Source organism: Rouxiella badensis (genome assembly GCF_026967515.2).
GTDB lineage: Bacteria > Pseudomonadota > Gammaproteobacteria > Enterobacterales > Enterobacteriaceae > Rouxiella > Rouxiella badensis.
Map to the genome: position 1 here is coordinate 745,944 of NZ_CP114062.1, position 230,686 is coordinate 976,629.

The window sequence follows — 230,686 nt, forward strand, 5'->3', positions numbered from 1 at the left end:
TGTCCGATGAGGTCTGGCTGTATTCTCCAGTACTTGAAGCGGACATTACAAGCCTGGCTGTGTTAGTCAACTGGAGCGGATCAAGGGCGTGAAGCGGACGTAGATGCTTTGTGCAACTGCTGACAGGGAGCCAGATTCTTTTATGATAAAAAGGATTAAAAGCACCTCGTAACCCCCGTGTTTAGCTGTTTTCCCCGGAGTTTTCTAACAACACTCATTACTGCTTGCTGCAATAAACCTTTAATGCTAGGTTATGTATGAACGTTTGTTCATGTTTAATTAATGCGCTTTTTGAGGGGTAATAATGAACCTGGCTGAAAAAAACCGTAAGTTAATCAATGACTATTTCTATGCATGGTCACAAGGTGATGTGGCAACAGGTGAGAGCTTCTGGGCTGATGATTTTGTAGCCTATCAGGCTGGCCACAGTAAATTTGCCGGTCAGTTTCACGGAGGCAAAGATTTGCATGAACGCTGGGTAAAACCACTGTTAGAAATGTGCGATGGTAGATGGGTAGTGCTCGAAGCACCTCAAATTATCCTTTCCGGTGACGACGGCGTTGTCGTTATCGCGACTGAATCAATGGAAAGAGATGGAAAAGAAAAAATAGTCACCAAAAAGCTTGTGGTTTATACCATTGAAAATGAAAAAATTAAGACATGCAGAATGTATGATGGAGACCAGGGCGCAATTGACGATTTTTGGAATTAATATAAATTTCAGGATGCATGGATGCATCCTGAAATTTGGCGATGGCTAAGCCTGTTCCTCAAATTTTTCATTAAACTTTATAAGCCTGTTAATTCTATTCACCAACTCTCCGATCTGACATTTGTAATTTATTAAAAAAATTAACTTTCACTATGTTATGCCTTGCTACTTGTTGTTTTTGAAGCATATATATGTATTTTATGCTCACCATCATTTTTTCTTCTTAATAATCCTCCAGCCATAACTTTTAACTATACTCAAAAAAAACATTGATAACGAACGTTCGTTCATATACGTTGTAATCATCTGTCGAAGAACTGAATTTAAGGGTTTTATTAAGAAATATAATAAAACTTCTTGGAGAAGGTTACACAAAGTATGCAAATGTATTTTTTTAAGAGATGAGTTGAGGATTGGTTTTCTTACAAAAGACCGGAGAATACTACGTTCCCGTTGAGTCTTTCATGATTAATAAAAGGCGTCACTGCGCCTTAATTGGAGTGTTGTTGCATGAGCTATCGTATTGCAGTAGATACAGGGGGCACCTTTACCGATGTGGTGGTTGCCGATTCCAAACATAATTTAATCGTAAACAAGGCATTGACCGATCACTCCCGGGTATTTAACGGGATTAAGGAAGCCTTGGGTGTCACGGCCAGGACGTTGGGGATCACCCTCGATCATCTTATCTCCAATACCTCCATCTTTATTTATGCGACGACTCGTGCAACGAACGCCATTCTGGAAGATAAAACCGCACGCACTGCATTCCTGACCACAGAAGGATTCCAGGACACATTATTGCTGAGGGAAGGTGGACGTCCAAACGCTTATGATTTCTCTCAGGCTTATCCTGCGCCTTACACCCCGCGTCGCCTGAGTTTCGGCGTTGAAGAGCGTGTAGATGCCGAGGGTAACATCGTCAAGAAACTTGATGAGCAGTCTGCCCGTGAAGTTCTGCGCCAAATCAAGGCCGCGAAAGTTGAAGCTATCGGAGTCTCACTGCTTTGGTCTATCGCCAATCCCGAGCATGAAATCATGCTTGGCAAGCTTATCGAGGATGAACTTCCAAGCATACCTTACACCCTGTCTCACCAAATTAACCCGGTTATTCGCGAATATCGTCGCGCATCTGCCGCTGTGATTGATGCCTCCCTGAAGCCGTTGATGCAGCAGCATTTGCGCAATCTGGCCGTGGATCTCAAAGAAGCCAACTTTAAAGGTGAGCTGTTTACTGCGACTTCCTTTGGTGGCGTGATGAGTGTTGAAGGTCTGGTTGAAAGACCTATTTACTCAACTCGCAGCGGCCCTTCCATGGCACCCATTTCCGGCAAGGTCTATGGTCACGCCGAGCTGAATGCCAAAGACGTCATCATCTGTGACACTGGCGGTACCAGCTTTGACGTAAGCATGGTTCGTGATGGTAACGTCGTTTTCACCAATGAAACCTGGCTGGGCGGTCGCTATATCGGCCATCTGACCGGACTTTCTTCTGTGGATGCTCGCAGTATTGGCGCTGGTGGCGGGTCGATTGCCTGGGTAGATGAAGGTGGACTGCTGCGCGTTGGCCCAGAAAGCGCGGGCAGTGAACCAGGTCCCGCCGCATATGGAAACGGTGGGAAACATCCAACAGTTACCGATGCCGCCACAGTATTAGGTTATCTCAACCCGCATAACTTCCTTGGCGGACGCCTGGTGCTGGATGTGCAGGCTTCTCGTGCAGTTATCGCGACCATTGCCGATCCATTGGGTATCTCGGTGGAAGAAGCCGCGGTGGGAATCATGCGTATCGCCAGCGAGCATATGGTTCAGGCGGTGCAAGAAATTACCGTTAATGAAGGGGTCGACCCACGTGACTGCCTGATGGTTGCCGGTGGCGGCGCTGCGGGGTTAAACATCGCGATGGTGGTTAAAGAAACCGGTGCCAGGCAGGTGCTCATACCTCGCACAGCCGGTGGGCTGAGCGCCTGTGGTGCACAGTTCTCGGACATTATTTCAGAGTTCGTTGCCACTTCGCTGTTTAGTACTCGAGAGCCAAACTTCGAAAAGATTAACCAAGTCCTTGCAGGATTCGATGCACAAATTGACATTGTGGCAGCAGGGCTAGCCCAGCGTGATATTACTCAAATTGAGCGCAGCTACTTTGCAGAAGTGCGTTATGAAGGCCAGGCATGGGAACTGGAAGTCCCTCTTCGTCAGGGACGCTTCACCACTCAGGCTGATATTGACCAATTCGTGGAAGATTTCCATGCAGTTCACCATCGTGTGTTTGCCGTGATTGACCGTGGTTCCTTTGTTGAAGCCGTTTCCTGGAAAGCACGCATGACGGCTATCGTCGCCAAACCAGAGTTGGTGGTGATGAATACCGGCAATAAAGACAAGCCTCACGACACTCGTCTGGCTCACTTCCATGACACCGGTGCAGTGAATGTACCTTGCTACGATGGTCCGGAATTGCCTGTAGGCACTGTAATTCAAGGCCCTGCCATCATTGAAGAACCGACGACCACCGTCGTTGTTTATCCGGGAATGGCGGCGACCGTCACGTCCTACAAAAACTATCTCATCGATTTGGAAGCATGATTATGACGACTTCAACCTCGGCTACTTCAACTATTGATCCGGCTACACTTGCTGTTATCGCCAACCGCGTTAACGCCATTTTGCGTGAGATGACCAATACCCTATTACGCAGCGGGCGTTCAGCTATTTTGACCACGGCACGCGATTTCTCTTGTTCGATTGTTACGGCAGATAACCGACTCTTGGCTACCGCAGAAGGTCTGCCGGTACATATTTTTGGCTCGCATTTGCAAACCGCGACCATGTCTAATTTGCATAAAGACATCGAGCAGGGCGATGCCTTTTTGCACAACGACCCTTATAACGGCAATACGCATGCGGCAGACCATACCATTTTGGTGCCGGTGTTTATTCAGGGTAAGCATCTGTTTACAGCCGTTGCCAAGGCGCACCAGGCTGATATTGGGAATAGCTTCCCGACAACCTATATGCCGATGGCAAAAGACGTCTACGAAGAAGGGGCGCTGATCTTTACGGCAACCCGCATTCAACGTAACTATGAAGATGTTCAAGACATTATTCGCCTTTGCCGGATGCGCATTCGCGTACCTGACCAGTGGTACGGTGACTACCTTGCTTGCCTGGGATCTGCCCGTATCGGCGAACGTCGCCTAACCGAGCTGGCTGAAAAATATGGCCTAGAAACTATTCAGACCTTTGTCGAAGAATGGTTTGCTTACTCTGAGCGTCGCATCGAACATGCGATTAAGAAGATGAAATCCGGCACTTATGAAGCCCTTACGCATCATGATCCGCTGCCTGGCATTATCGATGAAAGCATTCCGGTTAAAGTGGTTGCGAAAGTCGATGCTGATGAAGGGCGCATCGTTATTGATCTTCAGGACAATATCGATTGTCTGCGTGCGGGGATCAATATGTCACGGGCCACGTCTACCAACTGCGCGGTGACCGGTATTTTCAACATACTGGATGCAGACATGCCGCACAACCACGGCACGCTGCAACGCATTGACGTCAAGATCCGTGAAAACTGCATCGTGGGTTATCCGGTTCATCCGACCTCTTGTTCCATGGCGACCAGCAATCTGGCTGACCGCGTAATTAATGCCACTCAGACGGCATTATCCTCTGCCGGCAGTTTCGGACTGGCCGAAGGCGGAGCTTCATTGGGCGTGGGTACTTCGGTGATCGCCGGTAAAGATAGCCGCCGAAATAATGTGCCTTACGTGAACCAACTGGTCGTGACTGCTATGGGCGGCGCTGCGTCTTCCGTTGCTGATGGTTGGCTGACGATGGGCGTTCCGGTAACGGGGGGGCTTTTGTTACGTGACTCTATTGAAGTCGATGAGCAGAAATATCCTGTTCATTTTGAAAAGCTTGAACTGGTTATTGATTCAGGCGGTGCTGGCAAGTTTCGAGGCGGTGCCAGTACTCTGGTCGAATACAGTCCACGCTTTGGCGATATGACAGTGGCCGTTTTTGCAGATTCACGTGTTAACCCGGCTAAAGGTACGCAAGGTGGTTTGTCTGGTCGTGGTCATTTCATGTGCCTTAAAGATAAGGCCTCAGACAAAGAAGAAAACATTCCTTCATTTGGACAAATGGTGATGACCTCAAGCCAGAGCATTGTGGGCATCGATGCGGGCGGTGGTGGTTATGGTTCACCGCTTCAGCGTGATACGCAGAGAGTTTTGAACGACGTACTTGAAGGCTATGTCTCTCTTGAGAAAGCCAAATCTGTTTACGGTGTCGCTTTCACCGGCAAGATTATCGATGAATCTTTGGCTGTCGATATTGATGCAACACGTCAGTTGCGCGCCTAAAGGCTAGGGCAGAGGCCCCGTAATGAGCCTCTGTGTTTTACCTTTTAAAACCAAACTTTCTTTAAAGACACTCTTATACTCAGGAATTTAAAATGCGCTCATTGCAGAAAATTACCGACGTTACGTTCTCTCAGCCTTACGGTCCTGCACAGATTTACCATGCTCCTCCTTATAAATACCGCAATGCTTTCAGCATAAATATGCTGTATACCATTGAAAAAAATGGCATTGTTGATTTTCTTCCTCCGGGTGTGGAATTGGCAGATAAGGATCCCGTGATTTCAGCCGTAGTTAGCGCTTATCCCGAGACGCCGTTTGGTGTTTATAACGAAATGTGGTTTTACGTCAGAGTAAAATTTGAAGGTAAAATCTATATGTATAATCCGGTCATCTATGTTGACAGTGACAGCTCAATGGCCTGTGGCCGTGAAATGTGGGGTTTCCCGAAAAAAATTGCTGAAATGCAAATGCTTCATGAAAGTGGGAAGTGGATTTTCCACGGCAGAAAAAATGGCAAACCCCTCATTGACGTGATTTTTTCCCCGGAAACTCAACCTGGATTTCCTTCAATGATCGGTGAGATTTCTTATCCAAGCCTGACCTGCCGCATAATTCCAAACCGATTAGGAAGAGGTGAGCCTGATATTGCACAGCTCATTACTGTGTCTAATCCTAAAACAATCCTCAAGGATGGATTTGGGAATGACCAACGCTGGTTGGGGGCAGTAAATATCACGCTGGGCGAACTGGACCCCACTAATCCTGTGTACCTTTTCCAACCAAAAGAAGTGCTGCAATGCTGGATGTCTTATTATGATGCTGATTTGCCAGAGGGCGAACTTCTTTATGATTATAAAACTCAATCTAGCGACATTTTATAACAGTAAACTAGCATTCAGAATAAAGGTGACAGCTTATGAGTAGCAATACGAAATATCTGCGTGGTCCGTTCGACTGGGCGAGAAATTTGGAATATTCGCAGGCGGTAAAAACACAAGGGCTGGTCTTTGTTTCTGGTCAGTATGGCGCTGGAAGTGAAGGTGAAGTAGTTTCCGATGATTTTCGTGAGCAAACTATTGCGACCTTTGAAAATCTAAAAAAAGTCTTGCAAGCATCAGGCAGTGATTTCTCAAAAGTCGTTCAAATGAAATGTTACATCCTGGACGGCGCAGACTATCCTATCTTTAAGGAAGTCAGACGCAGTTTTATGCCAGAGGGTGTGTCCCCGGCTTCAGTTGTGATGTGCGTTCCCGCTTTCGCTTTTAAAGGTATGAAGATTGAAGTGGAGGCAGTTGCAGAAGTTTGACCCGGAGATTGTTAAGATTTTTTGGGCCTCAGAGTGTGAATAAACGTTCTTTCACTGATCTGGGGTCAAAAAGCTTTTCCCGACTGTTATCGACCTGTATCATTTGGTGAACAGATACCAATATTATTAAATATTGGAGAAAATAGTTCATATTTACTGTGGGGGCATGTTTATTTCGCCACGCAAAGAGGGTGACATGATAACAGAACAAAGACAAAATGACCTGAATAATCATAGTGATAATGCTGATCATGCATCAGACCAAAAACCCTTTCAAACTCCCTATCTGGCTCGAATTAAGCTTAATGGTGTAGAAAGCGGTAGTCCTGAGGCGGCGACGCACGGCACAAGTGGCAAAGTACTCCTGTCAGCAATAAATTTATTTGCCACCCGGGGTTACAACGCTTGTTCAATGCGTGAAATCGCGAAAGCAGTAAATATTGGCGCACCCGCAATTTATAACCATTACGATGCCAAGACAGACATTCTTATTGCGGCATTAGATTATGTGCTGAGTACGTTCTACGCTGCAATCCTAAAGCACCCCATACCTCGAGCTCCTGAAAATGCCCTTTTCTGTGTATTGCGCCGCCACGTACTCTTTGCGGTGATGAACCGTACATTTGCTCGTGCCGCGGCGTCGCTCCTTAACCCTGAACTCATGATGAGAGAGCTGCCTGACGAGGCCAGGGTGAAATACACACAGGCGATGAAAGAGTACCGCCTTATTTTGAAAGAGTTGATTGAACAGACTATCCCTCATGACGCCAAAATTGATACTGCGTTGCAAGTCTTCCTGGTTCATCAGATTGTTGATCGGGCGGGTGAATGGTATGAGCCCGATAGTCCTCTTGATCCTGCTGACGTAGCCGATCAAACTCTTGAACTTGTCGCCAGAATGCTAAAACTTCCTTCAAAATAATCATTATCTACTTCACATTTCTACTTCTGGTGGCTACAAGGTCCAGGTAAAGCCTTTGCCATCAGTTAAAACCGACTACGCATTGCTCTAAGAGTCTATCCCATTAGGGATATTTTACTTGCCATTTTGTCCCTGGGCAGTGCTCAGAATCCTCAGGTACTACGTGTACGCTCCGGTTCCTCCGCGCTGTCCGTGTCCAAACTGGCTGCGACAATTACGCCTACTGGGATAGGCTCTAAGGTGCACCCCGCCAGCCATATAATTTTCCTATGGGTATAATATTTTCATTACACAATTGTAATATATCCTTGTAAATCAATTAATTAATTATCTATTGTCACAAGTGGTTTAGTAAACTAATGCTTGTGAACGAACGTTCGCTCCTATAGTATCAATGTAAGGGTTAGATTTAGTGCCAGTTTGAGCACACGGTATATTTGCTGAAGAAAGCGAATGATTAATATTGACGAGAGAGCTATATGAAAAATCGAAATCGGTAATGTAGCAACACCTTTAAATAAATCCTGTGATCGTTAATCACTACACCACACAGTAATATTTTTCACTATCATTGCTGCGCAATTAATAATGCGTTCGGAGCCAGATCATGTCTGAAGAAGTATCAAGCTCTCTTGAAAGTACGGCTGCATTAAATTCTACCGTGGATCAGGGACATAAACAGCTCACAGGTAGAATAAGTCTTTTAGAATTGCTGTCTACCGTTCTTGCATACTCTGCTCCGATAGCGGTAGTTTCAGGCTTTATCCCCTTCGTTATTGTATTTAATGGAATTGGTGCGCCATTAATTTTCGTGGCCACAATGATATTAATGCTGGTCTTCGCGGTAGGATTTACCAAGATGACCCAGTATATTGTCAATCCAGGGGCATTTTATGCTTATATTACCGCTGGTTTGGGTAAAGTGCCGGGGTTAGGTGCAGCATTTTTAGCTATCTATGGTTATCTTTTATTAACTTTTTGCACCATGCCTTTTTTAGGTATTAATTTCAGAGACCTTGTGCATAATACATTTTATGGGCCTGAAATTCCGTGGTACTTCTATGCCTTACTTTGCTGGGCAGCGTGCAGTGTCTTGTCATTTCTCAAGATAGAATTATCCACTAAAGTGTTGACCACGGCGATGATCCTTGAAGTCCTTATTGTCGTGATATTTAATATTTCTGTTATTTCTCATGGTGGAGCGCAAGGGTTTAATACTGAACCCTTTACCTGGAAAGCCTTTACCTCTGGATCGGTAGGATTAGCGTTACTGTTTGCAGTCACCGTATTCATTGGGTTTGAAGCAACGGCCGTCTTTCGTGATGAAGTGAAAGACCCGGTCAAAACCGTGCCCCGTGCAGCCTATCTGGCGGTGCTATTCATTGGGCTGTTCTATGCCCTGGCGGCTTGGATACTGATTACAGCATTTGGTGATAACGCCGCCGTTGAATATGCCAATAAAAGCCCGGCAGATATGTTCTCGGTGGCCATGCTGCGGTACGTGGGCCAGATGGGCGTCGACGTGACACGCGTTCTGCTTGTAACATCACTTTTTGCATCCATGTTGTCAGGTTGGAATATTGTTGCACGCTATTTATATACTTTAAGTAAAGACGGTGTTTTGCCTAAATCGATTTCAGCGGTTCACCAAAAACATAACTCCCCGTATATTGCGAGCATATTTGTCAGTGCGTTAACGTTAATTTTGGTGTTGGCATTTATTTTAATAAAAAGCGATCCTGTTGTTATTTATGGACAGGTTGCAGGGGTGGGCGGTTTCGCAATTATGCTGTTGATGTTTATTACCAGCGTTTCAGTATTCTTCTTTTTTATCCGCTCATCTATCAAAAGCGTAAGCAAGTTTAAATCTGTAGTAGCCCCTGTGGTTTCATCTATAGGGCTGTTGATTATTCTCTACCTTGCCATAAGCCATTTTGATTTGCTGATTGGAGGAGGGAAGATGCAGGCGATTATTCTTGAGTGCATCACCTTTGGGGTGTTTATCCTTGGGAGCGCTGTTGCACTGTACAATAAAAATAGAAGGCCTGATGTTTATCGTCGCATTGGTGGTAATAGAATTTAAGCTATCAATTTAAATTGTTTTTGATTAGTCACTTATCGAGGTATTTATGAAAAGCTTTAATCGTCTGGAAGGCAAGGTTGCTATTGTCACCGGCGCGGCTACGGGTATTGGCCGCGCAATCGCTATCGCGTTTGCTAATGAAGGTGCAAAAGTTGTCGCAACAACCAATCGAAATATCGAGGGGTTGAAAGAAACACAATCCATGGCGTCGGCCGGAAGTATTCATATTATTCAGGCGGATTCTGCAGTAGCCAGAGACGTTGACGGCATCATTAAATACGCAGAAAGTGAATTTGGAAAGCTGGATATTATTTGTAATAACGCAGGGATTGTCACCGATGCATTATTGGCAGACATCTCAGAAGAGGATTGGGATCGGACGATTGATATTAATCTCAAAGGTGCTTTTCTGGGATCAAAATATGCGATTCCAGCCATGCAACGTAACGGCAGTGGCGTAATTATAAATATCGGCTCTGTTAACAGTTTTGTTGGCGAAGACTTGCATGCTGCTTATTGCGCGTCTAAAGGCGGAGTCCTGATGCTGACCAGGTGCGCGGCTCTTGAATATGCTAAAGACAACATTCGCGCCAATGTCATCTGCCCGGGCTGGATTGATACTCCAATGAATACTGAATATATCGAAAACCTGGGTGGTCTTGATGCGGTTGAGAAAATGCTCAAAAGTGTTCAGCCATTAGGCACAGGTAAGCCTGAACAAATTGCCTCCGTGGCTGTTTTCCTGGCTTGCGAAGAGTCCAGCCTCATTACCGGCACCTCCATCCTCGTTGATGGCGGATTAACCGCGCAATAACCGTGACCCTGCCGCGCCGGTGTCTGAATCGCATCGGCGTCCTGCAATGGCTGTTACGGGCATGTTATTTCCTGTTGGGAACAACACCCTGGAGTTTTAGGAGCAATGATGAGTAATAATGAAGGTCTTCAAGGCTGCCCTGTTATGCATAACAACATTGTGGCTCGCAGCGGCGGCTGCCCTGTCATGCACTTAGATTATGCAAAGATTCGCCCGGTAGGTTCTTATCGAGAAATGTGGAAAGATATTCGCGACGATGGAACGCCTGTGCGCGTTAGTACATTTGGCCAGGGGTTTTGGGTAGTCACGACTCCAGAATTAGTGCGCGAAGTCTATTTAAAAGCCGATATTTTTACGACTGAATCGGTTATGGCTGTTGAACCCGAAACCAAGCATGAGCATGTTCTGCTGCCACTTAACGTCAATCCCCCGCATCACCGTAAATATCGAGAGCTGCTGGCCCCGTGGTTTTCACAAGAACGTATTGCGCTCTTTGAACCCATTTTGCGTGATTCTTCACGCAGCCTGATTCAAAATTTTTTCCCTAAAGGCGAAGTTGAGGCTGCCTGGGATTTCTGCGCGTTATTACCCATTAATAGCTTACTGCGCATAGCAAATATGCCAATGGAACTGGCACCTAAACTGATGGATGCCATCAACGATTTCACGCGCGGTTTTGGCGGTCTCGAGGCAAGTGAGACAGGGGGCACTGAGCTGATGGATGCCGCCGTCCAGTCAATTCATGACATTACCAACATCATGATTAATGACCGTAGAAAAAAACCATTAGATCCAGAGAACGATCTGTATACCCATTTAACAACGGTGAAAATAGAAGACCGATTACTGACTGATGACGAAATTCGCCAGATAGGCCTCATTTACGTGGTTGCCGGAATGGAGACGATTCGAGCACAAATGGGATGGGTGCTTTATCACCTGGCAAAAGTCCCCGGTGACCGTAAAAAAATTCATGATGACCCTACGCTAATACCTACGTTTATAGAAGAAGTGATCCGCTATTACACCGTGATTTGGGGCGTAGGTCGCAAGGTGGGAAAAGATATCGACTGGCACGGTGTTGAATTAAAAAAAGGCGATATGGTTTATGCCCTCAACGACGCTGTTAATCGTGATTCTAAAAGATTTACCGATCCAGACGAATTTCTGGTTGATCGTAAAGTTGGCCCACATTTCTCCTTTGGTTTTGGTGCCCATAGTTGCATTGGCATGCACCTTGCGCGTGCTCAGTTGCAAATTGCTATGGAGGAATTTCATGCCCTTATTCCTGACTATTCAATCGCCGAAGGGGCGGAATTAGTGGAAAGGGGTTCTGAGGTGACTATTCAGTCTTTGCCTTTAACCTGGGCAGTATGAAAGTCAGATGTTGAATGAATATAAGTTACAGATTATTAAAAGTAAGGTGGAAAGATCATGAGTAATAATGAAAAGAAAATTTTGTTGAAAGTAAAATCACGTGTTAAGGAAACTAATGACGTTGTTTCTCTCGAATTTGTCAGTGCTGATGGTGAAGCATTACCTTCATGGCAAGCGGGGGCCCATATCGACCTTATTTTTGATGATCAATGCGTACGACAGTATTCCCTGTGTGGTCCCTTAGATGATAATAGCGTGTGGAGAATAGGCGTATTGCTCGCGCCTAACAGCCGGGGGGGCAGCCAGCGAGTTCATGAGCTCAGAGAAGGGGACACTGTTTTATCCCAAGGCCCGCGCAACCATTTTGAATTAGTCAGTGCGCAACAATATTTATTTATTGCTGGCGGGATTGGTATTACTCCCATACTGGCCATGGTTGATCAGGCGGAGAAGTCTGGGGCCGACTGGAAACTCGTTTACGGTGGCAGAGACCGCGCGTCAATGGCATATCTGGGCGAAATTGAAAAATATACTGACAAGGTATTTCTGGAACCGCAAGCTGAAGTCGGGCATATCAATCTGGCGGGATGGATTGGCGGTGTGGATGACAGTACTTATGTTTATTGCTGTGGCCCGGAACCATTACTGCATGCTGTAGAAGAGCATTGCAAAGCCCGACATATTAATAAGCTCGTTATTGAGCGCTTTGCGGCAAGAGCGCAGGCCGAACCGGTTATGAATGAAACTTTCGAAGTCATTCTTCAACAGTCTGGGTTAACGCTGCAAGTCAAGCCAGGCCAGACCATTTTACACGTTGTGGAAGCTGCTGGCGTTTATGTCACGGCATCCTGCTGTGAAGGCGTGTGTGGGAGCTGCGAAACCATGGTAATTAGGGGAATTCCTGAGCACCGTGACTCAGTGCTGACTGATGATGAAAAAAGTGCAAATGATCGAATGCTGATTTGTGTTTCCAGAGCGATGTCGTCTGAGTTAGTGCTTGATTTATAGTATGTAAGATATACATCTGGTTTCGGAAGCACTTCCTTGCAGTGGACATTTTTCATCTTTAACGCTCAGCTCTAAATTGGCTGATCTACCTGGTTTTACATGAAAGTGCCGCCGTTGGCTAACGGCCAAAATCCGCTAAAGTGGGTCCCGTCCAGTGGCTGATTTTACGTTAAAAAAATCAGGCAATAATGCTTTATCTTGTGTCGTGACGGCGTTTTTTATAGATAGATTGTTCAATCCCATATTCTGATACTGTCATTATAAGTGCGATGGTAGGTGTAAAATCAGATGGCTAAATCGCGGTACCCGGTAGCGGAAAGGCTGCCATTTATAAAATACGTTAGCGCGAGACATGGCAAGTCTGATGTCGCACCAGATGGCAGTGAAAGCGTACTAATTACTTGCAAAATATAATATTAAAAGAGTTTACGTCAGGACACGCAACTATTTATCGTTGCAATTTTTTGTGAGTGAATTTATGCGTAGGAATATTGAATAGCTAAAATTTTGAGGCTGATATGCAAACCCGTCTTAATGGTAAAGGTATTGTTGTAATTGGTGGCAGCAGTGGTATGGGGAAAGCGCAGGTAAGACGTTTTATTATCGAGGGGGCTAAAGTTCTTATTGCTGATCGCAATGTCGTTGCAGGAGAAGCATTGGTACAAGAACTGGGTGATTCAGTGCAATTTATCCAGCACGATGTCCGTGATGAGAATAACTGGAAGAATGTTATCCGCTTTGCAGAAGACTTCTTTGACGGTCCAATTGATGGTCTGGTGAATAATGCGGGCATTCTTGTAGAAGCCTCTCTGGAGGACACCAGTCTGGAAACGTACCAGGAACTGATTGATATTATGCAAGTGGGTGCCTTTTTAGGGATGAAAGCAGCCGCTACATCAATGAGAGCGAAAAAGGGTGGGTCGATTATCACAGTCTCTTCAACTGCCGGTATTGTTGGCTACCCATGTTGTTTTGCTTACACTGCCGCGAAGTTTGCCGTACGGGGAATGACCAAAGCCGCAGCGCTGGATCTTGCAGATGCAAATATACGGGTGAATAGTGTACACCCCGGTGATACTGAAACACCGATGATTGAAGGTCTGGGATATCGTGCCGACGCTGTTCCGCTAAAACGTTTTGCCGAAGTGGATGAGATAGCTTCATTGGTACTGTTCTTATTATCAGATGAGTCTACATACATCACCGGCGCAGAAATGGTTATTGATGGTGGTTTTACCGCCCAATAGAGGCTTTCTCTGTAGTGATGTGATGGACGCCCCTTCCTAAGGTAGTCAGTGCCATACTTTTACTGACTGCATTAATCCGGGAGTAACATCACATGAACACGATCAGAGTTGTTGGTGTCGATATCGCCAAATCTGTATTTCAGGTATGCGTCTGGAATGTTGATGGATCCGTCGCATTGAATAAAAAAATCTCACGTTCCAAATTGCTGGATACCATCCGACAGTTCGAACCCGGTACACTTATTGCGATGGAGGCCTGCGCTACTTCTCATTTCTGGGGGCGAACCTTCGCCGCTATGTGAACCGTACCGGTTTTGTGGGAGAGTGTTAAGTCTGGGAACTCAGGCTGCCAGATCCTTTTTCCCGATGGAAGCGTAATATGCTTTTTCTGCTTCAGCAGGTGGGATGTGGCCGAGCCGCTCAAGCAGCCGACGATTGTTGTACCAGTCCACCCATGCCAGTGTGGCCAGCTCCACTTCCTGTCGGTTTTTCCAGCTCTGCCGGTGTATCACCTCCGCTTTATACTGCCCGTTAATACTTTCGGCCATGGCATTATCATAAGAGTCACCTGTGTTGCCCGTTGAAGCCAGAAGATCCGCTTCCTGCAGTCGCTGCGTGTACGCCAGCGATACGTACTGCGAGCCTTTATCCGAGTGATGGATAGTGCCGGACGGTCGCCGGGCCCACAGAGCCTGCTCCAGCGCATCCAGTACCAACGTGGTTTCCATGGACGATGACACCCGCCAGCCCACGATAACGCCTGCGAACACGTCGATGATGAACGCCACGTAGGCGAACCCCTGCCAGGTGCTCACGTACGTAAAATCTGCCACCCAAAGCTGATTGGGCCGTTCTGCCACGAACTGGCGGTTTACCCTGTCGCTTGCCGCAACGTCTTTCCGGCTGACCGTAGTCCGCACTTTTCTACCCCGAAGAACTCCGACCAGACCCATAGCCTTCATCAGTCGCGCGATGGTGCATCTGGCCACGCTGAAGCCCTCACGCTGTAAGTGCCTCCAGACTTTACGGATGCCATAGACGCTGTAGTTTTCGTCATACACTCGCTGTATTTCCGGTTTCAACTGGTCGTCACGATGGTCACGCTGACTACGTTTCTCCGGATGCTGGCGGTATTCACGGTGCCGGTAGTACGTCGACGGGGCGATATTCAGCTCATGACATACCGGTCCGACCCCGTGACTACCGCTGAGAGTACCCAGCAGCGGCATTATTTTTTCCACAGACGGTCGTACTCCGCCTTCGAAAATAAGCCGAGGCCTGGCGCAGAATATCGTTGCTGCGCCGCAGCTCACGAACCTCCTGCTCCAGCTCTTTGAGTCGCTGAGGCTCATCGCCTGTGAGCCCGCCATCACCTGCACCATTATTGCGTTCATGTCGACGCAGCCAGGCTCTGAGTGTGTCGGGGCTACAGCCAATTTTTGGCGCGATGGAGTTGATGGCGGCATGTTCAGAGTGATATTCACTGCGCTGTTCCAGCAGCATTCGGACAGCCCGCTCACGCAGCTCTGGTGGGTGACGGTTTGCTCGTTTGGATGTCATTTCGGGTCTCCTTTCACTGAGAGTTTAGTCTCCCGAAAACCCGGTACGGTTCACACCGCCATAAGTAATGCGTTCAGGACAATCTCTTTAGTCATGCGGGGTTGCATTGACCAGCCGATAACTTTACGGGAGAACAGGTCAACCACCACGGCCAGATAAAGCCAGCCTTCGTGGGTTCGGATGTAGGTTATGTCCGTCACCCAACGCTCATCCGGTGAGCCCGGATTAAACTGCCGCTGGAGCCTGTTGGGTACCACGATACTGGCTTCGCCTTTACGTGCCCTTGGGCTACGGGACCCAACCTGAGCTTTTATTCCGGCACGCTTCATCAGCCGCCAGACCCGGTTCACTCCACACTGCTGCCCGGTATCACGCAGATCGAGATGGATCTTACGATAACCATACACGCACCCAGACTCAAGCCAGAACTGTTTGATCTGCCCGGTCAGCATCTGGTCTGCCTGGTGACGCTGTGAATGTGGCTGCTGAAGCCAGAAATAAAATCCACTCGGATGGACGTCCAGAACCCGACAGAGCAAACGAACAGGCCAGTAACGGCTGTTGTCGCGGATAAAGGCGTACCTCAGTCGGACAGCTTTGCGAAGTACGCCGCGGCTTTTTTTAATATGTCCCGTTCGTCGGTAACCCGCTTCAACTCTTTCTGAAGACGGCGGATCTCGGCCTGAGCATCTGTCTGTTCATTATTACTGGAAGAATCAGGACCGTACTTTTTTACCCAGGCATAGAGACTGTGTGTGGTGATATCAAGCCGGGTGGCGACGCTTGCGATGGAATGACCACGATCAACGACCTGTTTAACCGCTTCAATTTTGAACTCTTCGGGATAACGTTTACCGCTCATGGGCACCTCTCTTTTAAGTCATCTTAAATGACTCTCAGGTGTCTGTTAAACCCGTGGCGATTCAGCTCACGTTTGCTTATCGTAGTGCAGGATTGCTCTGGGCTGCGCGGGCTACATGCATTTTTGCAATGGCTTCGATGTTCATCGAAGCCGAGGAGGACAGTGACCTTCCGGTTTCGATCGTACCCATGGTCATGACCCTCGCTTGGATTGCTGTCGAACTTCGGCATCTTCCAGACGCTCTCGAAGCCGTTCGGTTAGTTCGAGGTTGTACGGCGACACTTCCGCTCGACGACTCATCAAAAGAGCGTGTCGCGAAGCGACTTACGGAGTTCGATCTTATTCTGGCGAGCCAAATTTTAAATTTCACAGCGGAAGAACTTCAACACGTTGTGCGATTGCCTGACGTTCTTCGTGGACTCGGTCTGCAACAGAGTCGAAACTCGCTGATTTACGCCCTCGGCCATGAAGCCGAACTTCGTCGGGAGGGATCAATACCGCAAGAAGAGACGCCAGAGAGTGTGGCCGAGCTATTTACTTTGCTTGCTAGCCAACCGGCATCTAGCAACCTGCATGGTCCTGTCATCTTTAACGAGGCAGACTCGCAGTGTCTTGTCTCAAGAGTGCTAGGCATTCGTGTGGCTGTCTTTCACCCGTGCTCCGATGCCTTAGTTCTTGCCGCAGAAGCAGTAATAGGTTCCGTCGAAGCATTTTTTGCAACCGCAATCGAAAGCGGCGCCGCAGCGCATACAGAGAACTTCACTATCTCACTTCAAGATAGTTCTGAAGTGCTGGCACCGGACTTTACGATCAATACTGATGAAATGACGGCGATAGTTCGCTGGCCGACTGGACTGTTACCCGCTACATTTGCCCGACAGGCCGAAGTCCAGAAGATGTTGATCGGATTGGCTGCTGAGATTTTTGCTGCCACTTGCTACGTGGAGGATATGCGGAAAACGCTCGAACATCTCTTCGGCAATGAGGCGGTGCTTGACCGCATCAGCATGGTCGTAGTTGTCGGCAATAGTCGGCAACGCGTATACAAGGAAGGACTATCGAAGCTCAGCGATTGGACGCAGATGGCGATATCGGAGTTCACTCTTGAGCTGTCGCGTCCCGTAATCACCCACCGTTTATTAGACACGTTTGAGGATCAAGAAAGTCGCTCGACGGTAGGAAAACGAAGTGCCCCGTTCCCAACAAGCGACCATCGCGATCTTGGTGTTCGCTCTGTTATAGATGTTCATCTTTGGAGTCAAGCCGGTTGGTCCGGAACTGCTTTTACTCATTGGGGGCCCTCGTATCCTCCAGGGGTTGCGCTCATGTTTAAGCACGAGGATGCCGCCAGGAAGATCTTTGCACGTTGGCGTGAACGTCTAGGAACGGTCGATAAGCAGGACGAAATTTACATGGCGATTCTGCGTGGAGTCTCTGTTGACCATCCGGCGCATTACCGTGTTCTTATCACTTCCAGGCTTTCTAATGATGAGGGCGAAACGTCAGGCAAGACCTTCATGATGGCATCACGTATGCAAACCATGCATGCAGAAACCGATGTCAACCTGAGCCGCTTTCTTGATATTTATAGGCAGTCACGCGCGTATTTGCTTCTTCCCGCGATATTTAATGGAGGGGCTGAGCCGAAGTTTATTCCAGAGCTTGCAATCCTAAAGCGGGAGCTTAGTGTAAAGAACGCTATCGACGTGACCGAGCATGACGTTGAGGTGATGGCACTTGGGGCGGAAGAGTATCGCCGTCGGTTCGGAACGTCTGGGCCCAGCAACAGAAGTTAGGTACTGTTATCTGATACTGCAATGAGCCCATTGACGGGGCGTGTCCTGCGTAGTGTGACGTCTGGCCCTGTTGATCTGCTGCCGGAGCGCGAGGATTGTTTGCGTTCCTCGATCCACGCTTCTACTTCGGCTAAGAGGACTATCTGCCGCAGCTCTTGGCGGTGGATAGTGCGACGAAATGACAGAACGCCATGTTTCGTAAATTGCGGAAGGTCGCTATAGGCGTTCGAACCGGGCAGGGGAAGAGATACAGGCTGTGGGTGAGTTTCGACGGCAATGTCGTGACCGATTTTCTCAAACGGGTTATTCTGCATATCGAACTCCGTGATCGTTTGGCGATTCAAGATTCGTCACCAAGATCTGGTGGCTTTCATTGGCTTTCATTGACTATCGCGGAAACTCACTGGAGCGTAGCGAGGCGTACTGAAGACAAATAGTCGAAGAAAAGGGAGCGAGGACTGCGACGATAATGGTTTCTCCGGTTCATTTCGAGGACTACAGTGGTAACCAGTTCGAGCGCCTCGTTTTTGCGTACCACGTGCGCGCTGACTGGCATGACCTGATCTGGCACGGCCAATCAGGAGGTGATCGAGGGCGGGATATCTCTGGTATCGAACCATTTGATGAGCAGCCGGCATGCAAGACCATCATCCAATGCGCGAACCGGGACACGTTGACGCTTGCAAAAGCCAAGGACGACATGAGCAAGGTGGTCAAAGCCACGGGCGGGGTCCCGCTGCGGACCAGGATGTCAGCTCGGTGCGGTTCTCCCGTCGCTGAGTCGCGCAACGCGACTTCGCGGAAGGACATATCGAAGTGTTCTTTCCAACCGAGGTGCCAAGCTCACTCCAGGGATCACAGTCGTCCGCCTTATGCCGCCAGTGGGGCGCATTCTCGACAGGCATAACGGCGTTTAGCACGTCGCCACAGTCGCGTCAGGTTGCTCGCTCTCCATTCGCGACAGGTACGCGCTTCTGGTCGTCGATCCAGGCATACAGCATCTTGGCCGTTCCCTTTTAGGAGTCGGCAGCCGGCCAACGCAACTTTCCGCGGCCGACGCGTAGAGCATCCACGAGCCGGGTTTTGCCCGGCAACCGTCCAGAGAATAGGCTGGGCTTGGGATCAACCGCTGGCTTCTTGAAGACGGCGATCCGCTGGTAGTCGGGGGTTACCAGCCAAGTCCGCGCGTCCCCTTCGTCGGTGACGATTCGATAGAGTCCAGCGGGCGGGGAGGACTCGGTATCGAGTAGGCGCTTGTAGCGTTCGACGGACCATTTCTGGATGCCTCCGCTGAGAGCTTCGGTTCGGAAGCGGGCCCATAACGCGGAGGTGTCGGGTGTTGGCCAGTCGCCTGCGTCGGTTTTGGCCGTAATCTCGTCGGATTCAAGCCAGGCCCGCATTTCTGCGGGCGTGACGAAGACTGGCTCAGCATCTTCGATGGCCGCCATTGCCGCGCGCCGTGACGGCAGGCCTGCGCGGATCAGCATCGCCATCATGAACTGGGGCACACCGGTTTCGACCGCAGCCGCAGCACCGCCCGCCACCGTATCCGGCGACCAGCCGAAGGAAATGCGCCGAGTGCGGACGGCTTCTAACGCCCAGACTAGCCGATAGGTGAAGGCATCTTCGACCGCCCGCATGTTCTGCGGTCCGATCTTGGAGACTTCTTCCCCGGACACCCAACTACGTAGGATAGCTTTCCAGTTCGGCGGCAGCGCGTTCGCCTTGTCAGGGATAAAGGGCCGCATGAACAGCAGGCGTTCGCCGAGTCCGCCGAGAGCATCGGCGAGTTCGTTGATGTCGCCGCTCAACGCTGCACTGTCTGCCTTGTCGATGAGTTCGGCCAGCTCGTCCGCCATAGCGTCGATGAGGAGGCCAGCTTCGAGCCCAACTCCCATAGCGAAATGCCCGCGTCGCGTTGGGGTGGTGGTGGCTTTCCAGATGAGACCAGCGCGTGCTTCGAATACCTTCCGGTGCAGGGGAGCGACATCCTCGTCCTCCCGAGTAATTTGGCGAGCCCAGAGTGACCCCCTGAGCGCCTCGTCTAGAAGCTTAGGTAGATCGGCGCGATCAGCGTCTAGGGCTTCGATCAGACCGAATACGGTGGCGTCGAGGCGTTCGACGAGCTGAGACAGGGGCTCCTCGTCGATGGTTTCCTCCTCGTCGTCCGTCTCGTCTTCATCGTCGGTGGTAGCGTCGTATTCCACTGCGGCGGCCAGTCGTTCTGCCACCCCTGCTTCTTCGTCAGGTGACCTCCAAGCCTCGCGGGCGTTGGCGAGATATTCCCAGGCGTCATCTCGATCCAAGACGCCCTCGCGCGATAGACGCTCAAGGATTTCGGCAACGATCTGGATAAGGCCGCTTTTAAGCGTCCTGGCCTTGGCAGAGGCGACCATTTCCCTCCATTCTTTCTTTCTCCATTTGATTTTGTCGAACATGACATGGACGATCAGCCCCTCGACATCGACGAATGCACGTCCGGCGCGGCCGGCCACGTTCGCGAACTCCTCGCCTTTGATCTTCTCTGAGGCACGATATAGCGAGGGCACAAGCAGCACGGCAGCGTTGAGATTGAGGCCCTGCGAGAGCGTCGGCGAAGCGACAATAATCTTTAGCGCTCCTTCGGATAGGAGCAGTTCCAGTTCGCGTAGGAACGGGCTCGGCAGTCGGCCGTGATGAATGGCAACGCCCACCTTCAGGCTGGCCACGGCTGGGTGATCCTCGCCCAACCATTCCTTGCCGACTTCTAGGGCGCGGGCAATCGGAGCCTCGTCTTCCAGCAACGAGTCCACATAGCCGCGCTTGCAGAGGTCCACGACTTGTTTACCGTAGCTCTCGACCCAGTTTGCTTGGGTAGAGAAGATCAAGGTGCGCTTGCCTTGGCTCGCGAACTCCCATGCCGCGAACAGAGCGAGGTGCGAGTTCTTGCGTGGATAGGGCTTCTTCTCCTTCCCTAGCGCTGGTTTTTCCGCGACGAATTTGTCAAGGAAGGGGCCATCGTCGTCTAGATCGAGTCGTAGCAACGCGTCCTTACCTCGCCAGGTAAGCGCGCCGAATCTCTGGCGCGTTGGGCGCCAGTCGGAACGCACAGGCTCTCCGGGTTCGTCGGAACGAATCCATGCGGTAAGGTCGTCGAGTTCGTCGCCGCTTGGCAGGATCGCGGAAAGGCAAACTATTCGGCGCTCTGCCGCATCCGTACGCCTAAGTAGGCGCTGCACGAGCGTCTCATAGCGGATTTCGCGCTCACTAGGGCCGATCATGTGGCCTTCGTCGAGGACGATTAGGCCGACATCGTCAATCAGCGTCTGGTCGCTTCTCAGCGCGAAGTCGAGTTTTTCGGGCGTCGCAATGATGATCTCCCGTGTGCGGAGGGCGTCTTCATCACCGGCCGAAAGGCCGCTGGCGCCGTAGAGAGAAGAGACACCAAACCCCAGTGGCGCGAAGGTCTTCCTGAAGGATCGTTCGGTCTGGGCCGAAAGAGCGCGCAGCGGTGTGACGATCAGCACCCGGCGTTCGGAGGAAAGGGTCATTAACGCGGCAATCTCTGCCACCCGTGTTTTGCCCGCGCTGGTCGGCAGGGCGACGACCAGATCGTCCGTGACGTCTGTGGAGCGCTGGGCGGCTTCGCGCTGTGATGGCCATAGCTCCACCTCCGAGGTCTTGCGGGCGTAAAGTGAAGATATAAACAACCGCCGCAGGTCGGGATATTTTTCCTCCGCACCCTCGGGTGGCTCAGTCGGCAAATTCTGATGTAGCGAGTGTTGCCACAGGTCGTCGATCAGGTGACGGCAGAGGTTCGAGATCCACCACAGCGGGACGTTCTCAGCGTTGTTGGCAAGCTCGACAGCGGTGGTAAGCAGCCCTCGTGCGGTTTCGATCGGCTCGACCTCGCCGGTTTCAAGCGCGAAATCGAAAAATGCTAGGGCACGGCAGATCGTCGTATTGAGAATTGTCGACAGCACTTCGTCGACGTCAGTGTCTTCGCCCTGCAGCGCCGTCGCGATCTGCTCATCGCTGTGAGCCCCGTCATCCAGCCAGTCGCGAACGAAGCCGCGAAGTTGGTTGAGATCGCGCAGTATCAAGTGTTGGATCGCTATTTCGCCGGGTGAGACGTTAAGGTCTTCCTCTGTCTCGTTGAAGATTGAAAAGGCAACGGCCGAGAAGCCAGCTAGATGGTAGGCTGCAGCTGCAATGGTGCGGCGGAATCCTCGTTCAGGCGACTCTGGATTACCATTGCGCACCAGAGCTTCGAAGGCGTTGGCTGCGTGTTCAAAGGCCTTGCTAGTGAGTTCCGAAACACCAGCTTGAGCCCGCAGTGCCATTGCGCCTCGAAGCAGGGCAAAACCGTGCTCGGCAAGATCTGTTTCGATGGTTGCGCCAAGTGGCGGAGCATTTCGCGGCAATACACCATCCTTGCGCATCAACGACCAAGCTGCACCGCGATAGAGGAGACGCCCGAGAATACCGTCAACTGTAGCAGCCGTCAGGAAGGTGTTTAATTCTTCAGTCGTCTCCAAGATCTTCCGCCTCTAGGTACATTGCTGCAATGAAATCCTGATGGTCTTTGACGTGAATGTTCACGACGTAGTGGTCCCTGTTGACTCCAGCGGCTTCAAGGTTCTCTTTCAGGGAAGCGTGAGGGCCGTTACCCGACACGGTGAAGAGCATATGGTCGATTCGATCGGCTCGCATGGACTTAAGACCCACTTCGTCGCGAAGATCGCGACCCAGTGCGTTATCGCCAGCGTCGTTGCTCTCCAGCAGGCGATTGGCGACGAACAGCAGCGAGTCAGGCGTGCAGCGGCCATTGTCGCGGTCGAGGACCTTGCGGGCGGCGGTGACCGTGGTTTTGCCAAGCTTCTGGTTACTTTTAGCTTCACCTTTTAGCAGGCAGAGCTTATCGCCTTGGTAGCCCGCGCCGATGAAGTCATCGCCGCGCATGGCCATGTTACGGCCGTCCTTGTAACGGAGCCGGCGCACGGGTACCCGCAGACCGATTTCTTCCTCCACTAGTTCAGTCGCAAGGATTTCGCCGAGGTCGCCAGAGCGGCCCTTGGGGGTATTAGGCATTGCCTCGCTGAGGATCTTGGCAGCAACCTTGTATCCTAGTCGCCCTACGTCATCGGCGATGCGTTCAAGTCGGTCGTAGTGCGAGCGAATGGTCTCAGCAAGGTCCTCCCGGATATCATCGCGGCCGCCGTCCTTCTCGACATACGTCCAGTAATACTTGCGTTCGTCATTTTCTTTAATAGACTCACACCACTTCTCATATAGCCCCACGGCGCTTCTCCCGATCAATCAGTTCTGATAACGTCAAGATTTTCCCGATTCGAAATCGGCTTATTGAAAGAACCCATCGTCAGCGCTTTACCACGTATCTTGCAAAATGGCGTCAATCTCTTCCCGCTCAGTTTCAGTCGCGCCAATCAATGGGAAGCCGCTCAGATTTCTTTCAATCACCAACAGGCAAAGATTTCAGATAATGTACCCTATAGGAGGGGAGACGCAATGTCAGAGATTAATCCACACGATGCCGCGCAGACTTTGCCCCAGGATCGGGAAACGCTGTACCACTTGGTCTGGAGCGAGCCCGCGGAACGTATAACTGTGTTGTATGACATCAGTACTGAGTTACTGGCAAAACGATGCAGCGAAATGCGGATACCCAGGCCGCTTGCCGGTTACTGGAAGGCACTTGCGAATGGGACTGCGCCTGCAATTCCAGCTCTGCCCGCTCTGAGAAAGGGTAAGGTGGAAAAGGGACGCGAGAATGGCAATTCATCAATGCAATTTCCTGCCATTACGGTATCAAAATCAGCATCTTCAGTCGCCCCAAAGCAAGCTTCTGTTACGAGTAATGGCTATGGATTGATAAATGATCTCAAAACGTATCTGCCAGTCTCTTCGGTTACAGAAGATGGCTATTATAAACCTCTGAAAAAGAAATTACTGGATCTCAACGTTTCTGATACGGGATTTGAGCACGCAATTGAGTTCCTGAGCCGGTTCATTGAAGCTCTGGGGAAAAAGGGTTATCGGGTAACGCTGGATGCTCCGGGAGAAAGGCTACATCGTACGGATATTGATATTATGGAAGATCTAAAAGCGGGAGGATATCGCTTGGAGAATTTATGGCGGCCTTATACGCCAAGTATTATTTGTGTCGGTAATATGTACTTTGCGTTTAATCTTGCTGAAATGACGGAGTATGTTCCGGCGAAAAAAGTCAAAAACCGCTATATTCGTGACGAACAGATGGGACGGTGGATTCGGGGGAAAAATAGTGAGTTTTTGATACACGTATCAAAACATACTCTACCTACCGGACGATTTCTGTTGCAGCTTTACTCGCCTTATTCTTCCGCAGAATGGTTGGTACCGTTCCGGCAGACGAAACAGTGCGGGTTAATTAGCCAGATCCCTAAGATGATTTCGGCGATGCAGAAGGCTGTTCCGCTAATTTCAAAGCAGCTAGAAGAGGCCAGAATCAAAGCTGAGGAGCGGTGTGTCCAGCGTGAGCGGGAATTAGCCATATATCTTGAAAAGGAGCGGATAGGTCGGGAACAGGAAGCATACCGTGCCAGCCGTGCCGAGCTCAAATCTATTATGGTTCAGTGGGCTGAAGATAAACGACTGGAACAGTTTTTTCACGAAGCAGAATCAGATACGGCAACGCTTGATGTTGAGCAAAAGGTGCAGGTTATGAAACGGCTACAACTGGCTCGCCAGTTCCTGTCAGAGGATACGGCGATTGAAAGGTTGCTGAAGTGGAAAACGCCGCAAGAGCGCTTAATAAAATAATAATATTATTATTCCGTAGGTTATAGGTTATAGGTTATAGGTTATAGGTTTCAGGGGTGAGGGGTGTCATTCAGCGCAAAATATTACTGGCTGACGGTTAGGTTCAAGCAATGAGTAATTTAATACTACCACCCTTAATCAGCCGCTCGCTATACCTCTCTTTCATTGGGATTTGTAGTACGGCAGTAGTCCGGTCCCCTGCATGCGAATATCGGATATCCAGAGCGAGTATACCGGTTGTAGCCGTTGCGTAATGATTAAAAACAGGATTATGAAGTCCGCTACTCTTTAAAACCGACTGACAGTTCAGGTCTGAACTAATGCCGTTAAATCAAAATCCCAAACCCCAAACCCCAAACCTATGTCACCGCCGCGAACCAAGGGGCGCTACGCCTGGTTATGCCGGTCAGATTTTATCTCCCATGTGATTTCCGTTCCCGTATCAGCTTCCGGTTAATCGTTTCCCAACACAGCCCGTCCTGCAAGGGTAAATGGCACACATTCTGCGCCCTTGCATGCCGGAACGATGCCGGGAAAGCGAACCGTCAGGCGATGCGAAGACGAAAATCACACCACTGACGGAGAAAAAACCATGACTATTTCCCTGCATACCCAGACTAGCGCCCCTAACCCCGCACCGGCGACCAGCGTATCCCCGCTGGAGCAGTCAGGCTCCTCAAAAACGAAATTTTCCAGAACCAAAACAGATATTTATCAGACAGTCACTGACAGCATCATTTCTGCCCTTGAAACAGGCGTTAAGCCGTGGTCCTGCCCGTGGCAGCGCGTACCAGGCATGTCAGGATTACCTTCAAACTACGCGACTGGTGCTGCTTACAGTGGAATGAATATCATGTTGCTATGGTGCAGTGCCTCAAAACAGGGATTCAGTGATTCGCGCTGGATGACCTACAAGCAGGCAAAAGCGGAAGGCGGGCAGGTGCGCAAGGGAGAACACGGCACTACCGCCATTTTCTATACCACGCTGGAAAAGGAAAATGACGACGGAGAAACTGACTATATCCCGATGCTGAATACGTTCACCGTGTTTAATGTTGAGCAAATTGATGGTTTGCCTCTGAGTGACGAGGCCGTTTGTCCGGCAGAGACCTTTGAGCCGTTACCGCGTGCGGAAGCGCTTTTCCGTAACAGTGGTGCAACCATCATTGAGAAGGGACAAAACGCCTTTTTTGCACCGTCAACCGATGAAATCCGTTTACCGGAACGTTGTCTTTTTACCGATGCTGCCAATTTCTACGCCACCGGTCTGCATGAGCTGATTCACTGGAGCGGGGCAAAAAGTCGGCTGAACCGTGAAATGAAAGGGAAGTTTGGCAGTGAAGGGTATGCGTTTGAGGAGTTGATCGCCGAACTGGGAAGCGCGTTCCTGATGGCGGATCTGGGGATCGTTGGAGAGGTGCAGCATGAAAGCTATATCGCTTCCTGGCTGAAAGCACTGAAGAACGACAAACGCTATATTTTCAAGGCCGCCAGCGCGGCATCCAAAGCGCATCGTTATTTGGTGGATAAAGCCTGAGGGCAGGGGGAAAGAAGCCACAAAAGAATGTAGCTTTAATCTTGTAGGTAAGTGGGCAGAGTAAAGCTTGTTTCAGGGGGGTATAATTCCCCCTGAGAATTTTCCTGGTACTTGATGCCAGGAAAATTCTCAGGCTGCAGGGCGGGCGGCAAAGAGCCCGCTCAGCCCTTTATAAATATTGCCTCAGACTTGATCTGGCAGTGTTCTCTGTTAAAACAAAATTCAACCTTACAGTCGGCAACGACCTAAGGGAGAGGTTTCAAAAGCTTACTCTTATCGAAATGTATGAAACAATGGGGAGCAGGTCACGTCATCCATGTGACCAGCGCTTTTGCGCTCATTTCGGTTAGTACGTCCGAAAGTCGGTCAGTTTCTCTGTCCATTCTGGACTCCTGTCTATTCTGATGATGGGGGAGTATTTCGGTAGGGCATTACTTCTGGTCGTTGCACTGCTGGTGGGCTGGTTGGGGCAGTTGGTGATACAGAACAACTATATGAAGTTGCCTAAATCCAGCCGTTGCAACTCGTCGAGCGTGTAGATGCGGAAGACATTTCGGTGGCGGGTTTCCAGCGGGATGTGCTGGTGGTTAACGATGACGTGCCGGATGCTGTCAAACAACCGTTCAAGACCGCGCTTTTTCTGCGGATCCGGCACGATATAGAAAACGTAAATCCAGTCTTTACGGGTCCGGGCCAGTAAATGGCTGGCGATGATCGACTGATAACGGGCTTTAGTTTTTAGGCTGCGCTCGGTCTCTATGGCGATCACGGTGCCGCCGGGAAAGGTGATCAGCCCATCCGGCCGGTGACTGACCTGGTAACGACTGAGGAAGGTTGTGCGATCGCCGTTGATCCACCCGGATGCGCCTTTTTGCTCAAGGATGATCCGGGCGACCTGATTATCGAGGTGATGCTCCAGCGTCCAGCCGGTAACTTTTGACGGCTCAAACCGCGCCGGGAAAAGTGCATCGTCGGGTGTTAACACAACGGCTATCCCGTCACTGGTAATGCCCCACAATGAAATTTTCATCGTGCGTGATACCAGGACGTGCTTTTGTATTAACCCCATGCCCTCGACTTTTGAAAGCAGGGAATACAGCGATTTATGATCCCTGAAGCCGAAGAGAAGCATCAGTGTTTTAAAGTCACTGTACGTCTCTTCTTTCAGGAAATTCAGCAGTTTTTGTATTTTTTCGCGGTGTCGCGTCTGGCGTTCGCGGTATGCGGTGATCAGCATCATTCCCCCCTTTAAAAATCCAGCAATGACGGGTTATCCTCTTTATCGGCAATCGGTGTTGTTGTATCTTTTTCGTCCGTATCAAAAAAAAGATCAGGCCGAGTTTTGGTGATATCCGGCGTTGATGACGGTCGGGGGGAGGTTTCCTCCTCGTTAAAATCCAGGGTGATGTTTACCGTTGCGGCGGTGGCGGCAATCGCGGGCGGCACTGCACTGATCTCCAGTTCGCGTTTTTTCACCCTGATGGGCGAAATCAGCGAAGCAGCCGGGAGTGCTTTTGTCGTAAAGATGAAGCTGACAAAATCGGGTAGGTTCAAGATCATATTGCTGTCGGTAAAGAAACGCTCGGCCTGCCTGATGGTGCGTTCATCGTCGATAGTCTCTGTCAGCACGGCATCGGTTTTCGCTTTGCGGACCTCATCATCGACTAATATGGTGCCTGACATCCTGGCTACCCATTCCGCGGTGTCCGGGTCCATGACACGGTAAACCAGTTTGAATTTGGCGTTCTCAACCACCGCACCGACAACGGCGTCACCTTTCAAATCTGCCGGACAATCTTTTAAATCGGCAATCGACTGATGGTCCATAATAATATGCACGCCTTTATCGCGTGCCGCGCCTAAACCTTCCAGCGCGGGCCTGGATAAATGGTATTTCAGTTCCGAAAGATAAATAGCAATGGGGCGGGGCACGTCTTTCACTCGCTCACGCCTTTCTGCCAGCTGGTACAGGCGAACCAGCAGCATGCGCTGCGCGGTAATGATTTTGCTGTTGCGCATTGAACCAATCACATAACAGCAACCACCTTCCTCAAATATCGTATTAAGCGAAAATCCGGTGGGGGCATTAATGGCATTGAGTAAGGCCAGCTCTTCAATTTTCCCGAAAAAGGCTTTTATCTTATCTGCAATGCCCTGAACGTAGTCTCCGTTATACACATCCCGAATGGTTGAGGCAGTATTACGGGTGACAAACTGCGCGGCTATCCGGGCCGCTTTCCGGTCATCAATGCGATAAAAGTCCGACTCCTGACCTTTCTCTGCCAGACTGAAACCAGCAACAAAAAGCTCTTCCAGTTCATCGGCGGTGATCTCTTCAATCAGGTTTAACTGGTATGCCTGTTTCCTCAGGTCAATTAAGGCAAAGGGCTTCCCTGCATCTTCACAGGCTTTTCGGTAAAGGTGTGGTGCCCATTCATCATCCTTGGGGTCCATAACAAATACGCCTTCACCGGCCAGAATACTTTGGTAAAGTAATATCCCGGTGGCAACGCCTTTACCGGCGCCGGTGGTGCCGATGATATCCGCGTGTTGTTTTTGCCAGTCTTTTAACGGCAGGTACATCGGCTGAATATCGCGGTCCATGCCAATAAATAACCCTTTGTTCAGGTCGATATAATCCAGCGGGTCATAATGCAATGTTTCCGGCAGCAGGGATTTCACAGTACGGACATCGGTGCGTAATTCCCGTTCAAGCGTGGTTTTCCTGACGAGGCGTTTCTTTATTTTATCTAATTCAGGGGTTAATACCCTGCGCAGCAGAATATGGAAAATAAAACCTGTTACGGTAAAGGTAATCAGCACCGGCCATGCCAGAACGGGAATGCTGGCGATAACACGGCCCCGATAAAGCCACTGGAAAATCCAGATAAGTACCGGCCCCATCGTACCGCAAAGAAAACAGACTATGGAGAAAGCAATAATCAGCTTTTGCCACAACGGGGCTTTTTGCCGTTCATCGCTTTTCATCGACGCGAAAAACGGCATCGTCAGCCCCGATAACAGCGCCAGCATCAGCTGATGCTGTTGCATAAAAGCAATGAAGCTCAGCGCGCCATTCACTATCGGCGACAGTGAAACGGCCAGCTTATTCAAAATCACGATGCCTCCTTCGTCAGCGGTTCTCCCCATGACATCGCCCCATCAATTCGCCCCACGGTGTCGGGCGAAAAGGCGGGGCGAACGTCCGGGGTAAAGAAGGTGGCCGCTATGCGGCCATGTGCAGGAAAGCATGCTTTACTGCTCGAAACGGCCTGCGCCAGTTCATGCGGGCTGGACGCCCTTATGATATGTCGCATGGGGGTAATGTCGCAGCTGGACGCCACGCCAAAACCCCCAACGTCAACGGCGGCACACCGTCGCCCGCTACGCGCGACCACCCCCTTTAAGACGGTCGCTTTCGCCTTTTTCTTCCCTTTGCTCGTTCCTCGCAGCGGGAATAAAAGGGAAGCTGACCTTTAAAGAGGGTGGTCGCGCCACGCTACCGGCTTTTGGCCGGAGACTTAGCCGCGACGGTGTGCGGGGCGATGCCCCCCAAATAAACCGCTGTCGTGGGCGACAGCTTTTCGCTCGCTGGGGCGGCGAAATTTATTCGGCTCCCCCCGGCCGGCAAAATCCGCGTGGGCGCGGCTGTTTGCCGGTGAGGCGCGGTGCCTGAACTATTTTCGCTCCTTAACCCGCGAAAATAATTCTGTCCGCTGCCTCATTTTTACGGCCCGCATTTCTTCACGCCTTAATTCGCGAAAAATGTGCTGGGCCGTAAAAACCGGAAAACCACCACGCCTTAAGCCTGATTCGGCTGAAATATTTTGCCGCTATAGGGGACCTGCGAATAAAATTAATACAGGGATTAATAGTGGCTCTCGCGGATTTCCCTGATGATGTCAGAATAACACTGACGACTTTCTTTAATGCTGGTTTCATCCAGCGTAAACCCTCGCCGGTTGGCTTCCTCTGTCAGCGTTATTCTGTCAGTGGGGTTCAGCGTTTGCAGTAATTGCAATAACAGGCATATAATCCGGTAGTGATAAATTTCATAATAAAGGCCGCATCCACGCATCGCCTCATTTTCAATGTGCTCAATAACACAGGCTGCGCGCATGGAATCCCCGCGCTGATGTGTCCAGGGATGCTGAATAAAACCCGGTTTCGTCATAAAGATAACCTCCGTTAATTAACCACGCATGCGGCCAAATTTACTGATAATCTGGCTGATAATGGTCGGGTCTGCCGAATTACATTCGAGTAAGAACGATTTTCTGGCATCGGCAGTATGCTCCGGCAGAAAACCGTGCTTGTTATTTTTCACGATATTAAAGAATGCACGTTCGGCCGAATGGCATTCATTGCCGCCGCCGTTCCCGGTGGCTTTACCGTACATGCATAACACCACTTCACAGGCGTCAGCGGCCATGACGGAAGTTGAATATGACGCCATAATGCAGAGCAATAATGCGGAGGATATTGCTTTTTTCATTTCGGTCACCTTCATATTTAAACGAGGGTAGCGTATTTGGATATGTTATTTATTGGAGTCCTTTTCTGAATACACCTCTCATGTCTTTGAGATGAAGGGGTTTAAAATAAACATCACTCATGCGGCGTATGTCACCGTGAATATCAATGCTGACGATCACATCAATGCTCTTAAGCACCTTGCGTAACAGCACGTCGAAAGGCATGTTCCGGCAGTCGGGATTTTCATAGCAGCGGTCAATGAGCCCTTCAATACATTCTTCCGGGCTGCCCGCATGCAGGGAGGTCATTAATCCCTCATGCCCGGAACCGACGATTTTCAGTGCATCCCAGGCTTCCCGACCGCGAATTTCAGCCAGTAATATCCGGTCAGGGTTCATACGATAATTGGCGCGTATCAGTCTGCCGGGCGTGACAATGGCATTATCCCCGGCATCCGCCGGATAAAAGAGATGGACATAGTTGGTGTGGTGATAGAACCGGATTTCTGGGTTGTCCTCGATGGTGGTCAGCCTGAGGTGCCGGGGAATAGAGTGCAGCAGCGTTTTCATATAGGTGGTTTTACCGGAGCCCGTTTCACCGACGATAAAAATCGTCTTGCCGTATTCCACCGCTTTTTCCATAAAGCGGGAAATATCCCCACCTTGATAATAGCGGGTCAGTTCAACATCTTTGCCTTCCGTTCGCTCCAGACCGCTGACCCGGTTATAAAATCCCGCATCAATCCATGACTGATGCGTTTTCTGCCCGAATGAGGGCTTGCGCAACGTAATGGATACGGTATTGCGCTCACAGGCCGGGGGAATAATGGCCTGAATGCGCTCGCCTGATTCAAGCGTGGCGGAAAGGATCGGCGAGGTGTCGTCGATATTATCTTCCTGCCAGGACGCCAGCGCTCTGGCAAAGGCGTAACACTGGCGCAGCGTAATCGGGGCTTCATGTCTTCGCCATTTCCCCCGGATTTTGGTATGCAGTTCACCCGGCCGGTTAACGGCAATTTCCGTCAGGCCGTCCTGCGCAATAAAATCACCAAACAGCTGGTTTTTCATAAAATCCAGCGACAGATTTTCAGCGTTCATACCACCTCTTTTTCAGTCGCAGCTGCCAGACGGATGAGAAATCAATATCGGTGCCGGTCATGATGCCGATGACATCACCCTGATTCAGGTACAGGGTGGGCGGGATATTGATGCTGTTGTCCAGCGTCGTTTTCGCCATTTCCGCCGTGGCGGCGCGGGTGTTTTCGGTGTAGTCGGTATTGCGGTCTTTCCCCGGGGCAGCATCCGACGCCGCCGCAGCCACGTCCTGCACGGTACTGAGCATCAGGGCATTACCGAAGCGCTCCCAGAAATGGTTGTCGATCCAACCTGAGATCCCCGCCTCGCCGAGCGGGCCGCTGGCCTGCGTATCAGTTAGCGGGATTTGCAGGCTGCCGGGCTCAGGCGTACGCAGCTCCGTCCACAGCACAAACATCCGGCTGCGTCCGTGCTGCAGTGCCCCGGTGCGGTAGATGCCACGGGCGACCGTTCCCGCCGGGATCAGCGTCACATGGTTGCTGGCGCTGTAAACATCTTCACTGACCAGGCAGGAAATATGCCCCCCAACATCGGACACGAAGCGCCACATCATCGAACACGGGATATAGCGGTCCACCGGGATATAGAGATCAGGATCGAGACCCAGTCGTCTGACGCCGGTGACATGGGCGACGCCCGGATTGTCGTTGTTGCCCGTTTCCGGCGCGGCAGTCTCCGGGCAGCGAAGGCTGCCATCCTTCCCCCTGGTCAGTACTGACGGGCAGGATGTGTACGTCGTGGATGATGACCCACTGTCGGATGTTTCTGCGTGGCTGCGCGTTTCACCCGGGGACGTGCGTGCATTATCGCCCGGCATTGTTCGGGCGTTGTTCACCCCGTCAGCCAGCGCGGCTGCCTTGTTCAGGGCGGTTGGTGCCGGTGGCGGGGTGGGTGCGGAAGTGACGGCATGGCTGGCAGGGTCTGTTCCGTCCTGTATGTGCGGCCCGAACAGGCCAAACGGGTTACTGTCCATGCCCAGATTTTGACGCTCATGCAGCGTTTTCCCGGTGGAGGGCGGCGGCGCGGTGTCGGCTTCTTTCTCATTACCCCCTTTCAATGCCCTGAAAAGACGATCGCCACCGGATGCCAGGGCGATCACCAGCGCCAGACTCAGCAGGCTGACGATTAGCGTGCGGCGACCGGATGCCTTACGAAAACGGGTCACTTCCGGCTGGCCGGGTGGTGTTTTCTGCTCCGATTCCTGATACGCCATTGTCGCACGGGCGCGTTCGCGGGCTTCCGCTTCCCGCTCTGCGGTGGTTTTTTCCGGTTCGTCCGGGACAGATTTATCGGTCATTTCGCCTCCAGCGTAACGGACGCTGAAACAGTGTCGCTGCGGGTTATCGGGATGCGCCCGAATCCGTCGTTTTCGATCCCTACCACCGAAGTGCCGTAACGCAACACCAGTTGTGGCGCTGCCGGCGCCACCATCACGGTGTAATTACCCTGCTTAACTGTCCGGGGCGTGACCGCCTGCTCCCGTCCGTTAACCACCCGAAAAACGGAAGGCAGGGTTCTGATGGGCGAAAATCCGAGCCAGGTGAAGTGGCCATCGTCCCAGGCAAAATCCGGTGCGATGGACGTCGAACCAGCGGCTACCCGTTTGGTGTAGCGCCAGTTGCGTGGGGTGCTGGGCTGTCCCAATGCAGCCGCTATCTGCTGCTTTTCCCATCTTTCACGCTGCTGCATCTGACGCGCGGCGCTGGCGGCGGCGGATTGCTGGCGAACCTCGACTGGATAGTGGTAGCGGATAACGAACGCCTGCGCGGATGAATCGTGGTCCAGCACGTTCAACTCCAGGCTGTAATCACGCTTTGATGTCACCACGAAGAGGTTGGTCTTCCAGTCCTTCGCCGTGGGCAAAAATACCTGGCTGACGTTGTTGCCGCTGGCGTCCGTCACCGGCTGGGTGATGGGGTTCGGGCTGACGCCCACCCGGTTATCACTTTTCGTTACCGTCCAGCCTTTGGGAAAACCGGCTTGCGCATCAATCACAGCTTCATCGTCGTCAAACAGCAGCGTGGTGACGTAGCCAGGGCGGGTATTGACGACAGTGGCGTTCTGGCTGTTATACGATACGTTCTGCATCCGGCTGTCATAGCCGCTGCCGCGCGGGATGGCGGCGCTCCATGTCGCGTATGACGCCAGTAAGCCCGTCAGGAGCAGGATGTTTTTCAGCATCATTCACTCCTCAGTTCTTTATCGCGCTGGTAGCTGGTGACGATAAAGCCCAGTGGGTTCACTTCACGCTGGCTGTCCGTCAGTTGCTGATGCGGGACATAGCGGTAAGTGAGGCGGACATTCCAGAAGTCCGTTTTCACTGAATTATCAGAAATACGGCGGAGAGTGCGCTTAATACGCAGTGTTGCCAGGTTATCCGGTCCGGTGGCAGGCGCATGCACATTAGAAATAATGTCGATATAGACAACATATTCGGCTTTATTAAAAACAACGTCCGGAGCCTGGTCGCCGTTAAACCCGTCCAGATAATCCCGGTTCACGCTGTCGCTGTTAAATAACTGTACGTCGTCATAATCACGCTGGAGGGAGAAATAATTATACCCTTCACGGAGTCGGACATAGTGTGCCGCCAGTGAATGAGCCAGCACTTTTTCAGACGCAATATCCCGCTCTTTAAGGCGTGTCATATACTCATAACGACCGGTTTGTTTATCCACCGACCACAATTCAATGTCAGTGGTTTTCAGCGGCAGCAGAATAATCATGGCCGTAATTGCCAGTGCAGCCAGAATCAGCCCGGCAGCGGCCACCCGCCAGGCGGTTTTGCGGGAACGCTCTTCCTTTTCCAGCAGGATGGATTCAAAAGAGCGCGAGACATTAATGATGTGCTGAATATCAGACATGGTGAGTCAGCTCCTGGATTATGGCGGGGGAATTAACCGGCTGGGGATCGCCGGACACAGGCGGGAGGTCGCCGTGATGCTGCGTGCAGCCGGAAAGCGCGCACAGCATCAGAAGCAAGATGCTGAATTTCATGGAAGCCTCTTATCGGATTAATGCAGGAAAGCCGCACCGCTGGCAGAGGCCACGGCGTGACGGGGGAATGAGATTAGCGGTCGGGAGGATTAACGGTGACGCTGCTGATTCTGGCGTTTCATGCTTTCGATGGCGGTGGCACGTTTCTGCCAGGCGCTCACGGTTTTGCCCACACCTGTGGCAATGAATCTGCCGGTGGTCGCTGCTGCCGCCATGCCACCTTTGGCGGTCAGTCGGCCCCCTGTCTTTATGCCGGGTCCGGCGACGTCGGCAGATTTGCTTGCCAGCCCGCGCAGTCCGCTCATCGCAGCCCCCTGTAACACGGCCTGTACGGCGGCACCGCTCAGCGCAGTGGCTATTTTCGCTGAAAAATACACCACGACGCCTGCCGCAATCCCGGCCAGCAAACATTGCGCCGCCAGGGTCACCATATTGCTTTCAGCAGACATTGCTGTGGCGGCATCCAGTATTTTATTCAGGTAGTTGATGGCGATCCGGACAGACAGGGCAGAGAACATGATCGTTAAGATTGCGGTAAATAGTGTTTTCAGCCAGTTATCAAACATGGGTTTAAGAAAACCGTACAGCAGGCAGAAAATAAACAGTGGGGCGGTGGTGGTCATTAACAGAATGGTGATTTCGGCTAGCAGGTTGACAAAGGTTGCCGCCAGTAACAGAACGATTGCACCGGCCCAGACCAGCACCTCGGCAAAACCGCCATTCACTTTAACGTAGGTTGAAGTGTCCAAATTGAACAGCGTTTGCCCCAGCGCTTGTGCCTTTTCCCACACCGTATCGAGCAGCGCCCAGACATTATCATCGCCACTGATACCGTCCTTAAGCCCTTCAATGGCCGCAATGACGGCATTCAGCCAGCCATCGCGGTTTAAAACAAAGGTGGTGATCAGCAACATGCGCCCCACATCCCAGACAACGTCTTCGACCGGTGTCTGGAGTTTGCCGCCAAGCGTCTGATACCCGCGATACGTAATAAACAGGGTGAAGGAACTGACGATAATCACACTGATAAGGGTGCCGTAGGTAGAAGACTGACCTTCTAACACGGCATTGAGCCCATCCATGATGTTTTTGTCCATACCAACAAAAATACCACCGGACATGGTGCCTCTCATTAGTCAGGAACAGACAGGGGATAAAAACAGGGAGGGATCCCTGTTTTTGTTGGTGGGAATATTACTGAGTGACAGATTTTCTTTTTTGGGCTTCCTGCTGAAACAGCGTCTCGAATTTTTCCCTGATGCCGGGTTTGCCGGCCTGGGCAAACATAAGTGCTGCCCGGTGCGCAAACTCTCAGTTGTCGCTTGCCTCGCCATCCCTGAGGCATTGCGTATAGACCTTATAGGTTTCATCGGGATGTTCTTTATACCAGGCTTCTGATTTCGTCTCTTTACAACCTGATAAAACGAGAATGCCTGACATGACGCACAAGGTTAATACGGGGTTTAACATGTTAACCTCCCTATAGAGAGTTCAGATCGGCAACGGGCGCAGTTAATTGCTGTTGCTCAAAGGCCTTCTGTTTTTGCTGTTCCAGCAGCGTTGCCCGCTGTTCAGTCTGTTTGACTGACATCTCCCACTGGCTGGTCAGCGCATTTAATTGTACGCTTTTGGCCGCGATGGCGTTAGCCAGGTCCTGTGACTCTTTCGAATCCTGCGCATTAGCAATACGGTCTGATAAATCTGATATATCGCCGAGCGTGCCCGTGATCTTGTTTTCAACCTCGGACGTATTTTCTATTGCTACAGCCTGATTCAGGATCATCTGTTTGCAACTGTCCAGATAGCGTTGTGAAGTGCTGGACGGGTTACAGGTATCGAAGGTTTTATATTTGTTATACAAGCTATTAAGTTCAGAAGAATATGACCCGCTTTGGTTGCTCAGCAGGTCATCCAGTGAAATACCGTTTTGACGAAGATTATCAATATCGGTTTTCAGACTTTTGGCCTCGCGGAGAAATGCCTGAACGTCCCGCACGCCCGTCGCGGTGGCTAATTGCTGCTTGTAGGCATCAAGTTCACTTCTGTAATGGGTAACGGTTTCCTGCCACTGCTGGAGTTTCTGGATCCACTGATTCATGGATTCGGTATTCTGTACGGCGTCGAATACCGGTATTCCGGCGCTCATCGCCCGGGTGGAAATTAACAGTGATAACGCCAGTATGATATCTCTGAACCGCATGTTCATTACCTCCGTCATGAATATTACAGAGCTTGTTCAAGGAAGGCGGCTTTCCAGTCATCAGGCTGCATTCCTTCCTGATACAGGGTGTCGAACAGTTTCAGGTTGTCTTCGCTGCCGCTCAGCATTTTGGTAAGTTTCCCGAGGCCCGATAAATCCATTTTCGCCATCGCCACAAAAGGCCGGGTTTCACCCGCGCGTAACGGCGTTTTCAGAACCACCATGTAGCGCTCACCCGGATCGAGGTTTCTGACGATGTCGTACACGCTTTCCGGCACTTTCATCTTTTCCACGTAATCCGCCCGGCTGGCCTTCGGGTTGGCGAGAAAAATCTGCGTGCTGCACTGCTCAATAATCGCCGGAGCAATAGGGTGCTTGACAACTTCGTCAGGCGACTGGGTGGCGGGGACGAAGATACCGTTCAGCTTGCGGATCACCTTCAGCATATTGAGCGAGAATCGGGAAAATTCGATATCGGCCAGCCATTTCCAGAACTCGTCCATGAACATCACCAGCCGGCGACCATCCAGCAGGCTGGTGACGCGGTAAAGCAGATAAAACGTGATGGGGCCGCGAATATCGTCATCATCGAGAAACTCCGTACCGTCGATACCAAAATTTTCGACATCGCTGATGTTGAAGGTGTCCTCCTCATTGTCAAATACCCAGCCGAACTCGCCGCCCTGCGCCCACTGTTTAAGGCGAATGCGTAGCCCGTTGAGGCGGGCGTCGGGGGTTGGCGGTTCCGGCAGGACTTCCAGCAGCCGGGTGATACCGAACTTGCGGTATTCGGGCGGGTAGTCGAGCATGATGGTATCCACGGCGGCACTGATGCGCTCCTCATCGCGCGGATCGAGCGGCTTGCCGTTGCGGCCGCACAGCATGCGCACCAGTCGTTTGATAAAGCTGATATTCCGCCGGGTTGGAGCAAGCGAAAACGGGTTAAACCCGGTAGGCGTGCCGGTACGGATACGGAAGTAGCGTCCGCCCATCTGGCGTATCGCCATCTCCGCCGCCCGGTCCTTGTCGAAATAGACCGTTGTGAACCGCTGGATTGTGGCTGAGGCGGAGAACGTCGCCGGATTGCGGTAATTCTGCATCAGTTGCTGCATCATGGTCATCAGCATCGTTTTCCCGGAGCCGGTTTTACCGATAATCGCCGTATTACCCGGCGTTTTTTCGTTGAAGTCATTCCGTCCGCTCTGGCTGTCGTGCAGGTTAAGGTAATACCCGCCACCGCCAGGGGATTTCAGTATCCCGATGGCGTCGCCCCAGGGATTGCCGCTCCGCTTGTGGGAATGAAAGTTGTGCAGGCTCGCCAGGTCGGCAAAGTTCTGGCTGCTGACGGCCACCAGACGGGGGCGTAGCGTATATACCCCCGGCAGTTGCGCCAGGTACGCGGCGGGCAGCGACAGCGTGGACAGCGTTGTCATGATGCCGAGGTCGGCGAAAGGCTGCGCCAGCGCGTTGGTGTCCTTCACCACCTGCTCGGCGCTGTCTGAGGATACCAGCAGGGAGAAGTGGTATTTCCCGCAGGACACATGCCCGGACTGGAGCAGGTCACGCAGGACAATCAGCTCTTCGCGCTGTGAAATGGCGTCGTCGTCCGCCGAATTCAGGCGCTTTTCCGCCAGACGAATATGCTTCTGCGCCTCATCGCGGGCCATGCAGGTGAAGGACTGCGTCAGCACGTACTCGCTTTCGGCATACATCAGCGCGTCCAGCAGGCCGGTCGCGGTTTCAGGCGAATAATCTTTGATTTCCAGACTGCGGAAAAAACGGGAGCCGCCGACCGTCTGGCACTCGGCGGTGTCGGTGGTAAAAAAGACATCCGGCGTGCTTAGCGTTTCATAAAACGGCGCACGCGTGACCGCCACCTTTTGCCACTTGCCGGTGAGCAGGCGGTGATAAAAGGACAGCTGGGCGGAATAAACCCGCCCGTTGCCTTCATACATCCCCAGTGGCGTCGCCGTATAGCGGGACAAGGCAGACGCCAGCGCCTCCCGGTGTTCCAGCATCACGTTCAGGGCATCATCCAGCGCCGCTTTGCGTTTACCGGACGGCTGCGCCTTCATGGCCTTTTTCTCAAGCGGAGAGAAGGGCGCATAGCAGACGGTGAAAAACAGCCGGTGCCGCCAGAACGGCTTTTCGTTGATTGGCTGGTAATAAAGCCGGGTCACTTCATCAGAAAAGGGAATACCTGAATTCGTGTCAAAGGCATCGTGGTACTTTTCCCGGATACGGTGAATATAGAAAGTGATAGGCAGGCCTTCATATGCACGAATCACGTTATTGAGATGCGTCGCCATTAACGTCAGGTGATGTTCGTCCTCGCATTCAAAAACGGTGCCCTCCAGCTCCCAGCTGGCAACCAAATCCCCCTGGCGGTTTCTGATGACGTGCGGGTGAATATGGGAGGAATACGGAATGTATTTATCCAGCGTAACGCGCTCGTTTAACTTCATTTTTTCAATAAACTCCGAGACGTCGACGGCGTCATAGCGGTTTGCCAGCAAGGCATTGGCACCAAAATGTTTATTGGTGCCAAACCGGCCACGGGTTTTAAAGGCCAGCCAGAGCAACCCGAAATAGTGAATATCGGTTCTGGCCTTTGCCTTCATCTCCAGCCAGGCGGGAATAAGCAGTAATACCAGGTAATAGCTGACATAAACCGCCAGCAGGACGATGGCCCCGCTGACCATCACGAACGGCACGAGGGGAATGCCTGCTATGGCGGCAGGCCGCGTCAGCGCTTTGTTCAGCGTAGCCATCGTTACCTCCCTTATGACGCCCAGTAGGCACCGAAACCTGACGCACCGACGATAAGGATGGCGCCAATGATGACGTTGCGCATGTCATGCAGGCTCTTGCCGTCAAACAAGACTTTGTATCCCACCCACATGGTGGCCAGCGTGATGGTGACGGCGGCCAGCCCGAGCAGGCCTGTGGAAGTGTTGCTCAGCGTCTCATTGGCTTTATTAAATCCGCTGTCTGCTGCCAGCACCGGGCTTGTCATTAACAAGGAAGAGAGGACGGGCCAGTCAGTCTGTTTTCGTTTCATCATTGTTTCTCCTGGGGGGCAGGGATGGGTAACGCGCCGCGTATCACAGCATTGGGGTAGCGCAGGGATGTCAGAACTGGCGTGGCGTTATCGGTAAGCTCGCCACGCAAGACGGCGGCGGGGTAATGGATTTCCGGCACGAGCTTTTCGGCGGGAGGTCGCCGCCGGTCTTGCCGCGTTGACGGTACGGCGTAGCCGATGCGCTGGATGTAGCTGGTGTGGTTAAACGCAGATTCCGGCTGTTGGCCGGTCGTGAAATTTCCCGAGTAGTAGCAACTGAGCGCACGCTTGAGGGAACCGCCGCGGCGGTAGCAGTCGGTGAGGATGTGCTCAAAGACGGACAGGTTGGTACAGGGGTCAAGAAGGTCACGGGCGCTCACGCCGTAATGACGGAAATTGGTGCTGGTGATTTGCATCAGCCCGACCGAATAGCGTCGCCCCTGTGCCGTCAGTTGTCTAGTGATGCTGACGGCCTCATCTTTGCTTGCGGGGAAATGTGAAGTCACGCCTTTGCCATCGGGCAGAATTTCAGCGATGGCATACGGATTCAAACCGGATTCGACCCGCGCCACATCAAGCGCCGTGGATGGGTGAACGCTGGGGGCGCACTGCATGGCCGCCGCCAGAAATACGGTGGTGGAAAGCATGGTGGCCTCTTAACAGTCAGCCCGGCGGGTGTATACCAAGCCCCTGCCGGAGAAAGGTCAAAAGCGGATTAAGCAGAGACGGTATCCTGCGAAATGCCGCTATCTTCTCTGGGTTCAAGCAGCACCAGCTTGCCGGAGACAGCAATACCGGGTGTCAGCATGATATTCAGGCCAGACTTACCGTTATGAGCGAACGCCACGCCAACCCTGGTCCAATACGTGTTTATTTCGCCCTGTGCATCGGGTTGACTTTCTTGGGTGACAAATACGTGATAAATGGGTTTTCGCATGAGTCCTCCTCTACTAAAAACAACGATGAGTTAAATCAATGTCACATCCCAATTCTGCATTCCGGTTTTAACGGGTCAGCGAGAACATTCAGCGGCACCCTGAATTGTGGTTTCGTGACAGCCCGAACCTTATTTTTAAAGAGCAATGCCTGATTCAGGCGAATTAACGTCAATACGGGTGACTATTATGTAATGACGCTTTCAGGATCAGATATCCGGTGCGGTATATAAACGATAAATTCAAAGTTAAAATGAGAGAGATAAATTAGCGGTGGAAGGGGGACTCTGTGAGATAAAAGGAAGTGAAATAGTTAATAAGGACGACTGTGTATTTATAGTTAATGATAGAGACATGCAGGGGAAGTATTCCTGCATGTCTCTGTGACCATTATTAACGTCTTCGACGTTCAAGTTTTTCCTGACATTCCGTGCAGGTGGTTATGCCCGGCAGTGCCAGCCGTCGCTTTTCAGGAATGGGCTTACCGCATACACGACAATGGAATAATGATGGCGTAGGCCCTGGCTTAAAACGACTCTGTTCAATCATCTCCTCCAGTCGTTGCTCATTAAATTCCTGATCGCGGTCGATCTCATCCGGCATGTGCGGCCCTCCGGTCTGACGCCTCCCGCTCGCAAAGTGCGATACGCTTCCAGACGATGGTCAGTGACAATCCTTCGACTTTCGCCAGCAGGGTTTGCGTTACCTGCATCATGGCGTCCAGCGCATCGGTTGATTCCAGACTGGCCACCCGGCATTGTTGCCATTGCAGCCAGATGGCCGCATCCGTATCTTCGTCCGGCTCTGGCGTCCGGCCATAAGGCACACGGACGCCCAGTAACCGGCGGCGAAGGCAAACTTCGTTGGAGGTGAGGCCAAAATACTTGTTGAGAAGTGCAATTGAACCACCCAGCCGGATGGCGTCGTTGATACGCTGTTGCTGCAGAACCTCCTCATGGGATTTTGCCAGAAGCAGGCGTAACGCGTCATGATGAACCGTCACAGCCAAAAACTGCGCAGACTCACGACTGATGATAAACAGCTCGTCTAGCGACAACTGGTTGAGGGCATTCATTTCGTCGAAAGTGAATCCTAGCGATTCACAGTAACGAATGTTGCCATCCTTTAATGCATGCAGGGCATCGGTTAATACGGCGTAATTAAGTGACGGGATAATCATGGTGTTTTCTCCCTTCAGCCTATTGAGCGGCGGACTAATTTGATATTGATCCATTCGTCAATTTCCGATTCGAGCCAGGCGATACTGGCCGGACCAATCTTGATTGAGCGGGGGAAGGTGCCGTCTTTCATATACAGATAGATTTGAGAGCGCTTCAGGCCAGTTTTTTCTTCAACCTGTTTCAGACGTAATAACTGATGAGATGTCACGGTATTCTCCTGTGGCAGATATAGCGCTAGCCGGGAGAACACACGACAACACAATATAGTGGTGTGGAGATAGCTGATGAGCCCGTATTACGGAAAATACAATCCTTAATACGGGTTTTCATAGAGAAGGGCATCATCTCACTTTTGTGTTGGTAGGGAAAGGGGCGAGCCGCGCTCAAGCGCAGTCTTCAGTGTGTCGCCACTGAATCGATCGGTAATGCCTTCCTCAGATGCCCATTGTTCAAAAATGGACAATAGTTTATACGGTTGCATGATTAACGGACTGATAGTTTCATTATTTTTGCAGGCAAGCCAGAAGAGGCGTGATAGAGGGGTGGATATCCGAGTTGGAGACGGTTGAAGTATTTCTTTTTCGATCGGTTTGTTGATCAACTTATCAAGTTCACTTTTTCTGAGGACAAAGCAGGCATCGCTCGGTAATTCATGCATAGGAAAATAATATTTATGCGAATCTTTCTTTGTAGCGTTTAGTATTATATCTTCGTAATCATCTGATGAAATATCTTTAGGTAGCCTTTTTACGTGTCGTTCGATTCTTTCATGCCATGTCATCTTTTCGAAAAGTTGAAACGTTTCCCCCAATAAACAAACGGTAATGCCATAATTATACGACTTTGCTCCTGTTACAGGTGATGGTATCTTTAATGAATGTGCAAGTAAACGCTGTATAAGGACATATTCATAGCCGAGCAATGTTGTGTCAATGACTCTTTGTAGAGGGTGGATATATCTCCCTTCAGTACTGAAAGTTAAATTGTTTTCGCTGACAAAGGAACTTTCGGCAAGCATGAATGATTTCATCGTTGACGAACCTTTTATTGGTCTTAGCTTTAATTTATGATTTCGTGATTTAATTTTCCTCAATGTTATTGGGGATTGAAAATATATTGAAAACCGAATTTTCCCTTGCAGAGCAAATCGATAAAAATCACTTTTTCTTATTTTACATCCATTCAATCCATTGAGAAGTCTTACCGCCTCCCTGATAGTTATCCAGTCTGGAATTCCATCTCTAATGTTTAGGCAAGTTGGATTGTCTGACATAATACATCTCCTTTCACACAATGATATTGCTGATGAATTTCGCTGTGTTTTTGAAAGATGTTTAAAATTCTGATTGATATGAAATAGATCAGAATGATATGGGCCGATTTTATAAAATAAAAAATAACCTGTGTTTGGTTGTGACATTTTTCAAAGAGGTAAAATAAAATGGCTCAGTGATTTGGTGTTCACTGAGCCATTTTAAATGCTATGTGTACTATCATGAGTAATCGGAGGTGGTGCGTCTTTTATTCGAATTTATTTGTAATAACATCCACAAAATACCAACGATTACAACTCCGCCTCCAACCCAAGTAGGGCTTGTAAGACCAGTAACATCCAGTGCTACACCCCCCAATAGCGACCCTAATGCAATTCCTCCGTTAAAACCGGCAATATTCAGTCCTGCTGCCACAGCTGGAGCTTCAGGCGCATGTATGTGAGATAGCCCTATCACTCTTGCTTGCATTGAGGGGACCGCTGCGTATGTCAATGCTCCAAGTAACCCAATAAACAGTGCCATTAACATTAAGGATGAGACAGAGAACCACATAGCAAAGAGGACGATCGCCAGACCAATAAGAATTGTCATCACGGCACGGTCTGCACCTTGCTTGTCAGTCAGGCGACCACCCCAGACATTCCCGATAGCGGCCATCACGCCGTAGACCAACATAAGCAAACTACTCGTACGCTCGTCTACATGCGTTACCTGAAGTAGAATCGGGGAAATATACGTATACAGGGCAAAAGATCCTGCATAGGCCAAAACTGTAATTCCTGCTCCCGCAAGCAGTAGTGGGTTGAACATGGCTTTTAAACCGTCCATGGCATTTGCTTGCAAGGAGGGATCATTTTGATCCGTGGGCATCAGCATTGCCAATCCAATGAAACCGATCGCTCCACTTGCCGTTACTGCCATGAATATAGACTGCCAACTCAACAGACTACCGATGTAGGTACCAAGTGGTACGCCTAATGCCAACGCAATTGTAAGACCGCCAAAAACGACCGAAACAGCGGCGCCAGCACGATGTCGCCCAGCCAGTTGGGTTGCCACACTTGAAGCAACAGCAAGAAACACTCCGTGCCCTAAACCGGAAGCAAATCGTGCAATCAACATAGGCGTTAGGGACTCAGACGCACTGACGATACCATTGCCAACTGTAAACAGGCCCATAGCAACAAGTAATAATCTTTTACGAGGCCATCGTGTTGCCAACGCAGTTAATCCCGGAGCACCAATTACGGCACCGAGAGCGTAGGCTGTCACCGCTGTACCTACATGACTGACACTGACGTTTAGATCAACTGATATCCTGGAAACTAAGCCGATCGTGACAAATTCAGTGAATCCCAAAGCAAAAGCGCAGAGTGCAAAGACATATATAACAAAAGGCATGCGTTCTTTCATAACTCAGGCTCTTCTATTTTCAATAGAAGCCAACAAAGGCAGCATTGCCTCAGCGACTCCTTTTGCGGAAGCGGGATTTTGTCCGGTTACTAATCTCTCGCTGACAATCACCTGTGGCTGAAAATTTGCGGCTGCAAGATGCTCAGCACCTCTTTGCTTCAGCGTGTCTTCAAGTAAGAATGGAACAATGTCGTACAACCCTACAGCACGTTCTTCATCGTTGGTAAAAGCTGACACCTTTTTTCCCGCAACCAGATATTCATTATCGGAAAGCCGAATATTCACCAATCCGGCGGGGCCATGACAAACCGCAGCGACAACGCCACCCTTTTCATAAATTCGTGATGAAACACCCGCCAACTCTATATTGTCAGGGAGATCCCACATCGTCGCATGCCCTCCTGCATAGAAGACGGCGTCATAGACGTCAGGATTAATCTGCGAGGGTTTTAATGTGGTTTTAGTCGCCTCGCGTAAGGAATCATTATTCCAAAAGGAGGCGTTAACCGGATCGCTGAGGTCTAAACCGTCAACATGTGTCTTGCCCCCCTTGGGACTAACAAAATCAATTTCATATCCTTCTTTTGTGAGTACATCGTAGGGGTGAGACACCTCAGAAAGATAGAAACCACTGGGTGCGGCATCTTTACTCTCGGCTTGACCTTTACGGTCATGGCTGGTCAATACAAACAGGATACGTTTAGGCATTTTAACTTCCTCTATATGGGGGGACTTAAAGCAAAATTCTTCTGACTGCATGCGACATAACAGACTTGTCATATTGAGTCTTATTGTGGAACAATCTATTTATCCTTTAAATAGACCTAAACGGACAAACACTTACCCCAAAATGAACAAAATAAACTTGAAAAATGACGACCTCGAAGTGTTTTTACACGTCGTCGACAGAAACAATTTCTCTGCCGCAGCACGAGACCTACAGATACTCCCCAAGATGGTGAGCAAGCAGATAGCCAGGCTGGAAACTGCACTTGGCACTACACTTTTTGAAAGAAACACCCGTAATCTACGTATTACAGACGAGGGTAGAGCTATAGCTGAGAGGGCTCGCGTAGCGTTAGCCGTTCTGGATGAGATGAAGGAACTTTCCCGAGGGGATAGTGAGGAGTTAAGCGGAAATATTCGTTTGACTGCGCCCGCACCGTTTGGCCGAAAATATGTTGCTCCTGCGATCGCTGCATTCTGCCAGGTACATCCGAGGGTGGGCTTTGATTTAAGGTTATCTGACCAAATCCAGGATCTTTACAGTGGTGATTTCGATCTGGCTATTCGTATGGGGGATCTGGCTGATTCTCGCCTTCTGGCCAGAAAAATAGCAAATAATAGACGTATTCTCATCGCATCGTCCGAATATCTCAAGAATCATCCACCTATTGAGCGACCAGAAGATCTTTTAAATCACAACTGCTTAGTATTCGCTTACCCGGGTTTTTTACACAATTCATGGACGTTACGTAAAGCCGGTCATGAAAGAAGCATCAGCGTTACTGGCAACCTTATCAGTGACAACGGAGATGTATTGCATGCCTGGAGTTTGGCGGGGCTTGGCATATCTCTTCGAGAAACTTGGGATATTCATGATGAATTGAGGGCTGGGAAACTTTGCCGAGTTCTGCCTGATTGGGAAGCAAACACATCTCAGATCAGTGTTGTCCGGGCGCGGCGAGATCCTATACCCCGTAGGCTAAGTGTATTTATCGATTTCATGACTGAAAAATGGAAACGGGCACCATGGGATGATGATTAATGTTCCGAAAGGTAGTCCGAACCGGTCTAACAGAAGCTAACCGCTTCGCTGACCAACGGAATTTGTGATAACTCGATTTGAGTTGGGGTTGTCAACGTTAATAGATAAAAATACAATGATTGTTTAGCCAATTTAAAGGTTTAACGACTATCACTTCCCAGAGTATGTAGTAGAAGATAACAAGCCAATCCGAATCTCATGGCATGCTTGAAACCTTAATGCTAACCAGATATAACGCACATCAAAAAAATGTATATCAATGGGTTATATTGATATGTTCTATCCTTACCCTATAAAATCCTGTAATTGTTAAAATAAGTTAATATGTGTAGAAGCATTAACGAAACATGTTTATAACATAAAACTGTGCAGGCTTTCGATTTTATGTCGTAATCGGAGAGCTTCAGGCTCTTAAGGATGCGCAGTATGAGCTATCTGGTCCAGTTACGAAGTTTTGTTGAAGTATACAAAGCTGGTTCGATTTCAAAAGCGGCAATGCGGTTGGGCATAAGCCAGCCTGCAATGTCTGCCCACATTCATTCACTTGAGGCTTTTACCGGGTGCGTTCTCTTTACTCGTCGTTCACATGGTGTGGTGGCTACAGTGGATGGGGAGGAATTGGCTAGATTGGTGGCTTCAGATTTAGAAACGATTGAACTGAAGTTGTCGATGCTTAGATCACGTCCAAGAAAGTCCTCGGGGACAGTATCTTTCATCGGGCCAGCAGAATTAATGTGGTCAAAATTACCGTACTTGGTGAAAATATTATTCAATGAAGGTATTAAATTTAAAATTTTGACAGGAAATAGGAAGCGCATATACAGCTGTCTTCTGGACGGAAGTTGTCAACTAGGTTTCACAACTTCTATACCGGATAAACAGAAATTTGGATATGCTGAAATTGGAATGGAAAAGTTAATAGTTGTGGTAGCGTCACTCATAGCAGACAATTTCAAAGAAAACGAGGACGTAATTGATACGCTGTCGAAGCTTCCTCTAATAGCTTACGATGAACAGTTACCTTTGATAAGGGAGGTTTTCCAGGATTCATCGCGATTTTTTGCACTGCTTCGTCCGTCTATTACTGTACCGGATTTGCGGATTTTAGAAAGAATGATCCGAGAAAATATTGGTTGGACTGTGATGCCTGAGTATTTATGCGCCCAAAGCATAGCAGGAGGTCAGATCGTTGAAGTCAATGTCCATGAGAGACTCCCCATAAATTCAATCTATTTGGTATGGATTGATAGCTCATTACGTAACCCACTCGTTTCACGAATCAGAGACAGAATTCTCGAACTATCAAAAAATAGCGGATTTATGGTTTGAGACACATAATACAGGCAGCCTTATCGGCTGCCATGTCATTATTTTATCCGTGGCGATCGCTTGGCAAAGTCATCTGCAATGTCATTCAATTTTAGGAATTTCACCCCTGGATGACCAAGCATATGAGTCAAGAGGCGTTCGAGCATCATTAATACGTGCGGGCGTCCAGATACGTCCGGGTGAATCGTGAAAGTAAAGATCGCATATTCATGCTCACGGTAGACCCAATCGAATTGCTCCCTCCACAACTGCTCGATGTCCCTGGGATTCATGAAACCTTGGCTGTTGGGTTTTGTTTTCATGAACATGAAAGGAGGAATATCGTCGATTGTCCAACTGGCGGGTAATTCAATAAGGTCCGTCTCTTCTCCGCGTACCAGCGGTTTCATCCATTCGGTCGGTGTCTTGGAATAATCTATCTTGGTCCAGGAATCACCTTTCCTGACATAATAAGGCTGATGATCATGATGCATTAGTGAATGGTCATATTTGATGCCATTTTCTAATAGAAGATCTGTGGTTACAGGAGAAAATTCCCACCATGGAGCGACATATCCAGTAGGTCTCTTCCCTGTTAATTTTGTGACCATATCAATGCCTTTTAGAAGGACTTCTCTTTCTTGGTCAGGCGACATAGATATTGGGTTTTCATGACTGTAATTATGAACCCCTACCTCATGTCCAGCACTGACAACTGCTTCCATTTGCCGAGGAAAGGTTTCAATGGAATGACCAGGCATAAACCAGGTGGTGGGGATATTAAACTGGTCAAATAGATTCAGAAGACGTGGAGTTCCTACTTCGCCAGCGAACATACCGCGAGATATATCGCTTGGAGAATCTTCTCCCCCATAAGAAGATAGCCAGCCTGCAACGGCATCTACACCCACTCCAAAACCACATAGTATTTCTTTCGCCATGAGTTATTACTCCTCATACAGAAAAAATTTAAATAATATTGCGTTAAGAGGGTTTCTTGACTAATTTCAAGAGAGCCTCGGTATCTAATTCATTAATTCCTTTTTGAAGGGCCATTAATTTATGCTCAGGGATGTTGTATCCCCAATTAGCCCAAAATGATTGAATGCCATGATCTACTGCATCAATAACATTTTGGATATTGTCATCAATAAATAGAATGTCCTCGTTTTTATCGAAGGCTATTGATTTTAGCAAGGTAAGAGTTTTGTTTTTGTCGGTCATCCTCCCATATATTTTATTCGCGGGTATGTTTAAACCATATTTACTTAGAATGAATGATATAGACTCTTCATCCTTTCCTGATACAATATAGATATCATTAGATGTTTCAAATAAATTTGGAACATCTAATAGCGGACGGTGTAGTTCAGCCCAAAAACTAGGGTAGATACTTCTTGCCAGCTTCCTATACTGGATGAACTTATCCCTGAATACTTTCTTTTCTTCAGTTGGAATTGATTCATATATAGCAGTGAATCTGTCATTATCTATATCTTCATTACCAAATTCAGTGAATGAGGCAATAAAGTGACCGTCATGGCGTACAAAATTCCTTAATTTCCTGAACCGTTTAGTCATCAGGCGTGGGATGTTTTGAAGTACATTTTGGTTAAAATCACTGAGAGGTCTGTCATGTAATACATTCCATGTAATTAGCATGCATTCGTCTACTCCATCAACCACGACCCCGTCGAAATCCATAGCTATTAACATCGAATTATACCACCAGTGGTTCTTTAAGAGTTTCGCCGCGCTTCCATCTATCTATTGCATCGAATGTCTGACGCATAAATTTTCCACATTCGGCATAATAGGAGCAAGTTATGATATTCTCGTCGACAACTACATCTGCTTCAATTACATTAGCGCCGGAATTAACCATATCGTCTTTCAGACCAACATAAGCGCAGGCAAGTTTGTCTCTTAGAATACCGGCAGAAATCATAATCCAGGGACCATGGCACAGCCCAGCCACAACTTTCCCCTGTGTTACCATCTGCTTTAGAAAATCTTTAACTCTTTGATCTTGGCGAACTCTATCAGGCGCTTCATGACCGCCAGTGAGAATAACAGCATCAAAATCAGTGGCGTTGAGTTGATCGAAATTAATATTGTCTTTGGATCTTTTATCCATAGGAACAGTGATGCCATATTTCCCTGTCACTGCACTTCCATCCTTTGTTGCAATAGATATATCGTATCCTTCCTCTTTAGAACGATAGTAAGTATAAACTACATCGTGATCCTGAAAACCCGGACCAGTGATTATCACTACTCGTGTCGGATTAGACATGTTATTTTCCTTCTTATTGCGTTACGGGACATTAATTAAAAATACATTCTGACCACAATACATTTCTGAGATGGCATCTTTAGCTCGTAGGATATGAATCTTTCCCATCAGATGGCTCTTTACATCTAATGAAATAAAAATAAAATCATCCTCGTCATTCAACATGTTTCTATCGAGATTTTTTACGGAAAAGTATGCTAATTTGTGTATATCATGTTCTCTGATCATTGTGCCAGCAGCTATCTGTTGCAAAGGAGGTAAAAGATCATGTTCCTGTGATTTCTTTTCATATGCCATATTTTTCCGGCCATAATTATCTTTAAGTCTGAGTAAGTCGAATTTGTTTCTTGGATTTTCAACTTCAATTAATTCGATGCCTGATTTTCCCGAAATAGTCTGATGGAATACACCTTTTGCAATATATATACTGTCGCCAGATTTTAATGCCTGATGTGTACCATCAAGAAATCTGGTCTCGCCATCACCATGAAGGCATATAAGTACGGTGTCTTTCAATATATGACAATGCATTGAAGTGGATTGATTTTTTGATATATGAAGGCGCCATACGTCAAAAATAGAATCACAATAAACTCTATACTCATATCCCCATGGTTTTTCTATGAATCCATTGAGATGTAAGTCTTTCTCAAATGACTCACCATTATTTGAAGTTGAAAGTAAGATTTTGTTTATTTCAAGCAAGTCATATACATTTGGAGTCCGGGTGTGGATTTCCATATGGTCGCTCCCCCGCTAATCGAATTGCTGAATGTTGATTTTACTTCGCTCAATCGTTCTATGATTTCAGTCTATATCGATTGTTTAGTACGAGAGAAATAACTTTTATGATGATTACCTATATTGTTTCTTTTGATCAGTACTTTTTGCTCAATAATTAATGAAAACTTTGCTTCTATACTTGGGTACTGTTGAAGATGCTAGATTCTATGCCGTCAGGAGGTCATAGCTCCCAAGCGATTAAGATGCTTAGCAAGATGCCGAACTCGGACGTCAGCACGATACAGCCCATGACATATGTACCTGATGTTTACCAGAGGCCGCTTTATGCGAACCGGTAAGGACAGGTTGCAGGCCACTTCAATAAACCAACCTGTCTCCATCGGTAGCATGCGTGCCTGACCCGGAGATGTTGTGGTGGCCGATGCCAGCGGAGTGGTGATTGAAGTGGCCAACAAAAATTGGCCACGGCTTTAGAGTTTTTCCAGAACAATTGTTCTGATTCATTCTGCGTCATACCACCATTATATCGATGAGGTCTGAGCTGGTTTTGCTAAAGTTTGCATACCCATATACCTGCACACAATCTCCCTATTCTCTTATCCTAAGCGATAGAATGATGTTGCGAATAAAAAGGGGATCTTTCAAGTTCGGCATGAAGATGCTCATAAACGGTTTAACAATTTCTCCGAGTTGAAGCCAGAAAAATGCCGTACCAGTACAGACTGATACGGCTATTTCTGTGGTTTATTTTGTCATAAGGTTTATCCCATTGTGTAACTGATTTCCTTCCCACAAATATAAGGTGGGGCATACGCTTTCCGGCACATATCCAGATAATCCGACCACCATTGCATCATCGCTTTACGGGCATCGAGATATTCTGCTTTGTGGATGTAAGCCGCTCGAACGCTGTTACGCTCCTGGTGACTCATCTGCCGTTCAACCGCATCCTGTGCCCATAGGCCAGACTCCATCAGGGCACTACAGGCCATTGCCCGAAACCCGTGACCGCAGATTTCATCTTTTGTGTCATAGCCCATCAGGCGTAGCGCCTTGTTGACCGTGTTTTCACACATCGGTTTATAAGGATTGTGATCGCCGGGGAATACCAACACCTGATGCCCGGATATTTCCCGTATCTGTTTCAGAATAGCAATGGACTGACTGGAGAGTGGAACGATATGTGGAGTGCGCATTTTTGCACCACGCCCGGAGTAGCGGACACCGGGGATGGCCTCGCGAGTGGCAGGAATGGTCCAGATTCTATTTTTGAAATCGATCTCAGACCAACGGGCGAAACGAAGTTCGCTGGAACGGATGAACAGGTGCAGGGTGAGTGATACTGCCAGGCGGGTTAATTCTCGTCCTTGCTTGTAGTCCTTAATACTGGTTAACAGCTCTGGTAGTTGTTCCAGGGGAAGGGCAGGGTAGTGGCGTTTAACTGGAGGGGCGATTATACCGTCCAGATTGGCAGCCGGATTATGCTCTATCAACTCCTGATGCACGGCATGACGCATGATGTTGCACATATGCTGCCGAGTGCGTGCCGCCACTTCCAGCAGACCTTTTTGCTCAATTCCTTTCAGCAGGTCGATGAAATGTCGGGTTTTCAGTTCTGTGACTGGCAGGTGTCCAATTATCGGGAAGATATGATTGTTCATGCTGGCAAGCAGACGGGCGGCATGGTTCTCTGACCATGATTTGTTGCTTTTATGCCAGCTCAGCGCGATAGCCTTGAAGGTCTCTCCCGGTGATACCGTGGCTTTTTCAGCGGATCGCTGTTGTGCTGGGTTTATATTCTGCGCCAGCAATTTACGGATACCGTCACGCTGTTGACGAGCATCAGCCAGAGAGACATCAGGATAGGCACCCAAGCCGAGACGGGATTCTTTTCTATTGATACGATATTTGAGATACCAGAGACGTGAACCGCCTGGATTAACTAAAAGGTACAGGCCGTGAGAATCGGAAACTTTGAAGGGTTTAGCGGATGGTTTTAAGCTGCGGATTTTTGTGTCGTTAAGAGACATTTGGGGGTCACTCCGTCATCGAACCAACTTGACCCCAAATCTGACCACCAAATTCTCCCGATGCGGAGGGAAAACTAAAAATGCATCGGGAATATTTTTCGCGCTAACTTATTGAATCTAAATCACATAAGGATTCGCAAAGAGGCATGAAAACAAGAATTTGGCTCCTCTGACTGGACTCGAACCAGTGACATACGGATTAACAGTCCGCCGTTCTACCGACTGAACTACAGAGGAATCGTTTGAACGGGGCGAATACTAACGGGGGTAGCCCGGCTTGTCAAAGGCCTTTCTTCATAATTCGGTTTGAGTGCTGAAGAAATCGGCAAATCATCCACTTCCGCCCTGATTATTGAGAAAATCGGACAAACTTCTTACAGCCGGGCTCAGTAAGAGGCTTATCCCTGAATGCGTTTAGCCCAGGACGAAATCTCGTCGCCACTGCCAATATCGGCCTGCACCAATCCGTTAACCATAAAGGTTGGCGAAACGTGAATGCCGTTTTGACGTGAGTATTTACTGTGCCATTTAATCACATTCTGCAACTCCGGACGCGCAAAGGCTTCACGGGCGTTGATGCCGCTGTAGCTCTCGAGGCGATTCAGAATGTCGTTCGGCGTGGCGTCCATGTTCGGTCCCGCGCAGTGATCGGTAAACTCAAACTCTTCACGATGGTCGGCCACGGCCTTTAACACCGCTTTAGCCGCTTCCTTACCTTCCGGCAGGGTGGATGCCGCCAGAATGTAGCGAACGATCACCCCGGAATACAGGTGCCACGGCTGGGACTGCAAATGAATTTTCAGCGTAACCTTGTCCTCGCCGACCTCCGCCAGCAGGGCATCGAACTTGTTGAAGGCACGTACCGAAAACGGGCAGGTGGGTTCCAGAAACACCTCGAAGACGTTCTTGCCGTGTCCCCAGACCAGCGGATCGGCTTGCAGTGGCTTGTCGTTACTCATAGTCATATCCTCAATTCATCCGGTAAATTTTGAAATATTAACCTCGCCATCTTGGCAAATCCTGACCCAGAGCTCCAGCAAAGGCGCGCCGTTTAGCGGCAATTTTCCGTTACCAAAGGTGACTTATAAAGATGACTTGTTATTTTGCTGCTTCACTTGGTCGAGCGCGCGCTGTGCCAGCTCGGTGAAGTAGGCCACGGCAGGGTCGATAATCGCCTCGTTAGGGTCAAACGACGGATGATGCAGTCCGAAACTGCTGGCGCTGCCAATGCTGACAAATGCGCCGGGCACGTGGTGCAAATAGAAGGCAAAATCCTCGCCGCCCATCTGCGGCGTAGCGACTTCGGTCTGGTAGCCGGTCTCTCTGGCGACGGACAGCGCAAAGTCGGCCCACTGCGGCGTATTCACCAGCGCAGGCGGGCCCGGCTGCCAGTTCAGGGTAGCGGTCGCGCCAAATCCACCGGCGATGCCGTTGATAAGCGTGCGGATACGTTCAGGGATCTCCCTGCGGATAGCCTCGTTATGAGTGCGCACGGTGCCCTCAAGCTCGACGCTCTGCGGCAACACGTTCCAGGTGTTGCCCGCGGTGAAACGGGTTACGCTGACCACCACCGACTCCTGAGAACTGTAAATGCGGCTCGCCAGCGTTTGCAAGGTGGTGACAATCTGGCTGCCGATAACGACAGAGTCGATGCCCTCGTGCGGTCGCGCGGCGTGTGCGCCTTTGCCCTGAATATTAATTTCAAAACGGTCAACGTTAGCGTAAAACGCGCCACCGCGAGTCTTGAGCGTGCCGAGCGGCAGGTCGGGGGCATTATGCATGCCGAAAATAGCCTGTACGCCTTCGAGTGCGCCCGCATCGATCAATTGCTGAGCGCCGTTGAAGGTCTCTTCCGCCGGTTGGAACAGAATGCGCACCCGGCCCTTGAGGTTTTTTTCCAGCGCTTTGAGCTGATAGGCGACGCCGAGCATCACGGAGGTGTGCACGTCGTGCCCGCAGGCGTGCATCACGCCCGGATTTTTAGAGGCAAAGGGTTGTGCCGTCGCCTCTTCAATTGGCAGTGCATCGATATCGGCACGCAGCGCAATCAGCGGTTCGCCCTGACCTATTTCAACCACCACACCGGTCTTCAGCGCAAAAGGCAGCACGCGGATATCGGCCTGTTTTAGCCAGGCGGTGATGCGCTCGGTGGTGGCAAATTCATGGTTGGAAAGTTCGGGATGCTGGTGCAGCTCACGCCGCCAGGAAATCAGCTGTTCGGATAAGGTGTCCGTCATAAAATCCTCAGGGTTTGAAAGAGATAAAAAGACTGAGCGGCGTTTAGGATCGTGAGTGGGCGTCACCGCCTCAGCGGACGCTACTATCATCCGAAGATGTCGGCGGCAGGTGAACCAACGATTTACGATAAGCTTTGCCGGAAAATAGATAATCCTATTGCCATATTTTTCATTCCCTTGCGCGGAATTGTTCTTTTACTCCCCTTGGGCGAGCGGTCACTATCAGCGATAAAGGAATGGAGATCCTCGCTTCGTTCTATTCTCGATTCTGGAGGAACCGTATGAGCGACAATTTTGCTGCGCAGTTGATTAAATGGCGCAGAACCCTGCATAGCTGGCCAGAGCTGTCGAATAAGGAACTGGAAACCACCGCCCGCATTCGTGAATGGCTACAGGCGGCGGATATTCGCATTCTGGATTACCCGATCCACACCGGCGTGGTCGCAGAGATAGGGCAGGGAGAGCAGCTGATTGCGCTGCGTGCCGACATCGATGCGTTGCCCATTCATGAGCAGACGCAGCTGGCCTATGCCTCAAAGAACGACGGTGTCATGCACGCCTGCGGACACGATATTCACACTTCGGTGATTCTCGGCGCGGCCCTACAGCTGAAGGCCCGTGAAGCGACATTGCCGGGCAGAGTCAGGCTGTTCTTCCAGCCGGGCGAAGAAAACTGCACCGGCGCTAAGCAGTTCATTAAGGCCGGTGCGCTGGACGGTATACAGGCAATTTTTGGCATGCATAACGAACCGGGTCTGCCGGTGGGGACCTTCGCGACGCGAGGCGGTGCCTTCTATGCCAACGCCGACCGTTTCATCATTAATATTCACGGTAAAGGGGCACACGCGGCGCACCCGGAGCAGGGCAACGACACTATTGTACTTGCCAGCCAGGTGATTCAGGCGTTGCAGGCGCTGGCCAGTCGCAGCTTTAACACGCTGGACAGCCTGGTGCTGAGCATCACGCGTATTGACGCCGGTAAAACGTGGAACGTCTTGCCAGAGAAGGTGATGTTTGGCGGCACGTTGCGTACTCACGACGTAAAGGTGCGTGAGCAGGTGCAGCAGCGGGTGATTCATCTGGTGAAAAGCCTGGTGGAAGCCAGCGGCGGAACGGCCGAGGTCAGCTGGACCGCAGGTCCACCGGTGCTGATTAACGACGAAAACTGGGCCAGAGTCAGCGCCGAGGTGGCTAAAGAAAGCGGCTATCGCGTGCGCACTGCCGATTTGCATCTGGGCGGTGAGGACTTTGCCATCTATCTGCAAAAGGTGCCGGGGGCGTTCGTGAGTATTGGCAGCGCCAGCGAATTTGGCCTGCATCACGACAGCTTTAATCCAGACGAGGCGCTGATTGCTCCGGCAGCGCACTATTTCTCGCAGCTGGCCGAGCATGCGCTAACGTTGCTGCGTGAAAACGCCGTGCAGGAAAGCACCGTTTAAGGGCTTTCCCGGCATAGAGCAGGCTATGACCAACCGGGCTACGTCATCACGTGTAGCCCGGCTGACTTGCACCTGCATTGTGAAGGGTTGCTTGCTAAGCGTGCAGCCCTTCTTTTACCTTCCCCGGTTATTGTCCTTCATCAGCCGTTTCTCAGCCTTATTCCTCTGATTAATTCATGATTTTTATCTGATTTTTATCTGATTTTTTGGTTAATTCTTGGTCGCTTTGGATATTGGCACAGCTGTTGCTTTGTTAGTGAACTAACAAGCGATGCGGTGCTGATAACAAAGCAACAGGGGCCTATGACCGAGAATCTGGATGTAATTGCACAAATCGAAGGCTCCTTCGCCACCCAAACGCCCACCGGAAAGCGCATCGCGGGCTATCTGCTCGCTAATCTGGCGCAAATTCCCTTTGAGACCGCCGACAGTATCGCACGCAGCGCCGCGACCAGCGGGATCTCGGTCGGGCGCTATCTGCGCAGTCTCGGCTATCGCAATCTTGATGATTTCAAGCAGACGCTGCGCCAGCAAAGTAGCGGCGCGATGTATCAACCGTGGGTGGTAACCGACCGTCTGGGCGCTTACCGCCAGCGCAGCAAGCAGCCACGGCAGGAGAAGTTTCAGCAGGCGCTGACGCTAGAACTTGAGGCGATTCAACACGTGTATCAGCTGGCGCAGAGCGAAGGTTTTGCACAAATCAGCCGCGGGCTGGCGGAGGCGGACGCGGTGTTTATCCTCGGCATTCAGTCAGTGCGCGGTATCGCCAACACCTTCTACAGCAATCTTGAATATCTGCGACCACAGGTCTATTTCGCCGACGGCCAGTCCGGCACCTACGTCGAGTCGCTCAACTCGGAATTTTCTTCGCCTTATTTGATTGTGAGCGACACGCGCGCCTATTCGGTGATCGCTCAGAAATATTGTAAAGCCGCCTGCGATCGCGGGCTGCGCGTCGGGCTGATCACCGACATCTATTGCCCTTGGGCCCATGACTACCCGGTTGACCTGTTGCAGATAAAGACCGACACCGGCCAATTTTGGGACTCGATGGCACCGTTAAGCTGCCTGTTTAACCTGCTGTGCTCGGCGGTGCTTGAGCTACGCGGCGGTGACGAGGTCGAGCAGCGTCTCGCCACCAACCGAATTTTGCAAAAAGAGTTTGGACAGTTCGAGTCCTGATGGCTCTGTGCACGCACCGAGCCGCTCAGGAAAACATTTCGGAACAGGGGATTGTAAAAATTATTATGAAACAACCAGACGTAACCTTGATTGACGTGACCAAACTTTTGCCGCAGGCGGTCATCGACATGAAGTATGCCAGCGACGATAACCTCACCGGTCAGGTGGTGTACTGCGAAAACCGCTGCTTACTGCATCCCGACGCCGCCACCGCCCTGGTGCGTTGTTTTGAGGTCGCGCAGCTTGCCGGTTTAAATCTGAAGATCTTCGACGCCTACCGCCCGAAGCAGGCACAGCATATCTTCTGGGCGGTGCTGCCCAACCCTGATTATGTCGCTGATATCAAAATCGGATCCCACCACAGCCGGGGCGTCGCCGTCGATCTTACGCTGACAGACGAGCGCGGGCAGGAGCTGGATATGGGCGCGGGTTTCGATGAAATGACCGAGCGCTCGCATCCATTCTACCCGCATCTCGCGCCAGAAATTCAGCGCAACCGCCTGCTGCTGAATGCGGTAATGGCGGCGGGAGGCTTTATCGGCATGCCGACCGAGTGGTGGCACTTCGAGCTGCCGAACTCGATTTCCTATCCCTTGTTGACCGACGTTTTTGACTGTTTTCCTTCAAAACACCTTGCCTGAACCTTGGCGCATTAACCTTTGCTACGTTTAAACACCAGGAGTTTGCAGATGTCGATTTCTACAGAAAATACCATCGTAAAATCTTTATTTAATAAGGCGTTATTACATAAAACGGCGTTGGCTGGTGCGGTCATCATGGCGCTGTCTGGTGTGACGACACAGTCGCAGGCCGCCGTGCCCAAGGACATGCTGGTGATTGGCAAGGCGGCGGATCCACAAACGCTGGATCCGGCGGTGACTATCGATAACAACGACTGGACGGTGACCTATCCGGCCTATCAGCGTCTGGTGGGCTATAAAACCGAAGACGGCAAGGGCTCGACGCAGGTCGAGGGCGACCTTGCCGCCAGCTGGACGTCGTCGGCAGACCAGCTGGTCTGGATCTTTACACTCAAGCCAGGTGCCAGGTTTGACGACGGTTCGGCGGTCAATGCCGACGCAGTAAAGGAGTCGTTTGACCGACTGATGAAGATTGGGCAGGGCCCGTCGGAGGCGTTCCCGAAAGACATGCAGGTATCGGTGGTTGACCCGATGACCGTGCGCTTCACCTTGAAAACGCCGTTTGCGCCGTTCCTCTACACTTTGGCCAACGATGGTGCGGGCATCGTCAACCCGGCAATTGCCAAGGCCAACCCAACCGACGACGGCAAAGCCTGGCTGTCGAGCCACACCGCCGGGTCGGGTCCGTACAAGCTCGAGCGTTGGCAGAAAGGCCAGCAGCTGGTGCTGGTCCCCAATACCTATTACAGCGGCCCGAAACCGGCCTTTAAGCGCGTGACGGTAAAAATCATCGGCGAAAGCTCGAGCCGACGTTTGCAGCTGTCGCGGGGCGATCTTGATATTGCGGACTCACTGCCTATCGACCAGCTCGCGGCGCTGAAGCAGGAGAACAAGGTTGCGGTGGAAGAATATCCCTCCCTACGCGTGACTTACCTCTACCTCAATAATGCCAAATCGCCGATGAATCAGGTCGATTTGCGCCGTGCCATCTCTTACGCGGTGGACTATCAGGGCATGGTGAAGGGCATTCTCGGCGGTAACGCCAAACAGATGCGCGGACCTATCCCCGACGGCATGTGGGGCTATGACCCGAAAGCGATGCAGTACAGCACCGACTTGAGTCAGGCCAAGGCCGACCTTGCTAAGGTCAAGACCCAGCCGGGTACGCTCGACTTCCTCTACTCCGACAGCGACCCAAACTGGGAACCGATCGCGCTTTCCGTGCAGGCGAGTCTGGCCTCGGCGGGCATTAAGGTGAAGCTCGAGAAGCTGGCTAATGCCACTATGCGTGACCGCATCGGACAAGGGGATTATGACATCTCGATCGGCAACTGGAGCCCAGACTTCGCCGACCCTTACATGTTCATGAACTACTGGTTCGAGTCGGACAAGAAAGGTCTGCCGGGCAACCGTTCGTTCTACTCCAACCCACAGGTCGATGATTTGCTGAAGAAAGCGGTATCGGTAACCGACCAGAAGCAGCGCACTGACTATTACCAGCAGGCGCAGAAAATCGTCATCGGCGAGGCGGCCTACGTTTATCTGTTCCAGAAGAACTATCAGGTGGCAATGAACAAAGACCTCAAAGGCTTTGTGTTCAACCCGATGCTCGAACAGGTGTTTAACGTCGCGCAGATGAGCAAGCAATAAGTTTTCCTTGCCGACTTAGGGTCGACGTTTCAAAGGCACCGAAGCGAGGAGTTTCGGTGCCGCGTTCAGGGGGATGTTATGACTTTTTGGACCATTATTCGCCAGCGCTGCTGGGGGCTGGTTTTGGTGATGATGGGCGTTTGCGTCATCACTTTTATCATCTCGCACATGATCCCCGGTGACCCCGCGCGGCTATTGGCGGGCGATCGCGCCAGCAACGAAATGGTGCTGCATATGCGCCAACAGCTGGGGCTCGATCAGCCGCTGTACGTGCAGTTTTACCGCTACGTCATTGATTTGCTTCATGGCAATCTTGGCGTCTCGATTCGTACCGGTCGACCGGTGCTTGATGACCTGCGGGTCTTTTTTCCCGCCACGCTTGAGCTGGCGTTCAGTGCGCTGCTGCTGGCCATTATTCTCGGTATTCCGCTCGGCGTACTCTCGGCGGTGTATCGCAACAAATTTCCCGACCACATCGTACGTATGCTGTCGGTGATAGGTATCTCGACGCCGGCATTCTGGATGGGCTTGGGGGTTATTATCCTGTTTTACGGCCATCTGAATCTGTTGCCGGGTGGCGGCAGGCTTGATGACTGGATGGATCCGCCGACCCACATCACCGGTTTTTACGTCATTGACTCTATTCTGACCGGCAATCGTGATGCGCTGTGGAACAGCCTGCAACACCTGCTGATGCCCGCGCTGACGCTGGCGTTTGTCCACATGGGTATCGTTGCGCGGCAGATTCGGTCGGCGATGCTCGAACAAATGAGCGAGGACTATATCCGCACCGCGCGTGCCAACGGGCTGTCGCACTGGCGGGTGATTATTTGTCACGCTTTGCCGAATGCGCTGATTCCGTCCGTGACTGTGCTGGGGCTGGCGATGGGCGATCTGCTCTACGGCGCGGTGCTGACTGAGACGGTATTTGCCTGGCCGGGTATGGGGGCCTACGTCGTCAGTTCGATTCAGGCGCTGGATTTCCCCGCGGTGATGGGTTTTGCGGTGGTGGTGTCCTTCGCCTATGTGCTGGTGAATTTATGGGTGGATTTACTCTACGTGTGGATTGATCCGCGTATCGGCAGAGTGGGGTAAGGCGATGTCATTACTTGAACCGGGCGTCGACAGCCGTCGCGCCGATATCGTGCCACCCGATGTAAAGCCGCGCTTTGCCTCGTGGCGCAAAACTGCGCACCTGCTTAGGCGCAGCCCGCTGACCCTGCTGGGGCTGGCAATCATGCTGATTGTGGTGTTCCTGATGGTGTTCTCACCTTGGCTGGTGCCGCATGACCCTAACGCTATCGATTTAACCGCGAGACTACAGGCCCCGTCAGCCGCGCACTGGTTCGGCACCGACGAAGTGGGGCGTGACCTGTTTAGCCGGGTGTTGACAGGCAGCCAGCAGTCGGTCGCGGCGGGTCTGGCGGTGGTTATTCTCGCAGGAAGTGTGGGCTCGCTGCTCGGCTGTTTTTCCGGCGTGATGGGCGGTCTGGTGGACGCGCTGATTATGCGCTGCATGGACATCATGCTGTCGGTTCCGTCGCTGGTACTGACCATGGCGTTGGCGGCGGCGCTGGGGCCGAGCCTGTTCAACGCCATGCTGGCGATCGCTATCGTGCGTATCCCGTTTTATGTGCGGCTGGCGCGTGGGCAAACGCTGATGCTGCGCCATCAGGCTTATATGCAGGCCACGCGCACCTTTGGTGCGTCGCGCTGGCATCTGATTACCTGGCACGTGCTGCGTAACGTACTGCCGCCGCTGGTGGTGCAGGCTTCTCTCGACATCGGTACCTCGATTCTGATGGCGGCAACGCTGGGCTTTATCGGGCTTGGCGCTCAGCAGCCCACGGCGGAGTGGGGCGCGATGGTCTCCAACGGCCGCAACTATATTCTCGACCAGTGGTGGTATTCCGCGTTTCCGGGCATGGCTATCCTGATTACGGCCACCGGTTTTAACCTGTTCGGCGACGGTCTGCGTGACCTGCTCGATCCGAAAAGCAGAGGGCGCTAACGATGGCAGAAGAAACGCAGAAGCCCGTATTGGAAATCAACGACCTGCGCCTGGTGTTTCCGGTTTACGGCGGAGAAATCAGCGCGCTGAACAATGTCTCGCTCCAGGTGAACGCCGGGGAAATTGTCGGGGTAGTGGGCGAATCAGGTTCGGGTAAGTCGGTCACGGCGATGATGTCGATGCGCCTCCTGCCGCAGGACAGCTTCGCCATTAAGGCCGGGGAGCTGCGCCTGCTGGGCACCGACGTCATCAACGCCAGTGATAAACAGATGCGTCAGCTGCGCGGCGCACGGGTGGCGATGATTTTTCAGGAACCGATGAACGCGCTGAATCCGACGCGCAAGATTGGCCGTCAGATGTGTGAAGTCATTCGTTTGCATCAGCATCTTACTCGCCAGCAGGCTTACCAGAAAGCCATCGGGCTATTGCAGGAGATGCAGATTGGTGACGCCGACCAGGTGATGGGGCGCTATCCGTTTGAGCTCTCGGGCGGCATGCGCCAGCGGGTGTTGATAGCGATGGCTTTTTCCTGCGAGCCGGAACTGATTATTGCCGATGAACCGACCACCGCCCTCGACGTGACCGTACAGCGTCAGGTGTTACGCCTGCTGCGTCGCAAAGCGAAATCCAGCGGCACGGCGGTGTTGTTTATTACTCATGACATGGCGGTGGTGTCGCAGCTCTGCGACCGCGTTTACGTGATGTACGCCGGGCACGTGATTGAAAGCGGTAAAACCGCGGAGGTGATCGGCCAGCCGGCGCACCCTTATTCAATAGGGCTATTGCAGGCCGCCCCCGAGAACGGCGAGCCGCGCAGTTTGCTGAAAGCCATCCCCGGCACGGTGCCGAATCTTGCCAAACTGCCTGCGGGCTGTGCGTTTCGCGGACGCTGTGCTCAGGGTGATGAACAGTGCGCGCAATCCCCCAAACTGATGCCGCTCGAGGGCCACGCGCAACAGCTTGTGTCTTGCTGGCATCCGCAGCGGATACCGACCCTTACCATGCAGGAGCAGGCCTGATGAATCTCGATGCATTGATTGAATTACAGGATATTCGCGTCCGTTTTCCGGCGAAATATAACTGGCTGGGTAAGCCGAAAGGCTACGTCAATGCGCTGAACGGCCTCGATCTCAACATCATGCGCGGCGAAACGCTGGGCATTGTCGGGGAGTCAGGCTGTGGCAAGAGTACCTTGGCACAGCTGTTGATGGGGCTGCAAAAACCGAGCAGCGGACAGCTGTTGCGGGCGCGCTCCGACGGTTCCTGGTTTGGTTCCGGCATGCAGATGGTGTTTCAGGATCCTCAGTCCTCGCTGGATCCGCGCCTGCCTGTCTGGCGCATCATCACCGAGCCGGTTTATGTGCAAAAACACAATTCGGTCAGCGAACGTCGACAGCTGGCCGAGGGGCTGGCAGAGCAGGTCGGTATTCGCAAGGAGTATCTCGACAGGCTGCCGCACGAATTTTCCGGCGGTCAGCGCCAGCGGATCTCCATTGCCCGCGCACTCTCGTCTGAGCCGGACATTATCGTGCTCGACGAGCCTACTTCGGCGCTGGATATTTCCGTTCAGGCGCAGATTCTCAACCTGTTGGTCGAGCTACAGCGCCAGCGTAATCTGACCTACGTGTTGATTTCGCACAACGTGTCGGTGGTTCGACACATGAGTTCGCGGGTTGCGGTGATGTATCTCGGACAGATTGTCGAACTGGGGCCTGCGGAAAAGGTGCTGACGCATCCGCAGCATCCGTACACCCGGCTGTTGCTGGACTCGGTCCCGCAGGCCGGTCGTTCTCTTGAAGAGGGACAGGAAGATAAAAAAGGGGAACTGCCGAGCAATCGCAATCTGCCGCAGGGCTGCTTTTTCCGCGAGCGTTGCCCCTTTGCGGGCGACGGCTGTCACATGCCGCAGGATCTCAGGGTTAATCTTTCCGGGGCTGCGGTGCGCTGTCATCGGGTAAGTTGAAGACTTCCCCCGCCGCGTTGGCTGGGGGAAAGTCAGGATAGCCGCATTGCCATCAGTGCGACTTGTACAACCTGTCGACGGTCTTTTCCCAGTCGAACGGAACGAGATCGCGATAGCTCAGGGAGTGGGCGGTCAGAGCGTCAATAAAGCCCTGCTGGGTTTCAACCGTCGCCTTACTCTGATGCGGGACCACGCCGACGTCTTCCAGCGTTTTCACCACTTCGCGCATCTCTTCTGCACGGCGTTTGCCGTGCTCGGCGACGCGGCTAATCAGGTAATGCGGCAGTTTGTCGTCCCAGCCCAGCGACGGGAAGCTGGCGTGCAGGGAGGCGAGCACCTCTTTCTCGACGCCGTATTGCCGTGCTGCACTCAGGCATTCGGTGGTCAGCGCCTCAAGCCCTTTGATCATGACGCTGCGGCACATCTTGATAGCCGAGGCTTCGCCGACTTCTGTGCTGTGAACCTGGCTGTTGAAACCTCGCGCATTCAGCCAAAGACGAGTCGCCTGTGCCTGTTTACCGCCCAGCAGCAGCGGCGTTTTTAGCCTTGCCGGAGGGAAGGGGGCCATCACCGCCACGTCAACGTACTCGCCGCCGTGCCGTGAGATAAACTCAGCCGCCTGACGCTTGGTGTTGGGCGACACCGAGTTCAAGTCCAGGAAGGTCTGCCCCCGGCCAATCAGGGTGGCCGCGTGTTCGGCAACGCTCAGTGCCTGCGCGGCGGTCACCGCAGAGAATATCAGCTGGCTTTCTTCCACCGCCTGGCTAAGTGAGGTTGCCAGACGGATTGACAGGTCCTGCGCCTTCTGCTGCATCGCCGGTTTATCGTGCAGCAGATCAAAAGCTACGATCGCCAGCTCGGGATAGTTTGCCTTCAGGTCGGTCGCCAGAATAGTACCGACCTCGCCAAGACCAATCAGCGCAACCCGCCTGACGTTGAGTTCCAAATCAGGCGTTGCCATGAGAGCCTCCTGCGTTTTTGCCGTCCCACAGGCTGCCTGGTATGGCAACGCGGCCTTCGAACAGCAGACGCGCAGTCCGCAACAATCCGCACCCAGTCAGTCTTTCAGCACCCGATGCGGCAGGATTAATGTGCAATTCGACGCTGAATTCGCCGGTTGGGTGCTCTACGCTGATGCGCGGACGTGTTCCCTCTGGCGTATTCGCCAGACCCTCGGTGACCGAACCCGGCAACAGACAGGCGCTGGCCACGCTGACCGCACCCAGCACCCCAATCGAGGCGTGGCAACGGTGCGGAATAAAGGTGCGGCTGGAAAGTGAACCGCCGTCGCGCGCCTCGGCAACCAGTGTCATCTTCGGTACCGTACGCTGCGCCACGTCGCCGAGATTCATTTTCGGACCGGCCTGGAGACGAATAGACTCGAGCTTAGCCTTTAGTTCGGTGTCGTCGTCGAGCTGCTGACGGGTCTCGTAACCGGTACGACCCAGATCGGCGGCGCGCAACAATACCACCGGCATGCCGTTGTCGATGCAGGTCACTTCGATACCGTCAAACTTGTCGATAACCTGACCGGTTGGCAGCAGTGACCCGCAGCTCGAACCGGCGATGTCGGCGAACTCAATCATAATTTCGGCGGCGGTACCCGGCACGCCGTCAATGCGTAAGCTGCCTTCGTACTCAACCTGCCCCTGCGGGGTAGGGATGTGGGCGATGGCAATTTGCCCGGTATTTTCCATGAAGATGCGCACCGGCGTGACGCCGTCCCGCGCCTCGACCAGACGTTGTTCGATGGCGAACGGACCCACGGCGGCGAGAATATTGCCGCAGTTCTGCCCGTAATCGACCACCGCCTTGTCGACGTTAACCTGCGCGAACAGGTAGTCAACGTCGGCGTCTTCACGCGCCGAAGGGCGAATGATGGCGACCTTGCTGGTCAACGGATCTGCGCCGCCGACGCCGTCAATCTGGCGCGGATCGGGGGAACCCATGACCGCCAGCAACACCTTGTCGCGAAGCTCGGCGTCTGCCGGAAGAGAGTCGGCCAGGAAGAAGGCCCCTTTTGAGGTGCCTCCGCGCATCAGGACACAGGGAATGCGAGTTTGCAACATCGTGCCTCCTCAACGCTTCAGCGATTTTTCCAGCGCTTCGGCGTCATCATAATAGGTCAGGCCTTTTTGCTCGAGGGTTGGGCGCATCTTGTAGATGTCCAGACCCAGCTCGCCGTCGGCCATGCGCGCACGCTTGCTCTCTTCCAGCGCTTCGCGTTGACGGCTGGCTTCAGCAACCTGGGCGACTTCTTCACGGCGAACCACGACGACGCCGTCGTCGTCGGCCACAATGGCGTCGCCCGGATAAATAATCTGACCGGCGCACAGCACGGGAATATTCACCGAACCCAGAGTCTCTTTCACGGTGCCCTGTGCATAGACGGCGCGTGACCAGACGGCAAAGCCCATCTCGCGCAGCGTGCGGGTATCGCGCACGCCAACGTCAGCCACGAGACCCACCACGCCGCGCGCCTTCAAAGAGGTCGCCAGCAGGTCACCGAAATAGCCGTCGGTGCATGGTGAGGTCGGTGCTACCACCAAGATATCGCCGGGCTTGCACTGCTCGACCGCGACGTGGAACATCCAGTTATCACCGGGCGCGACCAGCACCGTCACTGCGCTGCCCGAGATGGCGAGGTCACGTTGAATAGGACGAATTTCGCCGTCCAGCAGGCCTTTACGGCCCTGTGCTTCATGCACGGTGGCAACGCCAAACGCCGCCAGCGCCTCGACGTCCTGTTGCTTGGCACGTGGGATATTACGCACCACTACGCCTTTTTTACCGAGGATTAAACCGTCGTTGCTGCTCATGCAAGCTCTCCTGTCACGCGTGGGAAGATGCTCTGATAGCCTTCACCGTAAACGATGTTTTTGCTGGTGGTGATGCCAACGTTACGCTTGGCCTGCACACCGCGCTGCTGAGCGACGCGAGTGTAGTATTCCCACAGGTGTTCCTGACCGGCCATACACTGAATGGCGGCATACTTTTTGTCCCACACGTCGGTGATGTCGAGCAGGACGTCCGGTTTCCATTCACACTGCTCAGGCTGGTGCGGTTCGAAGCAATAAACCGGCGGAGCAGCAACGATAGGTTCGCCCGGCTTGTAGCCTTCTGCCTGCGCGATAATGCGGGCTTCCTGCGCCAGGTTGGTCGCCATTGGGTGATCGTAGTTGTACGGGTCTTTCAGGGAATGGGTCAGCACGAAGTGTGGCTGAATGCGACGGTAAACGTCGGCCAGACGGAACAGGTCGTCTTTGGTGGCGCGCAGTGGGTAGTCGCCCATGTCAAAGAACTCGACGCTGGCCCCCAGAATTTCTGCGGCGGCCATGGCTTCTTCGCGACGTGCGGCTTTAACCTTCTCTTCGGTCATCTCGCCTTTGCGCCACAGCTTGGCGGATTCGCCGCGCTCACCGAAGGACAGGCAAACGATATGGACCTTGTAACCCAGCTGAGTATGTTGCGCGATAGCACCGCCCGCACGCCATACAAAGTCAGCCGAGTGAGCACTGACAACCAGGGCGCTTTTTGCTGCGCTATCGGCAGCACCTTTGTTTGTATTTGTCATTTGCCTAATCCTTATCATTTTATATTTTGAGGGTACCAAACGCATCGCGTGGTCTGATTTCTATGCTGGCAGTGGACAGGGGACACAGGTAATTCATTTAATTGCAGCAGGTATGCGTTTTATTTATATTGCTGGTTCAGTTCACGAAAAAAAGACAGACGGGAGAAGGGGATGAGGCAAGAACGAGAGTTATGTAACCTGATGCAGATCCGGGCATTTTGTCAGGTCGTGGATCAGGGCAGCGTCTCGCGCGCGGCCGACGAACTGTTCCGCACCCAGTCGGCCATCACGCGGGCAATACGCGACCTCGAGGAGCATTTAGCCGTTCCCCTGTTTGAGCGCCACGCCAACGGTATGCTGCTAACCGATTACGGAAAATGCATTCTTCCGCGTGCCCGTCGTGCGATAGCCGACCTGCACGACACCGCCGAGCTGCTGACGCGCTTGCAGGGTAAAAATGCGCCGGGCAGAGCGCCTACAGAACCGCTGTATTTGTTCAACGTACGGCGGCTGCAAATCTTTGTTGCGCTCTGCAAGACGCGGCATATGCAGACCGTCGCCACGCTGCTGGGCCTGAGTCAGCCCGCCGTCTCGGCCGCGCTGAAGGTGCTGGAAAACGGTGCGGACACCTCGTTGCTCGAACGCACGCCCCAGGGCATGATCCCAAGTCTCGCTGGCCAGGAAATTGTGCCTAATATCCGACGTGCGCTGAACGAGCTGCGGCATATTCCCGCCGATATCGCGTCCCGTCAGGGGGTGCTGGTCGGTACCGTGCAGATAGGTGCGCTACCGCTGAGCCGAGCACGTCTGCTGCCGCAGGCCATCCTGTCGGTGACCGCCCGCTATGCCGGTATCAAGATCATTACCAACGAAAGTGCCTTTGCGGTGCTGGCCTCCGAGCTGCGTTCCGGCGAGGTGGATTTTATCGTCGGCGCGCTGCGCACCAGCGATTATGCGGCGGATATGGTGACCGAGACGCTGTTTACCGAAGAGATGGTTATTCTGGCGCGGCGCGGTCATCCGCTCAGCGAAACCTCGGTCGGACCTGAAGAGCTTCGCAACGCACGCTGGGTGCTGCCGCGATCCGAAACCCCCGCCAGAAAACTGCTGGAGAGCAGCTTTCAATCGATGAACATCCCGGCGCCGGATCCGGTAGTAGAGAGCGGCGACCTGGCTATCGTCCGTGGGCTGTTGCTCGATTCCGACATGCTGGCGGCGGTATCAGCCAGACAGTTGGAGCACGAACTGGACAACGGCGAACTGGTTACGCTCAACGTGGAGCTTGCCGACACCCGTCGCGCAATCGGCATTACCTATCGCGCCGGAAGCCTGCTGTCCCCGGCCGCCAACGCGATTATTGAAGCGATCCGCTCGCAGGCGAGCTAGCGAGACCTTTGCCGTTTTCGACCGCATTCAGACCATAACGATTTTTTCAGTAACGGCAGCAGGGTCTCCGTCGCCATCGCTAAAGCAAATAACCGCCTCATTCGGGAAAATCATCCTCAGGCAAGCTTGTGCAGCACGTCGCCCACGGCGTCGAACAGGCGGTCGAGATCCTGTTGTCCTGCGGTGAACATTGGCCCGAACTGTAGCGAATCTCCGCCAAAACGCACATAGAAACCGGCTTTCCACAGCGCCATGCCGGCATCAAACGGCCTGATGGCCGCATCATTATCGCGTGGAGCCAGCTGGATAGCCCCGACCAGGCCGCAGTTACGGATATCCACCACGTTCGGGCAGGACTTCAGGGCGTGAATTTTCCGCTCAAAGTGGGGGGCCAACTCGGCGGAACGTGCGATAAGCTGCTCATTCTCGAGAATATCCAGCGTTGCCAGCGCGGCGGCGCATGCCACCGGATGCGCCGAATAGGTATAGCCGTGCGGGAATTCAACCAGATGCTCGGGCAGGTTTTGCGACATAAAAGTCTGATAAATTTCACTCGACGCGACCACGCCACCCAGCGGCACGGCTCCGTTGGTGATTTGTTTGGCGAAGTTGAGAATGTCCGGCGTGACGCCAAAGTATTCTGCGCCCGACCAGCGGCCCATGCGGCCAAAGCCGGTGATGACCTCATCAAAAATCAGCAGGATATTGTGCTGGTCACAAATCTCGCGCAGGCGCTGCAGGTAGCCCTTTGGCGGCACAATTGCGCCCGCAGAGCCTGAAACCGGTTCGACAATCAGCGCTGCGATGTTAGAAGCGTCGTGCAGCTCAATCAGCTTGAGCATCTCGTTGGCCAGCTCAACCCCGCCGGTTTCGGCCATGCCCTGCGTAAACGCCATTCCACTTTGCAGCGTGTGCGGCAGGTGATCGACGTCCATAAACTGACCGAACATCTTGCGGTTACCGCCGATGCCGCCGAGGCTGGTGCCGGCGATATTTACTCCGTGATAACCGCGCGCGCGACCAATCAGTTTGGTTTTTGAGGCTTGACCTTTGATACGCCAATAGGCCCGCGCCAGTTTCACCGCCGTGTCGGCCGACTCAGAGCCGGATCCGGTGAAAAACACGTGGTTGAGCGGGTCGGGAAGGTGATTAACGATGCGTTCTGCCAGCTGGAAAGACAGCGGATGCGCGAACTGGAATCCCGGCGAGTAGTCGAGCGTGCCGAGCTGTTTGCTCACTGCCTGCTGAATTTCGCCACGCACATGACCGGCCCCGCAGGTCCACAGCGCCGACAGGCTGTCGTATATCTTGCGCCCGTCGTTATCGAACAGCCATTGCCCTTCGGCACCGACAATAAAGCGCGGATCGCGGTGGAAATTGCGGTTGGCGCTGAACGGCATCCAATGCGCATTCAGATTGAGTTTATCTACGTCAAAGGCGTTGGTCATGGCGTCTGTCCCGGTCTTGTTAAATGAGGTGATGACAGAGAGTTTGCAATGATTCGCCGGGTGAGTTAAATCTAAAACAACTCACGCTCAGATGTTGGATTACTCACCTAAATGCCAAAATCCAAAATTGGTCAGATTGCCGATGTCGATATCAAATTACTGAAGATATTCAAAACGGTAGCGGAATGCGGCAGCTTTACCGCCGCCGAAACGCTGCTGGGCATCACCCGTTCGTCGATAAGCCTGCACATGGGGGACCTCGAGAAACGTTTGGGGATCCGGCTTTGCCAACGCGGCAGGGCCGGTTTCGCGCTGACCGAAGAGGGGCGGGTGGTGCTGCGAGACAGCGAAACGCTGCTGGCGGCGGTTGAAAACTTTCGTCAGCAGGTCAATCAGATCCACGACCATCTGCGCGGCGAGTTTAACATCGGCATCATCAATAACCTGATAACCCAACCGCAGATGAAGGTCACCAATGCGCTGTCGCACCTGCGCGGCAAGGGGAAGGACGTAGTCATCAATATCAGCATGACGACGCAGGAAGAGATTGAGAGAAAGGTGCTGGATGGTCGGCTGCACGTCGGCGTGGTTCCGATGACGTCACCGCTTTCAGGTCTCGACTATCGGGCTATCTACAGTGAGAAATCCTCTCTCTATTGCGGTCGGCAGCATCCGTTGTTTGCGCATAGCGGCGAACTGCCCGAGGCGGCAATAGCCGGTTTGGACGCGGTGGTGCCCAATGGACGTATTACTCCGGAGACGCTCGCGCTTTATGGTCGAATGCAGGCGGCGGCGCGGGCCAGCGATCGTGAGGGCATTGCCTTTCTGATCCTCACCGGAAAGTTCGTCGGTTTTTTACCCGATCATTACGCCAATATCTGGGTCGAACGCGGCGAGATGCTGACGATAAATCCGCATCGGCTGTCGTTGAATACCGATATTGTGGTGACCACTCGAAAAGGGAGTAACAAGAATCTGCTGCTGGAGAGTTTTATGGCGGAGTTGTTTCACCCAACGAGTGAGCAATAAGGCCAGACGCCGCAATGATGTGGCGTCTGGCGGAGCGTTTTAGAAAATCTCGTTCATGTTCAACTGGCTCATCAGCAGCGCGTTATCACTGTAGTCGACCGGAATAGCCACCACCGCCGGACCTTGGACGTCCATCGCGGCGCGCAGGGTGCGCTCCAGCGAATCGGCGGAGGTTACCGCAAAACCCTTGGCCCCAAAGGCGTCGGCGTAGGCCTTGAAGTCAATCGGCCCAAATTCGATACCAGAAGTGCGATGATATTTTTTCTCTTCCTGAATCGCCACCATGTTATAGGCCTGATCGACCCAGATGATATGCAGCAGATTCACGCCCAGTCGTACCGCGGTTTCCAACTCCATGCTTGACTGCATGAAACCGCCGTCACCGGATACCGACACCACCTTGCGGCCAGGCTCGACCAGCGCCGCACCAATCGCCCAAGGCAGTGCGACACCCATCGTTTGCTGGCCGTTGGAGATAAGTACCTGACGCGCACGGAAGCTGTAAAGATAGCGTGCAATCCAGATATGAAAGCTGCCCATGTCCACGCACAGGGTCACGTCGCTGTTGACGATGTCCTGCATCGCGCGCACCAGCCGCAGCGGGTGAATGGCAAACTGATTCAGGCTGCGGCCTTTCTGATCCAGCAACTGCCGCTGTAAACGGCGTTCCTCAAGGATATCGATGGCTGCCGGGCTCAGCGCAATCTGCTGTTTTACCTGCTCCGTTAGCAGGTCCACGGTGGCGGCGATGTCGCCGACCAGCTCGATTTCAGGTTGATACAGGCTGTCGGTCTCGGCGGGCGTCACGTCGATGTGTACCAGTTTGGCCGTGCCGTTGCTCCACTGGGCAGGTTCGTACTCGACCGGGCTGTAGCCAATAGTGATCACCAGATCGGCGTTGCGCAGCAGGCGGTCACCGGCCTGATTGTTAAATAGTCCAACGCGGCCCGCGAAACGGTGGAATGAAGCCTGGTCAATAACCCCTGCCGCCTGATAAGTGCTGGTGACTGGCAGGTCGCCTTTATGCAGCAGACGGCGAATTGCCTCGGCGTTAGGGGGCTGACTGGCCATCAGACCTAATAGCAAGACTGGATTCTTGGCTTTCTCCAGTAATTTAGAGACTTCAAGAATGGCGCTGTGCGGCGCGCTGCCAAGGGTTGGCGAATAGGAGGCCAGCAGCTTGCCCCGCGTCGGCTTATTGATAAGGTCCATCGGCAGGCTGATAAATGCGGCCCCAGGACGGCCGAATTCGGCGGCGCGAAAACCGTTGGAAACTACCTCTGCCAGCGCGGAGGAGGAGATAGCCTCGGCCGAATATTTGGTGACCGGTTTGAACATCGACACGGTGTCCATCGTCTGATGCACCTGTTTCAGGTGGTCGGCGCGTTTCACCGCACCGCCCAACGCCACCATCGGGTCACCTTCAGAGTTGGCGGTGGCCACGCCGGTGATTAGATTAGAGCAACCCGGACCGGAGGTGACTAACGCCACGCCCGCCTTGCCGGTGAGGCGTCCGACCGCAGCGGCCATAAACGCGGCGTTGGCTTCGTGGCGGACCACGACGGTGTCGATTTTCGAGTCGACCAGCGAATCAAAGACGCGGTCTATTTTGGCCCCGGGAATGCCGAAGACGTGCTTGACGCCCTGTGCTTCGAGCTGAGCGACGACCAGGTCCGCGCCGCATTTCCATTCATCGTTTTTATCGATACTGCTGTTTGATTCTTTCATTTTTATCGCTCCTGTTAACTCTCAACGGCCCGAATGGCTTCCTGCAGGTTCTCTGGCGAGAGGTTGGCATTGAGGAAATCGGTATCCCATGGGAAGTCGATCATCAGCTTTTCAACGGTGCCAAACTTCAGCGTGCCGCGCTCGACCTGATAGTCCAGCACGTGACCGCCGCTGCTGCGCGCCTCGTTGATAAAGTGTTCGTGATAGCCCGCAACGTTGATGCCCTGCATGTATTCCGGGGTTAGAAAACCGATCAGCACGCCGCGATTGTTCTCGATGTGAAAGGTGGGCTGTTGTTTCACCGCCTCAAGCATCGGTTTATAGGGACGATGCTGTTCCGGTACGGTGCGGGTATCGACACGGCTAAATTCGCCGTCAATGCGCAGGGCGCAGAAGCTGTTCTGACTGGCGATGACCTTATCGATGACCTGATGAATCTCTTCACGGGTATGCGGACAGTCTATTTTGTATTCATTAGTGGGGTTAAAGAATGTCATCGTTGCAAACGGCGTTTTTTGGTCGGACGTGGCGCGTCTCGCAGTGCCGTCTCCGCGCAGTTGGAAGATGTTGCCGTCGAAGGCGATCAGCTCGCCGTCGAGTTTGTTGAAAGTGCCAAGGCCGAAGTCACCGTGCTCGCGCAGCTGCGCCATGGTGGTATCGCCTTCATAGACGCCGCTGAGTAGGGCGCTCATCAAAGAAGCCTGATAGAGGACATTGGAACGTGAAACAGAAAGGTTGCTCATACGGGGGCTCCGGAAAATCCATTAACAAGATTAACTAAAGGTTGACTCCATTCCGCCCTGAGTTCCAATATGAAGAGGTGTTCACTTTGAGACGTTTTTAATATGGAACTTCGTCATCTGCGTTACTTTGTTGCCGTAGCAGAGACAACTAATTTTACCCGGGCAGCGGAACGCCTCGGCATCTCGCAGCCCCCTTTGAGTCAGCAAATTCAACGGCTTGAGCATGAAGTGGGTACGTCATTACTGAGGCGTTTAACGCGCGGCGTTGAGCTAACCGAGGCCGGTCAAGTGCTGTATGAGGACGCGCGGATTATCCTTAAACTCTCCGATGCCGCCCTGGAGCGCACCCGCAGCGTGGCGCGAGGTATGAACGGCTTCTTACGCATCGGCTTTGCCAGCTCGTCGGCGTTTAATCCGCAGGTCTTCTCGCTGTTGCATCACTATCGCGACAAATATCCCGGCGTGAAGCTGGAGCCTCAGGAAAAGGACATGTCAGCACTCATGACTGCGCTGAGTGAGGGCACCATCGATTTGGCGTTTATTCGTTTGCCGTGCGAGCGCAGCAAGGAATTTAACCTGCGGGTGATTGATAACGAGGAGATGATGGTTGCGCTGCCCAAGATGCATCCGTTGAGCCGGGGGGCGAGCGTTTCACTGGGTGAGCTACGTAATGAAACCCTGATAACTTTTCCCCGCGATCTGTCGCCAGGACTGTACGATGCGGTGATTGCGGCCTGTGAAGACGCAGGCTTCACGCCGAATCTGGGCCAGCAGTGCCCGCAGATTGCTTCGTCGCTGAGCATGGTGGCGACCGGTTTTGGCTATGCGCTGGTACCGGCCTCGTTAAGTAAAATCGATGCCGATAACGTCCGCTGCCTGCCTGTCTCGAACCAACGGATCACCACGCAGGTCGCGCTGGCATGGCGGCGGACCTCGCAGTGCAAATCGGCTCAGCATTTGCTGAATTTGATTACCTCAGCGCGGGGAGTTGAGGGCATGACGAGCTCGGTAAGCGATCATTTTTGAGTCAGGATTGCCATTCTGTCAGCACCTGGGCGGTGGGTTTTACCAGAATTGGATTGCCTGGTTGGTCAAAGTTTTCCCAAACTTCATTATGCTGATTGATCAGCGCCTCGGCGGAAACCCATTTTCTTTCCGACGTGGTGTGCGCATCTGCTACGGCGGTGATGCGATACCCTGCGGCGCAGCCCGATTTGATGGTGCTGTCCAGGCAGTAGTCTGACGCGCAACCGCAAATAGTAAACGCCTGCTCCGAAAGTTCTTTCAGCAGGCTGGCCAAAGAGGTGTGTGAAAACGCGTCACAGGCGGTTTTTTTGACGTAAAAGACCTCTTTGGGGGTCAAAACATCAGGCAGTAGCGCATAGTTTTGGCTCCCCTCCATCATGCCGTCACACTCGTGCTGGATGAAAATCACTCTGTCTGCGGCAGCAATCAAGGCGTTTATCTTCTGAATTTTCTCTTGAGCCTGAAAGCGCGGGGTCGCAAAAACGCCGTTTTGCATATCGACAACGATGAGGGTGTTCATTGGACTCCTAACTGAAGTTTACGCCGGGATAGGTATTCCGGCGCGTTGTTTTCTGTCGGCAAATCTATCGCATACGGCCCAGTCGGTTTCTTTTGTAGTCGCAGTAGCCTTTGAACATGTAACGTAATTTCAGCCACTTTTGTTTCTCAAAGAAGATAACGCCGAGCAGTAACATGATATTGAACTTGGCATAATCGCGAGTGAAATCAGGGAAACGTTCGCGCAGCAGGAAGCGGTTACGGATGATGTAATACTTTCTGACGGCACCGTGGTGCATCACCAGGAGTCGGCGGGGGAACAGGAAAGCGTGCGACTTCGCGTCACCGATTTTGTGCTGCATCCGTGCGTTATCGAAGGTATAAATCTTGTAGTTAAACTGGGTCAGCTTGTAGCACAGGTCGTGGTCCACTTCGTCGATGAATAATTTGTCATCGAAGCCGCCAATCTGTTGATAGGCGGTGAGATTGAGGAGGTTGCCTGAGGTGATGACCCGCGTCGCGTAGCCGATGGGATGAAATTCATTAGTCCACGGCGTGAAGAGCGCAATACTCGGGTCTTCAATCTTTTTGCTTTCGAATGAGGCAATAAACTTGCTCATCTCGACGGGATCAAAACTGGAGTCTTGATCCATGGTCAATATCCAGTCATAACCTTGTTCGATAGCGCGTTTACAGCCCTTATTTAACGCGGTGGCGATGCCCAGGTTATCAAGATTCGGGATGTACTGAATATGCCCGTCATTCTGATTAAGCGAGCTGAGCAGGGCTGAATTATCATTCGCCGAATTGTCGATCACGTAGAGGTTTTTCAGGAAGCCGACATAGCTGCGAATATTGTCGACTTCTTTTTCTGTAGGATTGTACCAAACCACGACCCCGGCCAATGGGGTTGAATTAACTATATTCTGTTCATCAGACATTTAAGAACGTCTCCATATGGACTTGGTTTTGGATACAATCAAAATCGCAACCAGCGCCTCGGTGACCAGCACCGAAATAGCCGCACCGTCTGCGCTTGCCAACCATATTAATGGGAAAATAATCACAGTATTGAGTATCGCACCCAACCAGAGTATCTGGCTAAACTCTTTTCTCATCCCAATAATTAACATCCCCTGTACCCCTAATACCGTGCTCACGCTGATAAAGAAAATAAGCGGGGCGAGCAGCACCAGGATAGAAATCGATTCGTGATAGGTCTTACCGTAAAAGAGATCAATGATTTGATGGGAGAAAATCATCAGCAACAGCGTCATCAGCAGCGCGACCGCGTTTTGTCCGACCAGCAATAGCCGAATCATTCTCAGGCCTTTGGCCTTATCAATCGACATCAGCGAGCTTATTCTAGGGTAGAACACGCTGGTCACCGGGCTCATCAAACCCTGTATCGCCTGGCGGATCCTGTCTGCTGCCACATAGTAGCCTACGGTAACTGGCCCTGCGGCAAATCCCAGAAATACCGGGATACTGTTGACGTAAAGGCTGCCCGCAATATTCGACAGGAAGATATAGCGCCCGTCCTGAATAAGTTCTTTGAGCTGCCCAAGGGTCGGACGGGTCCATTCAATCCACTTCTCGCGATAAATCATGTAGAAGCTAAACAGAGAGCCCAGAATGAATCCTGCACCGGTAATCAGGGCCACAATCCAGGTATCAGCCGGAGAACTCACGAAAATAAAGATCAGCGGGATGGTGACAATTTTGGCCAATATATTCGAGATTGCCATCCAGCCCATCTTTTCCTTGCCCTGAAACAGCCAGGAGGGAACGTAGGCCGCGCCGACAACCGAGGTGTAAGAAACAATAATGACCGTGCTGTAATCTTTGAGGCCGGGCACAAGAAGCAGGATCGCCACCATCAGCAGCGCGCCAAGGATGACTAAAATGGTTTTACAAAACAGCACTCCCCAAAACACCTGACTGACCAGCGTTTTATCGTCTTTATGAATGGCTATTTTATTGGTGGCGGAGAGATCAAAACCGTATTGGACGAGAAGGGTGAAATATTGGACGAAGGCTAACGAGAATCCGAGTACACCGTATTCACTAGGTCCTAGCACTCTTACCAGATAGGGGAGTGTGATAAGGGGTAAAATATATCCGGCTCCCTGTATCATAAAGAGCGATAATATATTTTTGACCATGGTTTTGTTCACTGAAAAGGCACTCCCAAAATAGTTATCATGCGTTCCTGACACTTACCTTCAATTAACGTGGGCAATAGCCGATCCCCGTCACAAAATTGACCTTGGCAGTGTAGCCCTATTACCTCAGTTTTTTCAAGGTTCAACTTTTTTAATCAGATACCTAGGATAGGTGATGCCTTCTGGAAGGACGAGAAAATGCCCTCGGCGATTGAACAGCAAACGTGCGCAGTGGAGGGAGGAAAAACGACGCCAGTGCACTGAAAAGCACGTGCGTCGATGATGGAAAAACCCCTGTGACACCCTGTGCCCAATCAGCCGCATATTGCGGCTATATTCAGGCTGTGGGAGGGATTGTGTTGTCATTGCCGCACCTTGATTATTATTTAATGAGCGGAGTTTTTATGATGGCGGCATAAATGACAACGAACGAAAAAATCTATGTTTATTCTAACTACTTTCAGCGGTCTGGCACTGACCTCGCGGTCTCTAAAAGCCTCAGCGACAGGGCAATCACCTGCGATAAGTCGTTTCGACTCACGCCGTCGCGCGCCTGAACAGACAGGCCGTGCAGGACGGTAGCAAAATAGTTTCCCAGCAGGTCTGCCGAGGCGTCGGCGGAGAGTTGCCCTTCCTGTGCCGCCCGACGGAATCTGTCGATAATGCCCTGCGTTCTTTGATTGCGCTGCTGTGAAAGCCACTCGGCGAGAGACTGATTCTCATCGCTAAGTCCGCTGGTGGAAGAGACCACCATACAGCCAAGGTGAAGCGGCTGGGCGGTGTACAGCAGTACGGCGTCCTCCAGCAAGCGGGAGATAGCGTGGGTAATGTCCGGCTCCCTGAGTGCGCGTTCAGCGAATCCGCCTTCGTTTTCCTCATAATGCGCAACGGCTTCCCGAAACAGCTGCTCCTTTGAGCCGAAGGCCTTATAAATGCGTGCCGATGCGATGCCCAGTGTCGCAACCAGACTTGACATCGACGTGCCCTCATAGCCGCAGCGCCAGAATAAGTCTCGGGCGTCGTTCAGCGCGGTATCGCGGTCAAATTCTCTCGGTCTTCCGGCCATCATGCTCTCTCATTGATGCAAATTTTATGGATTATTATCCGCCAGACGCCAAAAAATAACATTCAAAATCAGGAGTGTCTGGCTTTCTACACTAAGCCATTTGTGCTCAGTTCGCGTAAAAGGCTTGGCAAAGGGTGTCGATCGCCCCTATTGTTTGTCAATCGACAAACAATAGGGTAACACGATGAGAACCATAAAAGGACCCAGCCTGCATCTGGCACAATTTAGTGATGACCTCGCGCCTTTCAACAGCCTGCCGACTCTTGCAAAATGGGCGGCCGAGAATGGCTTTAAAGCGCTGCAAATTCCGGCGTGGGATACACGCCTCTTTGACGTCAACGTCGCTGCCGAAAGCCAGAGCTATTGTGACGATATCCGTGGCATGCTGGCGGAAGAGGGACTGGTCATTAGCGAATTGACGACGCATATTTTTGGCCAGCTGATGGCCGTTCATCCTGCCTATGAATCGCTGTGTGACAACCTGGCGCCCGCGTCGCTGCGCGGGAATCCGGCTGCGAGAACCGAATGGGCGAAAGGGCAGCTTTTGGCCGCCGCCAAAGCTTCGTCACGCCTCGGATTGACCGAGATGGGCACCTTCTCAGGCTCGCTGGCGTGGCCGTATATCTTTCCTTTCCCGCAGCGCCCGGAAGGGTTGGTTGAAGCGGCATTTGACGAATTGACTCGCCGCTGGTTACCGGTGCTCGACGCCTGTGACCAGCAGGGCGTTAATCTGTGTTATGAAATTCATCCCGGTGAAGACCTGCATGACGGCGTGTCATTTGAAATGTTCCTTGAGCGGACCGGTAACCACCCGCGTTGCAACATCCTTTTTGACCCCAGTCATTTTGTGCTTCAACAGCTTAACTATCTGGATTACCTGGATATCTACAAAGACGTTATCCGCATGTTTCACGTTAAGGATGCTGAATTCACGCCAAGCGGCCGTCAAGGGATGTACGGCGGCTACCAGTCATGGATCAATCGCGCGGGTCGCTTCCGTTCAACGGGCGACGGTCAGGTTGATTTCAAAGGTATTTTCAGCAAATTAGCGCAAAACGACTATGCCGGGTGGGCGACGCTTGAGTGGGAATGCTGTTTGAAAAATCAATACGATGGTGCACGCGAAGGCGCTGAATTTATTCGCCAACATATCCTTCATGTAACGGAAAAAGTGTTCGATGACTTTGCCGCCGCACCGGTGAGCGTTAAGCAGCTGCAACAGCTGTTGGGCATAAACGGACAGAAGGCGTAAAGCATGGAAACTCAAGACTATTTTTGTGCACAACAGGCAGCCAAACAGCATCACTATTTGACGGTGGGTCATCGCCGTCTGCACTACGTGACGCAAGGGCGAGGCCCTGCGGTGCTGTTGATTCCCGGCTGGCCGCAGACCTGGTATACGTGGCGCGACGTAATGAAACACCTCGCGCAGGCGGGATTCACCGCCGTCGCCGTCGACTCTCCCGGCACCGGTGAGTCGAGTCCGCCGTGTGGCGGGTACGATACCGGCAATATTGCCGCGCTGCTCAATCAGCTGATGCAGCATCTCGGTCACGCGCGTTACTCACTCATCGGTCACGATATCGGCATGTGGGTAGGGTACGCAATGGGGGCTGACTTTCCTGATGCGGTGCAACGAATGGTGCTGACTGAGGCGGTTATCCCCGGATTAGCGCCCGCACCTGAAATCTTCGTCAGTGGTGAAGAGAATTTGTTCCTTTGGCATTTCATGTTCAACCAGCTAGCCGATTTACCCGAGGCGCTGACTCAGGGGCGCGAGGCGCAGTATCTGGGCTATATCTTTGATAAATGGTCGTGGCAACGTAACAGGGTGGCGGCGGAGGAGTACGTTAAGGCCTACAGCGCGCCGGGCAGGCTACACGCCGGATTTAACTATTATCGTGCCATTCCGAAAACGATTCGCCAGAATCAGAAACGCGCATTGACGCCGTTAGCCATGCCGGTTCTGGCCATCGGAGCCTCCCATGCGACGCGCAATGCGCCGTTTGAGACGATGCAGAAGGTCGCACCAATGCTTGAAAGCGCGATGGTAAGCGACTGCGGGCATTTTATTACCGAGGAGTGTCCCGAGGATTTTTGTGCGCTGATAACGCCATTTTTATTGCGGGAAAGCCTTTAAACACCCTAAAAAAGCCTGCCTGCCGCAACGGCAGACAGGCTCACAGGTGAGCATTAATCAGTTAAAGACCATGCCACCGTCGATAAGCAGCGACTGGCCGGTCATGTAGTCGGAGTCAGGACCGGCGAGATAGGACACGCAGCCAGCCACGTCTTCCGGTTCGGAAAGGCGTTTGAGGGTGATGTTTTTCGCAAACTCCTGCGTTCCGTAGCCAACAGGTTTTCCTGCCGCTTTAGACACCTGACGGTCGATCTCTTCCCACATCGGCGTTTTCACAATGCCGGGGCAGTAGCCGTTGACGGTAATGCCGAGCGGAGCCAAGTCGCGTGCTGCCGTTTGGGTCAGGCCGCGCACCGCAAATTTGCTTGAGCTGTAGATGGCGAGTTCGGGATTCCCGACGTGGCCCGCCTGAGAGCAGGCGTTGATGATTTTTCCACCGTGTCCGAGGGATTTAAACGCGCTAACCGCCGCCTGAATGCCCCAGATAACGCCTTTGACGTTGATGTTATAAACTTTGTCGACGATTTCAGGCGTAATATCTTCAATTAGGGTGGTGGGGGCGATGCCCGCATTATTGACGATGACGTCAAAGCCGCCCAACTGCTGTTTTGCGGCTTCCACCGCAGAGAATACCTGATCGCGATCCGAGACATCCGCCAGTTGAGCAATCGCTCTGCCACCGGATTGATTGATTTCTTCTGCTACCTTTTTAGCGGTTTCGCCGTTGAAGTCGACAACGGCGACCGCAAAACCGTCTTTCGCCAAACGCAGTGCAATTGCACGGCCGATACCCTGGCCGCCACCCGTTACCAAAGCTACTTTTCCATGGTTAGACATACAGCCTGTCCTCTGTTAAGAATGAGTCTCTTGTTCAGGTGCTACGCGCAGTGCAAAGAGTTCTCATGCTCTTTGCCGTTGCGGGAGCTCAGGTCAGGTGTACGCCTCTCGGGACGGATGTTCAATTGTTGTTAACGAAGATTGGCTTTTTATTGATCTTGATTAACTTTTAGTGAGTAAAGCGGCTTTTCTGATCGCGTATTCGTAACCCTGAATACCAAAACCACAAATAACACCCACTGACACATCGGACAGGAAGGAGTGATGGCGGAACGCATCACGCTTGTGAACGTTGGTGATATGCACCTCAAACAGCGGCACATCAATAGCGGTCACGGCATCACGAATCGCCACCGAGGTATGGGTCCAGGCGGCGGCGTTGAGCACCAGTGCGCTGGTGTTGCCACGGCATGACTGAATCTTCTCAATCATTTCACCTTCAAAGTTGGTCTGGAAGAACTCAATCTCCACCTCACATTCTTCACCCGTCTTGCGGCAGAGTGCTTCGATGTCGGCCAGAGTATCGCGACCGTAAGTTTCAGGCTCGCGAGTGCCGAGCAGGTTGAGATTACATCCGTTCAGTACCACAATTTTACGCTGCATTCTTTTTCCTTAATCCTTAAATCCAAACAGCCTTTTCGGCGTTTCCCACATGATTTTTCTCTGCGTATTTTCATCAGGGAAAAGACGCTCTACCAGCATCAATAACGTGCCCAGGTCCATACGGTGCTCGGCGCGCAGGAACGGCCAGTCAGAACCCCACATGCACTGGTCAGCACCAAATGCCTCAAGCAGCGCGTGCTGATAGGCATGACCGTCGCCGTAAGGGAAGGGCTGACGGCTGAACTTGGACAATCCAGACAGTTTGACCCAGCAGCGGCCGCTGTCGCCGAGCGAGAGCAGCGACTGGAAGGCCGGTTGCTGCAAACCTGCGCTCACATCAGGGCGACCAGAGTGGTCAAACAGCAGTTTGGTTCTGCTGCGCGCCAGCATGGGCATCAACGCCAAAAGCTGGTCATCCTGAACCTGAATGGCGGCAAACATGTTGAGCTCGGCAAGTTTGCCCATCATATCGTCGAAGGCGATAAAAGGATCGACTCCGAGCATCGCGACATTAAGTGCGATACCGACGACGCCGGCCTGTTTCAATTCGGCTAGCCTTTCAAGGCTGCTGTCAAAAGGCACCACCGCAATACCGCGAAAACGGCCATTGCCTTTTTCAAGGGCGTCCAGCAGACAGCGACTGTCGGTGTTATAGCCGGAAGTTGGCCCCACTATCAGCGAATGACGGATGTTATAGGCCTGCATCACCGACTGATAATATTCCACCGTACCAATCTCATGCCCCTCTGGGCGATAAGCCGTATCCGCAATATAGGGAAAATTGATCGGATCAAAAACGTGGTGGTGCGTGTCTATTTTAGGCTGGTCGAAAATACTCATGCCTTGGCTTTCCCCGCAACAGAATAAAGAACCTGCTGGTTACGTGTTTTCTGGAACTCTTCCAGCGTCTGGCCGCGCATAGCAGAGTAAATGTGCAGGTTAGATACGCCGACCACTGCACCCAGTTTCTCCAGCAGGAAGAAGCTGACACCGTACTGAATCATTGAACGCCAGTCGAGGCTGCGGATCATCGATTGTTCATCGGTTGTCAGTTTGTTTTCATCAAACATCGCCTGCTGTCCGCTCAGGAAGCGCTCACGCCACGCAGGCTGAATCAGACGATGCAGGAAACGGTTGATACGTAACGCTTTCAGGCTACGCGCCTGGGTAAACGGATAGGTGCCTTCAAGCTTCTCAACGCCGGCCATTTGCAGGGCAATTTTGTCGCGCTGACGCTGGTGCACGTCGACCGGGGCTTCGCGAGATTTGTTCTCGAGCACCAGGGTTGCAATCCCCGTCATCGACGGCAGATAGTACGCATGGTGCAGTTTCTCGACGTTGGCAGACAGTGCGCCACGCATGACCAACCACATGATCTCTTCCGAACCTTCCATGCCGCTCAGCGTCGCGTATTCGGCGATGGTCATTTCGGTCAGACGTTCCGGATCGTTAACCAGCATGTCAACAAACTGCTCGTCCCACTCTGGATTGTTAAATCCGCAACGCTCGCCGTGAACCTGGTGAGATACGCCGCCGGTGGCAACGATTGCCACTTTCAGGTCTTCCGGGAAGCTTTCTACCGCGCGGCGCAGTGCCTGGCCCAGCTTATAGCAGCGGCGCGCGGTCGGAATAGGGAACTGCAACACGCCAATCTGTAGGGGAACAATCTGCGTCGGCCATCCGTTTTCCGTGTGCGGCATTAGCGCCGACAGCGGAGAGAACAGGCCGTGATCCAGCGGTTTGTCCATAAAGAATGACATATCGAACTCATCGGCCATCAGGCTTGCACCGATGTGCTGCGACAGTGCGGCGTGGCCTTTTACGGCAGGAATATCGCGCGGGCCACCGCCTTCGTCCGCCACTTCATAGCTATCATCAATGCCCAGCGTGAAGGCAGAATAGTGATCGAAGAAGAAAGAGGTGACATGGTCGTTAAACACATAGATCAGTACGTCTGGTTTTTTCTCGTCCAGCCATTTTTGCATGGGAGCAAAGCTTTCAAAGATAGGCGACCAAGCGCTTTCATTTTGCTTGTTGTGGTCAACCGCAAAACCAATGGTTGGGGTATGAGATACCGCCAATCCGCCGATAATTCTAGCCATACTGTTTGCCTCTACTGCATCAGTTAAAAGGGTAGAAGGAATTTTCCTTCAAAAATTTCAATCAATGAATCTTTTATCAAAGATTAACGAACATTCATGGTGCGTGACAGCTCCGGAATATCATTAAGGTCGATACCTTTGATCATTTCGACCGGATGCGCCGCACGGTGCATCAAAATACTCAGGCCAGCCAACAGCGCCGGGACGGCCAGAACCAGGAAAATCACGTTTTGACCCGAGAACAGGCCAAGCAAAATACCGCCGGTGGACGAGCTGATAATCGCCCCGGTGCGGCCTACGCCGTGCATCCAGCAAACGCCGGTTGCACGCATCTCGGTCGGATAAAATGCCGGAGAGAAAGCCTGCAATCCAGTCTGTGCGCCGTTAATACATACGCCGCTAAAGAACACCAAGACCGCCAGCGTGTTGGCACCAAAGTTACCGATGCCCTGCGACAGCAGGCAGGTCATGCCGATGAGATAGAACAGGGCAATGACGCGACGCGCTTTGAAACGGTCCATCAGTCCGCCGACCATCAGGCCACCAAAGGTGCCGCCGAGCTGGAAAAGACCGGCGACGATAGCGGCACGCTCCATCGTGAACCCACTGTTACGCATAATCGTTGGTAGCCAGCCGTTCAGCAGATAGATAACGAACAGGCCCATAAAATAGGTTAACCACAGCACCAGCGTGCCTTTCGCGTAGCCTTGAGTGAACAGCTGGAACACCTTGGCTTTCTGCTGGATAACGGGCGCTTTAAGAACAAATTTGGTTTCGCTTGAGAATACCCCGCCTGCACGACGCAGTACTTTTTCAATCTTCTCTTTGGCAACGTTGCGCACCACCATGTACATCGCAGATTCAGGCAGGATCCACAGCAGCACAGGCAGCATAACGAGCGGCACGATACCGCCGAGGAACAGCACCGATTTCCAGCCAAAGTGCGGCAGCAGACCTGCGGCAATAAACCCACCGAGTCCGGAGCCGATGTTAAAGCCGCTATACATCACGGTTATCATCAGGCTGCGGCGGCGTTCCGGCATGTATTCGGAAACCAGCGTGACGGTATTAGGCATGACGGCACCCAGACCTAAGCCGGTCAGGAAGCGGAGAATACCCATTTCCATCGGCGTGCGAGCGAAGGTGCTCATCATGCTAAACACCGCAAAGCACAGGATGGAAATCAGCAGAATGCGTTTTCTTCCGAAGCGGTCGGCATAAGGACCGGCAACCAGTGCGCCGATGGCGACGCCAAACATGGCCGCGCCGAGAATTGGCCCCATTGCACCTCGACCCATACCCCAATCATCCATGAGTGCCGGTGCAATAAAGCCCATCACTGCGGCGTCATAGCCGTCAAACATAATAATGATGAAACACAGTGATAAAATCAGCCATTGATAACCCGAAATAGATCGAGAATCTATCCAGGCTTTTACATCGACAATACTGTTCTGACTCATGGGGTACGCTCTCTATTTTTTTTATTAATATGTGATCGGATTAAAACTTTCAAAAAATATTCTCGTTTTTATATCGATGCATCCATGCAGAGAGTGACGGCTTATAAAAATAATTTTATATATTAAACAATATCTTGTGCTGTATGAATATTGTGTCCGTTCAACCACGTTAGGGGCTGAAAAGCACAATGTCTGCCATAAAATCGTTATGGAGGTATGATTTTTATTTATATTGATGTTTTCGCGTGTCTAAAAGTTAATGCGTATTTTCAGCTTAAAACTGGGGGTTGAAAGATTAAAATAAATGTTTAAAAAGACCATCATTCGCTCGGAATATTAATCAGAAAGTTTAAAGCCGCTGCCATCATCTTAAAGTGTCTTACGGTCACATTTTTATTGTTTAAATAAGGCCGCGTTTGCGGCCATTATTTGAACTGAATTACTTTTTAGGACAGCTGCCTGTTAAGGTCAGCGCGATAACTCAGCCGACGGGTGGTCTGGAAAATGAAGAAACCGGCAATCGCGAGCACAAAAACTATCATCCCAAAGGTTTGCGGATTATGGCCTGAGAGCGGCCCGATAATGCCGGCAATGATGGCGGCAGCCCCAATCTGCATCGCACCCATCAGGCCAGAGGCTGAACCGGCATTATGGGGTACGGCGGTGACTGCGCCGCTAGTACCTAAAGGAAGCAAAAATCCGTTTCCTAATGTCATGATTGATATCGCGGTAATGGAACCGATATAGAAATTAGGGGCAAAATGGGTGGTCAGAAACATCACAATGCCGCCTGCCACAAAAACCAGGTAACCCGTCGCCAACGCCTTATCCAGCGTTAGCCCTTTTGACATTGTCCAGCGCGCGATGAGGTTGCCGGTGACATAGGTCAGCGAGAGACTCAGGTAGGTAAAGCCTATGACTTTATTTGATACGCCTTGCTTTAGGAGTAAAAAAGGAGACTCGGCGATATAGGCATAAAAAACGGCATAGGCAATGCAGGGGATCAACGCATAGTGCCAGAAGCGGCGCGACAGCAGCAGGGCGATATATCCCTGCATCACATCAACGGCGGACAGTGGATTGCGTTTTTCCCTGGGGAGCGTTTCGGGAACCGCGGTCAGCGTCAGAAACAGCAGCACTACGCCAAAAAGCCCGGCGAAAATGAAGCACGCATGCCAGCCAAAAAGATTGCTGATTTGCCCGCCAATCATCGGTGCCAAAGCCGGAGACATACCCACGATGGGGAAAAGAGTCAGGAAGATTTTACCGGCTTCCTCTTTGCTAAACAGGTCACCAATAATTGCGCGCCCGAGCACGATACTCGCGCTTGCGCCAACGGCCTGCGCCAAACGAAGGGCCAGCAGATCCTTAAAATTGGGGGCGTAGATGATGGCAAAGGTCGCAAGGATAAACAGGCTCGTCCCGAAAATCAGCAGCTTCTTACGTCCCAGACTGTCAGACAGCGGACCATAAACCAGCTGCATCAGTGCGACACCGAGAAGAAAGTGTCCCAGCATCTGTTGGCCCTGACTCGGGGTCACACCAAATTGGCGGACAATGTCAGGCAGGGCGGGCAGGAAAATGTCGCTCGAAAAGAGACTGAGCACCAGCATCATCACCACGGCGCACATTAGCAGGAAACGATTCCTTATGACTTCTTTCATATTTATTCTCTATAAGTGTTGCCGCCGTTATTGGGCATTAACACGGCGGCTATTTTAGCTAGGGGCTCAGCATTTTCAGGGGATTGTCCAACCAGATGGCATTTCTACGTGCCTCTGACAGGTTCATTTCTTCGAACCACTTCAGGCTTTGGTCATACCATTCAGGAAGATCGATTTGGCTGGTCTGGCCAAGATCCGAACTGTATACAACGTTCGGCACTTCGCTGAGAACGCGGCTATAGTCTTCCCAGGTCTGCCAGCCGAGCAGATAGGTGAGGGCAGTCTGTTCGATAAACAGCCAGTCCGCGCCTGAGAGATTGACGAGATCCTGCGCCGACAGGCCTGTCATCGGATTGGCCGGTTGGTTGAGCATCAGGCGAGGAACGCCGATTCTTTCCGCCATCTCGATAAGCGTCAGCGTTTCCGCGCGGGAGGTATGCCCGCTCGAAATAACCACTGGATTGTCGCGCGCCAGGTGGAGGATTTCGATGACGTCCTTATGTAATGCGCCGTTTTCATCACTTATTGAAACACCCTGCGAGCGTGCTTTGGCGCAATAGTCGTTGGCCAGCGTCCGATCAACCTTATTTTTGTTTTGCACGGCGGTTACCGTCGGCAGATGAATAATCATTCTTCCGCTGTGTTCGGCCTGCCTTTTGCACAAGGACTCTTCAACGCTCCTCCAGGTTGGCCCACCGGCCACCTGATTGAGCACCACCGAACCCATGACCGGCAGCCCACAAAGCCTTGCCGTTTCGGCCATGGAAACGCTATCGCCGAGATGATTTTTGAGAACCACGGCACCGCCGAGATTTTTGTAGATTTCGCCCGCCGTAATTACGTTATGCCGGCGAATAAAGGTGTCAGGAGAAACGTGATAATGAACGTCGAGAAACGAAATTCTGTCTCGCCAATAGGTTATAAAGTCATGACTCATTTTCAGGCCTCTGCCAAATCTTCAACCAGGCCAGCAAGGACATTGCCCTGCTCATTGCCTTCAGCGTTTTGGATATATTCAAGGATTTTATCGGCCATTTGCTGTGTTGTAGCGTTGCCACCAAGGTCATAGGTGAGCGTATCGCCAGACTGGATAACCCAGGTGACCGCACGTTTGACTTTTTCTGCTTCGTTGCCAAAACCCAAGTGCTCAAGCATCAGGCCAATGGTGAGGAACATCGCGGCGGGATTCGCTTTACCCCTATTCGCCATGCGCGGCGCGCTGCCGTGAACGGGTTCAAAATAAGGCGTCTCGGCGCCAATGTTGGCGCTAGGGGCTATTCCCAGACCGCCCATCACGCCTGCTGCGAGATCGGAAAGAATATCACCGTACATATTTTCGGCGACAATAACCCCGAACCGTTCAGGTCGCTGTACCAGCCAAAGCGCAACGGCATCCGCGTTGTGAATTTCGGCGTGAATGTCCGGGTACTCTGCTGCAATCTCCCAAAAAATATCGCTGGCAAACTGGCCGCTTTCACGAAGCACGTTGGGTTTGTCCGCATAAGTGACGCTTGGATAGTTATTGGTTTTGGCGTATTCAAAGGCATAACGGATGATTCGTGCCATGCCAAAGCGCGTCACGATTCGCACGCTCATGGCGACATCTTGATGCCCTGAACGGTCAATGTTGGTGTGCGTAACCCAGCTGCGATACTCCTCGGGAATACCACGACGGTCCAGACCACAGTAAAGCCCCTCGGTATTTTCACGTAAAACGACGCAGCGGAAGGGGCGTTGCCCAGGTTTGATGCTGTAAACCGGCCTGACATTGGCAAAAAGTTCGAGTTTTTGACGCATCTCGATTAACGGTGATACGTATTTATGGCCTTGTCCCTGAAGTGCCGGGGTCAACTCTGCTTCGGCATCCTGTTTGCCTTTGCTGGTTATTGCACCCAACAGTACGGCGTCAGACTGGGTAATTTTTTCCCACGTCTGGGCCGGAATGGGCTGGGCACTTTGTTGCCAGCACTGCCAGCCGATTTGAGCAAACTCGAGGGTAATCGGTAAATTCAGCAGCGTGAATACGGGCAGCGCTGCATGACAAACTTCGGCACCCACGCCATCGCCGGGAAGCACGAGAACTTTTTTCATTACATGGCCTCCTGCAAAAACGTTTCCACGGCCTTAATGGCCTCAAGCGGAACGTCACGGAAAGGATGCATGCCACAATGAGGCAGTTTTACGCTTTGATGGTCGCTGCGACCCTGAGCAGGAACGATGTTGACTGTATTAACGAGTCTGGAATGACTGCCATAAATCCAGAGGGCGCTGCCCTGATAATCGGCGATAATATGACGTGCATCTGCGCTTTGAAGCTGCTTTAAGCCGGTCGCCAGTCTTTCAACAGTACCTATCGGGGCTTGACCTTCGACTTGCGGGAGGGTGTCATCGGTATCTGGGCGAATGCACCAAAGGAGTTTTTTCAGGCCCGCTTCCGCAGAGATTTCGTTCAGATCGATAAGCACCCCATTTAGTTTTTCACGCAGCAGACTGTCGCAATAAGTCGGCGCCGAGATGCCAATAAATTTGGAAACATAAGCAAGCTCGTTGGCGAGGAGATGCTGAGCGATTGCGCCGCCGTAAGCCTGCCCTATCAGCAAGTCGATATTGGGTTCATGTTCGAGCAGAAACTCACCCCAGACTGCGGTGGCTTCATGCAGATCTTTTGTGCCCTTACACAGGCCGACGGTATCGTAGACTGCAACGCTGTAGCCAGCATTGGCCAGCCAATCTAGAAGAGGTTGGCAGAAAGCGCCGCCGTCCCACTGTGCCATCATCGGAGAAAGCATGATGGCTCTCGGGCCTTCCTGGTTCCCACACTCAACACGAATGTCATTTATACTTAACATTGCTAACATCACCCTTACGTTATGAGCGACTAAAATGGGAACGGTCCCAATTTCAGGCGCAATTTTTTCTGATTGGACGTACTGAAAAATTCTCGCTGACCAACTTGATTAAATTCAATGTGTTGGCTGTAGTACATCATGGTGTTAAGCGCGAGTATCAGCTATAATATTTTTTGGCACACTTGGGACCTAAATTGTTGTGGATATAAGAATACTCCGATCTTTTGCCGTCGTTGGTGAGCTTGAACATATCGGGCAGGCCGCAGAAAAACTGCACATCTCCTCCTCGCCTTTGAGCAGGCAAATACAACTGCTTGAGGATGAGCTCGGTGTTGAACTCTTCCACCGGGAGAAAAAGCGCTTGCGGCTAACGTCGGAAGGAAAGGATTTTCTTGGCGAGGTTCGGGCGTTCTTAAAGCATCACGACAGGTTGAAGGACAGAGGGAAAAATCTGGGCAAAGGTCTCGCCGGCAGGCTTGATATCGGCTACGTCGAAGCGGCGATTCATTCCAGGCTTCTGCCTGAGACGCTGGCACGGCTTGATTGTTCACCGGATGTTGATATCCACCTGCATGCCTTCCGCTCTAAGCAGCAAATTGAAAGCCTACGCGACAGAACGATAGATCTCGCACTGCTGCACACGCCTCCCGAAGAAAGCGATGAATTCGAGCAGAGAAAGGTTTTTTCGGAACCCATTGTGTTAGCGATGCCCGTTAACAAGCGCTTATTGCTGCCGACGCCTGAAACCCTCGACAGGCAGCCCTGGATTGCCGACCGGGAGGGCCTAAACCCGGCAGCGCGTATTCGGCTACTGCACGCCTGTGCGGTGAGCGGTTTTACCCCGAATATCCGACTTGAAGTCACTGGCCCTTTGGCCGCGCTGTCCTGCGTAGAGGCCGGGCTGGGGTTCACCTTTATACAAAAAAGTCTGGCGCGTATCCGCTCTGCCAACGTGGAAATTGCCGAACTGCCCTGGTTCCCGCTCGAGGTGTCTATCCACGCTGTCTGGAGAAAGAATGAAACCAAACCGCTCATACTCCGCGTGCTGTCGACGCTAAACGATTTCTAAAACGCCATTTTTTCATGCAGCACGAGTTAACGCTGGTGTATTCTTTATAGAAACCAAAAACGCTTCATTTATTTCTTCACGAACACAACAGAGCTGACTATGCATTCCTCTCTCTTTCATCGTTATCACGGTTTGGGCAACGACTATCTGGTTTGTCATCAAAGCGTGGCTGCACAATTTTCTCTCGAACAGATCGGCCGAATTTGCGACCGCAATTACGGTATCGGCTCCGACGGTTTACTGATTGATATCGATGATGAGGACGTGCCGCGCGTACGTATCATCAATCCCGATGGTTCCGAAGCAGAGAAGAGCGGCAACGGTCTGCGTATTTATGCGCGCTATCTGTTTGATATAAAAAGAGTCGGTCATGAGCCTTTCCTGGTGAATACGCTGGGTGGGCAGGTGACCTGTGAGGTGACAGAAGGCGCGCATCAGGTGATCGTCGATATGGGGCAGGCGAAATTTACCCCCTCTGCGCTACCTGCACACGTTGAAGGAGAGCACATGCTCGACCAGCCGCTGGTGGTTGCGGGGCATGACTTGAACGCGACGCTGGTCTCGATGGGCAATCCGCACTGCGTTATTCGCGTCGAAAAGCTCGATTTAGCCCTGGTTCATCAGCTGGGCGCGGAAATCGAAACGCTGGCAATTTTCCCAAAACGCACCAACGTACAGTTTGTTGAGGTTATCGACCGTCAAAATATCAGCATCGGTATCTGGGAGCGCGGAGCGGGTTACACGCTAGCATCTGGCAGTAGCAGCTGTGCCGCAGCCAGTGCGATGCGCAAACTGGGGTTGGTGGATGACCGCGTCACTGTCACCATGCCGGGCGGTCAGCTGGCTATCTCCTTCTCGGGAGACTTTATGGTTAATATGCGCGGCCCGGTGCAGAAAATCGCCGACGTCACGCTGGACGCCGACTGCTTTTACGACTTGAACTGATCCTGTCGAAAGCCACTCTGTCTTGAGTCGAAGAGTGGCCCTTCACCGTTGAGCCTTAGGCCTCAAGATACCCTCGGCGATAATCAGCAGTCGCCGACGGGTCACAAATCTTTGCAGCTGGCCAAGCAGCCAGTTGTTGCAGCCGGTTATCAGGTAGTTACGCTGTTTATCCAGCGCCTTTAGCGCCTGACTGACCACCGCATCGGCCTTCATCCTTTTCCCTACCGAGGCCTCTTCAGCGTTCACTACATCGAAAAATGCCGTATCCGTTGCGCCGGGACACAGCGCCAGCACACGCACGCCGCGTTGACGGTTCTCGGCCCACAGCGCCTCGGAGAATGACAATAAAAAGGCTTTGGTTGCGCCATAGATTGCCATGTAGGGATCGGGCTGGATGGCGGCAGTGGATGCCACGTTGATAACAGCGCCGTCGCCGCGTTTTAGCATGGCGGGCAGCAGGGCGTGGGTCAGTTCAACCGGCGACAGGCAGTTGAGTTGAATCTCTTCGCGTTGGCGGTCCAGAGAAAGCGCATCGAACACGCCGTAGGTGGCAAAACCGGCGTTATTGATCAGAATGTCGGGGAAAATTTTGGCTTCATGCAGTTGACCCATGATGGTGGCAGTGGCGTCCACGGCGCTGAGATCTTGTGCAATCACCCGCGTTGTCACGCCATGCTGCTGCGTCAGCCTGTTGGCCAGCGCTTGCAGCTTGTTCTGGGTCCGCGCAACCAGAACGAGACTCACGCCACGAGCGGCAAGCTGTTCGGCAAATTCCAGCCCAATCCCTGAGGATGCTCCAGTAATGAGCGCCGTTTTTTCTGAATAATTGAAAGATTTCATGCCCGTTTTCCTGTTTGAGGTTATGCTGCAAACAGGGTAAACCGTGGACTTAGGTCTACGGTCAAGTCCATTTTAACCTTTCATCGGAGAGCTGAACGATGCGCATTGGAGAGTTGTGTGCCAAAGCTGGCGTCCCGCGCGATACGGTACGTTACTACGAGCGGCAGGGGCTGCTCGAACAGGCCTCACAGCCTAACGGCAGCAACAACTATAAAGTCTATTCGGCGGTTGACCTGCAGCGGCTGAAGATGATCAAGCATGCAAAAATGTTGGGCTTCACGCTCAGTGAAATCGCCGAGGTACTTGCGGTCTGGGTTGACAGCCAATTTTCTGTCGAACAGAAGAAGGCCAGCCTGCAACGCAAGCTGGTACAGATTGAAGAGAAAGAGCGGGCGCTGGCCGAGCTGCGCGTGGGGATAATCAACGCGTTGAATAAGGTCGGCCAGCCGTGTGACGATGCGTTTTGACTCAGCGCTGGCGGCCTAAAACCGAGGCACCGACCAGCCCGCCCTGATTCACGAATTTTCCGGGGACCACCAGCGGCTGCGGATACTTGTGCAGCGTAGACTCACGCACTCGCTGGTCGAGCGCGGCAATCAGCGGGATGACGCTGGCAAGTCCGCCGCCGACCACCACGCGGGTTGCCCCGAGAATGTTGACCATCAGGGTAAGAGGTTCGCTTACCAGCGCCAGCCATGCGTTGAGGGTCTGCACCGCCTGAAAGCTTCCCGCCTGCCAGCCCTCGATAATCTGATGACTGGTCAGCGTTTGCTGGTGCAGCTCGAAATGCAGGCGCTCGATGCCACGGGCGCCGCCGAGCATGTCAAGGCATCCGCTCTGACCGCAACCGCAGAGCAGACGAGGCACTCTGACCAATTTGTTGTCCAGCAGCAGCTCGGTGCGGGTAATCGCCCCATGACCCCATTCACCGGTGACGCCGCCGTGGCCGCGCACCAGTTGTCCGTTAAATACTAGCCCGCCGCCGACGCCGGTGCCGAGAATAATGCCGACCACAATCGGCAGTCCCTGACCTTCGCCGACGTGCGCCTCGGCCAGCGCAAAGCAGTCGGCGTCATTCGCCACGCTGACTTTGCGTTTGAGTATTTGCGTGAGTTCGGCAGCAAGATTGTGCCCGGTAAAGCTCGGAATATTGGTCGCCATTACCTCACCGGACTGTGGCGAAACCAGTCCGGCAGTCGAGATGGCCAACGGGGCATCCGCAGCAACCTCTGCGCCGTGCTCGTTCAGCAGCATCTGCATCGCCAGCACAAACTCGTCCCAGGACTGGGTTGGGGTGGCGACCTTCGCTAATACGGTAACCTCGCCCTGCTGGCGGGAGAGGCCAAATTTAATAAATGAACCGCCGATATCGGCACAAAAAACCGCAGTGCCTGTGTTTACCATCATGAACGCTTGTCCAGTAAGTCGCGCAGCCCATCGCCCAGTACGTTAAAACCGAGCACGGTCAGCATGATTGCCAGACCCGGGAACAGCGAGAGATAGATATTAATGCCGAGAAAGTTTCGACCATCACTCATCATTGTACCCCATTCAGGCATGGGCGGCTGCACGCCGAGGCCGAGAAATGACAGGCTGGCGGCGGCGAGAATGACGGTTCCGGCGGTCAGCGTCGACTGCACGATGATAGGCCCAACGGCATTGCGCAAAATGTAGTGCACCACGATGCGATACCACGACAGGCCCAGCGCCTGCGCTGCCTCTACGTATTCCATGCGCTTGAGGCCGAGCGTCAGGTTACGGCTTAGCCGTGCATAAACCGGAATGGCAAACAAAGAAATAGCGATCAGCAGATTAATCAGACCGCCGCCCAGAATGCTGACCACCAGAATCGCCAGAACGATACCGGGAAACGCAAACAGCATGTCCATCACCCACATAATTACCAGGTCAATGTAGCGACCGGCCATCCCCGAAATGACGCCGAGCGGGATGCCAATCAGCATCGCCAGCCCCACGCTCAGCACCACCTCGACAATCGAGATACGCGCGCCGTAAATCACCCGGGCGAAGATGTCGCGTCCATAGTCGTCGGTGCCGAACAGATGGTCAGCCGAGGGGGAAAGCAGGGTATTGAGCAGATCCTGAGTGTAGGGGTCGTGGCCGGTTATCCAGGGTGCAAGCAGTCCGGCGATGACGATAGCGGCAATGATTGCGCCGCCAAAGGTGATGCCAGCATGACGCCATAACCAGCGAAACACCTGGGCAGTTCGGCTCTTTTTGCGCGCAGAGAGTGCGGTTAGGGTGCTCATCATTCAAACCTTATTTTCGGGTTGAGCAGGGCTATCAGCAGTTCACCGAGCAGGTTCATGATAACCACGCCGCAGACCGCGACCAGCGCGACGCCCTGAATGACCGGATAATCGCGATAGCGCACGGAGTCGACCAACAGTCGGCCAATGCCCGGCCAGTTGAATACCGACTCGGTGACCACCGCGCCACCGACCAGGCTGCCGAAGTTCAGCGCCACAATGGTGACAATCGGGATAAGCGCATTGCGAAACGCATGGCTACAGTAGATGCTCATCGCCGACAGCCCTTTGGCCCGCGCGGTGCGGATATAGTCCTCGGAAAGCACGTCGAGCATGCTCGAACGGGTCATCCTTGCCATCACCGCCATCGGCAAAACCGCCAGCGTGACCGACGGCAGAATGTAGCTTTTCCATGACGATGCACCGAGCAGCGGCAGCCAGCCGAGCTCCACCGAGAAGGTGTTCATCGCCATCAGCCCCAGCCAGAAGTTCGCCACCGACGCACCCGCAATAGCCAACAGCATCACGCCATAATCGGGCCAGCGGTTGCGGTAAATCGCCCCCATCATGCCCGCCGGAACCCCAATCACAATCGCCAGAAAATAGGCCAGCACCGCCAGCGCCAGCGTGTAGGGCAGCCGCTCGCCAATCTCCTGGGTGACCGGCTGCTGCGACTGGAGCGAAAGCCCGAGATTGCCGTGCAGCACGTCGCGGGCGAAATGCGCATACTGGGTGACCAGCGGCAGGTCCAGTCCAAGGCGCGTACGCATATGATCGACGGCCTCCTGCGTCGCCTCGGGGCCAGCCATCATGCGCGCCGGATCCCCCGGCAGTGCGCGGATCGACACAAAAATCAGCAGCGATACGCCAATCAGAATGACCGGAAAGGCCAGCAGTTTTTTGGCTAGATAGGCTTTCATGCCGCTTCCTACTGTTTATGGGCGTCTTTGACTATCACGTTTCCACCGGGGATCATCCAGACGTTGGAGATGTTGGCCCCGGTGGCATAAAGATCGTTCTGGTAATACAGCAGCACCTGAGGCGCCTGTAGGTTAATCTCCTGCTGGGCCTGCACGTAGAGCTGATTGCGGGCGTTTTCGTCCAGCGTAGAGGCCGCGGTATCAAGCAGCTTGTCGAGTTTGGCATCGCTGAAGAACCCGAGGTTGGCCCCGATTGGCGCAAAGCTGTCCGAGTAATAAAGCGGTCGTAGCTGCAAGTCGGCCCCGCTGACGCCGGAAGACCAGGAGGCCAGAATAGCGCCGGTGCCGTCGGCTTTTTTACCGGCCGGATCGGCGAAAGCGGCTTTGGTCCAGACGCCGCTTTCCATTTGACGCACGTCAAGCTTCACGCCAATTTTGGCCCACATGCTTTGCAGTACCTGACCAATACGCGCGTCTGCGCCCTGTACGGCGATAGACATTGAGAAACCGTTGGCATACCCGGCCTCTTTTAGCAGTGCCTTGGCTTTCTCGATATTCAGTGGGTAAGGGTTAAGCGATTTGTCATAACCGGGAGTGATGGGTGCCAGCGGGGAGTTGGCCGGTGTGGCGAAACCAGACATGATGGCGCGCACCAGCCCATCGCGGTCGGTCGCGAAGTTAAGCGCCTGGCGGACGCGCACGTCGTCCAGCGGTTTTAACTGGGTATTCAGCGCGACCCAGAACACTGACGCCCCTGGGCTTTCATGCAATACGAATTTAGGGTTGTTTTTCAGCATGCGGGCGAACTGCGGCGGAACGGGATTGATAACGTCGGCTTCACCCGCCTGCAGCGCCATATTCATGACCGAAGACTCCGAACTCCAGGTCCATTTGATGTCTTCGGGGCCGTCTGACTTGCCCCAGTAGCCTGGATTTTTCTCTTCCAGCACGTATTCACCGGTCTTGTACTGCACCATCTTGTAGGGGCCGGTGCCTACCGCTTTGCTGTCCAGTGTGCCGGCCTTGTCGGCGGTCGGGCTGACCATCAGGCAAGCTCCCGTGGTCAGCAGATTCAGAAACGCCGGGTAGGGTTTCTTCAGTTTGAACACCACCGTGCGGTCATCGACCTTGGTGACGCTGTCGATAAAGGTGCGCAGACGACCGCTAGCCGCCAGACCGCGTTTCACGTCCAGATGGCGGGCAAAGTTGGAGACGACTGCGTCGGCGTTAAACGGCGTGCCGTCGTGAAACGTTACGCCGCTGCGCAGCGTAAAGGTCCATACCAGCCCACTGGCGTCGCTGCTCCACGAGGTCGCGAGCGCCGGTTCGAGCTTCAGCGCGGGCGACATTTTCAGCAGCCCTTCGTACATCGGATCCAACACCGTGGCTGTGAAGGTTGCGGTCTGGTTGCCCGGATCCATGCTGCGCGGCGCCTCGTTTTGCATCACCGTCAACGTGGCTGAGTACGCGGGGGAAGCCAGTGCGCCGAGCAGCGCACAGCCAAGCAACGTTAAACGTCCCGGACAGCCGATGGTTCTGAAACCTTTCATAGATTTTCCTCTGCCAATGTTGCGGTGATGGCGAAAATTGCCTTTGTGGCATTTTCTACAATCTCTGGGTATTTATTTCATATGAAATGCTTATGTTTCATTATTTAGTAAATTTTGTGAACTAATTGGCATTGATATATTCATTTTATAAGTTTAATGTCAAGGCAGATTAGCCAAAAATGAGAGCGCGAAAACGGAATGCTGAGTTCACTACAACGGCAAATATTAGGGGCGATCAACTCTGCCGCAGGGCTGAGCCGTACCGAACTGGCGCAGGTGTGCGGCATGAGCAAGGCAGCCATAGGTGGCGTGGTCAGGGAGATGATCGACGCGGGCTATTTGCATGAGTCAGAAACCGTTAACGGGCCGGGGCAGGGGCGGCCATCCGTCAGGCTGATGCTGCGGCCCGAAGGGGCTTATTTCATCGGCGTTTCGCTGCTGCAAACGCCGGCGCAGATGGCGCTAATTAATTTACAAGGTGAAATTATTGCCCGCGCCGGTTTCACGCTTTCTCGAGAGCCTGAGGCGCTGGCGCAGAACATCGCCCACGCGTTACCCGACTTGTTGGAAGGGCACACTGACGCTGCCGCAAGACTCATTGGCATGGGGGTCACGCTCTCCGGTTTTATTGATGAAAACCAGTCAACCTGTGTGCAATCGGCGCTGTTGGGCTGGCGCGATGTGCCGCTGGCAAGTCTGGTCGCGGCGGCTACCGGCCTTGAGGTGTTTATCGAAAATGACGCCAAGGCGTTGGCGGTCAGTGAAAAACGCTTTGGGCAAGCGCGAGACCTCGACACCTTTACGCTGGTCAGCCACGGCGCTGGCATTGGCAGCGCGCATTTTATTGCCGGCAGGCTGCACCGAGGTCTGCACGGCGGCGCGGGGGAGATTGCCCACTGCACGCTGGAGCTAAACGGGACACCGTGCCGCTGCGGCAAGCGCGGCTGTCTCGACACCATCGCCTCGCTGAATGCCATCATGGAGATGGCGCGCGAAGAAAATCTTGGCCTGAGCAGTCTGGCGGAGCTGGAGCAGCTGGCGTCCGGCGGTTCGGCGGCGGCTATCCGCATCCTGCACCGTGCAGGCACGGCGCTGGGACTGGCTATCGCCCAGCTGATCCAGATTCTCGACCCCAGCCTGATACTCATTGCCCATCAGGCGGGTGCCTTCGGCGGGCTGCTCGGCACGGTGGTACAGCAGTCGATCGAAACTAACGTATTGCCCGGTTTTGCCGGATTGACGCCGGTGAGAACTTTCCCCATCGATGAAGATACCTGGGTGCGTGCAGCGGCAAGCATTGCGGCCCATCGTTTTCTTGATGGCCCTGACAACCCGTAGAGGTAGAAGATGCGTATAGCCGTTGGCGGTATTCATATCGAATGCAGCACTTATAATCCTGTTCTTAATGAAGAAAAAGATTTCCGCGTGGTGCGCAACGATGCGTTGCTGGCGGCACCGTATTTTGCCTTTCTGCAGGACTATCCTGCGACCTTTTTACCCACGGTTCATGCCCGGGCCATCGCCGGAGGGCCGGTATCCCGCGCCACCTACGACGCGTTCAAGGCGGAGATGCTGGCAGGGCTCGAGGCGCACAAACCCTACGACGGCGTTTATCTCGCGATGCACGGTGCGATGTACGTCGAGGGCATGGAAGACGCCGAGGGTGACTGGATTAGCGCCGCGCGCGAGGTCGTCGGGCCTGATATTCCGATTAGCGTCAGCTATGACCTGCACGGCAACGTTTCACAGAAAATCATCGACGCCATCGACCTGTTTTCGACCTACCGTACCGCGCCGCACATCGACGTCGAAGAGACCATGCGCCGTTCGATTTCCATGCTGGTCAAGAGCCTGCAAACCGGCGTCAGGCCGACCCTGCTTTGGGTGCCGATCCCGGTCGTGCTGCCGGGCGAACGGACCAGTACCGAGGATGAACCGGCGAAAAGTCTCTATGCCTGTCTGCCCGCGCTCGACCAGATTGAGGGCGTGTGGGATAGCTCGCTGATGGTCGGCTACGTTTGGGCCGACGAGCCGCGTGCCACGGCGGCGGCTATTTTTACCGGTACCGATCGCCCGCTGCTTGAACGCGAGGCCATCAAACTGGCGCAGGCGTATTGGGACGCGCGTGAAGACTTTGTCTTTGGCTGCAAAACGGACATGCCAGAAGCCTGCGTGCGCGACGCTATTGCCAGCCAGACGCACCCGGTGGTGCTGGCCGATTCTGGCGATAATCCCACCGGCGGTGGCGTAGGCGACCGCGCCGACCTTCTGGCCGAGTTACTCAAACAGGGCGCGACGGGCGTCATTGTTGCCGGTATTACCGACCAGCCTGCGACCGAGGCCGCCTTCGAGGCGGGCGTCGACGCGCGCATAACGTTATCCGTGGGTGCCTCTCTCGATCCGTCCAGTCCGCAGGTGCACGCCGAATTTACCGTGCTGCGTTTGCTAGATGCACCGAACCAGGCTGAACGACAGGCGGTGCTGCACGTCAACGGCATCGACGTGGTGGTCTCCGCTCGCCGCAGGCCTTATCACCATATTGCCGACTTTACGCAGCTCGGCCTCGACCCGCAGCAGGCCAACGTCGTCGTGGTGAAATCCGGCTATCTGTCTCCTGAGCTGGCGCCGATTGCGCGACCTAATCTGATGGCGCTCTCCGACGGCGTGGTCGATCAGTTCGTGGAGCGACTGCCGCGAAAGCGTAAAACGGTGCCGACTTTTCCGTTCGATAAAGATTTCACCTTTACCCCTGAAGTCAAAGTCTCTGCCCGTTCAACTTCTCTTTAATTAAAGGATAAAAAAGATGGCCACTGCGCAGCCGGTTTTAAAGGTAGAGAACCTGACCACCTCCTTTCAGGGGGACGACGACTGGCTGCCCGTGGTGCGCAACTTATCTTTTGAAGTCTATCCCGGTGAAACGCTGGCCATCGTGGGGGAGTCCGGCTCGGGGAAAAGCGTCACCTCGCTGTCGGTGATGCGCCTGCTCAAGGCGCGAACCAGCAAGATTGAAGGCAGTGTTACTCTCAACCAGCGCGGACTGCTCGGGCTTTCTGAAAAGCAGATGCGCGAGGTGCGTGGCAACGAGGTGGCAATGATTTTTCAGGAGCCGATGACCTCGCTTAACCCGACCTTTACCCTCGGCCGCCAGATTGCAGAAACGCTGAAAACGCATCGCGGCATGGGCAGCAAGGCCGCCCGCGAAGAGACGCTGCGACTGCTGGAAAAGGTCAGAATTCCCAACGCTAGCGCACGCTTTGACGAGTACCCCCATCAGTTTTCCGGCGGTATGCGTCAACGGGTTATGATTGCCATGGCGCTGGCGCTTAAGCCCAGGCTGCTGATAGCCGACGAACCTACTACCGCGCTCGACGTGACTATTCAGGGCCAAATCCTTGACCTCATCAAGACGCTGCAAGAGGAAGAGGGCATGGCGGTACTGTTCATTACTCACGACATGGGCGTGGTCGCGGAAATTGCCGATCGTACGCTGGTGATGTATCGCGGCGAAGTGGTTGAAAGCGGGGATACGGCAGATTTGTTCCGTGACCCACAGCATCCCTACACCCGCGCGCTGCTGGCGGCGGTCCCGCGTTTGGGGTCGATGCGCGGCCGCAGCCGTCCGCTGCGTTTCCCGACGATAGACAGGCAAACTGGGCTGGCGAACGAACCGCGCGAAAGTGCCATTCAGGTTGACGCCCGGCAAACGCCGCTGCTGTCGGTCAAGAATCTTAGCGCACGTTTTCCGGTGCGCGGCGGCATTTTGGGACGACCGGTTGGCGCGGTGCACGCGGTGGAAAATATCAGCTTCGACCTGTTCGCGGGTGAGACGCTGTCGCTGGTGGGTGAATCAGGCTGCGGGAAATCGACCACCGGCCGCGCCGTCACCCGACTGCTGAAGCCTTACGGCGGGCAGATCGACTTTGATGGCTTCGACGTCATGAATCTGAGCAAAACGGATCTGCGCGCCATGCGCCAGCGGATACAGATGATCTTTCAGGATCCCTTCGCCAGCCTGAATCCACGTATGAAAATTGGTGACGCGCTGATTGAGCCGATATTACAACACCGTCTGGCGAATAAGGCTGAGGCGCTTGAGAAGGCCGCCGCGTTGATGGACAAGGTAGGGCTGTCGCCGGACATGATGCGCCGCTATCCGCACGAGTTTTCCGGCGGTCAGCGGCAGCGAATCTGTATTGCGCGTGCGTTGACGTTGGATCCCAAGGTGATTGTTGCTGACGAATCCGTTTCGGCGCTAGACGTGTCGGTGAAGGCGCAGGTGGTCAATCTGCTGCTCGACCTGCAGGAGAGCATGAATCTGTCCTATCTGTTTATTTCACATGACATGGCGGTGGTTGAGCGGGTTAGCCATCGGGTGGCGGTGATGTATCTGGGGGAAATCGTCGAAATTGGGCCGCGCGCCGCGATTTTTGATAATCCGCAGCACGATTATACCCGTAAGCTGATTGCCTCGGTGCCGGTACCCGATCCCGCGCGGCGCGGCATTAAGCGCCATATTAAGGCAGACGAGCTGAAGAGCCCGGTGCGGCCGCTTGGCTATCAGCCCTCAACCCGCAACTATCGTCAGGTCAGCGAGGGACATTGGGTGCTGACGTAATATTTGTTGATAAACTTGCTACGTAAAGATAAATAATTCGTTTTGAGTTCAGATAAAATACTCCGCAGTTATTTTTGGTAGGTACTTTTTGTACCAACACCGTTTGCGAGCTTTTATAGCCGCAGAGAGTCTAGAAATCGCTTTTTTGCTGGAGTAGTCATGTCACAGTTCCCTAATTTACGCCCTCGTCGTTTAAGACAGTCTGATTCTTTGCGCGCGCTGTTTCAGGAAACCGAGTTCAGCGTTAACGATCTTGTATTGCCAATCTTTGTAGAAGAAGAGACTTCCGAATACGCGGTAATCGAGACCATGCCCGGTGTACTGCGTATTCCTGAGTCAAAACTGGCTTATGAAATTGAGCGTTATGCCAAAGCCGGTATTCGTTCGGTGATGACTTTCGGTATTTCGCATCACATGGATGCGACCGGCAGCGACACCTGGAATGAAAATGGCCTGGTGGCGCGTATGGCGCGTATTTGTAAAGACACCGTGCCGGAAATGATCGTCATGTCCGACACCTGTTTCTGCGAATATACTTCCCACGGTCACTGCGGCGTGCTGCACGACCACGGCGTCGATAACGATGCAACGCTGAAAAATCTGGGCCGTCAGGCCGTGGTTGCCGCCGCAGCCGGTGCCGATTTCATTGCACCTTCTGCTGCTATGGACGGTCAGGTGCAGGCAATTCGCAGTGCGCTCGATGAAGCCGGTTTTATCGATACCTCCATCATGGCGTACTCGACCAAGTTTGCCTCCTCACTGTACGGGCCATTCCGTGAAGCGGGCGGCAGCGTGCTGCAGGGTAATCGTAAAAACTATCAAATGAACCCGATGAACCGCCGTGAAGCAATTCGTGAATCCTTGATGGATGAGCAGGAAGGTGCCGATGCGCTGATGGTGAAACCTGCCGGGGCTTATCTGGATGTGATCAGCGACATTCGCGCCGCATCCCGTCTGCCGCTGGCGGCCTATCAGGTGAGCGGCGAGTACGCGATGATCAAGTTTGCCGCACAGGCCGGTGCCATCGACGAACGTAAAGTGGTGCGCGAGACCCTGGGTGCAATCAAACGTGCCGGTGCTGACATCATCCTGTCTTACTTCGCGATGGATATCGCCGAGAACGGCGTCGATTACTAAGCATTCCTGACGCCGTCTTCTTGCGCTTAGCGAGACGTACCGATAAAAAACCTGACTTTTATGTCAGGTTTTTTTTGCTGCGGCGTTTTGCAACCCGAGAGAGTCGATAAACGCCCGGGCCTGTTTGTGTGAACGCAGGCGAACAAACTGCACTTGGCTATTGGGCGGACTGATCATCATCTTTTGATACTGACGGCGGTTTTTATAGAACGTTTTCAGCGTCCACAGGATGATTGACTCGCGGCTAAAAAAGCTCTGGCGAAAAGTTTCACGATTACCGGTTCCGGCCCATAATTCTTGACCGTGGCTAGCCCGTTGCAGTGCGCGTTTGACCGCCTGATACAGCGTGCGGCCAAAGCTGTAATCCACCCAGATAATGATATCGACATCGCGCCATTTAATCGGCTGCGAGCGCTTATAGTTGCCATCCAGCACCCAGGACGGTTGGGAAATCGCCTGTTCGAGTTTTTCAAATAATTCTGCATCACTGCTTCCGGTCCAATGAGGTTTCCAGAACAGCGTATCCATCTCGATATAAGGAATAGCTAATTGCTGCGCCAGCGCTTTGGCAAAGGTGGATTTACCGCTTCCACTGGTGCCAATGACGTTAATTTTCACTGAAGCTCCCAACGTTTATTGATCGCGAAGAGTAGAATTTGATTGAAATCTTATAGATTAAAAAACGGCGCGAGTTATGTTACTGGCATCCTGATTATAATTAAATAAATTGAGGGAACGCTATGGATAATCGTCTGAACAATGCTGACGCTTCGCCGAGAATAACGAAATGGATCCCAGTTAACTTGCCGTGCGAGCAGACTAAAAATCCCGTTGCTATTACCAGTATCATGAATACCCCTCGGCTGCCGCAGAGCCTGTCGTTGGCCCGACCGGTTCGTCGCTGTCGCCTGCAAAAGCCTGAAATCACGCAACCTGTAGCAGATAGCGAGAGGCAATTAACTGCACGATCCACGACACAATCCACGACAGAATCCACCGCACAATATAGTGCCTTAACAGGCAGTACGCCCTATCTTGTCGTCGACGTCGTTAGCAGCTTTAATAAAGGCTATGCCGAAATTTTTCTTAATTTATCGCGGGAGAATCGCCAGCGGATATATAGGCAATTACAGATAGAGATCCAGGATTTTAAGGCGCGGCAGGGAGCAGGAAATATTGCTGTTAGCGATGAGGTGCGCCTTATTGGCGTGGCCTATGGAATGGGGATGCCGTTTTATGACCCGCGCGTGCTGCGAGATATGGGCGAGCATAACAAGGTTAATTTTGAAAAGTTAAGGAGCGCAGCGTGCCATTTTCTTCATGCCCTTCACCGGCGGCCGGAGTTTGTCATCCCCGACGGGTGGCAGCCGCGTTAAATCAGCGTAAGGCTTCACCGAGGGTCAAGGTCAAGAACCTTGTCTTGACCTTGACCCGGCAGAGGACTTAATACGGCTCTGACTCAATCTTGTGCTGTGTGGCAACCGGCACTTTACTGTGCCCCGGTTGGTCGACTTTCACTAGCAGCGTTAACACTGCCGCCACTAAATACAGTGCCGTATAGACCCAGACTACGCCGACGATGTCAAAAAATGGCAGCACCATTGAGGCGATAGCCGGTGCTACGAAGTTGCTCAAACCGGCCGAGAGGTTGTAAATCGAAATCGCTGCGCCTTTATGTTTGGGTTCGAGTACCGGGAACACGGCGGTCATTGGCACGAAGGCGGCAACGGTGATGCCTAGCATCACGGCGGGCACCAGCGCCATCCCGACGTTGTGCCCGAAATGCATCGGTAAATAATAAAATGCCAGGCTAGAAATGGCGCAGCCGATGCAACCAAACCAACGCACCTGACGCAGCCAGCCAATTTTCTCGCCAAGAATTCCCCACATGATGTTGGTAAAAATGGTCACAAAGAAGAATACCGCCCAGATTTGCAGCCATTCCGACATGCTAAACCCGAGACGCCCAACGAACAGCATTGGCATGATCACGGCGAAGCCAAACAGCGAAATCGTGTTGATAATGCGGATCAGGCACGACATAAAGATGTGCGGGTTGGTGAACAGGATAGTCACCGCGCGAGAAAGTTCGGTCAGTTTCTCTTTCGGCGTGAGGTTGGCCTTTTCACTCGGTGTGCCCACGTTACGCAGCAAGGTCAGGGCCATCATGCCGCCGACGCCGACCCAGGCAATCGCAAACCACAGCGTACCGGTTTCACCAAACAGTGGAATGGTAAAACTCGGCAGGTAGCTGCCGATACAGCCGATACCGATGGAGTACATTGCCCAGAACCAGCCCATCGCCGAGGAAAGCTGCTGTTTCGGCACCGTCTGCACTACCAGCATAACAAAGGAGTAGATGAACAACGGATAGGCAAGGCCGCGAATACCGTAAAACAGCAGCATCAGCGGATAGTTTTTCATGCCTAAGCCAAACAGCATAAACAGGGTATGCATCACCAGCCACAGAATAAAGCCGATGCGCATGGCCTTCTGTGGAGTGATGATTTCAGCCACTACGCCGGAGCTCCACGCCGCTATCGCCGCCGCTAGCCCATAGACCGTGAATACCAGCGCGGACTCGGCAGGGCTGAACCCCATATCGGTAATATGTTTCGACAGAAACGCCATTTCAAAGCCGTCACCGCTCATGAACACGGCGATGGCGATATATCCCCACAGCAGATTGAGCGGTAAACCAAACCAGTGGGCCTGTTTTTTTTGCATAGCATGCTCCTCTGGGGGAGCGGGGCTCCCTCAGTTTTTGGTTATCAATGAGGTGAATGGGGCGTGGCCGCCCTCGGGTTTTATTGTGATGTCAGGGGGTTATCGTCTTAGCTCTACCTGCTGTTGATACAGTTTGCGCCAGGTCGCCAGTCGGGACTGCAACACCTGATGGCGTGCGGCGTCCGGCGAGAAAGTCTTTTTTGTCAGAGGCTTGCGGCAGACCTTGCTTTGTTCACCGCCTGCGGCCAGCCAACCAAGACGGGCTGCGCCCAGTGCCCCCCCGGCCTCGCCGTCCTGATGGGTGGTGATGGTCAGATTAAGCGCGTCGGCAATCAGCTGCGCCCATTCGTCGCTGCGTGCACCGCCACCGACCAGCGAACACTGGCTCAGCTGAGTGCCCGACTGTTTGAGCACGCTCAGCCCGTCGGCCATGCCGAAGGCCACGCCTTCCAGTACGGCATACCCCAGCGCCGCGCGCTGCGTGCTGTGCGTCATGCCGTGAAAAGCCCCGACCGCCAAAGGGTCGTTGTGGGGCGTGCGCTCTCCCGACAGGTAGGGGAGAAACAGCGGTGCCTGCCTTTTTTCGGCCTGAGTGAGTTGGGCCACCTCTGCCAGCAGCGTCGTTTCATGGCTGCCAATCAGCTGGCAATACCAACGCAGCGCGCTCGCCGCCGTCAGCATGACGCTCATCTGATGCCAGCGGTCGGGCAGGGCGTGACAAAAGGCGTGCACCGCGCTGTTTGGATTAGGGCTAAAGCTTGGGTTTACCGCAAACAGTACGCCCGAGGTACCCAGCGAGATAAACGCATCGCCCGGCTCTACTGCACCAATACCTATGGCGCTGGCGGCATTGTCGCCCCCGCCACCGGCGATAATCACCTCACTGTTTAACCCCCACGCGCGGGCAATATCGCGATTGAGCACGCCCGAAACTGCGCTGCCTTCGACTAGCCGCGGCATCTGGTCGCGCGAAAGTCCACAGGCGTCGAGCAGGGTATCTGACCAGTCACGTTTGGCGACGTCGAGCCACAGTGTCCCCGCCGCATCCGACATATCGGAAACCTTGTCGCCGCTCATCTTCCAGCGTAGATAGTCTTTTGGCAGCAGTACCGTGGCTATCTGGCTAAAAATTTCGGGTTCATGACGCGCAACCCACAGCAGCTTTGGCGCAGTGAATCCCGGCATTGCCAGATTACCCGCTAACTGATGTAGCTGCGGGGCTGCTTGCGTTAGCAGCTCGCACTCTCTGGCGCTGCGCGTGTCGTTCCACAGAATAGCGGGGCGCAGCACCTCTCCCTCGCGGCCCAGCAGCACCGCGCCGTGCATTTGCCCGGAAAGGCCGATAGCAACAATGTTTGCCCACGCCTGAGGCACCTGGTCGCGCAGTCTGGCGACCACCTTTTGCGTCGCCTTCCACCAGTCGTCGGGACGTTGCTCCGACCAGTGCGGGCGCGGGCGCTGCACCTCCAGCGCTTCGCCCGCGCTGGCTATCACCTTGCCCTCGGCATCCAGCACCAACGCCTTGATTTCCGAGGTCCCTAAATCCAGTCCTAAATACATGCGCGACTCCTGTTAGCCCTGCTTCGCAGACTCAAGCCATTGATAAACGCCCGCAATCGATTCACGCAGCAGCGTCTCAAATTCGGGTTTAGACGCCAACTCACCGAAAAGTTTACTGTCATGCGCATACTCGGCGATGGGATCTTTGGCGGAAAACATCTGTTTTACGGCCTGAGAATCTAAAATGCCATCCTGATATTCGTAGGGCAGTTGATTCTGTGCCCAGCGTTGCATAAACACGAAGAACAACGCCGGCAGCTGGCTGGTGGCGCGGGGGACATCACCGCGCTGATAACACTCGACCAGGGTTGGGGTGATGAATCCTGGGATTTTCGAGAATCCGTCTGCCGCAACGCGTTGATTGGTGTCCTGAATATGTGGGTTGCTGAACCGCTCAAGGACCACGTCACGGTAGTCTTTCAGGTCAAGCGGGCTAGGGGAGAGGCTCGGAATCACGTCTTCGGTGACGTAGCGGTATGCCATCTGACAAATTGACTCGGTTTGAGTGCTCTGATGAATATACCGCTGTCCGAGAAGCGTACCGGCCCAGGCAATGCAGCTGTGGCTGGCATTGAGGATGCGGATTTTTGCTTCCTCATAAGGCACTACCGATTTCACCATCTCAACGCCTACCTTCTCCAGTGCAGGGCGACCGGCGATAAAGTCATCCTCAACGACCCATTGGATAAACGCTTCGGCCATCACCGGTGCCTTATCATCCTTACCGGTCTGCTCTTTGACGCGCACGGCGACCTCGGGTGATGGGCGTGGAGTGATGCGGTCGACCATGGTATTGGGACAGCGAGCGTTGTCGGCAATCCACTGCAACAACGCCGGTTGTTGTCTCAGGGTTAAAAACTGCTGTAGGCCATGATGGAAGCGGTCGCCGTTGTGGCGCAGGTTATCGCAGTTGAGCAGCGTGACGGGCCCGCCGTTGCTGCGCTGGCGCTGCTGCAAAATATGGCTGATAGCACCATAAACAGTGCGGCAGCCGCCCTGTAGGTCGGCGCAAATGTCGGCGTTGTTCTGGTCAAGATTAAACTGGTTATCGAGATAATAGCCGCTTTCGGTGACGGTAAAGGAGATAACCCGCGTCGCGGATTTCTCGCCCTGCGCAATCAGCTGCGAGAGCTCTGCGTCCCAGGGGATGATTTTCTTGACTGAGGTAATGGTTTCATAGGCGCGCTCTCCCGCTGGGGTCACCGTTTCCAACACGTATTCACCGCCCTGAGCAGACAGATTATTCAGCAACGGCGTGGCGTCGTCGCGAATATTCCCCAGCGCAATCGACCAGTTATTATCACCGGCCTCGATCAGCCGATGCAGATACCACGCCTGATGAGCACGGTGAAACGAACCTGCGCCAATGTGCAACCAAACCGCTGAGTGCCAAGAAGTAACCATAGTTTGCTCCGAAAAGGTAGTGAAGGCATTTTGGGCATAAGCTCTTTTTGCGGGCTTTTGCCTGATTGAAGATCAGCTTAAATAAACTTTTGCCCATTAAATGGGCTTTAGCTCACAATATTGTTATCTTTTGTTAAATCGACATCACTCAGAATGATGAATCCCGATAAAATGCGCGGCATATACCGCCCGGATGGAGGTCAGAGATGAACAAGAATGATAAAAAATTGGATCAGGCCGCGCGCGCTGCGTGGATGTATTACGTGGCAGGACAAACGCAGCATGAGATAGCCGAAGCGTTGGGCATCTCACGTCAGGTTGCGCAGCGGCTGGTGGCCAGTGCGATTGAAAGTGGGTTGGTGAGCGTGCATATTTCGCACTCGGTCGGCAATTGCATGGCGCTCGAAGCCCGCCTGCGCGAGGCTTATGGCCTGAGTCTTTGTCAGGTGGTTCCTGCTCAGGGAATGAGTAAGACGGGATTGCTGCACGCCATTGCCGTCGCGGGTGCGCAGGTGATGACCCAGTTTATTCGCCGTGAAGCCTCTACGATTATCGGCGTGGGATCGGGGCGCACCTTGAAGGCGGCTATCGATGAACTTGATGACATTGAACGCCCGCAGCACAGCTGCGTGTCGCTGATAGGCGCGATTGCCTATGACGGTTCCTGTACCCGTTACGACGTGCCGCTGTTGATGGCCGAGAAAACGCAGGGCCGCTATTTTATCCTGCCTGCGCCCTTGTTTGCCGACAGTGAGCAGGATCGCGAGGGCTGGTGTCATCACCGTATTTATCGCACCGTCAGCGAGAAAGCCAGCCAGGCCGATGTCACCTTTACCGGCATTGGCACTATCGGTCCCGACTGCCCGCTGCATCTCGACGGGTTCCTGTCGCTGGAACAGGTCGAAAAACTCAATGCGGCGGGCGCCGTCGGAGAGATGGTCGGGCATTTCATCGGCGCAGACGGGCAACGTATCGACAGCGAACTCAATGCAAGATTAACCAGCGTGAGCCTGCAACCGAAGGCGGATAAACCCGTCATCGCCATGGCCGGCGGCGCGGAGAAACATCTGGCGATGCGCGCGGCATTGCAGGGCGGCTGGGTGAGTGGACTCGTCACCGACGAACTGAGCGCAATAGCGATGCTCGAATAAATCCGTTCAGCCCTCAGGCCATTTGAATCAATACTGAGCCCCGCCACCCGTGCCGCTGCCTTTCAAGACTGTGCTGGCGTGGAGGCGGTGCTGCAACCGTGTTAAACACGTTGACGTCTGAAAGCCGTGACGTGAGGCAATAGATCGTTGATTTCATCCTTCGTTTTTCATGGTTTTTACATTATTTTTATCCCGCTAATTTGAACCTTTATAAAGCTTTTATCTGCCTGCTCCTATACCTATAGAGTCGTCACGATAACCCACACTATTTATCACTGCGGTATAAGGAGTGTTTTATGTGGTTAATATTATTAATGCCGATTGTGATGTTGCTGGCCTATGCCTCATTTGGCGTATTGATCTCCTTTGCAGGGAATGTCATCAAGGTTTCATTGGATGAAAAAATAAAGTAAATACGGCCCTCAAGTTATTATTTTTATGGAGAGTTAAATATGGCGATTTCCATATTGGTAACGATCACTTTCGCTGTGATTATTTATTTGTTTTATGCCGTAACCCATCCCGATAAGTTTTAAAGTGTCGGGATATCTCCGCTTACTTTATTCTGAAGGAGTCATAAGATGCTACATCTATGGCTGCAAGCTGGACTGGCTCTGTTGGCGACGTTTCTGCTGAGTATTGCAGCAGGTCGATATCTTTCGCGTGTTGTGACCGATCAGAAAACGTTGTTGGATCCTCTGTTTAATCCCATTGATAATGTTATCTATAGAATTGTGGGAAAAAACACCTGTAGCCAGCCGATGAACTGGAAAAAATACACTATCAATATGTTAGCCACGAATTTGGTTATGGCACTGTTGATTTATCTCATCTTAATATTACAGAACCATTTTCCTCTTAATCCGCTGAAATTAAGCGGTATGGAACCTTTGCAGGCATTTAACACGGCGATTAGTTTTATTACTAACACCAACTGGCAGAGTTATGCGGGTGAAAATACGCTATCAAACTTTAGTCAAATGGCCGCGATTACTTTTCCTATGTTTACCTCTGCGGCAACGGGGTTTGTGGTCGCCATTGCCTTTATTCGTGCTTTTTTGGTTCAGGGGGGAAACGATAATTTAGGGAATTTTTATCGCGACATGACACGTTTTATTACGCGTGTACTCCTGCCGGTGGCCATTATTGCTGCGCTGTTTCTCGTTTGGCAGGGGGTTCCAGAAACACTGAACGCCAGCACCGTTGTGAATACTGTTCAAGGGGGACATCAGACATTGATTCTCGGTCCGGTTGCCGCACAGGAATCGATTGAAAACTTTGGCACCAATGGCGGTGGCTTTTATAACGTCAACGCCGCGCACCCTTTCCAAAACCCTAACCCCCTCACGAATATGGTGCTGTTGTTGCTGATGGCAAGCTTACCCGCTGCACTAGTGGTGATGTTTGGTTGCATGATTAATAACCGACGTCAAAGCTGGGTTATCTATGGGGTCATGGCGGTGATGTTAATCGGTTTTTTGATTTTCACCGTACTCCCGGAGCAAGCGGGTACTCCTTTGCTTCAGCAGGCGGGGATCAATCTGCACAGCGGTGTCGGGCAGCCGGGCGGCAATATGGAGGGTAAAGAGGTGCGCTTTGGTATCGCGCTCAGTGGGTTATATGCCGCGTATACCACGGCGTTTACCACCGGTAGCGTGAATGCGATGCACGACAGTCTTACCCCTCTGGGCAGTCTACCGACAATGATACAGATGATGCTGCAATGCGTGTTTGGGGGGAAAGGCGTCGGTTTCCTCAGTTTCCTGATTTATGGCTTTATCGGCATTTTTGTTGCTGGGTTGATGGTGGGACATACACCCGAATTTATGGGTAAAAAGATAGAAAAACGTGAAATCATTTTGGTGTCGTTGGCGCTGTTGATCCACCCAATGGTGATTCTTATTCCGTCATCATTATCAATGATTTTACCTTCCGGCGTCTCGGCGTTGAACAATGCCGGCATGCATGGTTACTCGGAAGTGCTGTATGCCTTCACCTCCGCTGCGGCAAATAATGGTTCAGCCTTTGCCGGACTTAATGCCAATACGCCCTGGTATAACTTATCCATTGCGCTGGTCATTCTGCTTGGCCGTTATCCTCCGATCATTTTTCTGATGGCCGTTGCGGGGTCGCTGGCAGCAAAACCTACGCTGCCGCCGAGTGTGGGAACCCTACGCACCGATACTCTGTTATTCGGCGCATGGTGGCTGGCAATGATTTTAATCGTTGGGGCGTTGACCTTCCTGCCCGCGCTCCTGTTAGGGCCAATAGCTGAACACTTCGCCATGATCAATCACCAATTGTTCTAGGTCGCAGATTGACGTTCATAGGAGTTGCAGAAATGAAAACAACGTTTGCACTGACTCTGCCTTCCGACGCGCCTAAACACGGCGGATACAGCACTGCGCTTTTCCAGCGTGCATTGATCGATTCACTGAAAAAATTTGACCCACGGGTGCAGATCCGTAACCCGGTGATGTTTGTGGTCTGGATTGGAGCCTGCATAACGGCTGCACTGACCGTGGATCCGTTACTTTTCGGGCCGTCCCACGCCAGTTCCGGTTACAACGGCATCGTGACGTTAATTCTTCTTATTACCGTCTGGTTTGCCAATTTAGCCGAAGCGTTGGCGGAAGGGCGTGGCAAGGCCAAGGCGTCATCTTTACGCCATACCACCACCACGCTGAGTGCCCGTAAAATATTGGCGGATAACACCTGGGTCACTATTTCTGCGATTGACCTGAAATTAGGCGATCGGCTTAGGGTTGAAAAAGAAGAGCTGATCCCGATTGACGGGGAAGTCGTGGAAGGCGTTGCCTACGTAGATGAATCCATGATTACCGGTGAATCGGCTCCAGTAATCAAACAATCCGGATCGGATCTGGCTTCCTCTGTCACAGGGGGGACTCGGGTGTTGTCCGATTTCTTGATAGTCAAAGTGACGGCATTGCCAGGTAATACCTTTCTTGACCGAATGATCCGTTTGGTTGAAGGCGCTAAGCGCCAAAAAACGCCGAATGAGATCGCCTTGACCGTGCTGCTGTCCGTATTGACGCTAATTTTTGTGATTGTCGTCGCGGCGATTGCGCCTGTAGCCAGTTATCTGCATGCGCAGATTAACGTCGCCGATCTGGTTGCGCTGATTGTTGCTCTAATCCCGACGACGATTGGGGCATTGCTGTCAACGATTGGTATCGCCGGTATTGATAGAACGATGCGTTTTAACATGTTAGCGACTTCAGGCAAGGCTATTGAGGCGGCAGGGGATGTGAATACGCTGATTCTGGACAAGACGGGGACGATAACCATAGGCAACCGCCAGGCCACGGCCTGTTTAGCCGTGGCGGGGCAAAGTCAGCAGAGCTTGCTTCAGGCGGCCTATCTCGGCTCGCTGTTTGATTCAACGCCAGAAGGGCAATCAACGATAGCGTACGTGACCCAGCAAGGGGCCAGCGCGGAATCTCAGCAGGAACAGGCCGTAGGTACCGATTTCTCGGCTGAAACGCGCATGAGTGGGACTGACATGCCGGACGGACGGATTATCCGCAAAGGGGCGGTTGATGCGGTGATCAAATATGTGCAGCGCACCTACAACACAGACATTCCGCCCGACCTTCATGCTCTGGCTGAAAGCGTGGCCCTGCGCGGTGCGACCCCGTTGGCGGTCGCTGTAAATGGAAAGATATTGGGCATCATCGCCTTATCTGACGTACTTAAGTCGGGTATTCGTGAACGTGCAATACAATTACGCGAGATGGGGATCCGGACTGTGATGGTCACTGGTGATAACCCGACCACGGCCAGCGTCATCGCCGCCGAAGCAGGACTGGATAATTATATTGCGGAAGCCAAGCCCGAAGACAAACTCAAATTGATCCGTAAAGAGCAGGCGCTGGGACGACTGGTCGCGATGAGTGGTGATGGGACGAATGACGCACCTGCTTTGGCACAGGCGGACGTCGGCGTGGCCATGTATACCGGGACCATGCCAGCTAAAGAAGCGTCAAATATTATTGATTTGGATTCAGACCCGACCAAATTATTGGAGTTGGTCAGCATTGGGAAACAAATGCTGATTACGCGGGGTGCCTTGACAACGTTTTCTATCGCCAACGATGTTGCCAAGTATTTTGCCATATTGCCAGCGCTGTTTATTGTGGCGTTACCTGGATTATCTCATCTGAATATCATGGGGTTATCTACACCACAAAGTGCCATTCTCTCCGCGTTGATTTTCAATGCGCTGATTATTCCGACATTAATCCCGCTGGCATTACGCGGTGTTCGATTTATTCCGACCAGCGCAGAGGCGATGTTTTATCGGAACCTGATGATCTATGGCATCGGTGGGCTGGCAGCGCCATTTCTGGGCATCAAGCTTATCGATCTGTGCTTGTCTCTCGTGATGTAAGAGGTGGCAAAATGTTGAGTATATTAAGCAGTTCTTTGCGAATTACCGCCGTCACCTGGCTTTTATGTGGCCTGGTTTATCCACTTCTGGTGAACGGATTTTCGCAAATAATTTTTCCAGTGCAGGCTAATGGCAGCATCATTACTGACAATAAGGGGAATATGATTGGCTCATCTCTGATTGGGCAGAATTGGAGCGGTAACCAGTGGTTTCACGGTCGCGCATCCGCTACCACGGATACTGACCCAAATGATGCGACTAAAACGATTGCAGCACCTTACAACGCAGGTAATTCGAGCGGTTCTAACTTCGGTCCGACGAGCCAGGCGTTAAGCGATCGCCTGACCGCCGATCGTAAAGCGTTAGAGACTGTGCAACCCGAATTGCAGGGAAAAGGATTACCTGCTGATATGTTGACGGCCTCAGCCTCTGGATTGGATCCTGATATCAGCCCGGATAACGCTCTCTTGCAGGCATCAAGGGTGGCGAAAGCGCGCGCTGTTTCACTGTCGCAAGTGCAGGCACTGATTCTTACCCATATTCAGAAGCCGACTTTCGGTATCTTTGGCGAACCCAGAGTTAATGTGTTGGCGCTGAATCTCGCATTACAAAACAGTTTCTCAAATGCAGAAGGGAAAAATTGAGGTTTTGGAGGGTGTCCGTCGTCCGGTATGCGCGATGAAACGCATACCGGGCTTTTAGGATTAACGCAAAGCGGTGCAGAAATATCAGTGCAGCACGCTGCCTTCGGTCATGGCGGAGTCGGCGAGCTGGCGTCCGTAGCGACGCAGGGTATACACCGTCAGACCCAACCCAATCAACGCAAACGCCCCACCGACGTAGCCGACGTAAGACATGTTCAGATCAAGGCTGACTTGACTGCCTATCAACGCGCCGCCACCGATGGCAATGTTGATAATCCCTGACAGCAGTGACATGGCAACGTCAGTGGCGTCAGGCGCCATCGACAGCACTTTCACCTGTAGGCTCAGGCCAATCATCGTCATCGCCATACCCCAGAACAGCGACATAATAATCAGGCTGTTGGTATTAAACGACAGCGGTAACAGCAGCACCAGACTCAGGAACAACACCGCGACAGAGGCGATTAATACGCCGGAGGGGAAGCGGTGGTTGATGCGCGTAAACAGATAGCTGCCCACAATACCCGCCAGTCCAAATAGCAGCAGCAGCAGGGTGGTAAAGTTCTCACTGACGCCCGAGACCTTCTGCAGGAACGGCTCGATGTAGCTATAGGCGGTGTAATGCGCCGCAAACAGGATGACGGTTATCGCATAAATCAGCACCAGCGCCGGACGTTTGAACAACTGAGGCACGCTTTTGAGAGAGCCAGAGTTGTTGCTCGGCAGCAGAGGGAGCAGCTTGACCAGCAGAATAAGCGTCACTAGCGCGCCTGCGCCGATAATCAGGAAGGTTGCACGCCAGCCAAGCAGCTGACCAATAACCCGGCCTAACGGCAGACCCAGAACCATCGCCAGTGCCGTACCGGTGGTCAGCAGGCTGAGCGCCTGCGCCTTTTTACCTGGAGGTGCCACGCGCAGCGCCAGCGACGCGGTAATCGACCAGAAGATGGCGTGTGAGAGCGCAATACCGACACGGGAAACCATCAGAATCATAAAGTTCCAGGCAAAACCGGACAGTATATGGCTGGCGATAAACACCACGAACACGCCGATCAGCAGTTTGCGACGCTCCATCTTACCGGTCAACAGCATCAGCGGCAGAGAGAAAAGGGCGACAATCCAGGCGTAAACGGTGAGCATTATCCCGGCCTGAGCCGCGGTCATCGAGAAGCTTTGCGCAATGTCCGTCAGCAGACCGACAGGCACAAACTCAGTGGTATTAAAGATGAATGCTGCCAGAGTCAAACTCAGTACTCTGAACCAGCCCTCTGAGCGTGAAGACATTGTTGTTTGCATAAATTAAAACCAGGAAAAAATGAGTGACCAGTAATCTGAACTCAGACCAGAAGACCAAGCTCTTCGATAACTTCTTGGGAAATTACGTTGTTTCTGTTCAGGATAAATAAAGAAAGAGCGTAGCAGATAAAATTGTGATCTAACGCACAAGTTGGGCATTCTACTCTCCCACCCAAGGTTTTGTCGTTCATTTTTTGCCTAAAACCGTCAATTTTGTTGATGAAATGGCCTCATCGTGGAAAATTGTAAGTATTTGGTTTTGTTCGTTGTTTATTTGTGAATTCAGTGTGAATGGTCTGTGCGGCGAGGAGGCAGAGGCGAGGGGCGGCAAGCGGCGTCTGGACGTTGACCTTCCAGACGCAGGCAGTAGGGATCACATTTTAATGCCAGGGATATTTCTGGAACGCCGGTTGGTTCTCCATTTTGTCGGTCAGACTCTGGATATGCGGGAAGTCATAACCTTCAAACACTTGCGGGATCATCGATTGGATAAAGCTCCAGACCACCGCGCTGGTGACCCCGACCTGATCTATTTTTTCTGAACCATGCTTGCGGTTCTTGAGTGCGGTCTCCCACCCCTGACAGGCTGCTATCAGCTGTTGGGTCACGCGGTCTATCCACGGTTGGTGCTGCTTTTCTTCAGGCCGCAGATTGTGTTCATAAACATGCTGCACCGCTTTTTCACTGGCGGCCAGCGACAGTCCTAAAATATTAAGACTTTCGGCCAGCGCTTCAGCGCCCTGCGGCAGTAATTTGTGCTCAGCTGTCGCCAGAGTTTCAAAGAAACTGATTATTAGCGTCGAGTCCATCAGACGTTGACCGTTATCAAGCTCCAGGGTCGGGGCTTTCACCACCGGATTAATCTCGCGGAAGGCCTCGACATGCCTGAATACCGAGAGCGGGAAGTGTTCAAACTTGACGCCATAGAGTTCCAGTGAAATCGCCACGCGCCTGACGTAAGGTGAATCCAGCATACCGATCAGCTTCATCTTTTTTTCCTGCCCTAAAAGTTATCTTGATTGATAATATTGCTAACGCATGGCGAGCCGCCATAGCCGTTTCTTCTTGAGAATAGTGAGAGATTACAGCAAGCTGTTGGCCTGAGATATTTCCCGTTTCTAACCGAAACTGTCAGTAAAGCTAACCTGTCTCCTTTCCTGCACGCTAAAGGTCGCCCTATGTCAGATTATCCTCCTATCGCCAGCCTGCGCAGTTTTGAAGCCGTCGCGCGTCTGGGCAGTGTCACACAGGCTGCCAAAGAGCTTCACGTTACACACTCGGCCATTAGCCAGCAGATAAAAGTGCTGGAAGATTTCATTGGGGTGAAGCTGTTTCTGCGCCAGGGGCGCGGCGTACACATCAATGAGGAGGGCCGTTTATACGCGCTCCACGTGCGTAATGCCCTCGGTCAGATAGCGGATGCAACCCGCTTATTGCAGGTCAAACCGCGGCTTGCCGAGCTGACGCTCGCGGTAGTGCCTTCCTTTGGCACACATTGGCTGCTGCCTCGTCTGGAACATTTTCACCGGCAATACCCGCATATCCAGCTTCGAATATTGGCGAGTCTCACCGTCACTAATATGCAGCAGGAGTCGGTTGATATTGCTATTCGCATGGGAAAGGGCGATTGGGAGGGGCTGGAGAGCCATTTTCTGTTTGAGGACCAGCAGTGGGTGGTCAGTGCACCCAATTTTAACGGCGGGTGTTTACCGCAAACGGCACAGGACATTGCTAACAGCAGGATCATTTTTTCGATGGAGTCCTGGAAGGCGTGGTGTGTCGAAGCAGGGCTTACACGGCACATTACCCCCTCAGGGCTGTGCTTCAATGATTCGAACATGGTGCTGGAAGCGGTGCGTTTAGGGCAGGGGATTGCGCTTGAACGCCGCTCGCTGGTGGCGGGGGCCATCGCGCGAGGAGAACTGGTGCAGCTCACGGAGCATGTCGTCCCTTACCCGTGGCCCTATTGGCTGGTCACGCCCAAGGGCGGTGAGAAAAAGCCTGAAGTCGAGACGTTTATTCAGTGGATTAAGGGCGAGGCGGCCGCGTGGGGAGGAAAGCCATAAATCACCGCCTAAACGACCCCAATGATCGCACCTTCAGCCCGCCGTTATCAGGCCCTGGATAAACGATGAAACATTTAATTTCAATCGATTGACTGAGTGGAATTAGCATGTCGCCACTGGAGTTTTGGCGAGAGATAAGACTGCATTTGTTCTACGGGTTGTTCATTGATAAGACTCGTCATCATGTTGAAGCAGTGTGTCGCCAGCTCTTTGCAGTCCTGCGCGATAGTATCAATGCTTACCGTGAGTGAGTCGTAGAGATAATGATCGTCAAAGCTACATAAATGGATATCACTCTCCAGCAGTTTATGTTGGCTCATGTAGCGCAACACGCCCTCCATCAAGCCACAGGAGGCAACATAAATCGCTTTCGGCGGTCGCCCCAGACGAGCACAAAGGTTAGCAAACATTTCGTAGCCTGAACTGGGATGATAATTGCCGTACAGGACCCATTCAGGGTTTGGGGTGACGCCTGCTCGCTCAAGCCCGCGTTGATAACCCGCGAGGCGATCGCGAGTGGGGGAGATTCGCGGCTGGCCGCCAAGAAAATAGAACTCATCCTGATGCTTTCTTGCCACTCTGGCGACCAGCTCTGCGGAAGACTCTATCGCCTCACACACCACCAGTGGCAATGACGTGTCCTGAATGTGGCGGTCAAACAATACCACCGGCAATTGCTGACTGATTTTCAGATATTCCGTATCGTTAAGCATGCTGGATGCAACAATCAGCCCATCCACCTGACGCTGGATCAGGTTATTCACCACCATGGTTTCCTGACTGGTATTTTCATCGGTGCAGGCAATAAGCAACTGCATGCCGTTCTCGCGACAAAGTGTTTCCAGCTCGTTTGAGCAGGCGGCAAAACCATAGTTGGTCATTTCCGGCACAACCAGCCCCAGCGTATAGCTGCGCTTTACGTTAAGCGATCGGGCATGAATACTCGGCTGATAGTGATGTTCAGCGGCGACGGCCAGTACACGGTCACGAGTCGCATCAGAGATACGAAACTTCTTGCTGTGTCCGTTGAGTACCTGGCTGGCGGTCGATTTAGATACGCCAGCCAGTTCAGCTATTCCGCTGATAGTGATACGTTTTGTCTTTTTCACTGCGCCATATTCTGTTGTCCGGAAAGATTTTTATTCTAACACGCAATCCGCCAACGGCCAGTAGCGCAACGTAATCTGACGATCGCCACGGAAGATTAATTGTGCTGGTAAAACAGGGAAATAGCGTGACGACATGACCGCACTCCCGTCGTTAATGAAAATTTCAATGCTGGAACTGTCACACATAATGGTCAGTTTGCGTAAGGCTCCTCGCCAGACGCGTTGCTCCGATAGCCCAGTGCGGCGATTTTTACGCGTCAGGCGCAGCCATTCACCCTCCCATTGCAGGAGCAGACAGCCACCAAAATCAGCCTCGAAAGGATGTCCGGTTTCAAGTTCAATTTCAGCGTGCTTGATATCCCACATCGGCGCATCTCTGGCGATCCCCTGCCACGCCTCTTGCGGCCCTCTGAGCTGTTGCAGTTCCTGTGCCGGCCTTTGAATAATTTTACCGCTGTTAAGCTCCAGCTCTCGTGGACAGGTCAGGGTATGAATCCAGCCATTTTGCACGGTAGGTTGAAAAAGCTCATCGCCGTCCGGGACTCCCATCCAGGCAATGAGCAGCCTGCGTCCATCATCGGTGTGTGTCGTTTGCGGCGCATAAAATTCAAAGCCGAGATCTAACTCTGAGAAATCGCCATGCTGAAAATCCGCCTTGTCATAGTCAAGTTGGCCAACAAAATATCCAGACTGGAAAGTGTTCAGATAGCGATCGGACTGTGCCGCTAAGCCCTGAGGGCAACAAATCAGCACCTCGTGGTCATCCAGGGTAAATAAGTCCGGGCACTCCCACATGTAGCCGAATTCACTGAGTCCGTTAAGCCCCGTTCCGGCAATTTCTCCGAGCAGCTCCCATTGCTGTAAATCGGGCGAACGCAACAACAGAACTTTCCCTTTAAGGTTCAGATCCTGAGCGCCCAGAACCATGTACCAGTGCTCTCCCTTACGCCACACCTTAGGATCGCGGACATGGCCGGTATAGCCGTCCGGCAAACCCATTACCGGCCCCTCTTTATCAAATTGCCCTGCGGCATTTTCACGTGCCAGGCACTGAAAGGCCGTGCGACGACCCTGCGAATATTTGACGTTACCGGTATAAATCAGCGTGAGTTGCCCATTATCTGCTACCGCTGAGCCGGAATAGCAGCCGTGTGACTCAAACGCCTCGGAGGGCACAAGCGCCACAGGCTCGTGCCGCCATCTGACCAAGTCGCTTGAACTCCAATGCCCCCAGAACTTGGCGCCGTGCGCGCAAGCCAGAGGATTCCACTGATAGAACAAATGGTAACGGCCATTGTGCTGGATAAATCCGTTCGGATCGTTTAGCAGTCCTACCGTTGGGGCGAGGTGCCAGCCGGGTCGGTAAGGATCCTTGGCTGCACGGAGCTGACCCGAGATAACGCTGTGCAGTGCCTGCTTCAGCAAACTAGATTCTGTCATGATTCACTCACCGTGTTGTATTTCAGCAGCAGCGACAGCAGGAATGCGCTGCCAAAGGCGAGAGTTAACCCTATCAGATAGCTGAGGATTGAACTGGCCTGAACGATCGCTAGCCCTGGGATGCCGGTCAGACCCACCGCGGTCATATTGACATGCATGGCGACCACCCAGGCTCCACCGAGTGCACCGCCGACCAGTGCGGCGATAAACGGCTTCATGAATCGCAGATTGATGCCGAAAATCGCGGCTTCGGTAATGCCAAGCATGGCTGAAAAAGCAGAGGGCACGGCAATGGCTTTAATTTTCGCGTCGCGGGTTTTGAAATAAACCGCCAGGCAGGCACCGCCCTGGGCAACGTTGGCCATTGACCAGATTGGCAACAGGAAATTGACCCCAATATTCGGGTTGCCCAGTAATCCCGCTTCAATCGCGTGGAAGCTGTGGTGAATGCCGGTAATCACGATGACCGAATATAAACCGCCAAAGACCAGACCGGCCATCCAGCCTGTGTGTGAAATCAGTGTGCTGAGAATAAACGAGATGCCGTCCCCCAGAGCGCGACCCGCCGGGCCAATGACCAGGAAGGCGATAAAGCCAGAAATAATCACTGTCAGGAAAGGGGTAAGAATTAAATCCAGCGCGTCGGGAATCAGCTTACGAAGACGTTTCTCAATAAAGCTCATAAACCAGACCGCCAGAAGAACCGGGAATACGGTTCCCTGATAGCCAATCATGGCAATCTCGATGCCGAAAAAATTCATGGTATGGAAACCGCTGGCCACGCCCCAGGCGTTAGTGAGGGCTGGGTGCGTGAGAATGCCGCCTAAGGTGGCGCCAAGGAAAGGATTGCCGCCAAACTCGCGCGCTGCGGTGAAACCAATCAGTATCGGCAGAATGATAAAGGCTGCCGAACTGAACATATCGAGCATGATAAAAATGGCGCTCTCGGGATTGGCCCAACCGTAGGTTTTCACCATGCCGAGCAGCCCCATTAGGAGGCCCGAAGCAACAATGGCCGGAATAATCGGCACAAAGATGTTCGACAGAACGCGGGCGATACGCTGGAAAGGATTGAGTTTTTGTGCCGCGATATCAGCCGCTTCGGATTTACTCGATTCGCTGATACCCGACACTTTAATAAATTCGGCATGCACTTTATTGACCAGACCGGTACCAAAAATGATCTGGATCTGGCCTGCGTTACTAAAGCAGCCCTTGACGCCGTCAACTTTTTCAATGGCGCTTTTATTGACCAGGCTGTCATCGACCAGCACCAGACGAAGACGCGTTGCACAATGTGCCGCGCTGGCGATATTGTCCTTTCCTCCCAACAACTTAAGCAGCTCATTTGCGATTGCATTAATATTCATAGTGTCCCTTAATTTACATTTGCCGACGGCACCCGCGTACCCTGAGGGCGCCTCTGGTTGAATCAAATCCCGGCTATCAGAACCAGGTTTCCATCTGAATGCCAAAATTCCATTGCCCGCCAGCGGTAAAGCCGTCGGTACCGAATGAATCACTCCTGGAATAGCTGTCGAGCTGCTTGCTCCAGTCCATGTAGGTGGCAAAGAAGCGAATTTCAGGGCGGCTGAGCATGTTGCTGATATCACCCACCTTGAAGGTCGGCGCGAAGGTGAGTTTGTAGAAACCGCCTTTTACTTTGTTGTTATCGCTGTATCCCTGGGGATCCAAGTCCATGTACTGGTAGCTACCTTCATACGCCAGTTCGAAATTTTCGGTAATTTGTTGAATCAGGCGGGCGTTGAAGGTCACCCATGTGTAGTCATCGCCTGAGACATAGCGATTTTTACTCTGCTGGGCCAGAACCGCAGGGGCGATACTCCAGTTTTTACTCAACGGCGTAATGCCGTAAGTGGCGATACGCAGGGTGTTAGCTTCGTCGGTAAGGCGGCCATCGGAACCCAGCGCTTTGACTTCCGCACCCAGTCCGTGACCGTAGAGTAAAGCGGTCTTGGACGTGCCTTCGCGCAGGCCATAGAAGGTATCACCGTGATAGGCCAGCATGCTGTGGAAACCGACATCAGCAGCATTGCTGATCCCCTGACTTCCGGCGTTTTCGCGATCCTGATTGTTTTTAGCCCGCAGGCCGCTAAGCATCAATTGGAAAGGGCCGGCAAAGTTATTGGCGGTGACTATGTAATTCTCAATGCGGGTATCGTCGCGATAACGGTTTTCGAGACTGTCAAAGTTCCTGCCATAAAGAGAAAAGTTACTTTTCAGGTTATCGCCCCAACGAACGTCGTAAATCCCGCCGCCTGTCCCTGCGAGGAAGATAACGTCGGAATCAAGCCAGTGAATATCGAAGTTATCACGGTCAAAACGTTTACCGGCCCACAGCGTGGAGTCTTTCCAGGGACCGCTGAAGGTGGGCAAAGAGCCCAACTCGACAAACGCCTGGCGGATATTTAACTCGCTGCTTCCGCCGGTCCAGTCATTGTAGCTGCGCTGCCCGTCGGCCAGCATGACTTTGTATCGAGAGGTTGCGCCGCTGGCCAGAGTCTGGTTGTGCTCCAGATTAAGCTCAACGTAAGTATTATTTTCGTTACCAAGACGCCCGACTGCCCCCCCGGTCTGCCCGGCAGGAGTGACATAAGGACCACTTTCTGTCGAGGTGCCGGAACTGTTCATAATGACGCCAGAACGCGCATAGCCTGAGAATTTAAAACCGCTGCTGTCGTCACGGCTTTTGCTGGCTAATGTTTCGGTTCGTTTAGCCAGCTCAGCGGTATTTTGCTGAGTTAGTTCAGCATTTCTGGCGACCTCTCGGGTCTGTCGTTCATTGCTGGTGGTGCGTGTCTCAAGCGTTTTAACCTGTTGTTCTGCTGCATTAGCCCGCGCCTCGGCTTTGGCCGCGCGAGTTTCGGCAATCTGTATTCTTTTTTCCAGGGCATTAAGTCGAGCTTCTAAGGCCGTGGCAGAGGTATCGGCTCCCTGGGCGGTGCTCGAAAGAATAAGTCCTATAGCAACAGCAAGATAGCGAGGCTTCATTATCATTTTTATTACTCAGAGGGGTTTAATTATTATGTGAAACTTGTTTAGCTAAATTGCTAAACTGGTTTTTCTCAGCACAATAATCACCCACTCAGGGTTTAAGCAACGTTGTTTTGCTGTGTTATGGTGGAATTGTGATCTTGTTTGCAAATTATAGCTCGATGTGAAAAATCATTTGCTTTGAGTTAGCTAAACCGGTTCTCCTATATTTAGGTCATGTTGAATAAGACAGAATTGAAGACAGGGAATGAAGATGAAGAACCGAGTTTGGGTGTTGGGAGATGCGGTTGTGGATTTAATTCCGGAAGACGATGGCCGCTTATTGAAATGTCCAGGTGGGGCACCTGCCAATGTTGCGGTGGGTATTCGCCGTCTTGGGGGAGACAGCGCATTTATAGGCCGGGTAGGGGACGATCCTTTCGGAAAGTTTCTGCTAGAGACGCTGAATGACGAAGGCGTAAATACGGAGTTTATGCGGCTGGATCCCGATCATCGTACTTCAACCGTCGTTGTGGAGAATGATGCCGAGGGTGAACGTTCATTTACGTTTATGGTGCGTCCCGGCGCGGATTTATTTTTACGCTGCACAGATATCCCAGCTTTCCAGGCCGGGCAGTTCCTGCATTTATGCTCGATTGCACTGTCCGCCGAGCCTTCTCGCACCTCAGCGCTGCTGGCAATGGCTCAGGTGAAAGCGGCAGGTGGATACGTATGTTTCGATCCCAATATCCGCCAGGACCTGTGGTCAGACGAAAATAAGCTGCGCGAGTGCCTTGAACTGGCCTTGTCTATGGCTGATATCATAAAAGTTTCTCAAGAAGAGCTGGAATATCTGACCGGAGAGGCAGTGCTGTCCGAAGGAATATTACGTCTTTGTCAGCGGCATAATCCCGAGCTTTTGCTGGTCACGCAGGGCAAGGAGGGTGTCTCGGTATATCGCAAAAAAGAGGCGTCCCTGGAGCAATATCCGGCCCCACAAGTCAACGTCTTCGATACTACGGGGGCAGGTGATGCCTTTGTCGCGGGATTGTTGGCTGGTCTGGCAGAGGATTGGCCGGTAAGTTCCGATTTCGCCTGGCGCAAAATCGTCCGTCAGGCACTGACCTGCGGCGCGCTGGCGACCACGGCAAAGGGAGCAATGACCGCGTTACCCGACAGCGAAAGATTGGCAGAGTTTTACTCTCATCAACGCTGAATCAGCATGGGTGGAAAGGGCTTTATCTAAACACTTTCCACTGGACAGATAAAAGCAAAAAGCCCGCTTAAGTTTTCTTAAGCGGGCTTCTCTAAATTTGGCTCCTCTGACTGGACTCGAACCAGTGACATACGGATTAACAGTCCGCCGTTCTACCGACTGAACTACAGAGGAATCGTGTGAACGGGGCGAATAATAGCGACTGGCGCGGTGCATGTCAAAGGACAACTGCAAATTTGTGCACGACTGCTGTTACTTTGCTCAAGTTGTTGAAGGTTGAGCCAAAAAGTAGCGCGAGTGAGGCAAAAAAAGGCGTTACTCGCGCACACTCGGGCAAAACCCTTCCTCTTTCAGACAAGTCAGGGTATGTCTTTGCGTTCAGGTGACTTAACGTAATGCCGCGCAGGCGCGAACTATCCTTTCACACGCCTCGTCCAGACGCAGGTCGTCTATCGCATAGGCGATGCGCAGATAGGGCGATGCACCAAAGGCGGAACCCTGTAGCGTGGCAACGTGGGCGGCGTCGAGCAGGTATTCTACAAAATCGACGTCGCTGGCAAGCGTAGTGCCTTTCGGTGTTGTTTTGCCCAGCATGCCCGAACAGTTGGCGAAGACGTAGAAAGCACCTGGGGGCAATTCGGCGCTCAGGCCATCAATCTGATTGATGCAGGCCATGATTCTCTGTCGACGTTTATCCAGCGCTTCTCGCCAGTCGGCCAGGAATCCGTTGTCCTGTTCGAGAGCCACCACGGTCGCTGCCTGGGATATTGAACTCGGGTTTGAGGTGCTTTGCGATTGCAGGATTTGCATCGCAGAGATAAGCCACGCCGGGCCGCCAGCATAGCCGATGCGCCAGCCGGTCATCGAGTAGCCTTTAGACACGCCGTTGACGGTCAGGATACGCGAGGCGAGTCGGGGTTCAACCTGCGCCAGCGTAGCGAATTCGGCGGGCTGATGGCATAGGTGTTCATAGATATCATCGGCCATAACCAGCACGTGTGGGGCATCCAGCAACACTTCAGCCAATGCCCGCAGTTCCCCGGTGCTGTAGACTGCCCCGGTCGGATTATTCGGCGAGTTCAGAATTAACCAACGTGTCTCAGGCGTTATTGCCGCTTTAAGTTCATCTGCCTGTAACTTCCAGCCATTATCCTCCGTGCAGGCTATTATACGAGGCTCGCCGTCTGCCAGCGCGACCATGTCAGGATAGGACACCCAATAAGGGGCAGGGATGAGTACCTCTTGGCCCGCTGAGACGGTCGCCAACAGCGCGTTGAAGATAAGCTGTTTTGCGCCGCTTCCGGCAATCACTTCGTTAGGCTGGTAGGTCAGTTGGTTTTCTCGGGAGAATTTATTGATAATAGCTTTTTTTAGTGCCGCAGTGCCCGCTACGGCGGTGTATTTTGTATCACCTTGTACAATCGCATCGATGCCTGCCTGCTTGATGTGATCCGGTGTGTCGAAGTCTAACTCTCCTTCACCAAGATTGATGACATCGACGCCGGACTCAGACAGTGCGCGAACTCGGTCCGAAATAACCGCCGTCGGTGATGGACGAACACGTCGTAGCCTTGGCGCAGTAAATTCAGCTGACATCTGTTACCCTTTTGTAAGATTAATGCAGTATTGTATTATCTGAATCATATAAACCAATTTTAAATTATCATGGGCCTTCAGATATTGCTCATGATTTATTCACCCTTTTCTGAGACTTTACTCAGACTCATGGCATGAAATTTGCAGCTAATGACCCAGATTGTTGGGTGATTTTGTAAACCGGTTGCATTCATTTTCTTGTCCATTTTATTTTTCCATCAGGTTAAGTAGGAATTATGTCTCTAACATTTGTTGCACATAACACTTTGGAACCCGCGATATACGGCGCGATGGCCGGCGTACTCGCGTCCCAGCGCGGGGTTGAGCTAGCTCACCTGAACGTAGAATGGGACACGCAACGCTACGCCGATGCCTGCCAGCACGTTACCGCCGCAGGAGATTTAGTGACCAGCGGCCTCCTGTGGTACGAGCGCCTCAGCGGTAAATCGGCAGGCAGAGTCTGGCAGCTTGATGACCTCCTCAGCCTGCACGGCGCGAAAGACTGGATTATCCCGCTCGGCCCCTCGCAGCTTTCTTCGTTTACGCGGCTGGCGCGGGAAGTCAGAAACTACTCGGTGGACTATCAACTGGTTGAGGTCGAACACAGCAGACAGGGTTATCAGTTCCATCGACTAGACAGTCTCGACGGCGCGCCAAACACCTGGTGGCGCGACAGCTTCGGCCGCTTCACCCAGCGTCACCACACCCAGCAGTCTTCTTCTTCACGCCGACTGCGCATTGCATTAATTGGCACCTATCAGGATCAGTTTGAAAGCTATCCCGCCACGCTGGCCTCGCTGGGCGACGCCGCCGAAGCGCAAGGCACCTTGACTGAAATCGTCTTTATCCCTCCTCGTTCGTCCGAACACGTGTTGCAAAGTACGCTCAAAGATATTGACGGCGTTATCCTGCCTGGCGGCTCAGATATGCAAAATGTTGCCGGCCAAATCCGCGTTGCCCACTACTGCCTCAAGCACGGGATCCCCACCTTGGGCCTGTGTCTGGGGATGCAGACGATGGCGACCGCGGTTATTCAGCAGATGTCCGGTGATACGCAGGCTAATCTGGCCGAGGCCGATCCTCAGGCGGCAGTCAAGACCTTCATCCCTCTCGGTGAAACGGCAGGGCGTTCGTTGCACCGTTTAGGTGATAACGTGATGAAGATGCGCAGCGGCTCGCAGATGGCCTCGATCCTCGGTGAACGGTCTACGATTCGTTATAACCATCGTTTCCAGCTCAATCCGCAATTTAAAGACAGTCTGGAAAACTACGGGTTGGCTATCTCCGCAACCTGTCTCGACGGTGCCATTGCTGACGGTATCGAGTACGCTTCGCACCCGTTTTACGTAGCGGTGCAGGGGCATCCCGAGCTAACCTCAACGTCTGAAAACCCGCATCCTTTAATGCGTGCTTTCCTGCAGGCCGCGGCTGACGCTTAAGCCATAAAAACGGCCTCTCATCGCTGAGGGGCCGTATCAGGTCAGTTAATCCAAACCTGATTACTTCAGGGTCACGCCAGAGCGTGGGTCTTGCGCCAGGCGCAGCAGCTCAGCCTTCACTTCTTCTATTACGCCTCCTTCAAGGTCAATCAGCGGTGAGCGGACGTGATGACCGTCAAAACCGCGCAGGTTCATGGCGGCCTTAACCAGCTGCGGCTGCCCGTGGCGACGCGCCAGTACACGATACGGATACCACAGCTGATGCAGTTCACGCGCGGTAGCGGCGTCGCCTTTTTCCAGCGCCCGATAGGTGGCTAAAATCACCTCGGGCAGCGCGCCGCTGTTGGTGGTGCTGATGCCGTCAAAACCGCACATCATCGGTCCCAGGAACGCCAGGTCAGAGGCACAGAACAGACGCAGGCGACCGCCGAGACGGTTGGCAATCTGGTCAATCGCCGTTGGGTTCAGGTCGCCCTGTTTGATACCGACCACGCCCTCAATATCCGCCAGTTCCTCCAGCACTGCCGGTGGCAGCGTAATGCCGATGCCGGGTGCGTTATAGACCAAAATACCGGTTCGCGAGAGCGGGGCCATCTGCTTGAAGAAGCTGACGATTTGCGAATGGGTCACCTCGGAAACAAACGGGGGAGTGACCATCGGCAGACCGCCCAGTTCGCCCGCCAGCCGGGTGAGTTCGCTCACCGCGCGTGCGTCAGAACCGGCGCTGCACAGCATCACCGGCACGCGATCGCCGACCACGTCCATCACCTTGCGAAACAGTACCGCGCGTTCCTCTGTGGTCATGGTCGGGAATTCGCCGTAGGTGCCGCCTATCAAAATACCGTCGTAGCCCAGTGCAATAACGCGTTCAACGTTGCGCGCCAGACCGGCAAAGTCGAACTCGCCGCGGGCGGTGAACGGCGTTACTGTGATGTTGAAAATACCGCGTAACCGCGCCTGACTTTCATAGATATCTTTCATCAATCTTTTCCTTGCTGAATCTTTGCGTAATTAGAGTAAAAAGAGCGGGCGTTCGACTGAGCCTAAAACGCGATAACCGGTTTCCGTCACCACGATGGTTTCGCTGACGCCGACGGTGAACTCACCATAAATGCGCAGGGCAGGCGGGATGTGGAAAGTCATGCCCGGTTGGAGTTCGGTGGTAATGCCGCTGTAAAGGCTGAGGATCGCGCCTTCGCCCCAGTCGGGTGCGAAGGAAACACCAATCGAATAACCGGTGCGCTTCTTGAAATTGTCGGTATAGCCCGCACGGTCAATCACCCTCTGGCAGGCGAGGTGAGGTGCTTCACAGGTTGCCCCTGGGCGGATAGCATCAAGCGCAGCCTGCAACGCTTCCTGACAGGTTTTTTCCATTTCGGTTGCGATGGCAGGGGGTTTTCCCAGCCAGGCAGAGCGCATCAGCGCCGCGTGATAGCGGTCGTGTGTCGCGGCCATCTCAAGGAAGACTGGGTCTCCATCGAGGATGCGACGGCGACGCCAGGTGCCGTGTGGCACACCGGTGCGTGGACCGGTAGAGACCAACGGTTCCATGCCCATATATTCAGACCCGGCGGCAATCGCCGCGCCCATCATGGCGGAAACCAGATCGTTCTCGGTGGCCCCGGCCGCAATGGCGTTGCGGCCTGCCAGCATGCCTGCGTCGACGTAACGTGCCGCATGGGCCATTTTTTCCAGCTCGCTTGCCGACTTCACGGCGCGGAGCTGCTCTATTACCCCTGCGCCATCGTGAAGAGTGCCGAGCTCGGCCTGTAGCGCCTCGTAAACGGCAATCGGCAGGAACCAGCCGCGCTTGTCGATACCGATGCGTTTGCTGCTCCAGCCGCGGGTTTTCAACACCTCGAGCAGGAAGCTCACGGGATTATCGCCATCGGTGTAGATAGCGGCGTCGCGAATAAAGGTATTGGAGATGAAGTTAAAGTATTCGAGCTGGCGGATAACGAATACCGGATCACCTTCGACCGGCAATACCAGCGTCTGGAAGGTGTAATACCCCGGTGTTTGCTGGCCGGTCAGGTAGAAAATATTCTCCGGTCCGGTGATAACCATCAGATCCAGACCCGCCTGCGTCAGCAACTGGCGTGCACGCTCAATACGCTGTTTATATTCTGCTTCACTAAAGGCTGACTCTGCCCCAGGCACTACGCGGCCAAGATCTGGCAAGGAAGATTTATTCATCATGTGCTCTCACTCTCAGATTTAAATCATTTTTTTAAGACGAAAAGGTTTGAATTAATTCAGCATGAGCCGGATTAAACTCCACGCCCAGGCCGGAGCTGCCTCGGCTGCTGACTAATCCCTGGTGATAGGTCAAGCCAGAGACCGGGTCGTTGCCAAGTCCGTCTGCACCGTAAAGTTCGGCATGCGCCGGTTGGCAGGCGTGGGCCACGTGCAGCGCTGCCGCAGTGGCCGCCGCGCCTTCATTCATTTGGCCAATCATAAAGGGGATGCCCGCTGCGTTAAGGCGACGCGCTGCCCGCACCGCAGGCGCGATACCGCCCATTTTTACCAGTTTGATGTGTGCCCAGACTTTGCCCTCAAGCGCCAAAATACGCGCCAGATCGGCCTCTGAACTCATGCTTTCGTCGAGCATCAGCGGAACAGGACTGGCCTCGGCAAGCTGAGGGTAGTAATGCGCGTTTTCATCGGATATCGGCTGCTCGAGATAGCTGAGCTCAAACTTTTGCAGCGCCAGCAGATTGCTGCGCGCCTGCTCAGGCTGCCACTGCCCGTTGGCGTCGGCTGAAAGATGGACCTCATTGCCAAAACGCCGGCGCAGAGCGCTCAGCCTGTCGAGGTCCTCAACCCATGAGCCAATGCCAACGCGTAGTTTGAGATGGCTAAAGCCGCGTTCCATATAGGCCGTCGCCTGGCTCAGCATGCGCTCCTGCGACGACCAGAACAGCGTCTGATTCGTGGCGTAGCAGACCGGTTGTGGGAAGTCGGAGCCTATCAGCTGTGCGACGGTCACCCCCTGCTGGCGAGCTATCAGGTCATGCAGCGCCATGTCGAACAGCATGCGGCTCGGTGCCAGACAGTCTGCCAACTGCGTCTCGAGGGTGAGCAGGAGGTCGCTCGCCGACTGCTGTAGGTCGAGAGAGCGTAGGGTGCGGATAACGTCACTCAGCACCACTTCGGCGCTGTAGCCGTTGAGGTAGGCAATGTTAATACGCACCTCGCCCAGCCCGCTGACGGACTTCTCTTCGAGCAGCAGATACAGTTCATCCAGACCGGCAACGCTGCCGGAGGCGGCGGTAAACAGCTGCAAATGTGGATAGCGCAGGTCAGCGCGATAAAGCGTGGCTTTCACCGGATTATCCTCGCGGCATCATTTTCAGCGCCACGTCGCGATAGATATCGCTGGCGGCAATAAATTCGTCGACCGGCACGAACTCGTCCGGCTTGTGCGCCACTGACAGCGAACCAGGACCGATAACGATGCCCTTAGTGCCGAGGCCGCGGAAATGCACCAGGTCGCAGCCGCCCTGAAAGCCGAAGGGCCCCGGCTCGTCGAGACCCTGTGCGCGACAGGCGTCAAGACCGGCCTGAACGATAGCTTCATCGACGGCGGTCTCGGTCGCGCCACCGGTAGTGGGTTTGAAGGTGACAATCTCGCTGCGCACGCCAAATTTATCCTGAGCCAGCGCCAACAGGTCGCGCAGCTCCTGTTTGACCTGTTCTTCGTCTTCGCCGGGCACCATGCGGCGGTCGAGCAGCAGTTCGCAGCTGTCGGGCAGCACGTTATCAGCGTGGCCGCCGGAGATTCGGGTCACCGTCAGGCTGGCGGAACCGACCAGCGGATGACAGCGGCAGCGCACGCTGTGCTCGTGCTGCTGTTCAACCAGACCCAACAGCTGAGCGGCGCGGAAAATAGCGTTTTCGCCTAGCTCCGGCGTCCCTGAATGCGCCGTGACGCCGTGTACGCGAACCAGCGGTCGCAGGCTGCCTTTATGCGCCGAATACGTGGTATTTGAGGTCGGTTCGCCTATCACCGCGAAATCGATTTTTGCCGGTGCCTCGCGAACGTAAAATTTTGCGCCTTCGCTGGCAACCTCTTCGTCGGCCACGAAAATGCCCATCAGCGTGCCCGACCAGCTCTGCGGACGGCTGGCCAACATGCGCATCGCCTCAACCATTGCGATCAGTGGCCCTTTGGCGTCGCACGCGCCTCGGCCAAACAGTTTGCCGTCGCGCTCGGTGAGGGTGAAAGGATCCTGACTCCAGCCGGTTCCGGCCGGAACGACGTCGATATGCGTATTAAAGGCGAAGCACGGCCCTGCGCCGTTCTCCAGTCTGGCGATAACGTTGGTGCGGCCCGGCGCATACTCGCTGAGGCTAAGGTCAAATCCCGCCTCCTGTAGCCAGACGCTGATAAGCTCGGCGGCTTCCCGTTCTCGGCCCGGTGGGTTTTCGGTATTGATTGCCACGAGCGCGGCGAGGTCTCGTTTCATTCTGCTGATATCTGGCGATGATGGATTCATCGGTTTCTCCAATTAGAAGGCCCTGGTGAGGCGCAGAAAAAGTAACTCAGTGCAAAATCTGGTCGAGGAAACGTTGCGCTCTCTGGCTCACTGATCCCCCGAAGAATTCATCGCGGGTCGCGTGTTCGATAATTTCGCCATTTTCCATAAACACGATGTGATTGGCCGCACGGCGCGCAAAGCCCATTTCGTGGGTGACGACGATGCTGGTCATTCCCTCGGCGCTAAGGTCAGCCATAACGTCAACCACCTCGCGGATCATCTCGGGGTCAAGCGCCGAGGTGGGTTCGTCAAACAGCATCAGTTTGGGCTTCATCGCCAGCGCACGGGCAATCGCTACGCGCTGCTGCTGGCCGCCGGAAAGCTCATCGGGGAAGCTGTCGGCCTTATCAGGGATCCGCACCTTGCTAAGCAGTTCCAGCGCCTGAGCCTCGGCTTCGGCGCGGTTGATGCCCAGCACGGTCATCGGTGCGAGCATGATGTTTTCAGCCGCCGTGAGGTGCGAGAACAGCTCGTAGTTCTGAAACACCATGCCGATATCCTGACGCAGACGGTGAGGCTCGACGTTGGACTGTGTGATATCCGACTGGCGAAAAAAGATGCTGCCGCCCTCAATCGATTCGAGCAGGTTGACGCAGCGCAGCAGGGTAGACTTGCCGGACCCCGAGGGGCCAATCAGCACCACGGTTTCCCCCTGTTTCACGCTTAGCGTGCAGTTTTTCAGCACGTGCTGGTTGCCGAAGTGTTTATCGACACCAATGATTTCCAGCAGAGGTTTATCAGTTTTCATCCGCTTTCCCTTATTGAGGTGAGCTGCTGCGCAGCAGGCGTTCGGTCAGTGACAACGCGGGTTTTTTGCGTTTTTTCGGATCCAGCGCGCGTTCCAGCCAGGCCTGCCCAATCATGAAAACAGTGGTCAGCGCCAGATAGTAGATGCCGGCGGCGCAGAGTGCTTCGAAGTAGCGGAAGCTGGCGCTGGCGGTCTGATTGGCAATCAACAGCAATTCCTGAACCGCGATAACCGACACCAGTGCGCTGGATTTCAGCATGCTGATCATCTGGTTACCCATCGGCGGCAGCACAATGCGCGCCGCCTGTGGCAGAACGATTTTGCGCATGATCTGACCCTGAGTCATGCCCAGCGCCATACCGGCGGTGCGCTGTCCGCTGCGAACGGCCTGAAGCCCGGAGCGCAGGATCTCGGCCATGTAAGCCCCTTCGTTAAGCGAAAGCGCCATTACTGCACAGGTAAAGGCCGAGAAACGCAGGCCAAAACTCGGCAGCACGTTGTAGACGAAGATGATTTGGAACAGCACCGGCGTGCCGCGAAACAGCCATAAATAGAAGAAGGCCAGAACAGGGCCTGCCCGAAAGCGGGACTCTTGTAACAGGGCCAGAACCAATCCCATGACGACGCCAAAAAACAGCGAACATACGGTAATCAGCAAGGTCATGACTGCGCCCTGGAAGAACGCCGGTGACAACAGGTATTGCCAGACCAGATCAAGCGACATGATTTCTCCTCAATGTCAGGGAGCAAGACGTGCAAAAACGGTGACCTGATGTTTGCCGTGCTGCAAAAAATACAAAGCCTTTCATTAGAAAATCGAGACCGAGGCCGGGAACTGCCATTTGTTGATCAGTTTCTGATAACTGCCGTCTGCGACCAGATCGTTGAGCCCGGTTTCCAGCAGCGTTTTCATCTCGGTGTCGCCTTTGCGTACCGCAAAACCAATATGGGTCTCGGCTTCAAACTCTGGGCCGGTGGTTTCAAAGGTGTCGCCTTTTTCACTCAGGAGCGCGACGGCACCCGGCGTAGACAGGTATTCCGCATCGGCACGTTTTTGCGCGACGGCGACGGCGGAGTCGGTGGCGGCTGGGAAGGTCAGCACATTGATGGCAGATTTTTTAGCGTCGAGGCATTTCTGATTGTCTGCGCGGGCCTGGCTCTCTTCGATACCGCCCAGCGTGACGGCAATATTTTTGCCGCACAGCGACAGGTCACGGCCGGTAATTTTCTCTGGATTACCCTTGGCAACAATCACCCGGCTGCCGATTTTCAGATAAGGCACAAAGTCGACCTGTTGGGCGCGCGTCGGGTTGATGTACATCGCCGAGTTGATGATATCCAGACGCTTGCCCTGTAGCGCGGGAATAAGCCCTTTGAACTCCATCGACATCGGTGCAGGTTTGAGTGCCAGTTTTTTCGACAGGGCGGTAATCAGGTCAATATCAAAGCCGGTCAGTTGGCCGTTTTGGGTGAACTCAAAGGGCATGAAGGTGGCGGCAGTCCCGTAGGTGAGCTGACCTGGGGTAACCAGCGACGGCGTGGCCGCCTGACTCAGCAAGGGAAGACTCAGGCAAAGGGCAGCCAGAGATACGGTGGCATATCGGCGCAAAAAAGTTTTTTTCGGCATGACAGACTCCATTTTCTCATGAGCAGGATTGCTCTTTGTGTATCATTAAATACAATTAAAATTGTGAGTCAAGGCTCTTTTATGGTGCATAAATGCACGATTTGGGGGATTTACATGCAGGCTTCACCAATAATGAACGCTGTGATATTGTATATTCATCGCAATAAATACTTTAGGTGCCTGCTTTCATGACACAAACAGCGACCGCCAGTGGAAGGCGTCTTGCCAACCAGATCCTCGACCTGATACGTGAAGCAAAATTTGAGCCAGGCCATCACCTGCGCGAGCAACAGTTGGCCGATATGGCCGGGGTTTCCCGCACGCCGGTGCGTGCTGCGCTCAAGCTTCTGAGCGAGTTAGGCATCATCGAGGCCCGCCGCAATCAGGGTTTTTTTCTGCTCAAAGCCTATGACGAGCTACAGCGCATCAGCATCGATGTCCCGACCAGCAGCGATCAGGAGCTGTACGAGCAGCTGGTAAAAGACCGCATCGCCGGAAAACTGCCTGATTCATTGACCCAAATTGAAATTGCCCAGCGCTATGACGCCGATCGTGGCGTGATGTCGCGCACTTTGTTGCGCCTTGCTGAAGACGGTTTGATCGCGCGTAACAAGGGCCACGGCTGGTCGTTTCTGCCGACCTTGAACAGCGACGTCGCGCTGAGTAACGGTTACGGATTTCGCCTGATGATTGAGCCGGGTGGTTTGGTTTCTCCCGGTTTTCGCGCCGATAAAAGCGCACTTAAGCGCCTGCGCCTTCAGCATATTTATCTGATAAATCATCCGGATATTCTCAACGTGGACAGTCGGCAGATATTTGAAACCGACGCCACTTTTCACGAAATGCTGGCCGAGTTCAGCGGCAATATCTTTGTCCTGCAGGCTATCCAGCAACAAAATCGCCTGCGCCGTTTGCTGGAATTTGGCAGCTATACCAACAAGCAGCGCGTTCGCGAGTGGTGTCAGGAGCACGTCGCTATTATCGACGCCGTGCTCGAGGAGCGGTTAAGTGAAGCCGCCGAGATGATGCGTCAGCACCTGCAATCTGCGTATCAAATGGTCTTGAACAAAGTCAGTAAATCTAACGAAAGAGGATTGTGATGGATTTTGGAATTACAGGCCGCGTGGCGCTGGTGAGCGGTGCCGGGGGAGGATTGGGGCGTGCGATGGCGCTTTCGCTGGGGGCCGAAGGGGCCGCCGTGGCGGTATGCGGGCGTACGGAAGCGGCACTGATTGAAACCGCCGAGATGATTAAAGCCGCAGGGGGACGCGCAAAGGCGTTCGTCATGGATTTAACTCAGCCGGAAAAGTTTGACCAGGTGTTGGCAGGCATTCACCAATATCTTGGCCCAATCGGCATTCTGGTCAACAACTCCGGTGGCCCGCCGCCGACCAAGGCGAGCGGCGTCGCACCGGAATTGTGGGCCACGCAGTTCTCCACCATGGTCAGCTCGCTGATTCAACTGACCGACAAAGTGTTGCCGGATATGCGCAGCCTCGGCTGGGGTCGCATCATTACCAGCACCTCGTCGGGCATTGTCACGCCGATCCCGAACCTGGGTATGTCGAACACGCTGCGTATGGCGCTGGTTGGCTGGTCCAAGACGCTGGCCAGCGAAGTGGCCAGTGAAGGCATCACCGTTAATGTGATTTTGCCGGGACGCATTGCGACTAAACGACTGGGTCAGCTCGACGAAGCACGAGCGGGACGCGAGGGTATTTCGGTCGAAGAGGTGGCGAGCAAGAGTGCCTCAACCATCCCCGTCGGGCGTTACGGCGAGCCGGAAGAGTATGGCGCAGTCGCCGCATTTCTTGCCAGCCGTCAGGCTTCGTATATGACCGGCTCCGTTATCCGCGTTGACGGCGGCATGATCCCTTCCGTGTAATGTTGTCCATTAAGCCTGTCACAGCGTGACGGGCTTTTTCGTAAACCATAAGCTTGCATTATGATGGTGCAACACCGTGGGTGAGTTAATCTGCAATTCTTTTCTCTTTATTTATCCCTCTGTCAAAATCCTGCGCATTTTTTCTTATTTTATAGGCCATTAGACGGATTATTTCCCTGGGTATTTTCTATAACTGCCTGATTGGCCTTGATCTTGCTTTATCACTTAGCAGGTTCCGGCGGATAAAGTATTCACGGAAATTATGATAAATACATTTTGCTTCAGCCAGGGGCGACCCTTTTTACCCTTAATGCAACCACCAGGCTCGATGGAGACAGAGATGAATCTCAGACGCTTAAAGTACTTCGTGAAAATCGTCGATATCGGCAGTCTCACGCAGGCTGCAGATGTGCTGCATATCGCTCAACCGGCCCTGAGCCAACAGCTGGCTACGCTTGAAGGTGAACTGAAGCAGCAGCTTCTGGTTCGTACCAAGCGTGGGGTAACGCCGACCGAGGCGGGCAACATTCTTTATGCTCACGCGCAAACTATCCTGCGCCAGTGTGAGCAGGCGCACAGCGCAGTCAACTGTGCTGGCATGGCGTTGAATGGTCAGGTCTCGGTGGGCATGGCCCCCGGCACTGCCGCATCGTTGCTGGCGTTGCCGCTGTTGCAGGCGGTGCGCGAACAACATCCCGGCATTCTACTGTATTTAAACGAGAATTTTGGCAGTGAGCTTATCGACCAGACGGTCAATGGCCGTATGGACATGGCGGTGCTGTACGGCAACAAGCCGATCCCCGGTCTGTCCTATATGCCGCTGATAAAAGAAGATTTATATCTGGTGGCCACCCATTCGGTGCCGAATCCGGGTAAATTTGTCGAATTGACCGACGTCGCCAAGCTCAACCTGTTCCTGCCGCGCACCCATGACGTGCTGCGCAAGCTGGTGGACGATGCGATGGTGCTGAGAAGGCTAGCGGCGAAAGTGATCGGAGAAATAGAGTCGGCCAGCACGCTGACCGCTGCGATTGCCAGCGGTCTGGGAGCCACTATTTTGCCGGAGTCTGCGGCGCGCGCTATCGTTGGACCGGCCAATGCCTGGATGGCCTGCATCAGCAGTCCGTCGATTCAGGCTCCGCTTTCACTCTGTGTTTCGGACCATTTGCCGCTGTCACAGCCTGCCCAGGCGGTACAAAAAATTCTGCTCTCGCTGATGGCCGAAAGCCGCGAACGCGAAGAGGTGCGCCCGCTGCTGGCGGTGAGCTGATTTACAGGCCCGGGGCTTTCCACATCGAGGTGGTCAGCCCGCTGTCGACCAGCGTCAACTGATCGGCATAGACGGCCTGCCAGTGAGTTTTTTGCGCCATATAGCCCTCATGATGCGCAGCGTTGGGCTGATATTCCCGCTCCCAGCGCACGAGCGCCTCGCCGGTTTCCGCCAGCGACCGATAAAGCCCCGCCGCTACGCCTGCGGCAATCGCACAGCCCAGCGCCGTCGCCTCTTTCACCTGTGGCACTTTGACCGGTTTACCGGTGACGTCGCTCAGAATCTGACTCCACAGCTTGCCCTTCGAGCCACCACCGGCAAACACCAACGACGAGGCGTTTACCCCGGAAAACTCGGCGATAAGATCAAGATTACAGGCTGAGACAATCGCGGCATTCTCCTCCAGCGCGCGGAATAAGGTCTGCTTGTTGCACTTCTGCGGATCGATCGACAGGTTGATAAACGACGGCGCGGCGTGGTACCAGTTCTTGAAATGCATCGCGTCGGAGAAGATAGGCATTACGCCCCAGGAACCCGCCGGTACCCGCGCCGCCATTTCTTCGAGCAGGCTATAGGTATCTACCCCCAGGCGCTCTGCCAGCAGCTTTTCTTCGCTGCAGAAGGCATCGCGGAACCAGCGCATGGTTAATCCGGTAAAGAAACTGATGCACTCCGCCTGTGCCATACCGGGGATGACGTGCGGATTAATGCGGATATTCATCTGCGGGTCGGTCACGGGGCGCGGCAGGTTCACCACCTGCTGCCAGAAGCTGCCGCCCAGTACCGCCGTTTGTCCGGCGTGGACCAATCCAAGCCCGAGCGAGCCAAGCTGCACGTCGCCGCCGCCCATGCCGACCGGCGTGCCGGCCTTGAGTCCACACTGTTCCGCGCTGAGGGCGGTCACGCTGCCCAGTCGGGTGCCGGTTTCCAGCACCGGCGATAATATATCGGCGCGCAGACCCGCAAGCTCGAGCAGTTCGGGGTGCCAGTTGCGGGTTTCCAGACTCAGCATACCGGTGGTGCCGGCATTAGACGGATCAACCGCAAGTTCCCCGGTCAGCATATAGGCAAGCCAGTCGCTTATCATGGTCAAGGTGGCGGCCCGGCGATAGATATCCGGACGGTGATGCGCCAGCCACAGCAAACGTGGCATCGCGCCGAGCGCCAGCGTCTGTCCAGAGTGCAGATAGGCCTCTCGCTCGAACTCTCCGTGATGAATCTCTTTCAGCTCGCTGACTTCACGGCTCGCGCGGGAGTCCACGTTGGCGCATGCCCACAGGGGTTCCCCAGATTTATCATAGAGAACAATGCCTTCGCGCATCGAACAGGCGGCAACTGCGGCGATGGCCGAGGCGGGCAGGTTAGCGGCGGCCAGCGCCTGTCGAATGCATTGGCAGGTGAGTTGCCAGTTTTTGTGCAAGTCGAACTCCATCGATCCCGGCACGTCTGCCAGCGGATTATGCTGCCATTCGGCCTGACCTACGGCTATCTGCTGACCCTCAAGAGAAAAAATGACCGCGCGAATGCTGCCGGTGCCGGCATCCAGAGCCATAAGATAAGACGCATTGCCTGACGAGGTGCTGGGTGAGTTCATACTCATCCTCTCTTGAGTGGAAACCTAGACTAATAGTGGGCGCTGTTTTGCTGTGATAACAATTATTTGAGCGGCAAAGTTTGCTAATTGTGATGTGTCTTGCATTTCCTTTAATGTGGCCACGGCCCGCGCGATACAGCGGCTAAACTCTTTCAGGTATCGATAAACCCAGGCCTGCCAAAAGGAGAGGATGATGGAAGTGACCCTGGTTGAAATTAACGTTAAGGCCGATAAGGTCGATGAGTTTTTACGCGTCTTCGAGTTGAACCATCTTGGTGCATTACAGGAAGCGGGAAATTTGCGATTTGACGTATTACAGGACGAAAAAGTGCCTACGCGCTTTTATGTTTACGAAGCCTATCGCGATATTGAGGCGGTAAACGCCCACAAGAAAACGCCGCATTACCTCGCCTGCGTCGATGCGCTGGCGTCGCTAATGACCGAACCGCGCAAGAAAACCAGCTTTAAGGGCATTTTCCCGCAGTAGCATTTATTGACACTAAAGGATGCGATAAAAACGCAGTCAACGCATTAACAGCTGCTAATCTCATCCCTGTACAGGAAATTCTTTCACTCTTTAGGGATGAGAATCATGGCGCTATTTCCGTCTTGCGAAGGCCGTATAAAATCGGCTAAACCCCCCGTCGACAGCCAGCTGACGCCGTATTATCAGCGTGCGAATCTGGTCGATGCCTTTACCCTCAAGCTGCTGCCTGAAGATACCCGCGATATCAATGCCTTGGCGCAGGCGGTGCTCGGTCATCCTGCGCCGTGGTTCAAGGCATTGCTTGCCCTTCGCGATAAGGGAGCCGCCTCTTTTGGTCTTAAGACAACGCGCACGCTGCGAGCGGAAATAGACGGGCAGCAGGCCGAAAAAATCGACTTCTTCCGGGTATTAAGCCGTTCCGAACGCGAGATTATTTTCGGCGAAGATGACGATCATCTTGATTTTCGCCTGTCGATATTTCGCCGCGAGGGTCCCAACGGCGATGAGCTGGTTGCGACAACCGTGGTTCACTGCCACAACCTGCTCGGCCACGCCTATCTCGCCGCGATAAAACCCTTTCATATTCTGGTGGTCAGAGCCAGCCTGCACCGGTCAAGGAAGTGGCTGCAATAGAGCCTGCTCTGCGGGGCAATCATTAAATCGGCTGCGGATTTTTCTTCTGCTGCATGATGGCGTAAAGCCCAACCAGCGCGGCAAGAAAGCCTGCTGCTGCGCCGACTCCCAGCGACCAGCGCGGCCCGAAGTTGTCGGCGACCCAACCGACGATCGGCGCACCAATCGGCGTTCCTCCCAACGCAACGCCCACGCGGAGCGCCATCACCCGGCCACGCATCGCGGGTTCGGTCGAGAGCTGCATCAGGCTGCCGCTGGTGTTCATGAAAGTCAGAGCCGCGACGCCGATGACAATGAGCGAAGCGGCGAACAGCCAATAGGTCGGAGCCAAGGCGGCAAGCAGTCCGCCGAGGCCGAAAAAGGAAGCACCGACTATCATCAGGTTAAACCTGGGTTTGTCCCGTCCCGCCGCCAGCAGCGCACCCGAGATAGTCCCAATCGCCATAAAGGTCGAGAGCATGCCGTATCCTCGTGCGTCGGTATGGAACACGCTGACCGCCATGGTCGAAAGAAATATCGGGTAATTAAGGCCGAAGGTGCCAATCAGGAACAGCATAATCATCGATGCCTTCAGGTCGGGCCGCGCCCAGACGTAGCTAAACCCTTCGAGGAAGCTGCCTTTTTTACGCGCCGCGCGGGCGTTGGGGTGCAGCTCATCGAGGCGGAACAGCGACAGCGAGGTCAGCACCGCAATAAAGCTGATACCGTTAACGATAAATGCCCAACCGGTCCCGACCGAGGCGATAGTCAGTCCGGCAATCGCCGGTCCCACCATCCGCGCCGCGTTGAATGAGGTCGAGTTGAGCGCCACCGCGTTCGACAGGTCGGCGTCTCCCACCAGTTCGGCCACGAAGGTTTGCCTGACCGGCGCATCGAAGGCCGACACGCAGCCGAACAGAAAGGCGAACACATAAACGTGCCACAGCTGCACCACCCCAGCGACGGTCATGATGCCCAGTACGATGGCCAATGCGCCCATCGTCGCCTGCGTAAACATCAGCATCTTGCGTTGGTTGAAATAGTCGGCGGCAAAGCCGGTCCACGGCAGCAGCAGCATCTGCGGGCCAAACTGCAACGCCATGACAATACCCACCGCCGAGGCGTTGTGGTGGGTGAGCTGGGTCAGTACCAGCCAGTCCTGCGCCGTGCGCTGCATCCAGGTACCGATATTGGAGATAAGCGCGCCAGCGGCCCAGACGCGGTAGTTGAAGATCCGTAGGGATCGGAAAACGCCTTTTGTAGTGGTGGTCATATTTTAGCGCTCTAAGAAGGTAATGACTCAGTAGTCAGCAAGTCGTTGTATCAGTTGTAACGTAGCGGCCAGCTGTTGCTGTTCGCTGGCCGTAAGCTGGTGTTGCAGTGCCTGTACCAGCCAGTCCTCCTTTGCGGCGCGGCTGGCGTTAAGCTTCTTACGAAAAGCGGGGGTCAGCGAAACCAGGGTCTGGCGTCCATCGGTGGGGTCGGGGCTGCCGCTCAGTGCGCCCAACGTCTGCAATGCCGCCACCGTCATGCGCATTGACTGCGGGCGCACGCTTTCTGCACGGGCCAGCGCCGACACCGTCGCTGGGCCGTCTCTGTCGATACGCAACAGCACCGACTTTTGCGAGGTGGTGAAATCACCGGGGCGCGACTGTTCACGCATTCTGCGGACCAGTTTTCCGGCAGAAATACGCAGTTCGGCGGCCAGCGCGTTGAGGGGCAGGGACTCATTCATCGTAGGATCTCTAAGCAGAGTAACTAACATGATGAAAGTGTAGAACTGTGCAGTTTAGCTGTACAGTTTACCTGTGTAACCGAGTGTGTACTTTTCAATCGAGAAGGGCGGCATGATTTATTATGATGCGGTGGTGCCGTTGGGCGCGTTGGATGTTCATCTGTAGAGGCGGATAGCGGGGCGGCGTCAGCGGCACTGTCTTATTAGCAGGGCGTCCAGTGCAGGCTTCAACGATTATCGAGCCTTGCCTGGATCGCCCTTTATTTCGGCGGTTTATAGCACTTTTTCGAGGAAGCGGCGGGTGCGCTGATGACGCGGGTTGTCCAACACCTGAGACGCGCTGCCGGTTTCAACCACCGCACCGTCCACCATGAATACCACTCGGTCGGCAACCTGACGCGCGAAGCCAATCTCATGAGTGACCACCACCAGGGTAACGCCAGATTCGGCCAACTTTTTAATCACGTCCAAGACTTCACCGACCAGCTCCGGATCCAGCGCCGAGGTCGGTTCATCAAACAGCATCACCTTCGGGTTGAGCGCCAGTGCACGCGCGATGGCGATACGCTGCTGCTGCCCACCGGAAAGATGGCGCGGCCAGGCGTTAGCCTTTTCGCGCAGACCCACGGTATCCAGCAGCTCATAGGCGCGCTCTATGGCCTGTTTACGGTTTAGCAGCCCGTGGACAATCGGTGCTTCAATGATGTTGTCCAGCACGGTCATGTGCGGGAACAGGTTAAAGTTCTGGAACACATAGCCGCAGTGGATACGCTGCTTGAGGATAGCTTTTTCCTTCAGCTCGTACAGCTTGTCACCTTTACGACGATAGCCGACGTAATCGCCGTCTATCTGAATAAAGCCTTCATCAACCCGTTCAAGATGGTTGATGGTGCGCAGCAGGGTCGATTTTCCCGAGCCGGAAGGGCCGAGGATCACCGTCACCGTGCCGGGCTCAATCGTCAGGCTGACGTCGTTCAGCGCCTTGTGCAGCCCAAACGATTTGCTGAGATTGCTGATTTCAATTCGGCCTGCGGTCTGGGTGCGTGTACGCGGGGGGGCCACCGCTTCCGGCGCCGCCTGCCCGGGGCGCGTCACGTAGAGATCAAAAGCTTCTGACATAGTTCATCGCTCCAGTTAAGGCTTTGCGGTACGCCACAGGCGCAGACGCTGTAGCGGGGTTGGCGCAACCTGACGCGTTGCACCGCGAGAGAAATAACGCTCGACGTAATACTGCAGCACAGACAGAACGGTAGTGATGACCAGATACCAGACGGTGGCGACCATCAGCATCGGGATAACCTGCTGCGAGCGGTTATACAGAACTTGTACGGTATAGAACAGGTCAGGCATCGCCAGTACATACACGATGGACGTGCCTTTCGCGAGACCGATCACTTCATTGAAACCGGTGGGGATAATCGCCCGCAGCGCCTGCGGCAGAATGATGCGGAAGGTGCGACGATACCCCGGCAGGCCCAGCGCGGCGGCGGCTTCATGTTGGCCTTGCTCGACGCCGACGATGCCCCCGCGAATAATCTCGGCGGTATAGGCTGACTGCACGGCGGAGAGGCCAATCACCGCGACGGTGAACTGGTCCAGCAGGTCAACGGTCGGGTGTTTAAAGAACTCAATCGAGGTAAACGGAATACCCAACGACAGGTTGTCGTACAGGTAAGAGAAGTTATAGAGAACAATCAGCACCAGCAGCAGCGGCAGGGAGCGGAACAGCCAGATGTATGCCCAGGCCAGTGAGTTCAATAAATAGGATTTTGATAAACGCGCAAGGGCTAAAAGGGTGCCAAAAATGATACCAAATACGGTGCCGAGCAGCGTCAGCAGAAGCGTTCTGCCGAGACCTTCAAGGATAACCGGGTTGAAGAACCACTGACGGAATACCGCCCATTCCCAGCGAGGGTTGGTGGCAACCGACTGTACGATGGCTAACAGGATAAACAGGGCGAAAACTGCGCCGAGAAGGCGCAGGGGGTAACGAGCCGGAACAACCTTAAGCGGAGCAGAAGGAGTAGGGCGCGGGCTTGAATCAGTCATAGGCCTTTTCCTTCAAATCTTTGACCAGCGTGGTCTCTTTGACGGCAGCGGTCGGCGTTAGCGACTTCAGGAAACGCAGACGGCCGTCGTAGGGCGGTTTAGAAAATATTTCACGGTCCAACGTAATATCAAACTGTGGATCATAACCTTGAGACAGATAGAGTTTTACCGCTTCCGGCTGACGGAAACCGGTGGTCAGAAACACCCGCGTATAGCCCTGATTCAGCGCCAGACGCTCCAGCTCTTGCACCACCTTCTGCGCCAGCCCCTGACGGCGCAGCGCCGAGTCGGTCCAGATGCGCTTCAGCTCGGCGGTGTTCTCGTCATAACGTTTGTAGGCACCCATCGCAATCGGTCGCTCATCGCGCAGTAGCACAATAAAAACGCCGTCCGGCGCGGCATACAGGCTCGGTGGATCCACTTCCTGATTGTTGCTAAAAAAGTCACCGTAGCGTGCGCGGTATTCACCAAACAGACCCTCGATAATCGGCACGATCAGCGGGTTGTCGGCTTGAGTATGAATAAACTTGTCCTGGCTCATAGGTCATGTCCTCAATCAGTCGCCGAGGCCCGGCGGATTAATCTCTGAGTGATCGATTTTCTCAGAGGCTTCGGCCCAACGGTCCAGCACCTTGATGTAGGCGCCGCTGGCAATCGCGCTGTTCAGAGAAGCCTGCACCGCGTTGACCAGTCCGTTACCTTTTTTGATGGTGACCGCGATATTGGCCGTTTTCGGCCAACCGCCCGGCACGATGCCAACCAGCTTGGTGTTGCCCGTCAGCCTTGACTGGTAGGCGGCGGAGACGTTAGGTCCAAAGGTGGCGTCGGCACGGCCTGACTGAAGCGCCAGCGAAGACGCGGCGTTGTCGGTCACGTAAATCGGCGTAAACGGCTTGAGCCCTTTAGCCTGATTCTCTTTGTCCCAGGCCAGCAGCACCGCTTCCTGATTGGTGCCCGAGCCGACAATAATGCGTTTACCGGCGATATCAGGCGCAGATTTTATCGAGGTGATGCTGCTGGTGGATTTCACGTAGAAGCCCAGCGTGTCCTGACGATAAGTGGCGAAGTCGAACTTTTCCTTACGCTCTTTGGTGACGGTTATGTTGAAGATTGCGGCGTCGTATTTACCGGAGGTCACGCCCAACGGCCAGTCTTCCCATGCAGAAGGCACCAGCTTAAGCTTCAGGCCCAGGCCGTCGGCAACCAGGCGGGCGATATCCGCTTCGCTGCCGATAATCGTTTTGTTGTCTCTGGCGTAAGTACCAAACGGCGGGGAGCTGCCTAATACGGCGATCGCGACCGTTAACGTACCGGGCGTCACGAATTTAAAATTTGCCGGTATTTTGGCTGCCGCTTCGGCGCTTTTAGGCGTGTCTATTGGCTTCTCGTTGGCAACGAGATCAATACCGGTATTGGCAGCGTGGGCCAGCGATGAAATACCTAATAAGGCGGCGACGACGGTTAATTTGGCTCTGTGCATCATTGTTATTATTTATCCTGTGTTTTTAACTCGTTGAGCTGTTGATTTTCACTATTCCCGAGGCTTAACCCGAAGTAAAACAACAAAAATGACTATCCAAATTGATAAAGTGGAAATGCGGAGGGATTAAAGACAACCAGGGAAAATGGCCGATATTATCTATAGCTAAATAGTGGCAATTAATGGGACGTTTTTGTATTTAGCGAGATCCGGGTTTTATGGAAATATCAAATAAAACCTCTCTGTAATAAAGGATGCTTCCCATGAGCCAATCAAAGAAAAGTATTAAATTAGGCCTGATGTTGCACGGTGCCGGTGGGCATATGAATTCATGGCGTCATGAGAAGGCACCCGCCGACGCCAGCGTTAATTTCCCCTACTTTAGAGAGCTGGCGCTGCGCGCCGAGGCAGCGAATTTCGACTTCCTTTTTGTCGCCGACGGTTTGCATATCAATGAAAAATCGCTGCCGCACTTCCTCAACCGTTTCGAACCTATTGCGCTGCTGTCGGCGCTGGCGTCGGTGACCCAGAATATCGGTCTGGCGGGCACCATTTCTACCTCATACAGTGACCCCTTCACCGTGGCGCGCCAGCTGGCCTCTATCGACAACATCAGTCAGGGACGCGCGGGTTGGAACGTGGTCACCTCGCCGCTGGCAGGGTCTGCCAAGAACTTTGGCAAGGACCATCCCGAGCACTCGCTGCGTTACCAGATTGCCGAGGAATATATCAACGTGGTGCAGGGGCTGTGGGACTCGTGGGAAGACGATGCTTTCACTCGCGATCGCGAAAGCGGCGTGTTCTTCGATGCCTCCAAGCTGCACAAACTGAACCACGAAGGACGTTTCTTCTCGGTCGCTGGCCCGCTGAACATTCAGCGCTCTCCGCAGGGACAGCCGGTTATCTTCCAGGCGGGTGCTTCGGACACCGGGATTGCGCTGGCGGGTAAATCTGCCGATGCGGTGTTCACCAACGCGCGCACTTTGGAAGAGGCGCAGGAGTACAGCACTAAACTACAGCAGGAAGTGGCTAAAAATCATCGTCATCCGGTCGGCATTTTCCCAGGCATCAGCCCTATCGTTGGCCGTACCGAGGAAGAGGCCGAAGCCAAATACCAGTATCTGCTGTCACTGCTGTCGGTCGACGACGCGCTGGCCTATCTGGGACGTTTCTTTGACCACCACGACTTCTCGCAGTATCCGCTGGACGGTCCTTTCCCAGACGTCGGCGATTTAGGACAGAACACCTTCCGTTCGACAACCGATCAGATAAAGCGCCTGGCTAAAGAAGAGAACCTGACGCTGCGTGACATCGCGTTCCGCACCACGCTGCCGAAGGGCGAATTCTTCGGTACGCCGGAGCAGGTGGCTGACACCTTTATTCGCTGGGTCGAAGAGGGCGGCGCAACGGGCTTTATCATCAGCGGGCCGGTGCTGACCGAGGCGCTTGATGACGTCACGCGTCTGGTACTGCCGATTCTGGCTGAACGCGGCTACTGGCATCCGTCGACCGAGGCGAAGACGCTGCGTGAACGTTTGGATATCCCCTTCAAGACCAACCGTTATGCCAACAAAAGCAGGGCGTATCAGTCTGAAGACGTCGCGGCTAAATAATTAAAAAAGGATAGGGACGTGCAGGAACGCTTTGCTTTCAATACCGCTGTAACGGGGAACACTACCACCGGCGCGCGACTGCGCCGGCTTGTTTTTCCTCTGATGATCGCCACCGCGCTTTCTGCCTGTGACAAACCGCAGGCCGCGACCGCCGACCATAAAGCTGCCGCCGATACGCCTCACAGCGGCGGTACGCTGGTCGTGGCTATCGACACCGACCCCAACTGCCTCGATCCGCAGCAGGTCGGCAACAACAATTCGCTCAATATTGGCCGTCAGTTAACCGATTCACTGACCGATCAGGACCCCGCCACCGGCAAGATTGTGCCGTGGCTGGCAACCGACTGGAAGGTCAGCGACGACAACCGCCGCTTCAGTTTTACCCTGCGTGACGGGGTGACCTTCAGCGACGGTACCGCCTTTAACGCCCAGTCGGTCAAGGATAATCTTCAAGCGATCGTGGCCATGGGTGCCCGCGCCTCGCTGGCCTCGACCTATCTGAAGGGCCTCACCGAAATCGATACCCCGGACGCCAATCACGTCACTGTCGTGTTTGCGCAGCCGAACGCCCAATTCCTACAGGCGACCTCGACCATGAGCCTCGGGTTCTTCGCTTCCCAGACGGTGAAAGCCACGGTGGACGCGCGCTGTCAGGGCGGTCTTATCGGCACTGGGCCGTTCGTGCTTTCGACCTTTGTGCACAATCAGAAGGTCGATATCACCCGTCGTAGCGGCTACAAATGGCCGTCGTCGCTGGCGAAGCATCAGGGTGACAGCTATCTCGACGGCATCGAGTATCGCGTTATCCCCGAATCCGGCGTGCGTTTTGGCAGCCTGGTTTCGGGACAGCTCGACCTCAATGCAGGCGTGACGCCGCAGGACGAACCGCTGATTCTGGCCAAGAAATTACCGATTATTGCCCGCACTAACCCGGGGCTGGTCTACAGCCTGTTCCCGAATCAGTCGAAACCCCTGATGGCGGACATTAACGTGCGTCAGGCGCTGAATCTGGCGATTGACCGCGCGGCGCTGCAACCGATTCTTTCGCGCTATCAGGCACCGGCCAGCTCGGTGCTGGCGAAAACGACGCCGCTGTATCAGAACCTCTCGAGCCAGCTCAAGTATGACCCGCAGGCGGCCAAGAGTCTGTTAGACAACGACGGCTGGAAAGTGGGGGCGGACGGTGTGCGCGTGAAGGACGGCAAGCGTCTGAGCTTTACGCTGACCTACTGGCAGTCTGCGCCGTTTATCGAGTTGGTTCAGCAGCAGCTAAAGCAGGTAGGAATCGATATGCAGCTTGACAAGGCGCCGATAGGGCAAGTGATCGCCCGTCAGTCCAGCGGCGCACAGGAGGCTGAGTTCTATAACCTGACCCGTTCTGACCCGGACGTTCTGCGTACGGTGTTCGATGCCGGTCCGGGGGGACGCAACGTGAACAAGCGCGGGGCGAACCAGATTGACACCGCGCTTCAGCAGTCGAGCCAGACCCTGGACACCGAAAAGCGTCAGCAACTGGTGACCGACGCGGCGAAGGGGCTGATTGCCGACGGCGACGCGATTCCACTGGTCGAGCTGGCGACGGTGATTGCTACCGGCAATAACGTGCACGGCTTCCGCTACGATGCGTCGTCGCGCTTCCAGCTTTATGACACCTGGCTTTCGCCAAAGCAATAACCCAGAGAAGAGGGGCGCATGACAGACAAAACCTGGGTTTCGGACAACCCAATTGACAAGATTAATCGCCCCTCTCTTCGCCTCCCTCGGCTGGTGAAGCGGGTGTTGATGAGTGTTGCCGTCCTGTGGGCGGCCTACACGCTCACCTTCCTGATCCTCTATATTCTGCCGTCGGACCCGGTGACCATCATGCTCAATCAGGGTGAACAGAGCACGGTGGACATCGCGCAGGTCAATGCGCTCAAGGCGCAATACCACCTCGACCAGCCGTTTTATGTGCAGTACGCCTGGGCGATTTGGGACCTGCTGCACCTCAATCTTGGGCATTCTATTGTCAGTGGCGATCCGGTGACGCGTCTGGTAATGCAGGCGCTACCGCCGACGTTGCTGCTGGCCGTCTGTGCGTTGGCGGTTGCCATCGTTATCGGCGGGGGGCTGGCCGCCGGGGTGAGCGTATTGCCTGCGGGGCGCATAAAGTCGGCGTTACTGACCTTACCCTCGCTCGGCGCGGCGCTGCCGACGTTCTGGCTTGGCCTGCTGTTGCTACAGGCGTTCTCGTTCACCCGACCGTGGTTTCCTGCGATGGGCAACCATGGCTGGCAGTCGTTGGTGCTGCCGACCTTGACGCTGGCGGTACCTACGGCGGCCACGCTGGCGCAGGTAATGAGCCGGTCGCTTGCCGAAGTGTGGCGTCGGCCGTTTATCGATGCGCTTCGTCTCAAGGGGGCCAGCACCGCACATCTGCTGTGGCGACACGTGCTGCCCAATGCGGCGGTCCCGCTGTTGACGCTGACCGGCATGATCTTTGGACACTTGCTGGCCGGGGCGGTGGTGACCGAAACCATTTTCTCGCGCGAGGGCCTCGGCAGGCTGGCGCAGGGCGCGGTCTCCACGCAGGATATTCCGGTGGTGCAGGGGGTGGTGTTAACCGCCGCGACGGTCTTCGTGCTGGTCAACTTCGTGGTGGACCTGCTGTATCCGTTGCTTGACCCGCGCATTGACAGCGGCTCGGCGGGAGGGGGCAAATGAGCTTAATTCTGCCCGGCGAGCGCCGTCTGGCCTCGCGTCCACGCTTTGCTTTTACGCTGTGGCTCAGCCTGGTGGTGCTGCTGCTGATTGCGCTGTGGGGCGTGGTTCCCGCTATTTTTGCGCATCAGGATCCGTTGGTCGGCAACCCGCTGGTAGCCTTGCAGCCGCCGTCGCTTGCGCACTGGTTCGGCACCGATCACCTCGGGCGTGATATCTACAGCCGCACGGTGTTTGGTACCGCGCTTACCCTCAAGGCGACGCTGTTTTCGGTGGCGATTGCGCTGGTTGTGGGGGCGAGCGTCGGGGTGATTGCCGGTTATATCGGGGGACAAACCGATCACCTGTTTATGCGCATCATCGACGTGCTGATGGCGATCCCCAACCTGCTGCTGGCGATGGCCATTGTGACGGTGTTGGGCTTTGGCACGCTGCATATCGCAATTGCCGTCGGGCTGTCGTCTATCGCCACCTTCGCCCGGCTGTCGCGCGGTGAAGTATTGCGCAGCAAGGTTAATCTGTTCGTTGAAGCGGCCCGCGCCGGGGGCGTGAGTCATCTGACGATTATTCGACGCCACATCCTGCCGCACGCGCTCGCTCCGGTGCTGTCGCTGGCGGCGCTCGAGTTTGGCTTTGCGCTGCTGTCGGTATCGGCGCTGAGCTTTCTCGGCTTTGGCGCTCCGCCGCCGCAGCCGGAGTGGGGGCTGCTGGTGTCTGAGGGGCGTAACTATATCGCCGCCGCCTGGTGGTACACCACGCTCCCGGGGCTGATGATTGTGTTCGCCGTACTGGCCACTAATCGCGTTGCCGGTTTAATTCAAGACAGGGCGGAGGAACAATGAGTCAGACTCCAGAAATTCAGGCTAAGCCGGTTTTACTGTCGGTCGAAAGACTGAGCATTGACTACCGGTTGAAAGATGGCCAGACGCTGCGCGCGGTAGACGAGTTGGATTTACAGCTCGCGCCCGGCGAGGTGCTGGCGATTGTCGGTGGTTCCGGCTCAGGTAAGTCAACCACCGCCTCCGCGCTGGTGGGGCTGCTGGGCAGACAGGCGCAGCGGCTCTCGGGGACCTTATCTCTTGACGGTGAGTCGCTGGAAAATGCGGGTCAGCGGCGCTGGCAGCAGCTGCGAGGGCTGGATATCGGCTTCGTACCGCAGGATCCCGGGCAGTCGCTCAACCCGATTCAGACCATAGGGAAGCAGATGCTCGAGGCATTGACGCTGCACGGCGTGAGCAAGAAGCAGGCGGCGGTAAGGGTCGAAGGTCTGCTGGCCGAAGTCGGGCTGCATGACCCACAGCGGGTGCTGCACAGTTATCCGCATCAGCTTTCAGGCGGCATGCGTCAACGCGTGCTGCTGGCGATGGCGATGAGTCATCATCCCAAACTGATTATTGCCGACGAGCCAACCAGCGCGCTGGACGTCAGCGTGCAGAAACAGGTGCTGGACGCCCTCGAGAGCATCGTGCGCAGCAAGGGCATCGCGCTGCTGCTGATAACCCATGACCTGCAGGTCGCGCTCGAACGCGCCGATCGGGTGCTGGTGATGCAGCAGGGCAAGGTGGTAGAAAGCGGCCCGGCCGCTGCGCTGTTTAATCAGCCCAAACACGCCTATACACGCCAGCTGTTGCATGCTTCACCGGCCTTTTTTGAGGTGCCGCGTCGGCTTGGCGTGCAGCACAGCGACGTGCTGCTGCGCGCCGAGGGATTAGTTAAGCGCTTCGCTTCCGGCGGCGGTGGAACCTTTACCGCCGTCGATCGGGTATCGTTTCCGGTGGTGCGCGGCGGCACGACCAGCCTGGTTGGCGAGTCCGGCTCGGGTAAATCGACCACCGTGCGCATGCTGCTTGGGCTAGAGGCGCAGGACGAAGGACAAATTGAGTTTGACGGCAAAGACTTTAGCGCACCGAACCGTGCCGACCGACAGGCGTTTCGCCGCCGGGTGCAGGTGGTGTATCAGAACCCTTACGCCTCGCTAGACCCGAAAATGTCGCTGCTGGAGATCATTACCGAGCCGCTGGAAGCCTTTCGTATCGGTGACCGCAAAACTCGTCGCGAGCGGGCCGAGTGGCTGATGGACAGCGTAGAGTTGCCGCGTCGCCTGCTCGATGTGCGGCCTTCTGCGCTTTCCGGGGGGCAGCGTCAGCGGGTGGCGATTGCCCGTGCGCTGGCCATTTCACCCGAACTGGTGGTCCTCGACGAGCCGGTATCGGCGCTTGATGCCGCCGTACAGTCGCAGATTTTGACTTTGCTCGACAAGCTACAGCGCGAACTCGGGCTGAGCTATCTGTTTATCTCCCACGACCTCGCGGTGGTAAGGCAGATTTCCGACTATGTGGTGGTGATGCAGCATGGCAAGGTGGTTGAGCAGGCGACGGCTGAGCAGGTTTTTGACAGCCCGCGAACCGACTATACCCGCCAATTGTTGAGCCACATCCCGGGTCGGGGAAGGGCGGTGGCGTAATCTCACGCCGCGAAGTGCAAACCGCTTATTTATTCTTAAGCGGTTTTTTTATGCAGCGGAGGTTATATCTTTTAGTTTTGTTAATTATCTATGGTAAAAATACTTTTTTGTATAGTTGAATAACTATTATTACGTTGAACGATTTTTTTTCAGGGAACCATCATGCCTCCTCCTTCCGTTCACTCGGACTCGCTGTTGCAACACCGTTCTTTTGTCGCTTTCTGGATAGCTCGCGCCTCCTCCAGCTTTGGTTTTCAGATGCTGACCATTGTGGTCAGCTGGCAGGTTTATTCGATTACCGGCCGTGCCTTGGACCTTGGTCTGATTGGTCTGGTGCAGTTTCTGCCGTCGGTTTCACTGGCGCTGGTCGCCGGTCATCTTGCCGATCAGTTCGACCGCCGCCGTATCGTGGTGCTGGCGCAGCTGGTTGAGGCGCTGGCAATTGCGGCGTTGGCCGCGATGACGTTCACCCATCACATCAACGAGTTTATCGTGCTCGGTCTGCTGTTTGTCGCCTCGACGGCCAAGGCGATGGAGGGGCCGTCGCAGCTGTCGATGCTGCCTGCGCTGGTGCCACCGGCCGTGCTACCGCGCGCGATGGCGGCCAACAGCGTTGCGGGGCAGGCCTCGGCGATGGTCGGACCTGCGCTCGGGGGCCTGCTGTATATCGCCGGCGCCGACGTGGTCTATGGTGTCTGTACGGCGCTCTATCTGCTCTCCGCGCTGATGGTCAGCCGTTTGCGCTACGAGCAGGCACCGCCTCGCCGCGTCCCGGCCACTTTCAAGACGCTGTTTGCCGGGATCAGTTTTATCCGCAATCGCCCCGACGTGCTGGGCGTTATCTCGCTAGACCTGTTCGCCGTGCTCCTCGGCGGCGCGACCGCCTTGCTGCCTATCTTTGCCCATGACATTTTGCACACCGGTCCCTGGGGGCTTGGCCTGCTGCGCGGTGCGCCTGCGGTCGGGGCATTGCTGGTCGGTTTCTGGCTCAGCCGCCGTGCGCTGAGCCGCAACGTGGGGATGACTATGTTTGCCGCCGTTGCGGGTTTTGGCATCGCGACGATTGTTTTTGCGCTTTCAACGACACTCTGGCTGTCCATGCTGGCGCTGTTTGCCCTCGGCGGTTTTGATATGGTCAGCATGGTAATTCGCGGTTCGCTGGTGCAGCTCGAAACCCCGGACGATATGCGTGGCCGCGTTAGCGCGGTGAACTCTATATTTATCAATACCTCAAACCAGCTCGGTGAGTTTGAGTCCGGCATGTTGGCCGCGTGGCTGGGTGCGGTTCCGGCGGCGGCGCTGGGCGGCGTCGGTACGTTGGTGGTGGTCGCGCTGTGGATGAAATGGTTCCCCAACCTGAGACGTCGTCAGCGTCTTGAGAGCGACGCGCCACCGGTCAAGAATGCGGCCTAAGCCTTTTTAACAGGATGAATATGCAGATGTCTCAGATTCAACAAAGAGTGGGCGCGCTGTGTTTTAGCCTCGGCGGCGTGCAGTATCTGCTGGCGGAGTGGGTCAGTGCGGCAGGCTGGCATTCTCCGGCCTATTCCTACAGTCAGAATTACATCAGTGACCTCGGTATTCCGCTGCGTTCTCCGCTGCATAGCATAATGAACGGCGGCTTTGCCCTTGAGGGGGGGCTGTTTTTTATTGCCTGCTGCCTACTGCTTCCCCTGTTTAATGGCTCAGGACGATGGCTGTTTCTGCTCTGTGGATTGCTTCACGGCGCAGGCGGCGTGATGATTGCCCTGTTCCACAGCGGCTCGGCGGGCAAAGGCGTAACGCCGCATGAGATAGGGGCGGTGCTGGCGATAGCGGGCGGTAATCTGTGCCTGATTACCGTCGGCTGGATGATGCACGCCCGTCCAGGATTCACCGCTTACGCCTGGCTGAGTTTGTCTTTAGGCTGTCTGGGACTGGCCTGTATGGCGGCTATCACCGCCGCACTCTTCCCAATCGGCATTATCGAACGTGCCTCGGTTTACCCCATCACCCTGTGGCAAATCCTGACCGGAGTATTTTTGCTGACGCGTTCTAGCGCAGTGAAACGATAAATCCTAGCGCAAACAGCAGATAGAAAAAGACGCACAGCAGATCGAACCCTCGGCGGGTGCGCAGGAAAAAGGCCTCGGCGGAGCGCGCCGAAAAAGCCACGGCGTAGAGGCAAAAGATAGCCATGCCCATCAGCGCACAGCTGCCGACCAGCAGGAACACGCCGCCTTTAGGGGACGAGGCGCTCAGACCGACGCTGGTGACGGTAAACCAGGTTAGCACCGCCTTGGGGTTGGTGAGGTGAATGCCTAATCCTTGCAGGTAGAATCCCAATGAGTTGGCGGGTGCCTCGCCGACCTTTTTCGCAGACGGTGGCGTGTTAGAAAGGGCGCGCCGCAGCGCCTTATACCCCAGCCACAAGAGATAAACGGCACCGGCGATTTTGAGCCAGAAGATAAAGGCCGGATGAGAGGCCAGCAGGGCCGACACCCCGATACCGGTCATCACTCCCCAGCACAGTGAGCCAGAAATGACCCCTGAGGCTAGCACCAGACCAGCTTTTCTGCCGTAATTCATCGCCGCATTGGCGATAGACAGGTTGGCAGGACCGGGTGAGGCCGTACCGACCAGATAAACCAGTAAACCGGCAAAAAATGTGGAAAATTCAGTCATCTTTATCTCTTTGGTTATCGAATCCTGAATCTATCCTACGTGATGAAAAGGGCCAGAATTAAGACACAGATAGGCTTTAATTGGGCAGCACAGTGAGATTGTTACGCTTTGCCCGCGCGAAGGGAGTCACACGATAATGTGATAAGCATTACCATTTAAAGTATTTGCATGCCCTGTCATATGCTATTAATTTACTTTTTAAATTAATAAGTTGTCGCTATTCGTCATATTTAGACATCTCGCTCAAATTAAAAATAAGAGCGACGGTCTTCTATTTCCAAAAATTCTTTCTATTGCGGGACGCAAAGCATAATCTGGGGGAGTGATGAAGGTCTTCTTAAAAGCAATAACGTTAGCGTTATCCGCTGCGACGGTATTTAACGCGGCGGCGGCAGAAAATAATAATCCTCACAGTATTATTCGTTATGCCATCTGGAGTAATCCTAGCGGAACCTTTCATCCTACCCTGTATTTCAGCGATTATGACCGCGCCGTTATTTCTGCCGTCTTTAGCCGCCTGTTTATCCTGGATGAACATCAGAACCCTAAGCCGTCTCTGGCTGACAAATATGATTATTCCAATCAGGGAAAAACGCTGACGCTTCACCTTCGTGCCGGCGTGAAATGGCATGACGGACAACCCTTCACCGCCGAGGATGTCTACTTCACCTACGCAACCGAGGCCGACGGCGGGTTCCCGCGCGATACGCCGGACTTCGTCAAACACCTGGTTGGCTACGACGCGTACCACGCCGGTAAAACGGCAACGCTCGAAGGTATCAAGGTTATTGATCCTCAAACCATTAGTTTTACCTTTACCGCGCCTTATGCCGCCGCTTTCTCGCACTTTGCCGACAAGCCGGTGCTTGCCAAACACATCTGGAGCCAGGTGCCGGTTAAAGACTGGAATAAAGCCACCGGTCTGCTGAGGCATCCCGTCGGAACGGGGCCTTACAAGTTTGTCGAGTTTCTGCCAGACCAGTACGTCAAGCTAGAGCGAAACGACGACTATTTCGGCGGCGAGCCAAAAACCCAAATCTTGCTGTTTAAAATCTCCAATGCCCAGACGGTACAGAACGAGCTTATCAACGGCGATGTCGATATTGCTGAACTGTCTTCATGGAATAACCGTGATTTGCAGACCTATAAAAATGCCGGAATAAGAATTATCGAGCAACCCGGCGTGGGAGCACAGTATTTGTCTCTGGATACGCGAAATCCCAATCTTGCCGATACCCGCGTCAGAGAGGCTCTGGTATACGGCATCGATAGGCAGGCGATTGTCGATAAATTGCTGTTCGGGCACGGCGTAGTCTTTAATAGCAAAGACAGTCCGCAGAGCCCTTATTATCCAAAAGATCTCAATACTTATGCTTATAACCCCGAGAAAGCCAGGGCACTGCTAAAAGAAGCAGGATGGGTCGATTCCAATGGCGATGGGTTTGTCGAGAAAAACGGTCAGGAATTCACCCTGACTCTTAATTACCCGACCGGCAACCGAACGCGTGAGCTTACCGCGCCTATTATCCAGCAGAACCTGAAGAAAATAGGCATCAACGTGGTGCTGAGCGTCGCCGATTTTAACGCCACGCTGTCAATTCTACAGGATAAAAGCAAAGTCTATGACGGTGTGCTGATGGGGGGAACCTTCCGGCCGGGTCAGTACGATAATGATTTCTGGTGGGAGAGATTCACCTCACCGGAAGTAGATAATTATGCGGCGCAGTTTAACTCGACTATCGACCCTGACCGGCTCAGGGCAAACATTGGCGGTTGGTTGAAGGTGGTCAATCAGCAGGTTCCCCACGTCTGGCTCTATATTCCGAATCAGGGCTATGCGCTGAGTAAACGGGTGGTCAGCTACCACTCTTACCCTTATGAGCCCTTTGCCGATGTGGCTAACTGGACTGTGCAACAGTAACGGCCATTGGCCATTGACGTGAATCAGGATTGATAATGTTCAGCTATATTTTGCGCCGCGTTGTGATATCGATACCGGTACTGATTGGCATCTCGCTGGTGGTGTTTTTTCTGATAAAACTCCAGCCCGGTGATCCGCTGGTCGGTATGATTTCCCCAGAGACCACCCCGGAGCAAAAGCAGGAGATGCTGAGGCAGGCGGGTTATCTTGACCCGCTGTGGTTACAGTATCTGCGCTGGGCTTCACGCGCGGTGTTTGGCGATTTTGGCTATTCGTTGCAGAGCGGTGCTCCGGTGTTGACGTTAATCGATGAACGCATCGTTAATACGCTCTTGCTGGCGGGAAGTTCGCTGCTTATTACGCTGCTGATTGCGCTGCCTGCGGGAATTTTTCTCGGCCTTCGTCGCGGAAGTTTGCCGGATATTATGGCCTCGCTGTTCTCGTTCGTGGCGATATCTATCCCGGTGTTTTTTATTGCGATACTGCTGGTGAAAATATTCGCCATCAACCTGCGCTGGTTCCCGGTTTCCGGGGTTTCAACGCTGGGCACCCATGACCACGGCGCAGCGTATCTCTATGATGTCGCACGACACCTCTTTCTCCCGGCCGTCACGCTGGCTATCGGCAATATCGCGATTTTCAGCCGCTATTTGCGTTCCGATATCAGCCATCTGATTAATCAGAATTTTATTAAGGCGCTGTTTGCCAAGGGCCTGAAAAGGCGTGCGGTGATTTATCCGCACCTGTTAAAGAATGCCTCAAAACCGCTGATTACGGTGATTGGCATGGAGATCCCGGCGCTGCTCTCTGCCACGCTGTTGACCGAAATTATCTTCAACTGGCCAGGAATAGGGCGTTTGAGCTTTGACGCTATTCAGTCACGCGATTATCCGTTACTGATGGGCATCGTGTTGTTTCTTGCGGTGATTACGCTGGTTATCAATATTGTGGCCGATATTCTTTATGCCGTGGTCGACCCGCGCGTGAGGCTGACACCATGATGCAGGAACTCAAACCTTTCGGCCGCGCGCGGCGCATTATTTTCAGTCCGCTGCTTGCCGACCGCTATTTTCTGGTCGGGCTTATCCTTCTGCTGGCGCTCACGGCGTTGGCGCTGTTGGCCCCTTGGCTGACGGCGCACAGTCCCGATGATATGGACCTTTACGCCATCGAGGCTCCGCCGGATGCCGACCATCTGTTGGGTACCGATGAAATTGGCCGCGACGTATTTTCCCGCCTGCTTTACGGCGGTCGAGTCTCAATTTTGGTCGCACTGGCGGCGGTGTTCTTTCAGGCGGTGATTGGCGTCTCACTCGGCTGTATTGCTGGGTACAAACGGGGCCTCGCCGACACACTCGTCATGCGCGTCACCGATATCATCATGTGTTTTCCGTTCTACGCGTTGGCAATCACCTTGGCCGCCATTCTTGGGGCGAGTTCCTGGAACGTTATCCTGATTATCGGCGTGCTGCACTGGACCGGCATCGCCCGTCTAGTGCGTGCCGAGCTGCTTTCACTGCGCGAAAGTGGTTATGTGCAGGCCGCCAGGGCGATGGGAGTCGGCGGAATCACTATCGTTTTCAGGCATCTGCTGAGAAACGCCTATGCGCCACTGATTGTGAATTTAACGCTCGCGGTCGCCAACGCGATTCTTTCCGAGGCGGCGCTGAGTTTTATCGGCCTCGGCGTGAAACAGCCGCAGCCGTCCTGGGGAAATATGCTCGCTGCCGCGCAGAGCATCCGAGTGATCGACTATGAGTGGTGGCTGTGGATCCCGCCCGGTCTCACGATTGTTCTGATGGTGCTGGCCATTAACTTTATCGGTGAGGGGCTATCGAGAGTATTAAATCCCCGACCGGCAATACCCGTGAAAGATATTTATACCCACTAGCTAACGCTATTTCTAAAGGAGTATCGCATGACGCAGCCTATTGAAGAAAATAGCTTTACCGGCAAGGTTTCCGCAGAAGAAGCGCAGTTTTTAGAAAAAATTGACCGCTGGTTTGACGAGCATCGAAACGAATTTATCCAGGACCTGCTTGAATGGGTTTCTTTCCCAAGCATTGCCGATGAAAAATTGGCGCAGGACGGCAAGCCTTTTGGCAATGAGGTTGACCGCGTTTTTGAACACGTCAAGGCGCGGGCAAAAGCCCTGGGTTTTAAGACTGAAAGCCATGAAGGTTATGCTATTTCGGTGCTGTCTGACGACCGCGAAAACGCACAGGAACTGGGGCTTGTCTCGCATCTGGACGTGGTGCCTGCGGGTGACCACTGGTCCTTCCCGCCGTTTGAGCCTTTCGAACGGGACGGATTCGTGCTTGGCCGTGGCTCTTCTGACAACAAAGGTCCCGCTTTGCTCGACCTTTACCTGCTGCGCGCGTTCCGCGACCTGGACGTTTCACTGCATCACAAGCTGCGCATCATCTATGGCGGTGCCGAAGAAATCGGTATGAATGACCTTAAATACTTCGCTAAAAACGGGCCAGTACCGCGCTATTCCATCATCACAGACGGCGGTTTTCCGGTTAACTATGCGCAGAAAGGCGGCCTGAATCTGATTCTACACGTTCCTACCGGACCGCTGTTGAGCCAGCTGACGGCGGGAGTAGCGGAAAACGCCGTGCCATCGAGCGCGACGCTGCGCCTGAAGGGCCGAAAACTGGCCGAGGTCACTCAGGCCCTCGGTCAGATAAGCGCTTCACTGAGCGACAATATTACGGTTACTGAAGATGCCGGAGAGGTGCTGCTGGTGTCCCACGGCAAGTCGGGCCACGCCGCTTTCCCGGAGAACACGCAGAACGCCATCCCGATTTTGCTTGATGCGCTGGTGGCCAGTGAACTGTTGTCTGATGCGGATTTTCGCGCCGCACAGGCGATTAGCCAACTGCTGGCCGACCCGTGGGGCAAGAGCGCAGGTATCGCCTTCGAGGACGCGGAAACCGGTAAACTGACCTTGAACGGCGGACTGGCTATTCCAAGCGGACAGGGCGTTGACCTCTATCTGGACATTCGTTACCCGCTCTCGACCGACAAAACGGAGCTGTTTACGGCATTGCATCGCGCCATTGACCCGTTGAACGGTAATTTGACCGTCCTGCGTGATGATGCACCGACGCATATTGATAAAAACAGCCCGCTGGTCAAACGGCTACAGACCACCTTTGATGAAATTGCAGAAACGAAAACCCAGCCGTTTACCATGGGCGGAGCGACCCACGCCCGCGTGCTGCCGAACTCGATTACCTTTGGACCTGGTTTTGGGCGTAATCCTGCGCTGACCTTTAGGGGAGAAAGCGTGACGACGCGCCCTGACTTTATCCCTGACGGGCACGGTTCACCGCACGGTCCGGACGAGTTTGTTTCGTTGGAAAATCTCAAACGGGCCTTCAAGGTTTATGCGCTGACGGTGCCGCGTTTTGACCAGTGGCTCAAGCAGGGGCTCGTCGATAATGACCGATAGTCTTCCGCTGCTGAGCATCGAGAATTTGTCCGTAAAGTATCGCGGCCACGACGGTGACGTGGCGGCGGTCCAAGAGGTGACCTTTTGCCTATATCAGGGAGAAATTGCCGCGATTATCGGCGAATCAGGTGCGGGGAAATCGGCGATTGCGCAGGCCATTCCTGGCCTGCTGCCGGCCAACGCTGAGCTGTCGGGCAGGATAGTGTTTCAGAGCAAAGATCTGCTGAAGTTGCCTCGTTGGCAACTTTCGGCCCTCCGTGGGCGGGAAGTGGCGATGATCTTTCAGGACCCGACGTCCGCGCTGGATCCGGTATTTTCCATCGGCAGGCAGCTCGACGAGTCCATTGTGCTGGGTGAACCTTGCCTCAACGCGCGGCAGCGAAAAGCGCGCGCGATCGAGCTGCTTTCGCAGGTTGGGATCCCCGAGGCGGAGAAAGGGTTAAGCCGTTTTCCGCATCAGTTTTCCGGCGGACAGATACAGCGCATCATGATTGCGATGGCGCTGGCCGGTCGTCCAACGCTGTTGATCGCCGACGAGCCGACCACCGCGCTGGATGTCACGACCCAGCAGGAGATACTGGATTTATTATTCAGGCTCAATCAGCAATATAGAATGGCGATTTTACTGATAACGCACGATATGGGCGTCGTCGCCGATATCGCGCAGCGAGTCATTGTGATGCGGCAGGGGAAAATTGTTGAACAGAGTCCGGCGCAGACGCTATTTTCCGCTCCTCGGAATAGCTATACCCGTCATCTGTTGGCGGCGATCCCCGCGCCGGTTGATCATGAAGTTATCGCCACCCGTTTTAACGAGAATACTTTTGCCCAAGGCCTGCAGGTTGAGGATTTAAGCATTAGCTATGCGGCCGGCTTCGGTAAAAAAAATCGCGTGGTCGAGGGCGTTTCCTTTGAGATAGCTAAAGGCGAGTTTCTCGGGTTACTCGGCGAGTCGGGTTGCGGAAAAACAACCCTTGGCAAAGCCCTTTTAGGGATTGTGCCAGCGGACGCGGGGCGAATTACGCTGGCAGGAAAGCCCATCGATGGCAAAGGGCGCACAGAGCGGCAGCGTATCAAAGCCAAAATTGGCGCTATCTTCCAAAACCCTTTTAGCTCTTTAAATCCGCGTATGACCCTGGGTCAGTCGATTGCCGAGCCTTTATTGACTCATTCGGCGCTCACTCGACGGGATATTGATGCGCGGGTAAATTCTCTCATCGATCAGGTCGGGCTGCCTGCGACGTGGTCTGCGAGATACCCTTATGAGCTCTCGGGCGGCCAGTGTCAGCGTATTGCCATCGCACGGGCGATTGCGCTTAATCCCGAGCTGCTGATTGCCGACGAGCCAACCTCCGCGCTGGATGTCTCGATTCAGAAAAGTATTCTTAACCTGCTGCGCGACCTTCAGCAGGAGTATCAGTTTGCGTGTCTGTTCATCAGTCACGACTTGGCCGTGGTGCGCAGCCTGTGTCACTCGGCGGTGGTCTTGAAGAAAGGTCGTATCGTGGAGCAGGGGCGAGTCGGGGATCTGTTTTTACGGCCCCAGAGCGAGTATACCCAGGCGCTTGTTGACAGCGTGCCGCTCGCGAATCCGCAGCATCAGGAGAACAAGCGACGTGCCCGTGCCCCCTGGCTTTTTCCAACCCCTGAGGCTGCCGCCAACGGGGCGTGACGCGATCAGTTTGCAGCGCTTAACTGCGCCTGCATCCAACCTTTTAATGCGCAGATGTCTTCTCGAGCGGCTTTCTCGCGTGTAGTGACGAAATAGTATTTTCCTCCCGCTAGCGCGTGGTCGAACGGCACGGTGAGAATATTTTTCTCAATGAAATCTTTCGCCAGCAGACTGCTGACGATTGCGACGCCCTGTCCGGCGATGGCGGCCTGAATGGCGTGGGTTTCATCGGTAAAGCTAAGTCCCGCATCAATATTCAGAGACGCTGGGCCATAGCGGTCGCGCCACTGCGGCCAGTCTGGCGACGGCAGCGGAATATGCCGGTTCTCGACGTGAAACAGCGTCACCTGGTTGAGCTGTTCCAGCCGCGTGATGCCCAGAGACGGGCTGGCGACCAACACAAAGGTGTCTTCATGCAGCAGCGTCGACTCCAGCTGGTCGTCGGCCTCCATGCTGTAGCGGATCGCCACATCGACGGTATTTTTGCTTAAATCGACCAGTTCGACGCTGGTGTGCAGCCGCAGGTCGAGCGCAGGAACGCTGGCGCGTAAATGGGCCAGGCGCGGCACCAGCCAATGCGTGAGAAAGTTTGAGGTGGTCGTCAGCGTCAGTGCCGGGGGCAGCTGGCTACGGTAGATGTCGTTGACTGCATCCTGCAGGCTGGCAAAAGCCCGCTGTGTGGCCTGCTGAAGTCGCGTGCCCGCAGACGTGAGCGTGACTTCGCGCGCGCTGCGTAACAGCACCGCCGTCTCCAGCGACTCTTCGAGCACCCGAATCTGATGGCTGATGGCGGTGGGCGTTACGCCTATCTCATCAGCGGCGCGCTTGAAGCTGCCGAGACGCGCTACGGCATCGAAGGCCTTGAGCGAGCCCAACGGCGGCAGGCGTTTATCTTTCATGATGAGTTATTTTCATCCATGGCTGAAATCTATGACTTTGATTGCCCCAAGCTAAGCGATGTAATCTGGTTTTACAATGGCGCGAGGATGAATTTTGTTTATCCCGCTATCGGTAAATCAAATCAGGGGCAGGGCAGGATGATGCTACGTCTACAGAGAGAAATGACACCGCACCGCGAGCGGAAGGCGACGGAAACGTTAAGAGAAACGCTGTTGGGGGCGTTATCGCTGGTATTTGCGACGCTGGGGATTGCCGGCTTGCTGTTTGCCTGGGCAAGCTGGGCGCACAACGGGCTGGCGTCTCCGCTGACTTATGCCAGCAACGGTGTGGCGACCGTGCTGTTGATTGCGCTTTGGATTAACGAGAAAATCAGTTCACGTCCGTGGCTCAACAAAACATTACGGGCCCAGACCCGCCTCGCGGCCGCCTGCTGGCTTGAGGCGCTGGGGTCGGTGGGAGCGGGCGTGGCGCTCATTCTGCTGGCGCTGACCTATTACTGTTTCTGATGCGCAGAATTACGGCTGGCAGGGGGCATGAGAGGCAGGTACTATTTAGCGCATCCACGCCATGTTTAAACCTTTTCTCAGGATATTTATGCGCCACGCTAGCCCTCTCTTTCAGCGCGAATCTTTTATTACTCTGGCCTGCCAACAGTTGAGTGAACAGGTTGCGCTGGTGACGCTTAACCGTCCCGAGGCGCACAACGCCTATAATGCACAGATGGTCGATGAACTGGGGCAGATTGTCGCGCGGGTCGAAAAATCGCAAGAGATCCAAGTGGTGATCCTGACCGGGGCGGGCGAGAAAATTTTTTGTGCCGGGGCAGATCTGAAAGAGGCGTTTATCGATGACGGCAAGGGGCTGCTGAACGCCCACGGTGGCTACAGTCCATTGCAGTTTATGCCAAGACGAAAGGTGTGGATTGCCGCGCTCAACGGCCACGCCTTCGGGGGCGGTCTGGAGTTGGCGCTGCACTGCGATTTACTGGTTGCCGAGCAGCACGTCAGTCTGGCGCTGCCCGAGACACGGCACAGCCTGTTGCCGATTGGCGGAGGAATTAGCCAACTCGCCACCCTGCTACCGGCGGCAGTCGTTAAAGAGATGATTCTGGCCGGGAGCGCGCTGGACGCGTCGCGGGCATTGAGTCTTGGGTTGATTAATCGACTGGCAGAAAGAGAAAAGCTGATCGACACGGCGCTGGAGCTGGCTTTGCAGGTCACCCGCAACGCGCCGCTGGCGGTGCAGGCCTGTAATGCGCTGATAGAACACCGCCTTCACGGCGATCCCGCCACGCTCGAGGAACATATTCAGCGGGAGCTGGCGCAGATTCGGCAAAGCCAAGACTTTGCCGAAAGCACGCAGGCGTTTAAAGAAAAGCGCGAACCGCGCTGGAAGGGCGTTTAAAGCACTGTGGTCTTAAACAGTGCCGTCAGTCCGAGCCCACCGGCGATGCCCAGCATGGCCATCGCAAACTGTGGATGCGCGAGTGTTTCATCGTGGCTTTTCTGGCGGATGAGCTGGCTGAAGAGTCGCGTTACCATTACCCCGCCCGATGCGCCGTAGGGATGCCCGAGCGCAATCGCACCGCCCTGAAGATTGATGCGCTGTTCATCAATGCCGAGTGCATCGATTGACCCCAGTACCTGCGCCGCAAAGGCTTCGTTGAATTCAATGATGCTGACGTCGTCCAGCGTCAGTGCAGGCTGGCGCGCCAGCAGTTTCTGCGTTGAGGGCACCGGACCCAGCCCGAGATAGTTTGGCGAGACGCCTGCGCTACAAGCATCGACAAACATCAGCCCGCGCGTAAAACCCCATTCTCTGGCCTTTTTACGGCTCATGACCAGCAGCAGCGACGCCCCGTCGTTCAGCGGACAGCAGTTGCCCGCCGTCACGCTGCCATTAGCCACAAACACCGGCGACAGCTTCTCCAACCCGGCCATCGAGGCGTTAGGGCGCGGGCATTCGTCTTCTCGCCGCGTTTCTCCGCCAACCTCAACCGCAACAATTTCATCGGCAAACAGACCGTTTTGCGCGGCGGATACCGCACGCTGGTGGCTACGCAGGGCAAAGCTGTCCTGCCGTTGACGACTGATGCCGCATTTCTGTGCCACGTTTTCGGCGGCGATCCCCATGTCCGGGTCACCGATTTCGTCGGGCGAGAAGCGTGCCCGGGCATAGAAGCGCGGCATTTGTTTCAGAGTCTGCGGTTTCTCTACCCGCCATGGCGCCGTGCTGACGCTCTCAACGCCGCCCGCCAGATAACATTCCCCGGCCCCGGCCTGCACCAGGCGGCAGGCGTGGATCACCGCTTCTAAGCCCGAGCCACACTGCCTGTCAAGGGTGACGGCGGGAACTGAATCCGGCAGTCCGGCGTGCAGTGCCGCGAGGCGTGCAATGTTGCCGCCACCGCCGGTCGCATTGCCGAGAATGACTTCGTCGACGTCGGCGGGCTGGATCTTCTGCTGGTCAAGAATCTTATGGAACAGCGGGGCCAGCAGCGTTTCCATGCTCAGCGTGGCGAAGATGCCGTAGGCTTTGCCAATCGGCGTGCGGCAGGCTTCGACGACAACCGGTTCGCAGTCGCTGACGGGCTGGTAATTGAGTGAAATGTCAGTTGATTTCATGGTTAATGAACCTTTCCTCGAGTACGCTGCGTCGAATTTTACCGCTGGGCGTTAATGGCCAGTGGCTCACCTTGCAGAACTGGGCAGGAATTTTGTATTTCGCCAACTGCGTGAGGCACAGCGTCGGCAGCGTGGCGATATCGATCTTTTCAGTTTCGATAAAGGCAACCATCTTTTTACCGAGATAGGCGTCGTCAACCGCCAGCACCACCACCTCGACGATCCCCGGCAGAGACTTCAGCACCGACTCAACCTCTGAAAGGTAGATATTGTTGCCGCCGCTGACAATCATGTCGCCGCTGCGCCCAATGACGTGCAGTCGACCTTGATCGTTAATATAGCCCAGGTCGTGAACGGTCGAGCCAAAGGGCTGCTGCTTGAAAGCTTTGCCGTCATCGCCCCACAGATACCCCATGCACGCCTGTTCGCTGTCGAGGTAAATAATACCCGGTTGATTTTTGCCGAGCGGTTGGCCCTGCTCATCGCGAATTGACCAGCTGACCTCGGGGAAGGGCAGGCCAACGGTGGGCAGCGCCGAGTCAACGTTGTCATCGTCGAGTGACGAGACGGCGATAAACCCTAACTCTGACGCGCCGTAGTACTCTTGAATCCCGGCGTTTGGAAACTTGGCGCGCGCCTGCCGGTAATGATTGAACTCAAGCTTGGCACCTGCGCTCAGCAGATGCGTGACGCACGGTAGCGCTGCCGCGTCGATACGCGAGAAGGCGGTCAGCATCGTCGGCACCAGCACCAGGCGTTGAATCTGATGCTCAACCAGCAGGGCAAGTGCCCTATGGGCGTCCCACTTCTCCATGCAATACAAGGTCGCTCCTGCGTCCAGCGCCTCGTTCAGACAGTAAAGCCCGATGCCATGAAACAGCGGGCCGGGAAACAGCGTGCAAGCCGCAGAGGAGAGATTAAAAATATCGTAGCCGTTACGGAAGCTCACTCGCCACGAACGACGAGAACGCATAAAGGCCTTCGGCGTGCTGGTGGTACCGGAGGTGAAATTAATCAGAAAGGGCGTTGCGGCATCGACGTGGCGGATAAACGCCTGCGCCTCGGCCTCGCTGGCTTCGGCGTCAGCGACTTGCTCTACCGGCAACACATTGATGTTCATGCGCTGAGCGGCCTCGATTAAGGCAGCGTGCGCGCCTTTAACCAGCAGCAGGTCTGGCGCGAGGCGGGCGAGGACGTCATCCAACTGGCTGAGAGGCAGCTGCGGGTCAATCACCGCGCAAATGTGCGTATTAGCGGTGGCGGCAAGCCACGCGGGGGCAAATTCGAGGTCATTACCCAGCGCAACGGCGATGACTTTTCCCGGCGCAAAGGCACTTCCGCGCGCTGGCGACTTCACCATGGCGGCGTAGAAGCTTAGCGCACGCAGCCAAAGCTGTTTCCAGCTGAGCGTCTTGCCTTCAATATTGACCGCCGTCTGCGCGCCCATACGCTCGGCGTGCTGTTTTACCTTGTCGTGAACCGGCATGACTTACTCCGGCTCGATAAAGGTGAATTGAGTCGCCAACAGCTTGCGGGTGTCGTCGGGAATCGGGCGCGGTTTATTATCGTCAATATTGACACATACCCAGATCAGTTTGCCCTCAGCACAAATAACATTCTTATCTTTAATTTCTAATTTGATATTAAAGATTAAACTGCTATTGCCTAACTTCTCGATATAGACCGCAGGGAGAATAACGTCGTCAACCGTAAGAGGATAAAGGAAAACCGCTTCGCACTTCTTGACATGATAAGAGACGCCCGAGGTGGCCGGTCGAAAATAATTAATCATCTCATTGGCGCGCAATTGATTAACCACGGCGTCTTCAAAATAGTCTAAATAGACTGAATTATGCACATGACCATTGAGATCTATATCTCGCATTGACACGCGAAACGCCTCTACCTCATTATGACTCTTCATTTACACGACCTATCGCAACAATTCATTACAACTACAACCCGTTAAACGGTTTTCTCTGAAGAAAATGTTACATGAAAGATAAAGTCCTCACCAGAGCAATAGTCAGAGAGTTCGGCCCAATCCGCGACGTGGTTCAGCTTGAAAACACGGCGCTGCCGACGCTTGCCGCAGTCGATGCTCGGGTCAGAATGGTCTACGCCACCATTAATCCTTCCGACATTATTACTATTTCTGGTGCCTACCGTTCACGCATTTCGGTCCCCTTTGTGCCGGGTTTTGAAGGGGTTGGCGTGATTGAGCAGGCACCGCAAGGAAGCCACCTGCCCGTGGGCCAGCGGGTGTTGCCAATAGGCAGCATGGGCAACTGGCAGACCTTCAAGGATACCAAGCCCGAGTGGTGCTTTACGCTGCCCGATTTCGTCAGCGATCGTCAGGCGGTGAACAGCTACGTTAATCCGATGACGGCACTGCTGATGCTGACCGAGGCGCTGGACTTCAAGCCGGGCCAGCGGGTGCTTATCAACGCCGCCAATTCGGCTATCGGTAAGATGCTTATCCGCTTGGCGAATCAGAGGGGTCTGACGCCGGTTGCGGTGGTGCGTAAGAAGGAAAATCTCGATATTTTTGCGGGATACCGCACGGAGTATGTGCTTAACTCCAGCGATCCTGCCTTCCCGCAGGCGCTGGAACGGCTCAAGCGCAGCGGCGGCGTCGAGGCGATTTTTGACTGCATCGGCGGTGATGAATCCCTGATGTTTGCCGATACGCTGGTCGCGGGCGGGCAGTTTATTCACTACGGCCTGCTCTCGGGTAAGCCGGTTCCGCCAACCTTCTGGCGTACACGCCCCGACATTCGCTTTATGAACTTCCACCTGCGTCAGTGGGTGCACAGCCAAGAGAAATCGGTGGTGCAGAGGAAAATTGATCAGGTGATGGCCCTGATTCGCGACGGCGTAGTCCACACTGAGATAGCCACGGCGTTTAGCCTGAGCAATATTAGCGATGCGATAGACGCCGCACTTTCAGGCACGCTTAAAGGCAAGATCTTGATTGAGATGTAATACGCTCGCCGGCTAGTGAAAATAAAAAAAGCTGCGTCAGCGTCTGCGCAGCTTTTTTATTATTTGCTCAGTTTCACTCGAGCGCAATATTAGCGAGATTCCAGCGTAGGATAAGCCTTCCTTACCGGCCTGACGATAAGCACGGTCAGAATAACCTTGATAATATCGCCGGGGATAAAGCCCATTGCGCCGATTGCCGCCTGACTAAGGGTTATTTTGGCGAAGGCCGAGATCCATGGAATCCCCGCTGAATAAATAATCACAATGCCGCCCAGCGTAATAAACACCGCCTCTTTAACCACCGACAGTGAACGGATATTTTTCTCGTACAGATAACCAATCAGCAGCGCGGCAATCGGCCAGGCCAAAATAAAACCGCCGCTCGGGCCGAGGAAGATTCCCACTCCGCCGCGTCCACCGGCCAGCAGTGGCAGACCGACCATCACCAGCAGGTCAAACAGCACCATGGCCAGCGCACCGCGTTTTGCACCGGCGATTGCGCCCGCCAGCATCGGCCCCATCGACTGGGCGGTAATCGGCACGGCAATAATAGGCAGCGTAAAAGCAGGAAATAATCCCATCGCAGCGGTAATTGCCGCAAACAGGGCAATATAAACAATATCTTTAGTCGACATCAGAGGTCTCTTTTTTGGATGATTTTTTGGCGCGATACGGTGACTGTGGGTCGTAGGCGCGGGCCTCGAGCGCCATGGCGATACTATCCGCCATTTTCAAGGTGCGGACAATCACCGGAATAGCCACCGCAATAACGCTGTTATTCAGGCCGCGCGCCTTTTGTGCCTCGCGGACTTCCTGAGTAATGGCAGCTAACACCGGAATAAAGCGCAGCGCGAGCGACAGCGCAAGGCTTATTTTGGCCGGATTAATACCGATGAAATAAAGCCACGCCAGCCGTTTTTCCAGCGCGTCTATCATGTCTGAGCTGCGGGTGGTTAAGGTGATTAACGAGGCGGTCAGCATCAAGGCACTCAGGCGAACAATGACCAGCACGCCCGATTGCCAGTTAACCATAAATAGCTGCACCAGAAATAACAGCACCAGAATGGTCAGGATCGGCTTAATTTGTGCCAGCATGACCTTCGGGGAAATACCGGCCAGTGGATAAAGCATCACGATAATAGCCAGCGAGGCGGCAGCAAAAATCATATTCGGGAAGACGAACAGCAGCGTGCCGAGCACGGCCAAAATTAAAATTTTCAGTCCGGGCGGCGTGCGGTGAATAAAAGAGTGCCCGTGAATATATTCGCTGACCGTCATGACATCATCCTGACGTAGGCCGGTAACGCCACGCTCGGAATATCGTCAATTACCACCTGACCGCCTTCAAACACCAATACCCGGTCGAAGTCCTGCAGGAATTCCAGGTCGTGAGAAACAACGACAGTTTTCTGGTCCATTTCATTAATCGCCTGCGCGATACGTTTCTTATTACGCAGGTCGAGGAGCGTGGTCGGCTCGTCAAACACGATATAGTCGGGCTGCATGACCAGTACGCCGGAGATGGCCATCAGCTGTTTCTGGCCACCGCTCAGCAAGTGCGACGGGTGCTGACGGAAAGACTCCATATCATAGCGTGCAAGCGTTGCGTCAATGCGTTCGCGGATGACGTCTTTCGGCAGACCGAGGTTCTTCATGCCGAACGCCAGATCTTCCTCAACGATAGGAAACACGATTTGATTGTCCGGGTTCTGGAACACGAACCCCACCTTGCGGCGCACCGCCTTACCGTTGTCGCGAGTGTTCAGTCCGTCGACGATGACATCGCCGTGCTGGGGGATCAGTAATCCGTTGAGCAGGCGTGCAAAGGTACTTTTGCCGCAGCCGTTGCTGCCTACCACGCCAATGCGCTTTTCGTCGAGCTGCAGGGTGATGTTTTCCAGCACCCGACGTTCGCCAAATGCGTGAGAAACTTGTTTTAATTCCAACATTTACCGATTACTCATGATTAGTCGCCCGTCGCCAAAGGGAGAGGGCCGCTGTGGCTTAAACCGATTGCAGGGTGCGGATAATATCGATATCGCCCGCGTTATAGCGGGTGACATGACCTTCGGAGTCTGCAAGGCAGATGTGGCCTTCTGGCGTCACGCCGGTACAGGTGCCTTCGGCCCACTCGGCGCGCTCGCGGTCGAGCGAGATACGCAAGCTTTCTCCGCGCCCATAAAGGTGGGCGTTATAGTCGTCGCACAGGGGAGCAAAGCCGGTTTCCAGCCATTGCGCCAGCGTTGCGCTCCAGTGCGCTGTTACCGCCTCGGCCAGTTCTTCGACCGTAATATTGACCACCTCGGCCAGCGAAAAGGTTTCGTAAGGCACGTTTTCAGGGCGGCTGACCAGATTCACGCCGACGCCGATGTAGAGCACTTTGCCGACCCGCTCAATTAGCGTACCGGAAACTTTATGGCCGTTGACCAGCATATCATTTGGCCATTTTATCTTGACCTGCGCACGGTCACCGAGCAGCGGTTGCAGCACGTTGTGCAGCGCCAGACCGGTCATCAGTGCCAGCGTGGGCAGGTCGGGACGTGAAGGCGGGGCGGGAATGGCAAAGGTGAGCGCCAGATTGCCGGTCGGCGTTTGCCACACGCGGTCGAAACGGCCACGGCCTGCGGTCTGGCGTTTTGCAACTACGGCGAATCCAGGGGCTTTGCCGCCGTCAACCAGGCGTTTCGCCTCGCTGTTAGTGCTGTCAACTTCTTGATAAAACGTGATTTCCATTATCTTCTCATGCGACCTATGGTCAGTTGTTCAACCATCGCGGCAGGTGATAAGGACATCACGAACTCGATAGCGCGGCAAATATCTTGTGTTTCAATCATTTGATGCGGTTCCAACCCCGAGCCTTGCGCCATCTCGGTATCGACGACGTCAGGACAGAGCACGGTCACCTTAATGCCCTGCGCGGCCAGCTCGCGGCTGAGAGACAGGCTGTAGCCGACCAGTGCGTGCTTGCTGGCGGCGTATCCGGCAATCCCGCCAAAGGCCTGAACGCCGCTCACCGAAGAGAGGCTAAATATGCGGCCCGCTTCGGAAAGGGCCAGCGCCGGAATGCACAGTTGGCAAAGATGGTGGATGGCCGTGACGTTAACATCCAGCATGGCGGCGAAATCGCCGAGGGTGGCGCCGCTCGAGCCGGGACGGAAAATTCCGGCGGCGTTCACAAGCAGGTCAAGCTGCGCAAAATCGGCCAGTGCGTCCTGAACTTTGCTGGCAACCGACGGCGCATCGCAAAGATCGACGGCTATCGTTTTCACCCGTTGCTCTGGCTGGAGCGGCAGCGTCTGCTTAAGGCGGCCGAGCAGGCTCTGGTCACGGGCCAGCAGTATCAGGCTGTAGCCTTTTTGGGCAAAATGGTGAGCAATTTGTCGACCAATGCCTCGGCTCGCTCCTGTAATCAGCGCTACTTGTTGCGTCACGACAACCCTTTTTATTTAACTTATTGAAAAATAGGAATATACGGTTTTTTGGCCGCCGTACATTATTCCGCTTTTATTAGCTAAATACAATTTACCGTCACGATGTCGGATTGAATATCGCATTCAACGAAGCTTGCTCGATCGCCTGATACAGCGAGAACTCGTTAATGACTGCCGCGCCAAGCGCCTGTTCAAACGCCGCCTGGTTTGGATTTCCGCTGCTTACCGCGCCCTTATCGCTGCCGAGATTCGACTGGAAAATCCCTGCGGCGCTGACCGGCAGAAAGTCTTCATACACAATCGGCGTGACGCTGACCTTGCCCTGTTTAATCAGCTCGTCGAGTGTGTCGCTCGTGCGCTGTGCGGCGGCGAGAGTAGCCCCGTCTTTGAGCGCATATCTAAAATAACCCAACCCTTGTTTGCGTAAAGATTCGATGTCATCCGGGAAGGCGGAGAAAACGGCCTCGAAGTGGCGCTGGTGAGCGTCATTGTCTTTTGAGGTGTCGGAACCCGAGGCCTCGAGCAACAGTTTGTCGTACAGCGCACGACCCTGCGGCGTGAGCGCCAGTCCGCGTTGCTCGATTTCACCAAAACGGGCGGTGTGTTGCCCCTCTGCCGAATCGGTAAAGGTTATTTTCTCACTGAGCGCCTTGAAGCTGGTCTGGCGCAGCAAAATTGGCACGTTGCGGCGCGGTGGTCCTTCGATGACCTCTTTCGGCGAGATGCCGTATTTGGGCATTTTGCGCTGCACCTGGTCGATATCCAGCGTTCTTGGCGTCAGGTGATTGATATGCGGTCCCTTAAATGACACCACGTCGGCGATAAGGCGATGATGTTCGAGCAGCGCGTTGTAGGTATCCAGACTGACCAACGCGTCGCTGTGCCAGCGGAAGGTTTTAAGCGCTTCGGCGACGAATTCGTCAGCCTGTGCGTCAGTGAGCCCGCCATGCTGCTGGTTCACCGCAATCAGTTCGCGCACGCGGGGGGAGAAGATGTCGCGTGCGGCAAGAATCTGCCGCGCTTTTTCTCTTAAATCAGGATTATCAATCAGCTCAAGGCGCAGCAGCGAGGTAAATACGCGGAAAGGGTTTATCCGCAGCGCGGCTTCGGAAATAGGGCGAAACGCGGTGGAATGCACCGGCACACCGGCCGCGGAGAGGTCATAGTAGCCGACCGGCGACATGCCCATCACCGCAAATAGCGCCCTCATGGTCGCGAGCTCTTCGGCCGTGCCGAGGCGTATCGCACCGTGCCGCTCTACGTCGAGGCGGTTAAGCTCCGAGTCCTTCACCTGATGAGAAAAGGTTTCCGGGTGCTGGCGCAAATAGTCTGCGTTGGTGTCCTTAACAATTTGCAGCAGCGTGCTGTACTGCGGCACTTCCTGCTGATACATACGTGACATGGCTTTCGAAAAACGGTCACGGATTTGGTCCTGTGAAATCGTATTTTTTTCCATCTCGTTCACCTTATCCCTTTATCAAAGTTGACTGTTAATCACTCCAAGATACACTGAAAACATTGTTAAACCAGAGACTAATAAGGAGGAAACCCCATGCTGTTGTGTGATTTGATTGAATACTCACACTTCTTTGGTAATCGCCCTTGCTCAAGCGTATCCGGCCTCGTGCTGCGATAACCCTGCTTGAGCGGAAACGACTAAAGAGTTAAATACGAGTTAACCTCGTACTTCCCTCGGCTTTCCGGGTTGTCGTCAGCGTTTTAATGACGACGGGCATGTTAATGCCTGTAATTCTGGAAAAAGCAATGAGCACACTATTATCTGCCCAATCACTCTCTTATGAGACTGCCTTCGGTCCTTTGCTGACTGAGGTTTCGTTTACGCTTAAAAAAGGCGATCGCGTTGGCTTAATCGGCCATAACGGCAGCGGTAAAAGTACCTTTCTCAATCTTCTTAATGGCCATCTCAGCCCGAGCTCAGGTTCGGTGACCCGCGCCGGTCAGTGCCTGATGGCGACCATCGAACAGCATCTGCCCGAGTCCCTGAAGGCGCTTAGCCTATTGGCGGTGGTGCTTGACCGGCTTCCCGAGAATCAGCGGCTTGCCGAGAGCTGGCGCGCCGAGCGGTTGCTGGCGATGCTGGACTTTACGCCTTCCTGCTGGGGCCAGACGGTTTCGACGCTCAGTGGAGGACAGCACACACGTTTGATGCTCGCCAGAGCGTTGATTCTCGAGCCGGATTTACTGCTGCTCGACGAACCTGGTAACCACCTCGACCTGCCGACGCTGCTGTGGCTGGGCGATTTTCTAAGCCAATGGAACGGCAGCTTTATTCTGGTCTCGCACGACGTGGCGCTGCTCGACAGCGTAACGACCTGTACCTGGATCCTGCGTGACAAGACGCTGCACTATTTCGGGCTACGTTGCAGTGAGGCACGCGAGGCGTTAGCACACCGCGACAGCACCGACGCGGAACGCCGCCAGGCCGAGCAGCGAGAAATTGACCGCGTTGAGATAAGCGCCAGCCGCCTGGCGCTGTGGGGCAAGGTTTATGACAACGAAAAGTTTGCCCGCAAGGCTAAGCAGATGGAGAAACAGGTCGACAGGTTGAAAGAGGACCAGACTCCGCTGGCGGCGGCCAATGCCTGGCGGCTAGAGTTGCAGGGCGAAAGTCTCGACGCCGATCGCGTGCTGGCACTGGAAACGCTGGAGGTTGCGCCAGCGCCCGACGCCGCCGCGCTGTTTTCCCTCGATAATCTGCGGGTGAAAAGTGGCGATCGCGTTGCGGTGATGGGGCGTAACGGCTGCGGTAAGTCGTCGCTACTGCGCCTGCTGTGGCGATCGCTCACTCAACCTGAATCCGGTATCAGCTGGCATCCCCGTGCGGCAGTGGGGTATTACGACCAGAATCTGCATCAGCTTCGCGACAGCGATAGCCTATGCGATGCGCTCGGTAATTTTGCCCCTTTAACCGACGATCGGCGCAAGATGGCGCTCATTGGCGCTGGTTTTCCGTATCTTCGTCATCAGCAAAAGGTGGCTTCGCTGAGCGGCGGAGAGCGGTCGCGCCTGCTGTTCGTTGGGCTGACGCTGGCACGTTATTCGCTGCTGCTGCTCGATGAGCCCACTAACCACCTCGACATGGAGGGCAAGGAAGAGCTGGCCCAGACGCTGAGGGATTTTCCGGGCGCGGTATTGATGGTTAGCCACGATCGAACGTTGATCGAAAATGGCTGCAACCGCTTCTGGCTGGTGCACGACCATCGCCTCGAGGAGTGGCATCAGCTTGAGCCGGTGTATCAGCTGCTGGCAGGCAAAACGCTGAATCAACCCGAACCGCCAACGCCGATGGAGCAGGGCGAAGAGGCCGTGCTCTCCGGTGAGGATCTGCTGCTGGCGCGGCTGTGTGAGCTAGAGCAGAGGCTTGAGGATGAGCTGGCGCGCAAGGCGAAACACCAAAAACCGGCGTTACAGCAGAAACTGCGGGCCGATATTGCGGCGGTTATGCAGAAATTAGCGCTGAGTTAGTTTTAGGGTAGGTATTCGACCTGCCGCAGCAACCTCCCTCCTCTGCTCTTTGAGGGGAGGGAGTGCCTGTTTTGATGCCAATATTGGCTTGATATGATAATGATTATCATTTGTGATGTCGTTTGAGTGCGAGTCACTGGTACCGCTCATCCTGTTGCAGATTTAACAGCGTCTCAAATTTACCCAACCATAGGTATTTGTAAATTGAGGAATAAAAATGTCGATCCAATATTCTATTAAGGGCTTATTAGTATGAGTCATGAGAGTTAGCGCATTTTTTTATAAGGGTTCGACACCTTGGGAAAACGATAACTCTCAAGCTTTCAATATCCGGCCAGAAATAAATTTAGTATTTTAACTATTATGTTCTTCCTGGTAATCAAAGAAAGACTTTATCAATCCTTTTTAGCCATTGGTGTTTAATAGTGAAGGACTCAACTTTATGGACATTTTCAACACCCACAACCTCTTTAAGAAAATTCTGAGCTGAACGTAAATGGTCGTAAGTGGGTTTATAGTGTCCTGAAGTATTGAGTAAATAAGCGACGCCTTTTTTTGTCATACCTATGTATCCAGCAGATTGTATCTCCAAATTACTATTATCAATAGTTATTTCTGTTAGCAAAGAAGGGTGGGAAATCGTTTTTACGTCAGTTTTCTTACCAATGCCGCCGATAATTAGTTGCTGATTGCCTTTGGCATTTTTTACAAATATAAATTTGGCTTGATAGTTTGGGTCTTTTAAGCTTTCAAGGTCCTTGAGGGTGGTTACAGTAGTGGTGAAAATGTCATTGTGATTTGTAGGTTTGGCATCGCGACTTACAAGTGCTTTGTTTAGTCGATCGAATTCAGCATCGATAAGTTGTACTCTGTCATTAACCAAAGGCGGAAGTTTTAAAAAATCAGGGCTTGGCTCTGTACAGGATAAAACTCCCCGTGTTTGTCTGGAGGCCGTTATAAGAGGGGAACAGGTTCTGATCAAATCTCGGTTCCTGTCCAGATTATCGAAATCCAATTTGATGGAATTATTTTCTAGTTTCTCGAGTTTATCAATACTTCGTTTAAATTCATTTAAATCAGCTTTAAACTTTTTCTCCATCGGGTTCATCTGAGAAGCAGACAGTTCTGGGATCAGTCCATCCTTTTTAGGGCTTATTCTTGCACGGTCAAAATCTATCAGAGTGAATTTGTCAGTCTCTGGATTGAACATGATATTTGCAAGATTGATATCATCATGCATAATACCATTTTTTTTCAAATCAGCAAGTGTACGATCTATTATAGACTGTATAGTATTTTCATCACTCAGTGATTTCCTGATATTTTTCATTTGTTGTAAATTGTCATTCTTTAGAATGGATTGTAAAGATTCACCCGGTATTTTAGGCATTTTCATCGAAACAATTTTAGAATCTCCAATATTATCAATGAAGACGACGGATGAACCCTCTCCGTAAAGACGGTTGAATGCTACGGCATTATTATTTGCCTCACGCAATGCCCCCGAATAACTGTTTGTTTTTGATTGTTTTAATAATAAATGATCTTTAGAGAAGTCACCTTCTTTCAAGGGGCGCTTAAATTCTTTAATCAGGTAATCGTCTATACTGTAAATTTTTGCCGCTGTTCCTTCAGCAATAGGTTTCGCTTTTCTATAATCTGCGGGTTTAGGTGCAATATTTATTTTTGAATCTGGCAGACTGAAATTATTGGGTGTATTCTTCAAACCACTTTTTAGCGCTGATGACATCTGCTGTCGAAAGAGTTTTATCGCCTGAGTTATCTCTAGAGCCGTATCAAATACACCACTCATTACTGCTTCAAACAACGCATCCATCTTTTCATCTGGTGTATCTGCTACAAAGTACTTCGCAACTTGCATCGCTGAAATACCCATACCCATGGCCGCTGAGCAAAATGCCCCCAGTGCGCTGGCCGGTGTGAGTATCACTCCCACTGACAGAAACCCTAGAGCACCGATACCTGCGGAAAGAATAGTATCAACTTCTTGTTCAAAGTGAGTTTTTATTAAAACATCCGGATCGGATCTCAATCTGTCAATATGACGCTGAGTCAAGTCTGACGTGTAATCACCCGTTTCACTATATTTTACCGGGTATTCATAATGCGTGATACCATATAAAGGATCGAGCATTTTTGGCGTGAAAGACGTTTTAACCATATTTCTTTGAGAGTCATAGAAAGACAAGTGGTGTAATAACCAATTTTGTAAACTCTGGTCATTTTCCAATCCCTGTCTGTTTGGTATGATCTTAGATTCTTGTGTCAACGTAGAGACAGCAAGATAGCGATCACCTATTCCTTTTAGTGCAATGATGTTAGACATTGGATATTCCAGCATTGCCATTAACTTAGGTTTCGTTGTTCCTGCGAGAATATCATTAATGGCAGGGCCGAACTCTCGTGAGTCTTCTACAGACGCCTTTTTCATGTAATCTATTAGCTGAGTCTTAAATGAAATCCCAATAAAATTCTTCACTACACTTTCAGCGTCAGGTCGAGATAAATTATTTCTAATGGTTTTTTCAAGTCTGACTTCAACGCGATCCGCAAGCTTTATCAATGATTCTTTTAAGTTTACATCGTGTTTGTGATAGGGTTTATTTTCGTCGGCCTTACTAAAGATGGCTATATATCTAGAAGAAGGATAATTTCTAAATATGTCACCTAGCGCGACTTCTTTTAAACTCAAATCCTTTTTTTTAGTAAGATCGTTTATCGATACTATATCATCAAGATTCGCATTTTGTAGTGTGGGTATTTTCCTTATCTCATCCAGGACAATTTCATCTACCAAAGTATTGATATTATAATTCTTTAAATAGTCTACGGTGTTGGCTTTTACATTATTAAAACTTTCAACAAGCTCAGCATATTTATTTAACGGAATAGGAGTTCCATTCCCAGTGTTATTCGCCGCAGATAAAATATATCTATTCAGTTCTGCATCTGTAATTGAACTCGATAAGTCTTGAACTTGGTTGGCTGCACCCTTCGCCGTATACCAATATTCATAGTCGTTCATACCAAACTTGTTAAAAATGTGTTGATTCGATACGCCCTCATGCATTTTAGAATATTCATTTTGACACACCTGCATTATCGAATATTTTATTTTTTCGTTAATAGCTTTCATCGCAGCCAGTTTCACTTCTGCTCCGCCATCTGGGAAGAAATAGCTGTCGATTTTGTCTGTTAACCTGGTTGAGTACTCTGAATTCAAACCAAGTTCTACATCAAATGCCATTACTGGTGTTCTGGAGAGGATGGGCTCCATTAGTTTTTCCAGATTGCAGGCCTGAAGAGAAGGATGTTCAAACTCTCCCTTCGCTAGCATCTTAGAAATTTCCACGATAAATTTCTTATCTTTTAACATATCGACCAATGCAACGTCATCAGTTAGGTTAGCACTTACTCTTGCCTGTTGAATCGCCTTAATAATTTTACTATCAACATAATTTTCGGCAATAAAGGCAATCCCCTTAATGATAATTTTTGCATAGTCCTCTTTTGCATATGAATAAAGCTCATGTAACTTGTCCTCATTTAATTCATGAGGATGTTCTGCCAAGGCAGTTCGTATCACATTGTCGGAAAGAGAGTCGAGTGCCTGATAAATTATTGGTTTATTAGCAACAAAGAGATTTTCCGGCTCAGGCTTTTTATTTGCTAATTCCGACAGAGAGGTCGGTTTGCTTTCGGCCGTCTTAAACTGCTGCGCCATGAAAGCTACTGCTCCGGCTGCCTTACCCGCCACCAGAGTGACTGCCAGGGTTGTCAACATGTTGCTGACAGAACTCGGACCTGTTGGGACTATTTTCACACCCTGCAAATTATCCTTCGGCGATACAAAACTGCGGCCTATTTCTTGCAACAGCATTTCCTCGTCAGGCTTCTTTGCCAAAGCCGCATTGGTTCTTTCTGCCGTGTTTTCTATTTTGCTTCCTGTCGGGGAGACCGCTGTTTCTCCGCCCGAAGATTTCTCGGGTCTAAGCTGAAACCTCGAAGGTGCGACAGTGGTAGCTACCGTGCCGGACATCTTATTTGGCACTTTGGCATTTGAAAGTTCAACGGGAGTGTCAGCGTTGGCCAGCCGTAAGCGTTGTTTCAACTTCCCCTCACCGTCCAGTACGCGTATTTTCTCCGCCATTCCCTCTTCCACGACACTCTTCACCATCTTGGTTGGCGGTGCCATAGCGGTAGTATTTGCACTGTTGGGCGAGCTTGAACACACCTCTGGGGCTGTATCTTGTTCCGGAAGCAGGAATTCATAACAGGTTTTTATTTTCATCAGCATCTTTTCAGCGACGTCCGTATTTTCCCAGTTAAGCACGCTGTTTGCTATCCAGCCTTCGGCATCTACATTCTTGGCGACCTTCTCGCCTCCACTGATTGTCGGCGCAGTCAGTAACGTAAGTTCGGGTCCCTTTCCTCCGGTATCAGCCATCGTTGCTCCAGGCTGGTGGGTGTTCATTCTGCCAGCCATACTCTCAGGGGTAATTCCGCTCAACCAGTCTCCAAGATGGGTAAAGAGTTCCAGGTCATCCGCGGCAGAGACAACCCCTCCTGCCATTTTCGCCCCCATCCACGTATCCAGCTGGGCCTTCATCTGGGAGTTGACCGTATTCATGAGGCCTTCCTGACTGAGCTGCTTTAAAATCTGGCAGCTGTACCAGGCGATTGACAGACCGGTGCCCACTGGCCCCAGGCTTCCGAGCGCCATGCCGACGCCGGCACTGCTAATATATGACATGCCGATTTTCTGTATATCCGCTTTGGACGGCGTTCCCTTCGCCACGGCCGCATAAACCTCTTTTGATAACCATTGATACAAGGCGGGTTTTGTTTGTTCCAGATTCATGCGTTCAATTTTCGCCATCGCTTTCTCATCCTTCGGATTCGCTCCTACAATGCGCGCGAACAGATGATCCATCCCGACGTCAAGATGCAGGCCATCGAACCAATGCCCACCGGAAACCTTAATCAGATTCTCCTCTGCTAACATCTTACGCAGTAAGGTTGCTGGGTCAGATAACGAGGTCTGCGCTTCTGTTTTGTGCTCCCTCAGAGCCATTTCGATTTTTAAACTCAGCGAATGTTCTGTTCCACCGGTAAGCGGGCTTTTGGCATCATTTTTGAGCTCTTTAAACAAATCATTCAGCTGTTTCATTGCTTTATCCTCGTCTACCGGTGGATTGGTAAATGAAGCTACTGCCTTCGAAAACACCGATGACAGCTTATCCATCCAAGATTCGGCATGCGCCAGCTGTCTGTTCTGTTCTATTTTGGAAGCTTGAGTGGTGTGGGTATCCTGCGTGGAGACATCCGCACGGCGGAGGTTAACTTCGTTCATGTATTTCTCTTTTTTTTATTAAAATGGGGGAAGGGACTGGCAGATTTACGGCCTGGAGTATTCGCCTACGCACTGTTGCAGACGGCAACTGCGTAAATAAAAGGCGTCGAGAAGTTCTCCGAACCGGGTATCAATGACGAAACACGATTCATCAACCAGCGCCCGCAGCTCCCGGCCACGAAGACCTAGCACTGGCTGGTCGGTCACTACCCACGGCAGCGGATACTGCAGTACCTCCAGAAGGGCACCTGCAGATTTAGCAAAATGCAACTCGTCCCTCCAGATAAGCGGCGTCTGGAGCCAGATGTGTCCTTCATTCAAGGAAAGGGTGATGGGAGGAACGTTGTGAAATTCAAATACTACTTTTGAGCCAGCCTCTACGGAAAGGTTGCCGAGGGTTTTTCCGGTTCCCTTGAGGATGTCTTTAAGAACCTGATTAATCCGGTGTATTAGCAAGGCAGTGTTGCCCGTGGTTGCCTGTTTTACCGGCGTGGGGATAAGCATCCGTGTCATAGTGGATAAGCCCCATCGATAGTAGGGCTGGAGGCTTTAAACGAAAAACCATCAATCGCAAGCTCATGCAATAATGTAGTTTTCAGCGGATTTGTGGATGAGGTTGCACACACTCCTGAAAGAGCCGTTGAGGCACGGGTTTTAGAGATTTCGTTCCTTGAATATTTCATGACATTTCCTAATGTAGTGTTGAAGACTAATTAGGTAGAACTTTATGTAATGCAGGAGGCGGGGTTTATCTGAAACAAACTAAAATTTATAGATTTTTACATCTAGTAATGTAATGGTTTGTCAGTGACTGTTTGGAAGCGCGTCTTAAAAGCCCGATCATTACTCAGACGGGATTGATTATATCGGCGAGTAATCTAAGAATCTCAGCACGTTGCTGACGAATATGAGCATTAACAAGCGAGATGAAATACCCTAAGCCCCGTTAATTAATACATCGCGATATTAGTCATGCCTTAATATGGGCTATGACCATAAACGGCTGTGATCCTGGGTTTTTAAACGAGTGGGTTAGAACCATTGCCAGAATGTTTATCAGTGTCTGTTGATAATAGCCCTCTATCCGATTCGCGCTGACGCGTTTATAAGAACCGTATATCAACCGTCATTTAAAGAATGAATCGTCAGCTGTTTGTTGCTCTGGATGTACCCAAGGGAGCCGGTAAAACCACGCGGTATTTCAGTTTTTGACACGGGAAAAAACCCAGAGTTTGATCTGTTACAGCCTGTGGCAGATCTCTGACGGCTTCGTATACCGCTCGAAATCTATATCGACTTCTGGCTGAAAGCATTGACGCTATACCTTCAACACCGTCAACACGACATCGTTATGGATAAAATCTAAATCTGCCAGGGATTCAATAATCCCCAAAAAGCAAAAAGCCCGCGCAAGTTTCCTTGTGCGGGCTTTTCTAAATTTGGCTCCTCTGACTGGACTCGAACCAGTGACATACGGATTAACAGTCCGCCGTTCTACCGACTGAACTACAGAGGAATTGTGTGAACGGGGCGCATAGTATCCAGCGAGAGCGGGAGTGTCAACGCGAAAATGCGTTCCTGCGTCCGACTGCTCATCTCCTGAGCAGAATAGTGCGTTGGTGGCGTTTTATAGGGTTTTTCCCGTGAAATGCAGAGATATTAAAATGCAAAGATATTAACAGTCCGCCAGCCTGCCGCGCATCTGCCGCATCAGCGGGTCCTGCTTGTAGAAACGGGTAAAATGTCCGTAAACCAGCGGGAATCTTTCCGAAAGCAGTTCAGGGGCGCTGAAAAAATATTCCGATAGCACGGCAAAGCACTCGGCGGAGTCGGTGGCGGCGTAGGCGTCCATACTGGCAGCTTCTTCGCCTACCATGTCGATTTCTTCCTGCAAATTTTCCATTGCTGCGAACAGGTCATGCTCCCACGCGACCACCTCGCGCAGGGGAATAGGCGGAATGCCGGTCGCCTCGCCGCCGTTGCGGATGTCGAGCTTGTGTGCCGCCTCGTGGACAACCAGATTAAAGCCTGACTTGTCGAAAGAGTCCTGCACGTCGAGCCAGTTAAGCACGATAGGGCCCTGATCCCAGCTTTGGCCCGCATGCACTTGGGTACCGGAATGGACAATGCCGTTTTCGTCCTGCCAAGGGGTGTCGACAATAAAAGGGGTGGGGTAGAGGAGAATCTCATGGAAACCGTCGAGCCACTCTGCGCCGAGCTCCATCACCGGCAGTGCAAACAGCAGTGCGATTCTGGCCTGCATGGTTTCGTCAAGCGCAAGCCCCTGAAGCTGCATGAGCCGCTTGTGCTGCAATAGGTGCGTGGCAACGCGAATGAGCCGCTGCTGTTCATGGTTATTAAAATCAGAAAAAAGCGGGATATCTAGCGCCTGCTGCCAGACTTCGCTTTTATCAATCTTAAGTTCATTACTTTTCCACGGCCACTTGATCATCATCTTGCTCGCAAAGTGTGAACATTCAAAAGGTTATAAAGGGTAGTTGCCCAAAACCCGAAGGATGGTACCAGTAACGGCAGCATATGCTACTTGAGCGTTCATCTTATCAAACGTAGCTCACGTTATTGCTTTCGTCGTAGCAGTTTCTCACAATTTACGCGCTCTTTTCATGACAGGAATGCGGGCGGAAAGCGGCGGGAAAACGAAAAATGTTACGATTTCTGATTCAATCCTTAAGCTAAACTCCTTAATATCCGTGTTTTATGCCTCAGTTTGGCTATTTATCAGGGAATTTTAGATGCTCTTTTCGATGAAAAAACGGTTTTCCGCCTCTCTTTTAGCGCTGGCACTGACCTCAGGCGTCGCGATGGCGGCCGATACACCGTCTTACGGCCCCCAGTTGCAGGGGTTCGACTATCCTTATCCCCTCCAACACTTTTCCTTTAATTCTCAGGGCGTTCCCCTGCAAATGGGCTACATGGACGTCAAGCCGGTCGGCCGGCAGAACGGCCAGACCGTGGTGCTGATGCACGGCAAAAATTTCTGCGGTGCGACCTGGGGCGACACCATCAAGGCGTTGCTGGGCCAGGGGTATCGCGTCGTGGCGCCTGACCAAATTGGTTTCTGCTCATCGACCAAGCCTGAGCATTACCAATACACCTTTCAGCAGCTGGCGGCCAATACCCATGAGCTGCTGAAAAACCTAAAGATTAACAAGGCGGTAATCGTCGGCCACTCGACCGGTGGCATGCTGGCGACGCGCTATGCGCTGATGTATCCGCAGCAGGTCTCAAAGCTGGTGCTGGTTAACCCTATCGGTCTGGAAGACTGGAAGGCCAAGGGCGCGCCGTATCGCACCGTGGATCAGTGGTACGACCGCGAGTTGAAACTTTCTGCCAAGAGCATTCACGACTATGAGCTGAAGACTTATTACGTTGGCAAATGGAAGCCGGAATACGACCGCTGGGTGGACATGCTGGCGGGACTGAACAACGGGCCGGGGCACAAGCTGGTGGCGTGGAACTCGGCGCTTATCTACGACATGATCTTCACTCAGCCGGTATTCTACGAGTTTAAAAACCTGCGCGTGCCGACCACGCTGATGATTGGCACCTCAGACACTACGGCGATCGGCAGCGATATCGCCCCGCCTGCGGTGAAGGCGCGCCTGGGTCATTACAACGTGCTTGGCAAGCAGGCAGCGAAATTAATCCCGCATGCGAAACTGATTGAATTCAAAGGATTAGGGCATGCGCCGCAGATGGAAGAGCCTGAGAAGTTTAATCAGTCGCTGATTAACGTGCTGCGCTAGAAGGCAATAAAGAGAGGGACGGGTTCCCTCTCTTTTTGGCAGGATATTAACGTAGGTTTTTTGGGAAATCGGCCGGAAGCTCACTCGCCGGGCAGTTGATCACCGCTTCGTTATTCACACCGCTGTCGTGGACGTAGGTAATGGTTGCGAACTCGTCAATCACCTCGGTTGGATAGGCCGGACCTGCATCGCGATAGGCTTCCATCTGCGGGATGTGCTCATTCTGGAAACACACGGTTTTTTGCGGATCATTGATGACCCAACGTGGGAAGAAGATGGTCCCATGGAACACTTTATCGCCCAGGTTGACAATCAGGCTCACGTCGGTGCCGGTCGGTTCTGTCCACGAAATTTTATACACCTCTGACGCGACACGCACGATGTAGGCGCGCTGGTGTTTCACCCATCGATTGCCGACGATGCCGCTGTGAATGCGGTAGTCAACGGTGTTGGCATTTTTAACGTAAATCTCGTAGTTCCAGCCATTGTCGTAGGTATAAACCAGATGTTTGCCGACAAAACCGCTCAAATCTTCTTTATCAAAGCTGCTCATGTTTATCTCCTTAAAGGGCATAAATTCAGGTTTTTTTGGCTCTGGAAATAAACTACACCTTGTAAATTAGATTGAATAACGCTGATATACGATGATATTAATCTAATTTTTAGATGGGATTGTGCGATGGAACTCCCCCACACCACGTTGGAGCAATGGGTCGTCTTGCAGACGGTGGTTAACGAAGGCAGCTATGCTGAGGCGGCCAGGGTGTTGTTTCGCAGTCAGTCGTCGGTGAGCTATGCGCTGGCGAGCCTGCAGGAACGACTCGGACTGCGGCTGCTGCATATCGTGGGCCGTAAGGCCGAGCTGACCGAGCAGGGTCGCGCGCTGCTCTCGCAGGCTCAGCCGTTGATTTCTGCCTTCATTCAACTGGAGGCGCGGGCGGTGGGGTTGCAGCAGGGGGCTAGAACGCAGATAAGCCTGGTCGTTGACGCGGTGTTTCCCAAAGATAGCCTGTTCCTGTCATTGAAAGCCTTTCAGAAAGTTTTTCCCGATACCCAGCTTCAGCTTTCCGAAATCCTGCGCAACGAAACCGATCGCCAAATACAGGCGCGCGATGCAGACCTCTATATCACCACGCAGCCTGCTGAAAATACGCTGAACAGTCGCTGGTTGATGGACGTGGAGTTTGTGCCGATTGCGGCGTACGGGCATCCGCTGCTGTCTCTTAAGATACCGATAAACGCCTCGCAGCTGGGGCAATTTCCGTTAATCACCATCGTTGACCGCGATTCGCAGCGTGATGAAAAGCGCAAAACCTATGAGACGGCGAACTGGAGTTTTACCACTATTGAGGCGGCAATCGAGGCTATCGTGCATGGGGTAGGGTATGGCTGGGTGCCGCTGCATAAGGTGTCTGCGCGGCTGGAAAGCGGGGAGTTGGTGCGCCTTGCGCTGGACGGAAACTCGTTGCGGAAAACGGCGCTGTATCTGACCTATAACAGCGCACAGCACTGTTATGACCCGACGCTCAACGCCTTTGTTGCGGAGATTGAGCGTCGGATTGGCTAGGTAAAATTACTGCGCCGTTTTACAGCTTTTCAGAATGTCCAGCGACGGATCGATGACCGAGGTCTTAACGTCCATCGCATCAAGCACGGTGTGGAACAGGTTATCCTGCGAGTAATCATTTTTCGCGGCCTCTGACTGTAGGCAGCTCAGTGAGAGGCTCTGCGCGGCCACATACTGTGGCGACAGCCAGAACATCATCGGCACGTGGGTCTGCTGCGGTGGCGCTACGCTGTAGGGCGTGCCGTGCAGATACAGACCGTCTTCACCCAGCGACTCACCGTGGTCTGACAGATAAATCATCGCGACGTTGTATTTATCCTGATACTTTTTGGCCTTGGCGATAACCTGCGTCAGCACGTAGTCGGTGTAGCGCACGGTGTTGTCGTAGGTGTTCACCAACTGTTCGTGGGTACAGTTTTGAATATCGCTGCGTTCGCAGTCCGGCATAAAGTAGCGGAAGTTGTCCGGGTAGCGGTGATAGTAAGCCGGGCCGTGGCTGCCAATCAGGTGCAGTGCGATGACTTTATTCTTGCCGTCGTCGACAATCTTGTCGTCTATTCCTTCCAATAGCGCTTCGTCGTAACAGGTTTCACCGTCACAGAATTTGCCGTCTTTGGTGGTCGGAATGGTGACGTTTGGAACGCGATCGCACACGCCCTTACAGCCTTCGTCGTTGTCTTTCCAATAAACGGAAACACCGGCGCGTTGCAGAATGTCCAGGAAGCTGTCGCTGGCGTGAGCGCGGTCGTTATTAAAGTCGACGCGCTTCATGTCGGAGAACATGCATGGCACGGAAACGGCGGTCGCGGTGCCGCAGGAACTGACGTGATTAAAGAACACCATGTCAGACGTTTTCTGCGTAAAGCCATTGGTTGGCTTGTCGTAGCCGTTCATTGACTGGTTCTGCGCGCGGCCGGTTTCACCAATTACCAGGAACATTAAGGTCGGTTTTTGCCCTGGTTTCTGCACCAGCTTGGCATCGGTACCGACTTTCTCGAACTTCAGCGGCTTGGTCAGATACTTGTGATAGAAATATTCGCTGCTGCTGTAAAGGAAGTTGGTCGGCAAGATCTCGACGTTAAGCGTGCGGTTGCTGCGGCCTACCGACGCGTAGTCTTGATAATACTGGCTCGCGACAGCGCCAATGATAGCGAGAGACACCAGCATAGACAGAATACGTACGCCAAGGCGTTTAATCACGCTCTGGTTGTACTTGACCGGCACCAGGAACAGCAGCACGGCAGGCAGAATGGCGGTCAGCACAAACCAGACGATCACCGAGGTGTTCAGGTAGGAAGAGGCTTCGCTCTGCTGCGTTTCGACAATGTTTTCAATCATGCTGCGGTCAAACACCACGTGGTAGGTCAGCTCCGAATAAGACGCCAGACCGCTGAGCAGCAACAGGATGATAAAGAAAGGTTTAAACACCGGTTTAAAGGTAAACGGCGTAAACACAAAATTCAGGGCAGCAAACAGAACGAAAGGAATCGAGATGGCAAAGCCAATTTTATACGCCGGCAGCGCATGTAAAATTTGATAGAAATGAAGCAGAACGGGGAAGTTAACGACAAATGTGAAATACAGGCTAATCAGTAACGTCAGCCAAAAATAGCTGATTTTAGGGATGAAATTACGCAAAACGGTCTCCAAAAAACTCAGGTCCGGCAAATATGCCCAAGAAAATCAGCCGGAGTGCGAGTGGCACCAAGCAGAATCGGCACACCCTAAAGCCTCAAGCTTAAGAAAGCCTTAATAAAACGTTAACGTAACCTTAATGAATATTAAATGAAACTTTATGTCCATAAAGTTCAGAAAATAAATAAATTAAAGCATGCTGGGTTGCCTCGTCTTTATCTCTATCCTCCCCTCCTTGATTAGTCTTTTTCCACTAAGGTTCCGTTAAATGATCCACTCTTCCGCCATTGTGGCGAGAAACAGCATTATTGAAAAAGGCGCAAGGATCGGCGCAAACGTTCGCATTGGACCCTTTTGTCATATCCAGGCGAACGTCGAGATTGGCGAGGGAACGGTTGTGCTTTCCCATGCCGTCATTAACGGGCACACCCGCATCGGCTGCGACAACCTGATCGACAGGTACAGCTCTCTCGGTGAGATAAATCAGGACCTGAAGTATGCAGGAGAGCCAACGCGCCTCGAAATCGGCGATCGCAATCGTATTGGCCAAAGGGCCACTTTTCACCGCGGCACGGTTCAGGGAACCGGGGTGACGCAGATTGGTAACGATAACGTGTTTATGAATCAGGTGCATATCGGTCACGACTGCGTGGTGGGCAGCTTTGTGCATCTCGCCCTGGGTGCCGCGTTAGCCGGGCACGTTGAGCTCGATGACTTCGGGCAGGTTGACGAACATTCTGCCGTGCACCAGTTTTGTATTTTGGGTTATTCGTCACAGGTGCTGGCCCATTCGTGTGTTGTGCAAGACGTCCCGCCCTTCACGCGGGTACAGGGCAACCGCTGTAAAGCGCTCAGCGTCAATGAAGACGCGCTGACGAGCCAGTTTGAGGACGAACATCTGCGGCAGGTGATCCGCGTCCTTTATTATCAGCTTTATCACGGCGGTGACGCGCTGAATGAAGTCAAGGCGGCGTTGCTGCTGATGCAGAAAGAGTATCCGCATCTGAGCTGCTTTGAACGGTTCTTTGCCCGCTCAACGCGCGGGATTGTGCGCTAAGGGAAAACGCCTCTGTACTCAAAGTCAGAGGCGTCTATTTAAAATATCAGGCTTCTAACGCCAGCAGGGCAAAGGTGGCCAGCCAGTGTTCCCCGGCGTAGTCGCTGTCGAGATGTTCTAGCGCACTGTTGAGGTGATCGTCAGCGGAGGCGTTCAGCAGGGCAATGCGCGGGTCTCCTTTGAGCAGCGCCGAGGCCAGAGAGCGTTGGCACCATGCGCGGCTGAGATTCAGCCCATCCAGGTGACCAATTTTGCCGTCAGTGCGGTCGGTCACCGTCGCAGGGGTAAACAGCGTCTCGGGCTGTCCCTGCACCAGATGAGGCAGGAAGCGGCCAAACCAGGTAATGAAAGCCTGGGGGGCCAGCACCCGACGCATCAATTCAGCCTCCATCAGCGAAGGCGAAAGAAACTCATCGCCGCCCGGCTCCCACGCCTGACAGTTCACGTCCTCCAGATGCCAACGCAGCGCCGTTTCTTCTATCAGCGCCGCCAGCTTTTTACGCCCTGCGCTGCGCGCATAGTCCAGCGTCAGCGAGAGTGCGAACGCGGTGTTGAAATGGCTGCCGACGCGCAGCGGATAGGTGGCTTTGGGCAGAAACTCACAGAAGCTTTTAACGAAAAACTCGGTCATCGGCGACAGCGTCTTGGCCCAGCCTCGGGCCTGCGGTAACGACAGCGCGTCAGTCTGCTGCGCCAGCGCCAGGAACCATGCCCAACCATAGGGACGTTCAAAACCGCTGTGATGTTTTTGCTGCAAATAGCGCAACTCACCGGCGACGTTCTCGGCAGTAAAATGCGTCTCAACCACGGCGATAATTTTGCTCGCCTCGGGCAGGTCAGGATAACGGTCCAGCAGGCGCAGCAGCAGCCAGTAGCCGTGAACGCAGGAATGCCAGTCGTAGCTGCCATAGAAGATCGGATGCAGCGCACGTGGCGTTTGGGCATCATCCGAGCCGACCAGCGCGTGAGTCAGCTTGTTAGGATATTCACGGGTTAAATGATTTAACGCCAGTGAAGCAAAGCGTGACGCCATTTCTGGCGTCAGTTGCAGGGGCTGTTGCGAGGTCATGTCATCCACTCCATGATGTTCCGTTTATCAGAAACGGAACACAAACAAATACAGAAACGCGGTGTTAACCAGCAACAGCAAAATACCGGTCAATGCCTGGGCCTTGATGACCCCGTGCTTGTCCTGTAACTCCAGCAGCGCCGCCGGGACGATATTGAAGTTGGCGGCCATCGGCGTCATCAGCGTGCCGCAGAACCCGGAAAGCATACCGATTGCGCCCATAATCGCCGGATTACCGCCCAATTGATGAACGATCAGCGGTAAACCAATCCCCGCCGTCATCACCGGGAAGGCGGCAAAGCCGTTACCCATGATCATAGTAAATAATGCCATGCCAAAGGTGTAGGCAATCACAATCGCAAGCGGCGATCCCATCGGAATCACATCTTTAACCAGATTAGCGACCACGCCGCCTACGCCCGCCAGCGCAAACAGCCCGCCGAGTGCCGCCAGCATCTGTGGCAGAATCGCCGCCCAGCCGACGGTATCCATGATTTGCCCGCCTGCCTTAATCGCTTTAAGCGGTGAGTCACGCAGCATCAACAGCGCCACCACGAAGGCGACAATCGTACCCAGCACCAGCGAAATCAACGTGACGTTCTTACCTTCGACCCACGGAGCATATTTCAACGTCAAGGTGCCAATCAGGGTCACTAACGGAATAATCAGGGCAGGGATGAACAGACGATTGCCGAAACGTTTGGCGCTGGCCTGGCGCTTCGCTGCAACCTCGGGTTGCTCAGCGTCGCTTTTGCCTTTGCCCAGCTGGCCGGTACCGGCGATAACCGCCAGCAGAATGGCCATACAGCCCGTAACGAAGTGCGGTATCTCTGTTCCGAACAGGAAGATGACGCCATAAATGCCCCAGAACAGCGCATTGACAAAACGCTTAGGGTTGCTGCGGTCGCGTAAATTAAAGCAAGCGAAGCCAATAAACAGTAAACCGGCAATAATATAAACGGTATTTAAGGTAATCATTTGCCGAGGCTCCCCTGCTGTACATCAAAACGTTTGGCGAGCGAGCGGTCGAGCAGCCAGAGGCGAATAAAGTGGATAATCAGCGCGGCGATGGCGGTCGGGATGGCCCAGACGGAAAGGTGCAAAGGCTCGACGAAGACGCCGTTCTGATCGAGGAAGCCTTTAATCAACAGAATTGACTGCACGGCAATAAAGATGTCTTCACCAAAAAAGACCGCAATGTTATCAACCGCCGCTGCGTTGGCGCGAATTTTTTGGCGCACGTCGTTAGGCAGGTCGCCGTATTTGGTGGTCGCGGCCGCTTCGGCCATCGGCGCAATGAGTGGGCGAACCATCTGCGCATGACCGCCGAGTGAGGTCAGTCCCAATGCGGCGGTCATCTGACGAATGAAGAAATAGAGCATCAGCACGCGACCGGTGGTAGCGGCATGAATCTTCGAAATAAGGTGCTTGGCCTGTTCCCGCAGTCCGCTGCGCTCCAGAAGGGCGATCACCGGCAGTGTTAACCAAACGAGTCCCATGTAACGGTTATCGGTAAAGGCTTTCCCAAAAGCGCTAATGATGTCAACCGTATGCATACCGCCCGCGATACCGGTCGAAATACCGGCGACGGTAACCACCAGCAGCGGATTAAACCGCAGCGCAAAGCCAATCACCACGATTGGAATGCCAATAAGAACCCACATTTTCTATCCCCTGTTGTCCAAAAAAGATCTGTTTTTAGATGGTTTCGTGTTTTTATCAATATGATTTATAGATATATATTTTTTATTAGTACACTTAATGGAAAGTGCATAAAAATCTGTACGTCCGGAAAGTAACAAGCAGGGGCGCGTTAAGCAAGTTTCTAAAAAGTGGAAATCATAGGAATTAATGATATTGCGGGGCGGGTCATAAGAAGGAAGAATAATCTGGCGCGGCAGCCAGATTATTTTAGGAGAAAAAGTCGGCGTTTGAGGTCTTATTCCTCCTCGTCACCGTAGTATTTAACGCCGAGTTTAATCAGCGGGCGACCCTGTGATTTACGATGCAAGTTGGTGTCTCGCAGGGAATACACGCAGCCACAGTATTCCTGCTGATAGAAGTTTTCGCGTTTGCTTATCTCGACCATACGTGCGGCGCCGCCTTTTTTGCGCCAGTTGTAGTCCCAGTAAACCATGCCGGGATAAGGTTCGGCGGCGCGATAACCACAGCCGTTAATCTGTTGCATGTCCTTCCAGCGGGAGATGCCCAGCGAGCTGGAAATGGCGGTGTAACCGTGTTCGAAGGCGTAAAGGGCGGTGCGCTCAAAACGCATGTCAAAGCACATGGTGCAACGAATACCGCGCTCTGGCTCTTTTTCCATGCCCCGTGCGCGTTCGAACCAGTTATCGGTATCGTAATCTGCGTCAATAAAAGGAATGTTATGCTGTTCGGCAAAGCGAATATTCTCTTCTTTGCGCAGCAGATATTCTTTTTGTGGATGAATGTTGGGATTATAGAAAAATATCGCGTACTCGATACCTGAAGCCTGAATCGCTTCCATCACTTCGCCTGAACAGGGTGCGCAGCAGGAATGCAGGAGAAGTTTGTTATGCCCGGCGGGAAGCTCGAGTTTGTCACGGATTAAATCGGTCATTATTTGGCCTGTTGGTTCACGTTGCTGTCTTTATGATAGGGGATGAAAAAACCATGTCAAAAAAATGAGCGCGGGCGAGGGTATCTATGCCGTTGAAACTTAGGTGCTATGATGATTGTAAAGGCCGGGAACGCTTCCCGTTATCTATTTATGTAAGGATGCAGCAATGCAAATATTGAGACCGCATCACATCCGTTGGCTCAGCCTGCTCGTTATCATGGGCGGGCTGCTTCTGATTCTGCCGCTTCATCTGCTGGGGTGTTTCATCTCTGGGTTCATCGTCTATGAACTGGTGAATGCGCTGACGCCCTATTTCCAAAAAATCATTCGCGGCGAGCGGGCACGCTGGCTGGTGGTGGCGTTGATAAGCACCATTGTGGTCAGTGCCCTTATTCTTGCGGTGATGGGCATTGTGACCTTCCTGCTGCATGACGTGCGTAACCCTGCGGCCTTCAACAACAAGATAAGCCAGTTGCTTAACGATGCGCAGAGCCGTCTGTCACCGGTGATGCTGCACTATTTACCGGCGAATCTCGAGGAGCTTCAGCGCGAGTTTATCCAGTGGATGCGCGAGCACGTCGTGATGCTGCAAACGGCGGGTAAAAATGCCGCGCATACTTTCCTGACCATGCTGGTGGGGATGATCCTCGGGGCAATAATCTCGTTGCAAAGGCAAGGGTCGGACGATCAGCGTGCGCCGTTAAAAAGCGATTTGATGCAGAGAATGCGCCTGCTGAGTCAGTCATTTCGCAACGTGGTGTTTGCCCAATTTCAGATTTCATTGATCAACACCGTGCTCTCGGCGGTGTTTCTGTTTGGCATCATGCCGCTGTTTGGTATCCACCTGCCGTTGTCGAAAACGCTGGTGGTCTTCACCTTTGTCTGTGGGCTGTTGCCGGTCGTCGGTAACCTTATCTCCAACACCGTCATCTGCATCGTGGGATTGTCGATCTCGCTGTGGGTCGGTGCAATGGTGCTGGCTTATCTTATTATTATTCATAAGATTGAATACTTCCTCAACGCGCGCATCGTGGGCACCAGCATCAACGCCAAATCCTGGGAAGTGCTGCTGGCAATGCTGATTTTTGAGTCTGCATTTGGCCTTCCCGGCGTCGTTGCCGCACCCATATACTATGCTTACCTCAAGAGTGAGCTGAAAGCCGCCAGACTTATCTGACGTCCGTTCAGATACCGGTCACCCCCGCGCCTGATCGAGGCGTCACAAATTTTGGTTAAGCCTGCCGGTTGCGCAGCGCTTAACCAAAAATCTCGAAAAAAACAGCTTTAGGCAAGTAGTAGCGAGGATCGTTATAACGATATTCCTTTATTACCCTTCATACTTTAGCCCGGTTGCGGTTCCATGACCGTTGCCAGAATTCATTTCGTTAACCCTCAGGAGAAAACAGATGACTCTTAACGTCCGAGGTTTTGCCGCACAGTCCGCAGAGACCGAGCTGGCACCCCATAACTTTGTCCGTCGCGATCCACGTGATACCGATGTTGTTATCGACATCAAATACTGTGGCGTTTGTCACTCCGACATCCATCAGGCGCGTAACGAATGGCACCAGAGTATTTATCCGCTGGTTCCAGGGCATGAAATCATTGGCCACGTCACGCACGTAGGCTCAAAAGTCACCAAGTTCAAAGTCGGCGATTCTGTCGGCGTGGGCTGTATGGTTGACTCCTGTCAGCACTGCGAGAACTGCGAAGCCAATCTGGAGCAGTACTGCCTCGAAGGCGCGACCATGACTTACAACAGTCTGGACCGCCACGACCAGATGATGACCTACGGCGGCTACTCTGAGCAGATCGTGGTTTCCGAGAAATTTGTTCTGCGCGTTCCAGAAGCGCTGGATTTCAAAGCGGCGGCACCTCTGCTGTGTGCGGGTATAACCACTTACTCTCCACTGAAACACTGGGGCGTAAAAGCGGGCCATAAAGTGGCTATCGTCGGTCTGGGCGGTTTGGGCCATATGGGCCTGAAATTCGCACACGCGATGGGTGCTGACGTGACGCTGTTCACCCGTTCTGCAGGCAAAGAGCAGGAAGCACGTCGTCTGGGCGCTAACCATGTTGTGCTGTCTACCGATGAAAAACAAATGGCAGAAGTGCAGAACCACTTTGATTTCATTCTCGACACCGTGCCGCATCAGCACGACCTGAACCCGTATCTGGACACCCTCAAGCGCGACGGTGTGCACATTCTGGTGGGTCTGATTGAGCCGGTAGAGCCTGCTGTTCACGCCGGTAAACTGATCATGGGTCGTAAGAGCCTGGTGGGTTCACTGATTGGCGGTATCGCCGAGACTCAGGATATGCTCGACTTCTGCGCCGAAAACAACATCGGCTGCGACGTAGAGATGATCAACATGGACGAGATCAACGAAGCTTATACACGTATGCTGAACAGCGACGTAAAATACCGTTTCGTTATCGATATGGCCTCACTGAAAAACGCCTAAGCCTACGCTGAGGCTCGTTTTTTGAGGTTTAAAGCGCCTGCCCAAGTAAAAGGGCGGGCGCTTCTTCGCTAAATTTCACCTTTCCCCTCTTTGCTGACTTCTCGGCTTGTTGCCGCAGTGGTATTCTTCTGCTTTCGCCGAGCGAAGGAAAATCAGTGGCTAAGAATTTTGATGAATTAATCAGAGATATAGATCTGATTATTGAACATGTAGATAACCTGAAGAACCTGTCAGCGCGTGATAAGCAGCAGAGCAGCAATAGCGCGCCGCCCGCTGAAAAGCCGGCCTACGATTCGTTCTCTGAGATTTATGCGCTCAAAGCAGTGATGCGAGCATTTATTTCTTCTGTTGATACCATTGTTAAAGTACAAATCGCTCACAAGGTTGAGCAGGATATTGGCCATCTCGAGAATCGGGTACGTTCTATTGGTGGCGATAGCGCCAAAGCCGAAGACTTGGCGCAAATCACCGCCTATGTGCGTCATGCCGTTTCGGAAATGATGGAGTAAGCGCTTCAAAACGCAGTGCAAAACCCCGACGCTGAATGTTTTTATCGCCTGCCTGTGCGTTTAAAACCGTTCAGCGTTTTTTTATTTTCAATTTCTGGCCACGATTTTCCCTGCAACTGGAGTTAAAACAGAGGCATAGCTGCCGATATATTCACCGTTGTGGGTGTTAAATCGACAAAATAGGGTAATTACTTCCAGTTACTGTTAAAAAGAGTTGCTATTGAACGGCAGTCATGAGTAAATAGCTCTCGGCCTGTGGTACAGACCTATTTATGCACGACATCCTGAGTAAAGTTGTTCCAATTTAATGCGTTATCCTCGATAACACTGATCTGACGAATTTCCTTCTTAGTGCCTCCATAAGTAACGACTGAAATCCGGCTATAACATGCCCATGGTGGCGAAATTTATATTTAAAAGGTAATTCTATGTCTTCTATGATGAAAGGTCAGGTTAAGTGGTTTAACGAGTCTAAAGGCTTTGGCTTCATCACTCCTGCTGACGGTAGCAAAGATGTATTCGTACACTTCTCCGCTATCCAGGATCAAGGTTTCAAGACCCTGGCTGAAGGCCAGAACGTACAGTTCTCTATCGAGAACGGTGCTAAAGGTCCGTCTGCGGCTAACGTTACCGCTATCTAATCTCACTTATTCGCTGTTTTGCAGCGCATAAAGTAGATTACAAAAACCCGCTAAGGCGGGTTTTTTATTGCCTGCAATTTATCTCCTTGTCATTCCTCGCTTTATCCTTGCGCTCAATCATTTCATTGCACTTATAGTCTAGAATAAAATAGAGCGAAAACAGGCTCTGCCAACTCTCTACTATGGGGCAAATAATGAAGGTTAACGATCTGGTTACAGTTAAAACCGACGGCGGCGTGCGTCGTGAAGGGACGGTTTTGGAAGTTGAAACCTTTTACGAGGGCGTGATGTACCTGGTTGCTCTCGAGAATTATCCGGCGGGAATTTGGTTCTTCAATGAGTCGCAGAGCAAAGACGGTACTTTTGTCGAGCCGCGAGACGCCTGACTTTCAAATTATTCCGCCTCGTTAGCTCCCATCAATGCGCCTTAACGCCCTGGATGGGAGCCACTGTCGAAATTAACTCACATAAATTCCTTCGGTCAGCGAGTCGCTCAGACGCACCACGTGGTAAATGATGTGCTTGTTCTGGCTTTTAATCTTGCGCTTGATGCTTCCCTTGTAGGACGACACTGTTTTTACCTTGATTCTCAGTTTGTCCGATATTTGCGTCGTTCCTTCTCCCGACATCCACATTTTAAGCATGTTGGATTCACTTCTGCTCAGCACCACCGGCGAAATATTTAACCGATTGTCTCCGATTCCGGTCAGATTAAACTGCCGTACGTGGTGACTCAGTAGCTGATTGAGCGTGGCCGTTTTAATCGACTTGGAAGTAATAATCACATTCTCGCGGACAAAGACGTATTGCTCGAAGTGATTGTTGGTGCTTGACATAAAAATGATGAACAGGCTTTGAGGATGTTCAACGATCAGGTTGCGAATAATAGTGCTGCTTTGCGACTGTATGGGCAGGCAGGACTCATTGATTAAAATGATCCTAGGTATCGGATGTTCGCAGCTGCGCTGAAGATCCTCCAGGGAGTTTGCATAGGAAGTTTCCCGACTACCAATCCCATTAACGGCAAGTGAATGTATCAATCCAAGGCGAGTAAAACGACATGATTCAAAAATAATCGTTTGCATAGTCTGAGTCCTCGGCAGACATCCGTGTATTGCATAATGATTGTTAGGGTAGAGGGCTATAAGTAAGAAAAGCTAAATATTAGGCGTCCTTACTATTCCTTTGTGCAATAAAACGGCGCCGATTACAAAGATATTTTTTCGAGGTAAACCCGTTTACCTCTGCCATATCAATTTAGCTTAAGTTCGACTAACCGTTGTTAGATTGAGAGTTTAAGAGATGCTTACTGTTAAGCTCAGCAAATGCAGGGATATAGCAGAAATGAATAACCTCGAAAGGTTTTACTTAACACGGCAAACGATTAGTTGTTAGGCTATCTGTAAGCAGGGTGATTAAAAATTATTCACCTATCTTAAACGCTTCCTAAATGGCTAATTCATTAATTTACGCCTGCCGTGCCCTAAAAAGTGTCACACGGATTTTAGGCACTGCACCATTGACTGCAAAGCCCGTTTGATGTCCTGTTCTTCCGTCATCCAGTTCACCAACGCGGCACGAATACCGGGTTTCCCCGCCAGCGTCGTCGGGGTGCAACGGACCACGCCTGCCGCATCGAGCAATTTAAGAAAACGATCGCGTTTCGCCGTTTCCTCCGCTGAGGCACTCGCAGAATCGAGTGCGAAGCAGACCACGTTGAGCAAAACGGGGGCAAGCAGGGTAAGGCCCGGTGTCGCCTCAAGGCCCTGTGCCAGTATCGCCGCCAGTTGAACGTTGCGTTCGACAATTTCGGCAATTCCGGCGCGACCATAAGCCTTAAGCGCCATCCACACCGGCAGGGCGCGAAAACGCCGTGAGTTCTCAGGAGTCAGGTGTAGATAGTTGTCGGGTCTGACGCTTGGCAGCGCCAGATAGGCTGAATGGTTCTGAAAGACCTGTACCTGAAGCGCCAGATGCTGCTGTGCCGTGAACTGCACCGCGCTGTCATAAGGGACGTTCAGCCATTTGTGGGCGTCAATAGTGATCGAGTCGGCCTGCTGCCAGCCCTCGAGAAGCGCAGCATACCGCGGCGATGCGGCGGCTACTCCTCCAAAAGCGGCGTCAACGTGCAACCAGAACCCAAAGCGTTCACGCAGAGCCAGCAGGGCAGGCAGGTCATCGAAGGCCACCGTGTTCACCGTACCGGCGCTCGCCAATACCAGCGTCGGCAGTCCAGAGTCCTGAATCAAGAGCTGTTCAAGGGCGGCGGGATCGATAGCTTCGCTTTCCGGCAAGGTGGCGACATTAACCAGTGCATCACGTCCGATGCCCAGCATGCTGAGTGCTTTTACGCTGCTGGAGTGCGCGGCGGCCGAAATAACGCGAAGGGGGCCGAGAGCATGCAGCCCCTGTTGCGCCACGTCGACGCCGCGCTGCAGGCCCAGCCACTGGCGGGCGATTGCCATGCTGACGAAGTTGGCCATGGTGGCGCCGCTGACGAAGGACCCGCAGAGGCTTTCCGGTAACCCGAGCAACTGTTTTAACTGGCTGAGGGTAGCAACCTCGAGTGCAGAAGCTACGGAGTCGAAGCTGAGCTGGGTATTCTGGTCTATCGCGCTGACCAGCCAGTCGGCCGCCAGTGCAGCAGGTGTGCCACCGCCAGTGACAAAGGCAAAATAACGTGGTCCGGCGCTGGCAGAGAGTCCTTCGGCATGATCATGCCAGAATTGTGCCAACGCCCGCTGTGCACCCACGCCTTGTTCAGAAAGTTTGTCGTCGCCCGGTGCAATGCGTTGGCTTTCTGTCGGTGCGCTAACGGGGCGTTCCGGAAGTGAGCGCAAATAGGTCAGGGCGGTATCGCAGGCCTGTTCCAATATTTCATCGAGGTGCTCAAGGTCGTGCTGCAAAAGCGGGTGCATAAACAACATCCTGATTAAGAGAGAGAAAGGGAGAAAAACGTCGTCTGAAATCCACGCTAACCTATTTGGGCTGAGGGGAAAAACGACTTATTTTCATATTGAGACCCATAAGGCTTTTCATCGGTCAGGCTTTTTTATTTCTGTCGGTGGTCGAAATAGGTAAGAATATCAGCACGGCCCGTAACAGAATGCTCTTAAAAGTCGTGAAATGAAGGGCTAAAATTGAGCATGGTCCTCGGACGATTTGATGAAGATGATTTAACGCTCAGCCCGCGTACAACCTTGCTGTAGCACGCCTGAACGCCGTAATCTTGCAAGCGATTTTTTAGCTGAATGCATTCAATTTGTGGTACTCGTTATGTGAATTTTAAGATAGCCTTGTGGTCGTAATTTTTAACCTCGGCGGCGTCGACCTTTAGGATGTTTGAGTCACTCACATCGAAGGCGAACGCGGTCGGAAAACACACTTGCTAAGCCAAAGGAAACCTTTCCGGCATGGAACGAAGAGCATTTATTAAAGCTTCAATGGCGTTTGCTGCTTATTGTGGAGTGCCTGGTATGGCATCCCTGTTCACCGGTTCGGCCGAGGCGGCGCAGGGGAACGTGGCAGACGGTGGCGCAACCGCTTTCGATTTCTCTGTCCTGCAGAAAATGGCCGCTTCTCTCGCGAAGCAGCCCTATGGTGGCGCGCCTGAACCGCTGCCAGAAACGCTGGCAAATCTTACACCACAGGCCTACAACAGCATTCAATACGATGCCGCACACTCGCTGTGGCACGATATTCCAAATCGCCAGCTGGACGTCGAACTGTTTCACGTCGGCATGGGCTTCAAACGTCGGGTGAAGATGTTTGCCCTTGATGGCGATAAGAATCTGGCGCGTGAAATTCACTTCCGCCCAGAACTTTTTAACTATCATGACGCTGGCGTAGATACTAAGCAGCTGGTGGGTAAATCCAACCTTGGCTTTGCCGGTTTCAAAGTTAACAAAGCGCCAGAATTGACTCAGCGTGACGTGGTATCGTTCCTGGGTGCGAGCTATTTCCGTGCGGTTGATGACACCTATCAGTACGGCCTCTCTGCGCGCGGTGTCGCGGTGGATACCTTCACCAACCAGCCGGAGGAATTCCCTGATTTCGTTTCATTCTGGTTTGAAACGCCGAAGGCCGATTCCACTACCTTCGTGGTCTATGCGCTGCTCGACGGCCCAAGCGTAACCGGCGCCTATCGTTTCACCATCCACTGCGAGCCAACGCGCGTGGTGATGGAAATCGACAAACACCTGCACGCACGTAAAGACGTCAAACAGCTCGGCATCTCGCCGATGACCAGCATGTTCAGCTGCGGTACCAACGAGCGTATGCGCTGCGACACCATCCATCCGCAGATTCACGACTCGGACCGACTGGCAATGTGGCGCGGCAACGGTGAATGGGTTTGCCGTCCGCTGAATAATCCGCAAAAGCTTCAGTTCAACGCGTTTGCTGACGAAAATCCGAAAGGCTTTGGCCTGTTGCAGCTGGATCACGAATTCAATGACTATCAGGACGTGATTGGTTGGTACAACAAGCGCCCAAGTCTATGGGTCGAGCCGAAAGGCAACTGGGGTAAAGGGTCTGTCAATCTGATGGAGATCCCAACCACAGGCGAAACGCTGGATAACGTGGTCTGCTTCTGGCAGCCTGAGAAACCGATCAAGGCCGGTGACTCGCTGGACTTCAGCTACCGTCTGTACTGGAGCAGCGAGCCGCCTGTGCGTAGCCCGATGGCGAAAGTGCTGGCAACGCGTACCGGTATGGGCGGATTCCCGGAAGGTTGGGCGCCGGGCGAGCATTATCCTACCGTATGGGCGCGACGTTTTGCGGTCGATTTCGTTGGCGGCGAGCTGAAGGCCTACGCCGACAAGGGGATCGAGCCGGTGATTAATGTCTCTTCCGGCAAGATCAACAACATCGAGATCCTCTACGTTCAGCCGTTTGACGGTTACCGTATTCTCTTTGACTGGTATCCGACCAGCGAGTCTGTGGATCCAGTAGAGTTGCGGATGTTCCTGCGCTCGCACGACCACGCGCTCAGTGAAACCTGGCTGTATCAGTATTTTCCACCTGCACCGGACAAGCGTAAGTACGTCGACGATCGACAAATGTCATAAAAATTGGGGGGATAAATTCCCCCCTTTTTTGTGCTGGCGCACGGCTTGGGGGGCAATGGGGTTGATCGGGCGGCTGCCCTAGCCAGCTTTTAAGGTCAACGTCAATAAGCTCCGAGGCGCTTTTCCGGTTTCAAAGCTTAAAGGGGCCTTTGACTTAAAAGACCTGGAAGATTTTGACCCCAAACCTAATAATTTAATTTTCCATCAAAACTAATTTGAAATTAAAAACTGATTTTCAATCAGAAAATTATTTAAAATCAAAAACTAGTTTGATATTAAAAAGCCCTAACGACTAGACCTTTTTTCACGTCGTGACCGTGCTTCAGCAGGTTCTCAAAAGTTTGCTCGGTTTTCTTAAGCTGTTCCAAAAACTCTTCCGGCGTGAAGTCGTGTGACTTGCTGCTCATATAGGCAAGAGCCAATTCTTTTGAGTGATAGCGTTGAAAGTTATACATAAAATTCCTTATTAATCTCATTAATATTAATAACGGATAGCTGACAACGTGCGGCTTTATGCAACTGACTATCCTGCGGCGATGTCGCTATTTTTGCCGATTGGCCTTATAAGGTAAAACCGTTTTTATAGATAGATTTGATAGCTGAAATTAAACAACGTTAGCGGCTTGGCTTAATTAAATCCTGGCAGGGTCATCCCGGAGGGATAATTATTATATTTTAGTAAATAGTCTGTTAATAATAATGATCTGAGCTGATTTATCATTTATAAAAGAAAAGATATATTCAATCTATTGATTTAAATCATTATTTTTGTGTTATTCGCCTGCTTTTTTCTGCATTAATCAATGAAAAATCGGTTAAAGCGAACTAGTCTAGAGGGGAGATATTTAACAAGAACGATTGATCAATCATAAAAACTTCCAATACCGAGGTGTCATTATGAGTAAATTTATCTTCTCTTCTCCACGTAAATACGTACAAGGTCACGGCGTTCTGGACCAGCTCGGCGAATATCTCCCTGCTCTGGGGGGGAAATCCTTTCTTATTGCCGATGAAACCGTCTGGGGTATTGTCGGTGAGCGGGTAAAATCCTCCTTAGATAAAGCCAACGTTGAATTCTTTTATGAAATCTTTAATGGCGAAGCCTCCACCAACGAAATCAATCGATTAGTGGCGCTAGCACGCAAGCAGGGTACGCACGTTGTGGTAGGGCTCGGCGGGGGGAAAACGCTCGATACCGTTAAAGCTATCGCCGATGAACTGAAACAAAACGTCGCCATCGTGCCGACAGCAGCCTCCACCGACGCACCGTGCAGCGCACTTTCGGTTATCTATACCGATGACGGCGTGTTTGATACCTACCGTTTCTACGATAAAAATCCCGATCTGGTGTTGGTTGATACCCAAATCTGCGCGCAGGCACCGGTACGCCTCTTTGCCTCCGGTATTGCCGATGGTTTAGCGACCTTTGTGGAGGCTCAGGCGGTGCTGCGTTCTCACGGCACCTCGATGGTCGGCGGCGCGCCAACCATTGCCGGCATGGCAATTGCCGAAGCCTGTGAGAAAACGCTACTGACCTATGGCTACAGCGCTTATACCGCGGTTGAGCAAAAGCTGGTGACGCCAGCGGTTGAGGCCGTCGTTGAGGCTAACACCCTGCTGTCCGGACTCGGGTTCGAAAACGCAGGGCTTGCCGGTGCGCACGCTATTCACAACGGTTTTACGGCAATTAAGGGCGATGTCCATCACCTGACACACGGTGAGAAAGTGGCCTACGGCACGCTGACGCAAATGGTGCTGGAGCAGCGTCCTGACGAAGAGATAGCTAAATACGTTCGCTTCTATCGCGCCATCAAAATGCCAACCACGCTTAAAGAGATGCATCTCGAGAAAGAGAGCTACGAGAATCTGGTAAAAGTCGGAGAATTGGCAGGGGGAGAGGGCGATACGCTGGGTAATCTCAATCCCAACCTCTCTGCGGAGGATGTCGCCAACGCCATTCTTGCCGTCGACGCCTTTAGCAAAACGGTGAAATAAGCCGCAAAGCCGCCCCGACTATTGTGGGCGGCTTCATTGTAAACTCAGATTTTTAAGATGAAATCAGCAAACTCTCTTACTGGAACGACTGCCAGACCTGCGGGATAGCGAGAGGAAGCTGTGAGATCAAATAGAGGATCAGCCCAATTCCCGCGCCAACCAAGGTACCGTTGATGCGAATAAACTGTAGATCCTTACCAATGTTGAGCTCAATCTGCCGTGACATGTCTTTTTCGTCCCAGCTTTTAACCGTATCGCTAATATGACGCGTCAGGAACTGGGCAAAGTCCGGCGCCATTTGCTCCGCCAGCATCTCCATTTGTTGATTCATCGATTCACGCAGGGCCGGGTCGCGGCTCAACATGTTGCCCAGCCACAGTCCAGACTCGGTGACTCTCGCATGCAGCATGGAGTCGGGCCTGTCGAGATCTTGCTTGATCCACTGACGCAGGTCACCCCACAGGCCGACAATGTATTGCGTCAGTTTGGGATCGTTCTTCAGGTACTCTTTGATCTCCTCGGCCTTGGCGGCCATTTTTGGATCGTTTTGCAGTCGGGCGATAAAGCGTTCGATAACGCGGTCGAAGCTTTGACGGAAAGCGTGGCCACGGTCGCTGCCGATATCATCCAGCAGCGAATTGACGGCATTCGACACCATGGTCGCGCCATTTTCCCCCAGCCATTCAGTCGGTAACATCTTGGATTTTATCGGATGTTCGCGTTTGACCCAGCGCACAATCTGCGTGGCGATAAACTCGCGGCTTGAGGGTTGCTCCAGCAGCACGATCAGTTTCTGCATCGTCTGGTCGAGCAGCGCCTGATGCCTGCCGTCTTTGGTCAGGCTTTCGAGCAGCATCGCCACCGAGCGGGAAAGGTCAACCTTATCAATCGCCGTGTAAAGCGCGTCTTTAATCAGTTGCTGAATGCGCCAGTCGTCGGTGATGTCGAGAAAGTTGCGCATCATACTCACCAGATAACCGCCAAACTGTCGGGCATTATCCTCTGAGGTCAGCCAGTTACCGAGTGCTTTGGCCGGGTCATGCTGGCGTATCAGCTTGACCAATGAACCGGGGTCGAGAAACTTGTCCTGCACAAAGACCGCCAGATTATCGGCAATCTTGTGCTTGTTTTTCGGAATAATTGCGGTGTGGGCGGCAATGAAGGGGATGGGCACGCGTTTAAACAGCGCAACCACCGCAAACCAGTCAGCCAATGCGCCAACCATCGCCGCTTCGCTGATGGCCTTAACCCCGTTGACCCAAAAGTTTTGCGGTAAAAAGAGGGTGATGACAAACAGCGCGGCGGCGATTAACAGCAGCAGCAGCGCGTTACGTTTACTTCTTCTGAGTTCATTTTCTTTGTCCATTACATAAGTTTAGGACGAGCTTCACGTCAATGTCAGCTTTTTTACGCAACCGCTTATGCGAGAAAATGAGAATTAGTCTTGATCTCATCTACTCGCCCATTAAACTGCGTCCAGTTAAAATAAAATCGAGAAGACATCTTCATGGAGCTTTTGCGCGTCGTTTTTAAACAATACCGCTGGCCGTTTATTGGCGTGATCCTGCTGAGTCTGGCCAGTGCCGCGCTGGGTATCGGACTCATTGCTTTTATTAACGTCAAACTGATTGCCACTACCCACGCCTCAATGTCGGTCCTGCCACAGTTTCTCGCTCTGCTGCTGCTGTTGATGGCGGTGACCCTCGGCTCACAGCTGGCCCTGACGGCGCTTGGCCACCATTTTGTCTATCAGCTGCGCGGGCAGTTCATCAAGCGCATCATGGATACCGATATCGAACGTATCGAGCAGATTGGCAACGCGCAGCTTCTGGCGAGTCTGAGCAGCGATATTCGCAACATCACGCTGGCGTTCGTGCGGCTGCCCGAGCTGTTGCAGGGGATTATTCTCACCCTCGGCTGCGCCGCTTATCTCGGCTGGCTGTCGCCGAAGATGTTGCTGGTCACGGCGCTGTGGCTGGTGGTCACTATTTGGGTCAGCTTCAAGCTGGTGGCCCGCGTGTACCATCATCTCAATCACGTTCGTGAAGCCGAAGATCGGCTGCAAAAGGATTACGAGACGGTGATTCAGGGGCGTAAGGAGCTGGCGTTGAACCGCCAACGCGCACAGCAGATTTATCATGAAGAATATCAGCGCGACGCAACCCATTATCGCCAACACGTTATTGGCGCAGACACCTACCACCTGAGCGCGGTGAACTGGTCAAATATCATGATGTTAGGCGCGATTGGCATGGTCTTCTACATGGCTAATTCGCTGGAATGGTCGGATAACGGCGTAGCCGCAACGTTCTCGCTGACGCTGCTGTTCCTGCGTACGCCGCTGTTGCAGGCCGTGGGCGCACTGCCGACCTTGCTTAGCGCCCAGGTCGCCTTCCGTAAGCTTAAAACGCTGCGTTTGGCCGACTATCAGGCGGATTTTGCCCCGGCGACGCCGGACCATCAGTGGCAGCGGCTTGAACTGCGCGACGTCTGCTTTGCCTACGAAGGGCAGGGGTTCAGCATTGGGCCAATCAATCTGACCATCAATCGTGGCGAGAGGGTGTTTCTTATTGGGGGTAACGGCAGCGGTAAATCGACGCTGGCGATGCTGTTGACCGGGCTGTATACCCCGAAATCCGGGCAGATTCTGCTCGACGGCGTTGCCATTGATGCGCAAAGCACCGAGGCTTATCGTCAGCTGTTTTCGGCGGTGTTTACCGACTTCCACCTGTTCGGAAAAATATTGGGTCCAGACGGGCAGCAGCCCGATCCTATGCTAATGCAAGACTGGTTGCAGCAGCTGAAAATGGTGGAGAAGCTCGATATTGACGACAGCAAAATCAGTAACTTGCAGCTTTCGCAGGGCCAGCGCAAGCGCGTCGCTCTGCTGCTGGCCGCCGCCGAAGGGCGTGATTTTCTGTTGCTGGACGAATGGGCCGCCGATCAAGATCCGCAGTTTCGCCGCACTTTTTACTGCGACCTGCTGCCGCGTCTCTCGGCGATGGGCAAAACGGTGCTGGCTATCAGCCACGATGACCGGTATTTCGAGCAGGCTGACCGCCTGCTCGAGATGCGTCAGGGCCAGCTTCGTGAGCTGACAAATGAGGATCGCGAGGTTGCGTCGCGCGATGCCGTAGCGGCCATCAATCCTTAATGACGATCGGCACGGGCAAATCCCCGTGCTGAATCCCTTTTGCCGCGTTATTTTCTTCGTTTAGAACTTTTAAGAGTTACCTTACATAGCATCCCTTCCGCTAACAGTTTAAGATTTACTGTAGTACTAATCCCTTTTCCGAAAATTAGAACGCATTCTCGATACATGAAACTTTGGGTAAACCACTTTATGCAAAAGCTTTTCCGGGCGCCGTTTTACGTTGCCCTGCTACTCGCGTTAATGTTTTCTCCTTTGCTGGCCAGTGCTGCTCCAGACGATTCGTCTGACCAGGACCAAACCGCCGAGACCACCAAGCCCGTCGATGCCCCTGCGGCATTGGGATCGCTGCAAAAGCGCCTCGATACCATTAAACAACAGGTATCGACGGCCAAAAATGACAAGTCTCTCAGTGGATTAAGCGACGATGCCTTGAAACTGGGCAGCGATGCCGATGCGCTCGGCACCGCCTTGCAGCCTCTGCGTGCTCAGGTGCAGGCCAAGCTCGATGTGCTAGGCCCGGCTCCGGCCACTGGCGCGCTGCCTGAGACCCCGCAGGTGATTAAGCAGCGTAAAGACCTGAATGCCAGCAAGACGGCGCTCGATAACCAGATTCAGCAGGCGGGTGCAATCAAAACCAGCGCCAACAATCTGGCCGCGCAAATTGGCGGTCTGCGTCGCGATGCGCTGAAAACTCAGCTGGCGCTGAATACCGGCAGCATTTTTGGCAGCAACTTCTGGTCGGCGCTGACGTCGCCAACCGACGATGACGTCGAGCGTTTTGGCGAATACCGTCAGCAGATGAAGGACGCGTGGCATCTGACCTGGCAGCCTGAGTGGCGCGTAGGCAGTGGACTGTTGCTGCTCGCTGCCATACTGATCGGGGTGTTCGGTAGCCGAGTGCTCGACATTCCTCTCGCCTGGTTGACGCCGCGCTGGCTGCCTGAAGGTCGCCTGCGCCGCAGCTTCTTCGCTTTTGCGACGGCCGCTATCACCATTATGACGTTGGGCGGCGCGGCAAAGCTGTTTTCTCTGGCCTTTACCCGCATGCCGGACGTCAGCGAGTGGGTGGCAGAAACCGGTGAGCTGATCGTCAGGCTTTCGATATTCTCTGCGCTAATTGTCGGGCTGGGGCGCTCGCTGCTCTCCATCGCGCACCCTTCATGGCGTCTGCCGGGCATCGCCGATCCGGTTGCCAAGACGCTGGACAGTTTCCCGAAAATGCTCTCGGCCTTCATTCTGATTTTTGGCCTGATAGAGGGCATCAACAATCTGGTCGGCACCAGCATCTCGGTGACCTTGTTCGGTAACGGGCTATCGGCCTTGCTGGTTGCTATCAGCGCGGCGTTCGCACCGATGCGCGTTAACCGCCTGCGCCGCAAACTGTTGGCCAAAGGCGAACAACCGGAAGCCCGTTCGACGCTGGCCGGTCTGCTGCATCTGGCAACCAGCGTGATGGCGTTTGCCATTTTCGTCGCTCTGGTGGTGGGTTATGTGCCACTGGCGCGCTTCTTGACCTATGAGCTGCTGTGGATTGGTACGGTCGTTGCCTGTCTGTATACGTTGATGCATCTGGCCATCGATCTGAGTGAAAGCCTGTTTTCACCGAGCACCGCCAGTGGTCGACTGCTCAAACACTCGCTGAGTCTCAACGATCGACATCTCTCTCTGGCCGCCACGCTTCTGTCTGCGGTGGCGAAAACTGTACTGCTGCTGACCGCTGTTACGCTGTTGCTCGGCGGTAACTTCGGCACCACGACGCCGCTGGAAATCTTCAGCAAAGTGGTGGACGTATGGGGCGGTAAGGGTCTGGAACACCTAAACATTATTCCAGCCCACATGGTCAACGCCTTGATCTTCCTGATTGTTGGCTGGTACGTGCTGCGTTCTGCGCGACGCTGGCTGGACAACGATTTCCTGCCGAAGACCAACATGGACCGCGGTATGCGCGCCTCGCTGGTGACGCTGTTCTCCAACGTGGGTCTGGTGCTACTAATTTTGGTGACGCTGTCGGTGCTGGGCATCGAGTGGAACCGACTGGCGTGGATTGTGAGCGCGCTGTCGGTCGGTATCGGTTTTGGCTTGCAGGAAATCGTTAAAAACTTTATCTCGGGCCTGATTCTTCTGACCGAGCGTCCGGTGAAAGTCGGTGATCTGGTCAGCATCGGCGGCGTTGAGGGGGATATTCGCCGTATCAATGTCCGTGCAACCGAGCTGCAGCTGAGTGACCGTTCAACGGTGATTGTGCCGAACTCGCAGTTTATCTCGCAGAACGTGCGTAATGCCACCATGGGCAACGCACAGGGTGTCGCGACTATCGCACTGACTTTCCCGCTGGATATCGACCCTGAAGAAGTCCGCAACATGCTGCTTGAGGCCTACGAGGCGCACGACTCGATTATGGAAACGCCTGCACCTTCCGTTTCCTTCAGCCAACTGGGTCCTGACGGTATTGTGTTGAGCGTGACGGGGTATGTGAACAGTCCGCGCGTAGTAAGCCGCACCAAGAGTGACCTGCTGTATGAGATCCTCAAGAAACTGCGCGAGGCGGGCGTATCGCTCAGCCGTACGCAGACTATGGTGCTGGCAAACATGCCGGAGCGGGGCGTGGGTAACACGGTAGAATAAAGGGTGTGCGTCCCTTTAAGACGCTTTTAGGTCAAGGGCACGCGCCTTGCGCGCTGCCCCATAACCCCATTAGCGGCCCTAGGCCTTGCGCCCAGCACAAAAAATACTTTTTACAACCACCCAGACTTTTTCAACTTGATGTATAAGGCGATACATCCCACCACCGTGATCCCGAGTGTCACCGGATAACCCCAGGCGTCGTTCAGCTCCGGCATGTCTTTGAAGTTCATCCCGTAGAGGCTGAAAATCACCGTGGGAATCGCCAAAATTGCCCCCCATCCTGCCAGCTGCTGTACCACCTCATTCTGATGAACCGACACCAGCGCCAGATTCACATGCATGGCGTTAGCCAGCATCTCACGCATGTCGTCAGTGGTGGTCACCACCTGATGGGCGTGGTCCTGCACGTCACGCAGGTAGGCGCGCAGTGACTTAGGCACCAGCCCTTCATGATGCTGGATCAGCTGATTACAAATATCTCCCATCGGCAGCGCGGCGTTGTGCAGGCTGAGCAGCTCACGGCGCAGGCGATAAACCTGATGCACCGCGTTCTGATCAAACTCGGACTTGAACATCCGCGACTCAATCTGCTGAAACTGCTGCGTGTACTCATGCAGAATGGTCAGATAGTTATCCACTATCATGTCCAGAATGGCATACAGCGCGTAACCCGGACCTTTGGCAAGCAAGTCCGGGCACTCCTCCGCATGTTTGCGCACCTGCGCATAGCTGGAAGAGGCGCCGTGGCGTACCGTAATCAGGAAATTCTTGCCGACGAACAGGTGCGTTTCACCATACTGAATGGTGTCGCCAACCAGCTGCGCCGTTTTGACCACGATGAAAAGTGACTCACCGTACTGCTCGATTTTAGGGCGCTGATGGGCGGTCAGCGCATCTTCAATCGCCAGGTCATGCAGGCCAAACTCCTGCTGAATCTCGCGCATATAGCTGTTGTCAGGCTGCACCAGTCCAAGCCAGACAAAGGTGTCTGGCGCCTTGATGACTTCGCTGATGTCTTCGATAGTCACCTGCTGCAATTTCTTACCATTGCGGTAGGCGACGCTGCTTATCACCGAATCAGACTGCGCTTTCGTCTCGTTGTCATTGCTCATGGATTGTCAACCGTCTCGGCCGGGCCAAAAACGTGATAGGTCGGTAGCTTGACGTCCTGGTAAGGTTCCCAGCCACCGCCGAGCGATTTATACAGCGACACCAGATCGGTGCTGGTCTGTACCTTGGCCTCGGCGCTTTGCTGTAGCGCCTGAGCCAGCTGGCGCTGTGCGTCGAGCACGTTAATGAAGGAGACGAGGCCTTTTTTGTAGCCATCGGTCGCGAGGTCGAAGCTGGTTTGCAGCGCGCTTGCCGAATACTCCAGACCGTTAACGCGGTCCTGATCGGTGCGGTAGCTCACTAACGCGTTATCAACGTCCTGCAGCGCGGTCAGTACCGTCTGGCGATAGTTGAGCACCGCATTAGCCTGCTGCGCACGCGACAGTCGTACGCTGGAGACCAGTCGTCCGCCCTGGAAGATAGGCAGAGAGACCTGAGGTCCGAAGGAGAAGAAGTGGCTGCTCCAGTCGGTCAGATATCCCGAGTCGGTGTTACGCAGGCCAAGCTGTCCGCTCAACGAAATGCTGGGGAACATCTGCGCGACCGAGACCCCGATATTGGCGGTAGCAGAATGGAGATCCGCCTCTGCCTTACGCACGTCGGGACGACGGCGCGCCAGCTCTGACGGGATACCGACCGAAACCATGGCCGGAATAGCCGGCAGCGGTTTGACCTGAGTCAGTTCTCCGTCCAGCGAGCCTGGGATCTGCCCCAGCAATACCGCGAGACCGTTCATCGCCTGACGTTCCTGAGCCTGATACTGCGGCAGCTGAGCACGCAGCGAACCGAGCTGTGCACGCGCGTTCTCGACGTCAACCTGCGGCGCGAGGCCGTGCTGAGAACGGCTCTGCGTCAGGTCCATCGTCTGCTGGGCAACGTCAATCTGCGTCTGAATGGTCGCGAGCACCGTTTGTGCGCCACGCAGTTGCAGATAGGTACGCGCTACTTCGGCCTCCAGTGAGACCAGCGCATCGTTGCGGCTTTCGACCGACGACTGAGTCTGGGCCTTGGCCATCTCGACCGAGCGACGGGTGCCGCCAAACAGGTCAAGTTCCCAGCTGGCGTCGAATCCGCCCTGATAAACGTTGACTGGACCGGTCGCCGAGTCAACCGCGCTCGCGGCTTCCGGGCTGATATCCTCAAGCTTGTCCTGAATACCGGTCGATTTTAGCTCGCCCTTAAGGCCAAGCTGTTGGCGAGTCATCTGCGCGGAGGCATTCACCGAAGGCAGCCATGCGCCCTGTGCCTGAGTCACCTGTTCACGCGCACCGGCGATACGCAGCACCGCCTGCTGTAGCGAAATATTTCCCGCGATGGCGCGGTCAATCAGGCTGTCGAGCTGCGGGTCCTTAAACGACTTCCACCACTGTGGGTCCGGCTGAGAGGCGAGGGCGATAGAGTCCGCCGGATTGTTGCGTGGCTGATTAATGTCGCTAAAAGCGCCCGGGGTTTTAGCATGCGGCGCCTGATAATCGGGGCCGACCGAACAGCCAGCCAGTGCCAGCGCCAGAACAGAGAGGGTAAAACGTGATACATAGGCCGACATAGTTAATGGGCTCCGGCACTACCTTCGCTCTTAACTGGCGAAAGCAGAAAACAAAATGGGATCAAAATACAGGTAACAAGGGCGCAATAGCTGAAGGTGTCGATGTAGGCGAGGATCCTCGACTGCGAAGACATCTCCTGATACATGCGGGCCGTCGCCAGCGTCGTCGGGTCGCCCACGACACTGGTGAAATCGCGGATCGCTGCCGCGCCTTTCTGTACCGCAATATTAAATTGCTCGTTCAGCGGGGTCATGTTGTGCACCATGTGTGCGCTGTTGGCCTGCGTTCGTTCGGTCACGCTGGTCGTGGCAAGCGAAATACCAATCGACCCGGCGACGTTACGGAACATAGTAAACAGCGCCGCACCATCGGCGTTCATTCTCTGTGGCAGGGTAATAAACGCGATAGTGGTCAGCGGCACAAACAGGAAGCCCAGCCCCATCGACTGCGCGCTGCGATACATCACCAGCGTGCCGAAGTTAATGTTAGGGACCAGCGTCATCGAATACACAAAAGAAGCCGACATGATGGCGAAACCAAAGGCTATCAGGTAACGCGTCTGAATTGACGGCATCAGCTTGAGCACCAACGGAATACTGAAGACCACTACCACTGCTCCCGGCGTCATCACCAGACCCGAGAGGGTCGCGGTATAACCGAGCTGTTGCTGGGCAAGCTGAGGAATAAGCACCGAGCTGGCGTAAAGGATAAGCGCCATACCGCCCATCAACAGGCTGGAAACCGCAAAGTTGCGGTCCTTCAGACAGCGCAGGTCAACCACCGGTTTCTTGGTATACAGTAGCCAGTACACCGCACCGACGATACCCACGGCGGCCAGCACGGCAAAGGTCACGATAAAGCTCGACTGGAACCAATCCTCGTCCTCACCCCGGTCCATCATGACCTGTAGGCAGCCAAGCCCCAGGGTAATCAGGCCGATACCGATATAGTCGATGCTCAACTTATCTTTGGATTTCTGCTCCCACGGCGGATCTTCCAGCAGCTGATAAATCGCAATCAGCGCAATGATCCCAATCGGGATGTTAATCAGGAATACCCAGCGCCAGCTGTAACTGTCGGTTATCAAACCGCCGAGTGTCGGGCCAAGGATAGGGGCAACGATAATCGCGATGGAGGAGAGACCGAACGCCTTGCCGCGATCTTCTCTCTTGAAGTAGTCCAGCAGTACCGACTGTTGTACCGGCTGCAAACCGCCGCCGAAGAACCCTTGCAGCAGGCGGAAGAGGATCATTTGCCACAGCTCGGTGGCTATCCCGCACAGGAAAGAACAGACGGTGAACATCAGGATACAGATCATGAAGTAGTTTTTACGGCCAAACGTTCGGCTCAGGAACGCAGAGACCGGCAGTACGATACCGTTTGCTACCAGGTACGAGGTCAGTACCCAGGTTGACTCGTCATAGCTTGAGGAGAGCGATCCCGCGATGTGCGGGAGCGCCACGTTGACGATGGTGGTGTCGAGTATCTCCATGAATACGGCGATGGTGACCACAATGGCCACCGCCCACGCATTACTCTTGGGGGCCCAACTTCTTTCTTCGCCACTCATTCAACGGTTACCGACGGTTCTACAGACAGGCCGAGCGGCAGCGGGTTCTTAGGATCATAGCCGCTGTCGATAACGATTTTAACCGGCACGCGTTGAACGATTTTTACATAGTTACCGGTAGCATTTTCAGCCGGGAAGGCCGAGAAGCGTGAGCCGGTACCTTGCTGGATGCTGTCTACGTGACCGTGTAACTCGATATTCGGATAGGCGTCGATTTTAATGTCCACCTTGTTGCCCGGCTTCATGCGTTCCAGCTGAGACTCTTTGAAGTTGGCGGCTATCCAGATGTCCGGTGAGACCAGCGAGAACAGGGAAGATCCGGCCTGCACCAGCGTACCGAGCTGAACGTTACGCATGGTGACGTAGCCATCAAAAGGTGCGCGGACGTTGGCGTAGGAGAGATTCAGGTCGGCCGTTTCCAGCTGGGCCTTGGCCTGCTCAACCTGTTGCTGACGTGCCTCGACGTTGGTTTCGGCGTTGCGAATTTGCAGTTGAACCTGTGACGCAACCTGCACCTGCGCTTTAGCGTTGGCCAGGTCGGCATTGGCAGAGCGCAGCTGGGCGTTGGAACTGTCGATATTTTGTTGAGTGGTTGCGCGGGGATCTACGCCGCGCTGACGACGGTAATCGGCCGTGGCGTTTTGTAGACTCGCTTCTGCGCGCGCTTCCTGAGCCTGGGCCTGCGCGAGCTGGGCAGGGTACTGGACCTTGGCCAAATCGTACTGAACCTGCGCCTGATGCAATTGGGAGACCGCCAGACCGAGCTGAGCGCTGGCCTGATCGCGCTGCGCCTGTGCGTCGCGTGGGTCAATCTGCACCACAAGCTGGCCTTTCTTGACGAATTCGTTGTCCTTGACCGCCAGATTCACCACGTAGCCCGAAATCTTCGGTGCGACGGTCACCGCGTTGCCTTCGGTAAAGGCGTCGTCGGTGGTTTCCAGATTGCGATTCAGGAACCAGAAAATGAGTGCTGCGATGATGATAACAATGACCACGATACCTAAAATGATCAGCGGCTTTTTGCCGGGACCTTTAGGATTTTCGGCATCATTTCCGTCGCCTTCTTTCTTTTGGCCGTGAGTGCTGTCATCGCCGTTGGTATGGCCTTCGCCAGATTTTACGTGCGTTGAGTTAATGCCAGGTTTAGTGCTGTCCGTTGCATCGTTGCCGTGCTGGGTCGTTTCTTTTTTGTTATCAGTCATGTTGTTATGATCGCTGGTTGTATTGCTCATCGAAGAGTCGGCACGCAGTATGCCTTGACGAGGATTTAAAAGAAGCTCGCTTTACCCTAGAAGATATTGTTGTAAATGCAAGTAAATTTAAGTCAGTTCGTTTAGCTTTTAGCCACTCCCCGCCAGATTGATCGGTAACGTTGGAAAAAATCTTTATGGCAAGATCAAAAAGTGGCAAAGTACCTCCCCAGCCGCAAAAACTTGTCACGATTATCACTTCGTTTATCAGGATTAATTCTCTTAGGTAGCTGCAGATTAGTCACTCATCTCTTTATTATTAAAAAATGTATATTTCAGGATAACTGTATGACAAACACGCCGACTTCTCCCGTGAGTCCAGACATGCCCTATAAAGGCCTGACCCGAATGGCCTCGCTGGTTTCACTGATCGTCGCGTTAGTGCTGGTGGGGGTAAAAGTCTGGGCGTGGGCGGCGACCGGCTCCATTGCGCTGCTGACCTCGGCGGCAGACGGGCTGGTTGATGTGCTGGCCTCGCTGGTCACGCTGATTGGCGTACGTTACGCGGGGCGTCCTGCCGATAAGGGGCATCGCTACGGACACGGTAAGGCCGAAGCCGTCGCGGCATTTGTACAGGCACTGTTGCTCGGTGGCGCGGGGTTGGTGCTGGGGGGCGAATCGATTGAACGCTTGATAAACCCTCAACCGCTGGCGGCCTTAGGACTCGGCATCTGGGTGATTATCGGCAGTTCACTGGCGGCGGTAGGGTTGGTGCTGATGCAGACCTATGTAGTAAAACGCACAGGATCCACGGCGATTGCCGCCGATCGTGCGCACTACGTTACCGACGTGGCGGTGAATATCGCCGTTTTGCTGGCGCTTGTATTGGAACATTACTTGGGTTGGACCCGCGCCGACTCCACCGGTGCGCTGCTGATTTCGTTTTACATGCTGTGGAATGCCAAAGGCATGGCGGCCGATGCGCTGAAGCAATTGCTGGACAGAGAGCTCGACGTTGAAGACCGCAAACGTGTCAGAGCGGCGGTGATGAGCTGCGAGGGCGTCAAGGGGGTGCACGATATCCGTACGCGTAACGGCGGTGACAGAGTGTTTGTCGAGTTTCACGTCGAGGTTGACGGCAAGCTGTCCGTTGACGTTGGGCATGATATCGGTGATGCGGCAGAGGCGGCAGTTAGACTGCTCTTTACCTCCGCCGACGTCACCGCGCACCTTGAGCCTGCCGGTATCGACGACGATCGCCTGGATGACCTGTTTAAATAAGTCGCTCCCCTGCCCGAGTCGTTGTTTGAGCGAGCCGGGCTAGGGCGCTATAGAAACGCAGTGTCGAGGGTGGCTCTTAACGCCACCATGGTCTTCTCCGCATGATGCATATGCTCGCGCATCACCTGCTCAACCTGCTGCGCATCTCTGCGCCGCATCGCATCGATTAAACGCGTCTGAAGGGCAATGCCTTCGCTGCGCTCGATGGGTTCTTGCCGCTTATAGATTTTTTTGCATACCGCCAGGTCCTTCAGCAGTCGCTGGAGAAAATGGCAGATAAAGGCCAACAGCACGTTGTCGGAATAGCTGGCTACCACGCCGTGAAAATCCAGTTCAGCCATAAGTTGATCCCAGCGTTCCTGATCGTTTGCCGGGTCGCGGTCGTAGACGCTAATCAGTTGCTGAAGCTGGTCAAAACCCGCCTCATCCATATTTTCTATGGCACTGACGGCGACCACTGGCTCCAGTGCTTTACGCAGGGAGTAGATATCGCTGATGGAGAGTTGACGGGTAAACAGATAGTTCGACAGCAGGCTCATGGCGCGGGTTTCGCTCATCGACTCGATAAACGCACCGCCGCCGGGTCCCGTTCGGGTGCGAATCAGCCCCTGAACCTCCAGGGATTTCAACGCCTCCCGCACCGTGCCTTTTCCTGCTGCGAAACGGGTTGTCAGGTCTTTCTCCTGCGGTAAACGATCCCCTGGCACCAGGTTATCGTTAATGATGGTCTTCTTTATCTCATCGGCAATCTGGTCCGTGCGCTTGCGTCGAGCCGGGTCGGTTACTGGACGGGTCTCTTTAATGCTTAGATCGCTAGTCATAATTTCCTTACCCTAATTAATAAGTTGCCCATAGTGATAATTCCGTTTCGGCAACCCGTCTTGACGAAGGTAACTGCACCTGCCTTCGCCAACGCTAGACGGATGAATATGAAGGATAGGCTAAATTTTCACTTTGGACGCTCAGGAGGCAACAAAACCTGAGCCAGAATTGAGACATCCCACGCGCGAGCGGGTTCAGAGAAATGTTTAATTATTCTTAATAATAGAAAGAGGGAGGGGATGCGAAAAGGGATAAGCGGGCCGACAGCCCGCGTGGGGAGGGGTTAGCGTTTGTTCTCTGGCTGGCAGCCGGAGCGGATGTCTTCGCAAAGCAGCGTAGCGCATCCCAGACTCAATTCTTTACGTTTTTGTGCATCACCGGGAATACGCGCCATTTGGTCGAGCATGCCCACAAAACACTGGCCCATTTGCGTGGCGCTAATGTCCTTGCGGTAAAGCCCGTTTTTCTGCTCTTTGGCAATGTTCTGACCGATAAGCTCTGCCAAACCCGCCTTGGTGGCAGTGCAGCCCGGCGGTTGGAAGAAGCCTATCTGGGTCAGGTCCGGATCCTCGGCCAGAAAGTCGAGAAGCTGCTGAAAACTCAGCGCAACGCGGTCAAACACCTCTTCCGCGTGCGCCTCGCCTTCAATCAGAAACGTCAGCGTCAGGGTCTCCAGGCGTGAACGAAATTCGGTCATCAGGTCTTCATAGGCCATCTCTTTACTCTCAAAATAGCAGTAAAAAGTGGGCTGCGAGACGCCGGTTGCCTTAACGATATCGCTGACCTTGGTGTTGTGATAACCCAATCGGGCAAACTCCGCCGCCGCATGACGGCGAAGGTTGGCGTGGGTTCTCTCACCTTTGGAAAGGGAGACGCCCTTTGCAGGGGCGCTCTCTTTGGCAGGGGAAGACGTTTTGTTTTGCATCACGACTTTCACAGATCCTTTTCTGAAAGATTTATGCGCTTTCGCTGGCAAATTCACGGTTTGAAGCCCGGCTGGCCACCACTAGTACCAGACCCAGCAGCGCGAGAACGGCACCGGCCGGTGGGATCCACGCATAGGTCAGGCCTGAACTCAGCACGCCGCCACCCAGTGCAGCACCGAGCGCATTGCCGAGGTTAAAGGCACCGATATTGACCGATGACGCCATGCCCGGCGCTTCATGAGCGGCGTCCATCACGCGCATTTGCAGCGGTCCAATCAGTCCGAACGACATCATCCCCCACAGTACCATAGACACTGCAGCACCGATGTGACTTGTCACAGAGAAAGGCATGATAAACATCGAGGCGGCTAACAGGCTGAAGAACAAGATTAAGGTGCCATCAACCGAGCGGTCAACCAGCTTACCGCTGATATAGTTACCGAGGGTGAAACCAACGCCAATCAGCATCAGCATTGCGGTAACGAACTCACCGGAGGCATGGGTCAGCCGCTCAAGGATGGGCGTAATATAGGTATAAAGGGTGAACATCGCACCGGCACCCAAAACAGTCGTCGCCAGCGAGCGTAGGACCACAGGGCGCACCAGAACGGAGAGCTCTTTCTTCACTTCCGGCATTTTACCCGCTTCACCTTTCGGCAGCGTCTTGGCGATACCTATCATCGCGATAACGCCAAGCACGGCGGTCGCGGCAAAGGTGGTACGCCAGCCAATCGTCTGTCCAATCATGGTGGCGACCGGCACACCGCCGATGTTGGCGATAGTCAGACCGGAAAACATTATTGCCACTGCGCTACCGCGTTTCTCGACCGGTACCAGGCTGGTGGCAACCAGCGCGCCGAGGCCAAAGAAGGCACCGTGTGAGAAGCTGGTGACCACGCGCGACAGCAGCAGCAGGGTGTAATTAGGGGCAATAGCGGACAGCAGGTTACCAATAACAAAAATGCCCATCAGCAGCACCAGCGCCGATTTACGGCGATAGCGGCTCATGAACAGCGTCATCAGCGGTGCGCCAATCATCACGCCGATAGCGTAGGCGCTGATCAGCAGTCCGGCGGTCGGGATAGAAACCCCAACGCCGGTGGCAATGGTTGGCAAGAGACCCATAGGCGCAAATTCGGTGGTACCGATCCCAAATGAACCCAGGGCCAATGCCAGCAGTGGCAGTTTGGACGACATAGCTCGAACCCTCAATATGTTGATTATTATGAATTAAGTATTTTTATTGCTGTGTAGATGCGATGGAAATTAATCGTGCAGATGTTTTGCTGATTAAAATCTTACTTACTAGTAAACTTACTTACAAGTAAGATTTGGGCGAAGAGGGGAGCAATCTGTGCTGTCAGAGAGGGAGAGGGTGCGTGACCCTGTCACTTATTGTTGAGAATCGACAATCTCCTGATTCACCCATTGCAGCAGCTGTTTGACGGCCTTAGAGAGAATTTGGTTCTGTCGCAAAATATAGCCAAGGCGGGTTGCAGGGAACTCCGGCAGGGGCGTGATTTTAGTGGTCAGGTTGGTTTTGCTGTGCAGTGAAAACTCCGGAACCAGTGCCACGCCGAATCCTGCCTCCGCCCAGTCGATTTGTGCATCCACGCTGCCGACCTCCATCACCCGATAGCGCGGCAGATTAAGTAACGGCAGCGCTTGATCCAGCAGGTCGCGAGTTCGAGTATCGTGACCCAGCAAAATCAGCGTAGGTTGATCGGCATGGAGGGTGCTTTCAGGCTGCTGCTCGCGCTGCCATAGCTCAAGATTGTTGCCCAGCGCACACCATTTAATCTGCTGTAGTTCGGTAAAGTACAGCGGTTGGCTCTCTTTTTGCTCAATAACGAAGCCGAGATCGGCCTTGGCGTTTTTGACCAGCTCCGATGCCTGCGAGGAGGTAGTGTTCAACAGCGTAAAGTCGATGCCGGGAAACTGTTTCTTAAACAGCTGGAAAGGTTTGATAAGCAACAGACGCGAGATGATATCGCTGGCGGCAATGGTGAGCGTACCGCGGCTTTGATCGTTAATCGCGTTGAGGTCCGCCTGACAAACCTGAAGCTCCATCAGCGTTCTCTGGCTGGTATCCAGCAGGCGATAACCCGCCTGCGTCAGCCGAAAGGGATTGCGCTCGATAAGCTTGACCCGCGTGGTCTGCTCCAGTTGCTTGACGTGCAGACTGACGTTCGGCTGTGTCATGTGCAGCGCGGCGGCGGCTTTCCCAAAGTGTTGTAACTCCGCCAGCGTGACGAACGTTTTTAACCAGTTAATATCCAGCATGTTATTGGCCTTTCAGGAGCAGTTTCCAAAAATTTTCTGCAGCCATTATATGAGATTCTTATTGAGATGATAATTATAATTAATTTCTCATATTTGAATCATGGGCATAGCATGACTCCTTAATCAATGAGGAGAGTTGAATATGCCGTCGATTGTAGTGGTAGGTGCAAACTGGGGCGATGAAGGCAAAGGCCGCATCGTAGATTTACTGGCAGCCGATGCCGCAGCAAGTATCCGTTTTCAGGGCGGTAACAACGCGGGTCATACCGTTGTTAACGACTTCGGTACCTTTAAGCTGCACCAGTTACCTAGCGGCATTTTCAACAAAGGCTGCGTTGCCGTTCTCGGCCCGGGCATGGTTATCAGCCCAGCGGCGCTGACTCAGGAAATCGCCGAAGTTAAAGCGGCGGGCGTTGACGTTAAACTGTGTATCTCTGACCGCGCTACTCTGTGCCTGCCGCTGCACGCACTTGAAGATACTCTTGAAGAACAACGTCTTGGCGATGCAGCTTACGGCTCAACTCGTCAGGGCATCGCGCCAGCCTACGGCGACCGCGTAATGAAAAAAGGCATCCTGATCGGTTGGTTGAACCAGCCTGAAGTTCTGCAGGAACGTATTCAGTTCATGCTGGACTGGAAACTGCCACAGCTGAAAGCGCTGTACCCAAGCTTTGACTTCACCCAGACCGCTGCAGAAATGACCGCATGGCTGCTGGACGTGACCGCACCATGGCGTGAATTCATCTGCAACGTGACCGAGCCACTGAAAGCCCTACAGAAACAAGACGCTAACCTGCTGTTCGAAGCCCAGCTGGGTGCAGGTCGTGACCTGGTTTACGGCGAATACCCGTGGACAACCTCTTCAAACGTGACCGCCGCTTATGCAGGTATCGGCAGTGGCTTACCGGCTCTGCGCCCTGAGCGTGTGATTGCGGTGGCTAAAGCATTCAGTTCTTCTGTCGGTACCGGCACGCTGGTTACTGCCATGGAAGAGCAGGATAACTTCCGTGAGAACGCTAACGAGTTTGGCGCAACCACCGGTCGTCCACGTGACATGGGTTACTTTGATGCTGTCGCCACCCGTAACGGCGTTGAGCTACAGGCTGCGACTGAAATCGCCCTGACCAAGATCGACTGCCTGTCCGGCCTGGCTGACCTGAAAATCTGTGTCGCCTACGCGGGTGAGCACACTGAAAACCCAATCTGGCCACAGACTGCTGCACTGGCACCTGTTTACGAGCAGATGGAATCCTGGAGCGAAGACATCACAGGCTGCCGTACCTTCGAAAGCCTGCCGGTGGCTGCACAGCGTTACGTTGAGCGTATCGAAGAACTGATGGGCGTTCGCGTCAGCATGGTTTCTGTCGGTCCAGAACGTGACCAGATGATCAATCGTTAATCATTGATTAATCAAAAATTACCGAGCCCTGCTATCTCTGTGAGCAGGGCTTTTTTGTATGCTGCGCTGGCGTTCCCCTCCCGCCGATGCCTGTCTCGGCAATTTTCTCTTCCTGTTATTACTCACGGCATTAACGCTATTTCTAATGAGGCTATTCGGCCGCAATGTTCACGTTTCGTGACGAGCCAGGGAGCGCCGAATGTCTTTCCACCGCTGACACAGCTTGCGATGCCTGACTTTGGATGGCGTTTAAACGACAAGCAGATTGCTCACCTCGCGACCTTCATCCGCAGCGAATGGGGTAAAACACTGTTCAACGCAGTAGCAATAACTCTGTTTCGCGCTCTGTCCCCAGAGCGCGATTCTCATGCAGGCCGACTTTTCAAATCATCCGTACCTTCATTATCTCATTCACTCTGGTTGTATAAGCGGGCGACAGCATCTCACGCTTCATCTCCCAGCTTCTTTCGACGCCTTGACCGGCGAACCAGACCCGGCCTTTACCGTCTTTGTGAATCAAATCAATCGCCGCCATCAGCTGTTCGCTGTTGGCGCGAGGTTTGATTTCATCGAATAATCCGAGCTGAGCCACGCCCTGGCTGTAAAAGTCACCCAGCATGACGCCGCATTTTTGGAAACGATGCCCCTCTTTCCAGAGGTCATCCAGGCACTTGGTCGCCGCCGCGATAATGTCCCGCGTATCCTGGGTCGGGATTTGCAGCTGGATGGAGCAGCAATTGCCGTAGTAGTCCTCGCCGTCGGCGAAGGGGCTGGTTTTGGCAAACGCCGAGATATGACGGCAGTACCGATTCTCTTTGCGCAACTTTTCTGCTGCCCGCACGGCGTGGCTGCAAATCGCCTCACGCATCAAGCTATATTGACTCACGCGATCGCCAAAAGATCGCGAACAGATGATTTGCTGCTTGGTCGGCGCCAACTCTTCGGGTTCAAGACAAGGCTCGCCGCGCAGTTCACGCACGGTACGTTCAAGGACTACGCTGAAATGTTTGCGGATAAGCGCCGGAGAGGCGTCGGCGAGCTGTAAAGCGGTATTGATGCCCATCGCGTTAAGCCTTTTCGATATCCGCCTGCCGACGCCCCAGACTTCGCCCACCTCGATAAGTGCCATCAGTTTGCGCTGGCGAGCGAGGAGGGAGAGGTCGACCACGCCCTCCGTCTTGCTCCATTTTTTAGCCGCGTGGTTTGCCAGTTTGGCCAGCGTCTTGGTGGGGCCGATGCCCACGCCCATCTTCAGGCCGGTGCATTTATCTATCTTGTCCCTGATTTCGTGGCCAAACGTTTCGAGATTTTTGCAATTGCTGACCCCTTGCAGGTCGATAAACGCCTCATCGATAGAGTAGATTTCGACTTTGGGGCATATCTCCTCGAGGAGGGTCATCACCCGATATGACATATCGCCGTACAGCGCATAGTTGCTGCTGAAAATCGCCACCTTATGCTGTTCGCAGGCCTGCCGTACTTTGAAAAAGGGAGCGCCCATCTGAATGCCGGCCACTTTGGCTTCTTTATTGCGCGCGATAACGCAGCCGTCGTTGTTGGATAACACCACGATCGGACGCCCCTTCAGGTCCGGCCGGAATGCCGCCTCGCAGCTCGCGTAAAAAGAGTTAACGTCGGCGAGGGCAAACATTATTTAAACCCAGTGATGCTGAACGTCACCACGCCAAAAATTTCCAGTTCGTCTATGCCCTCGTGCAGAACGATCGGGGGAAAGTTCGGGTTCATGGGCTCAAGTTTGACCAACGGATGGGTGCAAAGGCGTTTAACGGTGTATTCACCGGCGACGGAGGCGATAACGATGTCACCGTGCTTCGCATCGAGGCTTCTGTCGACCACTAGCATCGATCCTTCGAAGATCCCGGCGTCGACCATCGAGATACCGGTCGCCGAAACGAAGTAGGTTGCGGCCGGATGTCTAATACATAGCTTGTTTAAATCTATGCTTTTTTCAATATAATCCTGCGCGGGAGACGGGAAACCGGCCGGGACCTTGTCCTGGAAATAAGGGAGTGGCATGTCGACGGGTGAACGTGCTGCACGGATAAAAGTCATTAGGATACCCATATGATTACTGGTTATATATACAGTATAATCATGTGGGGCACGATTTTGAAAGAGAAAAACAACAGAAAGTACTAAGGTGCTGAACCATAAAGAAACTTAATAATTATCCTTAAAAATCATATTTTTAATGAAATATTTTCAACTTAACCTTTTATTTTTCAATGAACTACCTGTGATTTATATTAAGCGGCATGTTATGGAGGAATAATAATGTTAAAAAAGAAACGCGACCGATAATCCGCTCTTGATTGAGCAATAAAAAACCTAACAGGGAGCCCCTTCATGAGTGCAATTGTTCGTCTGGCAACCTTGAAAGATGCCGCCGCTATCAGTCATTTAGCCGTGGCGACTTTTCACCTGGCCTGTCCTAAAAGTACACCTGCGGAGGATGTTCGAAACTACATCGAAACGAATTTGCAGATCGAATGCTTTGAAAATCTCCTCACCTCACCCAGCAGAAAGCTTCATGTTATTGAAGTCGATGGCAGAATTATCGGCTATAGCATGCTTAGCCTTGAGCCGGAGTCGGTAGGGATTCCTGAAGCGGATGGCATAGCGGAGCTGACGCGTTGCTATGTTCTGGCCGAGTTCCACGGGGCGGGCTATGCCCAAAAACTCGTTAGCGAAACGCTGCATAGCATAGAGGGCCACGTAAGATTGCTGGTGAATGAAGAAAACGGTCGCGCTATAAAATTCTATACTACTCATGGTTTTACGTCGGTTGGCGCGGCGTATTTTTATGTCGGGCAAGACAAGCATCGAGACCATGTCATGGTGAGATTCTAACGGGGAGCGGGCATGAATCGGGAAAATGCCTGGCTTTAAAATATCGATTACCCGTGACTGAAGCCGTCATGGGTTAATCCATTTGCTGGCGTGGAGAGCGCCGCTGTCGGTGTAGGTCAGCCAGGCTCGCTGGTTATTTTCTCTGCTCAACTGGAACCAGTCCAACGTATTAACGTGCAGTATTAACACGCCGAAATGAGCCAGTCCTTCCGCGTCATCCAACGGCTGCGTGCTGGCGTCATCAGCCGCAGCATGAAAGGCGAGACTGTCACCAGGAGGCCCTCCCGCGTAGGTACTTCTGGTTCTGGCAGAAAGCCCCCGCCACGCGGCACTGGCCTGTTGGCTTTCAAAAGTATACTGCTTAATGGTGCCCTCAAGGCGCAGCTGTAGCTTCTGCTGGTGGCCGTATCCCACGACCGTCACGCGAGGATGAGCCGCGATTTCCTGCCATTTAGGGCTGCGCGTATCGGTATGAAACTCAAGAATGCGCGCCAGCCTGTCCACGCGCCGTAAAACCACCATCCGGGCCTGCGGGTTGCCTGCGGTATCTACGGTGCAAAGGTTCAAATACCTGAAACCTGACTGGGGATCGCTGGCGGCGGTTTCCAGCGCCGTCCAGGCAGAGATATCGATGTCTTCAAGGCTTATCGGCATGATGTTGCTCCTGTCAATCCTGTCAATCCTGTCAATCCTGTCAGTTGGAGGGGGCCGCAGTGTGGTCAGTTCTTCCGTCAGCACCCTAAGAGTAATACATGTTCATGGGCTCATCTAATGGCCAGATTATGCAACAGCAATACTTTCCAATACTTGCCGTGAGTCACCGGGTTTAATCATGCCTTAAACAATCAGGGGATGATGTCTATGATGCAGTTTTCCAACGGCTTTTTGCTTAGCCTTTCACTATGCCTGGATATCGGGATCGCCAACATCGCGATGATCACGCTGGCGATGCAGCGGGGATATTTTCACGGCTTTTGGCTGGGTGTCGGAACCTGCATCGGTGACCTGATTTATGCGCTGCTTGCGCTGGCTGGAATGGCGATGCTGTTGCAGTTTACCGCCGTGCGTTGGGCTCTGTGGATAGGCGGCGGCGCAATGCTGGTGTGGTTTGCAGTGAAAATGCTTATCGCGGCGGTGAAGGCGGCGAATGAATTACCGGCCGCAAAGGAGAACCCGCAGCGGCCGCTGTTGCGTGAATTTGCGCGCGGTATCATGCTGGCAATGTCTTCACCCACCGCCATTCTATGGTTTGCGACGGTCGGTGGCGCGCTGATATCACAGATGGGGCAGCACAGCGTGGCGGCTTCCTCTCGATTTTTGGGCGGATTCTTTATCGCCGGGCTCGTCTGGACCTGCGTTTTATGCCTTGCGGGGAGTCTTGGCGGTAAATTATTGGGGCACCGACTGCTGAAATATTCCTATATTGCGTCGGCGCTAATTTTCAGCTATTTCGCGATTTATGTTATCGCTTCAGGCTACAGAGAATTTATTGCGCGCTGAACACACCTGCCGGGCATAGTGATGCGGCGTAATTCCCATCACTTTGCGAAAAGCATTAATAAAGTGGCTTTGGTCGTAAAAGCCTAACGCGATGGCGGTATCAAGGGGGTGAATACCGCTGCGCAACAGATCGCGGGCACGGTGCAGACGCAGCTGCATATGATACTGTAGCGGCGGTAGGCCCATCAGCTGGCTAAAACGTCGCACCAGATGATATTTACTCAATCCGCAAATCTGCGCCAGTTGGTCAAGCTGAGGCTTTTCAATCAGGTTTTCGCGCAGATAATCTTTGGCCCGTGCTACGGCCTGCTCGCCGTGCCTGTCCGCTGTGACCTCATCTTCCAATAGCGCGCCGCAGAGCAGCAAAAACTCCTGTTCCTGGGCATCGGCATCTTCATCTCTGGCCGTACTGGCATAGCGGCAAATTGCGTTAAACAGCGCCGGATTTTGCAATACGCCCTCGCGTAAGGCCGGAGCCTCAGCGCTGCTGCGCAAATTTTGCTGGTTGACTAAAGACTGGAGCGTTGACTGCGGGAGATGGACGCTGACGAACTCTACCGCCTGCTGCCCGAAACGGGATGACTGAACGGTCGCCGGGTTGTAAACGGTGATGTGTCCGCCGCAGACCTCGGCAGTTTTGCCGTCCATCCATATCGCTTCCGTGCCGGAGAGATTGGCGCTGATGACATATTCGTCGTGCAGATGTCGCGGAAAGAAATCCTCACACGCCACCACGCGTGAACATTCTATGCCCTTTCTGCTGAACCATTCTGATGACTGTAGCGACACGCCGATTTCATCCTGCCGGTGAGAGATAAATAATTACCATTTATAACATCATGCGTTGCGACGTTAAGCAAGCATTCCGGCAATCACCGCCGCAGACAGCATCACCAGCGCGGCAAGGGCAAAGCCAGCCGTTGCCCCGACCCCTATCGGGAAATGAGAGCCGGTTACCAACAGCCCCAACAGCGCGATGCCCATCGCGGCACCGGTCTGGCGCATGGCATTGATGGCCGCCGACGCCGTCGCCGTTTTGCCCGGTGGCGCGTGGTGCAAAAAGGTGGCGATAAGCGTCGGCGTGGCAATGCCTCCGCCGATGGGCATCAGAAAAAGGAAGCAGACGAAGGTGATGTAATCAGCATTAACGTGCGTGAGTACTGCGAGGATAAGGTAATTAGCCGTCGCGATTAAAAGACCAAGAATGAGGGTACGGCGCACCCCCAGGCGGGCCGAGAGAGAGCTGCTGAGGGCATTTGCTAACGCAATAATCGTGAAGGTCAGCAGCGCAAGGCCGGTCATCAGCGGTGAAAACCCGCGATAGTCTTGAAAATAGAGCGTCAGCAGAAAAATAGAACCATAGAACGCAAAGTTCATCATCGCGGCTAATAAAAGGCTTAATGAAAAAATCGAATTTTTGATCAAGCTCTTTGGCAAAAAAGCCCGGTCGTTTGTCTGGATATGCCGCGTCAGGGTAAACAGCGCAAGCAGCGACAGCGCGAAGAAAATCAGTTCTGAGTGGGTCAGGGCGAAATTTTTTCCGAAGGCGATCATGCTGTAAATCATCGTAAAACTGGCAATAACAAACAGCAAAATGCCTTTGGTATCGATATTCTGACCGCGATGCGCCGTCGGAGTTTCAATAAACAGCACGGTCAGAACCCCTCCGGCAAGACAAATCGGAACATTAATCAGAAAAATAACCTGCCAGGAAAGGTGCTCAAGCACCAGTCCGCCGATAAAAGGTCCTGCCGCACTGATGATGCCTCCGATAGCACTCCACCACCCAATCGCCCGGGTTCTCTGGACTGGATTATCCCCACAGACCGCCGACAGCAGGGCGAGTGACGAAGGAACAATAAGCGCAGCGCCGACTCCCTGAGCGATACGGGCAAAAATCATGCTCTCGACGCTGGATGAGCAGGCGCAGAGCACCGAGGCAAGTAAAAACAGAGCGATGCCCGCCAGATTAACCGTGCGATTACCGTATTTATCGCCAAGGCCACCGGCGGCAAGCAGCAGGGCGGCAAAAACGATGACATAGGCGTCGGGGATCCATTGCAGTACCGAAACATCGGCATTAAAAACGTGAGACAGCGTGGGCAGAGCGACATTCACTATCGTCACATCCAGCTGAACCACCACGTAGCCCAGCGAGATGATAAATGCACTTGCGAAGAGTGGTATACGCGACTTATGGACTGTTTTCGTGCTCTGTTGAGAAAACATGGGATCCCCGGTTCGAAAGGCGGTTTTGAGCCAGAGTAACGCAAAAAAATTGCTTTGTAGAGTGATCAATCTACAATGTTTTTATCAACTCTACTCCCAACAAGATGCGTAACAATGAAAAAAAATCTCGGCAGACCCAGAGCGTTCGAGCCTGAAGACTTTCTTAAAGTGGCGATGGAGTGTTTCTGGAGCAACGGTTACCAGGGCACGTCTATCAGCAGCCTGATGCAGGCCTCGGGCCTCGCCAGCGCCAGCATCTATAAGCTGTATCCCGACAAGCGAAGCGTTTTCTTCGCCGCCTTGACGCAATATATGGAAACAGGATTAGCGCGTTTACAGCAACGCAGCAGGGAACTGGACCCCGAAGCCGCACTGCGCGAAACGCTGGAATATGGCGCAATGTTGTCGACCGGGGAAGCTGGAAAGCGGGGCTGTTTAACCATTGCGACCGCCACGGAGTTACTGCCTGGGGATCGAGAAGTACAAGAGAGAGTCGAATTTATGTTCAGCGGTATCAGGCAGAATCTCGAGACGATTTTCCGCCGTGGGCAGCAGCAACAGGTCTTCAGGTCAGATACCCCCGCCGAGGTGATGGCGGAAACGGTGTTTATGCTGCTTGAAGGGATGCGGGTGTACGGTAAGGTTGAACCCGAACTGGAAAATTTGAAACGCACCAACGATTTTATCATGCGCAGCGTGCTGCAAAGGCACGCTGCCAGTTAACTACAGGGCGAAATTTTTACACCGCTTTGGCGGGCGGCTGACGATCTTTCGCATCAAAACCAAACAGCACCTCGGGGTTCCTGACCAGAATCTGTTCCCGCACGGTGCTCGAGGGAGCCCATTCGGCGAGCAGATTGAAGAGGTTCATATCATCCGGCATAGGCGTTTCACCGGCCTGTGCCGCGGGATGAGGCCAGTTGGATCCCCAGACTACGCGCTCGGGCGCGGCGGTGATGTAGCTGCGTGCAATGGCCGAAGTGTCGGGATAGTCGGGTGGGCCAAGGCGAGTATCCATGTAGGCTCCCGACAGTTTTACCCAACCGTTGCCGCTATCAAGCAGACGACGCACGGCCTTATAGGCCGCTGAATTTTCGCCCTGCGGCTGCGGGATGTGTCCCATATGGTCGAGAACCACTGGCGTGGGGAGTTTACGCAGCGTCGTTGAGAGGTCGACAAGCTGCGCGCCGGGCATATAAAACTGCATTTGCCAGCCGAGTCCCTTGATGCGCTGTGCCAGCGTCTCTATCTCTGAAGGTTGAACGGGATTGGTTCGACCGAAAAGCACGCGGATCCCCCGAACGCCTGCATGGTTGAGTTTCTCTAGTTCGTCGTCCGTCACCCTGGAGTTAATGACCGCAATTCCTCGCGCCGCCGCGCCCATCTGCGCCAGCGCATCCAGCAGACAGCGGTTGTCAATTCCATAGGCCGAAGGGGTGACGATAACATTGCGGGTGGTGCCTAAACGCCGTTGA

At 53.3% G+C, this 230,686-nt stretch carries 202 protein-coding genes, 3 tRNA genes, 3 pseudogenes and 1 other annotated feature (1 of these 209 running past the window's edge); of the genes and pseudogenes, 84 read left to right on the forward strand and 124 right to left on the reverse strand.

Translation table 11 applies throughout. From position 1 onward, the window contains the following. Positions 1–304 precede the first annotated feature (304 nt). From O1V65_RS03620 to O1V65_RS03675, 12 genes and pseudogenes are all read left to right on the forward strand, one after another. On the forward strand, positions 305–712 hold the full coding sequence (locus O1V65_RS03620) for a nuclear transport factor 2 family protein (RefSeq protein ID WP_269130173.1): 408 nt from the start codon (positions 305–307) through the stop codon (positions 710–712). Positions 713–1,222: 510 nt separating this feature from the next. After that, on the forward strand, positions 1,223–3,295 hold the full coding sequence (locus tag O1V65_RS03625; RefSeq protein WP_269130174.1) for a hydantoinase/oxoprolinase family protein: 2,073 nt from the start codon (positions 1,223–1,225) through the stop codon (positions 3,293–3,295). A 2-nt stretch (positions 3,296–3,297) separates the two neighbouring features. Next, positions 3,298–5,079, forward strand: coding sequence for a hydantoinase B/oxoprolinase family protein (locus tag O1V65_RS03630; protein WP_269130175.1), 1,782 nt, complete (start codon positions 3,298–3,300; stop codon positions 5,077–5,079). Between the two features lie 92 nt (positions 5,080–5,171). Beyond that, positions 5,172–5,960: an acetoacetate decarboxylase family protein gene (locus tag O1V65_RS03635; RefSeq protein ID WP_269130176.1), complete on the forward strand. Its 789-nt coding sequence runs from the start codon at positions 5,172–5,174 to the stop codon at positions 5,958–5,960. Positions 5,961–5,995: 35 nt separating this feature from the next. Continuing rightward, positions 5,996–6,385: a RidA family protein gene (locus O1V65_RS03640; protein WP_269130177.1), complete on the forward strand. Its 390-nt coding sequence runs from the start codon at positions 5,996–5,998 to the stop codon at positions 6,383–6,385. A 196-nt stretch (positions 6,386–6,581) separates the two neighbouring features. Continuing rightward, on the forward strand, positions 6,582–7,307 hold the full coding sequence (locus O1V65_RS03645; protein ID WP_269130178.1) for a TetR/AcrR family transcriptional regulator: 726 nt from the start codon (positions 6,582–6,584) through the stop codon (positions 7,305–7,307). A 607-nt stretch (positions 7,308–7,914) separates the two neighbouring features. Beyond that, positions 7,915–9,390 (forward strand): APC family permease, encoded by a 1,476-nt coding sequence (locus O1V65_RS03650; protein ID WP_269130179.1) that lies wholly within the window; start codon positions 7,915–7,917, stop codon positions 9,388–9,390. Between the two features lie 46 nt (positions 9,391–9,436). After that, complete coding sequence (locus O1V65_RS03655) at positions 9,437–10,204, forward strand: SDR family NAD(P)-dependent oxidoreductase (protein ID WP_269130180.1); 768 nt, start codon at positions 9,437–9,439, stop codon at positions 10,202–10,204. A gap of 105 nt (positions 10,205–10,309) precedes the next feature. Further along, positions 10,310–11,581, forward strand: coding sequence for a cytochrome P450 (locus tag O1V65_RS03660; RefSeq protein ID WP_269130182.1), 1,272 nt, complete (start codon positions 10,310–10,312; stop codon positions 11,579–11,581). A gap of 57 nt (positions 11,582–11,638) precedes the next feature. Further along, positions 11,639–12,589 carry a PDR/VanB family oxidoreductase gene (locus O1V65_RS03665; protein ID WP_269130184.1) on the forward strand — a complete coding sequence of 317 codons (951 nt, stop codon included), beginning with the start codon at positions 11,639–11,641 and terminating at the stop codon, positions 12,587–12,589. Between the two features lie 518 nt (positions 12,590–13,107). Next, positions 13,108–13,836: an SDR family oxidoreductase gene (locus O1V65_RS03670; RefSeq protein ID WP_269130185.1), complete on the forward strand. Its 729-nt coding sequence runs from the start codon at positions 13,108–13,110 to the stop codon at positions 13,834–13,836. Positions 13,837–13,928: 92 nt separating this feature from the next. Next, positions 13,929–14,135: pseudogene (locus O1V65_RS03675) on the forward strand (IS110 family transposase); the annotation flags it as partial. A gap of 42 nt (positions 14,136–14,177) precedes the next feature. On the opposite strand, the gene O1V65_RS03680 reads toward O1V65_RS03675, so the two are convergent. Further along, a protein-coding gene (locus tag O1V65_RS03680; RefSeq protein WP_269130186.1) for an IS3 family transposase occupies positions 14,178–15,396 on the reverse strand; the annotation gives its coding sequence in 2 pieces (ribosomal slippage) (positions 14,178–15,099 and positions 15,098–15,396; 1,221 coding nt in all). After that, positions 14,994–15,109, reverse strand: a sequence feature (AL1L pseudoknot). (Overlaps the previous gene by 116 nt.) 53 nt (positions 15,397–15,449) lie before the next feature. Further along, a pseudogene (locus O1V65_RS03685) lies at positions 15,450–16,258 on the reverse strand (IS3 family transposase); the annotation flags it as partial. A 38-nt stretch (positions 16,259–16,296) separates the two neighbouring features. Here O1V65_RS03685 and O1V65_RS03690 point away from each other — a divergent pair. Continuing rightward, entirely contained in the window at positions 16,297–18,054 is a 1,758-nt protein-coding gene (locus O1V65_RS03690; RefSeq protein WP_269130187.1) for a hypothetical protein, read from the forward strand. On the opposite strand, the gene O1V65_RS03695 is transcribed toward O1V65_RS03690, so the two are convergent. From O1V65_RS03695 to O1V65_RS03705, 3 genes are all read right to left on the reverse strand, one after another. Further along, the gene (locus tag O1V65_RS03695) at positions 18,051–18,368 is read right to left on the reverse strand and encodes a hypothetical protein (protein WP_244370776.1); all 318 of its coding nucleotides are present in this window, start codon (positions 18,366–18,368) and stop codon (positions 18,051–18,053) included. The genes O1V65_RS03690 and O1V65_RS03695 overlap by 4 nt on opposite strands. 702 nt (positions 18,369–19,070) lie before the next feature. After that, positions 19,071–22,571: a DEAD/DEAH box helicase gene (locus tag O1V65_RS03700; protein ID WP_269130188.1), complete on the reverse strand. Its 3,501-nt coding sequence runs from the start codon at positions 22,569–22,571 to the stop codon at positions 19,071–19,073. Beyond that, entirely contained in the window at positions 22,558–23,334 is a 777-nt protein-coding gene (locus tag O1V65_RS03705; RefSeq protein WP_086523376.1) for a HamA C-terminal domain-containing protein, read from the reverse strand. The genes O1V65_RS03700 and O1V65_RS03705 overlap by 14 nt, the downstream gene beginning before the upstream one ends. A 228-nt stretch (positions 23,335–23,562) precedes the next feature. Between O1V65_RS03705 and O1V65_RS03710 the strand changes: the two genes are divergently transcribed. Beyond that, a complete protein-coding gene (locus O1V65_RS03710) occupies positions 23,563–24,855 on the forward strand; it encodes a BAR domain-containing protein (RefSeq protein ID WP_208951921.1) in 1,293 nt (430 codons plus the stop codon). 592 nt (positions 24,856–25,447) lie between these two features. Further along, positions 25,448–26,392 (forward strand): ArdC family protein, encoded by a 945-nt coding sequence (locus O1V65_RS03715; protein WP_269130189.1) that lies wholly within the window; start codon positions 25,448–25,450, stop codon positions 26,390–26,392. A 490-nt stretch (positions 26,393–26,882) separates the two neighbouring features. Here O1V65_RS03715 and mobC read toward each other — a convergent pair whose 3' ends face one another. The 21 genes and pseudogenes from mobC to O1V65_RS03820 all read right to left on the reverse strand — a co-directional run bounded on the left by mobC (position 26,883) and on the right by O1V65_RS03820 (position 45,731). Next, positions 26,883–27,629 (reverse strand): MobC family replication-relaxation protein, encoded by a 747-nt coding sequence (mobC, locus tag O1V65_RS03720; protein WP_269130507.1) that lies wholly within the window; start codon positions 27,627–27,629, stop codon positions 26,883–26,885. 11 nt (positions 27,630–27,640) lie between these two features. Further along, the gene (locus tag O1V65_RS03725; protein ID WP_269130508.1) at positions 27,641–29,512 is read right to left on the reverse strand and encodes a type IV secretory system conjugative DNA transfer family protein; all 1,872 of its coding nucleotides are present in this window, start codon (positions 29,510–29,512) and stop codon (positions 27,641–27,643) included. Positions 29,513–30,260: 748 nt separating this feature from the next. Beyond that, entirely contained in the window at positions 30,261–30,566 is a 306-nt protein-coding gene (locus tag O1V65_RS03730; RefSeq protein WP_208951907.1) for a hypothetical protein, read from the reverse strand. A gap of 18 nt (positions 30,567–30,584) precedes the next feature. Next, entirely contained in the window at positions 30,585–30,887 is a 303-nt protein-coding gene (locus O1V65_RS03735) for a TrbM/KikA/MpfK family conjugal transfer protein (RefSeq protein ID WP_208951908.1), read from the reverse strand. Between the two features lie 49 nt (positions 30,888–30,936). Then, the gene (gene virB11 / locus O1V65_RS03740) at positions 30,937–31,965 is read right to left on the reverse strand and encodes a P-type DNA transfer ATPase VirB11 (protein ID WP_269130190.1); all 1,029 of its coding nucleotides are present in this window, start codon (positions 31,963–31,965) and stop codon (positions 30,937–30,939) included. Next, positions 31,955–33,259 carry a VirB10/TraB/TrbI family type IV secretion system protein gene (virB10, locus tag O1V65_RS03745; protein ID WP_269130191.1) on the reverse strand — a complete coding sequence of 435 codons (1,305 nt, stop codon included), beginning with the start codon at positions 33,257–33,259 and terminating at the stop codon, positions 31,955–31,957. Before virB10 ends, virB11 begins: the two co-directional genes overlap by 11 nt. After that, on the reverse strand, positions 33,256–34,143 hold the full coding sequence (gene virB9, locus O1V65_RS03750; RefSeq protein ID WP_269130509.1) for a P-type conjugative transfer protein VirB9: 888 nt from the start codon (positions 34,141–34,143) through the stop codon (positions 33,256–33,258). Before virB9 ends, virB10 begins: the two co-directional genes overlap by 4 nt. Continuing rightward, the gene (locus tag O1V65_RS03755; RefSeq protein ID WP_269130192.1) at positions 34,143–34,826 is read right to left on the reverse strand and encodes a VirB8 family type IV secretion system protein; all 684 of its coding nucleotides are present in this window, start codon (positions 34,824–34,826) and stop codon (positions 34,143–34,145) included. Before O1V65_RS03755 ends, virB9 begins: the two co-directional genes overlap by 1 nt. A 222-nt stretch (positions 34,827–35,048) precedes the next feature. Next, complete coding sequence (locus tag O1V65_RS03760; RefSeq protein ID WP_208951985.1) at positions 35,049–36,080, reverse strand: TrbL/VirB6 family protein; 1,032 nt, start codon at positions 36,078–36,080, stop codon at positions 35,049–35,051. A 73-nt stretch (positions 36,081–36,153) separates the two neighbouring features. After that, positions 36,154–36,429: pseudogene (locus tag O1V65_RS03765) on the reverse strand (EexN family lipoprotein). Positions 36,430–36,439: 10 nt separating this feature from the next. After that, positions 36,440–37,159 carry a TrbJ/VirB5 family protein gene (locus O1V65_RS03770; RefSeq protein ID WP_269130193.1) on the reverse strand — a complete coding sequence of 240 codons (720 nt, stop codon included), beginning with the start codon at positions 37,157–37,159 and terminating at the stop codon, positions 36,440–36,442. Positions 37,160–37,182: 23 nt separating this feature from the next. Then, complete coding sequence (locus O1V65_RS03775) at positions 37,183–39,930, reverse strand: VirB4 family type IV secretion/conjugal transfer ATPase (protein WP_269130194.1); 2,748 nt, start codon at positions 39,928–39,930, stop codon at positions 37,183–37,185. A gap of 11 nt (positions 39,931–39,941) precedes the next feature. After that, positions 39,942–40,220, reverse strand: a complete 279-nt coding sequence (locus O1V65_RS03780; protein ID WP_181548102.1) for a TrbC/VirB2 family protein — start codon at positions 40,218–40,220, stop codon at positions 39,942–39,944. Beyond that, complete coding sequence (locus tag O1V65_RS03785) at positions 40,220–40,867, reverse strand: lytic transglycosylase domain-containing protein (RefSeq protein ID WP_269130195.1); 648 nt, start codon at positions 40,865–40,867, stop codon at positions 40,220–40,222. The genes O1V65_RS03780 and O1V65_RS03785 overlap by 1 nt, the downstream gene beginning before the upstream one ends. Positions 40,868–40,935: 68 nt before the next feature. Further along, the gene (locus tag O1V65_RS03790) at positions 40,936–41,157 is read right to left on the reverse strand and encodes a hypothetical protein (protein WP_208951825.1); all 222 of its coding nucleotides are present in this window, start codon (positions 41,155–41,157) and stop codon (positions 40,936–40,938) included. Between the two features lie 391 nt (positions 41,158–41,548). Next, positions 41,549–41,758 carry a TraR/DksA family transcriptional regulator gene (locus O1V65_RS03795; protein WP_015689816.1) on the reverse strand — a complete coding sequence of 70 codons (210 nt, stop codon included), beginning with the start codon at positions 41,756–41,758 and terminating at the stop codon, positions 41,549–41,551. Further along, positions 41,748–42,335, reverse strand: coding sequence for a DUF2857 domain-containing protein (locus O1V65_RS03800; RefSeq protein WP_015689817.1), 588 nt, complete (start codon positions 42,333–42,335; stop codon positions 41,748–41,750). Before O1V65_RS03800 ends, O1V65_RS03795 begins: the two co-directional genes overlap by 11 nt. A gap of 14 nt (positions 42,336–42,349) precedes the next feature. Continuing rightward, a complete protein-coding gene (locus tag O1V65_RS03805) occupies positions 42,350–42,544 on the reverse strand; it encodes an AlpA family transcriptional regulator (protein WP_208951826.1) in 195 nt (64 codons plus the stop codon). 138 nt (positions 42,545–42,682) lie between these two features. Next, positions 42,683–43,609 (reverse strand): hypothetical protein, encoded by a 927-nt coding sequence (locus O1V65_RS03810; protein ID WP_208951827.1) that lies wholly within the window; start codon positions 43,607–43,609, stop codon positions 42,683–42,685. 220 nt (positions 43,610–43,829) lie between these two features. Further along, positions 43,830–45,023, reverse strand: coding sequence for an MFS transporter (locus tag O1V65_RS03815; protein ID WP_208951828.1), 1,194 nt, complete (start codon positions 45,021–45,023; stop codon positions 43,830–43,832). Positions 45,024–45,026: 3 nt separating this feature from the next. Further along, positions 45,027–45,731 carry a type 1 glutamine amidotransferase domain-containing protein gene (locus O1V65_RS03820; RefSeq protein ID WP_049132090.1) on the reverse strand — a complete coding sequence of 235 codons (705 nt, stop codon included), beginning with the start codon at positions 45,729–45,731 and terminating at the stop codon, positions 45,027–45,029. Positions 45,732–45,873: 142 nt separating this feature from the next. Between O1V65_RS03820 and O1V65_RS03825 the strand changes: the two genes are divergently transcribed. Further along, a complete protein-coding gene (locus O1V65_RS03825; protein ID WP_337251916.1) occupies positions 45,874–46,791 on the forward strand; it encodes a LysR family transcriptional regulator in 918 nt (305 codons plus the stop codon). Between the two features lie 426 nt (positions 46,792–47,217). Beyond that, positions 47,218–48,120 (forward strand): LysR family transcriptional regulator, encoded by a 903-nt coding sequence (locus tag O1V65_RS03830; protein WP_269130197.1) that lies wholly within the window; start codon positions 47,218–47,220, stop codon positions 48,118–48,120. Positions 48,121–48,158: 38 nt separating this feature from the next. Here the strand turns inward: O1V65_RS03830 and O1V65_RS03835 are convergent, their stop codons facing one another. From O1V65_RS03835 to O1V65_RS03870, 8 genes are all read right to left on the reverse strand, one after another. Further along, on the reverse strand, positions 48,159–49,040 hold the full coding sequence (locus tag O1V65_RS03835) for a polysaccharide deacetylase family protein (protein WP_208951830.1): 882 nt from the start codon (positions 49,038–49,040) through the stop codon (positions 48,159–48,161). Positions 49,041–49,083: 43 nt separating this feature from the next. Next, positions 49,084–49,815, reverse strand: coding sequence for an HAD family hydrolase (locus O1V65_RS03840; protein ID WP_208951831.1), 732 nt, complete (start codon positions 49,813–49,815; stop codon positions 49,084–49,086). 4 nt (positions 49,816–49,819) lie between these two features. Beyond that, on the reverse strand, positions 49,820–50,395 hold the full coding sequence (locus tag O1V65_RS03845) for a DJ-1/PfpI family protein (RefSeq protein WP_208951832.1): 576 nt from the start codon (positions 50,393–50,395) through the stop codon (positions 49,820–49,822). A gap of 21 nt (positions 50,396–50,416) precedes the next feature. Next, a complete protein-coding gene (locus O1V65_RS03850; RefSeq protein WP_208951833.1) occupies positions 50,417–51,136 on the reverse strand; it encodes a cupin domain-containing protein in 720 nt (239 codons plus the stop codon). 764 nt (positions 51,137–51,900) lie between these two features. Next, on the reverse strand, positions 51,901–53,169 hold the full coding sequence (locus O1V65_RS03855) for a tyrosine-type recombinase/integrase (RefSeq protein WP_269130198.1): 1,269 nt from the start codon (positions 53,167–53,169) through the stop codon (positions 51,901–51,903). A gap of 161 nt (positions 53,170–53,330) precedes the next feature. After that, positions 53,331–53,406, reverse strand: a tRNA-Asn gene (locus O1V65_RS03860). A gap of 161 nt (positions 53,407–53,567) precedes the next feature. After that, positions 53,568–54,128 (reverse strand): DsbA family protein, encoded by a 561-nt coding sequence (locus tag O1V65_RS03865; RefSeq protein ID WP_017490114.1) that lies wholly within the window; start codon positions 54,126–54,128, stop codon positions 53,568–53,570. Positions 54,129–54,251: 123 nt separating this feature from the next. Continuing rightward, the gene (locus tag O1V65_RS03870) at positions 54,252–55,406 is read right to left on the reverse strand and encodes an amidohydrolase (RefSeq protein WP_084913053.1); all 1,155 of its coding nucleotides are present in this window, start codon (positions 55,404–55,406) and stop codon (positions 54,252–54,254) included. Between the two features lie 281 nt (positions 55,407–55,687). Here O1V65_RS03870 and O1V65_RS03875 point away from each other — a divergent pair, with 281 nt between their 5' ends. The 8 genes from O1V65_RS03875 to O1V65_RS03910 all read left to right on the forward strand — a co-directional run bounded on the left by O1V65_RS03875 (position 55,688) and on the right by O1V65_RS03910 (position 64,292). After that, positions 55,688–56,845 (forward strand): amidohydrolase, encoded by a 1,158-nt coding sequence (locus tag O1V65_RS03875; protein WP_017490115.1) that lies wholly within the window; start codon positions 55,688–55,690, stop codon positions 56,843–56,845. A gap of 303 nt (positions 56,846–57,148) precedes the next feature. Continuing rightward, a complete protein-coding gene (locus O1V65_RS03880) occupies positions 57,149–58,027 on the forward strand; it encodes a MurR/RpiR family transcriptional regulator (protein WP_017490116.1) in 879 nt (292 codons plus the stop codon). Between the two features lie 65 nt (positions 58,028–58,092). Beyond that, complete coding sequence (gene ddpX, locus O1V65_RS03885; RefSeq protein WP_026110289.1) at positions 58,093–58,668, forward strand: D-alanyl-D-alanine dipeptidase; 576 nt, start codon at positions 58,093–58,095, stop codon at positions 58,666–58,668. Between the two features lie 135 nt (positions 58,669–58,803). Continuing rightward, complete coding sequence (locus O1V65_RS03890; protein WP_269130510.1) at positions 58,804–60,318, forward strand: ABC transporter substrate-binding protein; 1,515 nt, start codon at positions 58,804–58,806, stop codon at positions 60,316–60,318. Positions 60,319–60,396: 78 nt separating this feature from the next. Beyond that, positions 60,397–61,413 carry an ABC transporter permease gene (locus tag O1V65_RS03895; RefSeq protein WP_269130199.1) on the forward strand — a complete coding sequence of 339 codons (1,017 nt, stop codon included), beginning with the start codon at positions 60,397–60,399 and terminating at the stop codon, positions 61,411–61,413. A 4-nt stretch (positions 61,414–61,417) separates the two neighbouring features. After that, positions 61,418–62,329, forward strand: coding sequence for a D,D-dipeptide ABC transporter permease (gene ddpC / locus O1V65_RS03900; protein WP_017490120.1), 912 nt, complete (start codon positions 61,418–61,420; stop codon positions 62,327–62,329). A 2-nt stretch (positions 62,330–62,331) separates the two neighbouring features. Then, on the forward strand, positions 62,332–63,348 hold the full coding sequence (locus O1V65_RS03905) for an ABC transporter ATP-binding protein (RefSeq protein WP_227952906.1): 1,017 nt from the start codon (positions 62,332–62,334) through the stop codon (positions 63,346–63,348). Next, entirely contained in the window at positions 63,348–64,292 is a 945-nt protein-coding gene (locus O1V65_RS03910) for an oligopeptide/dipeptide ABC transporter ATP-binding protein (RefSeq protein WP_084913058.1), read from the forward strand. Before O1V65_RS03905 ends, O1V65_RS03910 begins: the two co-directional genes overlap by 1 nt. 52 nt (positions 64,293–64,344) lie before the next feature. Here the strand turns inward: O1V65_RS03910 and O1V65_RS03915 are convergent, their stop codons facing one another. The 4 genes from O1V65_RS03915 to galB are packed head-to-tail and all read right to left on the reverse strand — an operon-like array spanning position 64,345 to position 67,866. Continuing rightward, positions 64,345–65,253: an NAD(P)-dependent oxidoreductase gene (locus tag O1V65_RS03915; RefSeq protein ID WP_017490123.1), complete on the reverse strand. Its 909-nt coding sequence runs from the start codon at positions 65,251–65,253 to the stop codon at positions 64,345–64,347. Beyond that, the gene (locus tag O1V65_RS03920) at positions 65,240–66,361 is read right to left on the reverse strand and encodes a 4-oxalomesaconate tautomerase (protein WP_017490124.1); all 1,122 of its coding nucleotides are present in this window, start codon (positions 66,359–66,361) and stop codon (positions 65,240–65,242) included. The genes O1V65_RS03915 and O1V65_RS03920 overlap by 14 nt, the downstream gene beginning before the upstream one ends. Positions 66,362–66,370: 9 nt before the next feature. After that, positions 66,371–67,111 (reverse strand): 4-carboxy-4-hydroxy-2-oxoadipate aldolase/oxaloacetate decarboxylase, encoded by a 741-nt coding sequence (locus tag O1V65_RS03925; protein ID WP_017490125.1) that lies wholly within the window; start codon positions 67,109–67,111, stop codon positions 66,371–66,373. Beyond that, positions 67,108–67,866: a 4-oxalmesaconate hydratase gene (galB, locus tag O1V65_RS03930; protein ID WP_017490126.1), complete on the reverse strand. Its 759-nt coding sequence runs from the start codon at positions 67,864–67,866 to the stop codon at positions 67,108–67,110. Before galB ends, O1V65_RS03925 begins: the two co-directional genes overlap by 4 nt. A 171-nt stretch (positions 67,867–68,037) precedes the next feature. Between galB and O1V65_RS03935 the strand changes: the two genes are divergently transcribed. Next, entirely contained in the window at positions 68,038–69,252 is a 1,215-nt protein-coding gene (locus tag O1V65_RS03935) for a LysR family transcriptional regulator (RefSeq protein ID WP_026110292.1), read from the forward strand. Positions 69,253–69,368: 116 nt separating this feature from the next. Here the strand turns inward: O1V65_RS03935 and aptA are convergent, their stop codons facing one another. Next, complete coding sequence (gene aptA / locus O1V65_RS03940) at positions 69,369–70,700, reverse strand: omega-aminotransferase AptA (RefSeq protein WP_017490128.1); 1,332 nt, start codon at positions 70,698–70,700, stop codon at positions 69,369–69,371. Between the two features lie 111 nt (positions 70,701–70,811). On the opposite strand from aptA, the gene O1V65_RS03945 reads away from it, so the two are divergent. Further along, entirely contained in the window at positions 70,812–71,729 is a 918-nt protein-coding gene (locus O1V65_RS03945) for a LysR family transcriptional regulator (RefSeq protein WP_017490129.1), read from the forward strand. A 39-nt stretch (positions 71,730–71,768) separates the two neighbouring features. On the opposite strand, the gene alsS is transcribed toward O1V65_RS03945, so the two are convergent. Together alsS and budA are read right to left on the reverse strand one after the other, a co-directional pair. Beyond that, the gene (gene alsS, locus O1V65_RS03950) at positions 71,769–73,457 is read right to left on the reverse strand and encodes an acetolactate synthase AlsS (protein WP_165429436.1); all 1,689 of its coding nucleotides are present in this window, start codon (positions 73,455–73,457) and stop codon (positions 71,769–71,771) included. Positions 73,458–73,471: 14 nt separating this feature from the next. Further along, positions 73,472–74,200 (reverse strand): acetolactate decarboxylase, encoded by a 729-nt coding sequence (gene budA / locus O1V65_RS03955; RefSeq protein ID WP_084913061.1) that lies wholly within the window; start codon positions 74,198–74,200, stop codon positions 73,472–73,474. A 102-nt stretch (positions 74,201–74,302) separates the two neighbouring features. Between budA and O1V65_RS03960 the strand changes: the two genes are divergently transcribed. Then, entirely contained in the window at positions 74,303–75,226 is a 924-nt protein-coding gene (locus O1V65_RS03960) for a LysR family transcriptional regulator (protein ID WP_017490132.1), read from the forward strand. A gap of 1 nt (position 75,227) precedes the next feature. On the opposite strand, the gene O1V65_RS03965 is transcribed toward O1V65_RS03960, so the two are convergent. The 4 genes from O1V65_RS03965 to O1V65_RS03980 form a co-directional block, all read right to left on the reverse strand. After that, on the reverse strand, positions 75,228–75,746 hold the full coding sequence (locus tag O1V65_RS03965; protein WP_017490133.1) for an isochorismatase family protein: 519 nt from the start codon (positions 75,744–75,746) through the stop codon (positions 75,228–75,230). Positions 75,747–75,810: 64 nt separating this feature from the next. After that, entirely contained in the window at positions 75,811–76,665 is an 855-nt protein-coding gene (locus tag O1V65_RS03970) for a glycosyltransferase family 2 protein (protein ID WP_017490134.1), read from the reverse strand. Next, positions 76,666–77,889 (reverse strand): flippase, encoded by a 1,224-nt coding sequence (locus O1V65_RS03975; protein ID WP_038327550.1) that lies wholly within the window; start codon positions 77,887–77,889, stop codon positions 76,666–76,668. A 460-nt stretch (positions 77,890–78,349) separates the two neighbouring features. Further along, positions 78,350–78,955 carry a TetR/AcrR family transcriptional regulator gene (locus tag O1V65_RS03980; RefSeq protein WP_084913065.1) on the reverse strand — a complete coding sequence of 202 codons (606 nt, stop codon included), beginning with the start codon at positions 78,953–78,955 and terminating at the stop codon, positions 78,350–78,352. A gap of 184 nt (positions 78,956–79,139) precedes the next feature. On the opposite strand from O1V65_RS03980, the gene O1V65_RS03985 reads away from it, so the two are divergent. Continuing rightward, positions 79,140–80,207 (forward strand): sugar phosphate isomerase/epimerase family protein, encoded by a 1,068-nt coding sequence (locus tag O1V65_RS03985; protein WP_084913062.1) that lies wholly within the window; start codon positions 79,140–79,142, stop codon positions 80,205–80,207. A 3-nt stretch (positions 80,208–80,210) separates the two neighbouring features. Further along, entirely contained in the window at positions 80,211–81,095 is an 885-nt protein-coding gene (locus O1V65_RS03990; RefSeq protein ID WP_017490138.1) for an alpha/beta fold hydrolase, read from the forward strand. A 57-nt stretch (positions 81,096–81,152) separates the two neighbouring features. On the opposite strand, the gene O1V65_RS03995 is transcribed toward O1V65_RS03990, so the two are convergent. The 9 genes from O1V65_RS03995 to O1V65_RS04035 form a co-directional block, all read right to left on the reverse strand. Continuing rightward, positions 81,153–81,932, reverse strand: a complete 780-nt coding sequence (locus O1V65_RS03995; protein WP_017490139.1) for a (S)-acetoin forming diacetyl reductase — start codon at positions 81,930–81,932, stop codon at positions 81,153–81,155. Between the two features lie 162 nt (positions 81,933–82,094). Beyond that, a complete protein-coding gene (gene aroQ / locus O1V65_RS04000) occupies positions 82,095–82,535 on the reverse strand; it encodes a type II 3-dehydroquinate dehydratase (protein WP_017490141.1) in 441 nt (146 codons plus the stop codon). 9 nt (positions 82,536–82,544) lie between these two features. Then, positions 82,545–83,375: an amidohydrolase family protein gene (locus O1V65_RS04005; protein ID WP_017490142.1), complete on the reverse strand. Its 831-nt coding sequence runs from the start codon at positions 83,373–83,375 to the stop codon at positions 82,545–82,547. Then, positions 83,372–84,637 (reverse strand): gallate dioxygenase, encoded by a 1,266-nt coding sequence (locus O1V65_RS04010; RefSeq protein ID WP_269130200.1) that lies wholly within the window; start codon positions 84,635–84,637, stop codon positions 83,372–83,374. The genes O1V65_RS04005 and O1V65_RS04010 overlap by 4 nt, the downstream gene beginning before the upstream one ends. 83 nt (positions 84,638–84,720) lie before the next feature. Beyond that, on the reverse strand, positions 84,721–86,100 hold the full coding sequence (locus O1V65_RS04015; protein ID WP_017490144.1) for an MFS transporter: 1,380 nt from the start codon (positions 86,098–86,100) through the stop codon (positions 84,721–84,723). A 446-nt stretch (positions 86,101–86,546) separates the two neighbouring features. Continuing rightward, positions 86,547–87,764, reverse strand: a complete 1,218-nt coding sequence (locus O1V65_RS04020; RefSeq protein WP_026110296.1) for a multidrug effflux MFS transporter — start codon at positions 87,762–87,764, stop codon at positions 86,547–86,549. A 58-nt stretch (positions 87,765–87,822) separates the two neighbouring features. After that, complete coding sequence (locus O1V65_RS04025; RefSeq protein WP_017490146.1) at positions 87,823–88,701, reverse strand: DUF6282 family protein; 879 nt, start codon at positions 88,699–88,701, stop codon at positions 87,823–87,825. 2 nt (positions 88,702–88,703) lie between these two features. After that, a complete protein-coding gene (locus O1V65_RS04030) occupies positions 88,704–89,855 on the reverse strand; it encodes an isocitrate/isopropylmalate dehydrogenase family protein (protein WP_017490147.1) in 1,152 nt (383 codons plus the stop codon). Next, entirely contained in the window at positions 89,855–90,613 is a 759-nt protein-coding gene (locus tag O1V65_RS04035) for an alpha/beta hydrolase family protein (RefSeq protein WP_269130201.1), read from the reverse strand. Before O1V65_RS04035 ends, O1V65_RS04030 begins: the two co-directional genes overlap by 1 nt. A gap of 199 nt (positions 90,614–90,812) precedes the next feature. Between O1V65_RS04035 and O1V65_RS04040 the strand changes: the two genes are divergently transcribed. Both O1V65_RS04040 and dapF read left to right on the forward strand, forming a co-directional pair. Further along, positions 90,813–91,682 (forward strand): LysR family transcriptional regulator, encoded by an 870-nt coding sequence (locus tag O1V65_RS04040; RefSeq protein ID WP_026110299.1) that lies wholly within the window; start codon positions 90,813–90,815, stop codon positions 91,680–91,682. Positions 91,683–91,781: 99 nt separating this feature from the next. Further along, positions 91,782–92,627 carry a diaminopimelate epimerase gene (dapF, locus tag O1V65_RS04045; protein WP_084912495.1) on the forward strand — a complete coding sequence of 282 codons (846 nt, stop codon included), beginning with the start codon at positions 91,782–91,784 and terminating at the stop codon, positions 92,625–92,627. Positions 92,628–92,669: 42 nt separating this feature from the next. Here dapF and O1V65_RS04050 read toward each other — a convergent pair whose 3' ends face one another. Further along, positions 92,670–93,467: an SDR family NAD(P)-dependent oxidoreductase gene (locus O1V65_RS04050; RefSeq protein WP_017490152.1), complete on the reverse strand. Its 798-nt coding sequence runs from the start codon at positions 93,465–93,467 to the stop codon at positions 92,670–92,672. 98 nt (positions 93,468–93,565) lie between these two features. On the opposite strand from O1V65_RS04050, the gene O1V65_RS04055 reads away from it, so the two are divergent. Next, a complete protein-coding gene (locus O1V65_RS04055) occupies positions 93,566–93,934 on the forward strand; it encodes a MerR family transcriptional regulator (RefSeq protein ID WP_084912493.1) in 369 nt (122 codons plus the stop codon). 1 nt (position 93,935) lies between these two features. Here the strand turns inward: O1V65_RS04055 and O1V65_RS04060 are convergent, their stop codons facing one another. From O1V65_RS04060 to O1V65_RS04075, 4 genes are read right to left on the reverse strand one after another with little or no spacing between them, the layout of a single operon-like run. Beyond that, complete coding sequence (locus tag O1V65_RS04060) at positions 93,936–94,874, reverse strand: ROK family protein (RefSeq protein ID WP_269130202.1); 939 nt, start codon at positions 94,872–94,874, stop codon at positions 93,936–93,938. Then, entirely contained in the window at positions 94,871–95,737 is an 867-nt protein-coding gene (locus tag O1V65_RS04065; protein WP_017490155.1) for an ABC transporter permease, read from the reverse strand. Before O1V65_RS04065 ends, O1V65_RS04060 begins: the two co-directional genes overlap by 4 nt. After that, entirely contained in the window at positions 95,737–96,657 is a 921-nt protein-coding gene (locus O1V65_RS04070) for an ABC transporter permease (RefSeq protein WP_017490156.1), read from the reverse strand. The genes O1V65_RS04065 and O1V65_RS04070 overlap by 1 nt, the downstream gene beginning before the upstream one ends. Before the next feature lie 8 nt (positions 96,658–96,665). Then, the gene (locus tag O1V65_RS04075; RefSeq protein ID WP_269130203.1) at positions 96,666–98,207 is read right to left on the reverse strand and encodes an ABC transporter substrate-binding protein; all 1,542 of its coding nucleotides are present in this window, start codon (positions 98,205–98,207) and stop codon (positions 96,666–96,668) included. 198 nt (positions 98,208–98,405) lie between these two features. Here O1V65_RS04075 and O1V65_RS04080 point away from each other — a divergent pair, with 198 nt between their 5' ends. The 4 genes from O1V65_RS04080 to hemB all read left to right on the forward strand — a co-directional run bounded on the left by O1V65_RS04080 (position 98,406) and on the right by hemB (position 103,959). Next, entirely contained in the window at positions 98,406–99,545 is a 1,140-nt protein-coding gene (locus O1V65_RS04080) for an ROK family transcriptional regulator (protein ID WP_084912491.1), read from the forward strand. A 9-nt stretch (positions 99,546–99,554) separates the two neighbouring features. Continuing rightward, complete coding sequence (locus O1V65_RS04085) at positions 99,555–100,994, forward strand: M81 family metallopeptidase (RefSeq protein WP_017490159.1); 1,440 nt, start codon at positions 99,555–99,557, stop codon at positions 100,992–100,994. Positions 100,995–101,010: 16 nt separating this feature from the next. Further along, positions 101,011–102,822: an ABC transporter ATP-binding protein gene (locus O1V65_RS04090; RefSeq protein WP_269130204.1), complete on the forward strand. Its 1,812-nt coding sequence runs from the start codon at positions 101,011–101,013 to the stop codon at positions 102,820–102,822. A gap of 159 nt (positions 102,823–102,981) precedes the next feature. After that, complete coding sequence (hemB, locus tag O1V65_RS04095) at positions 102,982–103,959, forward strand: porphobilinogen synthase (protein ID WP_017490161.1); 978 nt, start codon at positions 102,982–102,984, stop codon at positions 103,957–103,959. A gap of 63 nt (positions 103,960–104,022) precedes the next feature. Here the strand turns inward: hemB and O1V65_RS04100 are convergent, their stop codons facing one another. After that, positions 104,023–104,577 carry a shikimate kinase gene (locus O1V65_RS04100; protein ID WP_017490162.1) on the reverse strand — a complete coding sequence of 185 codons (555 nt, stop codon included), beginning with the start codon at positions 104,575–104,577 and terminating at the stop codon, positions 104,023–104,025. Between the two features lie 122 nt (positions 104,578–104,699). On the opposite strand from O1V65_RS04100, the gene O1V65_RS04105 reads away from it, so the two are divergent. After that, entirely contained in the window at positions 104,700–105,335 is a 636-nt protein-coding gene (locus O1V65_RS04105) for a hypothetical protein (RefSeq protein WP_084912487.1), read from the forward strand. A gap of 67 nt (positions 105,336–105,402) precedes the next feature. Here the strand turns inward: O1V65_RS04105 and O1V65_RS04110 are convergent, their stop codons facing one another. The 3 genes from O1V65_RS04110 to dalD all read right to left on the reverse strand — a co-directional run bounded on the left by O1V65_RS04110 (position 105,403) and on the right by dalD (position 109,650). Then, positions 105,403–106,686, reverse strand: coding sequence for an MFS transporter (locus O1V65_RS04110; RefSeq protein WP_227952922.1), 1,284 nt, complete (start codon positions 106,684–106,686; stop codon positions 105,403–105,405). 99 nt (positions 106,687–106,785) lie between these two features. Beyond that, positions 106,786–108,246: a xylulokinase gene (xylB, locus tag O1V65_RS04115; RefSeq protein WP_227955894.1), complete on the reverse strand. Its 1,461-nt coding sequence runs from the start codon at positions 108,244–108,246 to the stop codon at positions 106,786–106,788. A 12-nt stretch (positions 108,247–108,258) separates the two neighbouring features. Beyond that, the gene (dalD, locus tag O1V65_RS04120) at positions 108,259–109,650 is read right to left on the reverse strand and encodes a D-arabinitol 4-dehydrogenase (RefSeq protein ID WP_084912485.1); all 1,392 of its coding nucleotides are present in this window, start codon (positions 109,648–109,650) and stop codon (positions 108,259–108,261) included. 206 nt (positions 109,651–109,856) lie between these two features. Here dalD and O1V65_RS04125 point away from each other — a divergent pair, with 206 nt between their 5' ends. From O1V65_RS04125 to kdpC, 5 genes are all read left to right on the forward strand, one after another. Further along, on the forward strand, positions 109,857–110,801 hold the full coding sequence (locus O1V65_RS04125; protein WP_017490167.1) for a sugar-binding transcriptional regulator: 945 nt from the start codon (positions 109,857–109,859) through the stop codon (positions 110,799–110,801). Between the two features lie 452 nt (positions 110,802–111,253). Continuing rightward, complete coding sequence (locus O1V65_RS23125) at positions 111,254–111,337, forward strand: potassium-transporting ATPase subunit F (RefSeq protein WP_139802805.1); 84 nt, start codon at positions 111,254–111,256, stop codon at positions 111,335–111,337. Positions 111,338–111,382: 45 nt separating this feature from the next. Beyond that, positions 111,383–113,110 carry a potassium-transporting ATPase subunit KdpA gene (kdpA, locus tag O1V65_RS04130; RefSeq protein ID WP_269130205.1) on the forward strand — a complete coding sequence of 576 codons (1,728 nt, stop codon included), beginning with the start codon at positions 111,383–111,385 and terminating at the stop codon, positions 113,108–113,110. A gap of 32 nt (positions 113,111–113,142) precedes the next feature. Further along, positions 113,143–115,212, forward strand: coding sequence for a potassium-transporting ATPase subunit KdpB (gene kdpB, locus O1V65_RS04135; RefSeq protein WP_269130206.1), 2,070 nt, complete (start codon positions 113,143–113,145; stop codon positions 115,210–115,212). An 11-nt stretch (positions 115,213–115,223) separates the two neighbouring features. Then, positions 115,224–115,856 carry a potassium-transporting ATPase subunit KdpC gene (kdpC, locus tag O1V65_RS04140; RefSeq protein WP_017490171.1) on the forward strand — a complete coding sequence of 211 codons (633 nt, stop codon included), beginning with the start codon at positions 115,224–115,226 and terminating at the stop codon, positions 115,854–115,856. Positions 115,857–115,940: 84 nt separating this feature from the next. Here kdpC and O1V65_RS04145 read toward each other — a convergent pair whose 3' ends face one another. Then, positions 115,941–117,152 carry a sugar transporter gene (locus tag O1V65_RS04145; protein ID WP_376783531.1) on the reverse strand — a complete coding sequence of 404 codons (1,212 nt, stop codon included), beginning with the start codon at positions 117,150–117,152 and terminating at the stop codon, positions 115,941–115,943. A 380-nt stretch (positions 117,153–117,532) separates the two neighbouring features. Continuing rightward, on the reverse strand, positions 117,533–118,141 hold the full coding sequence (locus O1V65_RS04150; RefSeq protein WP_227990168.1) for a glutathione S-transferase family protein: 609 nt from the start codon (positions 118,139–118,141) through the stop codon (positions 117,533–117,535). Positions 118,142–118,330: 189 nt separating this feature from the next. Between O1V65_RS04150 and gcvA the strand changes: the two genes are divergently transcribed. Then, positions 118,331–119,218, forward strand: a complete 888-nt coding sequence (gcvA, locus tag O1V65_RS04155) for a transcriptional regulator GcvA (protein ID WP_084912482.1) — start codon at positions 118,331–118,333, stop codon at positions 119,216–119,218. Positions 119,219–119,298: 80 nt separating this feature from the next. On the opposite strand, the gene O1V65_RS04160 is transcribed toward gcvA, so the two are convergent. The 4 genes from O1V65_RS04160 to O1V65_RS04175 form a co-directional block, all read right to left on the reverse strand. After that, positions 119,299–120,327, reverse strand: coding sequence for a LacI family DNA-binding transcriptional regulator (locus tag O1V65_RS04160; RefSeq protein WP_165429446.1), 1,029 nt, complete (start codon positions 120,325–120,327; stop codon positions 119,299–119,301). 30 nt (positions 120,328–120,357) lie between these two features. Beyond that, a complete protein-coding gene (locus O1V65_RS04165; protein ID WP_269130207.1) occupies positions 120,358–121,767 on the reverse strand; it encodes a sucrose-6-phosphate hydrolase in 1,410 nt (469 codons plus the stop codon). Further along, positions 121,764–123,137, reverse strand: a complete 1,374-nt coding sequence (locus O1V65_RS04170; RefSeq protein ID WP_017494203.1) for a sucrose-specific PTS transporter subunit IIBC — start codon at positions 123,135–123,137, stop codon at positions 121,764–121,766. Before O1V65_RS04170 ends, O1V65_RS04165 begins: the two co-directional genes overlap by 4 nt. Positions 123,138–123,213: 76 nt before the next feature. Beyond that, positions 123,214–124,785, reverse strand: a complete 1,572-nt coding sequence (locus O1V65_RS04175; RefSeq protein WP_269130208.1) for a carbohydrate porin — start codon at positions 124,783–124,785, stop codon at positions 123,214–123,216. A 250-nt stretch (positions 124,786–125,035) separates the two neighbouring features. Between O1V65_RS04175 and O1V65_RS04180 the strand changes: the two genes are divergently transcribed. Beyond that, the gene (locus O1V65_RS04180; protein WP_017494205.1) at positions 125,036–125,977 is read left to right on the forward strand and encodes an aminoimidazole riboside kinase; all 942 of its coding nucleotides are present in this window, start codon (positions 125,036–125,038) and stop codon (positions 125,975–125,977) included. A 98-nt stretch (positions 125,978–126,075) separates the two neighbouring features. Here O1V65_RS04180 and O1V65_RS04185 read toward each other — a convergent pair. Together O1V65_RS04185 and O1V65_RS04190 are read right to left on the reverse strand one after the other, a co-directional pair. Next, positions 126,076–126,151: transfer RNA gene (locus O1V65_RS04185), tRNA-Asn, on the reverse strand. 213 nt (positions 126,152–126,364) lie between these two features. Beyond that, positions 126,365–127,573, reverse strand: a complete 1,209-nt coding sequence (locus O1V65_RS04190) for an aminotransferase class I/II-fold pyridoxal phosphate-dependent enzyme (protein ID WP_017491826.1) — start codon at positions 127,571–127,573, stop codon at positions 126,365–126,367. Positions 127,574–127,809: 236 nt separating this feature from the next. Between O1V65_RS04190 and O1V65_RS04195 the strand changes: the two genes are divergently transcribed. Further along, a complete protein-coding gene (locus O1V65_RS04195; RefSeq protein WP_269130209.1) occupies positions 127,810–129,012 on the forward strand; it encodes a glutamine amidotransferase-related protein in 1,203 nt (400 codons plus the stop codon). Positions 129,013–129,072: 60 nt separating this feature from the next. Here O1V65_RS04195 and O1V65_RS04200 read toward each other — a convergent pair whose 3' ends face one another. The 7 genes from O1V65_RS04200 to O1V65_RS04230 form a co-directional block, all read right to left on the reverse strand. Continuing rightward, positions 129,073–129,993, reverse strand: a complete 921-nt coding sequence (locus tag O1V65_RS04200) for a dihydrodipicolinate synthase family protein (RefSeq protein ID WP_017491829.1) — start codon at positions 129,991–129,993, stop codon at positions 129,073–129,075. Between the two features lie 30 nt (positions 129,994–130,023). Further along, the gene (locus O1V65_RS04205; RefSeq protein ID WP_038328010.1) at positions 130,024–131,208 is read right to left on the reverse strand and encodes a M24 family metallopeptidase; all 1,185 of its coding nucleotides are present in this window, start codon (positions 131,206–131,208) and stop codon (positions 130,024–130,026) included. A gap of 34 nt (positions 131,209–131,242) precedes the next feature. Next, a complete protein-coding gene (locus tag O1V65_RS04210; RefSeq protein ID WP_017491831.1) occupies positions 131,243–132,340 on the reverse strand; it encodes a mandelate racemase/muconate lactonizing enzyme family protein in 1,098 nt (365 codons plus the stop codon). A 4-nt stretch (positions 132,341–132,344) separates the two neighbouring features. Further along, positions 132,345–133,511, reverse strand: a complete 1,167-nt coding sequence (locus tag O1V65_RS04215) for a M20 family metallopeptidase (protein WP_192503871.1) — start codon at positions 133,509–133,511, stop codon at positions 132,345–132,347. Positions 133,512–133,557: 46 nt separating this feature from the next. After that, positions 133,558–134,301 carry an amino acid ABC transporter ATP-binding protein gene (locus tag O1V65_RS04220; protein WP_017491833.1) on the reverse strand — a complete coding sequence of 248 codons (744 nt, stop codon included), beginning with the start codon at positions 134,299–134,301 and terminating at the stop codon, positions 133,558–133,560. 10 nt (positions 134,302–134,311) lie between these two features. Next, a complete protein-coding gene (locus tag O1V65_RS04225) occupies positions 134,312–135,025 on the reverse strand; it encodes an amino acid ABC transporter permease (protein WP_017491834.1) in 714 nt (237 codons plus the stop codon). An 84-nt stretch (positions 135,026–135,109) separates the two neighbouring features. Further along, on the reverse strand, positions 135,110–135,928 hold the full coding sequence (locus O1V65_RS04230; protein WP_017491835.1) for an ABC transporter substrate-binding protein: 819 nt from the start codon (positions 135,926–135,928) through the stop codon (positions 135,110–135,112). A gap of 188 nt (positions 135,929–136,116) precedes the next feature. On the opposite strand from O1V65_RS04230, the gene O1V65_RS04235 reads away from it, so the two are divergent. The 3 genes from O1V65_RS04235 to nac all read left to right on the forward strand — a co-directional run bounded on the left by O1V65_RS04235 (position 136,117) and on the right by nac (position 139,083). Further along, a complete protein-coding gene (locus tag O1V65_RS04235) occupies positions 136,117–137,028 on the forward strand; it encodes a GntR family transcriptional regulator (protein ID WP_017491836.1) in 912 nt (303 codons plus the stop codon). Beyond that, the gene (locus O1V65_RS04240) at positions 137,028–137,813 is read left to right on the forward strand and encodes an SDR family oxidoreductase (RefSeq protein ID WP_165429139.1); all 786 of its coding nucleotides are present in this window, start codon (positions 137,028–137,030) and stop codon (positions 137,811–137,813) included. The genes O1V65_RS04235 and O1V65_RS04240 overlap by 1 nt, the downstream gene beginning before the upstream one ends. A gap of 340 nt (positions 137,814–138,153) precedes the next feature. Then, positions 138,154–139,083, forward strand: coding sequence for a nitrogen assimilation transcriptional regulator NAC (gene nac, locus O1V65_RS04245; RefSeq protein ID WP_017491838.1), 930 nt, complete (start codon positions 138,154–138,156; stop codon positions 139,081–139,083). A gap of 1 nt (position 139,084) precedes the next feature. On the opposite strand, the gene lsrK is transcribed toward nac, so the two are convergent. After that, positions 139,085–140,677 (reverse strand): autoinducer-2 kinase, encoded by a 1,593-nt coding sequence (gene lsrK / locus O1V65_RS04250; RefSeq protein ID WP_017491839.1) that lies wholly within the window; start codon positions 140,675–140,677, stop codon positions 139,085–139,087. Between the two features lie 193 nt (positions 140,678–140,870). Between lsrK and lsrG the strand changes: the two genes are divergently transcribed. Together lsrG and O1V65_RS04260 are read left to right on the forward strand one after the other, a co-directional pair. Next, positions 140,871–141,164, forward strand: coding sequence for a (4S)-4-hydroxy-5-phosphonooxypentane-2,3-dione isomerase (gene lsrG / locus O1V65_RS04255; RefSeq protein ID WP_017491840.1), 294 nt, complete (start codon positions 140,871–140,873; stop codon positions 141,162–141,164). Positions 141,165–141,269: 105 nt separating this feature from the next. After that, entirely contained in the window at positions 141,270–141,797 is a 528-nt protein-coding gene (locus O1V65_RS04260; RefSeq protein WP_084912470.1) for a DUF2867 domain-containing protein, read from the forward strand. A 22-nt stretch (positions 141,798–141,819) separates the two neighbouring features. Here O1V65_RS04260 and O1V65_RS04265 read toward each other — a convergent pair whose 3' ends face one another. The 6 genes from O1V65_RS04265 to O1V65_RS04290 all read right to left on the reverse strand — a co-directional run bounded on the left by O1V65_RS04265 (position 141,820) and on the right by O1V65_RS04290 (position 147,043). Then, entirely contained in the window at positions 141,820–143,049 is a 1,230-nt protein-coding gene (locus O1V65_RS04265; RefSeq protein ID WP_084912469.1) for an MFS transporter, read from the reverse strand. A gap of 27 nt (positions 143,050–143,076) precedes the next feature. Next, positions 143,077–143,511 (reverse strand): MarR family winged helix-turn-helix transcriptional regulator, encoded by a 435-nt coding sequence (locus tag O1V65_RS04270; RefSeq protein ID WP_017491843.1) that lies wholly within the window; start codon positions 143,509–143,511, stop codon positions 143,077–143,079. A 273-nt stretch (positions 143,512–143,784) separates the two neighbouring features. Beyond that, positions 143,785–144,630: an amino acid ABC transporter ATP-binding protein gene (locus O1V65_RS04275; RefSeq protein ID WP_017491844.1), complete on the reverse strand. Its 846-nt coding sequence runs from the start codon at positions 144,628–144,630 to the stop codon at positions 143,785–143,787. Between the two features lie 15 nt (positions 144,631–144,645). Next, positions 144,646–145,560, reverse strand: coding sequence for an amino acid ABC transporter permease (locus O1V65_RS04280; protein WP_017491845.1), 915 nt, complete (start codon positions 145,558–145,560; stop codon positions 144,646–144,648). After that, on the reverse strand, positions 145,553–146,101 hold the full coding sequence (locus O1V65_RS04285) for a GNAT family N-acetyltransferase (protein WP_017491846.1): 549 nt from the start codon (positions 146,099–146,101) through the stop codon (positions 145,553–145,555). Before O1V65_RS04285 ends, O1V65_RS04280 begins: the two co-directional genes overlap by 8 nt. Positions 146,102–146,116: 15 nt before the next feature. Continuing rightward, positions 146,117–147,043, reverse strand: a complete 927-nt coding sequence (locus O1V65_RS04290; protein WP_017491847.1) for an ABC transporter substrate-binding protein — start codon at positions 147,041–147,043, stop codon at positions 146,117–146,119. Positions 147,044–147,303: 260 nt separating this feature from the next. On the opposite strand from O1V65_RS04290, the gene O1V65_RS04295 reads away from it, so the two are divergent. The 7 genes from O1V65_RS04295 to O1V65_RS04325 all read left to right on the forward strand — a co-directional run bounded on the left by O1V65_RS04295 (position 147,304) and on the right by O1V65_RS04325 (position 155,871). After that, positions 147,304–148,653 carry an LLM class flavin-dependent oxidoreductase gene (locus tag O1V65_RS04295; protein WP_017491848.1) on the forward strand — a complete coding sequence of 450 codons (1,350 nt, stop codon included), beginning with the start codon at positions 147,304–147,306 and terminating at the stop codon, positions 148,651–148,653. Positions 148,654–148,671: 18 nt separating this feature from the next. Then, positions 148,672–150,327 (forward strand): ABC transporter substrate-binding protein, encoded by a 1,656-nt coding sequence (locus O1V65_RS04300; RefSeq protein ID WP_269130210.1) that lies wholly within the window; start codon positions 148,672–148,674, stop codon positions 150,325–150,327. Positions 150,328–150,345: 18 nt separating this feature from the next. Then, entirely contained in the window at positions 150,346–151,356 is a 1,011-nt protein-coding gene (locus tag O1V65_RS04305) for an ABC transporter permease (RefSeq protein WP_017491850.1), read from the forward strand. Continuing rightward, positions 151,353–152,195, forward strand: a complete 843-nt coding sequence (locus O1V65_RS04310) for an ABC transporter permease (RefSeq protein ID WP_269130211.1) — start codon at positions 151,353–151,355, stop codon at positions 152,193–152,195. The genes O1V65_RS04305 and O1V65_RS04310 overlap by 4 nt, the downstream gene beginning before the upstream one ends. Next, the gene (locus O1V65_RS04315; RefSeq protein WP_165429141.1) at positions 152,192–153,817 is read left to right on the forward strand and encodes a dipeptide ABC transporter ATP-binding protein; all 1,626 of its coding nucleotides are present in this window, start codon (positions 152,192–152,194) and stop codon (positions 153,815–153,817) included. Before O1V65_RS04310 ends, O1V65_RS04315 begins: the two co-directional genes overlap by 4 nt. 162 nt (positions 153,818–153,979) lie before the next feature. After that, on the forward strand, positions 153,980–155,230 hold the full coding sequence (locus O1V65_RS04320) for an MFS transporter (RefSeq protein WP_165429142.1): 1,251 nt from the start codon (positions 153,980–153,982) through the stop codon (positions 155,228–155,230). Between the two features lie 26 nt (positions 155,231–155,256). Beyond that, positions 155,257–155,871: a DUF998 domain-containing protein gene (locus O1V65_RS04325; RefSeq protein WP_227952952.1), complete on the forward strand. Its 615-nt coding sequence runs from the start codon at positions 155,257–155,259 to the stop codon at positions 155,869–155,871. Here O1V65_RS04325 and O1V65_RS04330 read toward each other — a convergent pair. Continuing rightward, entirely contained in the window at positions 155,852–156,481 is a 630-nt protein-coding gene (locus O1V65_RS04330; protein WP_017491855.1) for a LysE family translocator, read from the reverse strand. The genes O1V65_RS04325 and O1V65_RS04330 overlap by 20 nt on opposite strands. Positions 156,482–156,806: 325 nt before the next feature. On the opposite strand from O1V65_RS04330, the gene O1V65_RS04335 reads away from it, so the two are divergent. From O1V65_RS04335 to O1V65_RS04355, 5 genes are read left to right on the forward strand one after another with little or no spacing between them, the layout of a single operon-like run. Further along, the gene (locus O1V65_RS04335) at positions 156,807–158,402 is read left to right on the forward strand and encodes an ABC transporter substrate-binding protein (RefSeq protein ID WP_269130212.1); all 1,596 of its coding nucleotides are present in this window, start codon (positions 156,807–156,809) and stop codon (positions 158,400–158,402) included. 35 nt (positions 158,403–158,437) lie between these two features. Beyond that, positions 158,438–159,403, forward strand: coding sequence for an ABC transporter permease (locus O1V65_RS04340; protein WP_017491857.1), 966 nt, complete (start codon positions 158,438–158,440; stop codon positions 159,401–159,403). Next, a complete protein-coding gene (locus tag O1V65_RS04345; RefSeq protein WP_017491858.1) occupies positions 159,400–160,293 on the forward strand; it encodes an ABC transporter permease in 894 nt (297 codons plus the stop codon). Before O1V65_RS04340 ends, O1V65_RS04345 begins: the two co-directional genes overlap by 4 nt. A 27-nt stretch (positions 160,294–160,320) precedes the next feature. Then, entirely contained in the window at positions 160,321–161,862 is a 1,542-nt protein-coding gene (locus O1V65_RS04350) for a Sapep family Mn(2+)-dependent dipeptidase (RefSeq protein WP_269130213.1), read from the forward strand. Next, on the forward strand, positions 161,852–163,534 hold the full coding sequence (locus O1V65_RS04355; protein ID WP_227956222.1) for a dipeptide ABC transporter ATP-binding protein: 1,683 nt from the start codon (positions 161,852–161,854) through the stop codon (positions 163,532–163,534). Before O1V65_RS04350 ends, O1V65_RS04355 begins: the two co-directional genes overlap by 11 nt. Before the next feature lie 5 nt (positions 163,535–163,539). Here O1V65_RS04355 and O1V65_RS04360 read toward each other — a convergent pair whose 3' ends face one another. Then, a complete protein-coding gene (locus tag O1V65_RS04360; RefSeq protein WP_084912460.1) occupies positions 163,540–164,433 on the reverse strand; it encodes a LysR substrate-binding domain-containing protein in 894 nt (297 codons plus the stop codon). An 87-nt stretch (positions 164,434–164,520) separates the two neighbouring features. Between O1V65_RS04360 and O1V65_RS04365 the strand changes: the two genes are divergently transcribed. Both O1V65_RS04365 and O1V65_RS04370 read left to right on the forward strand, forming a co-directional pair. Beyond that, positions 164,521–164,940 carry a hypothetical protein gene (locus O1V65_RS04365; RefSeq protein ID WP_269130214.1) on the forward strand — a complete coding sequence of 140 codons (420 nt, stop codon included), beginning with the start codon at positions 164,521–164,523 and terminating at the stop codon, positions 164,938–164,940. An 88-nt stretch (positions 164,941–165,028) separates the two neighbouring features. Continuing rightward, positions 165,029–165,838, forward strand: coding sequence for an enoyl-CoA hydratase/isomerase family protein (locus O1V65_RS04370; protein WP_017491864.1), 810 nt, complete (start codon positions 165,029–165,031; stop codon positions 165,836–165,838). Here O1V65_RS04370 and O1V65_RS04375 read toward each other — a convergent pair. From O1V65_RS04375 to O1V65_RS04385, 3 genes are read right to left on the reverse strand one after another with little or no spacing between them, the layout of a single operon-like run. Further along, positions 165,835–167,058, reverse strand: coding sequence for a thiolase family protein (locus O1V65_RS04375; RefSeq protein ID WP_269130216.1), 1,224 nt, complete (start codon positions 167,056–167,058; stop codon positions 165,835–165,837). The two genes, O1V65_RS04370 and O1V65_RS04375, sit on opposite strands and share 4 nt — an antisense overlap. Then, positions 167,045–168,544, reverse strand: coding sequence for a class I adenylate-forming enzyme family protein (locus O1V65_RS04380; RefSeq protein WP_227977993.1), 1,500 nt, complete (start codon positions 168,542–168,544; stop codon positions 167,045–167,047). The genes O1V65_RS04375 and O1V65_RS04380 overlap by 14 nt, the downstream gene beginning before the upstream one ends. 3 nt (positions 168,545–168,547) lie before the next feature. Beyond that, a complete protein-coding gene (locus tag O1V65_RS04385; RefSeq protein ID WP_084912458.1) occupies positions 168,548–168,982 on the reverse strand; it encodes an acyl-CoA thioesterase in 435 nt (144 codons plus the stop codon). A gap of 71 nt (positions 168,983–169,053) precedes the next feature. Here O1V65_RS04385 and O1V65_RS04390 point away from each other — a divergent pair, with 71 nt between their 5' ends. Further along, positions 169,054–170,043: a zinc-dependent alcohol dehydrogenase family protein gene (locus O1V65_RS04390; protein ID WP_192503861.1), complete on the forward strand. Its 990-nt coding sequence runs from the start codon at positions 169,054–169,056 to the stop codon at positions 170,041–170,043. An 89-nt stretch (positions 170,044–170,132) separates the two neighbouring features. On the opposite strand, the gene O1V65_RS04395 is transcribed toward O1V65_RS04390, so the two are convergent. The 6 genes from O1V65_RS04395 to hglS form a co-directional block, all read right to left on the reverse strand. Next, complete coding sequence (locus O1V65_RS04395) at positions 170,133–170,678, reverse strand: biotin transporter BioY (RefSeq protein WP_017491869.1); 546 nt, start codon at positions 170,676–170,678, stop codon at positions 170,133–170,135. Further along, positions 170,668–171,321 (reverse strand): energy-coupling factor transporter transmembrane component T family protein, encoded by a 654-nt coding sequence (locus tag O1V65_RS04400; protein ID WP_192503859.1) that lies wholly within the window; start codon positions 171,319–171,321, stop codon positions 170,668–170,670. The genes O1V65_RS04395 and O1V65_RS04400 overlap by 11 nt, the downstream gene beginning before the upstream one ends. After that, positions 171,318–171,992, reverse strand: coding sequence for an energy-coupling factor ABC transporter ATP-binding protein (locus tag O1V65_RS04405; protein WP_084912456.1), 675 nt, complete (start codon positions 171,990–171,992; stop codon positions 171,318–171,320). The genes O1V65_RS04400 and O1V65_RS04405 overlap by 4 nt, the downstream gene beginning before the upstream one ends. A gap of 55 nt (positions 171,993–172,047) precedes the next feature. Further along, positions 172,048–172,776 carry a biotin--[acetyl-CoA-carboxylase] ligase gene (locus tag O1V65_RS04410; protein WP_084912455.1) on the reverse strand — a complete coding sequence of 243 codons (729 nt, stop codon included), beginning with the start codon at positions 172,774–172,776 and terminating at the stop codon, positions 172,048–172,050. After that, positions 172,776–173,474 carry an SDR family NAD(P)-dependent oxidoreductase gene (locus O1V65_RS04415; protein WP_017492662.1) on the reverse strand — a complete coding sequence of 233 codons (699 nt, stop codon included), beginning with the start codon at positions 173,472–173,474 and terminating at the stop codon, positions 172,776–172,778. The genes O1V65_RS04410 and O1V65_RS04415 overlap by 1 nt, the downstream gene beginning before the upstream one ends. Positions 173,475–173,571: 97 nt before the next feature. Continuing rightward, complete coding sequence (gene hglS, locus O1V65_RS04420; RefSeq protein WP_269130217.1) at positions 173,572–174,930, reverse strand: 2-oxoadipate dioxygenase/decarboxylase HglS; 1,359 nt, start codon at positions 174,928–174,930, stop codon at positions 173,572–173,574. A 308-nt stretch (positions 174,931–175,238) separates the two neighbouring features. Here hglS and O1V65_RS04425 point away from each other — a divergent pair, with 308 nt between their 5' ends. Further along, on the forward strand, positions 175,239–176,960 hold the full coding sequence (locus O1V65_RS04425) for an ABC-F family ATP-binding cassette domain-containing protein (protein ID WP_192503856.1): 1,722 nt from the start codon (positions 175,239–175,241) through the stop codon (positions 176,958–176,960). A gap of 379 nt (positions 176,961–177,339) precedes the next feature. Here the strand turns inward: O1V65_RS04425 and O1V65_RS04430 are convergent, their stop codons facing one another. From O1V65_RS04430 to mtfA, 4 genes are all read right to left on the reverse strand, one after another. Continuing rightward, entirely contained in the window at positions 177,340–182,334 is a 4,995-nt protein-coding gene (locus O1V65_RS04430; protein WP_269130218.1) for a phosphotransferase, read from the reverse strand. Between the two features lie 45 nt (positions 182,335–182,379). Further along, positions 182,380–182,847 (reverse strand): type III secretion system chaperone family protein, encoded by a 468-nt coding sequence (locus O1V65_RS04435; RefSeq protein WP_017492667.1) that lies wholly within the window; start codon positions 182,845–182,847, stop codon positions 182,380–182,382. 927 nt (positions 182,848–183,774) lie between these two features. Further along, positions 183,775–183,850, reverse strand: a tRNA-Asn gene (locus O1V65_RS04440). Positions 183,851–184,009: 159 nt separating this feature from the next. Then, positions 184,010–184,786 carry a DgsA anti-repressor MtfA gene (mtfA, locus tag O1V65_RS04445; RefSeq protein WP_017492668.1) on the reverse strand — a complete coding sequence of 259 codons (777 nt, stop codon included), beginning with the start codon at positions 184,784–184,786 and terminating at the stop codon, positions 184,010–184,012. A gap of 313 nt (positions 184,787–185,099) precedes the next feature. On the opposite strand from mtfA, the gene O1V65_RS04450 reads away from it, so the two are divergent. Continuing rightward, entirely contained in the window at positions 185,100–186,101 is a 1,002-nt protein-coding gene (locus O1V65_RS04450) for an alpha/beta fold hydrolase (protein ID WP_026110642.1), read from the forward strand. Between the two features lie 46 nt (positions 186,102–186,147). Here the strand turns inward: O1V65_RS04450 and O1V65_RS04455 are convergent, their stop codons facing one another. Further along, complete coding sequence (locus tag O1V65_RS04455; protein ID WP_084912449.1) at positions 186,148–186,654, reverse strand: phenolic acid decarboxylase; 507 nt, start codon at positions 186,652–186,654, stop codon at positions 186,148–186,150. 126 nt (positions 186,655–186,780) lie between these two features. Here O1V65_RS04455 and O1V65_RS04460 point away from each other — a divergent pair, with 126 nt between their 5' ends. Then, positions 186,781–187,668: a LysR family transcriptional regulator gene (locus O1V65_RS04460; RefSeq protein WP_084912448.1), complete on the forward strand. Its 888-nt coding sequence runs from the start codon at positions 186,781–186,783 to the stop codon at positions 187,666–187,668. A gap of 6 nt (positions 187,669–187,674) precedes the next feature. On the opposite strand, the gene O1V65_RS04465 is transcribed toward O1V65_RS04460, so the two are convergent. Beyond that, entirely contained in the window at positions 187,675–189,306 is a 1,632-nt protein-coding gene (locus O1V65_RS04465; RefSeq protein WP_026110643.1) for a phosphoethanolamine transferase, read from the reverse strand. Positions 189,307–189,571: 265 nt separating this feature from the next. On the opposite strand from O1V65_RS04465, the gene lpxA reads away from it, so the two are divergent. Continuing rightward, positions 189,572–190,360, forward strand: a complete 789-nt coding sequence (lpxA, locus tag O1V65_RS04470) for an acyl-ACP--UDP-N-acetylglucosamine O-acyltransferase (protein WP_269130219.1) — start codon at positions 189,572–189,574, stop codon at positions 190,358–190,360. A 46-nt stretch (positions 190,361–190,406) separates the two neighbouring features. On the opposite strand, the gene O1V65_RS04475 is transcribed toward lpxA, so the two are convergent. From O1V65_RS04475 to O1V65_RS04490, 4 genes are all read right to left on the reverse strand, one after another. Further along, positions 190,407–191,429, reverse strand: a complete 1,023-nt coding sequence (locus tag O1V65_RS04475) for a DUF2891 domain-containing protein (RefSeq protein ID WP_017492674.1) — start codon at positions 191,427–191,429, stop codon at positions 190,407–190,409. 27 nt (positions 191,430–191,456) lie between these two features. Next, entirely contained in the window at positions 191,457–192,407 is a 951-nt protein-coding gene (locus O1V65_RS04480) for a DUF979 domain-containing protein (protein ID WP_084912445.1), read from the reverse strand. Then, positions 192,404–193,093, reverse strand: a complete 690-nt coding sequence (locus O1V65_RS04485; protein WP_017492676.1) for a DUF969 domain-containing protein — start codon at positions 193,091–193,093, stop codon at positions 192,404–192,406. The genes O1V65_RS04480 and O1V65_RS04485 overlap by 4 nt, the downstream gene beginning before the upstream one ends. A gap of 275 nt (positions 193,094–193,368) precedes the next feature. Further along, complete coding sequence (locus tag O1V65_RS04490) at positions 193,369–194,025, reverse strand: epoxyqueuosine reductase QueH (protein WP_017492677.1); 657 nt, start codon at positions 194,023–194,025, stop codon at positions 193,369–193,371. Positions 194,026–194,191: 166 nt separating this feature from the next. Between O1V65_RS04490 and O1V65_RS04495 the strand changes: the two genes are divergently transcribed. The 5 genes from O1V65_RS04495 to dsrB all read left to right on the forward strand — a co-directional run bounded on the left by O1V65_RS04495 (position 194,192) and on the right by dsrB (position 198,026). Next, a complete protein-coding gene (locus tag O1V65_RS04495; protein ID WP_017492678.1) occupies positions 194,192–195,202 on the forward strand; it encodes an AI-2E family transporter in 1,011 nt (336 codons plus the stop codon). A 229-nt stretch (positions 195,203–195,431) separates the two neighbouring features. Further along, positions 195,432–196,490 (forward strand): NAD(P)-dependent alcohol dehydrogenase, encoded by a 1,059-nt coding sequence (locus O1V65_RS04500; protein WP_017492679.1) that lies wholly within the window; start codon positions 195,432–195,434, stop codon positions 196,488–196,490. Between the two features lie 155 nt (positions 196,491–196,645). Next, entirely contained in the window at positions 196,646–196,999 is a 354-nt protein-coding gene (locus O1V65_RS04505; protein ID WP_017492680.1) for a hypothetical protein, read from the forward strand. Positions 197,000–197,427: 428 nt separating this feature from the next. After that, positions 197,428–197,640 (forward strand): transcription antiterminator/RNA stability regulator CspE, encoded by a 213-nt coding sequence (gene cspE / locus O1V65_RS04510; protein WP_017492681.1) that lies wholly within the window; start codon positions 197,428–197,430, stop codon positions 197,638–197,640. A 194-nt stretch (positions 197,641–197,834) separates the two neighbouring features. Next, the gene (gene dsrB, locus O1V65_RS04515; protein ID WP_269130220.1) at positions 197,835–198,026 is read left to right on the forward strand and encodes a protein DsrB; all 192 of its coding nucleotides are present in this window, start codon (positions 197,835–197,837) and stop codon (positions 198,024–198,026) included. Positions 198,027–198,098: 72 nt separating this feature from the next. Here the strand turns inward: dsrB and rcsA are convergent, their stop codons facing one another. Together rcsA and O1V65_RS04525 are read right to left on the reverse strand one after the other, a co-directional pair. Beyond that, positions 198,099–198,725, reverse strand: a complete 627-nt coding sequence (gene rcsA / locus O1V65_RS04520; protein ID WP_165429156.1) for a transcriptional regulator RcsA — start codon at positions 198,723–198,725, stop codon at positions 198,099–198,101. Positions 198,726–199,133: 408 nt separating this feature from the next. Further along, complete coding sequence (locus tag O1V65_RS04525; protein ID WP_269130221.1) at positions 199,134–200,558, reverse strand: pyridoxal phosphate-dependent decarboxylase family protein; 1,425 nt, start codon at positions 200,556–200,558, stop codon at positions 199,134–199,136. A 495-nt stretch (positions 200,559–201,053) separates the two neighbouring features. Between O1V65_RS04525 and O1V65_RS04530 the strand changes: the two genes are divergently transcribed. Next, positions 201,054–202,709, forward strand: coding sequence for a glucan biosynthesis protein D (locus tag O1V65_RS04530; protein ID WP_084912443.1), 1,656 nt, complete (start codon positions 201,054–201,056; stop codon positions 202,707–202,709). A gap of 275 nt (positions 202,710–202,984) precedes the next feature. On the opposite strand, the gene O1V65_RS04535 is transcribed toward O1V65_RS04530, so the two are convergent. After that, positions 202,985–203,164 (reverse strand): hypothetical protein, encoded by a 180-nt coding sequence (locus O1V65_RS04535; RefSeq protein ID WP_017490524.1) that lies wholly within the window; start codon positions 203,162–203,164, stop codon positions 202,985–202,987. Positions 203,165–203,606: 442 nt separating this feature from the next. On the opposite strand from O1V65_RS04535, the gene O1V65_RS04540 reads away from it, so the two are divergent. After that, the gene (locus O1V65_RS04540; RefSeq protein WP_017490525.1) at positions 203,607–204,704 is read left to right on the forward strand and encodes a glycerol dehydrogenase; all 1,098 of its coding nucleotides are present in this window, start codon (positions 203,607–203,609) and stop codon (positions 204,702–204,704) included. A gap of 76 nt (positions 204,705–204,780) precedes the next feature. On the opposite strand, the gene O1V65_RS04545 is transcribed toward O1V65_RS04540, so the two are convergent. Further along, positions 204,781–206,070 (reverse strand): DUF445 domain-containing protein, encoded by a 1,290-nt coding sequence (locus O1V65_RS04545; RefSeq protein WP_017490526.1) that lies wholly within the window; start codon positions 206,068–206,070, stop codon positions 204,781–204,783. A gap of 141 nt (positions 206,071–206,211) precedes the next feature. Between O1V65_RS04545 and O1V65_RS04550 the strand changes: the two genes are divergently transcribed. Together O1V65_RS04550 and O1V65_RS04555 are read left to right on the forward strand one after the other, a co-directional pair. After that, positions 206,212–207,858 carry a multidrug ABC transporter permease/ATP-binding protein gene (locus tag O1V65_RS04550; RefSeq protein ID WP_269130222.1) on the forward strand — a complete coding sequence of 549 codons (1,647 nt, stop codon included), beginning with the start codon at positions 206,212–206,214 and terminating at the stop codon, positions 207,856–207,858. 189 nt (positions 207,859–208,047) lie between these two features. Then, positions 208,048–210,483 (forward strand): DUF3772 domain-containing protein, encoded by a 2,436-nt coding sequence (locus O1V65_RS04555; RefSeq protein ID WP_017490528.1) that lies wholly within the window; start codon positions 208,048–208,050, stop codon positions 210,481–210,483. 110 nt (positions 210,484–210,593) lie between these two features. Here the strand turns inward: O1V65_RS04555 and corA are convergent, their stop codons facing one another. The 4 genes from corA to O1V65_RS04575 are packed head-to-tail and all read right to left on the reverse strand — an operon-like array spanning position 210,594 to position 215,942. Next, on the reverse strand, positions 210,594–211,595 hold the full coding sequence (gene corA / locus O1V65_RS04560) for a magnesium/cobalt transporter CorA (RefSeq protein WP_017490529.1): 1,002 nt from the start codon (positions 211,593–211,595) through the stop codon (positions 210,594–210,596). Next, entirely contained in the window at positions 211,592–213,139 is a 1,548-nt protein-coding gene (locus O1V65_RS04565; RefSeq protein WP_084912214.1) for an efflux transporter outer membrane subunit, read from the reverse strand. The genes corA and O1V65_RS04565 overlap by 4 nt, the downstream gene beginning before the upstream one ends. Positions 213,140–213,141: 2 nt before the next feature. Then, on the reverse strand, positions 213,142–214,710 hold the full coding sequence (locus O1V65_RS04570) for a DHA2 family efflux MFS transporter permease subunit (protein WP_026110349.1): 1,569 nt from the start codon (positions 214,708–214,710) through the stop codon (positions 213,142–213,144). Continuing rightward, the gene (locus O1V65_RS04575) at positions 214,707–215,942 is read right to left on the reverse strand and encodes an HlyD family secretion protein (RefSeq protein ID WP_017490532.1); all 1,236 of its coding nucleotides are present in this window, start codon (positions 215,940–215,942) and stop codon (positions 214,707–214,709) included. Before O1V65_RS04575 ends, O1V65_RS04570 begins: the two co-directional genes overlap by 4 nt. A gap of 306 nt (positions 215,943–216,248) precedes the next feature. On the opposite strand from O1V65_RS04575, the gene O1V65_RS04580 reads away from it, so the two are divergent. Further along, the gene (locus O1V65_RS04580; RefSeq protein ID WP_227953014.1) at positions 216,249–217,181 is read left to right on the forward strand and encodes a cation diffusion facilitator family transporter; all 933 of its coding nucleotides are present in this window, start codon (positions 216,249–216,251) and stop codon (positions 217,179–217,181) included. A 47-nt stretch (positions 217,182–217,228) separates the two neighbouring features. Here O1V65_RS04580 and O1V65_RS04585 read toward each other — a convergent pair whose 3' ends face one another. From O1V65_RS04585 to O1V65_RS04600, 4 genes are all read right to left on the reverse strand, one after another. Beyond that, entirely contained in the window at positions 217,229–218,002 is a 774-nt protein-coding gene (locus O1V65_RS04585) for a FadR/GntR family transcriptional regulator (protein WP_017490534.1), read from the reverse strand. A 284-nt stretch (positions 218,003–218,286) separates the two neighbouring features. Continuing rightward, positions 218,287–218,928, reverse strand: a complete 642-nt coding sequence (locus O1V65_RS04590) for a TetR/AcrR family transcriptional regulator (protein ID WP_227953016.1) — start codon at positions 218,926–218,928, stop codon at positions 218,287–218,289. Between the two features lie 31 nt (positions 218,929–218,959). Next, positions 218,960–220,126, reverse strand: coding sequence for an MFS transporter (locus tag O1V65_RS04595; protein ID WP_084912217.1), 1,167 nt, complete (start codon positions 220,124–220,126; stop codon positions 218,960–218,962). A gap of 195 nt (positions 220,127–220,321) precedes the next feature. After that, positions 220,322–221,212 carry a LysR family transcriptional regulator gene (locus O1V65_RS04600; RefSeq protein WP_017490537.1) on the reverse strand — a complete coding sequence of 297 codons (891 nt, stop codon included), beginning with the start codon at positions 221,210–221,212 and terminating at the stop codon, positions 220,322–220,324. Between the two features lie 142 nt (positions 221,213–221,354). On the opposite strand from O1V65_RS04600, the gene O1V65_RS04605 reads away from it, so the two are divergent. Then, positions 221,355–222,611, forward strand: a complete 1,257-nt coding sequence (locus O1V65_RS04605; protein ID WP_017490538.1) for an adenylosuccinate synthase — start codon at positions 221,355–221,357, stop codon at positions 222,609–222,611. Between the two features lie 382 nt (positions 222,612–222,993). Here O1V65_RS04605 and umuC read toward each other — a convergent pair whose 3' ends face one another. Together umuC and umuD are read right to left on the reverse strand one after the other, a co-directional pair. Then, positions 222,994–224,262: a translesion error-prone DNA polymerase V subunit UmuC gene (umuC, locus tag O1V65_RS04610; protein WP_017490539.1), complete on the reverse strand. Its 1,269-nt coding sequence runs from the start codon at positions 224,260–224,262 to the stop codon at positions 222,994–222,996. After that, positions 224,262–224,684: a translesion error-prone DNA polymerase V autoproteolytic subunit gene (gene umuD / locus O1V65_RS04615; protein WP_017490540.1), complete on the reverse strand. Its 423-nt coding sequence runs from the start codon at positions 224,682–224,684 to the stop codon at positions 224,262–224,264. The genes umuC and umuD overlap by 1 nt, the downstream gene beginning before the upstream one ends. Positions 224,685–224,978: 294 nt before the next feature. Here umuD and O1V65_RS04620 point away from each other — a divergent pair, with 294 nt between their 5' ends. Next, positions 224,979–225,482, forward strand: a complete 504-nt coding sequence (locus tag O1V65_RS04620) for a GNAT family N-acetyltransferase (RefSeq protein WP_165429159.1) — start codon at positions 224,979–224,981, stop codon at positions 225,480–225,482. Positions 225,483–225,548: 66 nt separating this feature from the next. Here O1V65_RS04620 and O1V65_RS04625 read toward each other — a convergent pair whose 3' ends face one another. Further along, the gene (locus O1V65_RS04625) at positions 225,549–226,136 is read right to left on the reverse strand and encodes a pyridoxamine 5'-phosphate oxidase family protein (RefSeq protein ID WP_084912218.1); all 588 of its coding nucleotides are present in this window, start codon (positions 226,134–226,136) and stop codon (positions 225,549–225,551) included. 207 nt (positions 226,137–226,343) lie between these two features. Here O1V65_RS04625 and O1V65_RS04630 point away from each other — a divergent pair, with 207 nt between their 5' ends. Then, positions 226,344–226,982 (forward strand): LysE family translocator, encoded by a 639-nt coding sequence (locus O1V65_RS04630; RefSeq protein ID WP_017490543.1) that lies wholly within the window; start codon positions 226,344–226,346, stop codon positions 226,980–226,982. On the opposite strand, the gene O1V65_RS04635 is transcribed toward O1V65_RS04630, so the two are convergent. After that, on the reverse strand, positions 226,953–227,771 hold the full coding sequence (locus O1V65_RS04635; protein WP_084912219.1) for an AraC family transcriptional regulator: 819 nt from the start codon (positions 227,769–227,771) through the stop codon (positions 226,953–226,955). The two genes, O1V65_RS04630 and O1V65_RS04635, sit on opposite strands and share 30 nt — an antisense overlap. Before the next feature lie 63 nt (positions 227,772–227,834). Beyond that, complete coding sequence (locus O1V65_RS04640; RefSeq protein ID WP_269130223.1) at positions 227,835–229,211, reverse strand: MFS transporter; 1,377 nt, start codon at positions 229,209–229,211, stop codon at positions 227,835–227,837. A gap of 114 nt (positions 229,212–229,325) precedes the next feature. Between O1V65_RS04640 and O1V65_RS04645 the strand changes: the two genes are divergently transcribed. Beyond that, positions 229,326–229,934, forward strand: coding sequence for a TetR/AcrR family transcriptional regulator (locus O1V65_RS04645; RefSeq protein WP_017490546.1), 609 nt, complete (start codon positions 229,326–229,328; stop codon positions 229,932–229,934). Between the two features lie 16 nt (positions 229,935–229,950). On the opposite strand, the gene O1V65_RS04650 is transcribed toward O1V65_RS04645, so the two are convergent. Further along, a protein-coding gene (locus tag O1V65_RS04650; protein ID WP_269130224.1) for an amidohydrolase family protein crosses the window boundary here: on the reverse strand, positions 229,951–230,686 show its 3' portion. The gene runs 242 nt beyond the window's last position; the window shows 736 of its 978 coding nt (coding positions 243–978); its start codon lies beyond the right edge, outside the window; its stop codon occupies positions 229,951–229,953.

Coding starts and splice junctions, on each gene's coding strand:
- O1V65_RS03995 (WP_017490139.1), bottom strand. CDS start 81,932: ATGTCTAACCATGGAAAAGTAGCTTTGGTAACGGGTGGCGGCCAGGGT.
- aptA (WP_017490128.1), bottom strand. CDS start 70,700: ATGACCAACGCCTTTGACGTAGATAAACTCAATCTGAATGCGCATTGG.
- O1V65_RS04595 (WP_084912217.1), bottom strand. CDS start 220,126: ATGTCGTCCAAACTGCCACTGCTGGCATTGGCCCTGGGTTCATTTGGG.
- O1V65_RS04180 (WP_017494205.1), top strand. CDS start 125,036: ATGAAGAACCGAGTTTGGGTGTTGGGAGATGCGGTTGTGGATTTAATT.
- O1V65_RS04590 (WP_227953016.1), bottom strand. CDS start 218,928: ATGCAAAACAAAACGTCTTCCCCTGCCAAAGAGAGCGCCCCTGCAAAG.
- O1V65_RS03815 (WP_208951828.1), bottom strand. CDS start 45,023: ATGAAAGAACGCATGCCTTTTGTTATATATGTCTTTGCACTCTGCGCT.
- O1V65_RS03870 (WP_084913053.1), bottom strand. CDS start 55,406: ATGACGGACACCTTATCCGAACAGCTGATTTCCTGGCGGCGTGAGCTG.
- alsS (WP_165429436.1), bottom strand. CDS start 73,457: ATGAAAGAATCAAACAGCAGTATCGATAAAAACGATGAATGGAAATGC.
- O1V65_RS04500 (WP_017492679.1), top strand. CDS start 195,432: ATGACTCTTAACGTCCGAGGTTTTGCCGCACAGTCCGCAGAGACCGAG.
- O1V65_RS03915 (WP_017490123.1), bottom strand. CDS start 65,253: ATGGCAACGCCTGATTTGGAACTCAACGTCAGGCGGGTTGCGCTGATT.
- O1V65_RS04565 (WP_084912214.1), bottom strand. CDS start 213,139: ATGTCGGCCTATGTATCACGTTTTACCCTCTCTGTTCTGGCGCTGGCA.
- O1V65_RS04545 (WP_017490526.1), bottom strand. CDS start 206,070: ATGGACAAAGAAAATGAACTCAGAAGAAGTAAACGTAACGCGCTGCTG.
- O1V65_RS04055 (WP_084912493.1), top strand. CDS start 93,566: ATGCGCATTGGAGAGTTGTGTGCCAAAGCTGGCGTCCCGCGCGATACG.
- O1V65_RS03820 (WP_049132090.1), bottom strand. CDS start 45,731: ATGCCTAAACGTATCCTGTTTGTATTGACCAGCCATGACCGTAAAGGT.
- O1V65_RS03890 (WP_269130510.1), top strand. CDS start 58,804: ATGGCGCTGTCTGGTGTGACGACACAGTCGCAGGCCGCCGTGCCCAAG.
- O1V65_RS04030 (WP_017490147.1), bottom strand. CDS start 89,855: ATGAAAAAAGTTCTCGTGCTTCCCGGCGATGGCGTGGGTGCCGAAGTT.
- O1V65_RS03840 (WP_208951831.1), bottom strand. CDS start 49,815: ATGTTAATAGCTATGGATTTCGACGGGGTCGTGGTTGATGGAGTAGAC.
- O1V65_RS03990 (WP_017490138.1), top strand. CDS start 80,211: ATGGAAACTCAAGACTATTTTTGTGCACAACAGGCAGCCAAACAGCAT.
- O1V65_RS03920 (WP_017490124.1), bottom strand. CDS start 66,361: ATGTTGCAAACTCGCATTCCCTGTGTCCTGATGCGCGGAGGCACCTCA.
- O1V65_RS04050 (WP_017490152.1), bottom strand. CDS start 93,467: ATGAAATCTTTCAATTATTCAGAAAAAACGGCGCTCATTACTGGAGCA.
- O1V65_RS04375 (WP_269130216.1), bottom strand. CDS start 167,058: ATGAAATCAACTGACATTTCACTCAATTACCAGCCCGTCAGCGACTGC.
- O1V65_RS04010 (WP_269130200.1), bottom strand. CDS start 84,637: ATGGCTAGAATTATCGGCGGATTGGCGGTATCTCATACCCCAACCATT.
- O1V65_RS04335 (WP_269130212.1), top strand. CDS start 156,807: ATGAAGGTCTTCTTAAAAGCAATAACGTTAGCGTTATCCGCTGCGACG.
- O1V65_RS03925 (WP_017490125.1), bottom strand. CDS start 67,111: ATGAGCAGCAACGACGGTTTAATCCTCGGTAAAAAAGGCGTAGTGGTG.
- O1V65_RS04070 (WP_017490156.1), bottom strand. CDS start 96,657: ATGAAAGCCTATCTAGCCAAAAAACTGCTGGCCTTTCCGGTCATTCTG.
- kdpB (WP_269130206.1), top strand. CDS start 113,143: ATGAAAACAACGTTTGCACTGACTCTGCCTTCCGACGCGCCTAAACAC.
- O1V65_RS04350 (WP_269130213.1), top strand. CDS start 160,321: ATGACGCAGCCTATTGAAGAAAATAGCTTTACCGGCAAGGTTTCCGCA.
- O1V65_RS04630 (WP_017490543.1), top strand. CDS start 226,344: ATGATGCAGTTTTCCAACGGCTTTTTGCTTAGCCTTTCACTATGCCTG.
- O1V65_RS04110 (WP_227952922.1), bottom strand. CDS start 106,686: ATGCAAAAAAAACAGGCCCACTGGTTTGGTTTACCGCTCAATCTGCTG.
- O1V65_RS03905 (WP_227952906.1), top strand. CDS start 62,332: ATGGCAGAAGAAACGCAGAAGCCCGTATTGGAAATCAACGACCTGCGC.
- O1V65_RS03795 (WP_015689816.1), bottom strand. CDS start 41,758: ATGCCGGATGAGATCGACCGCGATCAGGAATTTAATGAGCAACGACTG.
- O1V65_RS04215 (WP_192503871.1), bottom strand. CDS start 133,511: ATGAATCCATCATCGCCAGATATCAGCAGAATGAAACGAGACCTCGCC.
- O1V65_RS04400 (WP_192503859.1), bottom strand. CDS start 171,321: ATGACGGTCAGCGAATATATTCACGGGCACTCTTTTATTCACCGCACG.
- O1V65_RS04290 (WP_017491847.1), bottom strand. CDS start 147,043: ATGATGCACAGAGCCAAATTAACCGTCGTCGCCGCCTTATTAGGTATT.
- O1V65_RS04060 (WP_269130202.1), bottom strand. CDS start 94,874: ATGATGGTAAACACAGGCACTGCGGTTTTTTGTGCCGATATCGGCGGT.
- O1V65_RS04430 (WP_269130218.1), bottom strand. CDS start 182,334: ATGAACGAAGTTAACCTCCGCCGTGCGGATGTCTCCACGCAGGATACC.
- O1V65_RS03910 (WP_084913058.1), top strand. CDS start 63,348: ATGAATCTCGATGCATTGATTGAATTACAGGATATTCGCGTCCGTTTT.
- mobC (WP_269130507.1), bottom strand. CDS start 27,629: ATGCTGATCACCGCATACCGCGAACGCCAGACGCGACACCGCGAAAAA.
- O1V65_RS04105 (WP_084912487.1), top strand. CDS start 104,700: ATGGATAATCGTCTGAACAATGCTGACGCTTCGCCGAGAATAACGAAA.
- galB (WP_017490126.1), bottom strand. CDS start 67,866: ATGACAAATACAAACAAAGGTGCTGCCGATAGCGCAGCAAAAAGCGCC.
- O1V65_RS03985 (WP_084913062.1), top strand. CDS start 79,140: ATGAGAACCATAAAAGGACCCAGCCTGCATCTGGCACAATTTAGTGAT.
- O1V65_RS04530 (WP_084912443.1), top strand. CDS start 201,054: ATGGAACGAAGAGCATTTATTAAAGCTTCAATGGCGTTTGCTGCTTAT.
- nac (WP_017491838.1), top strand. CDS start 138,154: ATGAATCTCAGACGCTTAAAGTACTTCGTGAAAATCGTCGATATCGGC.
- O1V65_RS04425 (WP_192503856.1), top strand. CDS start 175,239: ATGAGCACACTATTATCTGCCCAATCACTCTCTTATGAGACTGCCTTC.
- O1V65_RS04145 (WP_376783531.1), bottom strand. CDS start 117,152: ATGCAAACAACAATGTCTTCACGCTCAGAGGGCTGGTTCAGAGTACTG.
- O1V65_RS04310 (WP_269130211.1), top strand. CDS start 151,353: ATGAGCTTAATTCTGCCCGGCGAGCGCCGTCTGGCCTCGCGTCCACGC.
- O1V65_RS04605 (WP_017490538.1), top strand. CDS start 221,355: ATGCCGTCGATTGTAGTGGTAGGTGCAAACTGGGGCGATGAAGGCAAA.
- O1V65_RS04165 (WP_269130207.1), bottom strand. CDS start 121,767: ATGACAGAATCTAGTTTGCTGAAGCAGGCACTGCACAGCGTTATCTCG.
- O1V65_RS04480 (WP_084912445.1), bottom strand. CDS start 192,407: ATGATTACCTTAAATACCGTTTATATTATTGCCGGTTTACTGTTTATT.
- O1V65_RS04405 (WP_084912456.1), bottom strand. CDS start 171,992: ATGTTGGAATTAAAACAAGTTTCTCACGCATTTGGCGAACGTCGGGTG.
- O1V65_RS03650 (WP_269130179.1), top strand. CDS start 7,915: ATGTCTGAAGAAGTATCAAGCTCTCTTGAAAGTACGGCTGCATTAAAT.
- O1V65_RS03755 (WP_269130192.1), bottom strand. CDS start 34,826: ATGTCTGATATTCAGCACATCATTAATGTCTCGCGCTCTTTTGAATCC.
- O1V65_RS03855 (WP_269130198.1), bottom strand. CDS start 53,169: ATGTCTCTTAACGACACAAAAATCCGCAGCTTAAAACCATCCGCTAAA.
- O1V65_RS04065 (WP_017490155.1), bottom strand. CDS start 95,737: ATGAGCACCCTAACCGCACTCTCTGCGCGCAAAAAGAGCCGAACTGCC.
- O1V65_RS04220 (WP_017491833.1), bottom strand. CDS start 134,301: ATGAAAACTGATAAACCTCTGCTGGAAATCATTGGTGTCGATAAACAC.
- O1V65_RS04330 (WP_017491855.1), bottom strand. CDS start 156,481: ATGACTGAATTTTCCACATTTTTTGCCGGTTTACTGGTTTATCTGGTC.
- xylB (WP_227955894.1), bottom strand. CDS start 108,246: ATGTATTTAGGACTGGATTTAGGGACCTCGGAAATCAAGGCGTTGGTG.
- aroQ (WP_017490141.1), bottom strand. CDS start 82,535: ATGCAGCGTAAAATTGTGGTACTGAACGGATGTAATCTCAACCTGCTC.
- O1V65_RS03835 (WP_208951830.1), bottom strand. CDS start 49,040: ATGGCGAAAGAAATACTATGTGGTTTTGGAGTGGGTGTAGATGCCGTT.
- O1V65_RS04625 (WP_084912218.1), bottom strand. CDS start 226,136: ATGCCGATAAGCCTTGAAGACATCGATATCTCTGCCTGGACGGCGCTG.
- O1V65_RS03800 (WP_015689817.1), bottom strand. CDS start 42,335: ATGATTATCCCGTCACTTAATTACGCCGTATTAACCGATGCCCTGCAT.
- O1V65_RS04380 (WP_227977993.1), bottom strand. CDS start 168,544: ATGCCGGTTCACGACAAGGTAAAACAGCACGCCGAGCGTATGGGCGCG.
- O1V65_RS04570 (WP_026110349.1), bottom strand. CDS start 214,710: ATGAGTGGCGAAGAAAGAAGTTGGGCCCCCAAGAGTAATGCGTGGGCG.
- O1V65_RS03875 (WP_017490115.1), top strand. CDS start 55,688: ATGAGCGACAATTTTGCTGCGCAGTTGATTAAATGGCGCAGAACCCTG.
- O1V65_RS04495 (WP_017492678.1), top strand. CDS start 194,192: ATGCAAATATTGAGACCGCATCACATCCGTTGGCTCAGCCTGCTCGTT.
- O1V65_RS03775 (WP_269130194.1), bottom strand. CDS start 39,930: ATGGCTACGCTGAACAAAGCGCTGACGCGGCCTGCCGCCATAGCAGGC.
- O1V65_RS03945 (WP_017490129.1), top strand. CDS start 70,812: ATGCCAAAATCCAAAATTGGTCAGATTGCCGATGTCGATATCAAATTA.
- O1V65_RS04535 (WP_017490524.1), bottom strand. CDS start 203,164: ATGTATAACTTTCAACGCTATCACTCAAAAGAATTGGCTCTTGCCTAT.
- O1V65_RS04020 (WP_026110296.1), bottom strand. CDS start 87,764: ATGAAAGAAGTCATAAGGAATCGTTTCCTGCTAATGTGCGCCGTGGTG.
- umuD (WP_017490540.1), bottom strand. CDS start 224,684: ATGACTTTTATCCGTGCAGCACGTTCACCCGTCGACATGCCACTCCCT.
- O1V65_RS04240 (WP_165429139.1), top strand. CDS start 137,028: ATGGATTTTGGAATTACAGGCCGCGTGGCGCTGGTGAGCGGTGCCGGG.
- budA (WP_084913061.1), bottom strand. CDS start 74,200: ATGAGCAACCTTTCTGTTTCACGTTCCAATGTCCTCTATCAGGCTTCT.
- O1V65_RS04305 (WP_017491850.1), top strand. CDS start 150,346: ATGACAGACAAAACCTGGGTTTCGGACAACCCAATTGACAAGATTAAT.
- O1V65_RS04475 (WP_017492674.1), bottom strand. CDS start 191,429: ATGACCTCGCAACAGCCCCTGCAACTGACGCCAGAAATGGCGTCACGC.
- O1V65_RS04075 (WP_269130203.1), bottom strand. CDS start 98,207: ATGAAAGGTTTCAGAACCATCGGCTGTCCGGGACGTTTAACGTTGCTT.
- O1V65_RS04225 (WP_017491834.1), bottom strand. CDS start 135,025: ATGTCGCTTGATCTGGTCTGGCAATACCTGTTGTCACCGGCGTTCTTC.
- O1V65_RS04170 (WP_017494203.1), bottom strand. CDS start 123,137: ATGAATATTAATGCAATCGCAAATGAGCTGCTTAAGTTGTTGGGAGGA.
- O1V65_RS03970 (WP_017490134.1), bottom strand. CDS start 76,665: ATGTCTGATGAACAGAATATAGTTAATTCAACCCCATTGGCCGGGGTC.
- umuC (WP_017490539.1), bottom strand. CDS start 224,262: ATGTTTGCCCTCGCCGACGTTAACTCTTTTTACGCGAGCTGCGAGGCG.
- O1V65_RS04175 (WP_269130208.1), bottom strand. CDS start 124,785: ATGATAATGAAGCCTCGCTATCTTGCTGTTGCTATAGGACTTATTCTT.
- O1V65_RS04525 (WP_269130221.1), bottom strand. CDS start 200,558: ATGCACCCGCTTTTGCAGCACGACCTTGAGCACCTCGATGAAATATTG.
- O1V65_RS03960 (WP_017490132.1), top strand. CDS start 74,303: ATGGAACTTCGTCATCTGCGTTACTTTGTTGCCGTAGCAGAGACAACT.
- O1V65_RS04355 (WP_227956222.1), top strand. CDS start 161,852: ATGACCGATAGTCTTCCGCTGCTGAGCATCGAGAATTTGTCCGTAAAG.
- O1V65_RS04490 (WP_017492677.1), bottom strand. CDS start 194,025: ATGACCGATTTAATCCGTGACAAACTCGAGCTTCCCGCCGGGCATAAC.
- O1V65_RS04575 (WP_017490532.1), bottom strand. CDS start 215,942: ATGAGCAATACAACCAGCGATCATAACAACATGACTGATAACAAAAAA.
- O1V65_RS03735 (WP_208951908.1), bottom strand. CDS start 30,887: ATGAAAAAAGCAATATCCTCCGCATTATTGCTCTGCATTATGGCGTCA.
- O1V65_RS03640 (WP_269130177.1), top strand. CDS start 5,996: ATGAGTAGCAATACGAAATATCTGCGTGGTCCGTTCGACTGGGCGAGA.
- mtfA (WP_017492668.1), bottom strand. CDS start 184,786: ATGATCAAGTGGCCGTGGAAAAGTAATGAACTTAAGATTGATAAAAGC.
- O1V65_RS04190 (WP_017491826.1), bottom strand. CDS start 127,573: ATGTCAGCTGAATTTACTGCGCCAAGGCTACGACGTGTTCGTCCATCA.
- O1V65_RS03770 (WP_269130193.1), bottom strand. CDS start 37,159: ATGCGGTTCAGAGATATCATACTGGCGTTATCACTGTTAATTTCCACC.
- O1V65_RS04205 (WP_038328010.1), bottom strand. CDS start 131,208: ATGAATAAATCTTCCTTGCCAGATCTTGGCCGCGTAGTGCCTGGGGCA.
- lsrG (WP_017491840.1), top strand. CDS start 140,871: ATGGAAGTGACCCTGGTTGAAATTAACGTTAAGGCCGATAAGGTCGAT.
- O1V65_RS03710 (WP_208951921.1), top strand. CDS start 23,563: ATGTCAGAGATTAATCCACACGATGCCGCGCAGACTTTGCCCCAGGAT.
- O1V65_RS04390 (WP_192503861.1), top strand. CDS start 169,054: ATGAAAGATAAAGTCCTCACCAGAGCAATAGTCAGAGAGTTCGGCCCA.
- O1V65_RS03965 (WP_017490133.1), bottom strand. CDS start 75,746: ATGAACACCCTCATCGTTGTCGATATGCAAAACGGCGTTTTTGCGACC.
- O1V65_RS04035 (WP_269130201.1), bottom strand. CDS start 90,613: ATGTTAAGTATAAATGACATTCGTGTTGAGTGTGGGAACCAGGAAGGC.
- O1V65_RS04315 (WP_165429141.1), top strand. CDS start 152,192: ATGAGTCAGACTCCAGAAATTCAGGCTAAGCCGGTTTTACTGTCGGTC.
- O1V65_RS04450 (WP_026110642.1), top strand. CDS start 185,100: ATGAAAAAACGGTTTTCCGCCTCTCTTTTAGCGCTGGCACTGACCTCA.
- O1V65_RS04195 (WP_269130209.1), top strand. CDS start 127,810: ATGTCTCTAACATTTGTTGCACATAACACTTTGGAACCCGCGATATAC.
- O1V65_RS03670 (WP_269130185.1), top strand. CDS start 13,108: ATGCAAACCCGTCTTAATGGTAAAGGTATTGTTGTAATTGGTGGCAGC.
- O1V65_RS04125 (WP_017490167.1), top strand. CDS start 109,857: ATGAACAAGAATGATAAAAAATTGGATCAGGCCGCGCGCGCTGCGTGG.
- O1V65_RS04235 (WP_017491836.1), top strand. CDS start 136,117: ATGACACAAACAGCGACCGCCAGTGGAAGGCGTCTTGCCAACCAGATC.
- O1V65_RS03635 (WP_269130176.1), top strand. CDS start 5,172: ATGCGCTCATTGCAGAAAATTACCGACGTTACGTTCTCTCAGCCTTAC.
- rcsA (WP_165429156.1), bottom strand. CDS start 198,725: ATGCAAACGATTATTTTTGAATCATGTCGTTTTACTCGCCTTGGATTG.
- O1V65_RS04275 (WP_017491844.1), bottom strand. CDS start 144,630: ATGTCAGAAGCTTTTGATCTCTACGTGACGCGCCCCGGGCAGGCGGCG.
- O1V65_RS04455 (WP_084912449.1), bottom strand. CDS start 186,654: ATGAGCAGCTTTGATAAAGAAGATTTGAGCGGTTTTGTCGGCAAACAT.
- O1V65_RS03780 (WP_181548102.1), bottom strand. CDS start 40,220: ATGAAACGAAAACAGACTGACTGGCCCGTCCTCTCTTCCTTGTTAATG.
- O1V65_RS04280 (WP_017491845.1), bottom strand. CDS start 145,560: ATGACTGATTCAAGCCCGCGCCCTACTCCTTCTGCTCCGCTTAAGGTT.
- dapF (WP_084912495.1), top strand. CDS start 91,782: ATGCATTCCTCTCTCTTTCATCGTTATCACGGTTTGGGCAACGACTAT.
- kdpC (WP_017490171.1), top strand. CDS start 115,224: ATGTTGAGTATATTAAGCAGTTCTTTGCGAATTACCGCCGTCACCTGG.
- O1V65_RS03825 (WP_337251916.1), top strand. CDS start 45,874: ATGAACAAAATAAACTTGAAAAATGACGACCTCGAAGTGTTTTTACAC.
- O1V65_RS03715 (WP_269130189.1), top strand. CDS start 25,448: ATGACTATTTCCCTGCATACCCAGACTAGCGCCCCTAACCCCGCACCG.
- O1V65_RS04600 (WP_017490537.1), bottom strand. CDS start 221,212: ATGCTGGATATTAACTGGTTAAAAACGTTCGTCACGCTGGCGGAGTTA.
- O1V65_RS03830 (WP_269130197.1), top strand. CDS start 47,218: ATGAGCTATCTGGTCCAGTTACGAAGTTTTGTTGAAGTATACAAAGCT.
- O1V65_RS04370 (WP_017491864.1), top strand. CDS start 165,029: ATGCGCCACGCTAGCCCTCTCTTTCAGCGCGAATCTTTTATTACTCTG.
- O1V65_RS03850 (WP_208951833.1), bottom strand. CDS start 51,136: ATGGAAATCCACACCCGGACTCCAAATGTATATGACTTGCTTGAAATA.
- O1V65_RS03865 (WP_017490114.1), bottom strand. CDS start 54,128: ATGAGTAACGACAAGCCACTGCAAGCCGATCCGCTGGTCTGGGGACAC.
- O1V65_RS04285 (WP_017491846.1), bottom strand. CDS start 146,101: ATGAGCCAGGACAAGTTTATTCATACTCAAGCCGACAACCCGCTGATC.
- O1V65_RS04585 (WP_017490534.1), bottom strand. CDS start 218,002: ATGACTAGCGATCTAAGCATTAAAGAGACCCGTCCAGTAACCGACCCG.
- O1V65_RS04645 (WP_017490546.1), top strand. CDS start 229,326: ATGAAAAAAAATCTCGGCAGACCCAGAGCGTTCGAGCCTGAAGACTTT.
- O1V65_RS04015 (WP_017490144.1), bottom strand. CDS start 86,100: ATGAGTCAGAACAGTATTGTCGATGTAAAAGCCTGGATAGATTCTCGA.
- O1V65_RS04550 (WP_269130222.1), top strand. CDS start 206,212: ATGGAGCTTTTGCGCGTCGTTTTTAAACAATACCGCTGGCCGTTTATT.
- O1V65_RS03790 (WP_208951825.1), bottom strand. CDS start 41,157: ATGCGAAAACCCATTTATCACGTATTTGTCACCCAAGAAAGTCAACCC.
- O1V65_RS03630 (WP_269130175.1), top strand. CDS start 3,298: ATGACGACTTCAACCTCGGCTACTTCAACTATTGATCCGGCTACACTT.
- O1V65_RS04580 (WP_227953014.1), top strand. CDS start 216,249: ATGACAAACACGCCGACTTCTCCCGTGAGTCCAGACATGCCCTATAAA.
- O1V65_RS04540 (WP_017490525.1), top strand. CDS start 203,607: ATGAGTAAATTTATCTTCTCTTCTCCACGTAAATACGTACAAGGTCAC.
- O1V65_RS04395 (WP_017491869.1), bottom strand. CDS start 170,678: ATGTCGACTAAAGATATTGTTTATATTGCCCTGTTTGCGGCAATTACC.
- O1V65_RS23125 (WP_139802805.1), top strand. CDS start 111,254: ATGGCGATTTCCATATTGGTAACGATCACTTTCGCTGTGATTATTTAT.
- O1V65_RS04295 (WP_017491848.1), top strand. CDS start 147,304: ATGAGCCAATCAAAGAAAAGTATTAAATTAGGCCTGATGTTGCACGGT.
- dalD (WP_084912485.1), bottom strand. CDS start 109,650: ATGGTTACTTCTTGGCACTCAGCGGTTTGGTTGCACATTGGCGCAGGT.
- O1V65_RS03980 (WP_084913065.1), bottom strand. CDS start 78,955: ATGGCCGGAAGACCGAGAGAATTTGACCGCGATACCGCGCTGAACGAC.
- virB11 (WP_269130190.1), bottom strand. CDS start 31,965: ATGAACGCTGAAAATCTGTCGCTGGATTTTATGAAAAACCAGCTGTTT.
- O1V65_RS04555 (WP_017490528.1), top strand. CDS start 208,048: ATGCAAAAGCTTTTCCGGGCGCCGTTTTACGTTGCCCTGCTACTCGCG.
- O1V65_RS03655 (WP_269130180.1), top strand. CDS start 9,437: ATGAAAAGCTTTAATCGTCTGGAAGGCAAGGTTGCTATTGTCACCGGC.
- O1V65_RS04345 (WP_017491858.1), top strand. CDS start 159,400: ATGATGCAGGAACTCAAACCTTTCGGCCGCGCGCGGCGCATTATTTTC.
- O1V65_RS04200 (WP_017491829.1), bottom strand. CDS start 129,993: ATGAAAGATATCTATGAAAGTCAGGCGCGGTTACGCGGTATTTTCAAC.
- O1V65_RS04385 (WP_084912458.1), bottom strand. CDS start 168,982: ATGAAGAGTCATAATGAGGTAGAGGCGTTTCGCGTGTCAATGCGAGAT.
- O1V65_RS04340 (WP_017491857.1), top strand. CDS start 158,438: ATGTTCAGCTATATTTTGCGCCGCGTTGTGATATCGATACCGGTACTG.
- O1V65_RS04005 (WP_017490142.1), bottom strand. CDS start 83,375: ATGAGTATTTTCGACCAGCCTAAAATAGACACGCACCACCACGTTTTT.
- hglS (WP_269130217.1), bottom strand. CDS start 174,930: ATGGAAAAAAATACGATTTCACAGGACCAAATCCGTGACCGTTTTTCG.
- hemB (WP_017490161.1), top strand. CDS start 102,982: ATGTCACAGTTCCCTAATTTACGCCCTCGTCGTTTAAGACAGTCTGAT.
- kdpA (WP_269130205.1), top strand. CDS start 111,383: ATGCTACATCTATGGCTGCAAGCTGGACTGGCTCTGTTGGCGACGTTT.
- O1V65_RS04460 (WP_084912448.1), top strand. CDS start 186,781: ATGGAACTCCCCCACACCACGTTGGAGCAATGGGTCGTCTTGCAGACG.
- dsrB (WP_269130220.1), top strand. CDS start 197,835: ATGAAGGTTAACGATCTGGTTACAGTTAAAACCGACGGCGGCGTGCGT.
- O1V65_RS04360 (WP_084912460.1), bottom strand. CDS start 164,433: ATGAAAGATAAACGCCTGCCGCCGTTGGGCTCGCTCAAGGCCTTCGAT.
- corA (WP_017490529.1), bottom strand. CDS start 211,595: ATGAGCAATGACAACGAGACGAAAGCGCAGTCTGATTCGGTGATAAGC.
- O1V65_RS04365 (WP_269130214.1), top strand. CDS start 164,521: ATGAATTTTGTTTATCCCGCTATCGGTAAATCAAATCAGGGGCAGGGC.
- O1V65_RS03785 (WP_269130195.1), bottom strand. CDS start 40,867: ATGCTTTCCACCACCGTATTTCTGGCGGCGGCCATGCAGTGCGCCCCC.
- O1V65_RS04265 (WP_084912469.1), bottom strand. CDS start 143,049: ATGACCACCACTACAAAAGGCGTTTTCCGATCCCTACGGATCTTCAAC.
- ddpX (WP_026110289.1), top strand. CDS start 58,093: ATGAAACAACCAGACGTAACCTTGATTGACGTGACCAAACTTTTGCCG.
- O1V65_RS03935 (WP_026110292.1), top strand. CDS start 68,038: ATGAGGCAAGAACGAGAGTTATGTAACCTGATGCAGATCCGGGCATTT.
- O1V65_RS03810 (WP_208951827.1), bottom strand. CDS start 43,609: ATGTCAGACAATCCAACTTGCCTAAACATTAGAGATGGAATTCCAGAC.
- virB9 (WP_269130509.1), bottom strand. CDS start 34,143: ATGCTGAAAAACATCCTGCTCCTGACGGGCTTACTGGCGTCATACGCG.
- O1V65_RS03695 (WP_244370776.1), bottom strand. CDS start 18,368: ATGCAGAATAACCCGTTTGAGAAAATCGGTCACGACATTGCCGTCGAA.
- O1V65_RS03625 (WP_269130174.1), top strand. CDS start 1,223: ATGAGCTATCGTATTGCAGTAGATACAGGGGGCACCTTTACCGATGTG.
- O1V65_RS04270 (WP_017491843.1), bottom strand. CDS start 143,511: ATGAATGAGTCCCTGCCCCTCAACGCGCTGGCCGCCGAACTGCGTATT.
- O1V65_RS04640 (WP_269130223.1), bottom strand. CDS start 229,211: ATGTTTTCTCAACAGAGCACGAAAACAGTCCATAAGTCGCGTATACCA.
- O1V65_RS03620 (WP_269130173.1), top strand. CDS start 305: ATGAACCTGGCTGAAAAAAACCGTAAGTTAATCAATGACTATTTCTAT.
- O1V65_RS03760 (WP_208951985.1), bottom strand. CDS start 36,080: ATGTCCGGTGGTATTTTTGTTGGTATGGACAAAAACATCATGGATGGG.
- O1V65_RS04325 (WP_227952952.1), top strand. CDS start 155,257: ATGTCTCAGATTCAACAAAGAGTGGGCGCGCTGTGTTTTAGCCTCGGC.
- O1V65_RS04435 (WP_017492667.1), bottom strand. CDS start 182,847: ATGACACGGATGCTTATCCCCACGCCGGTAAAACAGGCAACCACGGGC.
- cspE (WP_017492681.1), top strand. CDS start 197,428: ATGTCTTCTATGATGAAAGGTCAGGTTAAGTGGTTTAACGAGTCTAAA.
- O1V65_RS04410 (WP_084912455.1), bottom strand. CDS start 172,776: ATGGAAATCACGTTTTATCAAGAAGTTGACAGCACTAACAGCGAGGCG.
- O1V65_RS04230 (WP_017491835.1), bottom strand. CDS start 135,928: ATGCCGAAAAAAACTTTTTTGCGCCGATATGCCACCGTATCTCTGGCT.
- O1V65_RS03975 (WP_038327550.1), bottom strand. CDS start 77,889: ATGGTCAAAAATATATTATCGCTCTTTATGATACAGGGAGCCGGATAT.
- O1V65_RS03895 (WP_269130199.1), top strand. CDS start 60,397: ATGACTTTTTGGACCATTATTCGCCAGCGCTGCTGGGGGCTGGTTTTG.
- O1V65_RS03665 (WP_269130184.1), top strand. CDS start 11,639: ATGAGTAATAATGAAAAGAAAATTTTGTTGAAAGTAAAATCACGTGTT.
- O1V65_RS03880 (WP_017490116.1), top strand. CDS start 57,149: ATGACCGAGAATCTGGATGTAATTGCACAAATCGAAGGCTCCTTCGCC.
- O1V65_RS04025 (WP_017490146.1), bottom strand. CDS start 88,701: ATGAGTCATGACTTTATAACCTATTGGCGAGACAGAATTTCGTTTCTC.
- O1V65_RS04485 (WP_017492676.1), bottom strand. CDS start 193,093: ATGTGGGTTCTTATTGGCATTCCAATCGTGGTGATTGGCTTTGCGCTG.
- gcvA (WP_084912482.1), top strand. CDS start 118,331: ATGTCAGATTATCCTCCTATCGCCAGCCTGCGCAGTTTTGAAGCCGTC.
- O1V65_RS03730 (WP_208951907.1), bottom strand. CDS start 30,566: ATGACGAAACCGGGTTTTATTCAGCATCCCTGGACACATCAGCGCGGG.
- virB10 (WP_269130191.1), bottom strand. CDS start 33,259: ATGACCGATAAATCTGTCCCGGACGAACCGGAAAAAACCACCGCAGAG.
- O1V65_RS04090 (WP_269130204.1), top strand. CDS start 101,011: ATGGCCACTGCGCAGCCGGTTTTAAAGGTAGAGAACCTGACCACCTCC.
- O1V65_RS04085 (WP_017490159.1), top strand. CDS start 99,555: ATGCGTATAGCCGTTGGCGGTATTCATATCGAATGCAGCACTTATAAT.
- O1V65_RS03660 (WP_269130182.1), top strand. CDS start 10,310: ATGATGAGTAATAATGAAGGTCTTCAAGGCTGCCCTGTTATGCATAAC.
- O1V65_RS04620 (WP_165429159.1), top strand. CDS start 224,979: ATGAGTGCAATTGTTCGTCTGGCAACCTTGAAAGATGCCGCCGCTATC.
- O1V65_RS03845 (WP_208951832.1), bottom strand. CDS start 50,395: ATGTCTAATCCGACACGAGTAGTGATAATCACTGGTCCGGGTTTTCAG.
- O1V65_RS04080 (WP_084912491.1), top strand. CDS start 98,406: ATGCTGAGTTCACTACAACGGCAAATATTAGGGGCGATCAACTCTGCC.
- lsrK (WP_017491839.1), bottom strand. CDS start 140,677: ATGAACTCACCCAGCACCTCGTCAGGCAATGCGTCTTATCTTATGGCT.
- O1V65_RS04150 (WP_227990168.1), bottom strand. CDS start 118,141: ATGAAGCTGATCGGTATGCTGGATTCACCTTACGTCAGGCGCGTGGCG.
- O1V65_RS04320 (WP_165429142.1), top strand. CDS start 153,980: ATGCCTCCTCCTTCCGTTCACTCGGACTCGCTGTTGCAACACCGTTCT.
- O1V65_RS04260 (WP_084912470.1), top strand. CDS start 141,270: ATGGCGCTATTTCCGTCTTGCGAAGGCCGTATAAAATCGGCTAAACCC.
- ddpC (WP_017490120.1), top strand. CDS start 61,418: ATGTCATTACTTGAACCGGGCGTCGACAGCCGTCGCGCCGATATCGTG.
- lpxA (WP_269130219.1), top strand. CDS start 189,572: ATGATCCACTCTTCCGCCATTGTGGCGAGAAACAGCATTATTGAAAAA.
- O1V65_RS03645 (WP_269130178.1), top strand. CDS start 6,582: ATGATAACAGAACAAAGACAAAATGACCTGAATAATCATAGTGATAAT.